The sequence below is a fragment of the Micromonospora sp. WMMD737 genome (assembly GCF_049179055.1).
GTDB classification, from domain to species: Bacteria; Actinomycetota; Actinomycetes; order Mycobacteriales; family Micromonosporaceae; genus Micromonospora; species Micromonospora reichwaldensis.
Genome location: NZ_JBMHMH010000001.1, coordinates 4,392,625 through 4,620,807, shown reverse-complemented (window position 1 = coordinate 4,620,807; position 228,183 = coordinate 4,392,625). Strand labels below are relative to the sequence as shown.

Here is a 228,183-nt window from a genome sequence, read left to right as displayed (position 1 = left end):
CTCGCTCTCGGCGGCGCAGCTCCTGGTCGCGACCGCCCAGCTCGCGGTCGTCGCGCCGCTGGTGGCCGGGGCGCCACCCGCCCCGACCGGCCTCTCGGCCGAGGTGCTCGCCAGCGTGCTCGCGCTCGGGGCGCTCGGCACCGGCCTCGCCTTCGTCATCAACCTGCGCAACATCCGGGTCGCCGGGGCGAGCACCGCCTCCACCGTGACCTACCTGGTGCCGGTGTTCGCGGTGCTGATCGGTGCCCTGGCCCTCGACGAGCGGCTCACCTGGCACCAGCCGGTGGGCGCGCTCATCGTGCTGTCCGGCGTCGCCGTCTCACAGGGCCTGATCGGCCGCCGCCGGCCCGCACCCGCCGGCCTCACCGAGCCGTCCGCGCCCGCCGGCGTGATCGAGTCGACCACGGCAGATGCCGCTGCCGTCGCGCCCGCTGCCGTCGCGCCCGCCGCTGCCGTCGCGCCCGCCGCTGCCGTCGCGTCGGCCGGCGTCGCCGCGCCGGCCGCGCCGTCCGTGCCGGCTGCTCGCCGCTGAGCGATCCCGCCTGTCGCCCGGCCTTCGCGAGCCACCCGCCCTCGCCCGCCCGCTGCCTGCCGTCTGCCGCCCTGCGTCGCCTGCTGCCTGCTGCCCGACGCTGCCGGCCGCCTGCTGCCTGTCGCCCGGCGCTGCCCCGCGCCCGCGCCGCCTGCCGCCCGTCGCCATGCGCCTCGGCGGACGGGTGGAACACCATGGGTGTCAACGCACGCCTTTGACAGCCATGGTGTTCCACTCGTGAACGTGGCGGGCCATGCCGTGGGCCGGCGACCTTCAGGAGCGGCGCGGCCCGTCGCCGCACGCGCTGCCGCTTCGCACCCGTCCAGACGCGGTCACCGCTCCGCCGCCCGCCTGTGAGGCCGCGCCGCGTGTGAGGCCGGGTCGCTTGTGATGGCCGCGCATGGCGGCCGCCGGCGGGTGATGCGGTCTCATGAACGGGGCAGCTCGACAGTGTCCGTGGTGTCATCCCACTGGTCGCCGGCGGGTTGCCGGCGAGGGCCCGGGCCCGCCAGGTCGAGCAGCCAGGGCGAGCGGTCAGGTCGAGCAGCCAGGCCGAGCGGTCAGGTCGAGCAGCCAGGTCGCGCGGTCAGCACCTCAGCGGGCGGAGCGGGCCCAGTCGACCAGCCGGTCGGCGTCCCAGGTGTTGACCACCCGGTCGGCGGGCACCCCGCACAGGGCGGCGCGCTCGCAGCCGAACCGCTGCCAGTCGAGCTGGCCGGGCGCGTGTGCGTCGGTGTTGACGGCGAAGTCGCAGCCCGCCTCCAGCGCCCGGCGGATCAGCCGCTTCGGCGGGTCCTGCCGCTCCGGGCGCGAGTTGATCTCGACGGCCACCCCTCGTTCGGCGCAGGCGGCGAAGACGGCGTCGGCGTCGAAGTCGCTCTCCGCACGGGTACGCGGCCGGTGCGCCCGGTCGCCCGGACCCTTCACCCCGGCGGGCCGGGACGCCACCATCCGCCCGGTGCAGTGGCCGAGGATGTCCAGGTGCGGGTTCGCGATCGCGGTCAGCATCCGCCGGGTCATCTTCGCCCGGTCGTCGTTCAGGCCGCTGTGCACCGAGCCGACCACCACGTCGAGGCGGGCCAGCAGCTCCTCGTCCTGGTCGAGCGACCCGTCGGCGAGGATGTCCACCTCGATGCCGGTCAGGATCCGGAAGCCCTCCGGCAGCGCCTCGTTGACCTTCGCCACGTGGTCGAGCTGTCGGCGCAGCCGGTCGGCGGTCAGCCCTCGGGCCACCTTCAGGCGGGGCGAGTGGTCGGTCAGCACCACGTACTCGTGGCCCAGCTCGACCGCCGCGAGCGCCATCTCCTCGATGGGTGAGCCGCCGTCGGACCAGTCGGAGTGGGTGTGGCAGTCACCGCGCAGCGCGGTACGCAACGCGGTGGCCGCCTCGTCCAGGTCCGTGCCCTCCGTGGCGAGCAACCGCCGCAGGTAGACCGGCTCCTCGCCGGCGAGCGACTCGGCCACGCAGCGGGCGGTGACGTCGCCGACCCCGGACAGCTCGGTGAGCTTGCCGGTGCGGGCCCGCTCGGCCAGTTCCCTTCCCGGCAGCGCGCCGAGGGCCGTGGCCGCCGAGCGGAACGCCCGGACCCGGTAGGTCGCCTCGTTCGCCCGCTCCAGGAGGAAGGCGATCCGGCGCAGGTCGGCGATGGGGTCCCGGGCGCTCATGCCATGGAAAATACGCCTCCGCGCCGCCGGTCGCGGGACGACCGACGGCGCGGAGGCCATGGAATCAGCGGAGGGCCACGGAATCAGGAGTGCGGCAGCTTCACCAGCGATCTGTCGCCGATGCCGAGGGTGGTCGGGTTGTTGCCGATCGCCGACCAGACCTCCACCCGCACGGTGCCGTTCGACAGGTTGCCGAGGGAACCGGTGGCGGAGTGCAGGCCGCTCTGCTGGGTGTAGCGCTCGTACCCGGGAACCGGGTCGGTGGCGAAGTAGCGGTACGTCTCCACCCGCTCCCAGCTGCCGTTGCCGGTCAGGTCGTAGGAGACCCGCACCTGCACCCCGTTGCCGACCGCGTTGCCGGCGTCGAGGAACAGGTCGAACGTGGTCTGCCCGCCGCCGTACGCCAGATCCAGGCCCGTCGCGGTGAACACCTGCGGGTTGGTCGGCGTGCCGTCGCGGTTCGCGCCGCCCGCGCCGGCCACCGTGACGGTCGCCGGGCTGCCGGCCGCGGCCAGCCCGCCACCGGGCAGCAGGTACCGGGTGGGGAAGTCCGACGACGGCGGCGGGGTGGTGGGCGGCGGGGTCGTGGGCGGCGGCGTCGTCGGCGGGGGCGTCGTCGGCGGCGGGGTGGTGGGCGGGTTCGTGCCCGACACCCCGCCGGTCGCGGTGCCACCGCTCCAGGTGTACGCCCCGCTGGTGGCCGTCTTCCCGGCGGGCACGGAGAGCCGGGTGCCGTCGGAGAACGTGACCGTCAGCGGCGCGGCGGTGATGTTGCTCGCCACGTAGGTACGCGCGCCGTTGCGCTGGAACACCGCCGCCAGCGGGTGGTTGGCCGTGACCGGGGTGTGCACCGTCCCGAGGGCCGCGAGGTTGCGGATCCAGTGGAAGGTGTGCGCCCGGCTCTCGCCCTCCTCCGGCGTGTATCCGGGGTTCGCGCGGAGCTTCGCGAGCGCCGCGTCCGGGTCGCCGAGCGCCAGGAACTGCCAGAGGATGTCCTGCCACACCGTCGGTTCGCCGCCGTTGTTGCGCACCAGTTCCTGGTAGTTGGCGCGGTTGGACGCCGGGTACTGCCCGAGGTAGAGGTGCCCGCCCGTGACCGGGAGCATGTTGATGCCCTGGATCATCTCCGGGTCGGCGCTGAACCAGGTGGCGTACGCGCCGCCGTCACCCCAGACCATGCCGACCGTGGAGTGCCCGAACGCCGCCGGGTAGTTCTCGTTCGTCACGTCGAACCAGTACTCGTGGATCGCCGCGGCCTGGGTGGTGTGGATGAAGATGCCGGCGTCGCGTACGGCGGTGTTGCCGGTCGCCTGCCCCCACTGGATGAGGGCGTTGGCGAAGTTCATCCCCTCGGACGAGGACTCCTGGTTGTTGCCGGCGTGGAACGAACCGTGCCCGGCGGCCCAGTCGTGCCCGGCGTAGATGTCGAAGTCGCGCAGGTACGGGAAGCGGTTGTCCGTGCGGTCGTAGTTGTTCGCGTCCCGGATCAGCAGGTCGATCATGCCGCCGTACTGGTCCTGCCGGGCCCAGGTCGGGTCGAACTTGGCCAGGGTGGCGGCGGCGGCGATGTAGTAGCCGTAGTGGAAGTGGTGGTCGTTGAGTTCCTGGTCGGAGCCGTAGGAGGCCGGGTAGCCGATCAGGGTTCCCCAGTTGCGGTCGTAGTGGAAGACGCCCTCGGTCTCCCCGGGCGTGGCGGTGAGCCAGTCGTTGAGGGTGCCCCGGATGGCGTTCAGCGCGGCGGTACGCGTCTCGGCGTCGCCGACCTGGTCGGCGATCTCGGCGATCCGGGCGGCCCGGCCCAGGCCCTTGCCCGTCCAGTAGGTGTCACTGCCGCGCTGGTCCATCGGGTTGCCCCGGACGGCCGCGAGGTGGTTGCGCAGCGTCGTCAGGTCCGCCCCGGTGCCGGTGGCGACAGCGGGGACCTCCGGCAGTACGCCGTTGAACTTCATCGAGGTGCGGAACGCGTCGACGCCGGTGAGCACCTTCATCCGGCCGCGCGCCGACGGATAGGTGAGCGCCAGCGGGGTGGCGCCGGTCAGCGACCGCCACTGGTGCGGGTAGAGGCTGACGACCGTCCGGTTCGCCGTGCCCTCCCGGGCGGTCGTGGTGAAGGCGTACGTGGTGTTGACGGTGCTGGTCGCCTGGTCGTAGGCGTACGAGACCCGGGTGCCGGTGACGTGGGCGTGGGCGTACTGGCCGTAGGTGGTGGCCAGCCCGGCACGGGACGCGGCGTCGGTGCTCGGCGTGGTGGGCAGCAGGGCGACGGAGAAGTAGCCCTTGCCGGCCAGGGTGGAGGTGATCCGTCCACCGTTGACGGTCCAGGTGGCGCCGGTGGGCGCGTACGCGACGTAGTCGTGCCCCCGGACGGTGAAGCCGATCGTGGCGCCGCTGTTCGACCAGACCGTGGGGCTGCCGCCGGTGGCGTTGATCAGGGCGTTGCCGCCGCTGGTGCGGAAGTACGCGAACGGCAGCCCGTGGCCGATGGTGGCCCGCATGGTCCGGGTGCCGTCGGTCCAGTGCGGGGTGACCGTCCAGTCGGTCCAGCCGTCGACCTTGACGACCGGGGCGGCGAGCGCGGCGACACCGACGCGGATGTCCTCGGAGTACGTGTACTTGAACTCGCCGACGCCGGTCGCGGTGCCGCTGATCGTCGGGGTGGAGGTGGCCGAGATCCCGAGGCCGTCGCCGGCCGGCTGGTAGGAGGCCGGGTGCGCGTGCAGCGGCTCGCTGTAGGAGCAGTTGGTCCGCTTCCACAGCAGCGACGACCACCAGTCGTTGGTGGGTACCGGCCCGGGGGGCGCGTCGGCGGTGGCGAACTGCCGGGGGTTGGTGGTCATGTCTCCGCAGCCGGTGGGCAGGGGGCCCACGCGGTCGGTGGTGTAGCTGCCGGCGCCGACGGTGGCGGCCTGGGCGGGGGTGGTGGTCACGACGGCGAGGCCGCCGAGGGCGAGGGCCAGGGCGGAGGTGGCCGCCACGGCCCAGGTGCGGCGTGTCGCAGGAGGTGTCACAGTGCCTCCGGTCGGGGGGCGCCGGTCGGGGACGGGCGCGTTCTGCGAGCGAATTGTGTGGAAAGTGGTCTCAGAGAGCGCTCTCTTGCGACGGGACGCTAGCTCAGGGCCGAGACTTCCGTCAATGTTTCCCAGCGATGAAGCGCTGATGACGACAAACCGGAGCGGGTTGTCAGGCGGTCGGCGGGGCCTTCGGGCAGCCGTGCCGGCGGTGCCAGGCGGCCACCTCGGCGGCCGGTTCCTTGTTGCCCTTGCGCCGCCACGAGTTCAGGTACGGTGCCGGCCACACCACGCCCCGGCGGATCCACCAGCCGTCCCGGCCCGTGCACGGCGGGGAGATGCCGAAGTGCAGGTGGCACACGTTGTTCGCGTTCCCGGTCCGGCCCACCTCGCCGAGCCGCTGCCCGGCGCGCACCCGCACCCCGGCGTCGATGCCGTCGGCGACGCGGCGCAGGTGCGAGCCGTAGTAGCGCACCCCGTCGTCGCCGAGCAGCGACACCGACAGCCCGCCGTTGTGCGGCCCCCGCGGTCCGCGCTTGTCGAACCTGTCGACCCGGCTGACCTCGAGGAGGACGCCGTCGGTCACCGCCACGACCGGCTCGCCGCAGTCGGCGAAGATGTCCGTCCCCGGGTAGGCCGAGTGGGTCGGGTGGTAGGCGACGTTCGCCGCGCGTACCGGAAAGACGTGCGGCAGCCCGGCGCGGGTCGGCGCGGTCGACGGACCGGTCGGGGCGGCGGCGCCGGTCGGGGTGGGAGCGCCGGTCGGGGTGACGGCCGGCGGCGCGGGCTGCCCGGCCGTCGCCGGCAGGCTCGGCCGGGGTGCGCCGGGCGTCGTTCCGGGCCGCGTCGTCGCGCAGCCGGCGGCCAGCACCGGCACCAGCACCAGCAGGACCGGGTACGCCGGACGCACGCGGCGTCCGATCGTCGGCGAGGGCATCCGGTCATCCTCGCAGAGTCGGTACGGTGGTGGAGATGCGCGGCAGAAGGGGAGGGGTCGATGACGACCGGACGGTACGCCTTCCCGCCCGAGCCGGACGCCGGGTTCCGGCCGGCGCCACGGGTCCCCTCGGGGCTCTTCCCGTCCGCGCCGCCGTCCCAGCCCACCTACCGCGAGCCGCACCCGGTCACCGGCGCGGGCGTCGCGTCCGGCGCCGCCGTGGCGACCGTCTGGCTGCTCCTGTTCGGCCTGCTCGGCCGCGGCGTGCCCGGGTACGCCTGGTGGACGCTGCTGGCCGGCGGCCTGGCCTGGCTGGCCGCGCTGCTGCTGGTCCGCGCGGGCGACCGGGGCGTGGCCACCGGCGTCGCGATCGTCACCGCCGGCGGGTGGAGCATCGCCGCCGCCATCGTGGCGGTGCGGTGGGCGTCGAGCGGGGACTGGCCGCTCTGGTGAGCCCGGGCCCGTCCCGCCCGGGCCGCGACCCGCCTGCCGGCGCCCGTTCCGGCGGGTCCGTGGCTGCGCTGCGTCGCGGGCCGGCTGCGCAGCGAATCCTGCCTTGACGTGGCCGCCCGAACTCGGCACCCTCGGCGTTATGGCCTGGACCACTCCGCGGCTCGATCCCGAGCGCAGCCGCCGCCGCCAGCAGCTCCTCGCCGAGTTGGCGGGCGCCCGGGCGGTACGCCAGCGCGTACGGCCGCAGCGGGTGCGCAGCGAGCGCCTGCGGGAGCTGATCGCCACCCGCCGCCGCGTCGCCGGCTGACGACCGGCAGACTTTCCCCAGGATTGGCCGGCCCTTCGGGGCGTTGACCGGTCGCCTGCCGACCCGACCGGCTAACGTGCACGCGTAACGGGTCGGCCTGCCGAGGCTATTTTGGGGGAACCGTGTCGTACTTCGCTGCGGCCGTCGTACGTGACGACAGCGGTTGGACGGCCGCCGAGGTGAACCTGCGGGGGGTCACCGACATCGAGGACGTCGCCGACCGGCTGCGCGACGTCGACTCCGACGCCGACCTGTCGCTGCTCTTCGTCGAGGCCGACGACACGTACCTGGTGATCATGCGCCTGGACGAGGGGGAGGACCTGCGGGTCTTCGGCTCCGACTCGGCCTACGCGGAGGAGTCCCGGCTGGGCGCCCTGCTGGTCGGGGACCTGAAGACCTCGGTGACCGGGCTCGACGACACCGACGAACCGCGCCCGTCCGGCCGCGGCGACGACGACACCGAGCAGCCCGCCGTCGACCCCGAGGCCGACCCGGTCGGCGAGGCGGACCTCCTGGCCGACCTGGGCATCCCCGCGCAGAAGCTGCTCAACCTCTGCGCGCAGGAGGGCATGATGCCGGCCGATGTCACCGCCGAGGTGTGCCAGGTGCTCGGCTGCGCCGACGAGGTCGAGGAACTGCGTGAGGTCTGAGCCGTCCGGGCCCGGCCGGGCCGGTACGGGCGGCGCCGAGCCGGCCGACGCGACCGATCCGGCGCTGGGCACCGTACGCCCCGGTCAGCCGACCCCCGGCGCGGCGGGCCGGGTCGGGCCCGGCGCCCACGAGGGGCTGGCCGAGCCGGACGGCGCCGGCCGGCGGCAGCGGCACGAGCTGTGGATGCGGCGGGCCCTGGCGGTCGCCGTGACCGGCCCCGACAGCCCCGCCGACACCGGCCCCGACGCCGCCGACGACATCCCGGTCGGCGCCGTGCTCTACGGGCCGGACGGCGCCGAACTGGCGATCGGGCGCAACGAGCGGGAACTGACCGGCGATCCGACCGCGCACGCCGAGGTGCTGGCGCTGCGCCGGGCCGCCGGACGGCTCGGCCGCTGGCGGCTCGACGGCTGCACCCTGGTCGTCACCCTGGAACCCTGCACGATGTGCGCGGGCGCGCTGGTGCTGGCCCGGGTGTCCACGGTGGTCTTCGGCGCCTGGGAGCCCAAGACCGGGGCCGCCGGGTCGCTGTGGGACGTGCTGCGCGACCGCCGGCTCAACCACCGGCCGGAGGTCTACGGCGGCATCCTGGAGTCGGAGAGCGCCGCCATCCTGCGCGCCTTCTTCCGCTGACCCTCAGGCGTCGGCCGGGGCGGGCCGGAGCAGGGTTGCGGCCACCGCGCGGGCGGTGTCGGTCCACGGGGTGGGGCGCAGGGTCGCCGGGTCGAGCCGGACGATCGCCCGCGTGCCCTCCGCGTGCACCGTGCCGCCGTCCACCGACTGGAACCGGTAGGCGTACCGGGCGCTGCTGGTGCCGAACTGGTCGAGCCAGAAGTGCACCGCCACGGGCCCGGTCCCGGTGACGGGCGTGCGGTAGGTGATGGTGAACTCGCGTACGGCGTGGAACACGTCCGGTGCGCTCTGCCGCCCGGCCTGGAACGCGACACCGTGCTCCGCCCAGTACCCGGTCAGGGCCCGTTCCAGCAGCACCGCGTACCGGGCGTTGTGCAGGAGGCCGAACGCGTCGAGGTCGTCGAAGTGCACCGCGACGTGCGCGACGTGACCGAACTCGACGGCGGGCTGGTCGACGATGGCGTGGCTCATGAGATGCCTTCCGGTAGCAGGGTCGGGTCGGGGCACAGTGCCCGCAGGCGGTTCAGCAGGCCCTGGCGGGCGTGCCGGTAGGCGGTGTCGGGGTCCAGGAGCCGGGAGCGCATCGCGGCGGTGATCCCGAGGGCGTCGATCTCGTACGCCAGTTGCGCGACGTCCACGTCGGCGGGCAGCTCGCCGGCGGCGACCGCCTCGCGGACGAGCTGTTCGAGGAACGCGGTCCAGCGGCCGAACACCTCGGCGAGCCGGTCCCGGACCGGGCCTGGACGCGCGTTGTACTCGAAGTCGGCGCTGGCGAAGAAGCAGCCGCCGGGGAGCACCCGGGCGGCGAAGAAGTCGATCCGGGCCTGGTGCAGCGCCCAGAGCCGCCGTACGCCCCGGGGGGCGCGCAGGGCCGGCTCGATGACCCGTTCCCGCTGCTGCTCGACCGCCCGGTCGACCGTGGCGAGCTGGAGCGCCTCCTTGGAGCCCCAGTGCGCGAAGAGGCCGGACTTGCTGACGCCGAGCGCGTCGGCGAGCTGGGCGAGGGAGAGCCCGTGCAGCCCGACCTCGGTGGCGAGGACCACGGCGGCGTCCAGCGCGGCGGTGCGGGTCCGGTCGCCCCGCGCGACGCGTCCGTCGACTGTCATGGGCAGAGGCTAATGAAAAAGCACGACCGTTCGTATAGTTTCTCGGCGTGACCGTGGTCACGAAACAGCGACGCCGCCCGCCATCCGGGGACGGACGGTGGGCGGCGTCGGGCCGACGAGGATCAGGCGATGATCGTGTCCAGGGCGATCTCGACCATCTGGCTGAAGGTCTGCTCCCGCTCCTCGGAGGTGGTCTTCTCGCCGGTCTTGATGTGGTCGCTGACGGTCAGCAGGGTCAGCGCGCGGGCCTTGAACCGGGCGGCGATCGTGTAGAGCGCCGCCGACTCCATCTCCACCGCCAGCACGCCGTAGTCGGCGAGGCTGTCGTAGAGGTCCGGGCGGTCGGTGTAGAAGGCGTCCGCCGCCAGGATCGGCCCGACCCGCATCGCGATGCCGCGCCGCTCGGCCACCTCGACCGACGTACGCAGCAGCCCGAAGTCGGCCACCGGGGCGTAGTCGATCAGCCCGTCGAAGCGCATCCGGTTCATGTTCGAGTCGGTGGACGAGCCGATCGCCGCGATCACGTCGCGCAGCCGCAGGTCCTCGGACAGGGCCCCACAGGAGCCGACCCGGATCAGGCTCTTCACGCCGTACTCGTTGACCAGCTCGTGGGCGTAGATCGAGGCGGAGGGCATGCCCATGCCGGAGCCCTGGACGGAGACCTCGACGCCGTTGTGGCGGCCGGTGAAGCCCAGCATGCCCCGGACCGTCGAGTAGCACTGCGCGCCCTCGAGGTAGGTCTCCGCGATCCACTTCGCCCGCAGCGGGTCGCCCGGCATCAGGACCCGCTCGGCGATCTCTCCCGGCTTCGCGCCGATGTGCGTACTCATGGCAAGGATCCTGCCAGGCCGCCCCGGGGCGTACCGGTTCGGCGTCCGAACCCGGGGTCATGTACCCTTCTCGGCGGTGGCGTGTCCGAGCGGCCTAAGGAGCACGCCTCGAAAGCGTGTGAGGGTTTACGCCCTCCGAGGGTTCAAATCCCTCCGCCACCGCTCGTGAACAGCGAAACGCCCGGTCGGTCCGCAAGGACCGGCCGGGCGTTCTCGTCGTCACACCGGGTCCGGGCCGTCCATCGACGGCCCGGACCCGGTTCCTACGCGATCGGTTCCCGGTGGGTGATCTGGTAGGTGGCGTCGACGCCGTCCGCCTCCATGATCACCGTCACCGGTCCCTCGGGCAGGGAGCAGGTAACCGTCCGTTCGACGGCCTGACCGGTCGGCCCGCAGTACCGGACACCGGCCGTGCTGAACACGGACAGGCTGGCGTCGCCGCTGCCGGTGGTCCGCCGCCAGGTGAAGCTCTCCCGGGCGCCGTGCTGGTCGGCCGGGATCGTGAAGCAGGCCGCGAAGCGGTCCGCCCCGGTCGTGACCGTGGCTCCAGCCGGGTCGCGGGTCAGCTCCGGGCAGGCCGGCTGCCCGTCGACCCGGCTGAACGCCACCCGGTACGCCCCCGTCGGTGCGTTGTCGGGGCTGGTGAGCAACGCGTGGAAGGGAGCGGTGCCGGTCAGCTCGCAGCTGTACTGGTACAGCGAGTTGTAGTCGCAGACGTACCGGCCGGTGGCGTCGACCACGGTGATCTCCGGCCGGGCCGCCCCGGTCGCGTCGCCCGCGACCAGCCGGACGATCCGGGAACCGGCCGGGCTCGGCAGCTGGACGCAGTCCATCTCGCCGGCCGCGTCGAAACTGCCCTGGTGCGGGGTGCCGGTGTGCCCGTCGTCGGTGACCGTGACGCAGTTCGACGGTGCGGCCGGCAGCAGCCGGACGGTGTACGCGTAGTCGTTGTCGATCACACGGTCCTGCTGGGCGCCGCTGAGGACCAGCGTGTAGCGCCCCGGCGCGGCGAACTCGCACCAGTCGTAGGTGCAGGCGCGGAGGCCGGCGGCGTCGTAGACGGTGGCGTACTGGTCGTAGTTCCGCGAGTCGACCGCCTGCACCCGGTACGCCCCGGCGGCCGGAACGTCCAGCACGCGGCAGCGGACGCCGCCGGGTGTCCCGGGCGACGTGCCGTAGCTGCCCGGCGTGATGGTCGGGCAGCCGGTCGGGTCGTTCAGCAGGCGCAGCTGCAACCGGTACGTCAGGTCCGTGCTGTCCGCGTACCAGTCGGCGAGGTAGGAGATCACCCGGTACGTGCCGGTGGCGGGCAGAACGCACCCGTCCTCCTCCGACCACTCGGTGCAGAGCGTCGTGCCATCCTCGTCGACCAGCCAGGAACGGAGGTCGTTCCAGGCGTCCGGAGCCCGGTACGCGAGCACCCGGTCGCCGGTCTCACCGGTGAACGGCTGGCAGTTGGTCTGCACGGGCGACGTCTGGTGCACGACGAGGGCGGGCTGGTCCCAGGCCGTGCCGGTGGCCGGCGCGCAGCCGTCGGTGGCCCCGAGGGCCGCCACCGCCACCTGGTAGTCCACCGGCTCCCAGTGCCGACTCTCCGCCAGGAGCAGGTAGGAGCCCGCGGACGGCAGGGCGCAGGAACGCGCGCCCGACCACTCCTCGCACACCCGCTTCCCGTCGGTGTCGTACACCCGCCAGTCGAGGTGCTGGTCGGCGAACTGGTTGAAGCGGACCAGGACCGCGCCGGCCGCCGTGCTGGTCACCGCATGGCAGGTGACGCTTTCACTGCCGGGGACGGTCCCGCTTCCGACGGCGGAGCCGGGGTCACCGAAGGCCACCAGCGGCAGGGTCGGGCAGCCGGCGGCGCGCGAGATGCGGGGGAGCCTCAGCGTGTACGCGGCCTCGCTGCCGTACATCTCCTGAAGGAACAGCCGGTATGGCCCGGATCCGGTGAGAGTGCACTCCGTGGTGTACCGGACCGGGCACCCCATAGGCTGGTACGCCCCGTCCAGGATGGTGCCCTGCACGTCACCGGCGTTGCTCGGGTCCGCCAGGTGCAGCACCGTGCCGGTCGGCTGGACGAAGGTGAAGCAGCGGGCGGCCAGGCCGGCCGGCAGGGTGCCGCTGCGACCGGGGGAGGCGAACGAGAAGAACTCCTCCGGCAGCGTCTCGCAGGTGGAGGCCGCCTTCATCGACTCGAACGACAGCAGGTAACTCGCGGCGCCGGTGCCGTGGTAGATGAACACGGTGACCTTGTACCGCCCGGCCGGGCCGAGCTGACATTCGCTGGAGTAGCTGGAGAGGAAACAGACCTGACTGCCGGCCTTGTCGGTGACCCGCGCCTGGATGGAGTCGCCGGACAGCTGGGTGAGACGGCCGATGAGGACGTCCGAGTCGACGTGCGAGGTGACCGTGAACCGGTGCTGTTGGCCGTCGACGATGGACGCGCAGCTGGCGACGCGGCCCAGCGCGAGCCTGCCACCGCAGCTGGTCGAGGTGAGCGGATCGGATCCGGTGGGCTTGACCGGGCCGGACCGGTCGGAGGTGGTGGCCGGCTTCTTCGCAGCTACCGTCGGCTCGGGCGCCGGAGCGGGGCTGGCTGCGGTGGAGGGGCTACCGGTCGGCGCCGGGCTGGCGGCGGCGGCCGGTCCCATCAGGACGGTCGTCACGACGGTGGCGGCCACCGCGGTGGCGAGGAACGAGATACGCCTGCCGGCTCTGGTCAGCCGGAAGGCGGGCAGGGACGCTCTCACATCGACTCCCCCGTGTGGTGCGCGCGATCTGCGCGGCGGGGCGATGATTCCATGTGCGTCGATCGCCTGGCAATCGGCTTGTGGTGCCGGAACGGCTTGGCCGGGTGGTGTCCCTATGGGCTTCGTCAAGCGGTGATTGGCGCAACGGGGCCCATCCGAGCCGCCTTCGTCACCGGCGCGCTCGCACTGCTCGTCGCCTCGGATGTCGCGGGACCCGGGCGTTGGTCAGCGCCGGTCGAGTTCCTTCTCCAGCCGCTGGATGAGGGTCTTGCGGGACTTGCCGTCGCGCTCGCGGCGCAGGGCGGATTTCAGTTGGCCCTTGTCGAGGTCGCGGACGAGCTTGGCCGCCTCGGCGACCGGCAGTTCCGACAGTTGTTCGGCCGACGTGGCGTTGCGGCGGGCGCGTTTGGCCGGTCCGGTGTTGGCGACGTACTGCTTGCCGGACTTGGATGCCTTTCGCTTCTTGGCGTCGGTCGCCCGCCTCTCCTTCTCGGAGAGCTCCTTCCATGCCTGTTCGGGCAGGTAGCGACTCGTCTCGTCGCCGTGCCGTGCCCGGGTGTCGCCCTCCTTGGTCTGCCAGTGCTCGCCGCCCCAGCGCTGGAGGGACTTCTGCCGCTCGTCCTTCGGGCCGACGAAGCCCCCGCCGCGCCTCTTGTACTCCTGGGTGACCAGCTGCGACTTGCGTGCCGACCACTGCCCCGGCCGACCGCCCTTGTCGGAGGCCTTGATTTCTTCCTTGACCTGCTCCCTGAGTTCGGGCTTCGTGTACCGCGCCATGCCCGGCGGTTACCCGTCGCCGCGGACCTCATGCTTCCGTGAGGTGCACGCCGGCGGGCGGTGGCCGGTGCGGGGCGATGGCCGGGCGTGGCGCGGCTCCCTGTCGCGGGCAGTGGCCGAGTTTCCGAGGGCGCCCGCGCTCAGCAAGGGCTGTGGCCCTCGTCGAAGAGGCGCTGGGCCCAGTCGGCGTACCCGGCGATGATCTTCTTCACCGCCCGCCCGTCGTGCAGGAAGAGGTACGCCCGGTCGCCCTGCCGGGCGAGCAGCCCGTCGAGCCGGTATGTCCCCTGTGGAGCGTCCAGCTCCCGCAGGGACGGGTAGCGGCTGCGGACCTCCTCGACCGGCATGCCGGCGGTGACTCCCTGCGGGGTGCGCGTCGCCTCGCCGAGCCAGAGCAGCACCAGCCGGTCGTCGACGAAGATGGGACTGGTCGTGTCGTATCCGGCCAGCGCCGGGCCGCAGGCGTCGACGTCGGAGCGCAGGATGCCCCGCCGGGTCAGCTCGTCCTCGGTGTCGCCGAACTCGATGTCGCGCAGGCCGTTGAGGTCGACCACCTCGACGGCCCCGACGGGCCGGCCGTCCAACTCGCGCAGCGGCGGGTGCACGCCGCTGCCCGAGACCCAGGCAGCCGTCGTCAGCGCGGCTATAAAGCCAAATTGTCGCAATTTCATGGAATCCCCCAGTCCCCAACGGGACCGGGCCGTTCAGGTTGCTGCCCGCCCGCAGATTGCCGGTTTTCCCATTCCTCGGCCAGCTCGTCCCAGTAGTCGGCGCTCAGCCGCCGGCGCCCGTGCGCCAGCCAGCCGGCGGTGTTCCGCTCGACGTGCAGGCCCAGCTCGGCGAACGGGTCGATCCACGCGCCGGGCTCCGCCCCGAGCCGGGCGAGCGCCGCGTTGAGGGGCCACTCCGGGCGCGGCCCGTCGAAGAGACGGTCGAACCCCGGCCCCCAGCTCACCTGGCCGCCGAGCCACACCAGCGCCGACTGGTAGCCGGCGCCGCCGAGGAACTCCGCCTCCAGGTACGCCACCGGACCCGTCAGCGACCAGCGGGCGAGGGCCTCGGCGAGGGGCGCCGGGAGCACCAGGTGGAACGGCTCCTCCGGGGAGCGCTCCGCCGTCGAGTAGTCGGGCGGCGCCCCGGTCAGCTCCTCGACCAGTTGCGGGGTGACCGGCAGCAGCGCGAAGTCCTGGCGCAACTCGCCGAGGACCGCGTGGTCCAGGTCGGCGGTGTGCTCGCGGAGCAGCTCGGCGTCCGCGACGACCGCGCTGAGCTGGTAACCCATGGGAGCCCTCCGCCGTCCACAGCCTGTGGATGGAACATGTGTACGACGAGTCCCGCCTCCGCCGCCCTCCGCACCGTACCCAATCGTTCCCTTCCGGCACCGCCCCGCGACTTCGCGCTCCCGGCCCTCCTCCGGGCGTAACGCGGCCTCCGGCGAGGGTCGGTCGGGCAGGCGAGAGGTGGGGGGTGATCGATGCCGCCGCCAAGGGCGGGTGGAACGACCCGGGTGCATCCCGCGTCGGGAGACACCCGTGGTGTTCCACCCGCGCCTTGTGCCGGGGGTGCCTCTGCCGTGGGCGGGCTCGGTTCAGGGGCGCTCGGCGATGGTGGCGACGAACGCGCGCCACGCCGCCGGGGCGAAGGCGAGCGCCGGGCCGGCCGGGTCCTTCGAGTCGCGCACCGCGACGACGCCGGGCAGGTTGTCGGCGACCTCGACGCAGTTGCCGCCGTTGCCGCTGCTGCGGCTGCTCTTGCGCCACCGCGCGCCGTTCAGCTCCATGTCTCCGCCACTTCCGAGATGAGATCGACCGACTGCCAGTGGGACAACGCCTCGCCGCGCACGTTCTCCCACGCAGCCATCATGGCGGCGATGTCCGCGGGTGCGCTAACCAGTTGCCCCTGGAGTTGGTTGTCGAGGTAGCCGGCGATCCGGTGGTCGTGGCTGCTGGCGATCACGAACGGCCCGTTCAGGCCCGCGTAGGCGCCGACCGACGACGGCACCCCCGAGACGCCCGCGTGGACGACCGGCCGGCGGCCGTCAGCGCAGCAGGTTGACCAGGGCGGCGAGCCCGACCAGCACGATGATGGCGCGCAGCGCCACCGGCGGGAGCCGGCGTCCCCACCGGCCGCCGATCAGGCCGCCCGCCACGGAACCGACCGCGATCAGCAACGCCGGCTGCCACGCCACGTTTCCCACGGCGACGAAGAGGACCGCCGCGACCCCGTTCACGAGGCCGGCGAGCACGTTCTTCACCCCGTTGACCCAGCGCAGGTCGGCCGAGAGCAGCACGCCGAGCAGCCCCAGCAGCAACACGCCCTGGGCGGCGCCGAAGTAGCCGCCGTACACCCCGGTGGCGAAGACGCCGAGCAGCAGCAGCGGCCCCGACCGCCGTACCGCCTGACCGCCCGCCGACGACGCGCCCGCGTCGGCCGCGACCGGCCGTCGGTGGGCCAACGCCCGCGCCAGTCGCGGCTGCACCACCACGAGCACCAACGCCAGGACGATCAGCGCCGGCACGATGGCCCGGAACGCACCGGGCGGCAGGAGCAGCAGCAGTACGCCGCCCGTGATCCCGCCGAGCACGGCGGCGAGACCCAGGCGGGCCAGCAGCCGCCCGTGCCCGGCCAGCTCCTGGCGATAGGCGTACGCCGCGGTGAACGACCCCGGCACCAGCCCGACGGTGTTGGACACGTTCGCCACCACGGGCGGATAGCCGAGGGAGAGCAGGACCGGGAAGGTCACCAGCGTGCCCGAGCCCACCACCGCGTTGATGGCTCCCGCGGCGACCCCGGCGGCCAGCACGGCCAGCCCGTCGACGACGTTCAGCGTTGCGTTCACCTGTGTCCGCGCTCTCCCCGGGCCGGTCGACGCCCGCAGGTCGCCGCCGCCTGGTTGTCTCGCTGTCGGATGCGGCTGTCAGCGTAGGACGGGAGTCGTGCCCGTTGATCGACATGCGGCAGGGATCACGCCATGACCAGCCGGCGGGTTCACCCCCGCAGCCGGCGCGGTCGCCGGGGCCCGGCGTGGCGGCGGCGCAGCCAGCGGGGCAGGCGGTGCCGGGGCACGAACATGCCGATGTCGTCCGCCGCGTCGTCGGCGTAGCCGCGCAGTTGGCAGCCGCCGAGCGGAGTGCGGTCGCGCAGCGCCCCCCGGAGCAGCGCCAGCGACTCGACGTCGATGTCGCGGTGCAGGCGCCCGAAGTGACCCAGCGACTGCAACGCGTTCGCCCTGGTCTGCGCGTCCCGCGATCGGAGCCCGCGCTTGATCCGGGGAAGGGCGACGGCGGGCGGGTGGAACTCGTCCAGCACCAGCCAGAGAAGCGCCGTCCCGGCGCCGGGCTCCGTACGCTCCAGGGCCGCGTCGACCTTCTCCGGGCAGTCGCATCCGTCGAACTCCGGGTCGGTCGGCCGCTCGCTCACCCGGCATCGGTTTTCTCGGCGTCGCCGCTGGTGCGGCCGATGACCAGCGCGGCGACACAGTACAGCGCCATCCCGGCCGCCCCGCAGCCGACGACGATCTCCAGCGGTCGGTCGAACCCGGACCCCACCTGGGAGAGAAGGACGCAGGACATCGCGACCAGTTGCGCCCAGAGCAGCCAGCGCGGATTCTTGCCCAAGCGGGTCGCCCCTTCCGGCCTCACCCGTCGAGAGGCGCGACCGCCACCGACCGATCGTCGACGAGGCATCGACACAGGTCGGAGGAGCGTAACCAGGGGAGCCGCCGTGGCGCTCGGCAGAAACGGTACGAGGGCCGTCCCCGATGGGGTCGGCCCTCGCGTTCGTGCTGCTCAGCGAGCGGAGGATACGAGATTCGAACTCGTGAGGGTGTTAACCCAACACGCTTTCCAAGCGTGCGCCCTAGGCCTCTAGGCGAATCCTCCGCAGACGAGGATACAGGTCCCCGGCGGGTGGGCCACCCCACCACCCCCTGAAGATCGACGCGGCGTCGGGTAGGGTTGGCGGTACCTCCCGTGCGGCGGTATCTCGTGAACCTCCCCAGGGCCGGAAGGCAGCAAGGATAAGCGGGCTCTGCCGGGTGCACGGGAGGCCTTTTTGTCTCCGGGTCCCGGTAACGTCCCTGCGGGTCAGGTCACGGGGTGGTGGGTGGTCACCCGCGCCCGACCGGCGCAGAATGGCTCGGTCGAGAGGAGGCGGGACGAGTGGCACTGGCGCTCTACCGCAAGTACCGGCCGCGTACCTTCGCCGAGGTCATCGGGCAGGAGCACGTCACCGAGCCGCTGTCGCAGGCGCTGCGCAGCGGGCGGCTCAACCACGCCTACCTCTTCTCCGGCCCACGCGGCTGCGGCAAGACCTCCAGCGCCCGGATCCTGGCCCGTTCGCTGAACTGCGAGCAGGGCCCGACCCCGGAGCCGTGCGGGCAGTGCGACTCCTGCCGTGAGCTGGCCACCGACGGCGGCTCGATCGACGTACTGGAGATCGACGCGGCCAGCCACGGCGGCGTCGACGACGCCCGCGAGCTGCGCGAGAAGGCGATCTTCGCGCCGGCCAAGAGCCGCTTCAAGATCTACGTCATCGACGAGGCCCACATGGTCTCGTCGGCCGGCTTCAACGCCCTGCTCAAGCTGGTCGAGGAGCCGCCGGAGTACGTCAAGTTCATCTTCGCGACCACCGAGCCGGAGAAGGTCCTCGGCACGATCAAGTCGCGGACCCACCACTACCCGTTCCGGCTGATCCCGCCGAAGGTGCTCCGGCCCTACCTGGAGCAGCTCTGCGAGGCGGAGAACGTCGCCGTCGAGCCGGCGGTCTTCCCGCTGGTGGTGCGCGCCGGCGGCGGCAGCGCCCGGGACAGCCTCTCCGTGCTCGACCAGCTCATCGCCGGGGCCGGGCCGGAGGGCGTCACCTACTCCCGGGCCGCCGCCCTGCTCGGCGTGACCGACGCCGCCCTCATCGACGAGATGTGCGACGCGCTGGCGGCCGGCGACGGCGCGACGGCGTACGCGACCGTCGACCGGGTCGCCGAGGCCGGGCACGACGCGCGCCGGTTCGCCTCCGACCTGCTGGAGCGGCTGCGCGACCTGATCGTGCTCCAGCAGGTGCCGGACGCCGCCGCCAAGGGCCTCATCGACGGCCCGGCCGACCAGATCGAGCGGATGGCCGCCCAGGCCCAGCGGCTCGGCCCGGCCACGCTGTCCCGCTGCGCCGACATCGTGCACAACGGCCTGGTGGAGATGCGCGGCACCACCGCGCCCCGGCTGCTGCTGGAGCTGATCTGCGCCCGGATGCTGCTGCCCGGCGCCGACGACAGCACCGGCGGCCTGCTCCAGCGCCTCGAACGCATGGAGCGCCGGCTCACCCTCGCCGGCACCGACGCGCCGCAGGCCGCCGCCGGCCCCGCGCCGGTCGCCGCCCCTCCTCCCGTACGCCCCGAAGCTCCCGCCCCGACCGCGGCTGCCGCCGCGCCCGACCCGTCGCCCGGCGGCCCGCCGACGGCTGCCGGCGCCCAGTCCGGCGCTGCGGCTGCCCGCGCGGCGGCTCTGGCCGCCACCGGTTCCCGTGCCGCGCAGGCAGCCCCGGCCGCCACGGAGCCGGTGGGCGCGCCCGCCAGTGGGCCGCCCGCCGATGCTTCCGCCCGCCGTCAGGTGCCCCCCTCGGCGGTGCTGCCCGACCCGGCCACTCCCGCCCCGCCCCGCCCCGGCGCGGCTGCGGCGGGCCCCCTGGACGCCGTCGCGGTACGCCGGGTCTGGCCGGACATCGTCGCGAAGGTCAACCGGATCAAGAAGCCGGCCGCCGCGCTGATGCGCGACGCGGTGGTCCGCGACGTGGATGGCGACACCCTGGTGCTGACCGTCAAGTCGCCGGTGCTCGCGCAGATGATGGGCAACCACACGTCGGTACTGGCCGACGTGCTCTACGAGGAGTTCGGTGGCCGCTGGCAGATCCGCTGCGAGGTGGCCGGCGAGCGGGGTGGCACGTCACTCGGTGGCTCGTCCCGTCCCGCCGCTGCGGCCCGCCCGGCATCCCCGCCGTCGGCAGCCCTGACCCACCAGGACCGGCCCGGCACTGGCCCGTCCGGCACCGGCCCGTCTGGTGGCGGTGCGTCCGGTGGTGGCGCGGGCGGCGGCGGCATTTCCGGTGGCCCAACCGGTCCAGGCGGCCCGAGTGGCCCGACCGGTCCAGGCAGTGCGAGTGGCGTGGCCGGTCCAGGCGGCTCGAGCGGCCCAGGCAGTGCGAGTGGCCCGGCCGGTCCAGGCGGTCCGAGTGGGCTGGCCGGCGCGGGCGGCCCGAATGGACTCAGTGGTGCCGCCGGCGGGCCTGGTGGCGCGAGCGGCGCGGGGGGTGCTGCGGGCGGCCAGGGCGGGGCGACCCGGCCCACCTCCGGCGCTGGTGCGTCGGGCAGCGGCGGTGCCCCCGCCGCTGCCGACGTCGCCGAGGACTGGCCCGAGCCGGCCCGCCCAGGTGGCGCGGCCGGGGGCGGCGACGACTGGCCCGAGCCCGCCCGCCCGGGTGGCGCGGCCGATGGTGGCGACGACTGGCCGGAACCGGCTCGGCCGGGTGGCGCGTCGGCCGTCACGTCGACCAGCGGCACGGCAGCCGCTGCCCCGGCGGCGACCGACCTGCCCGGCGCGGCGGCGACCACCCGGCCGGCGAGCGCCGCCACGGCGTCGGCGAGCGCCGCGCCCGCCGTACCGAAGCCTGCCGGTCCCTCGGGTGCGCCGCAGCAGGCTCCGCCCGCCAGCCCCCCGGTGAGCAGCGCGATCGCGGCGGCGCGGGCGGCTGCGGCGGGACGCGGTCCGCGTACCGGCCAGCCGGTCCGGAAGACCGCGGACGCCGACTGGGCCGGCGAGCCGCCGTACGACCCGGACTTCGACGGCCCGGTGCGCGGCGGCGGGGGACGCCCCGGCGGTGCCCGGCCGGCGGCCCCGAACTTCGAGGGCTTCGACCCGGGTGACGAGCCGCTGGACGAGGTCATCGACGAGCAGACCGCGCGGGAGTCCAGCGAGGAACAGGCGGTACGACTGCTCCGCGAGGCGTTCGGCGCAGAGAAGATCGACGAGGTCGACGCCCGATAGCCCTCGGCAGATCTTGGCAGGAATCGGCCCCTCTGGGGGCGCTCCGGTACCAAGATCTCTGGCGATGACGCGGACGCGGACGGCGGGGTGGGCGCGGTGGGGTGGGGGTCAGGTAGGGCGGGCCGGGAGGCCGTGGGGGTGTGCCTCGGCCAGCAGGCGTTCCGGGCCGGTGCCGAGTCGGGCGCGGAGCTGGAAGTCGTTGCGGGCCTCCTGCGGGTGCGGCTCGAAGGACAGGTGGGCGACCGGCGCGTCGGTGCCGCCGGCGGCGGCCAGCCGGTCCAGCTCGGCGGTGACCCGCGCCCACTCCTCGGCCGGGACGTACTGGCGCATCACCGAGTGCCACACCACGGTCAGCGTGCCGGGGCGCGGGGTGATCCCGGCGAGGAAGTCCGCCGCCCCTGCCGCGACGACCCGGGCCGGCAGTCGCGCGGCCAGCTCCAGCGCGCCGGCCAGCCGGGCCGCGCGGGCGGTGTGCTCCGGCCAGAGGTACGCCCGCAGCGCGAGCGCGCCGTCGGAGTCGCCCGGGTCGAGCGGGCTGACGTCGCAGCCGAGCCGCTCCACCACGGTCAGCTCGGGGTACGCCTCGGCCGCCGCCCGCAGCCAGTCGGGCGCCCCGCCCCGCCAGGCGTCCGGCAGGCGTACCGGGGAGTCGGCCGGTCCCCAGGCGAAGCCGGCGGCCTCGACGCGGAACCGGTCGGCGCGCAGGTTCAGCCCGGCGCTCGCGCCCAGCTCGACGAGGCGCACCGGCAGCCCGCCCACCTCGTGGACGGCGTGCAGCAGGCCGGCCAGCAGCAGGTTGGCCCGGCCGACCTCGTTGGTCTGGGGCGGTCGACGCAGCCAGCCGCGCAGCGTGTCGTGCTCGGCATCGACGACCGCCCGGAACGCGGCCCAGCAGGCGGGGGCGTCCGCCGCCCGGTACGCCCCACCCGCGCTGGGGTAGAACCGGGCCAGCCCGGGTGCCCGGCCGGACAGCACCAGGGCGTGCACCCCGCCGAGCAGGCGTAGCGACACGAGGGCGTCGGCGTCGCTGTCCTCGTACCCCTTGATGACGGTGGCGCACGGGCCGCCGGCCCGCACGTCCCCGGCGGCGCGCGCCAGCAGGTGGGCGTAGAGGGCGGCGTCCATGTCGGCGCAGGCCCGGGCCTGTCGTTCCATGGCCGCCGCGGCCTGTTCCCGGGACATCCGCCACCTCCGTCCGGTCGGTTCCGTGATCGTGCGCCCGGACCCGGCGGGAGGGAAGCACCGGGCGGGGCGAGGCTGCTCACAGCCGATAGGCTGAGCGGCGGCCGAGCAGACGAGTGCGAGAAGGAGCCATCCGTGCGCCCAGGTGGACAGCCGAACATGCAGCAAATGCTGAAGCAGGCGCAGAAGATGCAGCAGCAGATCGCCAAGGCGCAGGCCGAGCTCGCCGAGGCGGAGCTGACCGGCACCGCCGGTGGGGGCCTGGTCACCGCGACCGTCGCCGGCACCGGCGAGCTCAAGTCGATCAAGATCGACCCGAAGGCGGTGGACCCGGAGGACGTGGAGACCCTGGAGGACCTCGTCGTCGCGGCCATGCACAACGCCGCCGAGGCGGCGCGGGAGCTGACCGAGAAGAAGATGGGCCCGGTCACCGGCGGCATGGGCGGCCTCGGCCTGCCCGGTTTCTGAGCGGCAGATGTACGAGGGCGCCATCCAGGACCTGATCGACGAGCTGGGGCGGCTGCCGGGCGTGGGCCCGAAGAGCGCCCAGCGGATCGCCTTCCACGTCCTGTCCGCCGACCCGGCCGACGTCAACCGGCTGGCCGGGGCGTTGCGCAAGGTCAAGGAGCTGGTGCGGTTCTGCACCAGTTGCTACAACGTGGCCGAGTCCGACCGGTGCCGGATCTGCCGCGACCCGCGCCGCACGGACGAGGTGCTCTGCGTGGTCGAGGAGCCGAAGGACGTGGTCGCGATCGAGCGGACCGGCGAGTTCCGGGGCCGCTACCACGTGCTCGGCGGGGCGATCAATCCGCTGGAGGGGATCGGGCCGGACAATCTACGCATCCGTGAGCTGATGACCCGGCTCAGCGACGGGACCGTGCGGGAGCTGATCCTGGCCACGGACCCGAACACCGAGGGCGAGGCGACCGCGACGTACCTGGCGTTGATGGTCAAGCCCATGGGCATCTCGGTGACCCGGTTGGCGAGCGGCCTGCCGGTCGGCGGCGACCTGGAGTACGCCGACGAGATCACGCTCGGCCGCGCCTTCGAGGGCCGGCGCGCCGTCTGACGTTTCCGCGATGGTCGGCACCCGATCGGGGTGCCGACCATCGTCGTACGGGCACTGTCGGATCCACTGTGGGGTCTGACATCGCAGCGATGCGGGCGACGATCGATGTAACAAATCGGCATCGGTCAACCCGGACATAGCGCCCCTTTGCTGGCGGTCCGGAACGGCCGCTGAGGCGGTGCGCATCGGTTAAGACACGATCCGGTACCAACCGGTTCCGCGACGGTTTCCCGCCGGTCCGAACGGCGGCTAAGGTCACGGCGATCGGTGACCCCTGTCACCACGATTGTCCGTAACCCCAAGGACGAGGTGAAGCACCCATGCGTGCATCCAGGCCGAAGGTCGCCCTCGCGGCCGTCGCGGTCGCGGCCCTCGCGGTAGCAGGCTGCGCCGAGAGCGACCGCGATGACAGTTCCGGCGGTAGCAAGAAGGACACCCTCGTCTTCGGCGTAGCCGGAGATCCGAAGGTGCTCGACCCGAGCTTCGCCAGCGACGGTGAGTCGCTGCGCGTGGCGCGTCAGGTCTTCGAGACGCTGGTCCGCCCGGAGGAGGGTGGCACCAAGGTCACCCCCGGTCTGGCCGAGACCTGGACCCCGGACGCCGCCGGCACCACGTGGACCTTCAAGCTGCGCTCCGGCGTGAAGTTCCACGACGGCACCGAATTCAACGCCGAGGCGGTCTGCAAGAACTTCGACCGCTGGTACAACGCCAAGGGCCTCATGCAGAGCCCGGACGTGACCCCGTACTGGCAGGACGTCATGGGCGGCTTCGCCAAGAACGAGAGCGCGGACCTGCCGCCGAGCCTCTTCAAGTCCTGCACCGCCAAGGACGCCACGACCGTCGACCTGGCCTTCACCCGGGTCTCCAGCAAGATCCCGGCCGCGCTGATGCTGCCCTCGTTCTCGATGCACAGCCCGACCGCGCTGGAGAAGTACGACGCCAGCAACGTGGGCGGCACCGCCGAGGACATCAAGTACCCGGCCTACGCCACGGCGCACCCGACCGGCACCGGCCCGTTCAAGTTCAAGTCCTGGGACGTCGCCAACAAGACGCTCACCATCGAGCGCAACGAGGACTACGCCGGCACCAAGGCGAAGCTGAAGACCCTCATCTACAAGACGATCTCCGACGAGAACGCGCGCAAGCAGGCGCTGCGCTCCGGCGACATCCAGGGGTACGACCTGGTCGGCCCGGCCGACGTCGAGCCGCTGAAGGGTGAGGGCTTCAACGTCCTGACCCGCCCGGCGTTCAACATCCTCTACCTGGGCATCAACCAGAAGGGGAACCCGAAGCTCGCCGACCTGAAGGTCCGCCAGGCCATCGCCCACGCGCTGAACCGGCAGGCCCTCGTCGACTCGAAGCTGCCCCCGGGCGCCAAGGTCGCCGACAACTTCATGCCGGAGACCGTCGAGGGCTGGAACGGCGACGTCACCAAGTACAACTACGACCCGGCGAAGGCGAAGGCGCTGCTGGCCGAGGCCGGCGCGACGAACCTGACCCTGCGGTTCCACTACCCGACCGAGGTCACCCGGCCGTACATGCCGAACCCGAAGGACATCTTCGAGCTGCTCTCGGCGGACCTCAAGGCGGTCGGCATCAACGTCCAGGCCATCCCGCTCAAGTGGAGCCCGGACTACCTGAACGCCACCACCTCGGGCGCCAAGCACGACCTGCACTTCCTCGGCTGGACCGGTGACTACGGCGACGCGTACAACTTCATCGGCACCATGTTCGACCGGCCGAAGGCCGAGTGGGGCTTCACCAACAAGGCCCTGTTCGACCAGTTCAAGGACGCGGACACCACCGCCGACGCGGCGGCCCGGACCGAGAAGTACAAGGCCCTGAACAAGGCCATCATGGACTTCCTGCCCGGCGTCCCGGTGTCGCACTCGCCGCCGGCGATCGTGTTCGGCAAGGACGTGACCGGGGTCAAGGCGAGCCCGCTCACCGACGAGCGGTTCTCCACCGCCGAGTTCAAGTCCTGATCTGACGCTCCGAGTCGTGGGCGGGCGCTGTTTCGGCAGCGCCCGCCCACGACCCTCCGTACCCCTTTCGAGGCCGCCGTGTTCCGGTTCATCGTCAGACGCCTGCTTCAGCTGATACCCACGCTGTTCGGGCTCTCCCTCCTGCTGTTCATCTGGCTCCGCCGACTGCCCGGCGGTCCCGAGACCGCCATCCTCGGTGAGCGTGGGACGCCCGAGATGCGCGCCCAGATCCGACGCAACATGGGCCTCGACGAGCCGATCCTGGTGCAGTACGGCCGGTTCGTGCGGCGGCTGATCCGCCTCGACCTGGGCACCTCGACCTCCACCAAGCGGACCGTCGTCACCGAGTTCGTCGAGCGCTTCCCCGGCACGGTCGAGCTCTCCGTCACGGCGATGCTGATCGCGGTCGGCGTGGGCATCCCGCTGGGCTACCTGGCGGCCCGCCGCCGCGGCCGGATGCTGGACCACCTCTCGGTCGGCGGCTCCCTGATCGGCATCTGCATCCCCGTCTTCTTCCTCGCGTACGTGCTCAAGGCGATCTTCGCGGAGAATCTCGGCTGGTTCCCGGCGAGCGGCCGGCAGGACCCGACGCTCGGGGCGACGCGGATCACCAACTTCTTCGTCCTCGACGGGATCATGACCCGGGAGTGGGACGCCGCCGCCGATGCGCTCTGGCACCTGGTGCTGCCGGCCGTCGCGCTGGCCAGCATCCCCCTGGCGATCATCGTCCGGATCACCCGCGCCAGCGTGCTGGAGGTGCTCAACGAGGACTTCGTACGCACCGCCGAGGCGAAGGGCCTGACCGAGAGCACGGTCCGGCGCCGGCACGTGCTGCGCAACTCCATGCTGCCGGTGGTCACCTCGATCGGCCTGCTCACCGGCGGCCTGCTCTCCGGCGCGGTGCTGACCGAGACCGTCTTCGCCTTCAGCGGCATCGGGGCCTTCATCTACGAGGCGATCAGCCAACGTGACTATCCCGTGCTGATGGGCTTCATCCTGATCATCGCGGTGGTGTACGTGCTGGTGAACCTCCTGGTCGACCTCTCCTACAGCCTGATCGACCCGAGGGTGAGGGTCCGATGACGATCACCGGCGGCACCAAGAAGGAAAAGATCGACCGGCTCGCCGAGCTGGCGGCCCGGGAGGACGAGCGCGGCGTCAGCCTCTGGAAGGAGGCGTTCCGCCGGCTGCGGCGCAACCCGGCGGCGATCGTCGGCGCGGTGATCCTGAGCCTGTTCCTGCTGGTCGCCATCCTCGGGCCGTTCTTCGTCCCGTACGCCCCCGACGCCCAGCTCTGGAAGAGCGAGATCCGCCTCGGCGACTTCCCCGGTTTCCGGGGCGAGAACTGGTTCGGCGTCGACCACATCGGTCGCGACGAGTTCAGCCGCATGATCGTCGGCGCCCGGCAGACCCTGCTGGTCGGCGTGGTCTCCACCCTGATCGGCCTCGCGGTCGGCTCGCTGATCGGCGGGATCGCCGGCGCCGCCGCCGGCCTCGGCGGCCGGTGGGGCCGGGCCGTCGACAACGTGCTGATGCGCTTCGTCGACATGCTGCTGGCCATGCCGAGCCTGCTGCTGGCGATCAGCATCGCCGCCCTGCTCGGCGCCGGGCTGACCACGGTCATGATCGCGGTCGGCGTGGTGTCGGTGCCGGTCTTCGCCCGGCTGCTGCGCGGCTCGATGATCTCCCAGGCCAACAGCGACTACGTCCTGGCCGCCGTCTCGCTGGGCGTGAAGAAGCCGAAGATCGCGCTGACCCACGTGGTGCCGAACTCGCTCGCCCCGGTCATCGTGCAGGCCACCCTCACCCTGGCCACCGCGATCATCGAGGCCGCGGCGCTCTCCTTCCTCGGGCTCGGCAACAACGACGCCTCCATCCCCGAGTGGGGTGTGATGCTCGCCGACGCGCAGCAGTACCTCGACTCCGCGCCCCGGCTGGCGATCCTGCCCGCCCTCGCCATCATCGTCACCGCGCTGGGCTTCACCCTGCTCGGCGAGGCGATGCGCGAGGCACTCGACCCGAAGCTGCGGAAGTAGGGGCCGGTGAGCGCGAGGAGTGAGCTTGCGAGCCCCGCAGTCGCGAACGAAAAGGCCAGCACGGTGAGCGCGAGGAGTGAGCTTGCGAGCCCCGCAGTCGCGAACGAAAGGCGGGCCCGACATGGCTCTGCTTGATGTCGAAGATCTCTCCGTCACCTTCGCCCGGCGCGGTCAGCGCGCCGTGCACGCCGTCGACGGGGTCTCCTTCTCCGTCGACGCGGGCGAGGTGGTCGGCCTGGTCGGCGAGTCCGGCTGCGGCAAGAGCGTCACCTCGCTGGCGATCATGGGTCTGCTGCCCAAGCAGCCGGGCCTGCGCGTCGGCGGCAAGGCGGTCTTCGACGGCACGGACCTCCTCCAGCTCGACGACCGCTCCCGGCGGGACATCCGGGGCCGCGACGTCGCGATGATCTTCCAGGACCCGCTCTCGTCGCTGAACCCGGTGATCCCGATCGGGTTGCAGGTGACCGAGGTGCTCACCCGGCACCGGGGGATGAAGGGCGCGGCGGCCGAGAAGGAGGCCGCGTCGCTGCTCGACCGGGTCGGCATCCCCGACCCGAAGCGGCGGCTGAAGGAGTACCCGCACCAGCTCTCCGGCGGCATGCGTCAGCGCGCCCTGATCGCGATGGCGGTGGCCTGCCAGCCCCGGCTGCTGATCGCCGACGAGCCGACCACGGCGCTGGACGTGACCATCCAGGCGCAGATCCTGGAGCTGCTCAAGGAGCTGGTCCGGGAGTCCGGCACCGCCCTCGTGATGATCACGCACGACCTGGGCGTGGTCGCCGGCATGTGCGACTCCATCAACGTGCTCTACGGCGGCCGGGTGGTGGAGACGGCCCGCCGTCGCCCGCTGTTCCGCGAGCCCCGGCACCCGTACACCGTGGGGCTGCTCGGCTCGGTGCCGCGCCTGGACGCTGGGCGCGGCGAGCGGCTGAACCCGATCCCGGGCTCGGTCCGCGACCTGCTGCCCTGGCCGGACGGCTGCGCCTTCGCGCCGCGCTGCACCCGGCGGGTCGACGAGTGCGTGGGGGAGCCGCCCGCGTTGGTGCTCGCCCACGACGGCCGCAGCTACCGTTGCGTCAACCCGGCGCCGGTGCCCGGCACCGCGCCCCGGCCGGCCGCCGCCAGCAGCAGCACTGCGTCTGCGGAGGTGCCGGCCGCCGCCAGCACCGCCCCGGCGGAGGCGACCGCGGGCCAGGTGCCCGCCCCGCGCGAGGAGGAGAAGCCGTGACCGAGAGCGAATTCCTCGTCGAGGTCCGCGACCTGAAGGTGCACTTCCCGATCCGCCGGGGGGTGGTCTTCGACCGGACGGTCGGCCACGTGAAGGCCGTCGACGGCGTCGACCTCAGCATCCCGCGCGGCAAGACGTACGGCCTGGTCGGCGAGTCCGGCTGCGGCAAGTCGACGCTGGGGCGGGCGCTGCTCCAGCTCACCCCGCCCACCGGCGGCGAGGTCCGGTTCGACGGTGTCGAGCTGACGAAGCTGCCGGCGGGCAAGCTGCGGTCGATGCGCCGCCGGATGCAGATGATCTTCCAGGACCCGATGTCGAGCCTGGACCCCCGGCAGAACGTCGAGTCGATCCTCACCGAGGGCCTCCAGGCCCACGGCATCGGCGGCAACCGGGACGAGCGGCGCCGGGTCATCGGCGAGACCCTGGACAAGGTCGGCCTGCCCCGCTGGGCGCTCTCCCGCTATCCGCACGAGTTCTCCGGCGGCCAGCGGCAGCGCATCGGCATCGCCCGGGCGCTGGTGCTCGGGCCCGACCTGATCGTCGCCGACGAGCCGGTCTCCGCGCTCGACGTGTCGATCCAGGCCCAGGTGGTGAACCTCCTCGACGACCTCCAGGACACCCTCGGCCTGACCTACCTGGTGATCGCGCACGACCTCGCGGTGGTCCGGCACATTTCCGACACCGTCGGCGTGATGTACCTGGGCGCGCTGGTCGAGGAGGCGCCGAGCGACCGGCTCTACACGGAGCCGATGCACCCGTACACGCGGGCGCTGATGTCGGCCGTGCCGGTGCCGGACCCGGACGTGGAGGACCGCCGCGAGCGCATCCTGCTCGCCGGCGACCTGCCCTCGCCGGCCAACCCGCCGGCGGGCTGCCGGTTCCACACCCGCTGCCCGTGGGCGCAGCCGACCCGCTGCGCCGACGAGCGGCCCGCGCTGCGGGACGTCGGCGGTAGCCGGGTCGCCTGCCACTTCGCCGAGCGGATCGCCAGCGGGGAGCTGCGCCCGCACAAGGTCAGCGTGCAGCTCACCCGCCCGGTCGGCGAGGGCGAGGAGCCGCACACCGTCTCCGCCCCCAACGAGCCCGGCTCGTACGTCTGATCCGCGTCGCGGACGCGGCCCCCGTCGAGGGGCCGCGTCCGGTCGGTCGGCGGGTCAGCCCTCCGGGCGGTGCAGGAGCGCGACCGCGATGCCGTGCACCGCGTCCAGCCCGGCCGGGTCGGCCAGCGCGACCGCGCCGCCGGTGACCCTGTACCACTCGTCGGCGTCCCGGTACTGCACCGTCAGCGTCACCTGGCCGTCGGCGTACGCGGTGCGCAGGGTCAGTTCGCCGGTGACCACCCCGACCTCGTCGGTCATCACCCCGCCTGGGCCGGGCACCACGTCGGCCGTACGCTCTTGCGCGGCGGTCGACGTGCCCTCGGCGTCGGCGGCCATCCCGGCCCCTGGCACGCCGGTGGTCGTGCCGGCCGCGCCGTCCGCCGTCATGCCGGCCGTGGTCGGCCCGGGCGACGCGCTGCCGGTGGCCGCCGCCGCGTCCTCCCCGGTGGCGTCCGGCGTCTGCTCCGGGGCGGGCGTCGCCCCGGCTCCGGTCACGGCTTGCTCGCCCATGTGCAGCCCTCCAGCATGTCGGTCAGGGCGGCCTTCTCGGCACTGGTCACCGTCAGCCGCCAGTGGTGCTTGACCGTCACCCAGTTGTCGGCGTACTGGCACCAGAACGACCGGTTCGCCGGCTTCCACTGGGACGGGTCCTGGTCACCCTTTGCCCGGTTGGAGGACGCGGAAACCGCGATGAGCTGCGGCCGGTCCAGGTCGTTGGCGAACTCGCCACGCTTCGCGTCGTCCCACTCGTCGGCGCCCGAGCGCCACGCGTTCGCCAGCGGCACGGTGTGGTCGATGTCCACGTCGGACGGGTCGGTGAAGGCGCGGTCGTCGTAGACGCTCTCCCAGCGGCCGCCGACCACGTTGCAGCCGGAGAGCTTGATGTCCTCCCCGTCGCGTTTCAGCACGCTGTCGCGTACGTCGCAGTTCTTGCCGGTGTCCCGCCAGTGCGGGAAGCGGCTGCGGCTGTAGCCCTTCATCGACCCGGCGGTGGCCACGGTGAGCTGGGTCAGCTTCTGCGCGGCGTTGCCGCCGCTGCCGCCGCTGCTCGGCGCGACGTCCGGCTCGTCGACGGCGACACAACCGGCCGCGCCGAGCGCCAGCGCCGCGGCGAGCGCGGCCGTCACTGCGGCGCGCGGTCCTGATCTGGTACGCACAGACGACACCTCTCCAGCTTGCGGGCTCCCGGCGATCCCGCACAGTACCCGGGCCCGCTTTCGGCGATTCGTGGCGTCTCTCATATCGTGCGGGGCAGATTGGACGCCATGACCGAAACCACGCCCGCGCTCCGGCTGGGCACCGCGCACGGACGGGGCACCCTGCTCGCCGCCGTCCTCGCCTCCGGCATGGTCTTCCTCGACACCACCGTGGTCAACGTGGCGCTGCCGCGCCTCGGCGCGGACCTGGACGCGACCGTCGCCGGCCTCCAGTGGACGGTCAACGGGTACCTGCTGATGCTGGCCGCCTTCGTCCTGCTCGGCGGCGCCCTCGGCGACCGCTTCGGGCGGCGGCGGGTCTTCCTGCTCGGGGTGGTCTGGTTCACCCTCGCGTCGCTGCTCTGCGGACTGGCCCAGGGCACCGAGTGGCTGATCGCGGCCCGGTTCCTCCAGGGCGCCGGGGGCGCGCTGCTCACCCCCGGCTCGCTGTCGGTGCTCCAGGCCAGCTTCCACCCGGACGACCGGGGCCGCGCCATCGGCGCCTGGTCGGGGCTCTCCGGCGTCTCCACCGCGCTCGGCCCCTTCCTCGGCGGCTGGCTGGTCGACGCGCTCTCCTGGCGGTGGATCTTCTTCCTCAACCTGCCGCTGGCCGTGCTCGTGGTGCTGGCGGCGCTGCGTTGGGTGCCGGAGAGCCGGGACGAGGCCGCGTCCCGCACCGGGGGGCCGGGACGTCACCGCCGCCGGTTCGACGTGGCCGGCGCGCTGCTCGGCGCGCTCGCCCTGGCCGGCGTCACGTACGCGCTGATCGACGCCCCCGTCCGGGGACTCGACTCGGTGCCGGTGCTCGTCGCCGTGCTGGCGGGCGTGGTCGGCGCGGTGGCCTTCGTGCTTGTCGAGCGGCGCCGGGGGGACGGCGCGATGCTGCCCACCGGCCTGTTCGGCAGCCGGCTCTTCTCGGTGCTGAACGTCTTCACCGTGCTCGTCTACGCGGCGCTCGGCGGCTTCACGTTCTTTCTCGCCGTCTACCTGCAGAACGTGGTCGGCTGGTCGGCGCTGCTCACCGGGGTCGCGCTGCTGCCGATGACGGTGCTGCTGCTGCTCGGCTCGGCGCGGGCGGGCGCGCTGTCGGCGCGGATCGGGCCGCGGCTGCCGCTGACCGTCGGGCCGGTGGTCGCCGCCGCGGGGCTGGTGCTGCTGCGCGGCGTCGGCCCCGACGCGTCGTACTGGCGGGACGTGCTGCCAGGGGTGGTGCTCTTCGGGATCGGGCTGACGCTGGTGGTGGCGCCGCTGACCGCCTCCGTACTGGCCGCTGTCGACGACCGGTTCGCCGGCGTGGCGAGCGGCTTCAACAACGCGGCCTCCCGGGCGGGCGGTCTGCTGGCGGTGGCCGCGCTCCCGCTGCTGGTCGGGCTCTCCGGCTCCGGCTACGCGCAGCCGGCCGCGCTGACCGGCGCGTACCGGGGCGCGATGCTCTGGTGCGCCGGCCTGCTGCTGGCCGGCGCGGCGATGGCCGCCCTGCTCATCCACCGCCCACCCCGCAGGTGAGGCGGGGCCGCCCGTCGACGGGCGGCCCCACCCACCCGTCAGGCGCGGGCGCGGTTGACGGCGCTCGTCACGGCCTTCACGGAGGCGGTGACGATGTTGGCGTCGGTGCCGACGCCCCAGACCGTACGACCGTCGACCTCGCACTCCACGTACGCGGCGGCCTGCGCGTCCCCGCCGGAGGAGAGCGCGTGCTCGTGGTAGTCGAGCACCCGTACCGCCACGCCCACCGACTGGAGCGCGTTGACGTACGCGTCGATCGGGCCGTTGCCGACGGCGGTCAGCGAGCGGGGTTCCCCGCCCAGGCCGACGCGGGCCTCGATCTCGACCTTGCCCTCGGCGGTGCCGATGGCGTAGCCGTCCAGGGCGAGCGCCGGGTCGACCTGGTGGTCGATCAGGTAGTGCGTGGCGAAGATCTCCCACATGGTGCCCGGGTCCACCTCGCCGCCGTCGTGGTCGGTGACCTGCTGGACCACGCCGGAGAACTCGATCTGGAGCCGGCGCGGCAGGTCGAGCTGGTGCTCGGACTTCATGATGTACGCGACGCCGCCCTTGCCGGACTGCGAGTTGACCCGGATGACGGCCTCGTAGGTGCGGCCCAGGTCCTTCGGGTCGACCGGCAGGTAGGGCACCGCCCAGGTGTGCTCGTCGATCGGCACGCCGGCCGCCGCCGCGTCCTTGGCGAGCGCGTCGAAGCCCTTCTTGATCGCGTCCTGGTGGGAGCCGGAGAAGGCGGTGTAGACGAGGTCGCCCGCGTACGGGTGGCGCTCGTGCACCGGGAGCTGGTTGCAGTACTCGACGGCGCGCCGCACCTCGTCGATGTTCGAGAAGTCGATCATCGGGTCGACGCCCTGGGAGAAGAGGTTCAGCCCCAGCGTCACCAGGTCGACGTTGCCGGTGCGCTCGCCGTTGCCGAACAGGCAGCCCTCGACCCGGTCGGCGCCGGCCAGCAGCCCCAGCTCGGCGGCGGCGACGCCCGTCCCCCGGTCGTTGTGCGGGTGCAGGCTCAGCACCAGGCTGTCGCGGCGGGGCAGGTGCCGGTGCATCCACTCGATCGAGTCGGCGTAGACGTTCGGCATGGCCATCTCGACGGTGGCCGGCAGGTTGACGATCAGCTTGCGGTCCGGGGTCGGGTCGATGACCTCGATGACCTTGGCGCAGACCTCCAGCGCGTACTCCAGCTCGGTGCCCGTGTAGGACTCGGGCGAGTACTCGTAGTGGATGTCCGTGTCCGGGGTGTGGATCTCCGCGTACTTGCGGCAGAGCCGCGCGCCCTGCGTGGCGATGTCGGCGATGCCGTCGCGGTCCAGCCCGAAGACCACCCGCCGCTGGAGCGTGGAGGTCGAGTTGTAGAAGTGCACGATGGCCCGCCGCGCGCCGCGCAGCGACTCGAAGGTGCGGTCGATCAGGTGCTCCCGGCACTGGGTGAGCACCTGGATCGTGACGTCCTCCGGGATCAGGTCCTGCTCGATGAGCTGGCGGACGAAGTCGTAGTCCGTCTGGCTGGCCGAGGGGAAGCCGACCTCGATCTCCTTGTAGCCCATCTGCACGAGCAGCTGGAACATCCGGCGCTTGCGCTCCGGCGACATCGGGTCGATCAGCGCCTGGTTGCCGTCGCGCAGGTCCACCGCACACCAGCGCGGCGCGGCCTCGACGTGCCGGGTCGGCCAGGTGCGGTCGGGCAGGTCGAGCCGGAACTGCTGGTGGTACGGCTGGTAGCGGTGGTACGGCATCCGGCTGGGGCGCTGCCGGGCGATCGGATCGGTCTCAGCGTCGGCGATGGGTTGAGCCATGACGGAGTGCTCCCTGGAACATGTGGCGTCAGCAATCGGAAGGTGTCGGCCAGGTGCCGGGCGACGGTGCCCGGGCGGTTGCCGATGGGAAGTTTCGGATGTGCTGGACGGCGCGGTTCGACTCCGCGACGAGGTGCCGGCCTTCAGGCCTCGTCGCGGCGACCAAGGAGAAGGTACGCCCGCCACATGACCAGGTAACCCTACGTGGCGGGCCGGGGTGCGGGAAGGCGGGTCCGGACTATGAGACGCACTTCGCAGCCTGGCTGGTCAGCAGGAGTTCGGCCAGGGGGAGCCGGCGGCGCAGGCCGGTCTCCGAGCGCAGCAGGTCGGCGGGGAGGCTGAGCGGGTCGCCGAGCTGCCCGACGGCCGCCACCACGTGCGGTCGTACGTCCGCCGGCAGGTCGAGGTCGGCGGCCAGGCCGGCGTGGTCGAGGTCGTGCAGTTGGCGTACGTGCAGGCCGAGCGCGGTGGCCTGCACGGTGAGGTGGGCGACGGCCTGGCCCAGGTCGTACGCGTGCCCGGCGGATCCGGCCCGGTGCGCGCCGAGCAGCAGGGCGGCGGCGCGCTGCGCCCACCGCTGGTCGGCCTCCGGCAGGTTGACCAGGATCCGCTTGAACGTCTCGTCGTCGCGGTGCCCGAGCGCGAACCGCCACGGTTGGGCGTTGCCGGCCGAGGGCGCCCAGCGGGCCGCCTCCAGCAGCGCGGACGCGTCCTCGCGGGACAGCTCCGCCACCGGGTCGAAGGACCGAGGGCTCCAGCGGAACGCGAGCAGCGGGGTGAGGTCGGCCATGGGGTAAGTGTCCCGTAAGGGCGATTCAGCTCTTAAGGGCGGGATGTCCGAATGTGGCGAACGGCACCCGTAACGTCGCGGGCGGTCACGGCGTTCCCGCGCTCGGGCTCGTGGTCGCCTCCGCGGTCGGATCGGGGGCCGCCGTGCCGAGCGGCTCGGCGTCGACCACCGGCCCGGCCAGCTGCACGGTGGCCGGGGCGGGCGCGGGCGTCCCGGCGAGGATCAGCGTGCCGGACGCGGTGCGTACCGCCGTGGGCGTGCCGTCGGCGTCGTAGCAGTAGATCCCCACGTCCAGCGGCGCGTTGATCGACGCCGAGGTGGTCTCGACCGAGTAGCAGGCGCCGGACGCGCCGGGTGGCGGCTCGGCGGGGGAGACGGCCAGCGGGGCCCGCCGGTCGGTCAGCACGTCCAGCCAGTCGGTGAACGGGTGCTGCACCCGGGGGTCGAGCCGGCGGGGCACGGCCTCGTCCCGGTCGCCGAGGCGTACGCAGGCCGCCGGCTCGGGCCGGGCGGCGGACGGCAGGGCGCACTGGAACAGCCCGTCGGCGGTGGCGGCGAACGAGACGTCGGCGGTCCCGCCGAGCGCACCGCCCGGCACATCGACCCGCCAACTCCCGTCGTTGGCGCTGGTCACCAGGATCGTCCGGTCCGGGGACTCCGGGGCGCGCAGCGTGTAGCTGGCGACCAGGTGCCGATCCTGCGCGGCGGCCGCCAGCGCCGCCAGTTCGTCGCGTGCCGCGTCCACCCCCGCCGGCATCGGTGTCGAGGTGGGTGTGGGCCGGGTGGCCGGTTCGTCGGCGGTGCAGGCGACGAGGAGCGCGGGCAGGGCGAGCGCGAGCGGACCGGCCAGGCGTCGGGCCGGGCGCACCGGCGGGCGCGCGGGCTTCGCGGGAGGGCCGGCCGGGCGGAGGTGGGCGTGCACGGGGCCATTCTGCGGCCCGGAAACGACGCGCGGGGGCCCTGCCACGCGCGGCGCCCCGGCGTGTCGCGCACCACCCCGCCACGGGCCGCCGGGCCGGATCGTGGGATCACCTGACCCGGCCGAGTCGCCCGACCGATACCCTGGGTGCGTCTGACACGCGCCGCCGGCTGAGATCCGGCGGCGTCGGCACGCTCAGGGTCGTCGCTGGGAGGGAGCGCACCGTCGTGGCACTCGTGGTGCAGAAGTACGGCGGGTCCTCCGTCGCCAACGCGGAGCGGATCAAGCGGGTGGCCGAGCGCATCGTCGCCGCCCGCAAGGCCGGCGACGACGTCGTCGTGGTGGTCTCCGCCATGGGGGACACGACCGACGAGCTGCTCGACCTGGCCAACCAGGTCAGCCCGCTGCCGCCGGGCCGCGAGCTGGACATGCTGCTCACCGCCGGGGAGCGGATCTCCATGGCGCTGCTCGCCATGGCCATCCACAACCTGGGGTACGAGGCCCGCTCGTTCACCGGCTCGCAGGCCGGCGTGATCACCACCTCGGTGCACGGCCGGGCGCGGATCATCGACGTCACGCCGGGGCGGCTCAAGGGCGCGCTCGACGAGGGCGCGGTGGTCATCGTCGCCGGCTTCCAGGGCGTCTCGCAGGACACCAAGGACGTCACGACGCTGGGCCGGGGCGGCTCCGACACCACCGCCGTGGCGCTCGCCGCCGCGCTGCACGCGGACGTCTGCGAGATCTACACCGACGTGGACGGCGTCTTCACCGCCGACCCGCGGATCGTGCCGAACGCGCGGCACATCACCCAGATCACCTACGAGGAGATGCTGGAGCTGGCCGCCTGCGGCGCCAAGATCCTGCACCTGCGCAGCGTGGAGTACGCCCGCCGGGCGGGGTTGCCGATCCACGTCCGTTCGTCATACTCGACCAACACCGGCACGATGGTCACCGGATCGATGGAGGACCTTCCCGTGGAGCAGGCACTGATCACCGGGGTCGCGCACGACCGCAGCGAAGCCAAGATCACGATCGTGGGGGTGCCCGACGAGCCGGGCGCCGCCGCGCGGATCTTCGACACCGTGGCCGGCGCCGAGATCAACCTCGACATGATCGTGCAGAACGTCTCCACCGAGGGCACGGGCCGCACGGACATCTCCTTCACGCTGCCCAAGGCCGACGGCCCGACGGCCATGGCCGCCCTGAGCAAGATCCAGGAGTCGGTCAAGTTCAAGGGCCTGCTCTACGACGACCACGTCGGCAAGGTCTCGCTGATCGGGGCGGGCATGCGCTCGCACCCCGGCGTCGCGGCCGGCTTCTTCGCCGCCCTCGGCGCGGCCGGGGTGAACATCGAGATGATCTCCACCTCGGAGATCCGGGTCTCCGTGGTCTGCCGCGACACCGACCTGGACGCCGCCGTACGCGCCATCCACGAGGCCTTCGACCTCGGCGGCGACACCGAGGCCGTCGTCTACGCGGGGACGGGACGGTAGCCACCGTGTCGCCGCTGCCCACCCTGGCCGTGGTCGGGGCGACCGGTGCCGTCGGCACGGTGATGTGCGAGCTGCTCAGCGGCCGCAAGAACGTCTGGGGCGAGATCCGGCTGCTCGCCTCCGCGCGCTCGGTCGGGCGGCGGGTGCGGTGCCGGGGCGAGGAGCTGACCGTCCAGGCGCTGACCCCGGAGGCGTTCGACGGCGTCGACGTGGCGATGTTCGACGTACCGGACGAGGTCTCCGCGCGGTGGGCCCCGATCGCGGTCGGCCGCGGGGCCGTCGCGGTGGACAACTCCGGCGCCTTCCGGATGGACCGCGACGTCCCGCTGGTGGTGCCGGAGATCAACCCCGAGCAGGTACGCAACCGGCCGAAGGGGATCATCGCCAACGCCAACTGCACCACGCTGGCGATGATCATCGCGATCGCCCCGCTACACCGCGAGTACGGGCTGCGCGAACTCGTGCTCGCCTCCTACCAGGCGGCCTCCGGCGCCGGCCAGAGCGGCGTGGACACCCTGCACGCCCAGCTCGCCAAGATCGCGGGGGACCGGGTGCTCGGCTCCCGCCCCGGCGACGTACGACAGGCGGTCGGTGACGACGTGGGCCCGTTCCCCGCGCCGCTGGCGCTCAACGTGGTGCCCTGGGCGGGTTCCCTGGCCGACGCGGGATGGTCGTCCGAGGAGATGAAGCTGCGCAACGAGTCGCGCAAGATCCTCGGGCTGCCCGACCTGAAGGTCTCCGCCACCTGCGTACGGGTGCCGGTGGTGACCGGCCACTCCGTCGCGGTGCACGCGGTCTTCGCCACCGAGGTGGACGCCGAGGGCGCCCGCGAGGTGCTGCGGAACGCGCCCGGGGTGATCCTGGTCGACGACCCGGCTTCGGGCGAGTTCCCGATGCCGATCGACGCGGTCGGCACCGATCCCTCCTGGGTGGGCCGGATCCGCCGCGCCGTCGACGATCCCCGCGCTCTGGACTTCTTCGTCACCGGTGACAACCTCCGCAAGGGCGCCGCCCTGAACACGGCCCAGATAGCCGAACTCCTGGCCAAGGAACTCACCCCCCGCTGAGCCGCCCCCGGCACGTCGCACGGCGGCGTGCCGAGGCCCTGCCGGCGCGGTGCGACGATGCTCTGCCGTGTGGTGTGCCCACGCCCCGTCCGGAGCCACCCTGCCCGACTGGAAAGAGCGCCGGACGGCGCCGAGAATGGTTCGCCGGCAACTGCGATCTCGAAGTGTGCAATTTCCAATCGTGGAATTTCCACGGTCGGTCTGCCCGCCGCTCGGCGCCCGCGTCGTGATGCCGACAGTCGCGCGCGTTGCTGCCCGAATCGCCGCGCCGGCGCGCCTTGTCGCGCACTGTGGCAGCCGATGTTGCAGCGCCGACACGCCGGGGCGGGAGGATTTTTTGCCGGCCCGGGCCAGCCCGGGCCGGCGGAACCGATCGTTGGCCGTCGATGGTCCCCGTCGGTCGCCCCCGCCCGGCCGCCCGCCTCGGGGGCGTCGGTCGGCCCGCCGTTTGCGCTCAGAAAGCGGCATTCGCCGGTATCGATTGCAGATGCTCCTGGTGTCGCCAGTTCGGCATCGGCCGTTGCCCCGAGGTGGAGCTACCTGCCGGTAATGTCCTTTTGACTCCCGGTCGTCGACGCTCCTGGCGGGCTGTCAACTGACTGTCGAATAATCCTGGGCCGTCTCCCCGTGAAGCCTTACGTTCGGGGGATCCGTTTCGGGCTGTTCGGGCCATCCGAGTCGAGGCGACCGAGTGGCGGCCGGACTCTCGGTCGCCGTGTGATCACGCTGGGATGAAACTTTCTCCGGACGGAGCTGGTGGATCAACCTTCAAAAGCCTCAAATGGTACGAAGAGCCGAAGGGGTGTGGCATAGCCTCATGTTCGTGCGTCGATGTGTTTCATCCCGTTGCAGGTCCGGCTCCGTGGGTTGAGGTATCCCGCCCGATCGGGAAACCTGTAGCCGACTCGGCCGCCACTGTCGGCCGATCAGCGCTACCGGTTTTCTCCATCGGGAAAACCTCCGAGTTGCTGCCTGCTGGTCCGGGCCGGATTTCGGGAGAAGCGCAAATGGAAACCCCTCGTTGCAGCGGGGGGTTTCTGTTTTTCGGCGGGGATCGACAATTCCGATCGCGTCACGGGTTCGCGCAGGACGTACGTACGGTTTTCCGCACCGGTTCCGCGCATTGACGACGACGGCGTCCGGCGGCGGCCGTCCCGGCGTTTCAGCTTGGTTCACGCGCTTCAGTTGGGCCGGTTCCGTGCCCGATGATGGTCGGGTACCGCCGGACACTGGCTGCAACCAGGGGCGGTACGCGGGCCCGCGTCGCGGGCCCGCGCTGTGCGCAACAACCGACTCCCCCGGGAGGCCCGGACCAGCACCACCGGGGCGGAGGCGCTGCCTCCGCCCCACCCGCCGGGGTGGACGCCCGCCCCGGTCAACTCGGCGGCGGCCGCACGGCCGCCACGACCGAAGGAGTTCCGAGCCGGATGACCGAACAACCATCCCTCGACCCCCGCCCGGTGGCCGTTTCGTGCGGCCCCCCGGCAACCCGGCGACCGGCCCCCCAGCCGGGAGCCTGGTGGCCCGGCGTCATCGTCATCGTGATCGTGATCGCCACGGCGGTGGCCCTGCTGCTGTCGGGGCGCGCCCTGGACGAGACCCTGCTGACGGCCGGTGCGGTCGTCCTGCTGGCCGGTGAGGTGGCCCGCCGGACCGTCGGCGTCCACGGGCCGCTGCCCACGGCACTCGTGACCGCGGCGGTCGCCGTTCTCGCCGGTGCGGTGCTGCTGACCGGTCGGCCACCGACCGAGGTCGCGCTGGCGGTCTGTCTGACCGGCGTCGTCGCCGGCCGGGTCTCCACCTGGCTGCTCGGGGCGCCTGGCCCTCGGTGGGGGGTGTAGCGCCGACGAAGCGCGCCGGTGCCGGACGCGGGTCCGGCACCGGCGACCACGGCGCGCCGCCGATGTCCACGAACACGAACAACGCCGGGCGTGAGGTCCCAGGCTCCGAGACCGGCAGCCCGCACCTCACCGAGCTCGTCCGGCAGCTGAAGCTGACCTACCGGCAGGCGGGGAACCCGTCCTACCGCACGATCATCCGGACCACCTCCATCGGCCTGTCGACCTCCACGATCAGCCGCATCTTCACCGCCAGGAAGCCGCCGAAGTGGGAGAACCTGACCGAGCTGCTGCTCGCGCTCGGCGTCTCCCGGGAGGACATCAAGACCACCTGGCACCGGCTCTGGATGCTCGCCGACAACGAGGCCAACCCGCTCACGGGGACCGACAACGCCGGCGGGGAACTGCTGCCCGCGGGGCGGCGGCCCAAGGACGTCGAGGTATGCCACCGGTGCGGGGCGTGGATCGCGGACACCGCGCTGCACACCCGGTGGCATGCCGGCGTCGCCCGGGTCGAGATGCCCACGAACGAGCAGAAGCCGGTGAACGTCGCCCGCCGCCGACGGTGACCGGACGGGGGCGGTCAGGCGGGGGCCAGGCGTACGCCGTCGCGGCCGTGACGTTTCACCGCGTAGAGCGCCTGGTCGGCGCGGCGCAGCGTGGCCTCGGGTGACTCGCCGGGGCGGGGAAGGGCCACCCCGACGCTGATCGTGCGGCCGATCTGCCGCGCCGCCTCGGCCAGGCGCTCGGCGATCCGGACCGCCTCCTCGGGGCGCCCCACCTCGATCACCGCCACGAACTCGTCGCCGCCGATCCGGTAGAGCTCGTCGCCGTGCCGCAGCGCCCCCTCCAGGGCCCGGGCCAGCCGGACGAGCACCCGGTCGCCGGCCTGGTGGCCGTACGTGTCGTTGACGGCCTTGAAGCCGTCCACGTCGATCGCCAGCAGGGCGGTACGCCCGGGGGTGGCTACGGCGATCCGCTGGCCGAACGGCCCCGTGTGCCGCAGCCCGGTCAACGGGTCCGAGTTGGCCTGCTCGCGCAGTCGGGCGAGGGTACGCAGCCGGTCGAGGCAGCTCCACGCCTGGCCGGCGAGCAGCTCCAGCAGGTTGACCGTGGTCGGGTCGGGGCGCAGCAGCCGTTCGTCGGCCACCAGCAGTACCCCGCCGTCGTCGGGCCGGCCGACGGGCACGGCGACCAGGGTGCGCACCCCGGCCCGGGTCAGCGGCCGGTGGTCGGGCACGGGCGGGTGTCCCGCCTCGCCGAGCGTGTAGCCCACGCCGTGGCAGTGGGCGCGAGCCACCAGTCCGTCCAGCGCGGCGGGGTCCGCCTCGGTCAGCTCCGCCCGGATCCGGGCCTCCAGCTCGCCGGGGGTGGCCGGCGGCGTACCCAGGCGGGGCCCGTCCGGGCCGGCGAGCACCAGTACCGCCGCGGAGAGCGTGGACACGTCCCGGGCGGCGGCGATCGCGGCGGCGAACAGGTCCCACTCCGTCGACGCGGAGGTCAGCGCGGCGGCGTGCCGCAGGAGCTTCTCGCTGCGGCTCTCCGGCGGTGGCCCGCCGAGCGCCACGATCCGGGCCCCGAGGCGGGCCGCCAGCCGCTCGGCGGTGTCGCGCCACGGGCCGAGGTCGGCCGGGCCGCACCACTGGAGGTCCAGCACCCCGATGGGCCGGCCCGCCGGGTCCAGCACCGGTACGCACACCTCGGCGGTGACGTCGGGGCGTACCGGGATGTAGTCGGGGTCGGCGGCGACGTCGGGCACGACGGCGGTCTCGCCGGAGGCGTACACCCGGCCCACGATCCCGGTCTTCGGCGGCACGGTGGAGAAGACCTGCCAGGAGCCGGTGGCCGCGACGCAGCGGAGCCGGTCATGGACGGGCAGCAGGACGGAGATGGTGGCCGGCGCGTGGCGGGCGAGTGCGGTGACGGTCCACCGGCACGCCTCGACGACGGTCGACGCCATGGGGAGGCGGACCGTGACGTCACGGATGACTCGCTCGTGATCCACTCGGCACGTCGTTCCAGGTAGGGAGGGCCGCGACCGGCGGGCGGGCCCGCGATCAAGCGTACTCAGGCAGGCACGGGACCAGCGGGAATCAAGATCGTCGACGCTTTCGTACACATGTGCCATCCACAGGCTGTGGACAGGGCCTGTGGGTACGGGCGGGCCGCGCGCCGGGGCCCGCGGCGATAGCGTGAGGGTCCCGGTCGAGTGGAGGCACCGATGCTCATCGCCCAGCTCAGTGATCCGCACCTGACCACCGGCGTGCTCGCCGCCGAGCCGGCCGCCGGCCTGCACCGCGCCCTGGGGCGGGTGCTGGCGCTGAACCCACGGCCCGACTGCGTGGTGATCACCGGCGACCTGGTCGACCGTGGCCGCCCCGACGAGTACGCGACGCTGCGCGAGGTCATCGGCCGGTTCCCGCTGCCGGTGCACCTGGTCGCCGGCAACCACGACGACCGGGAGTCGCTGCTGGACGCGTTCGGGGGCACGCCGTGGCTCGGCGGCGGCTTCTCGGCGCACTACCACGTGGACCACCCGGAAGCGACTGTCGTGGTGCTCGACTCCCTGATGCCGGGCGGGGGCGACGCCGGCTGCCTCGGTGAGGACCAGCTCGGCTGGCTGGACGGGGTGCTGGCCGGTCGACCCGAGGTGCCGGCCGTGGTCTGCCTGCACCACCCGCCGGCACCGGTCGGCATCCCGTTCCTCGACGACATCGGGCTGACCGACGGCGACGAGCTGGCCGAGGTGGTCGCCCGCCACCCGCACGTGGTCCGGGTGGTCGCCGGGCACGTCCACCGCCCGGTCACCGTGACCTTCGCCGGCACGGTGCTCACCACCGCGCCGAGCACCTGGCGGCAGAGCTCCCTCACCACCAGCGCCGACGACCAGTTCGGCTGGGTCGTCGAGCCGACCGGTTTCCTGCTGCACAAGGTCACCGGGACCGGTTGCGTCACGCACCTGGTGCAGGCCAGCCACGCCGCCGGCATGACCTGCGGCTTCTGACCGCCGGAACGGGTCGGCCGTGGTGGGCGAGGTCTGGTACGTCGCGTACGGGTCGAACATGCACGCCGCGCGGCTCGGCTTCTATCTGGCGGGAGGCTGCCCGCCCGGCGGGCGGCGGACGTATCCGGGCTGCCGGGACCGGCGACCCCCCAGGCGTACGGTGCCGGTGTCGCTGCCCGGCGGCGTCTACTTCGCCGGCGAGTCGCGGGCGTGGACCGGCGGGATGGCGTTCTACGACCCGGCGCTCCCCGGCGAGGCGGCGGCCCGGGCCTACCTGCTCGACGTCGGGCAGTTCGCCGACGTGGCCGCCCAGGAGATGTACCGGGAACCCGGCGCCGACGCCGGCCTGATCGCCGAGGCCGTCGCCACCGGGAGGGCCACCCTCGGCCCCGGTCGGTACGAGACCCTGCTCTGCCCCGGCCGGCTCGACGGGCTCCCGCTGCTGACCTTCACCGCCCCGTGGGCGGCGTCCGAGGTGCCGTGGCGGGCCCCGGCCCCGGCCTACCTCGACATGATCGCCCGTGGCCTGCGCGAGTCGCACGGCTGGGACGCCGACCGGATCGCCCGCTACCTGCTGGCCCGGCCCGGGGTCGCCGGGACATGGGACGCCGCGGCCGTCGCGGCGCTGCTCGCCGGAACGGACCGGCCCGAGGCGCAGGGCTGACCACGGACCGGCCCGAGTGGCCGGGCTGACCACGGACCGGCGCGAGGTGCCGGGCTGACCGCCGCACCGGACGGCCTCCGACGCCGAACGCCGGGCGGGGGCGGGACGCGCGGTGGTCGTCGTACCGCCGCCCGGTGACCCCGGCGGTCGGTCGGACGAGCGGCGCACGTCCCGCCGGCCGGCATCGGATCAACCGGGCGGGCGCAATCACCGTGGCGGTCGTTCAACTGTCCACAATCACCTCCGGAGATCGATAACCTCGGCCGGCCGTGCGCGGGCACGGCTCATCCGCCGGCTCCACGACCGGCCGTCTGTGTGGGGGAATCGCATGAGGAGAAGGCTGATCGGTCTCGCGGTGGCGCTCGCCGTCACGGTGGGCGTGTCGCTGACCACCGCCGGCCCGGCCCAGGCCGCCACCCCGGCCGTCCAGATCACCAAGGCCTACTACAACTCGCCGGGCGCCGACAACCGCTCGAACTCCAGCCTGAACGCCGAGTACGTCCGGCTGACCAACCGGCGCTCGACCACCGTCAACCTGAAGTACTGGACGCTGCGCGACCAGTCCAACCACGTCTACAAGTTCTCCGGCGACTTCCGGCTGGCCCCGGGCGCCAGCGTCTTCGTGCACACCGGGAAGGGCACCAACAGCTCGACCCACCGCTACTGGGGCTCGGGCGCCTACATCTGGAACAACACCGGGGACAAGGCGTCCCTGCGCAACTCGTCCGGCACCCTGATCGACTCCTGCTCGTGGGGGAGCAAGGGCAGCTACACGTACTGCTGAGGCGGGCGGCCGGCCCCGGGCACCCGGGGCCGGCGGCACCCCTCCGCCGGCCGGCGCCCACGCTGCCGGGCATGTCGGAAACGACCGTCCGGATGGTCGCCGGCCGCGAGTTTGCGCAGGTCTGCGCCCCCCCGTCCCGGTCGACCGGAGCGGGCGACGATGAGAGGCTGTCCGCGACGCGGCGGCGCTCGGCCACCGTCGCCACCGCGACCGAACCTGTCGACGGCGCGGCCCGCCCCCGGGGTGGACCGTCACCCGGGTGCCCGCGCCGGCTTCCCACGAGGAGTTCCATGTCCATCCCCGGGATGCGCCGGGCCGCCATCGGCCTGACCGCGCTCGCCGTGACCGCCTTCGGCGCGGTCACGACCACCCCCGACCAGGCGGACGCCGGCCCGAAGCCGGTCGCCGTCAAGCTGCTCGCCCTCAACGACTTCCACGGCAACCTCGAACCGCCGTCCGGCACCACCAACGGCACCATCGCCGGGCAGCCCGCCGGCGGGGCGGAATACCTCGCCACCCAGCTCGCCGAGCTGCGCAAGCACGCCAAGAAGCAGAACACGATCACCGTGGCGGCCGGCGACCTGATCGGCGCCTCCCCGCTGCTCTCCGCCGCGTTCCACGACGAGCCGACGATCGAGGCGCTCTCGCTGGCCGGGCTCGACTACGCCAGCGTCGGCAACCACGAGTTCGACGAGGGCGCCGACGAGCTGCTGCGCATCCAGAACGGCGGCTGCCACCCGGTCGACGGCTGCGTCGACGGCACCCCGTACGAGGGCGCCGGTTTCCAGTACCTCTCCGCGAACGCGTTCAAGACCGCGACCGGACAGCCGCTGCTGGCCCCGTACGCCATCCACAAGGTGCAGGGCGTCAAGGTCGGCTTCATCGGCATGACGCTGGAGGGCACCCCGCGGATCGTCAGCCAGCAGGGCGTCGCCGGCCTGACCTTCGCCGACGAGGCGCAGACCGCCAACCGGTACGCCCGCGAGCTGCGCCGCCAGGGCGTCGAGACCATCGTCGTACTGCTGCACGAGGGTGGCACCCAGGACGCGACCGGCGGCATCAACGACTGCAAGGGCATCTCCGGCCCCATCGTGGACATCGCCAACCGGATGGACCCGTCCATCGACGTGGTCGTCAGCGGCCACACCCACCAGGCGTACAACTGCGACATCGCCGGCAAGCTGGTCACCAGCGCCAGCTCCTTCGGTCGCCTGGTCACCGACATCGACCTCTCCATCGACCGGCGCACCGGCGACGTGATCAGCGCCAAGGCCGAGAACGTGGTGGTCACCCGGGACGTCGCCCCGGACCGGGCGCAGACCGACCTGATCAACCGCTACAAGACCGTGCTCGGCCCGGTGGCCGGCCGCGAGGTCGGCCGGACCACCACGGAGATCAAGAAGACCCAGGAGACCCTCTTCGGTACGACCCTGGGCGAGTCCCCGCTGGGCAACGTGATCGCCGACGCGCAGCTCGCCGCCACCGACGACGAGCAGGGCGCCGTCGCGGCCTTCATGAACCCCGGTGGCGTACGCGCCGACCTCGACGCCGGCCCGGTCACCTACGAGGAGGCGTTCACGGTGCAGCCGTTCGGCAACAACCTCGTGACGCTCGACCTCACCGGCGCGCAGCTCTACTGCATGCTGGAGCAGCAGTTCGTCACCGGCCGGACGCTCTACCCGTCGTCGACCGTCCGCTACGTCGTCGACCCGGCCGGCACCACCGGCACCGTCGCCGATGCCTGCTCCGGCACCCGGGTCGTCCGGGGCAGCCTGACCCTCGGCGGGGTGGCGGTCACCGCCGACGCCACGTACCGCGTGACGGTGAACAACTTCCTCTCCGGCGGCGGCGACGGCTTCACCGTCCTCACCGGCGGCACCAACGCGGTCACCGGCATGATCGACCTGGACGCGTTCGTGGCCTACCTGACCGCCGAGTCCCCGGTCTCGGCGCCGGCCCTGGACCGCATCCGCACCACCGCGGAGGTTCCGGCCGCCTGACGGCGGACGCACGGGCGACGGGCCTCGGAGCGGATGCTCCGGGGCCCGTCGTCGTCCGGTGGCCGGGCCGGGTTCTCCGTCCGGCGGTCAGGCCTGCACGGGGGCCGGTTCGGTGGCCGGTGGGGCGGCCGGCGCGCGGCCGTCCTGGGCCGGCGTGAGCAGCCGGCGCAGGGAGAGCGCGATGAGCGAGGCCACCAGGCAGCCGCTGACGACCACCCCGACCCAGATCCGGCCGTCGGCCGCACCGAGCAGCGGACCCGCCGTGACGGGGCCGATCACGCCGCTGATGCCGAAGATCATCGAGCTCATGGCGTTGTACCGGCCGCGCAGCGCGTCCGTGGCGAGCGCGTTCGTCAGCGCCGGCATCACCGGCGACAGCAGCGTCTCGCCGAAGCCGAAGATCGCCGAGCAGGCCACGACGCAGAGGGCGGCGATCAGCGCGTTGCTCGGTCCGACCACGCCCCCGGCCCCCAGGACCAGCCAGGCGATCGCGAAGACCGCGCCCACGACCGCCAGCCCGCCCGTGCGGCTGCGCCCCTCCATCCGCCGCAGGACCAGCAGCTGGGAGAGCACGATCATCACCGTGTTGCCGGCCAGCGCCCAGGCGACCACGCGCGGCGTCACCTCGGCCACCCGCACGGCGTAGGCGGTGAAGCCGACCTCGATCTGCGCGTAGCCGCAGGTGGTCAGGACGAGGCCGAAGATGACGAGCCGCCGGAACGGACGGTCGCGCAGCACGGTGAGGTAGCCCCCGGCCGACGTCCGCTCCCCGGCCGGTCCGGCGGCGAGCCGGTGGCCCACGTGCGGCAGGGTCAGCAGGATCAGCGCGGGCATCAGGTAGCTGATCGCGTCGAGCACGTAGATCGCCTGGAAGGTGACCTCGCGGGCGGTGTCGACGATCGCGCCGGAGGTCAGGCCGCCGACGCCGATGCCGAGGTTGAGCAGGGCGAAGTTCAGCCCGAAGACCCGCTGCCGCTCGTCGGCGTCGGTGAGCGAGGCGAGGATCGTGTTCTGCCCGGGCCAGATGACCGAGCTGCCCATCGCCACCAGCGTCATCACCCCGAACGCCGAGGCGCTCGAGTCGACCAGCGCCAGCGACCCGGTGCCGACCGCCTCGATCACCAGGCCCGACAGCAGGATCCGGCGGGCACCGAACCGGTCGATGAGCGCGCCGCCGATCGGCGAGAGCGCCAGGGTGATCACGCCGTACCAGCCGATCACCAGGCCGGCGCGGGTGTCGGTGAGACCCCGGACGTCGGTCAGGTAGATGAACAGGAACGGCAGGGTGAGGCCGCGCCCGATCGCCGACAACAGCGTGCCGATGAGCATCCGCCGGGCTTCGGAACGGCGGGGCAGGGCGCGACTGAGCATCCCCCGATTCTGTGTGCTGGGTGTGACACAGCGCGAGAGCTTTTCGCGCCGAGTTTCCCCTTCGCCGTGTGCGCGGGGTCACACCGCAGGCGCGGCGGCGGGGCGTCGTACCTCTCTGCGATCCTGGTCGGGATGACCACAGCCTGGCGACACCTGCCCGCACCGGCCCGCGAGATCGCCGCCGCCACCACCGACGCGGTCGCCGCCGCCCGCGAGCGCGCCCCCGAGGCGTACGACGTCGCGGTGGCCCGGCTCGCGGCGGCCGACCGGTCGGGCCTGGTGCTCGGCGCGGTGGTCCGGCTGCTGCTGGAGGAGACCCACCCCGACGGCCTCGACGGCGACGACGTCCGTCAGGTGCTCGAAGGCTGCGTCCGCGACGCCGCGCAGTGGCGGCCCGACGTCGACCCGCACGTGGTCCTCGTCCTGTTGGCGGGCGCCCTCGGCGTCTACGACCCCGACGGCGGCGAGTCGCCCCCGGACCCGCCCGCCGTGGCGCGGCACGCGCCGCTGCTCGTCGCCGACCTGCTCGCCGTCACCGGCCGGCCCGTCGAGGGCTATCTGACGGCCGCGTTCGCCGAGATCGCCCGCACCGAACAGCAGGACTGACCGCCGCCGTACGTGACGGAGGGCCCGGCAGGTGCCAGGCCCTCCGTCACCCACGAGCAGGGCTCAGGAGTTGGCCGCCACCTCGAACGAGTACCAGTTGCCGTACTCGCTCCAGGTGCCGTCGGGCTTGACGGCGTACACGGTCAACAGCACCCAACCGCTCGTCGTCGGCGTCCAGGTGACCGTCGCGCGACCATCGGCGTCAGCCGCGATCTCGGTCAGCTCCTCGCCGTCGACGAAGGAGTACCGGTAGGCCACGGTGTCCGTCCAGCCCGGCGGCGGGGAGAAGGTGAAGGTGCCCGCGACTCCCACCCCGCCGACCGGCGAACCGTCCGGCGGCTGGACGTAGACGTCCGACTTGACGCCCGGGCCGGGGTAGAAGTAAGTCGACCAACTGGCCTCGGTGGAGACGAAGCCGTTGTCGCTGATGCTGCGTACCCGCACCGAGTGCCCATGCGGGTTGCCGGCGATGAAGCTGAAGTGCGCGGTGCCGTCCTCGGCGGCCTGCCTCGTCTCGCGATCGCCGTTGTCCAGGACGATCTCGTATTCGCGGACGCCGGTGACGCCGGCCGCCGGGGCGAACTTCAGCACCACCTCCTGCCCCCACTGCGGGTCTCCGTTCTCGACCCGGACATCCGGCGCGGACCAGGGAATGAACGTCCTGTAGACGGTCTCGGCCGAGATGTTGCCGGCGAGGTCGAGCGAACGCACGGTCAACTGCTGCGGCCCGGACCCGGTCGGGTTCAGGGTCACGGTCGCCGAGCCGCCCGGGACGTCTGCCCTGACCGTGTTCGGCAGGCTGAACGGATCGCGGCAGACCAACTGGCCCAGGTCGCCCGAGGCCGCGCACGTGTTCACCCCGAGGCCGTTCCACGAGTACTGGAAGCCCGCCACGTCCTTGTTGCCGCCGCCGGAGAAGGTGAAGACGCCCGGCACACCCGCCGGGGCCTGCCCGCCGGTGCCGTCGGCCGGGTAGTTCGCGGAGGCGACCGTCGGTGCCGTGGGGCTGGTGCCGTCGTACGTGAAGAAGCACTTCTTCGACCAGGCGGAGAAGTCCGCCCCGTCACCCACCCGGGCCTGCCAGGCGTACGACTTGCCGTCGACGAGCGTGCCCGCCGGCAGGTTGGCCGTGTGCACCCGACCCGAGACGGCGTGCTGGCTGGTGAAGACCTGTCGGGCCGCCGCATCGCCCGTCGGCCAGATCGCGAACTCGCTGGTCAGGCGGTACTCGTCATCCGGGTCCGCGTCGGTGCCGAGGGCCTGGAGCACGTTGGCGAAGCCGGCCAGCCGTGGGTACGGACGGAACTGGGTGCACGGGAACCCGCCGTTGTAGAGGTGGGCGTTGTCGCCCTTCGGCACCGAGTTGTACTGCGTGGTCAGGCCGACGCTGCGGTACCAGTTGAGCCGACGACCGTAGGCCGGGTCGCTCTCGTTGGCTTCCGGGACGCGGATCTCGAACGTGATCCGGCGCTGCTTGCGCGCCACGGCGTCCTGCACGGCGGCACCGACGTCGAACGACAGGGTCGCCTTCGGGCACCATTCCGGGGTGAGGACCTCGTCCAGCTTGGTCAGCGGCTCAGGAGCGCTGTTCCAGGTGGGCGTGGTGCTCACCGGCTTGGTGCGCCAGATCTCGATCGCCCGTTTTCCGCAGTCGGCGGCGCTGTACTCCTCGATGAAGACCGTTCCGCCGTAGATCTTCCGGCCCTCGTAGGCGGACAGGTCGAACGTGGCGTAGACCCGGGAGGTGTGGCTGACACCCGCGTCGTCCACGGACGTGCCGAGTGGCATGTGTGTCTCGTCGTTCCACCCGTACGCCTTGCGCGGCGTGGCGGAGTCGGTCCAGCCGATCTGGATCGACGGAGTGCTTTCGTGGTGCGGCGCCGCGACGGCGGGACTGCCGGTCGCGACGAGGGCGAGCCCGCTGACGCCCAGCGTCAGCGCGAGCGCGCCGATGAGGCCACGACGTGGCCAGGTAACTATCACAGTGGATGGCCCTCCCCGAATCCAGCCGGGGTCGTCCGGCCGGAAAGCTGCGGACATCAAATCGTGCAGGCTCGATAGACGACAACAGCCTTTCGGGCGCTGCTGCACGTCCCAGACGTCTTGGTCATGGTCGATCCGGTGGGGTCAGGGCCGATCCGGTTGCCGCTGACCGCAGCCGCAGGGCAGGCGCCGTCCGCAGCATCATCGGGTGCCGGTCTAGCGGTGGTGCGCGGTCGACGCATGCTGCCCTAGGAACTCCCGAAAGAGCCGGCAGAGGTTCGAGACAGCGCGCTTGTGGTCGTCGTCGCTGACAAGGTCATCCTCGATGGCACCCATGCCGAAGGTCTCGGCGAGCGCCAAAGACGAGAAGACTAGAGGACTGCCGGGATGACGGGCAGACATCCACTCCTGGAACGCCGCCAACTCACCCTGACCACGCGCGAGGGCGAACCCCGTCAGCATCGAGAAGGCTCGCTCGTACGTCGGCCGCCCGACGTACATGCCCAGCCGGTGCTCCATATGCCACAGGAACTCTTCCCAACTCACAGCCGTATCGTCCCCGACGCCGGCTGCTCCGGTGTGAACGCGGGTGGAGAGTGCCGACGGCTGCGACTGCTGCCAGTAATGCGAGTTGTTCGAGCTCCACCCACGTCCGGTGGTATTGGTTGCCGTCTCGTTCGCTGCCTGTCTGCGCCTCCGTGCCTCCCCTTACCCGCACGCGCGTACAGGTCGCTACGCTTCTGCGGTGACGGATGGTGCCGGTGTCGCATTGGGTATCGAGGCTGCTCGGCGGTTAGCACAACTGGGCCTGGTGGACATCCAGCCAGGGCTTACCGACGCCGAGTTCGTCAGCATCGAGCGACGGTTCGGGTTCGAGTTCGCCGACGACCACCGTGCCTTCCTCGCGGCCGGGCTGCCAGTCTGGACACCTGGCCACGATGACCACCCCGACACGGCAAGCCGGGGCTGGCCAAACTGGCGTCAACTTGACTCCACACTGCAAGATGAAGTGACCCCCTGAAGCCGGACACCTCCTGACTTGGCATTCTGCCGAGGAGGAGGAAACGCTGTGGCTCGACAGAGCAAGTACCCCGAGGAGTTCCGGCGCCAGGCCGCGGCATTGGTGCTCGACTCCGGTCGCCCGATCCGTGACGTCGGTCGGGAGTTGGGCGTCAACCACGAGACGCTGCGCAACTGGGTCGACCGGCTGCGGCAGGAGCGCGACGGCGGCCGGCCCAGCGACCTGGCCGCTGACGAGCGGGCCGAGCTGATCCGGTTGCGGCGCCAGGTCGCCCAGCTGGAACTGGAGAAGGAGATCCTGAAAAAAGCCGCGGTCTTCTTCGCACGCGAGACGGAGCGGTGAACCGTGCCGACGTGTACCGGTTCATCGACGCGGAGAAGACCACCTACCCGGTCCGTCTGCTCTGCCGGCTCCTCGGCGTCGGCCACAGCGCCTTCTACCAGTGGTTACGCGCCGGCCGGCAACGCGCCACCGACAGAGAACGCCACGACCACGCCCGGGTCGAGCTGACCCGGCAGGCCTGGTCGGAGCACCGCGGCGTCTACGGCGCCCGCCGGCTGACCGCAGAGCTGCACGAGCGCGGCCACCGCTGGAACCGCAAAGCGGTAGCGAGGCTGATGCGCCTGGCCGGCATCGAGGGCGCCCACCGGCGCCGACGCGGCAAGCCCCGCCGCAAAGCCGCCTCGACCGCGACCGCCCCGGACCTGGTCCAGCGGCAGTTCAGCACGACCGCACCGAACCGGCTCTGGGTCGCCGACATCTCTTACCTGCGCACCTGGGAAGGCTTCCTCTACCTCGCGGTCGTGGTCGACGCCTACTCCCGCCGCGTCGTCGGGTGGGCAATGGCCGATCACCTGCGCACCGAGCTGATCCTCGACGCCGTCGGCATGGCCATCCAGCACCGCCGACCCGCCCGCGAGCAGCTGGTTCACCACTCCGACCGCGGAGCCCAGTACACCTCGTTCGAGTTCGGCCGCATCCTGCGCTCCTGCGGCGTCCTGGCCTCAATGGGTTCGGTCGCCGACTGCTACGACAACGCCATGGCCGAGTCGTTCTTCGCCACCCTCAAGACCGAGTTGGTCTATACCCGGGCCTGGCCATCGCGGCATGAACTGGAGATGGAGGTGTTCTCCTACATCGAGGGCTTCTACAACCCTCGCCGTCGGCACAGCCGTCTGGGTAACGTCAGCCCCGACACCTACGAGAAGCTCCACCAAGAGTCCCTGACAGACATCGAGGTGTCCGGCCGATAGGGGTCACTTCAAGAGCAGGTTGACTGGCCGCTCACGACCGCGCTCGACGACATCGAGCAGGGCGAGTGGCCACCCGGGTGGGGCAATCGTCCTCACGACCTCGTCCGGCGCATTGCCAAGGCGAAGCGCCTTCTCGCCGACGTTCCCCAGATGGTGCCTGTGTACGGCCACCGCTACCTGCCGGCCGGCTGCGGCTCCTTCGGGCATCCCGTGCTGTCCATCCACCGGCTGACCGACACCATCGTGTATGGCCACGACCTCGCTCACTACATCGATCAGGAGTTCCGAGAGCCCAGGGTGACCGTGGCCCTCTGGCGTGACTACGTGTGAGAGGTGAAGGCCGGGGTCACGTCCGCGCTGGTGGTGTAAGAGACGCCTGACAGAATCCGCCCGTGGCTGTAACGCAGCAACTGGCACGACTGTCCGCCGACCGGCTTGCCGCGTGCCGCAGGTCGGTTGAGGAGTTGGACAGGCTCTGCTCGTTTGAGCTGCTTCCGTCGTCCGACCACCTGGACCTCGACTGGTCTCCGGGTCCCATCCTACGAGCTTGCGAACTCGGCCAGGTCACCCCTGCAAGCCTTACCGCCCTGCGACGTGCGCTCGCCGGCGACGGGGAGATCAATCCGGCTTACCGCACGGAGCACCCGGTCACGGCACTCGAACCTGACGCCGTTGCTGACGTCACAGGGTTGCTCGGCTACGCAAACCCGGAGGCTGCACTGGCCGCCGTACCGCTGGATGCTGCGGCCGCATTGGCGGCCCTCGGTATGCCCGCGTTCGACGGGCATCCGCAGGCGTACCTGCAACATAATCTCGCTGCGCTCCGCGACTTCTACGTGCACGCCGCCCGGCGCCGGCTCGCGGTTGCGCTCTGGTGGGACTGATCATCACAAGATCGTCGACCTGGACGTGCACCCGCGCGTCATCATGCAGGTGCTCCGGCACGCGGAGGTGTCGGTGACGATGGAGATCTATTCGCAGGCGTCCTCGGACGCCACCCGCGACGCCCTCAAGCGTCTGGAGGAGAGCCTGCGGTAACCGCCGCTGCTGTACTCGACTGCTGTACGAATGCGTCAGGGGCCACTCTCATCGATGGAGAGTGGCCCCTGACCTCGGTCGGGGTGGCCGGATTCGAACCGACGACCTCTTCGTCCCGAACGAAGCGCGCTACCAAGCTGCGCCACACCCCGAGGCGTGCCGACAAATAGTAGCCCACCCCGCCCGGGGGTCAAACTCGGTACCCCCGTCGGTCCGGCTGCCCGGCCGGTCGCATGGACGGGGCAGCTCGACAGGCTCCACCCACCCACCCACTCACCCACCGGCCTGCCACCAGCCGACGACGCCCGGCCAGCCCGCGCCGCCGGCCAGCCCGCGGCGCAGGTCCGGTGCTGGCGGCGCGGGCGGTGTGGGTCAGCGGGGGATCAGGGTGAGCACGCTCGCCTCCGGCGGGCAGGCGAAGCGGACCGGCGCGGTCGGGTGGGTGCCGAGGCCGGCGGAGACGTGCAGCCACGAGTCGGAGCCGGGCCAGCGGTGCAGGCCGCGTGCCATGGAGCGGGGCAGGCCGCAGTTGGTCACCAGCGCACCCACCCCCGGTACGCAGACCTGGCCGCCGTGGGTGTGGCCGGCGAGCATCAGCCCGAAGCCGTCGGCGGCCATCCGGTCGAGGACGGCCGGCTCGGGGGAGTGGGTGAGCGCGATCGACAGGTCGGCGGTGGGCGACACCGGCCCGGCGACCGAGTCGTAGTCGTCCCGTTCGACGTGCGGGTCGTCCACGCCGAGCAGCTCGACGACCCGGCCGCCGGCTTTGACGGTGGTGCGGGCGTTGTTCAGGTCCGCCCAGCCGGCGCCGACGAAGACGTCCCGCAGCTCCTCGTGCGGCAGTTCGACGCCCTCGGTGTACTCCCGGTCGGGCAGGAAGTAGGTGAACGGGTTCTTCCAGACCGGCCCGGTGTAGTCGTTGGAGCCGAAGACGAAGGCCCCCGGGAGGTCGAGCAGCGGCTGGAGGGCGTGCAGCACGCCGGGCACGGCGCCCGGGTGCGCCATGTTGTCCCCGGTCACCACGACCAGGTCGGGGTCGAGGGCGGCCAGCGACGCCACCCAGCGCTGCTTACGACCCTGGTCGGGCATCATGTGCAGGTCCGACAGGTGCAGGACCCGCAGGGGCTCCGCGTCGGCCGGCAGGACCGGCACGTCGTACCGCCGCAGGGTGAACATGTTGCGCTCGACGAGTGACGCGTACGCCAGGGTCGCCGCGCCGAGCGCGGCGGTCCCGGTCGCGAGCCGGAATAGTGTGCGCTTTCGCATGCCATTCAGGGTAGTTTCACCGACCATGAGCACGCTGAAGGACCGTCTGACCGCCGACATGCGCGCCGCCCTGAAGGCGCGCGACGAGCTGACCACCTCCACGCTGCGGATGGCGCTGGCCGCCGTCGGCACCGCCGAGGTCGCCGGCAAGGCCAAGCGCGAGCTCACCGACGACGAGGTGCTCGCGGTGCTGACCAAGGAGGCGAAGAAGCGCCGGGAGGCCGCCACCGCCTTCGGTGACGCCGGCCGCACCGAGCAGGCCACGAAGGAGATCGCCGAGGGCGAGGTGCTGGAGCGCTACCTGCCGAAGCAGCTCCCCGACGCCGAGCTGACCGAGCTGGTCGCGGGGGCGCTCGCCGCGGGCGGCTTCACCGGCAAGTCGCAGATGGGCCCGGCCATGAAGGCGGCCCAGGCGGCGGTGGCCGGCCGGGCCGAGGGCGGTCGCGTCGCCGCCGAGGTACGCCGCCAGCTCGGCCTCTGACAGCCGCACCGACCCGCGTACGTGAAACGGGCGGGCACCCCGCGAAGGGTGCCCGCCCGTGGCGTTCGTCCGGCCGGCTCAGCCGCCGGAGCGGCCCGGCGGTCGGCCGGGGGTGTTCGGCGGCCGGTTGTTGTTGTCGGGCGTCGTGCCCGGGGCGGTGCCGCCGCCGGAGCTGATCTGGATGGTGACCACGCCGCCCTTGATGGTCCGGCCGTCGGGGCTGGTGCCGGCGGCCTTGCCGGCCGGGCAGCTCGACGGGACCTTGATGTCGGAGATGACCGCGTCGAAGCCCTCCGCCTCGATCCGGGACTTCGCCTGCTCCGGGTCGAGGCACTTCACGTCGGGGATCCGGCGCTGGTCGCCCTCGGAGATCTTCTTGCCCGGGGGCTCGAAGTTCTTCCGGTCCTTGCCCTTCATGGCGTCGCGCAGCGTCTCGTAGACCGGCGGGTTGATGCCGTCCTTCTGCTTGTGCTTCATCTTGACGTTGGTCTGCGGCCAGTCCGGGTCGGCCATGATGCCGGCCACCGCGTACTGCTTGGTCATCGCGACCAGGGCCGCGCTCTTCTCCGAGTCGGTGGTGCCGGACTTGCCGGCCACCGGCGCGTCGACGATCTGCTTGACCTCGGCCGCCGTACGGCTGCCGCCGCACTTGCTGGTGGAGGAGTTGTCACCGACCGGGCAGCGGGCGGCGTCGACGGCGGCGCGGGCCACCTCGGTGCTGACCCGCTTCTCGCAGCGCGGGTTGGCGATGTCGAGCTTCTTGCCCTCCGGGTCCTTGATCATCTGCACCGGGATGGGCTCGCAGTACTTGCCGTCCGCCGCGAGGGTGGCGTAGGCGTTGGCCAGCTCGAGCGGGGTGGTGCTCGATACGCCCAGGGTGAACGCGCCCCAGTCGTGCGCGGCCGCCTTGTTGTTGGCCCAGTCGTTCTCCCTGGTGACCCGGAACTGGATGCCGAGCCGCTTGGCCACGTCGACCACGTTCTCCGCGCCGACCTGCTGCTGGAGCGGCACGAAGTACGTGTTGATGGAGGAGGCGAAGGCGCTCCACATGTTCTGTACGCCGCCGGCCTTCTTGCCGGAGTTGGTCGGGCAGTACTTGTTGGTGCCCGGGCAGGCGGCCGGGCTGCCCGCCTCGACGATGTATTCCGACTTGAAGGCCTGCGGGGCGTTGATCGTGTAGCCGAGCGGGATGCCCTTCTCCAGCGCCGCCACGATGGTGAAGATCTTGAAGGTCGAGCCGGCCTGGTAGCCCGTGATGCCGTCGCCGCCGGTGAGCAGCGGGTTGACGGTGTTCGGGTAGTTGCCGAGCTTCTTCTTCTTGCGCTGCTTGGGGTCGCTGTGCGGCTTGTTGGCCGGCTTCTTCGGGTCGTCGAGCTTGAAGTTGCGGTTGACCGCGAGCGCCCGCACCCGGCCGGTGCCCGGCTCGACCACCGCCACCATGGCGGCTTCCTTGCTCTTCTCCGACTTGGCCTTGCGGACGGCCTTGTCGGCGCCCCGCTGGGCCTGTGGGTCCAGGGTGGTGACGACGGTGTAGCCGCCGCTCTTCAGCCGCCGCTCCCGGTCGTACGAGGTCGAGCCGAACGTCTCCTGCTGCATCCACCAGCGGTAGAAGTAGTCGCAGAAGAAGCCCCAGCCCTTCTCGTTGGTCGAGACGCAGCCGTTGGGGGCCCGCTTGCCGGTGACCACGAGCTTGGTGGCCTTGGCCGCGTCCGCCTCCTGCTGGGTGATGGCGGTGGTCTCGACCATGTTCTGGATGACGTAGTTGCGCCGGGCGAGGGCCGCCGCGTGGCCGCTCTTGGTGGTCGGGTCGTTGGTGCTCGGCGCCTTCACCATGCCGGCGAGCATGGCCGCTTCCTCGAGCTTCAGCTTGCTCGGCGGCTTGTTGAAGTAGACCTGGCTGGCGGCGTAGATGCCGTACGCGCCGTTGCCGAACGCGGCGATGTTGAGGTAGCGCTCCAGGATCTCGTCCTTGGAGAGCTCCTTGTCGATCTGGATCGCGTAGCGCATCTCGCGCAGCTTCCGGGCGCTGGTGTCCTCGGTGGCCGCGACCACGTCCGCCGGGTGGCTCGCCGAGTAGGCGATGGCGAGGCGGACGTACTGCATGGTCAGCGTCGAGGCGCCCTGCTGGCTGGACGCGTTGGACTGGTTGTTGACGAAGGCCCGGGCGATGCCGTTCAGGTCGACGCCGTTGTGCTTGTAGAAGTCGTGGTCCTCGGCGGCGATGATCGCCTTCTGCATGACGGGCGCGATGTCGGCCAGCTTCACGTCGCGACGGTTCTCGTCGTACATGGTCGCCAGCGGTGTCTTGCCGTCGGAGGCGAGGAGGTAGCTGATCTGCGGCGCGCGGGCCACGGTCAGCTCCTTGGGCAGTGCGCCGAAGGTCTCGGCGCCGGCCTTCGCGGCCAGTCCGGACATCGCCACTGCGGGGAAGGCCGCCGCCGCGACCACCACGCCGGCCAACAGGCCACAGATGAGTAGCGATGCGGCGTTGGTCAGCACATTGTGGTCACGTTTCCGCATCCAGGTCACCTCGACAGGGTACGCGAGTAGGGAACGAGGGGCGCCGGGGCGTTCTTTCCCCATTTCCTGCGCGCGCCGACCTCGTTGTGCTAAACGCACGACCCCCGGTGGGTGGTTGCGTGAATCCGCCGCCGAGTCTCCCTCCTGACGGAGGGGGCCCGCAGCGTTTTCACGGACCCCGACGGGGTAACCGGCGGTCGCGAAGCCCGGGAAGCCGGGAGTGTCCGGAATGATGGATTTCGCCGACAACGTTGCGTAATCAGGCGACTACAGAGCATGATGGTGGCGGCGACAGCGCCACATGTCGTCCGTGCCGCCTTGGGGAAGGCGCGCAGGGCGATCGGGGGGAATGCCGGCTGGTCCGCGACGGGGTCGGTAGGTACTGCAAGGGGGGACGTGTACAGATGGGCATGATCACTGACTGGCCGTCGCTGGCGGCGTGTCAGAACGGGGACCCGGACGCGTTGTTCGTACAGGGCGCCGAACAGAACGTGGCGAAGCGGATCTGCCGGAGCTGCCCAGTTCGGTACGAGTGCCTGGCCGACGCGCTGGACAACCGGATCGAGTTCGGAGTGTGGGGCGGCATGACCGAACGCGAACGCCGCGCGCTGTTGCGCCGCCACCCACAGGTGGCGAGCTGGCGCAAGATGTTCGAGGCCGCGATGAAGAAGAACGCCAAGGACAAGACCGGCAAGGACAAGATCCTCGTCACCACCGCCGGCTGAGCACCGTCACGGCCGGCTGATCGCCGCGCCGATCGTCCGCAGCCCGTCGACGTCGTGCACGTCGGCGGGCTGCGCCGTCACCGACACCGCCGGCACCGCCGGGAACGCCTCGGTGAAGCGGGCCGCCACCTGCCGCTCGCGTACCGCCTGCTGGGCCAGCGCCGCGTGGGCCCGCAGCACCTCGACGGTGCCCTCGTGCCCGCCGAGGCCGGCCAGCCGCTCCGCGGCGGCCAGGCTCTCCGCCGCGTCGAGCCCGGGCACCGCCGAGCGGTGCACCCGGTTGAGCACCAGGCCCGCCAGCGGCATCTTCTCCTCGCGCAGCCGGCCCGCGAAGTAGGCGGCCTCCCGGACCGCGTCCGGCTCCGGCGCCGCGACCAGCAGGAACGCCGTCTCCCGCGCCTGGAGGATGCGGTACGTCTGCTCGGCGCGCTGCCGGAAGCCACCGAACATCGAATCCAACGCGGCGACGAAACCGGAGAGGTCGGTCAGCAACTGGGCCCCGAGCACCTTCTGCACGACCTTGGAGAACATCCCGAACGAGGCCGTGACCAGGCTGAACATGCTCCGCCCGCCGGTCCGCGCCGGGGCCAGCAGCAGCCGCAGCATCCGCCCGTCGAGGAAGCGGGACAGGCGGGCCGGTGCGTCCAGGAAGTCGAGCGCCGAGCGGGACGGCGGGGTGTCCACGACGATCAGGTCCCACTCGCCCCGGGCGTGCAACTGGCCCAGCTTCTCCATCGCCATGTATTCCTGCGTGCCGGCGAAGGTCGAGCTCATGGCCTGGTAGAAGGGGTTGGCGAAGATCTCCGCCGCCTTCGCCGGGTCGGTGTGCTGGAGCACCACGTCGTCGAAGGTGCGCTTCATGTCGAGCATCATGGCGTGCAGCTCGCCGCCGCTGGCCTCGACGTCGATCCCCTTGACCTGGCGGGGGGTGTTGTCCAGCTCGGTCAGCCCGAGCGACTGGGCCAGCCGGCGGGCCGGGTCGATGGTGAGCACCACCGTGCGCCGGCCGTGTCGCTCCGCGGCGCGCAGCGCGAGCGCGGCGGCCGTGGTCGTCTTCCCCACCCCGCCCGCCCCGCAGCACACCACGATCCGGACGCCCGGATCGGCGAGGATCTGGTCGACGTCCAGCTGCGGCGCCGCGTCTTCGGAAGGCACCAATCGAGCGTATCGGGCCGGGTCGGTCCGTGCGCCCGGGCCGGTCGCAGGTGTGAGTCAATCCGCCCGGACGAGGGTCGCGGCGAGCTGGTCCAGGCCGGCCCGGTCCACCCCGTCGGGCAGCAGCGGCAGCTCGGTCATCGGCAGCCCCAGCTCCACCAGGTCGGCGCGCAGCGAATCCTCCAGCTCGCGGCGGATGGCCTGGTCGCGCGCCTCGGCGACGAGCCCGGCCACGGTGTCCCGGTCGGTCGGCAGCCCGGCGGCGCGCAGCCCCCGCTCCAGCTCGCTGGCGGCCACCACCCGCCCGGCGGGCAGCGGGGGCCGGGCGCCGTTGACGATCACCCGTCCCACCGGGAAGCCGAGCTGGGTCAGCTCGGCGATCGCGTCGACCGTCTCCTGGACCGGCATCTCCTCCAGCAGGGTGACGACGTGCACGGCGGTGATCGGGGAGCGCAGCAGCGCCGCGACCCCCTCGCTCTGGGTCTTGATCGGGCCCACCTTCGCCAGCCGGGCCGTCTCGGCGGTGACGTTGAGGAACCGGCCGATCCGCCCGGTGGGCGGCGCGTCCAGCACCACGGCGTCGTACGCGCGCCGCTGGCCTGCGGTGCGGGTGGTCGCCTCCTTCACCTTGCCGGTGAGCAGGACGTCCCGTAGGCCCGGGGCGATGGTGGTGGCGAAGTCGATCGCCCCGAGCTTGCGCAGCGCCCGGCCGGCCGCGCCGAGCTTGTAGAACATGTCGAGGTACTCCAGCAGGGCCTCCTCGGCGTCCACCGCCAGGGCCCGCACCTCCCCGCCGCCCGGCGCGTCGGTCAGGTGCCGCTCCTCGTACGGCAGCGGATCGGTGCCGAAGAGCTGGGCGATGCCCTGCCGGCCCTCGACCTCGACCAGCAGCGTGCGCCGGCCGCCGGCGGCCAGCCCGAGGGCCAGCGCCGCCGCGACGCTGGTCTTGCCGGTGCCCCCCTTGCCGGTCACGACGTGGAGGCGGGCCGGCCACTGGGTGCCGGCCGGGTCGGCCGGCGACTCTGCTGCTCGCACCCGTCGAGCCTATCCAGGCCGTGGGCTCAGGCGACCTCGCAGACCCACCAACCCGTCTTCTTCACCACGGTGAACCGCAGGTCCTGGTCGGCCACCTTCTCGTCCGCGGTGGTCATGGTGACCTTGGTGGTGACCGTGGCGCGGTCGCCGGTCTGGTTGTCCACCTTCGGGGTGCTCCACCGGAACCGGGGGTTCTGGTGGGCCGAGACGTGCTTTTCGACCTCGGCCACCTTGGCGGCGATCTTCTTCTCGTCCCGCGACGAGGAGCAGACCAGGCCGGCCGCCCGGTCCGCGTCGCGCTCCTGGTAGACGGCCTTGAGGAACTCGTCGACCGCGACCGTCGGCTCCTTGGCCCCCGTGCCGCTGTCGGCGTCGCGCAGCGTCAGGAACGCGACGACGCCGCCGCCGGCGCAGAGCAGCAGGATCACGGCCAGGGCGATGGAGGCGACGAGCACGCCGCGCTTCTTCTTCGGCGCGGCGGGCGGCTGGTAGGGCGGGTACCCGGCCGGGGCCGGCGGGATCGAGGGATCCTGGGCGGCGGCGGCCGGGCCGGACGGGGCTGCCGGGCCGGGTGCGGCGGCCGGGCCGGGAGCCGCCGGGCCGGGTGCGGCGGTCGGGCCGGGAGCCGCCGGGGAGCCGGGCTGGTCGGCCGGCGGTCCGACGGGGCCACCGCTGGGTGGTTGGGTCATCTCATCCCCCGGGTTGCGGCGTCGCCGCCTGACCGGGCGACGAGCGTGATCGAGCTGGCGGCGAGCCGGCGGAGCGCCCGTCCGACCGGAAGGGTAACGGTCGGTTCCCCGCTCCGGGGGGCGGCGGGTGCCGTCAGGTTCCTTACCGATGGTGTGTCGCATATGTGACTTTGGGTGATCGTCTGTGCGCGTCCGGTTGGCGTGTCCGTCGCCGCCGACCTACGTTCGCAGCGGCGCGGGGGGCGGGCCGGGCGGAGGGTCCGGACCCGCGAGTGATGACCTGACCAGGTACGACGTCCGGAGGCAAGGCATGCGCGACGTGGACAACATTCCTCGGGCCCAGTTCCCGGCGGGCGACCGGGCGCGGCGGCCCGGCTTCCCGGGGGAGACCGAGGGCGGCGTCGGCCTGCCCGTCAACGAACGGTCGTACCGGCGGCTCGCCGAACCCGTCGAGGTGGTGCGCGTGCCCGCCCGGCCGGGCCCGGGCGCCCGGGACGAGGAGGAGCCCGGCTTCGTCATCCACCTGCCGATCCGGGTCGCCGACCTGCGGGCGGCCACCGCGCTGGCCGGAACGGTCGCCACCTCGCTGAGCTTCCTCAACGAGCTGGACGCCGGCGAGACCACCGTCTCCAGCACCGACGACCAGAACAACCGGCACCGGGTCTTCTGCGACCTGCTGCTGCCGGACCGCTCCCGCTGCCCCCAGCCGTACGAGCACGGCGGCTCCTGCGGGGAGGTGCCGGCGCCCCCGGAGCAGCGTCCCGCGCCCCGCCCGTCCGCCGGACCGTAGGCTGTGCGTCGAGAAGTCGAACTCCAGCCAAGGGAGCCCTCCACCGATGCAGAAGTGGGAATACTCCACGGTCCCACTGCTGGTCCACGCGACCAAGCAGATCCTCGACAACTGGGGTGAGGACGGGTGGGAACTCGTCTCCGTGGTTCCCGGTCCCAACCCGGAGCAGCTCGTCGCCTACCTGAAGCGGCCGAAGGCATGAGCAACGGTCCGCACGCGAAACTCGCCGAACTCGGGCACACGCTGCCCGAGGTGGTCCCGCCGTTGGCCAGCTACGTGCCGGCCGTCCAGTCCGGGCAGCACGTCTACGTCTCCGGGCAGCTGCCGATGGTCGAGGGGAAGCTGCTCGCCACCGGCAAGGTCGGCGCCGGCGTCTCCGCCGAGCAGGCCAAGGACCTGGCCCAGCAGTGCGCGCTCAACGCGCTGGCCGCGATCGACTCGCTGGTCGGCCTGGAGAACGTCGTCAAGATCGTCAAGCTGACCGGCTTCGTCGCGGCCTCCTCCGGGTTCACCGCCATCCCGGGCGTGATCAACGGCGCGTCCGACCTGTTCGGCGCGGTCTTCGGTGAGGCCGGCCGGCACGCGCGCAGCGCCGTCGGCGTGGCCGAGCTGCCCCTGGACGCCCCCGTCGAGGTCGAGGTCGTCGTCGAGGTCTCCTGACCCGCGCCACCTCCCCGCGATCTTGTGTTCGGTGCCCGGCGAAAGCCGTGAACCGGGACGTATCAGAGGCGGAGCCTGCAAGATCGCGGGGAGTGGCCGGCGGGGCCGTACGATCGCAGCCATGACCGGGCACTTCACCGCGCCGGCGGCGGCGCTCGCCGACGGGTTGCCGGGTTGGGTGACGCTGCTGCGTGCCCCGAACCCAGGGCCGATGACGCTCGACGGCACCAACACCTGGGTGCTGCGCGCCCCCGGCCGGGAGCACGCCGTCGTGGTCGACCCGGGCCCGGCCGACGAGGGGCACCTGGCGGCGATCGCCGCGCACGCGCCGATCGGCCTGGTGCTGATCACCCACGGCCACCCCGACCACACCGACGGCTCGCGCCGCCTGCACGAGCTGCTCGACGGGGTGCCCGTACGCGCCGCCGACCCGGCGCACACCATCGCCGGGGAGCCGCTGACCGGGCCGGGCGGGGAGCTGGACGGCCACGGGCTGGGCGTCCGACTCGTGCCGACCCCCGGGCACACCGGCGACTCGGTCTGCTTCCTGGTCGAGCACGGCGACGAGCGGGTGGTCCTGACCGGCGACACGATCCTGGGCCGGGGGACCACCGTGGTCGCTCACCCGGACGGGCACCTCGGGGACTACCTGGCCAGCCTGGAGCTGCTCTCGACGTACCGGGGGATCCCGGCGCTGCCGGGGCACGGCCCGGCGCTGGCCGACTGCGGCGTCGCCGCGGACTTCTACCTGGCCCACCGCCGGGCCCGGCTCGACCAGGTCCGGGCGGCGGTCGCCGCGGGCGCCACCACCGCCGCCGAGGTGGTCGCGACGGTCTACGCCGACGTCGACCGGTCGCTGTGGTGGGCCGCCGAGTGGTCGGTCCGGGCCCAGCTCGAGTACCTGGGCCGGGAATCCGGCGGAGGTGCCGCGGGGTTGGAGCAAGCGTGACCTGCCCGGTGTGCGGAACCGTCGCCGTGCCCGGCGCGCGGTTCTGCCACAACTGCGGCGCCGCGCTGCCGGCCGCCGCGACGCTGCCCGCGGCCGAACGCCGCGTGGTGACGGTGCTCTTCGGCGACCTGTCCGACTTCACCTCCTGGTCGGAGGACCTCGACCCGGAACGCGTCGGCGCGGTCACCGACCGGGTGCTCGCCGCGCTGGCCGGCGCGGTGAAGACGTTCGGCGGCCACGTCGACAAGCTCACCGGCGACGGGATCATGGCGGTCTTCGGGGCACCGGTCGCGCACGAGGACGACGCCGAGCGGGCCGTGCGGGCCGCGCTGTCGATGCAGCGGGCGGTCCGCCGGGTCCTCGACGACGAGCGGGGCGGCGGCGCGCCGCTCGGCCTGCGGGTCGGGCTGAACACCGGCGACGTGATCGCCGGCATCCAGGCCGCCATCGAGTACACGGTCATCGGCGACACCGTCAACACCGCCGCCCGGCTGGCCGACGCCGCCGCCGTCGGCGCGGTCTACGCGGGGGCGCGGACCTCCGCCGCCACCCGGCACGTGGCCTCCTGGCGGGCGTTGCGCCCGCTGCGGCTCAAGGGCAAGCGGGAGCCGGTCGAGGCGTACGAGCTGCTCGGTCTCCTGGACGCCCCGGGCACCCGGTCCGGCCTCGGCGACGAGGCGCCCTTCGTCGGCCGGGAGACCGAGATCGGCCGGGTCGCCGGCCGGCTCGCCGAGGTGGTCGACCGCGCCGAACCCCGGGTGCTGCTGATGACCGCCGAGGCCGGGATCGGCAAGTCCCGGTTCGCCGCCGAGGTGGAACGCCTCGCCGCCGGCTACGACGTGGGCCCAGGCCGGTACGCCGCGCACACCGGCGCCCGGGTGCTGTCGGTGCGCTGCGCCGCGTTCGGCGAGCGCCGCCGGCTCGCGCCCCTGGCCGACCTCGTCCGGGCGGCGGTCGGCCTGCCCAACGACGCCGCCACCGCGCTCACCCGCCCGGCCGTCGAGGAACGCCTGCGCCGGCTCGGCCAGCGACTCAGCCGGTCGGGCGAGCCGGCGCCGGTCGCCACCGACCAGCTCCTGGCCCTGCTCGGGTACGCCGAGCTGCCCGGCGGCGGCCCGGCCGACCAGGGCGAGTGGGGCACCGCCCTGCCCGCCGACGCCGACGCCGTGCCGAACGCGGTCGCGGACCTGCTCACCGGGCTCGCCGGGGAGGCGCCCCTGGTGGTCGTCGTCGACGACCTGCACGACGCCACCGCCGAGACCATCGAGGCGCTCGGGGTCACCCTGTCCCGGCTCGCCGGCCCGGTGCTGGTGCTGCTGCTCGGCCGGCCCGAGCTGGTGCGTACCGCCGGGGCGCTGACCCGGGTCGCCGACGCCGAGGTGCACGCCCTGCCGCCGCTGCGCGGCGCCGACGCGGCCCGGCTGCTCACCACCTACCTCGGCGGCGGCCGGCTGCCGCAGGCCGACGCCGACCGGCTGCTCGCCACCGCCCAGGGCAACCCGTTCTACCTGGCCGAGCTGGTCACCCTGCTGATGGAGCGGGGCGCGCTGACCACCGTCGCCGAGCGCAACTCCCCGCATCCGGGCGGCTGGCGACTGGTGCCCGGCTCGCTCGGCAGCCGCCTGCTCTCCCGCGACCTGGCCGCGGTGCTCGCCGCGCGCATCGACGCGCTGCCCGCGGAGGCCCGCTCCGTGCTGCGGGACGCGGCCGTCGTCGGTGACACGGTGCCGGACGGTGCGCTGGAGGCGCTGCGCGAGCAGCGGGCCGGCCGCGACGGCCGCCCGGCGGCGGTGGTCGCCGTCGAGCTGGAACGGGCGGTGGAGGAGCTGCTGCAACGCCGGATGCTGCACCGCACCCGCACCGGGTACGCCTTCGCGACCCCGCTGATGCGGGAGGCCGCGTACGCCGGGGTGAGCAAGGCCGAGCTGGCCGAGCGGCACGCGGCGCTGGCCCGGTGGGCCGCGGCCGGTCCGCCGGCGGGGGCGGGCGCGCCGGGCGGCTTCGCCGAGTCGGCCCGGGACGTCTTCGTGGCCCAGCACGTGGAACGGGCCGCCGCGCTGGCCGACGCGGTCGGGCTGCGGCCGGACGCGCCGGCGCGGGCCGTCGTCGGTCTGGGCGTCGCCGCGCTCGGCGGGGCCGCGCGCCGCTCGTTGCAGGCGGGTGAGCCGGCGTTGGCCGTGGAGTACGCCGAACGCGCGGCCGAGCTGGCCCGGGACGGGGTGCCGGCGGCCGACCGGGTCGTGCACGCCCGGGCGCTGCTCCAGGTCGGACGCCCCGCCGACGCGCTCGCCTTCGCCGAGAAGATCGCCGCCAACGCCGGCGACGAGTCCGCCGTCCGGGCCAGCGCGCTGCTGCTCGCCGGGCAGGCCCACCAGACCATGGGCGACCAGGCGCGCGCGGTGGGCTGCTGGCAGGAGGCGTTGCAGGTGGCCACGGCCGGCGGGCTGCCGACGCTGCGCGCCTCGGCGATGCGCCGCCTCGGCATGGCCGACTTCGTCGCCGGGCGGTTGGGGCAGGCCAGCAGCCGGCTCGCCGCGTCGTACCAGGTCAGCCTCCAGTCGCAGGACCGCCGGGGGCAGGCGTGGTCGTTGCAGAACCTGGCCTGGGTGACCACGACCCGGGGCGACTTCGCCGGCACCGACGCCGTGCTCGGCCGGGCCGCCCGGCTCTTCGCCGAGCTGAAGGACCCGTACGGGCGGGCCTGGCTGCGCGGCACCACCGCCTTCGCCCGGCTGCTCGCCGGCCGGCTGCGCGAGGCGTGCCGGATGGCGCAGGTCTTCCTGCCGTTCGGCGAGCGGGTCGGCGAGGCGTGGGCGGTGGGCACGCTGCGCGCGGTCGAGGCGTTCGCCACCGCCGAGCTGGGCGAGCTGGGCGAGGCGGACCGGGGGGCCCGTCGGGCGTACCGCGAGTTCGCCGCCGCCTCCGACGACTGGGGGCGCGGGTTCGCGCTGGTCGTCCGGGGCGTCGTGGCGCGCGGGCTGGGCGAGCCGGGGCACGCCGCCGACCTGCTCACCGACGCGCTGTCGTACGCCGACCGGACGTCGCACCCGTTGCTCACCGGGATGGCCGGCACGCTGCGCGGGTTCGTGGCGCTGGACCTGGGCGACTGCGACACGGCCGAGCGGGACGCCCGGTCGGTGCTGACCGCCGTCGAGCCGCACAACCCGCAGGCGCCCGCCCAGGTGGGGCCCCGGGTGCTGCTGGCCACCGCCCGGCTGGCAGCCGGCGACTCGGCGACCGCCGTGGGGCTGCTCGCCCCGGTGGCCACGGCCGCCGCCACCGTGCCCTCGCTGCTCTTCTCCCGCCGCCAGACCATGGCCCGGTACGCGTCCGCCCTGCTCGCCCACGGCCAGTGCGAGCAGGCGCTGGACTGGGCCCGGCGGGCCGTCGCCGCCCCGGCGGAGGACGTGCGCAGCCAGGTGGTCGCCGCCCGGGTGCTCGCCGAGGCGCTCGCGGCCTGCGGCCGGTCCGCGGAGGCGCTCGCCAGCGCCGAGGAGGCGGTCCGCCTGGCGTACGCGACCGAGCAGCGCAGCGAGCGTGCCGCCGCCGACGCCCTGCGGGCGCGACTGTCCACCCCCTAGTCCCGCGCACCCCGGAACCGGAAGGTCTGGCGGTTCTGGGGATGCGGTGTGTCGGGGATGGCCGATAGCGTGTCAGGTCCGAGGGGCGGTCGGTCGTGCGACCGCGTCGGGTCTGGGGAGGGCCGTGATGAGGTTGCCGCGTTCGGCCGCCGGATGGACGATCGCGGTCTTCGGCGTGCTGGCCCTGCTCATGGGCGCGGTCGGGCTGGTCTGGCCGGAGGCGCTGCTGCGGATGCTCGGCTTCGAGGTGCCGGCGACGCGCGCGGCCGGCGACCACACCGGCACCTTCCTCATCGCCTCCTCGATGGCCTCGTTCAACATGGGGGTCTACTACCTGCTCGCCACCGCCACCGAGTGGCGGTCGTTCTACCGCTTCACGGTGCTGTTCCGGCTGGTCACGTTCACGGTGTTCAGCATCGCGGTGCTGGCCGACATCGCGCCCGGGCGGTTCTTCGGAGTGGCCGTCTGGGAGGGTCTCGGCGCGGTGGCGACCGCCGCCGGGCTCTGGTGGGACGACCGTCGTGCGGGCCCGGGGGCGGTGGGCGGCGGAGGCGATTCCGCAGCCGGTGCCGTTCCGGCCGCTGATGCGGTTCACTGAGCCGTCGGTCCGGTTGGGTATTTTCGAGCTGTGACCGCGACCCCGCCCGGCGCCCTGCCGACGCCCATTGTGCCCGGTCTGACCGATCTGCACGTGTTTGCCAGGGGAGGCTACGCGACGATCTACAAGGCGACCCAGATCTCGGTGGGGCGCGAGGTCGCGGTCAAGGTGGAGAATCGCACCCTCGACAGCGAGCACGACCAGGCCCGCTTCCTGCGCGAGGCGCGGGCCGCCGGGCGGATGTCGTCCCACCCGCACGTCGTCGACCTCTTCGACGTCGGGGTCACGGTCGACCAGCACCCCTACCTGATCATGGAGCTCTGCGACGGCTCGTACGCCGAGCGGATGCGGACCTCGCCGCTCGGGCCCGCCGAGGCGCGCGACCTCGGGGTCAAGATCGCCGACGCCATCGCCCACTCGCACGCCGCCGGCGTGCTGCACCGCGACGTCAAGCCGGCGAACATCCTCCACTCGCACTTCAACTCGGCGGTGCTGGCCGACTTCGGGCTGGCCGTGGTGGCCGAGATGCGTGACGCCTCGGTCGCCCTGGAGGTGCTCACCCCGGCCTACGCGCCGCCGGAGATGTTCAACCACAGCCCGCCGTCGCCCGCCGTCGACGTCTACGCCCTCTGCGCCACCCTCTACGCGGTGATGCACGGCCGCCCGCCGCGCTGGCAGTCCGAACGCAACCCCAGCCTGGTCACCGTGCTGGAGATGTTCCACCAGCCGGTTCCCGGCCTGCCCGGGGTGCCGGCCGAGATGATCGACGTGCTCCGGGCCGGCATGTCCAACGACCCCGGTGAGCGTCCCTCGGCCGTCGAGCTGCGCGACCTGCTGGTCGGCCTGCCGCTCGGTCCCGTTGGCTCCCCGGCGGCCGGCACGGGCATTCCGGGTCCGGTCAGCGGCGTGCCCGGCCCCGTCGGCCCGTACGGCGTGGACCACGCCTCCCGGCCCGCTCCGCGACCGCCGGTGGAGGACCTCCACCCCACGGTGCCCACCGCCGGCCAGCGGCGTCGGCGGCGCTGGTTCCTCGGCGGCGCCGGGATGGTCGCGTTGGCCGCCTCGGCCGGCGCCGGCGCCTGGCTGGCCGGCGCGGTCTCCAGCCCGGGCCCGTCGCCGACGGCCGGCGTGGCGGCGACGAGCACGGTGCTGCCCGCCTGCGCCCTGACGACCGCGTTGCCGGCCGGCGCGGGCTGCGCCGACGAGTTGGAGTGCTTCGGGCCGATGGAGGTGCGCGGCGCGCGGACCCGGGCGCCCCGGGTGCCCTGCGACGGCCAGCACACCTGGGAGAGCTACGCCGAGGGCAAGCTCCCCGACACCCTGGTCGGCGCCGGCCACGACGAGGTCAGCGCGGCCGCGGTGGTACGCGGGGTCTGCAACGAGACCACCTTCCGGCTCACCAGCGGGATCAGCTACGCGGACGGCTGGAACCTGGAGGTGCTGCCCCCGGCCAGGGCCGACGCCGACCGGACGTACCGCTGCCTGGCCGGGCGTGGGCTCGACGCGCTCGCCTCACCCACCCTCACGGGCCGCTGAGCCGCCGCGTCCCCGGTGGCGCTCCCGCATGGCGCGGACGGCCTCCCGGTGGTCCAGCGACTCCAGCGTGTCGGCGTCGACGCCGTACAGTCCCCCGACGGGCTGCCCCGGGCCGCTCGGCGTGACCGCCGGTTCCGGGCCGTCGTCCTGCCGGGCCGCCGCCACGGACACCGCCGCGATCATCGTCGTGAGTACGCAGAGCAGCGCCAACGCCACGCCGACGAGATCCTGGCGCCCCCACACGATCAGCGTCACCAGCAGGGAGGCCGCCACCAGCGCGGCCGCCACCGCCTTCGCCCGCGCATCGGGCCTCGCAAGTCTCACCCGTCCAGGATGTCCGAGCGGGGCCCGCTGTCAACCGGGTCGCCAGCACCGGATGCAATGATCTTCACCGAGATCGTCGCCGTGATCGTCGGTGTGGGAGAGGAGTGCCGGTGACCCGCGTCTTCCGGATCGTCGCCGCCGTGCTGCTGTCGGGTGCGCTGGCCGCGTGCGCGTCGGACGGGACGCCGGAGCCCGCGACCGCGCCGCCCCCCGCGACCGCCGCCGCGCCGACGTCCCCGGCCGCCCCGTCGGCCGCCCCCGCGTCCTCGGCCGCCCCCGCTTCGCCGGCCACCCCCGCGTTGCCGGCCGCCCCCGCCTCGGCGGCCGCCGGTCGTGGCGGGTACGCCAACCCGGACGAGGCGATCGCCGGACACCTGTCGGCCGTCCCCGGGATCCGCTACCTCGGGCTGTGCAAGAACGCGAAGCGCGATCCCGCGGCGATCTGCGCCCTCCGGATGGGCTTCGTCGACCGGGACGAGGTCTACGGACTGGGTGCCCCGCACAGCGAGATCGTCGGCTTCCTGCTGCTGCGCAAGGGATCCGCCGGCTGGCGGGTGGCGGACGAATACGCGCCCGACGGTGCGAAGGCCAAAGCGCCGGTGTGGATGGCCGGCATCGGGTGAGCCGGCGCGCCGGCTGACACCGGGCCACTGCACCTGGCCGCCGTCAAAGCGTCGACGTCAAAAGCGTCGACGGTGAACATTTCGTTACATCGGTCAGCGGTTTGTCGGATATGCGGCCGTTCGCCGGCCGGTGATACTGGTCCGCCGTTCCTAGAGTGACGGAGGTCGAGCCACGGCTCGACCGTCCTGTCGCCCACCGGAAGGCGTCCACATGCCACGACGAAACCGGTCCCTCGCCGCCGCGGGAATCGCCGGCGTGCTCCTCGCCGGCGCCGCGGTCGCACCCGCCGCCGCCGCACCGTCCCCCGCCGGCGGGGACCGTCCGGTCACCTCCGACCGGACCAGCCCGCAGGAGGCCCGCCGGGTCGACCGGGTGCCCACGCCCGAACTGGACTGGTACGCCTGCTACGACTACGCCGAGTGCGCCACCGTCCGGCTGCCCCGCGACTACGACAAGCCGAACGGCCCGACGACCGAGGTCGCCGTGCTGCGGGTCAAGGCCCGCGACCAGCAGCGGAAGATCGGCAGCCTCTTCGTCAACCCGGGCGGCCCCGGCGGCTCCGGCACCGACGTCGCGCTCGCCGCGCCGTACTTCCTCGGCGACGAGGTGCTGGACCGCTTCGACGTCGTCGGCGTCGACCCGCGCGGCGTCGCCGCCAGCCAGCAGGTCAGGTGCTTCCCCTCCGTCAAGGAGCAGACCCGGGCGTACGCCGGGCTGAACGTGGCGTTCCCGTTGACGAAGGCCGAGGAGAAGGCCTACGTGGCGTCCTCGAAGGCCGTCGGCAGGGGCTGCTCCACCACGGGCAGGCCGCTCACCGGCGCGATGTCGACCGCCGAGGTCGCCCGTGACATGGACGTGCTGCGCCGCGCCGTGGGGGACCGGAAGCTCACCTTCCTCGGCTTCAGCTACGGCAGCATCCTCGGCCAGTACTACGCCAACATGTTCCCGGACCGGGTCCGTGCCCTGGTGATCGACGGCGTGCTCAACCCCAACGAGTGGGTCGGCCAGGGCAGGGCGCGCAGCCTGCCCCAGGAGGACCGGATGCGCAGCGCGCAGGGCGCGTACAAGGCGCTGCGGGAGATCCTGGTGCGCTGCGACAAGGCCGGCGCGGAGGCGTGTGCGCTGGCCGAGGGCGATCCTGTCGCGTCGTTCGAACTGGTCGCGAAGCGGCTGCGGGCCAAGCCGGTGGTCATCGAGGACCCCGACCTCGGCCCGGTCACCGTCACGTACGCCGACTTCATCGCCGCCAACCTCAGCATGCTCTACGGCCCGACGGGCTACGCCGAGGTCGTCGACCTCACCGCCGCCCTGCTGGTGCTCACCGACCCGGCGTCGTCGCCGGCCGCCCGCCGACCGGCGACGGCCGACGTGACCCGCCAGGCCGTCAAGGCCCGCGAGCAGGCCCGCCGGTACGACTTCCCGTACGAGAACGGGTTGGAGACCTTCCTCGGCGTGGACTGCACCGACGCGTACCACCCGAAGGACGCCGGCTCGTTCCCGGCGCTGGCCGCGAACGCCGACAAGCGCGACCCGTACTTCGGTCGGCTGTGGACGTGGGTCACCTCGCCGTGCGCCCGCAAGAGCTGGACCGTGCGGGACTCCGACGCCTACACCGGCCCGTTCAACCGGCGGACCGCCGCGCCGGTGCTGGTCGTGGGCAACTACTGGGACCCGGCGACCAACTACCGGGGCGCGGTCAGCTCGGCCCGCCTGCTGCCGAACAGCCGCCTGCTCAGCAGCGACAGCTGGGGGCACACCGCGTACGGGACGTCGGCCTGCGTGACCGGCGCGGTCGACGCGTACCTGCTGCGCGGGGCGCTGCCGGCCAACGGCAAGGTCTGCGTGGGCGACGTCCAGCCGTTCGCCGAGCTGCCAGCCGAGCCGGAGGCGACCCGCCGGGCGGAGGCGTCGAAGGGTGCGCTGGCCGCCGAGGGCGCCCCCGTGCGGGGCGAGCCGAAGCGGCTCCCGCCGGTGGTCGCCCCGCTGCCGGCGGTCGGCACGCTGACCGTCCGCTGAGGACCCGGGGTGCGGCGGGCGATCGGGCGCCCGCCGCACCCCGGCCCACTCAGTACGACTTGTCCTGGCCGAGGACGTGCTGGGCGACGAAGTTGAGGATCATCTCGCGGCTGACCGGGGCGATCCGGCCCGCGCGCACCGCGCCGAGGAGCGTGGCCACGCCGTACTCGGTGGTCATGCCGGCCCCGCCGAGCACCTGGACGGCCGTGTCGACGGCCAGCGCGGCGGCCTCCCCGGCGGCGTACTTGGCCATGTTGCCGGAGACCCCGGCCTCCAGGTCGCGGCCCGCGTCGTAGAGGGTGGCCGCCTTGTGGATCATCAGGCGGGCCAGCTCGACCTGCACGGCGGCGTGCGCGAGTGGGTGGGAGACGCCCTGGTGGGAGCCGATGGTCCGGCCGCCCCAGACCTTGCGGGCGGCCGTGTACTCGCTGGCCCGCTCGATCGCGTACCGGCCGGTGCCGGCGCCCATCGCGGCGACCGTGATCCGCTCCGGGTTGAGCCCGGCGAAGAGCGCCGGCAGGCCGGCGTCCAGCGACTCGCCGACCAGCGCGTCTGCGGGCAGCCGCACGTCGTCGAGATAGAGCAGGAACTGGTTCTCCGGGGAGACGATCTCCATGTCCAGCTTGGAGCGGGTCAGCCCCGGCGCGTCGGTCGGCACGACGAACAGCGCCGGCTTCAGTCTCTGCGGAGTGGCATCCCCTGTGCCGGCCTGGCCGTCTTCGACAGCGACGCGCGCCACCACCAGCACGTACGACGCCTCGTCGACGCCCGAGATGTAGCACTTGCGGCCGGAGAGCAGCCAGTCGTCGCCGTCGCGGCGGGCCACCGTGCCGAGCCGGTGGAAGTTGGAGCCGGCCTCCGGCTCGGTGATCGCGAAGACCACCTTCAGCGAGCCGTCCGCGAAGCCGGGCAGGAAGCGCTTGCGCTGCTCCTCGGTGCCGTGCCGGGCGATCACCGTGGCCGCGATGGCGGGGGAGACCACCAGCAACAGCAGCGGGCAGCCGGCCGCCGCCAACTCCTCGCAGACGATGGCCAGCTCGGTGATCCCGCCCCCGCCACCGCCGTACTCGGTGGGGATGTTGACCCCGAGGTAGCCCAGCCGGCCGGCCTCGTCCCACAGCTCGGTGGTGTGCTCGCCGGATTTCGCCTTGGCGACGAAGTATTCGTGGCCGTACCGGCGGCCCAGCGCGCGCACGGCGTCGCGGAGCTGGTCCTGCTCGGGGGTGAGGTCGAAGTTCATCGGGGGCCTCCAGGATCACTCGGGGTTGACCACGGCCAGCACGGCGCCCGTGTCGACCTGCCCGCCGGCCGCGACCGGAAGCTCGGCGACCACGCCGTCGGCCGGGGCGAGCACGGGATGTTCCAGCTTCATCGCTTCGAGGGTCAGCAGCAGGTCGCCGGCCGCCACCCGCTGACCGACCTCGACGTGCACCCGGGTCACCGCGCCGGGCAGCGGCGCGACCAGCGACCCGGCCGCCAGCTCCGCCGTGGGCTCCGGGAAACGCGGCAGCTCGGCGAGGCTCGCCGCCCCGTCCGGGCCGTCCACGAAGACCTCCGGAGACACCCGGTGTACGCGGTACGCCCGCCGCACCCCGTCGACGTCGAGCACCACCCGGTCCGGCGCGGCCTGGACCAGGCTCACCACCGGCGTCGGCCCGTCTGCCGGGGCCGCTCCGTCGGTGCGGGCGGTGCAGCCGGCGCCCAGCGAGGTCGACCACTCGGCGAGGCCGCCCGAGCGGTCCAGCCGGTAGCGGACCTCGATCTCGCCGTCCGGTCCCGCGTAGCGGGTGACCTGCGGGAAGGCGGGCACGTTGCGCCAGCCCGACGGGAGGCCGGCGAGCACCGGCGCGGCGGCCCGCCGGGCTGCGGCGGTGGCCAGCGCGGCGGCCAGGGCCACCAGGGGGAGCTGGTCGGCCGGCAGCAGCGGGGCGAAGACCTCCCCGTGCCGGTCCAGGAAACCGGTGTCGATCTCCACGGCGCCGAACTCGCGGCTGCGCAGCACCCGGACCAGCAGGTCGCGGTTGGTGGCCACGCCGTGCAGCTCGGCCCCGGCCAGCGCGCCGGCCAGGGCGCGGGCCGCCTCGGCGCGGGTGGGTGCCCAGGCGATCACCTTGGCGAGCATCGAGTCGTAGTGGACGCTCACCTCCGAGCCGTCCACGACGCCGGAGTCGAGCCGCAAGCCGGCCCGGGAGAGGTTCTCGAACTCGCGCTCCACCCCGGGAATCGCGAACCGGTGCAGCACCCCCGCCGCGGGCCGGTACCCCTGCGCCGGGTCCTCGGCGCACAACCGCACCTCGATCGCGTAGCCCCGCACCGACACGCGGTCGTGGAGGTGTTCCGGCAGGGGCTCGCCCTCGGCCACCAGCAGTTGCAGTCGGACCAGGTCCAGGGCCGCGAGGGTGACCAGCTCGGTGACCGGGTGCTCGACCTGGAGGCGGGTGTTCATCTCCAGGAAGTAGATCTCCCCGTCGGGCGCGAGCAGGAACTCGACCGTGCCGGCGCCCACGTAGTCGACCGCCCGGCCGGCGGCCACCGCCGCCTCGTGCAGCCGCTCCCGCACCTGCGCGGGGAGGACGCCGGGCGCCTCCTCGACGATCTTCTGGTGCCGGCGCTGTATCGAGCACTCCCGCACGCCGAGGGCGACCACCGTCCCGTGCGTGTCGCCGAAGATCTGGACCTCGACGTGTCGGCCGCGTTCGACGTACCGCTCGACGAAGACCGTGCCGTCGCCGAACGCCGCAGCCGCCTCGCGGCGCGCGGAGGCGACGGCCTCGGCCAGCCCGGCGGCGTCGCGGACGATCCGCATGCCGCGCCCGCCGCCCCCGGCGGACGCCTTCACCAGCACCGGGAAGTCGGTGATCTCGTCGGCGTCGGTCCAGGTGGGCAGCATCGGCACGCCCGCCTCGGCGAGCAGGGCCTTCGCCGCGACCTTGTCGCCCATCGCGGCGATCGCCTTCGCGGGCGGGCCGACCCAGGTCAGCCCGGCGTCGGTCACCGCGGCGGCGAACTCGGCGTTCTCGGCGAGGAAGCCGTAGCCGGGGTGGACGCCGTCCGCCCCCGTCCGGCGGGCCGCGTCCAGGATGAGATCGATGCGCAGGTACGTCTCGGCGGGCGTGTTCCCGGGCAGCCGGACGGCGTGGTCGGCCTCGGCGACGAACGGCGCGCCGGCGTCGGCGTCGGAGTGCACGGCCACCGTCTCGACGCCCAGCGCCCGGCAGGTGGCGAAGACCCGGCGGGCGATCTCGCCCCGGTTCGCGACCAGAAGTCTCGTGATCATGGCGTTCCTCGCGCTCACATGCGGAAGACGCCGAAGCCGTCGGCGCCCCTGACTGGTCCGTTGTGGATCGCCGACAGGCAGAGCCCGAGGACGGTACGGGTGTCGCGGGGGTCGATCACCCCGTCGTCGTAGAGCCGGCCGGAGAGGAAGAGCGCGCCGGACTGCGACTCGATCTGCTGCTCGACCATCATCCGCATCGCCGCGTCGGAGTCCTCGTCGTAGTCCCGGCCGCGGGCGGCGGCGGCCTGCCGGGCCACGATGGACAGCACGCCCGCGAGCTGCGCCGGCCCCATGACCGCCGACTTGGCGTTCGGCCAGGTGAACAGGAACCTCGGCTCGTACGCCCGGCCGCACATGCCGTAGTTGCCGGCGCCGTAGGAGGCGCCGAGGTTGACCGTCAGGTGCGGCACGGTCGAGTTCGACACCGCGTTGATCATGAGTGCGCCGTGCTTGATGATGCCGCGCTGCTCGTACTCGGTGCCGACCATGTAGCCGGTGGTGTTCTGGAGGAAGACCAGCGGGGTGTCGGCGGCGTTGGCGAGCTGGATGAACTGGGCCGCCTTCTGCGCCTCCTCGCTGAACAACACGCCCCGGGCGTTGGCCAGCACCCCGACGGGATAGCCGTGCAGCTCGCCCCAGCCGGTGACCAGGGCGGTGCCGTAGGCCGGCTTGAACTCGTCGAACTCGCTGCCGTCGAGCACCCGGGCCAGCACCTCGCGCGGGTCGAACGGCACCTTCAGGTCGGCGCTGGCGATGCCGAGCAGCTCCTCCGGGTCGTACCTCGGCGGGGCCGGGAACGGGTTGCGCGGCGGCGGGCCCTGCTTGCGCCGGTTCAGCCGGCGTACGCACTGGCGGGCGAGCCGGATGCCGTCGGGCTCGTCCTCGGCGAGGAAGTCCGCCAGCCCGGACATGCTCGCGTGCATGGCGGCCCCGCCGAGGGACTCGTCGTCGGTGACCTCGCCGGTGGCCATCTTCACCAGCGGCGGCCCGGCCAGGTAGACCTGCGACCGGTCCCGGATCATGATCACCTGGTCGGACATCCCCGGCACGTACGCGCCTCCGGCGGTGGCGTTGCCGAAGACCACGCTGACCGTGGGGATCTTCGCGGCCGAGAGCCGGGTCAGGTCGCGGAACACCCGCCCGCCCGGGATGAAGATCTCCGCCTGGGTGGGCAGGTCCGCGCCCGCCGACTCGACCAGGTTCACCATCGGCAGCCGGTTGGCCAGGGCGATCTCGCCCGCCCGGCGGGTCTTAGCCAGCGACCACGGGTTCACCGCGCCGCCGCGTACCGTCGGATCGTTCGCGACGATCAGGCACTCGACGCCCTCGACCACGCCGATGCCGGTCACCACGCTGGCGCCGACGGGAAAGTCGGTGCCGTACGCCGCCACCGGCGACAGCTCCAGGAACGGGCTGTCCGGGTCGAGCAGCAGCTCGATCCGCTCCCGGGGCAGCAGCTTGCCCCGCTTGTGGTGCCGGGCCACGTACTTCTCGCCGCCGCCGGCGCGGGCCTGGTCGAGGGCCGTCTCCAGCTCGGCGAGGCGCTCCAGCAGCGCCTCCCGGTTGGCGCGGTGCCCCGGCGAGGACGCGTCGACCGCGCTGCGCAGTGTCGTCACAGGGCCTCCTTCGTTCGTGACTGCGGGGCTCGCAAACCCCGCTCACTCCTCGCACTCACAGGCCCATGCCCTTCGCGATGATCTCGTTCATGATCTCGGTGGTGCCGCCGCCGATGCCGAGGATCCGGGCGTCGCGGTAGTGCCGCTCCACCTCGGCGTCGCGCAGGTAGCCGTAGCCGCCGTGCAGCTGGAGCGCCTGGTCGACCACCTCGGCGCAGGCGGCCACCGCGACGTTCTTGGCCATCGCCACCTCCGTCACCACCGGCTCGCCCGCCGCCACCCGCGCCGCCACCTGGTGCACGTACGCGCGGGCCGCCTCGGCGCGGGTGTGCATCTCGGCCAGCCGGTGCCGGATCAGTTGCCGGCTCGCCAGCGGGCGGCCGAACGTGGACCGGTCCCGGCACCAGCGCACCGCCAGCTCCACGGAACGCTGCGCGATGGCGTACGCCTGGGTGGCCAGCGAGAGCCGCTCCGCGGCGAAGTTCTGCATGATCGCCAGGAAGGCGGTGTCCTCCGCGCCGACCCGGTTCGCCACCGGCACCCGGACGTCGACGAAGGACAGCTCGGCGGTGTCGGAGCAGTGCCAGCCGAGCTTCTCCAGCCGACGCCCGACCGTGAAGCCCGGCGTACCCTTGTCGATCACCAGCAGGGTCAGGGCGCCGGTGCCCGGCGGCAGGGTGCAGACGGCGGTGGTCACGAAGTCGGCCCGGACGCCGCTGGTGATGTAGGTCTTCGACCCGTTGACCACGTAGTGGTCGCCGTCGCGCTGGGCGTGGCTGCGGATGCTCGCCACGTCCGAGCCGCCGTCCGGTTCGGTGATCGCCAACGCGCCGATCATGGTGCCGGCCAGCGTGGGCCGGACGTACCGGTCGATCAGCTCCGCGTCGCCGGAGGCGACGATGTGTGGCAGCGCGATGCCGTGGGTGAACAGCGCCGCGATCAGCCCGGACGAGCCGCCGGAGCGGATGATCTCCTCGGTGACGATGATCGAGTCGAGCAGGTCCCCGCCGCTGCCACCGACGGCCTCCGGGAAGCCGATGCCGAGTAGGCCGAGCTTGGCGGCGGTGGCGTGCAGCTCCCGGGGGATCTCGCCGGCCCGCTCCCAGTCGTCCAGGTGCGGCAGCACCTCGCGGGTGACGAAGGCCCGGGTCAGCTCCCGCAGTTGCCGGCGCTCCGGCGTGTCCACGATGGTCATCGGCCCTCCCAGGGCGCGCTGCCGTCACCAAGGCCGGGCGTGTCGTCGGCCGCTGGGCCGGGCGTGCTGTCGACTGCCGGGCCGGTCGTCAGCTCGGCGGGCAGGTCGACGAGCCGGGACCGGAGCAGCTCGCCGAGCGCCTTGGCCTGCGGATCGAACCGGGTGGAGGCCGCCACCCCCTGCCCGAGCAGGCCCCGGACGACGAAGTTGACGGCCCGCAGGTTCGGCAGCTCGTACCGCTCCACGGTCAGCGGCGCGGTCTCCGGCAGCAGCTCGCGCAGCCGCGCAATGGTCAACCAGCCGCGCAGCCACGACCAGGTGGCGTCGGTGCGGGCCCAGACGCCGAGGTTGGCGTCGCCGCCCTTGTCGCCGGAGCGCGCCCCGACCAGCTCGCCGAGCGGCGCGCGCCGGGTGAGGTGTGCGGAAGGGCCCCCTGCTGTCGCCTGCGGATGTGCAGGGGGCCCTTCCGCACACATCGTCGGTGGGGGCGCGATCGGCACCCGCTCGCCGGAGGGGAGCACCGCGACGTGCGGCACCGCGTCCTGCGGCACCGCGTCGGCGGTGAACACCCCGTAGGGCGTGGCGTCGCCGGGCAGCGTGGTCAGCGTGCAGCCGGGGTAGGAGGCCAGGGCCAGTTCCACCGCGGCGGCCGAGAAGGCCCGCCCGGCCCGTGCCTTGTCGCCGTCCCGCAGGTGTACGTGCAGCAGCGCGCTCGCCGCCTCGGTGTCGACCGCGTCGACATGGTCGGTACGGGCCAGGGTGAACTCCAGCCCCTCCGTGCCGACCGCCGCCTCGATCTGGCTCCGCACCAGGGCAGCCTTGGCGGGGACGTCGAGCCCGCAGAGGACGAAGGTCATCGAGTTGCGGAAGCCGCCGAGGTTGTTGACGCCCACCTTGAGGGTGCCCGGCGGGGGCGTGCCCCGGACGCCGCTCACCCGTACCCGGTCCGGCCCGTCGGCGGCCAGCTCCACCGTGTCCAGCCGGGTCACCACGTCCGGTCCGAGGTAGGCCGGGCCGCCGACCTCGTAGAGCAGCTGGGCGGTGACCGTCTCCACGGTGACCGCGCCGCCCGTGCCCGGGTGCTTCGTGATCACGCAGGAGCCGTCGGGGTGCAGCTCGGCGACCGGGAAGCCGGGGCGCCGCCCCCCGTCGGGCAGCTCCGTGAAGAAGCTGAAGTTGCCCCCGGTCACCTGCGCCCCGCACTCGAGCAGGTGACCGGCGACGGTCGCCCCGGCCAGCGCGTCCAGGTCGTCGCGGCCCCAGCCGAACCGGGCGATCGCCGACCCGACCACCAGGGACGCGTCGGTCACCCGGCCGGTGACCACCACGTCCGCCCCGCCGCCCAGGCAGGCGGCGATGCCGTACGCCCCCAGGTAGGCGTTCGCCGTCAGCGCGTCCGGGCGGGCGAGGGCGTCGCCCTCGACGTACCCGACCCGGACGGTCAGGCCGAGCCGGTCGGCGAGCGAGCCGATGGCGGCGGCCAGGCCGGCCGGGTTCAGCCCGCCGGCGTTCGTCACGATCCGTACGCCCCGGTCCAGCGCCGTGCCGAGGCAGCCCTCCAGTTGGCGGAGGAAGGTCTTCGCGTAGCCGAGGGAGGGGTCGCGCAGCCGGTCCCGGCCGAGGATCAGCATGGTCAGCTCGGCGAGGTAGTCCCCGGTCAGCACGTCCAGGTCGCCGCCGTCGAGCATCTCCCGCCACGCCGTGAACCGGTCGCCGTAGAAGCCGGAGGCGTTGCCCACCCGCAGCACGTCGCTCACGCCGGCACCCCGCTGGGGGCCGTCGGCGGGCGGCCGGGACCCGGTGGGCCGGCGAAGGCCTGCGCGACGTCCAGCCAGGCGTCGGCGACCGGGCCGGTCGCCGCCAGCGCCAGGTCCGCGCGGTGCCTCCGCTGGGTGACCAGCAGGCAGAAGTCGAGCGCGGGGCCGGTGACCCGGTCGGCGGCGTCGGCCGGGCCGTACGTCCAGGTGTCGCCGTCCGGCGCCGCCAGCTCGACCCGCACCGGCACCGTGGGCACCGGCCGGCCGTGGGCGGCGAAGCTGTGGCCGAGGGTACGGAAGCCGAGGTGCGCCACGTGCCGTAGTCGGGCCGTGCCGGGGCGGGTGACGCCGAGCGCGTCGGCCACGTCCGTGCCGTGCGCCCAGGTCTCCATGATCCGGGCGGTGGCCATCGAGGCGGCCGACATCCGGGTGCCGAACCAGGGCAGCTTCCCGCCCGCCGGCACGCGTGCCAACGCGTCGGCGAGCGCCGCCCGGCCGGCCCGCCAGCGGGGAAGCAACTCGCTCGGCGGGGCGAGGAACTCCGCCACTCCGACATCGACGAGCCGGGCCGGGTCGGGGGCGGCGAGCACGACGGCGAGGAACGCCTCGGCGTCGGTGGCGGCGAGCAGTGCGACGTGATCGGTCCAGGCGAGGTGGGCGATCTGGTGCCCGACGCTCCAGCCCGGGGACGGCGTGGCACGCCCCCAGTCGGTCGGCGGGCCGGTCACCAGGTCGTCGAGCTGCTGGGACTCGTCGGCCAGATCCGCGAGCAGATCCTTGAGGTCGACCATGGTGCCTCCGGGGGGCTGGGCGGGCGGCCAGGGCGGGCCGGTCTGGGCGGAGCGGTCGGGGCGGGCGGGGCGTCAGGGCGGTCAGGGGGTGAGCAGGGTGGCGAGCTGGCGCTTCCAGGTGTGCAGCAGGGCGGCGCGGCGGGACGAGTCGTCGTTGAGCAGGTTGGCCACGCCGAGTCCGCGGAGCAGGTCGAGGGTCGCCTGCACCGCCTCGCGTACGCCCGGACGGCGTTCGTCCACGTCGAGCAGCGCGACGGTGAGCCGGTGCATCTCGCGGCCGACCCGGGCCTCCAGCGGCACCAGGGCCTCGCGCAGCTCCCGGTCGGTCCGCGCGGCGACCCACAGTTCGAGGGCGGCGACGAAGAGCGGGCCGGTGAAGGCCGCGCCGAGCAGGTCGATCACCCGATCGAGCCGCCGGGGACCGGGCGGCAGCGCCTCGGCCTCGGTGCGCAGCTCCTCCGCCCGCCGCTCGGCTAGGTGGGCGACGGCGGCCGTGACCAGCGCGGCCTTGGTGGGGTAGTGGTGCAACTGGGCGCCGCGCGAGACGCCGGCACGGGCCGCGACGACGGTGGTGGTGGTGCCGGACCAGCCGTGCTCGACCAGGCACTCGACGGTCGCCTCCAGCAGCCGCGCCTGGGTGGCGCGGCTGCGTTCCTGCTGAGGGACGCGGGTCGATGCGGACATGGGGACAGCGTGCCGCCGCAGAAACAAACAGTCAAGACTGACTTTTTCTGGCCGGCATCGGACTGACGCCTGCCAGCCGGGGTTGGTGACAGGTATCCGGGCGCTGTCGAGCTGCCCCCACGGATGGGGCACGGCCTGCGGGCCACCGGCCCGCCCCGAGAGCCGGCCCGCTGCCGGACGGCGACGGGGCCTTCGACCAGTCTCACCAGGGGGCACGTCGCGGAACGGCCCGTCGCCCACCGTGTCGTCCCCGGTCCGGGTTGGGCTCGGTGGGCAAGGCCGGCCGGTCCTATGAACGGGGCAGCTCGACAGGGCGCGACGGGTGTCGTCCCTACCCGGTCGGGAGCCGTCCGTCGGCCACCGCTCAGCGGCCGTCGCGCGGGGCGAAGACCGCGAGGGCCGTGGCGTCGCTGTGTCGGGAGCGCAGGTACTCGTCCGCCCAGTCGGCGGCGTCGGGAAAGCCCGACTCGGCCGCCACCCGGGCGCAGGCCGCGTCCACGTCGAAGGGGGTACGCCGCAGGTCCACGCCGGGCCCGAGGAGCGCCCAGAAGGCGCCGGGGCCGCCGTAGGGCATCCCGATGCTGCCCGGGTTGACGATCAGCCGGCGGTCGGCCAGCCGGGTGAACGGCATGTGGGTGTGCCCGCAGACCACCGTGCCCACCTCGGTGGGGACGTCGGCGAGCACCTCCGCCCAGCGTTCCATCCGGGAGTCGACGAGCACGACCTCCTCGTCGTCGCGGGGGGTGGCGTGGCAGAACAGCACCGGACCGAGGCCGGCGACCTCCAGGGTGACCGTGAGCGGCAGTGCCGCCAACCGGGCCAACTGGTCGTCGCGCAACTGCTCGGCCGCCCAGTTGGAGACGTCGACCGGAGAGAGGCGGCCGGCCCGCGCCTCCACCAGCTCGCGGTCCGCGTTGCCCCGGACCCAGCAGGCCCGGTCGCCCAGGCCGGCGAGCACGTCCAGCACCTCGACCGGCTGCGGGCCGGCCGCGATGTCGCCGGTGAGCACGATCAGGTCGGCGGCGGCGACGTCGGGCTCGGCCAGCACGGCCTCCAGCGCCGGCAGCGCACCGTGGATGTCGGAGAGAACGGCGACCCGGTTCAGCATCGCTCCACCGTGCCCACCGGGCCGTGCCGGAGTCCAGCGATTCTGCCCCGGGCAGACAGGGCCCGGGGCAGATCAGCCAGGTGTGTCAGACGCGGGCGCGACGGGCCAGGCGCTCCGGGTCGAGGATGATGATGCTCTTGCCGTCCAGGCGCAGCCAGCCGCGCGAGGCGAAGTCGGCCAGCGCCTTGTTGACGGTCTCCCGGGAGGCGCCGACGAGCTGGGCGATCTCCTCCTGGGTGAGGTCGTGGGTCACCCGCAGCACGCCGCCGTCGCGGGTGCCGAAGCGGCCGGCCATCTGGAGCAGGTTCTTGGCGACGCGGCCGGGCACGTCCGTGAAGATCAGGTCGGCCAGCGAGTCGTTCGTCCGCCGCAGCCGGCGGGCGAGCACGCGGAGCAGCTGCTCGGCGATCTCCGGCCGGTTGTTCAGCCACGGGCGCAGGGCCTGCTTGCGCAGCCGCACCAGCCGGGTGTCGGTCACCGCGGTGGCGGTCGCCGTGCGGGGGCCGGGGTCGAAGAGCGACAGCTCGCCCACCATGTCCGACGGGCCCATCACCGCGATCAGGTTCTGTCGGCCGTCGGCAGCCCGCCGACCCACCTTGATCTTGCCGGACAGCAGGATGTAGAGACTGTCGCCGGGCTCGCCCTCGTTGAAGACGATCTCGCCCTTGCGGACCTCGAGCGTCTCCATCTCCTTGGCGAGCGCCTCGGCAGCCTCCGGGTCGACGCCCTGGAAGATCCCGCTGCGGGCCAGTACCTCGTCCATCGCCGCACCTCCGCCTGCGCGTGCCGCCCGTCGGCCGGGTCCGCCGTCCGCTGATCCCTCGCGCGTCGCCAGTCTAGGCGCACGTGAGCAGCAATCAGAGGTGCACCCCTGGAAACTTGATCGTTGGGCGTAACCTGCCCGGCCTGATCAAGCAGTAAGATCGCGCGCCCTCCGGACGCCGATCCTGCCCCCGACACCCGGGTCGTAGGGTCACCACGTGCTGAGTGAACCCGTGCTGACCGCCCGCCAGGAGGACGGTCGGGACGTCCCGCTGCTGTTCTGGCGCGCCGACCGCCCGCTGCGCGCGGTCAGTTCCGCGCCGCTGGGCGGCGGGATCGGCGTCCGGCACTGGGTCGTCAACGCGACCGTGCCCATGTCGTACGACCGGGACGACCCCGCCGACCACCTGGCCGAACTCGCCGACCGGCTCGGCCTCGACGGGCCCGGGGTGGGCCTGCTGACCGGGGTGGACGTCGCCGAGGTGGTCGCCCGGACGGACACCGGCGTGCGGGCCTGGGCGACGGTCGGCCTGGGCACACCCGTCCGGGCGGCGGAGCCCGCCCCGGCGGCGCTGGCCCAGCGGGTCGGCACCGTCAACATCGTGGTGTACGTCCCGGCGCGGCTCGGCGACGCCGCCCTCGTCAACGCGGTGGCCACCGCCACCGAGGCGAAGGCGCAGGCGATCGCCGAGTTGGGTGTGCCGGGCACCGGCACCCCGACGGACGCGGTCACCGTGCTCTGCCCGGTCGACGGCCCCGAGTCGGCGTACGGCGGGCCGCGCTCCACCTGGGGCGCCCCGCTGGCCCGGGCCGTGCACGCCGCCGTGACGGCCGGCGGGGCGGGCACCGTGGTCCCGTGGTCGGACCGACTGGCGGGCTGAGACTCCGTCCGATCGGCCCTCGTTTCGGCGTTGCCCAGCCGATAAGGTCGCGCTCGATGTACGCTGCCGCCTCCTCTCCGCGTCGCCGGGCCGCACTCGCCCTCGGCGGACTGCTCGCCGTCCTGCTCGCCGCCGGCTGCGGAGGTCCCGGGTCCGGGTCCGACGCGGTCTGGCAGCCCGGCGCGGGCGGCGGCAACACCGGCGCCCCGGTCCGCTCCGGCGAGCCCACGAGCACCACACGGCCCGCCGAGCAGGCGATCTCGCTCTCGGCGACCGGCGACATCATCATGGGCAACGCGCCGAACCGGCTGCCCCCCAACGGCGGGAAGGGCTTCTTCGACTCGGTCGAGAAGGCGCTCGCCGCCGACCTGGTGATGGGCAACCTGGAGGAGCCGCTCACCGTCGACACCGGCACCGGCAAGTGCGGCCCGAACTCGACCCGCTGCTTCCAGTTCCGGGCCCCGCCGGAGTACGCCGCGCACCTGCGCGACGCGGGCTTCGACCTGCTCAACCAGGCCAACAACCACGGCTACGACTTCGGGCCGAAGGGCTACGAGAACACCCAGAAGGCGCTGGAGAAGTACGACCTCGCGCACACCGGGGCGCCCGACCAGATCACCGTGGTCGACGTCAAGGGGGTCAAGGTCGCGGTCGCCGGCTTCTCGTCGTACGTCTGGTCCAACAGCCTCACCGACATCGCCGCCGCGAAGAAGGTGATCACCAAGGCGGCCGGCATGGCCGACATCGTGGTGGTGCAGGTGCACATGGGCGGCGAGGGCTCCGAGAAGACGCGGGTCAAGCCGGGCACCGAGATGTTCCTCGGCGAGAACCGGGGCGACCCGGTCAAGTTCTCCAAGGCGATGATCGACGCCGGGGCGGACCTGATCGTCGGGCACGGCCCGCACGTGCTGCGCGGCATGGAGTTCTACAAGGGCCGGCTGATCGCGTACAGCCTGGGCAACTTCGCCGGCGGTGGGAACTCGCTGAGCAACGCCGGCCGGCTCGGCTGGGGCGGGGTGCTCAAGGTCTCGCTGAAGCCGGACGGGAGCTGGGCCGGCGGCTCGTTCGTCTCCACGTACATGAACTCCATCGGCAAGCCGACCATGGACAAGGACGACCGCGGGCTGGGCCTGATGAAGCAGCTCACCAAGAGCGACTTCCCGGAGACCGGCGCCGGCTTCGACGACTCGGGTGAGATCAGCGCGCCGCAGGGCGGCTGACCGGGACGGCACGGCGCGTGGACCCGGCCGACCGTCGGCCGGGCGACGTAGGCTGGCCGGCGTGACCACGAGTTCCTCCGGCTTCACCGAGACCGACCTCGGGCGCACCCGTCGCGCCCGGCGGATCGGCCGGGCGCTGACCGACACCCACCCCGACGCGCACTGTGAACTGGACCACTCCAACGCCCTGGAGCTGGCCGTCGCGACGATCCTCTCCGCGCAGTGCACGGACAAGAAGGTCAACGAGGTCACCCCCAAGCTCTTCGCCCGCTACCCGAGCGCGGCCGACTACGCGGGGGCGGACCGGGCGGAGCTGGAGGAGCTGATCCGGCCCACCGGCTTCTACCGCAACAAGACCGACTCGCTGATCAAGCTCGGCCAGGCCCTCGTGGAGCGGTACGACGGCCGGGTCCCCGGCAGGCTCGCCGACCTGGTGACGCTGCCCGGCATCGGCCGCAAGACCGCCAACGTCATCCTCGGCAACGCCTTCGACGTCCCCGGGATCACCGTCGACACCCACTTCCAGCGGCTGGTCCAGCGCTGGCGGCTGACCGCCGAGACCGACCCCGTCAAGATCGAGCACGCGATCGGGGCGCTCTTCCCCAAGCGCGACTGGACCATGTTGTCGCACCGGATCATCTTCCACGGCCGGCGGGTCTGCCACGCCCGCAAGCCGGCCTGCGGGGCGTGCACGCTGGCGAAGCTGTGCCCGTCGTACGGCACCGGCCCGACCGAGCCGGCGGCGGCCGCGAAGCTGCTCAAGGGCCCCCGGGCCCGGGACCTGGCGGTGGCGGCCGGGGTCGACCCGGAGCTGGTGCCGGTCCAGGCCGTCGTGGCGGCGGCACCGTGAGCGCGAGGAGTGAGCCGGTGTTGCGAGCCCCGCAGTCGCGAACCGAGGTGTCGCTGTGAGCGCGAGGAGTGAGCCGGTCTTGCGAGCCCCGCAGTCGCGACCGGTGAAGCGCCGGCTCGCCGCCCTGCTCGTACCCGTGCTGCTGGCCGTCGCGGGGTGCACCGCCGGCGCCGAGGAGAAGGACCCGGGCCCCACCGACCGGCAGAAGGCCGCCGCCAGCCGGCCGTCGCCCTTCCAGGACTGTTCCGCCCTCGGTACGCCGCCCGCGTCCGCCGCACCCGCCGCCCCGTCGGGGAGCGGGGGCCAGGCGCTGCCCGAGCTGACCCTGAACTGCTTCACCGGCGGCACCCCGGTCGCCCTGCGCGACCTGCGCGGCCCGGCGGTGATCAACGTCTGGGCCTCCTGGTGCCCGCCCTGCCGCAAGGAGCTGCCCGCCTTCCAGCGGCTCAGCCAGCGGGCCGCCGGCCAGCTCCAGGTGGTCGGGGTCAACAACCAGGACGGCCGCGAGGCGGCCCAGGCCATCGGCGAGGACTTCGGCGTCCGCTTCCCGGTGCTGGTCGACCAGGGTGAGCGCCTGAAGCGGGAGCTGAACCGCAAGGCCATCCCCCTGACCGTCTTCGTCGACGGGCAGGGCCGCATCCGGCACGTGGACTCCAGCGGCGCCCTCGACGACGCCCGGCTGACGGACCTGGTCCGCCGGCACCTCGGCGTGACGGTGCCGGCATGAGCCGTCCGGCACCCGCCACGGGGCGCGGGGGTGCGGGCACGGGCCACCGGCGGGGCGCGGGGGTGCGGGCGTGAGCCGCCGTCCGCCGGGCTGGTTCGACCCGCTGCTGACCCGGCTCGGCAGCGCGCGCAGCGAGGACTTCACCCGGCTGGTCACCCCGGAGAGCGGGGGGCGGGAGAGCGCGGTGCTGGTGCTGCTCGGCGAGGAGCCCGGCGCCGGCCCGGACGTGCTGATCCTCCAGCGGGCGGCCACCCTGCGCAACCACGCCGGCCAGCCCGCCTTCCCCGGCGGCGCGGCCGACCCGGAGGACGCCGACGCCCGGGCGACCGCGCTGCGCGAGGCGAACGAGGAGGTCGGCCTCGATCCGACCAGCGTCACCGTCCTGGCGGAGCTGCCGAAGCTCTGGATCCCGGTCAGCGACTTCGTGGTCACCCCGGTGCTCGCCTGGTGGCACGCGCCGCACCCGGTGCACCCCAGGGAGCCGGCCGAGGTGGCGCACGTGGCCCGGCTGCCGGTCGCCGAGCTGGTCGACCCGGCGAACCGGATGCGGGTCCGCCACCCGAGCGGCTGGATCGGCCCGGCCTTCTCGGCGCGCGGGATGCTGGTCTGGGGCTTCACCGCCGGGGTGCTGGCCGCCCTGCTCGACATGGGCGGCTGGGCCCGGCCGTGGCCCCGCGACCGGGTCGTGGACCTGCCGCCGACGGGGGCCACCCCGGCGCCCTCCGCCGGCACCGACGCGGTCGACGAGACCCCGGTGCGCTGACCGGACGGTCACCTTCCGCAAGCGATGGTCATCTCGCGAGCCCGGTGCCCGTACGCTTGACGCGTGTCCGCCGTGGATCTCGTACTGCTGCTGCTCATGCTCGTGTTCGCGATCAGCGGATACCGCCAGGGCTTCGTCATCGGGGTGCTGTCGTTCTCCGGCTTCTTCGTGGGCGCGTTGGTGGGCCTCCAGGTGGGGCCGCTGCTGGCACAGCAGTTCGTCGACAGCGGCACCCGGGTGCTGATCTCCCTGGTGGCGATCTTCGGGCTGGCGGTGGTCGGCCAGGCGCTCGCCGGCTGGGTCGGTTCGCACCTGCGCAAGACGATCACCAGTGACGTCGCCAAGCGGGTCGACGACGTCGGCGGGGCGTTCGTCTCGCTCTTCGCCGTCCTGCTGGTCGCCTGGCTCGTCGCGGTGCCGCTCGGCTCGTCGTCGCTGCCCTGGCTGGCCTCGTCGGTGCGCAACAGCGCGCTGCTCACGGTGGTCGACCGGGTCCTGCCCGACCAGGCGCAGCAGCTCTCCACGGCGCTGCGGGACACCGTCGACACCAACGGCTTCCCCGACGTCTTCGGCGACCTGGCACCCACCCGTGCCCGTCAGGTGTCCCCGCCGGATCCGGCGCTCGCCGGCTCCCAGGTGGTGGTCAACAGCCAGCGTTCGGTGGTCAAGGTGCTCGGCTCCGCCCCGAGCTGCTCGCGCCGGATCGAGGGCTCGGGCTTCGTCTACGCCGACGACCGGGTGATGACCAACGCGCACGTCGTCGCCGGGACCCGTTCCACCGTCGTCGAGCTCAACGGCGACCGGTACGACAGCAAGGTGGTCGTCTACGACCCCGACCGGGACCTGGCCGTGCTGCACGTGCCCGGGCTGCCCGGCCCGTCGATGCGCTTCGCGGCCGGCAACGCGGGCAGCGGGGCGGACGCGATCGTGCTGGGCTTCCCGCTCGACGGGCCGTACAACGCCCAGTCGGCGCGGATCCGGGACGTCGACCGGATCACCGGGCCGGACATCTACTCCGGCGGCAACGTGACCCGGGAGGTCTACACGATCCGGGCGCTCGTGCAGAGCGGCAACTCCGGTGGCCCGCTGGTCTCCTCGAACGGGCTGGTGCTCGGGGTGATCTTCGCGGCGGCGGCCGACGACCCGAACACCGGCTTCGCGGTGACCGCGGCCGAGGCCCGTCCCGTCGCCCTCGCCGGCGCCGAGCGCACCCGCTCCGTCGGCACCGGCGAGTGCACCTGACCGGTCAGTTCCCCGTACCCGCCGCCGGCCCGTGACCCGTGGGCGGCGCCGGGCGCCCGGGCGGGTCGGCCCGCCAGACGGTGAGGGCGGCGGCGGTCGCGGCCACCACGGCCGCGCCGAGCAGCCAGCCGGCCAGCACGTCGCTGGTCCAGTGCACGCCGAGGGCCACCCGGCTGAACCCGGTCACCAGGGCGAGCAGCAGGGCGGCCGCCCACACCAGCCGGCGCCCGGCCGGCCGGGCGTACGGGAGGAACACCACCAGCAGCACCCCGGCGGCGAGGGCGGCGTTGAGCGCGTGCCCGGACGGGAAGGCCAGGCCGGGCGCCTCGGCCACCGGGTCCGGCAGGTCCGGCCGGGGCCGGCCGACGAGCAGCTTGAGCAGCGGGCTGAGCAGGCCGCCGACGGTCATGGTGACGGCCACCCAGACCGCCAGCTGCCGGGCGCCCCGGCGGACCAGCCAGAGGACCAGGACGAGGGCGCCGACGCGCAGCGGCATCGGGGCGAACACGTCGGTCCAGAGGGTCATCAGGCGTACCCACGCCGGGTGGTCGGCGGCGTAGCCGACCAGCGCGTCGGTGACCGCCGTGTCCAGCCGGCGCAGGGGGGACCAGTCTCCCAGGACCAGGACGGCCAGCAGCGTGAACGGCACCGCGACCAGGAACGCGGCCGCCGCGGCGAGGGTCAGCCGCAGGCCCCGGGCGTGGTCCGGGTGCAGGCGGCGGCCCCGCCACGAGGAGCGCGGCGGGGTGGCGAGGGTACGCGGGCCGGACGGGCTCATGACAGTGGTCCTACCCGGGACGCGGCCCGGTCAGACCCGTTCGGGGGCGTCCACCCTGGGACGGTCGCCCGCGCGGGGCGACGGCGGCTCCTCCCGGCAGGGCGACGTCGACCGGGCCGGCCGGTCAGGGCGCCGGCGGGCGACGCCACGTCCCGGTGGTGCGCCGGGGCGAGGCCAGCGGGGTCCACTGACGGAACCGGCGCACCATCAACGCCGCCCCGGTCAGCAGGGCGACGAAGAACGCGGCCCCGGTCCACAGCTGCTCCGGCGTGGTCTCCTCCTGCGCGCCCGCCGGCTGCGCCGCCCACCGGGACTGCTGGCGCGGCACCGTGAAGCCGCGCGGGTCGCCGCCGACCCCCGCGACGTCGGGCTGCGCCGCCCCCGGGGCCGGGCCGAACCCGACCACGCCCGGCGAGGAGTCGTCGTCCAGCGGGTTGCGGCCCACGGGGCTCACCTCGGCGTCCAGCGCGGCGACCGGGTCCACCATGCCGTACCCGAAACGGTCGTCCCGGCCGGTGGGGCCGATGTCGCGGGCGGTGGCGAGCAGCCGGTTGACGACGTCGCCGGCGGACATCTCCGGATAGCGGGCCCGCACCAGGGCGGCGGTGGCGGCGACCAACGGCGCTGCGAAGCTGGTGCCCTGCACCCGCCAGTAGCCGCCCGGCCGGGCCCCGACCAGGCCGGTCGCGGGGGCGGTGAGCACGGTGGCCCGGCCGGTGATCGAACCGGACCAGAGGTTGTCGCTGTCGCGCTCCGACCCGGCGACCGCGATGACGCCCGGCTCGCGGGCCGGGTACCAGACCTTCGCGTTGGACGAGTTGCCCAGGTTGCCGGTGCAGGCGACCACGACGACGTCCCGGGCGAAGGCGTAGTCGAGCGCCGCCGCCAGGGCGGGGCTGTCGCCGCTGCCGCCGAGGGACAGGTTGATCACGCGGGCGCCGTTGTCGACGGCCCAGCGCACGCCCTTCGCGACGATCAGGGCGTCGTCGTAGCGGTTCTCGGCGTCGAGGACGCGCACCGGGAGGATCCGGGCGTCCGGCGCCAGGCCGACGGCCCCCCGCACGTCGTCGTTGCGGCCGGCGATCAGCCCGGCCACGGTGGTGCCGTGGCCAACCGGATCGGGGTCGCCGGCGGCGCCCCGGGGCGCGACCAGGTCGAGGCCGGGCAGCACCTGGCCGGCCAGGTCGGGGTGGGCAGCGTCCACGCCGGAGTCGATCACCGCGACGGTGACCCCCCGCCCGGTCGAGCTGCGCCACGCGGTCTTCGCCTGCAACACGTCGAGCTGCCACTGCTCGTCGCGGACCTGGTCGGGGCGGTTCTTGCTGTCGGGCGCCGCGAGCGCCACCGGGACGACGACGGCCGGCGGGTCGAGGACCGGCCGGGCGGCGGGCTGCGGAGGGGCGGCGTCGGCCGCCGTGCCCGGACCCGCGACCGACACGACGGCGGCCGCCAGACCGAGCAACGTACGTCCGGCGATCCGCCGAGCCGCTGGCGGACAGCTGTGCCGCACGGTCGTCACATCCTCAGGCATTCATCGCGACGCAAACATGACGATCGGAGATTACCGGTTCCTCGCCGCCTTGCGGGGCGTTCCCGGGACACCGGTCACGGCGGCGGCAGATGGGCCAACTGGACGAGGCGTACGCCCTCGCGCCGGGTGACCAGCCGGCCGCGCCCCGGGGGCAGCGGACCGGGCCGGACCGGGCCGACCAGCGCCCCCTCCTCCGGGCTGCCCGCCATCACCAGCCCCGAGGTGGAGAGCTCCCGCAGGCGCTGCACGAGCGGCTCGTACTGGGCCCGTCCGGCGCCGCCCGAGCGGCGGGCGAGCACCAGGTGCAGCCCGACGTCCCGGGCGTGCGGCAGGTGCTCCTCCAGGGCGCGCAGGGGGTTGGACGGCCCGCCGGCGACCAGGTCGTAGTCGTCGACCAGCACGAACAGCTCCGGCCCGGACCACCACGACCGCTGCCGCAGCTGCGCGGGCGTGACGTCGGGCCCGGGCACCCGCCCCGCCATGTAGCCGGCGGCGGACTCGACCAGGTCGGTGGTGTGCGCCGCGGCGGAGCCGTAGCCGATCAGGTGCGCCGACGCCGACTCGGTCAGGTCCACCAGGCTGCGGCGGTAGTCGACCAGGATGACCCGGGCCTGCTCCGGGGTGAACCGGGTCATGATCGAGGTGGCCAGCGCGCGCAGGAACGACGACTTGCCGCACTCGGCGTCGCCGAAGACCACGAAGTGCGGCTCGGTGGCGAAGTCCAGCACCACCGGGCGCAGGTCCGCCTCGGCGATCCCCACCGGGATGCCCAACCCGGTGGCCGCGGCCAGGTCCAGCTCGGCGTACGGGAGCACCGGCGGGAGCAGCCGCACCGGGGGCGCGACCGGGCCGGCCCAGCCCCCGGCGGACCGCTTGACCAGATCCGTGGTGTCCCCGCCCGAGGCGGCGAGCTGCGGCAGCGCGGTGAGGAAGTGCAGGCTCTCCGCCGTGACGCCCCGGCCGGGGGTCTTCTCCGGCACGTTCGCCGCCGCCCGGCGGGCCACCAGCGAGTCGGCCGGGTCGCCGAGGCGCAGCTCCAACCGGGAACCGAAGAGGTCCCGGATCGCCGGCCGGAAGTCCAGCCAACGCACCGCCGTCGCCACCACGTGCACCCCGTACGACAGCCCACGGGTGGCCAGGTCGGTGATCAGGGGCTCCAGGTCGTCGTACTCGCCGCGCAGCGTGGCCCAGCCGTCCACCACCAGGAACACGTCGCCGAACGGGTCGGCCCCGGGCTGGCGGGTGCCCGCGAGCGCGGCCCGGCGCTGCCGCCAGGCGGCCATCGACTCCACGCCCAGCTCGGCGAAGCGCTGTTCCCGGTCGACGAGCAGGGTCGCGATCTCGCCGACCGTACGCCGGACGGCCGTCGGGTCGGCGCGGCCGGTGACCCCGCCGACGTGCGGCAGGTCGCGCAGCGCGGCCAGCCCGCCGCCGCCGAAGTCGAGGCAGTAGACCTGCACCTCGGTCGGGGTGTGGGTGAGCGCCAGGGCGCAGATCAGCGTGCGCAGCGCTGTCGACTTGCCGCTCTGCGGGCCGCCGACCACCGCGACGTGGCCGGCGGCGCCGTCCAGCGCCAGCCAGAGCGCGTCGCGGCGCTGCTCGAAGGGCCTGTCGACGACCGCGACCGGCACCTGGAGCGCGCCGTGCAGCTCCGGGTTGCCGAAGGTGAGACCGCGCGCCGGGTCCACGCCGACCGGTCCGAGCAGCTCGTCCAGCGCGGGTGCCCGGCCGAGCGGGGGCAGCCAGACCTGGTGGGCGGGCGGCCCCTGCCCGGCGAGCCGGTCGACCATCAGCTCCAGCAGGCTCTCCGTGCCGCCCTCGTCGGCCGTCGCGGGCAGGGCGGGCGGCCCGACCGGCTCCGGCTTGGGCACGAGGTGGGTGGAGAAGGCGAGCAGGCGCGGGGCGCCGGTGCCGCCCGCGCCGGGCGCCGCACCGCGCCGGCGCAGCGCCCCCGAGACGTACGCGGCCTTGAACCGCACCAGCGGCTCGGTGCCGAAGCGCAGGTAGCCGTGGCCGGGGGAGCGGGGCAGCTCGTGCGCGTCCGGCACCCCGAGCACCGTGCGGGACTCCAGCGCCGAGAAGGTCCGCAACCCGATCCGGTACGACAGGTGGGTGTCCAGCCCGCGCAGCCGCCCCTCCTCCAACCGCTGGCTCGCCAGCAGCAGGTGCACGCCGAGCGACCGGCCCAGCCTGCCGATCTGCACGAACAGGTCGATGAAGTCGGGCTTGGCCGAGAGCAGCTCGGAGAACTCGTCGCAGATCAACAGCAGCGACGGCAGCGGGGCGAGCGGGGTGCCGGCGGCGCGCGCCCGCTCGTAGTCGCGCAGGCTCGCGAAGTTGCCGGCCCGGCGCAGCAGCTCCTGGCGGCGGACCAGCTCGCCGTTGATGGCGTCGACCATCCGGTCGACCAGCGGCAGCGCGTCGGCCAGGTTGGTGATCACCGCGGCGGTGTGCGGCAGCCGGTCGAACGAGGCGAAGGTCGCGCCGCCCTTGAAGTCGATCAGTACGAAGTTGAGCTGCTCCGAGCTGTGCGTGGCGGCCAGCCCGAGCACCAGCGTGCGCAGCAGCTCGGACTTGCCGGAGCCGGTCGCCCCGATCAGCAGGCCGTGCGGCCCCATCCCGTCCTGCGCAGACTCCTTCAGGTCCAGCTCGATGGCGCCGCCGTCGGTGCCCACCCCGATCGGCACCCGCAGCCGCTCCCGGGCGGACCGGGGCGCCCACCCCTGCTCGGCGGTGAAGCTCTCCGGGTCGCCGAGACCGAGCAGCTCGGGCAGGCCCAGCTCCGCGCCCGGCGGGGCGTCGGGGCCGCGTGCCGCCGTGGCCAGCCGCAGCGGGGCCAGCCGCCGGGCGACGGCCTCCGCGTCGACGAGGTCCAGCCGGTCCGCCGTACCGACCTCGGCGTGCCCGTCGGCGGAGTGGGAGTGCAGCCGGCCCCCGCGCAGCTCCAGCAGCAGCGCGAACCGGTCCAGCAGGCGCGGTGGCGGGGTGTCCAGGTCGATGATCGTGACCGCGTCGATGCCGCCGTCGCCGGTCAGGTCGGTGGCGCCGGTCAGGTCGCCCCCGTCGAGCACCACCACCACGTGCGGGCCGTCGGTGGCCGGGCCGGCGGGACTGAACCGGGACCGGCTGGCCAGCACCTCGTCCAACAGCCCCTCCAGCTCGGCCCCCGCGCTGGTGACCAGCCGGACCGGGCCGAGCGCGTCGGTGCGGGTGGGGTGGTGGGCGTGCGGCAGCCACTTGACCCACTCCCAGGCGGCCCGCCGCTCAGGCCCGGCGCAGACGGCGACGAGCAGTTCGTCCGGGGCGTGGAAGACCGCGAGTTGGGCGAGCATCGCCCGGGCCAGCGCCTGGGCGGCTGGCCCGTCGCCGGCCGGACCGACGTCGCGTACGAAGACCCGGGCGAAGCTGCGCAGCGAGAGCGCCACCGGCAGGTCGGGCACCACGGAGTACGCGTCCAGGAACCGGCGCAGCGAGCCGGCGGTCATCGGTTCCAGCTCCTCCAGCGGGCGGGTGACCGGGGGCACCAGCGGGGTGGCGAGGGTCTGCGGGCCGACCGCGACCCGGACCACCGCGAAGTCCGGGTCGGTGGGGCGGCGTTCCCAGACCCGGTGGCTGTCGACGGTCGACCAGAGCCGCCCGGGATCCGGGTGCCGGTAGTAGAGCCCGGCGCGCTGCTGCCCGGCGGTCTGCCGGACCCGGCGCCGCAGCACGGTCAGGTGCCGCAGGTAGTCCCGCCGGGCGGCCATCATCTCCGACTTCTTCGGCGTGCCGGAGGCGCTGCCCCACGAGGTCACCAGCATGGCCAGCGAGGAGAGCCCGAACATCCCGCCGACCACGTACGAGTAGGCGCCCCCGCCGCGGCCGAACATCATCGCCATCGCCACGGTGCCGCCGAGCATGGGCAGCACCATGAGCAGCTGCTGCCAGCGCCCGCCGGCCACGGCGGGGATCTCCGGCGGCGCGTCCACCGGCAGCTCACCCACCGGAATCTCCGGCGCCGGCCGGCGGGGCGGCCGCTTGATGACGACAGTGGACACTAGACCTCCCGACAGCGCTCGGTAACCCGAGCCTGGCTCATGGTAGGTAAAGTCCTGTCGTCCGCGCAGCCACCAACCCCGCCGAACATGGAGATCAGTCGATGACGATCGGGCTGGCCCGGGTCACCATCAGCGCCCCCCAGCGGCGGGTCGACGTCGCACTGCCCGAGCAGGTGCCCCTGGCCGAGCTGCTGCCCGAGGTGCTGCGGCACGCCGGCGAGGGGCTCGCCGACGACGGCGAGCGGCACGGCGGCTGGGTGCTGCGGCGCACCGACGGCGCGGTGCTGACCACCGCCCAGGCCCTGCTGCCGCAGGGGATCCGCGACGGCGAGGTGCTGCACCTGGTGCCGGCCCGCGCGCAGTGGCCCGAGCTGGAGTACGACGACGTGGTCGAGGCGATCGCCGACGGCGCCCGGCGGCGCGGCGGGGCGTGGTCACCCGCCGCCACCCGGGCCGCCGCCCTCGCCGGGGCCGCCGTGCCGCTGGCCGTCGGGCTGCTCGCCGTGGCGGCCGGCGGGCCGGCGTACGGGTCGGCCTGGCCGGCCGCCGCCGTGGTGGCGCTTCTGCTTGTTCTCGCCGGGGTGGTGGCGTCCCGGGCCCACGCGGACGGGGCCGCCGGCGCGACCCTGGGCGGCTACGCCCTGCCCTACGCGGCGGCGGCGGGCGCCCTGGCGGTCAGCTCCGGCGATCCGGTCGGGTCGGTCCCGGGGCTCCGCTGGGTCGGCGCGCCCGAGCTGCTAGCCGGGTCGGTGGCGCTGCTGCTGGTGTCGGTGCTCGGGCTGGTCGGCGTCGCCACCCGGCTGCGGGTCTTCGTGGCGGGCGCCACCGCCGGGTTCGTGGGCGCACTGGCGGCCCTCGGCGGACTGCTGCTCAGCCCGGCCGGCACGGCGGCGGTCCTGCTCTGCGCGCTGGTCTTCGCCGTGGGGGCGGTGCCGCTGCTGGCCATCCGGCTCGGCAAGGTGCCGCTGCCCCCGATCACCCTGCCTACCGGCGAGCCGGGCGACGCCGACCGGGTCCGCGACCTGCCGGACCGGGACCGGGTCTACGCGGCGGTGGCCCGCACCGAGGAGATGCTCACCGGGATGCTGCTCGGGCACGCCGTGCTGGCGGTCGCCGCCGCGGTGGTGCTGGGCCTCTCCGGCGGGACGGCCGGCCGGCTGCTGGTGGCGGTGGCCGCGGCCGTGCTGCTGCTCCGGTCCCGGCTGTTCGTGTCCCTGCGCCACCGGGTGCCGACCGTCGCCGCCGGCCTCGCCGGGTACGCCGTGCTGGGCGCCGTGCTCGTCGACCGCTCCGGCCCGACCGGTCGCCTCGCGCTGGTCGTCGGCGGTCTGGCGCTGGCCCTCGTGGCGGTGGTCGCCGGCACCACGTACGCCCGCCGCCCGGTCTCCCCGTACGTCGGCCGGATCGCGGACCTGACCGACACCGCCCTGGTGGTCTCGGTGGTGCCCGTCGCCTGCGCGGTGCTCGACCTGTACGAACGGGCCCGGGGGCTGCTCGGCTGAGCGGCCCCCGGGCCCTTCGGTGGTCTGTGCCGGGTCAGTGCGTGGACTCGCCGCGCGCCTCGGCCTCCTTGGCGCGCCGGTACGACGCCACGATCTCCGCCTCGGCCTCGATCCGACCCACCCACGTGGCGCCCTCGACCGACTTGCCGGGCTCCAGGTCCTTGTAGACCTCGAAGAAGTGCTGGATCTCCAGCCGGTCGAACTCGCCGAGGTGGTGGATGTCGCGCAGGTGCTCCTGGCGCGGGTCCTCGTAGGGCACGCAGAGGACCTTGTCGTCGCCGCCCTTCTCGTCCGTCATCCGGAACATGCCGATGGTGCGGCACCGGATCAGGCAGCCCGGGAAGGTGGGCTCGGGGACCAGCACGAGCGCGTCCAGCGGGTCGCCGTCCTCGCCCAGTGTCCCCTCGATGAAGCCGTAGTCGGCCGGGTACTGCGTGGAGGTGAAGAGGGTGCGGTCCAGCCGGATCCGGCCGGTCGCGTGGTCGACCTCGTACTTGTTGCGGTGACCCTTGGGGATCTCAACCGTCACGTCGAAATCCATCTGCACGCTCCCTCGTTTGCCCACGCTGGCCAACGGAAACCAGCGGCTCGCCGCTCCCGCACGGGTGAATGCCCACCCGCGGGCTCCGGCCGCCGCATAGTGTTCGGACCGAAGTAGTGTCACCCAAGCAGATTTTCACGGGGCGAGGAGGGGGCCGTGGGGAGGGAAGATTCACACTACCGTCCGGATGCCGACGCTGGACGGGGTACCGGAGGATCTGCTTCCGGCGAGGCGACCGGGCGGTTCCCGGTGCCCGACGCCTACCTTCCCCACCCGCCCGCGTCCCCGGGCGATCCTGCCCTGACGCCGGTCCCGTCCCCGGGCAACGACGCCCCGACCGGCGCCGACGCAGCGACCGGTCCTGACGGTCCGACGGCTCCCGGTGGCCCGGCCGGTCCGGCTGGGGCGGGCGCCCCGACCCATCCGGGCGGCCAGTCTGGCGCAACGGGCCCGACGGGCCCGACCGGCGCCTCCGGCCCGGATCCCTCGTCGGGCTCGACCGACCTCTGGGCCGCCGCCGCGAACCGACCCGCCGGCGGTCCATCCGGCCCCGGCGGTCCATCCGGCCCGGGCGACCCCGCCGCGCCGCCCGCGCCGGCCTCCCGCGGCCGCCGGACCCTGCCCGTCGTGCTGGCCGCGGTGCTCGTGCTGGTGCTGGCCGCCGTCGGGATCGCCGTGGTCCGTCCGGGACCGGTGGCGGACTGGCTGGGCACCGAGCCCGCCGACCGGGGGACCGCCGAGACGGCGGCGGAACCGGCGCCCGTGGCGGTGCTGGCCGGCGCGGACGCGAACGCCCCGATGCCGACCCCCGAGGGCGTACGCGCCGCGCTCGCCCCCCTCGTCGGCGTGCCCGCCCTCGGCGACCGGGTCCACGTCTCGGTGGCCGACGTGACCACCGGCCAGCCGCTCTTCGGCCGGGGCGAGGACGACGGCACGGTGCCCGCCTCGGTGACCAAGCTGGTCACCGGCGTCACGGTGCTCGCCGCGCGTGGTCCGGCGTACCGCATCCCGACCCGGGCGGTGGCCGGCGCGACCCCGGGCGAGGTGGTGATCGTCGGCGGCGGGGACCCCACGCTGGCGGTCGACAAGAACGGCTTCTACCCGGGCGCGGCCCGGCTGGACGACCTCGCCGGTCAGGTGCGCGACGCCCTCGGCGGCACGAAGCCGACGAAGGTGACTGTCGACTCGTCGCTCTACTACGGTCCGCTCTTCGAGCCGGGCTGGGACGACGACATCCCCACCGGCGGCTACGGCGGGGCGATCACGGCGCTGATGACCGACGGGGCCCGCAGCGACGTGAGCCGCGCGAAGAAGGACGAGGCGGCCGGCAACCACTGGGCCGAGCGGGTGTCCCAGCCCGACCTCGCGGCCGGCAGGGCCTTCGCCAGGCTGCTCGGCGTGCCGGCCGGCGCGGTCGCCCGGGGCACGGCCCCCGCCGGCTCCGCCCCCGCTGCCGACGCGGGCACCACCCCCGCAGCCGCCCCGGGACCCGGCGCGGAGCTGGGCAGGGTGGAGTCGCTGCCGATGGTCCGGCTGGTCGACATCATGATCAGCGACAGCGACAACATCGTCGCCGAGGCGCTGGCCCGGCAGGTCGCGTTGGCCCGCAACCAGCCCGCCTCGTTCGCCGGCGCCGGGGCGGCGATGGACGCCGTCGCGGGGGAGCTCGGCCTGCCGGCCGACGAACTCACCCTCGCCGACGGCAGTGGCCTGTCGCGCAGCAACCGGATCAGCCCCTCGCTGCTCACCGACCTGATCGCGCTCGCCGGCGACGGCAGCCGCCCCGAGCTGGCCGCGATCTTCGGCGGCCTGCCCGTCGCCGACTGGTCCGGCACCCTCGCCGACCGCTACGAGACGGCGGCGACGAAGGCCGGTGCCGGGGTGGTCCGGGCCAAGACCGGGACGTTGACCAAGGTGCACGCCGTCGCCGGCCTGGTCAGCACTGCCGACGGGCGGCTGCTCACCTTCGCCGTGCTCACCGACGCGGTGCCGCCCGACGGGCTGACGGCCGCCCGGGGGGCGCTGGACCGGATCGGCGCCGCCCTGGCCGGCTGCGGCTGCCGCTGACCGCCGCCTGGCGGGACGGGCGGCGCGCGCCGGCCTGAGCGGGACGGGCGACGCGCGCCGGCCTGAGCGGGACGGGCGACGCGCGCCGGCCTGGGCGGGACCGGCGTCACGCGGTGCCGGGCCCGGACGGGACCGCGTCGGGCGGGACGGGCGTCGATCGCCGCGCGAGCCCGGGCCGGGGTGTCGCGGCGCGGGTACGGTGGGGTGCATGGCGCAGTTCGTGGACTGGGATCTGGCCGCCGCGACCGCGGGGGCGCTGAGCAAGTCGGGCCCCCGGGTTTCGTACACCGAGGCCACCGACGTGGTCAGTGACCTGCGGCGGTTGACCGACGAGGCGGCGGGGCACGTCGCGAACTACACGGGCCTCCGCTCGCAGGTGTCGCACCCGCCCGTGCGGGTGGTGGACCGGCGGGACTGGGCGGCGACGAACATCGCCGGGCTGCGCGAGGTGATCACCCCCCTGGTCGGCCGGCTCACCAAGGACAAGCAGCCGGGCGCGCTGACCGAGGCGATCGGCTCCCGGGTCACCGGCGTGCAGGCCGGCACCGTGCTGGCCTACCTCTCGGGCCGGGTCCTCGGCCAGTACGAGGTCTTCTCCGCCGACCCGGGGCAGTTGCTGCTGGTCGCGCCGAACATCGTCGAGGTGGAGCGCAAGCTCGGGGCCGACCCGCGCGACTTCCGGCTCTGGGTCTGCCTGCACGAGGTGACCCACCGCACCCAGTTCACCGCCGTGCCGTGGATGCGGGCGTACTTCCTCAGCGAGGTGCAGGCCTTCGTGGACGCGTCGTCCAGCGGCGGCGAGCACCTGCTGGAGCGGCTGCGCCGGGGCGTCGCCACGCTCTCGGACGCGGTGAAGGACCCGGAGAGCCGCACGAGCGTGCTGGACATCGTCCAGACCCCGGGGCAGCGGGCCGTGCTGGACCGGCTCACCGCGCTGATGACCCTGCTGGAGGGGCACGCCGAGTTCGTCATGGACGGCGTCGGCCCGCAGGTCGTCCCGAGCGTGGATCAGATCCGGGCGGCGTTCAACCGGCGCCGGGAGGCCGGCAACCCGCTGGAGAAGGCTATCCGCCGGCTGCTCGGCATCGAGGTCAAGATGCGCCAGTACGCCGAGGGCCGCAAGTTCGTGCACGGCGTCGTGGACCGGGTCGGCATGGCGGGCTTCAACAAGATCTTCGACTCGCCGCTCACCCTGCCCCGGCTGGAGGAGCTGGGAGACCCGGACGCCTGGGTGGCGCGGGTGCACGGGCCGGTCGGCCCGGCCCCGACCGCCGGCTGACCGTACGCCCGTGGCCGCGCTCGCCCCGCCGGTGGCCGCGATCCGGGTCGCGGTCCGCCGGGCGCTGGCCGCCCTGCCGCCCGGGGGGCCGGTGCTGGTCGCCTGCTCGGGCGGCGCGGACTCGCTCGCGCTGGCTGCCGCCACCGCGTTCGTGGCACCCCGGCTGGGTCGCGCCGCCGGCCTGGTGACGGTCGACCACGGCCTCCAGGAGGGCTCGGCGCAACGGGCCGCGGCGGTGGTGACCTGGGCCCGCGAGGTCGGCCTGGCCCCGGTCGAGTCGGTGCGGGTGGAGGTGGCCGGCCGACCGGGCGGGCCCGAGGCGGCCGCCCGCGAGGCGCGCTACCTGGCGCTCGCCGAGGTGGCCGGCCGGCTCGGGGCGACGGCCCTGCTCACCGGGCACACCCGCGACGATCAGGCGGAGACCGTGCTGCTCGCGCTCGCCCGGGGCGCCGGCCCGCGCGGGCTGGCCGGGATGCCCGCCCGGCGGGACCTCGACGGGGTGCCGCTGCTGCGCCCGCTGCTGGAGGTCGGCCGGGAGCAGACCCGCACGGCGTGCGCGGTGCTCGGGCTGGACCCCTGGGAGGACCCGCACAACGCCGACCCGTCGTACGCCCGGGTCCGGGTCCGGGCCGACCTGCTGCCCGCCCTGGTCCGCGCGCTCGGGCCGGGGGTGCTGGACAACCTGGCCCGGACCGCCCGGCTGGTGGCGGCGGACAACGCCGTCCTCGACGAGTTGGCCGACGCCGCGCTGGCCGACGTCCGCCACCCCGACGGCGGGCTCGCGGTACGGGCGCTGGCCGAGCTCCCGCCAGCGGTACGCGGCCGGGTGCTGCACGCCTGGGCGCGGGAGTTGGGTGCCCCGCCCGCCGCCCTGTCGCACCGGCACGTGACCGCGCTGGACACGCTGGTCACCGGCTGGCGGGGGCAGGGGGCGGCGCACCTGCCGGGCGGGCTGCGGGTGCTGCGCCGCGACGGCCGGCTCGCCGCCATCGGCCCCCGCTGATCCGCTCCGCCGGACGGTGACCCCGTCGGCCGGGGCCGGTCCGTCGGCCCGGGGCCCGGTTCCGGGGCCGCGGGATCCGCCGGGAGGCGGTAGACATGGCGCATGGCGTACCCCCGACAGCCGCTCTTCGCGCCGCACGGCGCGGTGGCGACGAGCCAGCCGCTGGCCGCGGCGGCCGGCCTGGCCGTGCTGCGACGCGGCGGCAACGCCGTCGACGCGGCCCTCGCCACCGCGATCACCCTGACCGTGGTGCAGCCCCCGTCCAACGACATCGGCGGTGACCTGTTCGCGATCGTCTGGGACGGCGAGCGGCTGCACGGCCTCAACGCCTCCGGCCGGTCCCCGGCGGCCCTGACCCACGAGCTGGTGCTCGCCGCGACCGGGGGGCGCGGCGCGGCCCCGGTCGACGCCCTCGGCGGCGCGCAGCGGGTCGGGCCGGCGATGCCCGCCCGGGGCTGGCTGCCGGTGACCGTCCCCGGCGCCCCGGCCGGCTGGCGCGACCTGCACGACCGGTTCGGCTCGCTGCCCTTCGCGGATCTCTTCGCCGACGCGATCGGCTACGCCGAGCACGGCCACCCGGTCTCCCCCGGCGTGTCGAGGATCTGGTCGCGCGCGCTGGCCGCGCCCGGCCCGACCGGCGCGGAGTTCGTCGAGTTCGACCGCGTGTTCGTGCCCGGCGGCCGGGCGCCCCGGGCCGGGGAGCGCTGGCGCAACCCGGACGCCGCGCGGACCCTGCGGCTGATCGCCGACACCGGGGCGGAGGACTTCTACCGGGGCGGGATCGCGGAGGCGCTGGCCGCGCACGCGGCCCGCACCGGCGGCCTGCTCACCGGCGACGACCTGGCCCGGCACGCCTCGACGTGGGTGACCCCCGTGTCCGCCCGCTACCGGGGCCACGAGGTCTGGGAGCTGCCGCCCAACGGGCAGGGCCTGGCGGCGCTGCTGGCGCTGCACATCCTCGACGGGGCCGACCTCGCCGGGCTGCCGCTCGCCGAGCGGCTGCACCGGCAGATCGAGGCGATGAAGCTCGGCTTCGCCGACGCGCACGCCCACGTCGCCGACCCGGAGCGGGTGCCGGTGCCGACGGAGGCGCTGCTCTCGCCTGCGTACGCGGCGGCCCGCCGCGCGCTGATCACCGAGCGGGCCGGGGAGCCGACGGCCGGCGATCCGGAGCGCGGCGGCACGGTCTATCTCTGCACCGCCGACGCCGGCGGCATGATGGTCAGCCTGATCCAGTCGACCTACCTGGCGTTCGGCTCCCGCGTGGTGCTGCCCGGGCACGGCTTCGCCCTGCAGAACCGGGGGCTCGGGTTCCGCCTCGACCCCGCCCACCCCAACGCGGTGGGGCCGGCGAAGCGGCCCTACCACACGATCATTCCCGGCTTCCTGACCCGGGACGGGCGGCCGGTGGGCCCGTTCGGGGTGATGGGCGGGCACATGCAGCCGCAGGGGCACGTGCAGCTGGTCTCGGCGACCCTGGACGGCGGGCTCGACCCGCAGGCTGCGCTGGACGCCCCGCGCTGGTACTGGCACGCCGGCCGGTCGGTGCTGGTCGAGTCGGAACTGGTCGCCACCGCCGAGGGGCGGGCCGCGGTCGACGAGCTGCGGGCCCGGGGGCACGAGATCGCCGTCGCGGAGGAGCCGGGGGTCTTCGGCCACGGGCAGGCGATCTGGCGACTGCCCGACGGCGGCTACGCGGTCGGCTCGGAGCCCCGCGTGGGTGGGGGGATGCTCGGCTGGTGACCGGAGCCCCGGGCGCGCCGCCGGCCCCGGTCCCGGTGCCGCGGTCCGACGTCGCGGGGCTCAGGCCTCCACGCGTCCGCGGAACGTGGTCCGGTAGGTGTGCGGGGTGGCGCCGACCCGGCGGGCGAAGTGGTGCCGCAGCGCCGCCGAGTCGCCGAAGCCGGCCCGGTCGGCGACGGCCTCGACGCTGAGCCCGGTCTCCTCCAGCAGCCGCCGGGCCAGCAGCACCCGCTGGTTGGTCAGCCAGTCGTGCGGCGTGGTGCCGGTCTCGGCGCGGAACCGCCGGGCGAACGTGCGCGGCGACATCTCCGCCCGCGCGGCCAGCTCGTCGACGGTGACCGGGCGGTCCAGGTGCCCCATCAGCCATTCCAGCACCGGCTCCAGCGTCGGCGCCTCGGGGGTCTCGGGGATGGGCGCCTCGATGTACTGCGCCTGCCCGCCGTCGCGGTGCGGGGGCACCACCATCCGGCGGGCCAGCCGGGTGGCCGTCGCCGAGCCGTGCTCCTGGCGGACCAGGTGCAGGCAGGCGTCGATGCCGGCGGCCGTGCCGGCGCTGGTGAGCAGCCGGCCGTCCTGCACATAGAGGGAGTTGCAGCGGACCCTGGCGGTCGGGTGGCGGCGTTGCAGCTCGTCGACGTACCGCCAGTGGGTGGTGCACTCCCTGCCGTCGAGCAGGCCGGCCTCGCCCAGCACGAACGCGCCGGAGCAGACACTGAAGACGTACGCCCCCCGGTCGGCGGCGCGGCGCAGCGCGGCGAGCACCGTGCCGGGCACGACGGTGCCGTGGTGGGCCGGGACGGCGACCAGGTCGGCCTCCTCCATCGGGCCGAGGTCGGCGTGCGGGGTCAGGTGGAAGCCCGACGAGGTGCGCACCGGGGCCCCGTCGGGGCTGCACACGTGGAAGCGGTGGTCGGGGAACCCGTCGGCGGTGCGGTCGGTCCCGAAGACCTCGGCGAGGACCCCGAGCTCGAACGTGGCGACCTGGTCCAGGGCGAGGACGGCGACCGATCTGAGCATGTGACGAGGGTAACCGCGCGGGTGGCAGGAAATCGAGGGGGAGTGGCATTCCTGCCACTGTCCGGGTGGTGGTGGCCGGCGGAGACTGGTTCCAGTCCGGTGCGCATCGGCGGCGAAAACGACAGCAACCATGCGAAAGCGAGCGCCGCCATGGAGATCCTGCTCTTCCTCTTCTTCTTCGTCCTCCTCGCCGTGGCCTCGGCCGCCGGCCTCACCGCCGACAGCCGGGACTCGGCCGACTGGAAGCCGTCCGACGACGGTCGCCGCTGGCGGTCGCGTGCCTGCTGAGGTGGTTCGCGGCCTTCGTCAGGATTCATCCGGGGTGGGACCGCGCCCAGAAGGGGCGGCCCCGCCGACGGAGGCCATCCGGCGTACGGCAGGCTAGGAGCCATGGCTGACGGCTCCTGGTACGACGCCGACATCGACCACGTGATCATCTCCGAGGCGCAGATCCGCGAGAAGACCGCGGAACTCGCCAAGCAGGTCTCGGCGGACTACGCCGACGTCGATGACGGGCTCCTGCTGGTCTGCGTCCTGAAGGGCGCGGTGATGTTCATGGCCGACTTCGCCCGGGCGCTGGGTCGCAGCGGGCCGCCCGCCGAGCTGGAGTTCATGGCCGTCTCCTCCTACGGCCAGGGCACCACCTCCTCCGGCGTGGTCCGCATCCTCAAGGATCTGGACCGGGACATCGCCGGCCGGCACGTGGTCGTGGTCGAGGACATCGTCGACTCCGGCCTGACCCTGTCCTGGCTGCTGCGCTACCTGGAGTCCCGCTCGGCCGCGAGCGTCGAGGTGGTCGCGCTGTTCCGCAAGCCGGACGCGGTCAAGGTGCCGGTGCCGGTGAAGTACGTCGGCTTCGACATCCCGACCGAGTTCGTCGTCGGCTACGGCCTGGACTTCGGCGAGCGCTACCGCGAGCTGCCCTACGTCGGGGTGCTCAAGCCCGAGGTGTACGCCCGGAACTGAGGCCCTCCCCGGCCCCGGTCGCATCGGCACCGGTCGAGCGGACGTTCAGCGGGCTCTCAGCGATTCGGACTACGGTAGAGGCCGGTGGCGTGGAGGCACCCTCCACGCCCGACCCCTCGAACCGCGGGACCGGGCGGACGGGAGGCCGGGCGCGGAGCTCCCGTCACGCCGGCTGGACCCGGTTCGCCCTACGCGTAATTGTTGGGCTCGCAAGCGCGCTCCACGCGCGCACGATGATCGGATCGTGCGTGATCGCGGGGTTCGCAAGCTCGCTCGGTGCGCGCACAGCTGTTCCCTTTGTGCGCGACTGCGGGGCTCGCAAGCTCACTCCTCGCGTGCACGGTGTACCGTCGAATGACCGCGGCGCGGCAGTTTTCGTGCCTCGGGGTCGAGCCGGCCCGCACGGCGGCTACGGCCGCCGCCACAGGGCGGCGACACCATCAGACGGTCAGGACGTCGATCAGGAGGATGCGGGCGCCTCGGCGCTCGACAACAGCATGGAACGTACGCGTTTCTTCCGCCGACCGGTGGTCTGGATCATCCTGGTCATCCTCGGCGCCGTTGTGCTCAGTCAACTGTTCACCGCTGGTCCCAGCTACCACCGGGTGGACACTTCCATTGCGCTCGACCAGCTCAACAAGGGCGGCATCGACAAGGTCGTCTTCCAGGACAAGGAGCAGACGCTCCGGCTCGACCTGAAGGACAAGGCCAAGTTCGGTGACACCGACACCGACCGGATCGAGGCGCAGTTCCCCTACGAGGTCGGCGACGAGGTCTGGAACGAGGTCCTCGAGGCCAAGGCGAACAACCGGGTCACCGGCCCGGCCAACGTCGAGGTGTCGTCCGACAGCATCTGGGTGAGCCTGCTGGTCAACCTGCTCCCGATCGCCCTGCTGGTGCTCCTGCTGCTCTTCTTCATGTCGCAGATGCAGGGCGGCGGCTCCCGGGTGCTCAACTTCGGCAAGTCCAAGGCGAAGATGATCACCAAGGACACGCCGAAGACCACGTTCGCGGACGTGGCCGGCGCCGAGGAGGCCGTCGAGGAGCTGCACGAGATCAAGGACTTCCTGCAGAACCCGGCGAAGTACCAGGCCCTGGGCGCCAAGATCCCGAAGGGCGTCCTGCTCTTCGGCCCGCCCGGCACCGGTAAGACGCTGCTGGCCCGCGCCGTCGCCGGCGAGGCCGGGGTGCCCTTCTACTCGATCTCCGGTTCGGACTTCGTGGAGATGTTCGTCGGTGTCGGCGCCAGCCGGGTCCGCGACCTCTTCGAGCAAGCCAAGGCGAACGCCCCGGCCATCGTCTTCGTCGACGAGATCGACGCCGTCGGCCGCCACCGCGGCGCCGGCATGGGCGGCGGCCACGACGAGCGCGAGCAGACCCTCAACCAGCTGCTCGTCGAGATGGACGGCTTCGACACCAAGGGCGGGGTCATCCTGATCGCCGCCACCAACCGGCCGGACATCCTCGACCCGGCGCTGCTGCGCCCAGGCCGCTTCGACCGGCAGATCCCGGTGGACGCCCCCGACATGGAGGGCCGCAAGGCGATCCTGCGGGTGCACGCCAAGGGCAAGCCGTTCACCCCCGACGTCGACCTCGACGCGGTGGCCCGGCGCACCCCGGGCTTCAGCGGTGCCGATCTGGCCAACGTGATCAACGAGTCCGCGCTGCTCACCGCCCGCAAGGACCAGCGGGCGATCAGCAACGACTCCCTGGAGGAGTCGATCGACCGGGTGATCGCCGGTCCGCAGCGCCGGACCCGGGTGATGAGCGACCAGGAGAAGAAGATCACCGCGTACCACGAGGGTGGGCACGCGCTGGTCGCCTGGGCGCTGCCGCACGCCGCGCCGGTGCACAAGGTGACGATCCTGTCCCGCGGTCGGTCGCTGGGCCACACCCTGGTCCTGCCCACCGAGGACAAGTACACCCAGACCCGCGCCGAGATGGTCGACACCCTGGCGTACGCGCTGGGCGGCCGGGCCGCCGAGGAGCTGGTCTTCCACGAGCCGACCACCGGCGCCGGCAACGACATCGAGAAGGCCACCCAGCTGGCCCGCGCGATGATCACGCAGTACGGCATGAGCTCCAAGCTCGGCGCGATCAAGTACGGCACCAGCGGCGACGAGCCGTTCCTCGGCCGCAACATGGGCCACGAGCGGGACTACTCCGACGCCGTCGCCGCCGAGATCGACGGCGAGATGCGGGCGCTGATCGAGCTGGCCCACGACGAGGCCTGGGAGATCCTGGTGGAATACCGGGACGTCCTGGACAACATCGTGCTGGAGCTGATGGAGAAGGAGACCCTCTCCACCGCCGACATGGCCCGGATCTGCGCCCGGGTGGCCAAGCGGCCGCCGATGGCGCCCTACAACGGCTTCGGCAAGCGCCAGCCCTCCACCGAGCCGCCCGTGCTCACGCCGGCGGAGAAGGACGCGCTCAAGGTGCAGGCCCAGGCCGACGGCGCCCAGGCGACGGTGGGCGGCGGCACCTCGAACAACTCCAACAACTCGGACGGTACGCACTGAGCACGGACCCGACGGCCAGTTCCCGGGAGCACCGGGAACTGGCCGTCTCCGCGACCGAGCCGGACGGCGACGACACCCTCGACTACGTCGCCGCGCGCCTGATCAGCGGCAAGCTCACCGGTCGGCCCGTCGAGGAGACGATGGACCTCGGGCGGATCGAGAAGGCCGTCCGCGAGATCCTCATCGCCGTCGGGGAGGACCCGGACCGCGACGGGCTCCAGCAGACGCCGGCCCGGGTCGCCCGGGCGTACGCCGAACTCTTCGCCGGCCTCCGGGTCGACCCGGCCCAGGTGCTCAGCACCACCTTCGAGGCCAACCACGAGGAGCTGGTGCTCGTCCGGGACATCGACGTGATGAGCCTGTGCGAGCACCACCTGCTGCCGTTCCGGGGCAGCGCCCACATCGGCTACATCCCGGGGCCGGACGGCCGGATCACCGGCCTGTCGAAGCTGGCCCGGCTGGTCGAGGTCTTCGCCCGCCGGCCGCAGGTCCAGGAGCGGCTCACCTCGCAGATCGCCGACCTGCTGATGGAGCGGCTCGCGCCGCGCGGCGTGGTGGTGGTGCTCGAATGCGAGCACATGTGCATGGCGATGCGCGGCATCCAGAAGTCGGGTGCCAAGACCATCACCTCGGCCGTACGGGGCACCCTCCAGCGCGACGCCAAGTCGCGCGCCGAGGCGATGGCGCTGATCATCCCCCGCTGACCGCGACAGACCGGCCGGCCGAACCCACACCCGGGTCGGCCGGCCGTCGCGCGTCAGCCCGCCGACGTGGGGTCTGGAAGGCGGGACCCTGGGAGGCGCGGGTGTGGGGGCGTGGGCCCGGGAGGCGCGGGTCTGTGACGCGGGGGCCTGTGAGGTGCGGACCCGGGGGTGCGGGCGCCGCGCTCAGCCGGCCAGCATCGCGAGCAACAGGCCCGCGCTGACCAGCACCGCCGGGACCAGGCACACCAGGGCGCCGAGCCGGGCCGTGCGCTCCACCCGGCCGTCCGGCGGCGGCGGAAAGAGCCGACCGACGCCGATCCAGCCCGCCACGAACGCCACCGCCGGCATCGGCAGCCCGCAGACCAGCGCGGCCACGCTCGCCGCCCCGGTGCCAGTCGCCACGAACAACACCAGCTGGATCGCCGGCACCAGCAGCGCCAGCGGCCCGTACACCAGCAGGTTCCGCAGGTGCGGCGGCCAGGCGGCCAGGCGGGGCAGCCCACGCGCGGCGAGCGTCGCGTCCGCGGCGTCCGCCCGGCCCCGGGCGGTGCGCAGAGCGGCCAGCACCGCCGCCGGCCCGCCCGCCATCGCCCGGGTCGCCTCGGTCAGCTCCGGCGGCGTCGGCACCAGCGAGATCGGCGGTACGCCCCGCTCGTGCAGCCGGGCCTCCTGCGACGCCAGCCGGGTGCGTACGGCGGTCAGCTCCTCGCGGGCGGCCTGCACCGACCGGGCCTGCTCGCCGGCGGCGGTGGCCGCGTCGCGGCGTACCCCGTCGAGCTGGCGGGCGGCGGCGAGGTACTCGGTCCACGCGGCCCGCACCGGGTCGCCGCCCCCGACGCTCTCCGCCTGCCCGGCAGTGTCGGCGCCCTCCGGCGTCGGGTCGGCGCCGGTACGCTGCCGCGCCGACGCGGCGTGCCCCGTCGTGGTCCGTGCCCCGCCACGGGTCATCCGGGCTCCCCCTCCTCGCCGAACGGCACCAGCACGGTGCCCTGCTCGCCGGAACCGTCCCAGAGCACCGCCCGGCCGGGGCGGGGCCGCCACTGCACCTGCCGCCCGAAGACCGACGTCAGCTGCGCACCCGGCAGGTCCACCACGGCCACGGCGGCGAGCTTGTCCACCTCGCCCTCGGGTTCGAGCAGCGCCGCGAACGACGGCACCGTCCGCCAGCGGCCCAGCAGGTGCCGGCCGGCGGGCGGCCCCTCCCGCAGCAGCGCGCGCAGCCGCTCCGGGGGCAGCTGCTCCGGGGTCGGCACGTCCAGCCCGAAGACCACCAGGTAGGCCGGCACGGCGTCGTCCACGGCGGCGAGCAGGCCGGCCAGGTCCACCATGTCCACCGGGTGCCGCCCGGCCAGCTCGGTCGCCAACGCCTCGGCCACCGGCCGGCACTCCTCGTCCGGCGCGGCGAGCACGAAGCGGGCGGCCCCCGGCGCGTGGTGCACCGCCACGCTGCGCGCCGCGGTGACCAGCAGCCGGGCCGCCTCCGGCCCGGGACCGAGCACGGCCAGGTTCCGCCCCGGGGCCGGCCCGAGCGACACCGCAACGGTGCTCCGGGGCACGTCCACCGCCCGGCCCAGCAGGGCGGCGGGACCGGGCGCCTGCCCGGCGAGCGCGGCCCGGTGCCGGGGATCGTTGCGCAGCAGCGGGCGGGCGTAGCCGGCGAAGACCACCGGCGGGGTGGACCCCTCCGGGCGGGCCGACCAGAGCTTGTGCCGCAGCGCCTCCACCGTGTCGGGGTGGTCCTGCGGATCCGGGAACCGGACCATCCGCTCGTGCCCCCGGATCGCGCCCCGGGGCCCGCCGAGCCCGCCTGCGGTGTTCACCACCGCGCTGCCCACCGGCAGCCCGGCGGCCGAGTCGTTCGTCGGCTCCAGCACGGCGCCCCCACCGGGCAGCGCCACCCGCACCGGGAACTGCCCCAGCACCGAGTCCCGGTCCGTACGCGAGCCCAACCCCAGGTCGCCCTCGCCGGCCAGCACCAGGTGCACCCCGTACGCGCGCCCGGTGCGGGCCAGCGCGTCCAGCCGGGCGGCGGCGTCGGCGGCCAGCCGGTCCCGCTCGGCGAAGAGCAACGGGAGATTGTCGAGCACACACACGATGCGGGGCATGGTCCGGTGCTGCCGCAGCTCGGCGAAGCGCTGCCCGCCGGCCCGGGCACCCGCCTCCTCACGCCGGCGCACCTCCGCCACGAGCTCGTCGAGCAGGCTCAGCACGTACTCCCGGTCGGCGGCCATCGCGGCGGCCCGCACCTGCGGGATCCACGACCGGTCCCGCTCGGTCTGAAGGAACTCCACGAAGGACTCGGCGTCGGCGAGATCCGCCAGGTAGAGAGCCAGCTCGTCGGGGCCGTACCTGGCGGTCAGGCCGAGCAGCGCGGTGGTGAGGAACGTGGAGCGACCCGTCCCCGAGCGGCCGCTGACCAGCCAGTGCGGCGTCAGCTCCGTGAAACCGAGCGACACGGGACGGCCACCGGCGTCCCCGACGGTCGTGGTCAGCCCGCCCACCCCGCTCGCCGTCCACAGCTCCTCGTCGGCCGCCGGCAGCAGGTCGGTCAGCGCCAGCCGGGAACCCGCCTCCACCTGCGCAGCCAGCCGGTGGCAGACCGCGTCGACGAGTTCGGCCGGCGGATCCGCCTCGATGAAGACCGGCGCGTTCAGCCCGCCCGGCGGCTCTGCGCCCGGGCCGGCGAACGACCCGCCCGGCGGGTCACCCAGCAGCGCGTACGCGGTCCGGACCGCCAACGTCGTCGCCCGTGGCAGCGGCTTCCGGTCGCCCGCCGGGGGCCAGCCCGCCACCACGAGGTGCAGCCCCGCGGACCGGCCCGACTCGGCCAGGGCCTCGATCCGGGCCAGGTCGGTGGGACCGGTCGACTCGGGCAGCGCGGCGACCATGAGCAGCAGCGTCCGGTCGTGCCGGCGTCGTCCGCTCGCCCCCGGCGCCACCCACTGCTCGGCCTCGGTGAGCACGGCCCGCAGCCCGGCCACGTCCACCGCCGGGGGCGGCAGCAGGCCCGCGTCCGCGAGCGGTGCGAACGGCGCGAGGGCCGAGCCGGTGGCGTCCACCGCGCGGACCAGCAGCGCCCCGGCCGGGGTCGCCGCCAACAGCCGCAGCAGTACGCCTCGCAGCAGCCCCGCCACCCGGGGATCCCGGGCGTCCACGTCCACCGAGAGGTGACCCGTGCCGAGCAACGGCACCAGCGCGGGGAACCGGGCGTCGTCCAGCGGCGCCGCCGTACCGACCCGGACGAAGGGAGGCGGCCCCTCACCGGCCGGTGTGGTCGGTGCGACCGTCTCCAGGGGAGCGCCCGCCCAGCCGGGGGCCAGCACCGCCGCCGCGGAACGGAGGCGGTCGGCCAGTTCGTACTGGCGGCGCTGGTCTGCGGGAGCGGGCCGGGTGTCGTCGAGGACGCTCGCGGCGGCGGTGGCAGTGGCAGCAGCCCGCCGGTGCAGTGCGGCGGCGCGGCTGGTGCGTGCCTTCGGACCGGCCACCGCGTCCACCCCCTCCGCCCGAGGTCGACAACCCCTCCCCGCGCAGAGACCGTAACCCAGTCGGGCCGACTCGTCCGGGATGCGCGGCGGCACTGCGCCGGGGATGTCGTGGATCTCACCGATGGGGAGTGGTCCGTCACGATCCGCTGGATCTGGGGCATTGGGTCTACCGCGTCCAGCCGCTAGCCTCAGAGGGTGGAATCAGTGCAGCCCCCCGCCGGTTCCCAGGTCTCCCGCGTACCGGCGCAACGGCCCCCCTCCGACCACCTGCCGCCACCCTCGCCGGCCCCGGTACCGGAGCGGCCACGGCGGCGGCTGCGCACCGTGTTCACCGTGGTCGCGAGCGTCGTCGCGGCACTCTGCCTCGGCGGAGTGGCGGCCGGATTCGTGCTCTACAACCGGGCTGCGGCCCCTGACCGCAGCGCGCCCGACGTGGTGGTGGACAACTACCTACGTGCCTTCCTCGTGGACCGCAACGACACCCGCGCCAACCTCTTCACCTGCGAGAACGCAGATAAGGCCGGCCAGCTGAAGGCGTTACGCGACGATCTGGTCGCGCGCGAGAAGCGTTTCGCGACCACCTTCACGATCAGTTGGGGCAGTCTGCAGGTGCAACAACAGGGCAGCGGCGCCGAAGTTCAGGTCGAGCTCATCATTTCCGCCCGCGTCGACCGAATTTCCCAGAGTGATCGACAGGCGTGGCAGTTCACCACCCGATTGGACGACGACTGGCGGGTCTGCGCAGGATCTAGGGTCCCCTGACCCGCTACTCGATCCAGAGCAGATGCACAGGAACCTCCAGTGTGGTTGGAGACTGGCCCCGCCAGGCCCAGCGGTACCACTCCACCTCCGGCGCAACCCGGACGCAGATGTCGCCGTCCGCGCCGGAGTAGGTCTCGGTGACGGCTCGCAGGTCCCGGTGCTCGACGGAGTCGACGACGTGCACCACCCGGCGACCCGTGACGGCGTGCGACTCGAAGAGCGGGGTCGGGGCGCGGTGCGGCGGGGCGTCCAGCGAGACCAGGCGGACGCCCGTCTCGCGATCCATCGACGCGTCCGTTCGCCGGGCTCCCACCGTCTCCACCCACACCCGCTCGACCGGGACCAGCGGCGCGAAGACCTCCACCTGGTCGGACTCCGCCCGGTACCACTCGTGTTCGGGGATGACCGGCACGTAGGTTCGGCTGCCCTGTACCACCCGGTCGTCGGCGCGGAGGTCACCGCGCCAGCCGAGTCCGGGCAGGCCGACCAGCACGCGCTGACCGCGGAGCTCGACGCGCCCGGTGGCCGGCACGATCTCGATCGGTCGGGGCGGCCGGGGCGCCCAGTCCGGATGGTCGGCGAACGGGTCGGGAAGCGGATCGCTCATGACGGCGAGCGTCTCATTCCGCGCCCTTGAGCGGCGCGCCGCGCGACCGCATGAACGGCACCGGGTCGACGGCGCCCCGACTGCTCCTGTCTCCGTCCTCGTGCACCTCGAAGTGGAGGTGGGGGCCGGAGGAGTTGCCGCTGCTGCCCACCTCGCCGATGACCGTTCCGGCCTCGACGAGCTGACCGACCTTGACGCGGGGTTTGCTGACCATGTGGCAGTAGCGGGTGATGAACCCGCCGGCGTGCAGGACGTCGACGAACCAGCCGCAGCCACCCTTGTCCGGCCAGCCGTCGACGTCGCAGGTGCGCCGGCCTCTCTTGTCCGGGTCGCACTGGGAGATCAGGACGCGTCCGGTGGCCGCTACCCGGATATCGGTGCCCTTCGGCGCGGCGATGTCGACCCCGTTGTGTCGGGGCCGGCTCGCGGTGCGGAAGCCCGAGCCGACGCCGCCGGGGATGGGAGCCGTCCAGCCCGAGGCGGCGATCTGCCCGGCGGCGGCGCGGTCGCAGGCCTTCCTACCGTCGATCAGCGCGATCCGGGCGGCTCCGCCGGCCAGCGCGTTGACGATCTGGCTGGCCACGTCCTCGTGCTTGGCGTACGCGTCCGGGAAGGCGCTGATCTGCACGGCCTGCGCGGCCCGGGTCAGTGGCATCGTCTCCCAGCCGGGCACCTTGACCAGCTTCTCGTAGAACTTCCGGGCGGCGTATTCAGGCGTCATCCGCTGCGCCACTGTGCCCCAGCCGGCTCGCTGCTGGAACAGCCCGACGGAGTCGTGGTCGGCACCGACGCCCTCGTTGGGGAGGTCCTCCGACTCGCCGACGGTCCGGTTCGCCAGGTTGCGCAGCCGGGACTCCTGCATGGCGGTCGCCACGGCGATCACCCATCCGCGCGGCGGCACCTTCATCTCCTGCCCGACCTTGATGATCCGAGCGGCGTTACGAAGCTGGACCTGACCGTAGCCGGACATCCGGGGGATCTTGCCCCGAACATCGACCCGGTAGTTCTCCTTGCAGTCCATGCTCACCGGGGCCATGTCCGTTGACTCGCCGCCCAGCTCCGTGAGGAAGAAGGCCCCCGCACCGCCGGTGCAGCAGAGCAGGGCGAGCGTTGCCGTCAACGCGGCGGCCAGTGCGCCGAGTCGGAGCTGCCGACCGCGCGGTCGCGTCCCGTCGCTCATTTCTGCTCCCAGTCCACGGCATCGACCAGCCACCGCCCGTCGGGCGCCACCAGTTCGAGGCGGAGCTGACCCGTGTCGAGCGGAACCAGCGCCTCGACGAAGTTCTCGGCCCGGGGCTGGACAGTGACGTCGCCGTCGACCTGACCGGTCGGCACCCCGGACGGGTCGGCACCGGCCAACTTGTCGGTCAGCACCGGGGTGGAGAGGGGACGTAGGCCCTCCTGCCACTGCTCCGCTGTGGTGCCCGGCTTGCCGAGCCAGGCGGCGACGAAGCGTTCGGCGGTCTGCTCCGGTGTCAGTTCGCCGGGGCGGGTGACCGGGGAGGGGGGAGCGCCCGTGGAGAAGGCCCCGTCGTCGCCGGCGGTCGGGTCGACCGTGGTGATCGGTTGGTTGGGGCGGTTGCTGAGCCCGGAGGTGGGGTCACCGGGCCCGGAGACCAGCCGTGCCGCTCCGATGATCCCGAACACGAGGACGGCGATGCCGATCGCGACGCCGAACCGGGACCGGAGGACCCGGGTTACCAGGAATTCGATCGCCCGCCGCACCGCGCTCACCGCGCCTCTGAACGGATCCGGGGAGTGGGCCGGTCAGGCTCGCGTTCCGTGGACCCGGGACGGTAGATGACGAACGAGGGGTTCTCGTCCGGCACGTCCGGCTCCGTCCAGGTGGCCGGCTGCCGCCGCCGGGGTCGGGGGGCGACCGGGCGGGAGGCGTCCCTCTCCTCGGAGGGCGCCCCCTTCTCGGCGGCCGACTCGCGGCCGTCGGGCCGCTGCCGCTCCTCCCCGCCGGGCTTGGCGGTCTGCCCACCGCGGGTGGCGGCCTGCGCCGGGTCCTCCCGCCTGGCCTCGGGCCGGAGGGTGGGCTGCTCCGCCACGACAGCCCGACGCCGGCCCATCGCCGGCTCGGCCGTGCCGCCGGGTTCAGCGACGTCGAGCCGGGCGGCGGTGCGCATGTCCCGGAAGAACCGCCGGTGCCACGAGCCGGCCGAGCTGACCGCCTCGCTGCTGTCTTTGCCGCCGAGTTGGGTGATCCGTCGGTAGGGCCGCAGCAGTAGCCAGCCGACCACGCCGCAGAGCCACACCAGCACCACCTGGAGCCAGCCGGGCAGGGTCGGCGTGCTCATGATGAGGTCGACCGCGAAGAGGTAGATGGCGGCACCGGTGCCGAAGATGGCGATGTTGAAGACGGCGGCGACCACCGCGTTCGCCAACCGCCGCAACCCCGCGCTGGCCGGGCGCATCAGGCCCACCGTGCCCAGGATCGGCGCGGCGATCACCGCCCAGCGGAAGATCAGGAAGCCCAGCAGCACCAGCAGCGAGGCGGTCAGGTCGAACATCGCGAAGAGCACGGCGGCCAGCACCGCGATGAATCCGGCGCCCACCCGGTCCATGTCCCGCACGCCCTGGAGATACTCGTACGCCTCCGGGTCCTCGGTCTCGATCTGCTGCGCGACCCGCGCCCACTGCTGCTGCTTGGCCTTGATGGTGGCATCTCGCGTGGCCGGATTCGACCGGAGCTTCGCCGCCTCCTCCCAGGAGAGCGACTTCGCGTCGTAGAGGGCCGGACCGTACTTCTTCGCGGTCTCGCTGTCCGCCGAGCCGAGCACGCCTCGCAGCCAGTTGCGGTAGAGCATCGCCTCCGTGGCCGTGTCACTGGCCCGCACAGCTGGCGGGCGCTTGTCGACGCAGGCGTCTGGATTGGGCAGCGTGCACTTGTCTGGGGGAGTGTCCTTGGTGGCCGGGCCGACCGCGTCGTGGACCACGCCCAGGGTGGTGACGAGGGTGCCGTCGGCGATGTTGGCCGACTTGACCGGCCAGGCGGCCAGGGCGGTCACCGCCACCATCACCAGCAGGGCCCAGCCCGCCGTGGTCATCGCGTTGCTCATGTCGGACTGGCGGGAGCGCCAGAGCAGGTAAAGGCCGACCACGCACAGCGTGACGATGCCGAAGACGCTGAACACCTTCTGGTAGACGGCCTTGGTCGCCTGGTCCACCAGCGGGTCGGCCCAGCCCCACATCGAGCGCGGGTCCCAGGCGCGTTCCCGCAGCGCGTTCGAGGCGCCCACGATCGCCGTGGCGATCATGAACTCGCCGTTGGCGACAGTGTTGGTGAACTTGTAGTCGGGGTGCAGCACCGCGGTCGCGCAACCGCTGTCGATGTCGTACGTGGAGTAGCTGTATCCCGCGTAGCCGTAGTCGCTGTAGAAGCCCTTCGGGCCCGGCTTCGTGGCCGACTCCGGGCGGGACGCGAACCAGCCGGCGAGCCCGGAGTCGGGCGCACCGGGAGTCGGGGCGTTCCGGCACTTGACCTCTGAGTCGGCGACTTCCTTCAGTTTGGCGACGCAGGCGCGGAAGTCGGCCTGCCACTCCGGCGTTGTGCAGAGCTCGGCCTTCGCCTGGGCGGTCAGCGGCGCGGGGGCGGCCGCCATGGCGCCGACGGCCGGCCAGCCGATCGTGGCCCCGGCGAGCACGCCGAGCGCGAGCAGGAACGCCGCCAACCGTGCCCGGGCCCGCGCCATGTCACGCCTCCATGTTCGGCAGGATGGCCGGCAGCACCCCGGCCGCCGCGGCGATCGCGGCGGGGGTGGTGTCGAGGTGGTCCAGCAGCCCGTCGACGTACGAGACGTCGACCCGGACCTTCTGCACCCGGCCGTCGACGTCCCGCATGACGAATTCCCGGAAGCCGAGCCGGCTCGAACTGGTGGCGTCGGCGGTGGAGAGGGAGGCCAGGGTGGCCTCGTAGCCGTCGTTGACCGGCACCCGCAGCAGGCGGAGCGCCTCGGAGGCGATCTCCGCGTCCTCGGCGATCCGGCCGACGAAGACGGTCGAGACCAGGTTCTGCACGTCGAGGCCGAGGATGTCCCGCGGGTTCTGCGAGGCGACCAGTGCGGCGAGGTTCCACTTGCGGGAGTCGCGCGCGAGCCGGACCAGGAACGACCGTCCGGAGCGCCACCCCTCCATGAAGTGCGCCTCGTCCAGGCCGACCAGCTTCCGCGACGACATCGAGCCGCCGTAGCAGCGGCGTACGGCGAGCCGGTGTGCGGTGTGCAGCATCGGCAGGGCCAGCGCCTCCTCGGCGGACCAGTACTCCCGCTCGATCTTCAGGTCGGGCAGACGCAGCCCGGCCATGGTGATCACGGTGAGGGCGGCGTCCGCGCCGAGCAGGCCCTCCGGTGGCCGGCCGAAGAAGAGCATGGCCAGCGGCATCTCGGCGGTGTCGAGCAGCAGGTTGGCCAGTTCCTTGCCGGCGTCGTCGTCGAGCTGGCTGAGGCAGGCGACCACGTCGTCCAGGGTGGAGGTCTCCTCCGCCGGCACCTGGCGTACGGCGTGCCGGAAGAGGGTGGCGGTGGACGCCTCCCGGGCGACCTGCGGGGGCACCAGCATCATGCAGATGTCCTGCACCAGCATCCGCCGCTCGGCGCGGGCGTTGGAGACCGCGATCTCGAACTCCCGGTCGCCCGAGGCCCCGGTGCCGAACTCGCTGCGCAGCGGCGTCGGGATGAGCGAGTACGGGGCCAGGGTGCCGTGCTCGGAGCCGGTCAGGTTCAGCACCCGCGCGTACGGGCGCAGCTCCGGCATGGCGCAGAGCCGGGCGAGCGGGCCGGACGGGTCGAGCAACGTCACCTGGACGCCGCGTCGGGCCGCGAGGTAGCCGAGCGCGCCGAGCAGTGTCGACTTGCCGCCGCCCGGTTCGGCGACGAAGACGGCGAGCCCGGAGCGTTCGCGTACTTCCATCGGGAAGTGCAGGTCGAGGAACACGGGCCGGCGGCAGGTGCCGGCGGTGCGCCCGATGAGGTCGCCGCGCCGGTCGCCGACGGTGGAGGCGGCCTGGGGGAGTGCGGCGGCGAGCAGGTTGACCGGCATCCGCCGGACGTAGCCGGTGTTGGCGATCGGCTCGCCGGGGATGAACTCGCGGGCCAGCCAGTCCTGGTTCTTCGGGTGTTGCAGCGAGATCCGCAGCTCGCGGGAGTAGAGCTGGATCAGCCGGCGGGCCCGCTCCAGGCACTCCTCGCGGTTGCGACCGCCGACGGCGATCCGGTGCCAGCCGTGCGCGCGGGCGGAGTCGACCGGCAGCCCGGTGGTCATCTCGTCGCCGATGACCAGGGCGCGCTTGGCCAGCCGCTCCAACTCGGGCGGGGCGTCGATGCCGTGTTCCGCGTAGTCGAGCTGCTGCGAGCGGATCATCCGCAGCCGGTGCTCCAGATTACGGAAGGAGTCGCCGGAACCGAGGATGTCGACGCGGGTGGAGAGCTCCATCGGCCACGGCAGCCGCTCGTGGAAGTGCAGCCAGGGCTCGTGCCGCTCGGGGATCTCCAGGGGCTCCATCCGGCCGACCGCCAGCACGGCGACGTGCCGTTCCTCGCCGGTCATCCGGTTGACCAGCTTGACGGTCGAGCCGTACGGGGTGCGGTAGCGCTCGACCTGCTCGGTGAGGGCGAGCAGGTCGCCGCGTTCCCACTGCCCGTCGGTGAGCGGGGAGAGCTGACCGGGCGGCGCCATGCAGAGCGCCACCGAGCGGTAGAGCAGCCATTCCAGTTCCTGTGCCGTGACCCGCCGGCCTCGCATGCCGAACGCGCCCAGCACCTCGTCGAACTGCTCGACGGTGCGGCCGAGCTTGCGGCGCTCGCCCTCGGCGACGCCCCGGCCGAAGGTACGCAGCAGCCGCTCGGTGAGCGAGTCGCCGAGGGCGCGCCGGGCGAAGGTGACGCCGAGGTAGGTCTGCCCCTCGGCGTGGTTGACCGAGAGCAGGTGCCGCTGCGCGGCCACGAGGTGGTCGCCCCAGCCGGCGGTGCCGGGCACGTCGGGCAGCGGCGCGGCGGTGTGCGCGTCGATGGTGCGGGCCCACTCGTCGGCCGGGAAGGGCCGCGTGGTGCGCCGCAGGTGCAGGCGGAAGCCGGCCAGCCCGGCGTACTGCTCGGAGATCGCCGAGAGCAGCGCCTCCCGTTCGGCGTCCGGCCGGAACGCCCAGCGCACCTCGGGCAGCCAGTACCAGGCGGTGACGGTGTTGGGGGTGAAGGTCAGGTGGCCGGCGATCTCGGTGATGGCCAGCTCGACCGCCGGGTCCCGGTCCCCGAACTTGATCTTCGGCGGCTTGACCCGGGTGGGCTTGACGGGCTTGGTGGGCTGGCCGCGCCGGCCGGCGGAGCGCTGGCGCGGCGGCGCCACCTCCCGGCCGGCCCGCTCCGGCGGGCGCTCCCCGGTGCGGCGGGACGTCGGCTCGGGCGCCGGTTCCGGCGCGGGCGGGTCGAGCGGTGCCGCGTGCTGGCGGGGCGCCGGGTGGGACGACGGCGGTGCCGCCGCGACGGCCGGCACGTCCTCCGCCTCTGCCGGTGGGCGGAGCGTGGGCAGCCGGTCCCCGGACTGGTGCGGTACCCGGGATCGGGCCGGTCGGGCGGGCGGCTCGTACGCGTCGACCGGGGGCTGGTCGGCGGCGGCCGGTGTCACCCCCGGGGCCGTCCGGTGGGCCGGCTGGCCGGTCCGGGCGGTCGCGTCGGCCGGGTGGCCGGTCCGGTGCGCGTCGGCCCCGTGACCCGCGCGTGGGGGCGGCGGAAGGGGGGCGGGAGCCGGCGGGAGCGCCGCCGGGGCCGGCGCGGCGGCGGCCGGCTGCTGGCCGATGGCGGGTTGCTCCCGCCCGCCGGCCCGCTGCGGGGGCGCCGTCGGCCGGGTCGCGCCGGGGCGCGTGCCGCCGAACAGGTCGAGGAAGGGTGAATCGATGTCGGCGCTGTCGGCGGGTTGCGGCTCGGCCGGCGGCGGCGTCCGGCGTGGCGCCGGACGGGGGGCCTGGAAGACGCCCACGCCACCGTGCCCGGGTGTCGTCACCAGGGCCGGGTCGAGGGCGACCTCGTCCGTCTCGGGATCATCAGGGTAGTCGAACGACCGCGCACGGTTACCGTGCGGAACGGCCGGACGCCCTGCCGGGGAACCCGGCGTGGAACTGCGATTCATGCGACCGCCTCATCCGCGTCGTTCGACTGCCTGGTCGGGGTGCGACCGGTCATGCCAGTTCCTCCCGGATCCTGATCCGACTGCCGACCAGGCGGGGGTCCCGCTGCTCCGCGGCCGGCTCCCGGGTCCGTCGCCAGTCGGTCAGCGCGGTGCGGATCACCATGCGCGCGGGCCGGTCCGGATCGACGTACCGGAAGATGAACGAGGTGCTCACGATGGCGAGCGCGATCTCCCAGGCGGGGAAGAGCTCGACCTGCAACGTGAACAGCCAGTGGATGAACATGTAGAGGGGAACGAGCAGCATGAACAGCCCGTACTGGGCGTACGGCAGATGGACGGGAAGGGTGTAGCCGGGCGGCCCGAGGTAGACCAGGCGAGCCCGGTAGATGTCGTCGTCGGTGCGCAGCCGCATCTCGTGCCCGCGCCTATTCGAAGATCAGGTCGATCAGGTAGTCGCCGATGAAGAAGAGTGTGGCGGCTCCGGCGATGAAGGCGAGCCCGACGATCGCGATCGCCGAGCTGGTGAGGACCTTGGAGATCTCACCCCGGCTGGCGCGCCCGATGAAGATGACGCCCAGCACGGCCAGCAGGATAGGAGCGATCTTGCTGGCGAAGAACGTGACGACACCCTCGGTGTCGATGCCCTTGGGCGCAGGCTCGGCGAGTGGAGTCGACGCCAGAGCGGAGAGCGTGTGGGCGGCGGCGGACGTCGCCGTCTCCATCAGCTCGATGGCGATCACTGGAACCTCCCCAAGTCGCGGCCGGCGGCGCCGCGGTGGTGCACTAGACATGCCTGGCGGGAACGGTGCTCCCTGTGCGCAGCGTCGGCGACCCTGCGTTCGTTACCCACCACGGAGGGTGGTGGGCTTTGGGCGGATTCTCCCGCTTCGGCCCTCCCTCCAGGCTTCGCCATCTCGATGCCGGGCAGTTCCAAAGCGTACGGGCACCCACTGTTTGCGACAAGCCGCGAAGAGTCTGCCCGATCCGACCGGGACGACCGATCGTACACCCGTTCGAATGCGCATGTCACCGCCCTCGACCCGGTCCGCCCGGGGCGCTCCGGCCGACCGGTACCGTCTAGCCGTGACCGATCTGGTACGGGCCTCGGCCCCGGTGGTGATGGGCGTCCTCAACGTCACGCCCGACTCCTTCTCCGACGGCGGACGGTACGCCGACCTCGACGCCGCCGTCGGACACGGCGTGCGGCTGCGGGCCGACGGCGCCCACCTGGTGGACGTCGGCGGCGAGTCCACCCGGCCGGGCTCCGACCGGGTCGACGCGGAGACCGAGACGGCCCGGGTGGTGCCCGTGATCCGGGAACTGACCGCCGCCGGCGTGCCGGTCAGCATCGACACCACCCGCGCACGGGTCGCCGAGGCGGCCCTCGCCGCCGGCGCGGCCGTGGTCAACGACGTCTCCGGCGGCCTCGCCGACCCCGACATGGCCCGGGTGGTCCGCGACGCCGGCTGCCCGTGGGTGCTCATGCACTGGCGGGGCCACTCCCGACAGATGGGTGAGCTGGCCCGCTACGCCGACGTGGTCGCCGACGTGCGCGCCGAGCTGGGCCGCCGCGTCGACGAGGCGCTGCGGGCCGGGGTCGCCGCCGACCGCATCGTGGTGGACCCGGGGCTGGGCTTCGCCAAGACGGCCGCGCACAACTGGGAGTTGAGCAGCCGCCTGTCCGAGCTGCTGGACCTCGGCTTCCCGCTGCTCTTCGCGTCCAGCCGCAAGTCGTACCTGGGGCGGCTGCTGGCCGGTCCCGACGGCACCCTCCGCCCCACCGACGACCGCGACGTGGCCACCGTCGCCACCAGCCTGCTCGCGGTGGCGGCCGGCGCCTGGGGCGTACGCGTGCACGACGTCCGGGCCACCGTGGACGCCCTCGCCGTCTGGCAGGCCACGGGCGCGCCCCGCCTGGCGCCCGCCGCCACCGGTGGGGCTTGGGCGGCCCACGCCGGCGCCGGCCGGGCGGACCGCACCACCGACCACGGAGGAGACCGATGACCGACCGGATCCAGCTGACCGGCCTGCGGGCGCACGGCCGGCACGGGGTGTACGACTTCGAGCGCGCCCAGGGCCAGGACTTCGTGGTGGACGCCGTCCTGGAGATGGACCTCGCCCCGGCGGCCCGCTCCGACGAGGTGGGCGACACCGTCCACTACGGCGAACTGGCGGAGCGGCTGGTCGGGGTGGTGACCGGCGAGCCGGTCAACCTGATCGAGACGCTCGCCGACCGGCTGCTTGCCGTCTGCCTCGCCGATCCGCGGGTCGAGGCCGCCACGGTCACCGTGCACAAGCCGGAGGCGCCCGTCCCGCACGCCTTCACCGACGTGGCCGTCACGATGACGCGGCGGCGGGACCGGTGACCCGCGCCCTGCTCTCGCTGGGCAGCAACCTCGGCGACCGGCTCGCCCACCTGCGCTCCGCCGTCTCGACGTTCGGCGACAGCGTGCTCCTGGTCTCCGGCGTCTACGAGACTCCACCGTGGGGGGACGCGGACCAGCCCGCGTACCTGAACGCCGCGCTGCTCGCCGAGGACCCGGCCGCCACCCCGTACGACTGGTTGGAGCGCGCCCGGGCGGCGGAGCGCGCCGCCGGGCGCACCCGCGACCCGCAGCGGCGCTTCGGGCCGCGCACCCTGGACGTGGACGTCATCGCCGTGTGGGCCGCCGGCGACGAGCCGGTGCTCAGTGACGACCCGGAGCTGACCCTGCCGCACCCCCGGGCCCACCTGCGGGCCTTCGTGCTGCGGCCGTGGATCGACCTCCAGCCGTACGGGCGGCTGCCCGGGCACGGCTGGCTGACCGACCTGCTCAACACGCCTCCGGTGGCCGACGACGCGCTGGATCTGCGCCCCCGGCCGGATCTGGCGATAGAGTCGACGGCATGACCCAGTGGAGCCGGCCGGCATGACGCAGGCGCAGTCCCCGCGACCGGGCGGGACGGGCCCCGAGCGGTCCCGGATGGGCCCCACCCGGATCTCCACCCTGGTGGTGGCCGCCCTCGGCGCCGCCGCGGTGGCCTGGTTGCTGATCAGCACCCTCTACTACGACTACCTGCCGCAGCTGCCCTGGCTGCCGGTGGTCACGCTCGCCGCGCTGGCCGTGCTGGAGGCGTACGCCGCCGTGAACACCCGGGGGCGCATCGAGCGCAGGCCGGGCCGCGAGCCGGTCAATCCGCTGCTGGTGGCCCGGTTCGTGGTGCTCGCCAAGGCCTCCGCGCTGGCCGGCGCGATCTTCACCGGGTTCTACGCCGGGCTGACCGGCTGGCTCTTCGTGGAGCGCACCGACGCCGCGATGGGCGACCGGCCGATCGCCGGCGCCGGCCTGCTCGCCGGGTTGGCGCTGACGGGGGCGGCGCTCTGGCTGGAGCGCTCCTGCCGGGTTCCCGAGCAGGAGGACGACGAGGACCGCGAGCCCGGCGGCCGGGAGGGCCGCCCCGGCCCACGCTGATTCCGGGGGGTTACGCCCGGCCTCCCGCGCGGGTACGGTGCCTGCGACCGGAGAGCAACGCCGCCCCGGTCCGCCCGCGCGTCGGACCTGGCTGGACGGCGGCCACGTGGGAGGCGGCGTCATGCGGCACGACGAACCGGGGCGTGAGCCGTCCCCCGAGCCCTCGTCCGGCATCCCCGCCTCCGTCCTGGAGAACGTCTTCGACGATCCGGCGCACGGTGAGCCCGGCCGCGACCGGTTCGCGGTGCACGTCGTCTGGGAGTTGCTGCTCCTGGCGGCGTCGGTCGTCCTGGCGTACCTGCTCTGGCGGGAGGAACCGGCCGCGCTGCGGGGCGATGGGCTGCGTTCGCTGCTTCTCGACGCGGTCGTGCTCGGGTTGCTGGCGCTGGCCGCCGGGCTGACCCTGCGTACGGCCGCCGTGAACCTGGCCGTCGGCCCCGTGGCGGTCGCCGCCGCGCTGCACGTCGCCGAGCAGGGCGACCGGGGCGGCAGCGCCGCCGCCGGCCCGGCCCTGCTGGTCGCCGCGCTGGGCGGGCTCGCCCTGGCACTGGTCGTGGTGGTGCTGCACGTGCCCGGCTGGGCCGCGTCCCTGGCCGCCGCCGCCGGGGTGGTCGTGTACATCCAGCAACGCTCGGCGGCGGTCCTGCCGCAGGGCGACTACGACCCGGAGCGCGGCGCCCTGCACCTCTTCGTCGGGTTCGCGGCCGTCGCGGTGCTCGGCGGTCTGTTCGGCTCGGTGCGGGCCGTCCGCCGGGTGGTCGGCCGGTTCCGCCCGGTCGTGGATCCCGCCCGCCGCCGGGGCGCGGTGGCGGCGGTCGTCACCTCCGGCGCGCTCGTCGGCTCCACGGTGCTGGCCGCGCTGGCCGGCATGCTGACGGCCAGCCGGGACACCGCCCCGGTCGCGCCGGACCCGGGGCTGGACTGGACGGTGCTCGCGGTCGGCCTGGCGCTGCTCGCCGGCACCAGCGCCTACGGCCGGCGGGGCGGCGTCTTCGGCACCCTGCTGGCGGTCTGCCTGGTCACGGTCTTCTCCGCGTACGCGCAGGCACGGGGCTGGACGGTGAGCCGGTGGGCGGTCGGCGCGGCGGCGCTCGGCGTCGGGCTGCTGGCCACCCGGCTGGTCGAGGCGTACGGGCGGCCCGCGACCGGCGCGGCAGCGGAACCGGTCCCACCCGGGGACGGCCGGATCGGCACGGGCTGGACGGCGTCCCCGACGGACCCGGTCGGCGACTGGCCGCCCGCCGTGCCGAGGCGCTCCCCCGAGAGCCCCGTGGACCCGTGGAGCGACCCCGGCTGGGAGAGCGGCCCGCGCCGGTGGGACGCCGACGAGCGGTGAGCCGGCGCCGCGTCCACCGGGCCGGGAGTGATCTCGCCGGTTAGGCTCGGCGGCATGACCGACACACCATCGTCCTCCGCCGGCCCGTCGTTCGAGGAACTCGACGCGCTGTCCACCGAGGAGCTGCGGGAGCGGGCGTTCGCGGTCGCCCGGGAGCGCCACGACGTGCGCTTCTTCTGGTCCGTGCTGCGGCACCTGCCGAACGCGGAGGAGGCCGCCGTCCTCGACGGCGCGCCCAACTCGGTCGGGCCGACGATCGACGAGGCCGCGGCGCTGTGGCGGGAGCTGACCGGGCACGGTTACGAGGAGTCGGCGCCGCTGCTGCGGGCCGCGTTCATCGACTACCTGATGAAGCACCCGCGACAGTGACGGCGACCGCCGGCCCCGGGCAGGTTTGCCCCCCGCGGTCCGCCGGGAACTGAGCCGATCATGGCGCTCACCAACCCGTCACGCACCGGCGGTCGCTACGGGACGGCGGCGGGCACGGGCGCGCTCGCGGCGCTCCTCCTGGTCGCGGTCTGCGGCAGCCCGGCGTACGTCGGCTGGGCCGCCGGCACCGACCCGAACTCCGCCGGCGGCTGGTACCTGCAACTGCTCTCCTGGCCGGCGTGGCTCTTCAACGGTGACGGGGCGACCGGCAACCTGCTCGTGGCGAACCTGCGGGCCGTCCTGCTGGTCATCCTCGCGGCGCTCTTCCTCTACCTGCTGCCCACCTCGCAGGTGGCCCGGGTGCAGGGGTCGGGGACGCAGTTCTTCTCCGGCTGGGCCGCGTACGTCCTGGCCAGCGGCTTCGCCTCCCTGATCGCCGCCTTCCTCGGCCCGGAACCGTCGCTGCTCACGGCGATCCAGGCGGGCGGCGCCGGCGCGACGTACGGCTTCCTGTCCGGGTGGATCATCGGCGCGGCCAGCCTCGGCGGGCGCGCCTGACCGGGCTGTGCCTCACCGCTCGGGCGCGCCCAGTTCGAGCAGCCGCGCCCGGCTGAGCACGCCGACGGGCCGGCCCTCGTCGGTCACCACGACCCGGTCCGCGGCCGAGGTCAGCAGCACCCCCAGCGCGTCGTACGCCGAGCCGCCGAGCGGGATCGTCGGCAGCTCGGCCACCCCGGTTTCCGGCAGCGGTTCGACGGCCTCGCCGGTGACCGGGGTGACCGCCAGCCGGCGGATGCCCCGGTCGGCGCCCACGAACTGCCGCACGAAGGGCGTGGCGGGCGCGCCGAGCACGGCGGCCGGGGTGTCGAACTGCTCCAGGCGGCCGCCCTCGGAGAGCACCGCGATCCGGTCGCCCAGCCGGACCGCCTCGTCCAGGTCGTGGGTGACCAGCACGATGGTCTTGCGCACCTCGGCCTGCAACCGGAGGAACTCCTCCTGCAACCGGGTCCGGGCGATCGGGTCGACGGCCGAGAACGGCTCGTCCATCAGCAGCACCACCGGGTCGGCGGCGAGGGCCCGGGCGACCCCGACCCGCTGCCGCTGACCGCCCGAGAGCTCGTGCGGGTAGCGACGGCCGAACGTGGCCGGATCGAGGCCGACCAGTTCCAGCAGCTCGTCGACCCGGCTGCGGCTGCGCTGGCGGGGCCAGCCGAGCAGCCGGGGCACGGTGGCGACGTTGGCGCTGACCGTCTGGTGCGGAAAGAGCCCGACGTTCTGGATCACGTAGCCGATCCGGCGGCGCAACCGGACCGGGTCGACTCGGGTGACGTCCTCGCCGCCGAGTAGGATCCGGCCGCCGGTCGGCTCGATGAGGCGGTTGACCATCCGGAGCACCGTGGACTTGCCGCAGCCCGACGGTCCGATCAGCACCGCCAGCTCGCCGGCCCTGATGTCCAGGCTCAGCTCGCGTACGGCCTCGGTGCCGTCCGGGTACTGCTTGCGGATGCCCTCGAGCGTGATCGACGCCGCGCGCGGTTCGGCGGGGGCGGTGCCCTCCGGGGTAACGTCCACACATGTCCTTCCGCCTGAGCTACCGGGCCGACCCGGGTAACCCGTGGTTCTCCTGGCAGTACGTGCGGGACAACTCTGACACGATCCTCGCCGCCGTGCGTGAGCACACCTCGCTGACCGCTCGCGCGGTGCTGATCGCCGCTCTGATCGCGCTGCCGCTGGCGGTGGCCGCCTACTGGTACCGCTCGCTCGCCGGGCCGGTCCTGGCCCTCACCGGGGTGCTCTACACGGTGCCGTCGCTGGCGCTCTTCGCGTTCGTCGCCCCCTACCTGGGCATCGGCGCGGCGACCGCGCTCAGCGTGGTGGTCCTCTACGCGCTGCTGGTGATCGTCCGCAACGCCGTCGCCGGGCTCAACCAGGTGCCCCCCGAGGTCCGCGAGGCGGCGGAGGGGATGGGGTACGGCCGCTGGGGCCGGTTGTTCCGGGTCGAGTTGCCGCTGGCCCTGCCGGGCATCCTCACCGGGCTGCGGCTGGCGACCGTCTCCACGGTGGCCCTGGTGACCGTGGGCGTGGTGATCGGGCGCGGCGGCCTGGGCCAGCTCATCTTCGCCGGCTTCCAGAACAACTTCTACAAGGCGCAGATCATGACGGGGACGCTGCTCTGCGTCCTGCTCGCCCTGGTGCTCGACCTGGTCCTGGCCGGTGCGGGCCGGCTGCTGACCCCGTGGCTGAAGGGTCGGGCTCGGTGAGCGCGAGGAACGCAGCGCAGCGGAGTCCCGCAGTCGCGAACGGAAGGTTGGCTCCGTGAATCCGGTCGAGGCGGCGCTGGTCTGGCTCAACGACCCGCTGAACTGGACGAACCCGGGCGGCGTCCTGGACCGGCTCGGCGAGCACCTGTCGATGTCGGCGGCGGCGGTGGCGCTCGGCTGCCTGGTCGCCTGGCCGATCGGGCTCTGGCTCGGGCACACCGGCCGGGGCGGCGGCCTGGTGGTGCTGGTGTCCAACGTGTCGCTCGCCATCCCCACGCTCGCCCTGCTCACCATCCTGCCGCTGACCTTCCTCGGTTTCGGTCGGCCGTCGGTGGTGGTCGCGCTGGCCGTCTTCGCCGTGCCGCCGCTGCTGGCCAACGCGTACACGGGGGTGCGGCAGGCCGATCCGGAGGCCCGGGACGCGGCGCGCGGGATGGGCTTCTCGGGGTGGCAGTTGCTGCGCCGCGTCGAGCTGCCGCTGGCGGTGCCCTACCTGGCGGCCGGGTTCCGCACGGCGGCGGTGCAGGTGGTGGCGACCGCCGCGCTGGCGTCCTTCGTCAACGGCGGCGGCCTGGGCCAGATCATCCGGGCGGGCTTCGGCCTGGACATCGCCGCCGGCGGCGGCCAGATCATCGCCGGCGGCGTGCTGGTGGCCGGGCTCGCCATGCTGCTGGAACTGGTGCTGGCCCTGGTCGAGCGGCTGGTCACGCCGCGCCCGCTGCGGGCGGGCCGCCGTCGGGCGCGCCGCCGGGCGGCGCAGGCGGTGGCCGGCGGCTGAGCGTCGTCCGCCCACCCCGGGCCTCCGTGCCGGGTGGGTCGCGTGCCGTACCCGGCCATCGACGCTTGGATCCGGAACGCCTCGACACACGGGACCGGAACGCCTCGACGCCACGGACCGGAACACCCCGGTGACGGGTCGGCGCGGCTGACTTCCGGTGACGATCCGGTGACAAACCCCGCCTCGGGTTGTCGGTCCCGCGTGGAAGATGTTGGGGTGGGATACCGGGCGGCCGCAACGCGAGCCGCCCGTGGGACACAGCGGGCGGCCGGACGGAGATCGCCCGTCGGACACGCGGCCGGCCCGGCAGGGTCGCGCCGGGACACGGAAGGCGGGCACTGATGCGCGCTCGTACACGCCTGGCCGTCGGTGCGGTGGGAGCCCTCGCCGCGGCGGGGCTGCTGACCGGCTGCGGCGACGCCGGCTCCTCCGGCACGGACGCCCCGGAGCAGGCGGCCTCGGGCGCCGGCTGCGCGCCGGTCGCCGGTGACCAGCTCGTCGTCCTCGACGACGACAAGAAGCTCCAGAACACCGACAACGTCATTCCGGCGGTCAACGCCGACGCGGCCAACCCGCAGTTGATCGCGGCGCTGGACAAGGTCTCGGCCGCGCTCGACACGCCGAAGCTGATCCAGCTGAACAAGGCGGTCGACGTCGACCGCAAGACGGCCCAGAAGGCGGCCGAGGAGTTCGCAGCGGCCAACGGCGTCACCGCGGGCATCGCCAAGGGCCCCGGTGGGCAGATCGTGATCGGCGCGGCCAACTTCACGGAGAACCAGATCCTGGCCGAGCTCTACAAGATCGCCCTGACCGCCGCCGGCTACGACGCCAAGGTGCAGCAGATCGGCAACCGCGAGCTCTACGAGCCGGCCCTGGAGAAGGGCGAGATCCAGGTCGTCCCGGAGTACGCGGCGACCATGGCCGAGTTCCTCAACACCAAGGCCAACGGCAAGGACGCCCAGCCGGTGTCGTCGCCGGAGCTGGAGAAGACGGTCGCGGCGCTCAAGGCGGCCGGCGACAAGGTGGGCCTCGTCTTCGGCACGCCCGCCGCCGCGCAGGACCAGAACGCCTTCGCCGTGACGAAGGCGTTCGCCGACAAGTACGGCGTCAGCACGCTCTCCGAGCTGGCCGCCAAGTGCTCGGGCCAGGCCACGGTGCTGGCCGGGCCGCCGGAGTGCCCGCAGCGGCCGAAGTGCCAGGCGGGGCTCGTCCAGGTCTACGACTTCAAGGCCGGCTCGTTCAGCTCGCTGGACCAGGGCGGCCCGCAGACCAAGAACGCGCTGAAGACCGGGGCCGCGAGCGTGGGCCTGGTGTTCTCCTCGGACGGTGCACTGGCCGTCGGCTGATGCCCGACCGGCCGCCGGTGGCCCCGTGCCACCGGCGGCCGACGGGCGGGCGGCGCAGTCGGCCGGTTGACGGCGGGCGGGGCGATCGGCGGCGAAGGTGCCGGATGCCCCGTTCACCCTTTCCCGGGCGGGCCAGCTCTCGGTAGGCTCCGGACCCATGCCAGCCCCGGTCGCCCCCGCCGACAAGCGCAGTCCGTCACTGCTCACCGTCCTCTTCTGGATCGGTGTCGCCCTGGCACCGGTGGCGGCGTTGATCCTGCTCGTCGCCGACGGCAACGGCCCGCTGCGGTTCGCCGCCGTGCTGGCCATCCTGGCCGTCGTCCTGATCGGCCTGTCGATCGCGTTGCGCGCCGACGGCGCAGGCCCGGCCCGCACCGACGAGCTGCTGGACGAGATCGAGGAACTCCGCCGCGAGTTGCGCGGGGAGATCGTGGCCGCCGCCCAACGCGGCAACCAGGCGCTCGACCACGCCCAGCGGGCACAGGACGAGGTCGCCGCGCTGCGTCGGCGGCTGGACGCGAGCAGCGCCGCGCTGGCCGGCGTCGACGCCCCTGCCGGCGCCGGCCGGGCCCGGGCGTCCGCCGACGACGCGGTCGCCGGCCGCAGGCAGGTGCCGGAACACGACGACGCGGCGTCCCGCCGGGGACGCGCGGACCGGCACGACGAGGAGCCCGCCGGCAGGCCGCAGCCGACTCCGCGTGCCGCGCGGCCCGTGCCCGGCCCGGCCTCCGGGTACGGCACGGACGGGCCGGCACCGGGCGCGGCCGGCGGGTACGGCCCGGACCGGCCCGCCGCCGGCGGAACGGCCGGGGTGTACGGGGCGGCCCGGCCGGCGGAGCCGACGAGCCAGCCCTCGGCCCGCTCGCTCGGGGTGGTGCGGCACACCGAGACCGTGCACGTCACCACCCGGCACACCATCGTGGACGGCGCCGCGTCCGTTCCCGGTGACCGAGGGGCCCGCTACGGCGGCGGGTACGCGGGACGCTGGTCGCCGGAGCAGGAGGAGCGGCCGTGGCCGGGTGAGGCGGACGACCGTTCCTGGGCCGGTCACGGGCACGGCGAACCGGACGACCGGTCCCGTCACGACGACCGGTCCCGCCGGGACGACGACGTGTCGCGGCCGGGCCCCGGGGCTGCCCGGGACGACCGGCCCCGGCCCACCCAGCCCGGCGGCCGGGAGTGGTCCGCCGAGCCCGGCGAGCGGGAGTGGTCCGCCCAGCCCGGCGGCCGGGAGTGGGCCGGCGGGCGCGACGAGCGGGAGTGGCCGGGGCGGCACGACGAGCGTGGACAGCAGCGGGACGACCCGGGTCGCGGCGTCGCGGGGGCACCGGGCTGGGATGCGCCGGTCGAAGCGCGCGGGCGCGGCCGGGCGTACCCGCCGGACGAGGCGGGGGCGGAGAGCGGGGAGTACTGGTCGCAGTTGCGCGCCGGGGACCGGTGGGCCGCCGTGCGCGACGACGACCGGGGCCGGGAGCTGCAGGTCGGGGAGCGGCGTGCCGAGGTGCACGCGGACGCCACCGGCACCGAGTACCGGGTCGCGGACCGCTGGGCGTCGGTCCGGCGGGACGAGCCGCGCCGGGGTCCGGACCGGGCGGACGACGGGTGGCGTGGCGGCTGGCCGGAGCCGGACGGCGTCCCGGCCCTGCCTGCCGGCGGCGTGCCGGTGCCCGACGAGTGGCGTGCGCCCCGTCAGCGGGGACAGCAGCCCGAGGCGCGGCACGACGCCGGTCAGCCCGAGGCGCACCGCACCCGTAGGGCGGAGCCCGAGCCGCAGCGGTACGGCCGACGGCAGGAGGAGCCCCACGGCTACCCGCCGCAGGACGACGAGCCCCGCGCGGGCGGCACCCGCAACGCCGACCGCTGGCGCTGACCCCGGACGGGCGCCCCGACCGGCAGCCGCCGCGACCGGACGGGCGTACGCGGCCGGGTCACTTGTCGATGTCGCCCACCACGAAGAACATCGAGCCGAGGATGGCGATCAGGTCCGGCACCAGGCAGCCGGGGAGCAGGGTGGCCAGCGCCTGCACGTTCGCGTACGACGCGGTGCGCAGCTTCAGCCGCCACGGCGTCTTCTCGCCCCGGGAGACCAGGTAGTAGCCGTTGATGCCGAGCGGGTTCTCGGTCCAGGCGTAGGTGTGCCCCTCGGGGGCCTTGAGCACCTTCGGCAGCCGGGTGTTGACCGGCCCGGTGAGCCGGTCCACCCGGTCCAGGCACTGCTCGGCGAGGTCGAGTGAGGCGTACACCTGGTCGAGCAGCACCTCGAAGCGGGCGTGGCAGTCCCCGGCGGTCTTCGTCACGACGGGCACGTCCAGCTGGTCGTAGGCCAGGTAGGGCTCGTCGCGGCGCAGGTCCAGGTCGAGGCCGGAGGCCCGGGCGACGGGCCCGGACGCGCCGAACGCGGCGGCGTCCGCCGCGGAGAGCACCCCGACGCCGACCGTACGGGCGAGGAAGATGTCGTTGCGCCGGATGAGGTTGTCCAGGTCGGGCATCCGCCGGCGGACCTCGGCGATGGCGGCCCGCGCCCGGCCGGTCCAGCCGGCGGGGATCTCCTCCTTGAGCCCGCCGACCCGGTTGAACATGTAGTGGATCCGGCCGCCGGAGACCTCCTCCATCACCGCCTGGATGGTCTCCCGCTCGCGGAACGCGTAGAACATCGGCGTGATCGCGCCGATCTCCAGCGGGTAGGAGCCGAGGAACATCAGGTGGTTGAGCACCCGGTTCAGCTCCGCGAGGGCCATCCGCAGCCAGGTGGCCCGCTCCGGCACCTCCATGCCCATCAGCCGCTCGACGGCGAGCACCACGCCCAGCTCGTTGGAGAAGGCCGAGAGCCAGTCGTGCCGGTTGGCCAGCACGATGATCTGCCGGTAGTCGCGGACCTCGAAGAGCTTCTCCGCGCCCCGGTGCATGTAGCCGACGATCGGCTCGCAGGCCACCACCCGCTCGCCGTCGAGCACCAGCCTGAGCCGGAGCACGCCGTGCGTGGAGGGGTGCTGCGGCCCGATGTTGAGCACCATGTCGGTGCCGAGCTGATCGCCGCCGGCCCCGGTGCCGACGGTCAGCTCGCGGAGGTCGCCGGCGTCCGTGGTCATGCCCGTCATCGTGCCATGAACGGCCCGGGGTCGACGCCGACCGGTTGCCGCAGCCACCAGTGCCCGCCCAGGCCGGCCGGGTCGGTCAGCTCGGCCACCGCCGACGCGGCGGCGAGCGCCCGCACGTACCCGGCCGGGTCGCTGGCGGCCAGGCTGAGCGGCGGGCGGCCGCCGTCGGCCCCGAGCGCCCGCAGCGCCTCCCGCTGCGACCCCAGGTCGTACGCGCACCGCGCGACCCGGACGCCGGCGGAGGCGACCGAGTCGACGGCGACGTGCGCGGTGACGTCGCGGCTCCCGTCCGGCACCGGCGGCACCTGCCGCCCGCCCCGGTAACCGGTCAACGTCCCGTCCACGGGCCGGCCGTCCCGCAGGTGCCCGTAGTCCACGGCCAGCGCCAGCCCCCGGTCGAGTTTTCCCACCGCCCCGGCCCAGGCGTCGTCGCGCGTCCGGCCGATCTCGGCTCTGACTGCTGTCAGGGGTTCGGGGCGGCCGCTCCGGGCGGTCAGGCTCGATTCCTCCGCCGATCGGGCCGCCCGGAACCCCGACCCGGTCGGGCCGGTCCCGTCGCTTCCGGCTGCCGGCACGGGCCACCATCGGGCCAGCCAGTCCGCGTCGGCGGGGTCGACCGGGTCACCGACGGTCTCCTCGCCGGTGGCCGGGTCGACCAGCAGGTAACGCCAGCCCTCGGCGGTGTGCACCGCCACGTCGAGCGGCACGTTGTCCAGCCACTCGGTGGCCACCAGCAGCCCGGTGATCCTGTCGGGGACCTCGTCGAGCCAGTCGATCCCGTCGGGCAGATCAGCGGGCCGGGGGGCCTTCTCGACCGCGGTGAGGCGTACCCGGGAGGCGAGCGGAGCCGGCGCGGGACCGGCGGCCGACGGGCCGGACGAGGCCGAGGGCCGGGCGGCGGCCGGGGGAGTCGGGGTTGCCGGGGAGCCCGTCCGCGGAGGGATCAAGCCTGACCGCCCGGAGCGGGCGGGCTCCCCGGCAACCCCCAGCGCGGCGGAGAGGGCGCGCAGCAGTTCGCCCCGGCCCGCGCCCACGTCGACCACGCGGAGGTCGACGGGGTGGTCGAGGGCGGCGTCGACCCGCTCGACGAGCCGCAGCAGCGCGTCGGCGAAGGCCGGGGACGCGTGCACGCTGGTGCGGAAGTGGCCGGCGGGGCCCGACCCGGAGACGAAGAACCCGCCCGGCCCGTAGAGCGCCCGTTCCATCGCGTCCCGCCACCGCTCCGGCATCAGTTCGTTCCTCCCGAGCTGCCTGTCCTGCCCGCCACCGGCCGGCCGTACGGCGTGCGTCACCGGCCCGACCCTACGGTCAGCCGGTCGGAGCGGACGTGCCGTCCCCGGGCGTGCCGCCGGTGCCGCCGGTGAACGTTTTCACACATCCTTGTCCCGGTTCCGTGACCCCGGCGCATACTTGCCATCGACCGGTACCCCTTCTCGAGGACTGGATCGTCGCCCATGAGCGCACCCCTGCGCCCGCGCCCGGCCGCCCCCCACGGGGCCGCCGTACCGCCGGCCGCCACCCCCCGTCTCCTCACCGTCGGCGTCGTCGGCTCCGGCCGGGTCGGCACCGTGCTGGGCGCCGCACTCGCCGCCGCCGGCCACCGGGTCGTCGCCGTCACGGCCGGGTCCGGTGCCTCCCGGGCCCGGGCCGCGCTGCTGCTTCCCGACGCGCCCCGCCGCTCCGCCGCCGCCGTGGCGCGGGCGGCCACCGACCTGCTGCTGGTCGCCGTGCCCGACGACGCGCTCGCCGGGGTGGTCGCCGCCCTGGCCGACGGCGGCGCGCTGCGCCCCGGCCAGGTGGTCGCGCACACCTCCGGCGCGCACGGGCTGGCCGTGCTCGCCCCCGCCGCCGCGGCGGGCGCCCGCCCGCTCGCCCTGCACCCCGCGATGACCTTCACCGGTACGCCGGACGACCTGGCCCGGCTGGCCGGCATCTCGTACGGGGTGACCGCCCCGGCGGAGCTGCGCCCCCTGGCCGCCCGGCTGGTCGCCGACCTCGGCGGGGTGCCGGAGTGGGTCGGCGAGGCGGACCGGCCGCTCTACCACGCGGCGCTGGCGCACGGCGCCAACCACCTGGTGACCCTGGTCAACGAGGCGGCCGACCGGCTGCGCGACGCCGGGGTGGCCCAGCCGGAGAAGGTGCTCGCCCCGCTGCTGCGGGCCGCCCTGGAGAACGCGCTGCGCCTCGGCGACGACGCGCTGACCGGGCCGGTGTCCCGGGGCGACGCCGGCACGGTCGAGCGGCACCTGGCCCGGCTCGCCGCGACCGCCCCCGAGTCGGTCGCGCCCTATCTGGCCCTGGCCCGGCGTACGGCCGACCGGGCCATCGCCGCGGGCCGGTTGCGGCCGGTCGACGCGGAGTCGCTGCTCGGCGTGCTCGCCGGCGACCGGCGTGAGGTGGCGGCGTGACCGGGCCGACCGTGGACGGAGGGGGACAGGTGACGGAACTGGTGCACACCCGCGCCGAGCTGGCGGCGGCGCGCGACGGGCTCAAGGGCACCGTGGGCGTCGTGATGACCATGGGCGCGCTGCACTCCGGGCACGAGACGCTGCTGCGGGCGGCCCGGGAGCGGGCCGACCACGTGCTCGTCACGATCTTCGTCAACCCGTTGCAGTTCGGCCCGAACGAGGACTTCGACCGCTACCCGCGCACCCTCGACGCCGACCTGGAGATCTGCCGGCGGGCGGGCGCGGACGTGGTCTTCGCCCCCTCGGTGGCCGACATGTACCCGGACGGCCAGCCCCGGGTGCGGGTCAACCCGGGCCCGCTGGGGGAGGACCTGGAGGGGCAGAGCCGGCCCGGGTTCTTCCACGGGGTGCTCACCGTGGTGCTGAAGCTGCTCCAGCTCACCCGCCCCGACCTGACGTTCTTCGGCGAGAAGGACTACCAGCAGCTGACCCTGGTGCGGCGGATGGCCCGGGACCTCGACGTGCCGGTCGAGGTGGTCGGCGTGCCGACCGTACGGGAGCCGGACGGGCTGGCCCTGTCCAGCCGCAACCGCTACCTGTCCCCGGCCGAGCGGGAGGCCGCGCTGAGCCTGTCCGCGGCACTGCGGGCCGGGGCCGCGGCCGCCGACGGGGGCGGTGACGCGGGGGCGGTGCTCGCCGCCGCGCACGCGGCCTTCGGCGCCGGTACGCCCGGCGCGCGCCTCGACTACCTGGTGCTCACCGACCCGGACCTGGAACCGGGGCCGGTCTCCGGGCCGGCGCGGCTGCTCGTGGCCGCCTGGGTGGGCGCCACCCGGTTGATCGACAACGCGGCGATCCGGCTCGCCCCCCGTTCCTGAACCCCGCCCCCAACCTTTCGCGAAAGGCATCCCGATGCTGCGCACCATGCTCAAGTCGAAGATCCACCGGGCCACGGTGACCCAGGCCGACCTGCACTACGTCGGCTCGGTGACCGTCGACGAGGACCTGCTCGACGCCGCCGACCTGATCCCCGGCGAGCAGGTGGCGATCGTGGACATCACCAACGGGGCACGGCTGGAGACGTACGTGATCCCGGGCGAGCGGGGCAGCGGCGTGATCGGCATCAACGGCGCCGCCGCCCACCTGGTGCACCCGGGCGACCTGGTCATCCTCATCTCGTACGGGCAGATGGACGACGTCGAGGCCCGCGCCTACCGGCCGCGGGTCGTGCACGTCGACGCCGACAACCGGGTCGTCGAGCTGAACGCCGACCCGACCACCGCCGCACCGGGCACCGCCGGCGCCCCGATCCCCAATCCCCTCGCCGCCGCCGTCTGACCCGCCCGTTCCGCCTTCCGTCCGCTCCTCCGGTGGCGTCTGTGGGCTTTCGTACCCTTCGTGACCGCAGGACGCCGGAGGCGCGGGAAGCAGGCGTGCGTGCGGTCTGTCACCGGAAGGTCATCCCTGGGTAGTCTGGTTGCCCGTCGATAGACGCGGGTGGCTGGGGGAGGCCGCTGTGCGCCGTGCGATGACCACCCTGCTCGCCGCCGTCGCCACGGCCGTGCTCCTGGCCGGCTGCGCCGACGCCGGTGGGCTGGACGGTGACCTGGTCGACGACTGGGCTGCCCCACCCGCCGCCGGGCCCTTCACCCCGGCCGCCGGGGTGTGCCAGGTCGCCGACTTCGTCGACGTGGTGACCCTGGCGGCGTATGCGCCGGTGGACTGCGCCGTGCCGCACCGGGTCGAGACCGTGCACGTGGGCGCCTTCCCGGCCGGGCGGCCCGCCCCGCCGCCGGGCGGCTCGGCCGAGCTGCGGGGCGCCTTCGCCGACTGCGACGCCCGGGCGACCGGTCACGTGGGCGCCGACTGGCGGGCGGGGCGGCTGCGGTTGGCGGTGGCGGTGCCGTCCGGGGCGGGCTGGACGGCGGGCGCCCGCTGGTACCGGTGCGACCTGACCGAGGTGAGCACCGCCGAGGCCGCCGCCACGGTGGTGGTCCGCACCGGCAGCCTCCGGGACGCGCTGCGGGGGCCGTCCCCGCTACGCCTGGGCTGCCAGCAGGCCCGCTCCCGGGGCGGGTCGGTGCGGACGCTGCTCCCGGTCGACTGCGCCACCCGGCACGACGCCGAGTTCGTCGGGGTGTGGCGGGCGCCCGACCGCCCGTACCCGACCCGGGCCGCCGACTGGGCCCCGCTGTACGCCGGCTGCCGCTCGGTGCTCGGCCGCTACGTGGGGGTGCCCGACGACGCCGACCTGCGCTTCCGCAGCGGGGTGGTGGTCCGTCCGCCGGGAGCGGGCCGGTGGCGCGTCGGCGACCGGGGCGTCCGCTGCTACCTCTGGCTCGACGACCGTACGGTGACCGGCTCGCTGCGGGGCGCGGGCCCGGCGGCCCTCCCGGTCCGGACGAGGTAGCGCGCGCCGGCCCAGGCAGGGTGGGCCCACGCGTGGCGTCGGTTGGCCCGCCCGGCTCGGGACCCCATGGCCCAAACCACTCGTCCCGCCCCCGCCGCCCCCCGCGAGGACCCTTCGGGTTGACTGTGGGTATGGACCTTCCGACCGTCGACCTGCCGGCGCTGCCCAGACTGCTGGCCGCCCCCGCGCCCGGCTGGGTGGAGACCACCGACGTGATCGTGGTCGGTTCCGGGGTGGCGGGCCTGACCGCCGCGCTGCATCTGCGCGAGGCGGGGCTGCACGTCACCGTGGTCACCAAGGTCGACATCGACGAGGGGTCGACCCGCTGGGCGCAGGGCGGCATCGCCGCCGTGCTCGACCCGCGGGACACCCCGACCGCGCACGCCTCGGACACCGAGATCGCCGGCGTCGGGCTCTGCGACCCGGCGGCGGTGCGGGTGCTGGTCGAGGAGGGCCCCACCCGGCTGCGCGAGCTGATGCGGATCGGGGCGGAGTTCGACCGCAACCCGGACGGCTCGCTCATGCTGACCCGCGAGGGCGGGCACCGGGCCGACCGGATCGTGCACGCCGGCGGCGACGCCACCGGGGCCGAGGTGCAGCGCGCCCTGCACGCCGCCGTGCGCCGCGACCCCTGGATCCGGCTGGTGGAGCACGCCCTGGTGCTGGACCTGCTGCGCGCCCCCGGGGACTCCCCGGAGGGGCTCGGCCCGGCCTGCGGCATCACCCTGCACGTGCTCGGCGAGGGCAGCGAGGACGGCGTGGGCGCCATCCTGGCCCGGGCGGTCGTCCTGGCCACCGGCGGGATGGGCCAGATCTACGCGGCCACCACCAACCCGGCCGTGTCGACCGGGGACGGGGTGGCCCTCGCGATGCGGGCCGGCGCGGCGGTGACCGACGTGGAGTTCGTCCAGTTCCACCCGACCGCGCTGATCACGCCGGGCGGCGCCGGCGTGCCCGGTGCCGGGCACGCCCAGCAGCCGCTGGTATCCGAGGCGCTGCGCGGCGAGGGTGCCCACCTGGTCGACGGCGACGGCAAGCGGTTCATGGTCGGGCAGCACGAGCTGGCCGAGCTGGCGCCCCGGGACGTGGTGGCCAAGGGCATCCACCGGGTCCTGCTGGCCACCGGGGCGGACCACGTCTTCCTCGACGCCCGGCACCTGGGCGGCGACTTCCTGGCCCGGCGCTTCCCGACCATCGTCGCGTCCTGCCTGGCCATCGGGGTCGACCCGGGGACCGATCTGATCCCGGTCGCCCCGGCCGCGCACTACGCCTCCGGCGGCGTCCGCACGGACCTGCGCGGCCGCACCTCCATCCCCGGGCTGTACGCGTGCGGCGAGGTCGCCTGCACCGGCGTGCACGGCGCCAACCGGCTGGCCAGCAACTCGCTGCTGGAGGGGCTGGTCTTCTCCCGGCGGATCGCCGAGGACATCGCGGCCGGGCTGCCCGAGCAGGCCCAGCCGGCGGCGACGGGCGCCTGGGTGGGCGGCGAGGGCTGGCTGGTGCCGGCCGAGGCGACGCCGACGCTGCAACGGGCGATGACCCGGGGCGCGGGCGTGCTCCGCTCGGCGGAGACCCTCGCGGCGACCGCCGGCGTGCTGACCGGGCTCGGCGAGGGCCGGGGCCGGCCCCGGACGGCCGACTGGGAGGCGACGAACCTGATCACCGTGGCGTCGGCGCTGGTCGCCGCCGCGTACGCCCGCCGGGAGACCCGGGGCTGCCACTGGCGGGAGGACTTCCCGACGGCCGACGAGCGGTGGCACGGCCACCTGGTCGGCGCGGTCGGGGCGCAGGGCCGGCTGACGCAAGCGTGGGAGGGGACCCGATGACGGAGTCGACGGAACGGGCACTGCGGGACGCCGGCCTGGATCCGGCGCAGGTGCGGCGGACGGTCGAGGCCGCGCTCGCCGAGGACCTGGGCCCGGACCTGCTGGACGTCACCAGCGTCGCCACCATCCCGGCCGGGCAGACCGACACGGCCGACCTGGTGGCCCGCGCCGACGGCGTGGTGGCCGGGCTGGCCGTGGCGGCTGCCGTGTTCGAGCTGGTCGGCGAGGCGACCGGCGCCGGTCGTACGGTCGAGGTGTCGGTGGTGGCCCGCGACGGCGAGCGGGTGGCGCGCGGCGACGTGCTGGCCACGGTGACCGGCCCGACCCGGCTGCTGCTCACCGCCGAGCGCACGGCGCTCAACCTGCTCTGCCGGATGTCCGGGGTGGCCACCCACACCCGGGCCTGGGCGGACGCCCTGGCCGGCACCAAGGCGATGGTGCTGGACACCCGCAAGACGACCCCGGGCCTGCGCGCCCTGGAGAAGTACGCGGTCCGCGCGGGCGGCGGCACGAACAAGCGGATGGGCCTGCACGACGTCGCGATGATCAAGGACAACCACAAGTTCGCGGCGGGCGGCATCACGGCGGCCTTCCGCCGGGTCCGGGAGACCTTCCCGGACGTGCCGGTGCAGGTCGAGGTGGACACGGTCGCCGAGGCGGTGGAGGCGGTCGAGGCCGGCGCGGACTTCCTGCTGCTGGACAACATGACCCCGGAGATGCTCACCGAGGTGGTCGCGTCGGTGGGGGACCGGGCGGAGCTGGAGGCGACCGGCGGGCTGACCCTCGACGTGGCGGCCCGGTACGCGGCGACCGGCGTCGACTTCCTGTCGGTCGGGGCCCTGACGCACTCCTCGCCGATCCTCGACATCGCCATGGACCTGCGCACCGGGTGAACCGGCGGCAGGGCGTTGTCTAGGCTGCGAGCGTGCTGCTCTGCATCGACATCGGAAACACCAACACCGTGCTGGCGACCTTCGACGGCGACAAGCTGGTGCACTCCTGGCGGATCAAGACCGATGCGCGGGCGACGGCCGACGAGCTGGGCCTGAAGTTCCGGGGCCTGCTCGCCGCGGACGCCGTCGAGATCACCGGGGTCGCGGCCTGCTCCACGGTCCCGGCCGCGCTGCGCTCGCTGCGCAACATGCTCGCCCGCTACTACGCGGACCTGCCGAGCGTGATCGTCGAGCCGGGGGTGCGCACCGGGGTGCAGCTCGCCATCGACAACCCGAAGGAGGTGGGCGCCGACCGGGTGGTCAACACCCTGGCCGCGTACACCCTCTACGGCGGGCCGTCGATCGTGGTGGACTTCGGCACCACCACCAACTTCGACGTGATCAGCGGCCGGGGCGAGTTCCTCGGCGGCGCCTTCGCCCCGGGCATCGAGATCTCCTTCGACGCGCTCGCCGCCCGGGCCGCCCAGCTGCGCAAGGTGGAGGCGACCAGGCCCCGCTCGGTGATCGGCAAGAACACCGTCGAGTGCCTCCAGTCCGGCCTCTACTTCGGCTTCGCCGGGCAGGTCGACCGGATCGTCGAGCGGATGATCGAGGAGATCGGCGAGGTGAGCGCCGTGATCGCCACCGGCGGGCTGGCCTCGCTCGTGATCAACGAGTGCCGCACGATCACCCACCACGAGCCGATGATCACCCTGATCGGCCTGCGGATGGTCTACGAGCGCAACGTCTGAGCGTGGAGGTGGCTCAGCGGCGCCGGGCGCGGAAGACGAACGTGCGGTAGGGGAGTTCGACGGACTCCCGACCGGCCAGGTCGGGGTGGCTCGTGAAGAGCTCGCCGATTTCCCGGTCGATCCTGTCCTGTTCGTCGGTGGACGCGGTCAGCCAGAAGGAGCGGGTGTGCAGCATCGCGACCACCTCGTCGGGGGTGAGGGTCGTGGTGTGGGCGAATTCCCCCAGCTCCGTCGGCTCGAAGGCGGAGCCGAAGTCGCCGTACTTCTCCACCACGCTGCCGGCGTTGTCGCCGAGGTGGGCGATCCGGCTCAGCTCGGCGACCCAGTCGACGCCCTCGTCCCGGGTGTTCCAGATCGGGGCGAACGTCCCGCCCGGCCGGAGCAGCCGGGCGACCTCCGGGTGCGCCCGCTCCCGGTCGAACCAGTGGTACGCCTGCCCGGCGAGCACCGCGTCGGCCGTGCCGGCGGGCAGCGGCACCGCCTCGGCGCTGCCGGCCAGGGCAGTCGTGCCCGGGGTGGCGACCTCCAGTTGGGCGCGCATCGCGGGGTCCGGCTCCACGGGCACCACCTCGTGGCCGAGGGCGAGCACGCCCCGGGTGAGGATTCCGGTGCCGGCGCCCAGGTCGACGACGCGGGCGGGCGCCTCCACCCCGGCGAGCGCCCAGCGGACGGCCTGCTCCGGGTAGCGGGGCCGGAACCGGTCGTACTCGCGTGCGGCGGCCCCGAAGGACAGGGCGGGAGTGGGGTCCGTCATGGCGGGCAGGTTATCCCGTAACGCCTCGCTGGGGCCTTGAGTACGCTCGGGGCCTGACCCCGCCCGAAATCTCCTTCTGAGGAAGCGTGCCGTGACCGAGCAGAACCCCGTGCCAGTCGATCCCGCCGACGACCTTCCCGAGCAGATGAAGGTCCGCCGGGAGAAGCGGGACCGGATGCTCGCCGAGGGCGTCGAGCCGTACCCCATCGGATTCCCCCGGACCAGCACGCTGGCCGAGATCCGCGAGAAGTACGCCGAGCTGCCCACCGACACCGCCACGGGAGACCAGGTCTCGGTCACCGGCCGGGTGATCTTCGTACGCAACACCGGCAAGCTCTGCTTCGCCACCCTGCGGGACGGCGACGGCACGGAGTTGCAGGCCATGCTCTCCCTCGACCGGGTCGGCCCCGACCGGCTCAACGACTGGAAGCGCCTGGTCGACCTCGGTGACCTCGTCGGCGTGACCGGCGAGGTGATCACCAGCCGGCGCGGCGAGCTGTCCGTGCTGGTCGAGCAGTGGGCGGTGACGGCGAAGGCGCTCCGCCCGCTGCCGGTGGCCCACAAGCCGCTGAGCGAGGAGGCCCGGGTCCGGCAGCGCTACGTGGACCTGATCGTCCGGCCGCAGGCCCGCCAGATGGTGCGTACCCGGGCCACGACCGTGCGCAGCCTGCGCGACTCGCTGCACGGCCGGGACTTCATCGAGGTGGAGACCCCGATGCTCCAGCTGCTGCACGGTGGCGCGGCGGCCCGGCCATTCGTGACCCACAGCAATGCACTCAGCACCGATCTGTATCTGCGAATCGCGCCGGAACTGTTTCTCAAGCGGGCCGTCGTCGGCGGCGTCGACCGGGTCTTCGAGATCAACCGCAACTTCCGTAATGAGGGTGTCGACTCTTCGCACTCGCCCGAGTTCGCGATGCTCGAGGCATACGAGGCGTACGGCGACTACGACACGATGGCCGAGCTGACCCGGAATCTCGTGCAGCAGGCGGCGATCGCCGTCAGCGGCTCGACCGTCGTGACGCACGCCGACGGCCGGGAGTTCGATCTCGGCGGCGAGTGGCGCTCGGTGACCCTCTTCGGGGTGCTTTCCGAGGCCCTCGGCGAGGAGGTCACGGTGCGCACCGAGCGCGCCCGGCTGGTGGAGTACGCCGACAAGGTGGGTTTGGCGGTCGACCCGAAGTGGGGGCCGGGCAAGCTCGCGGAGGAACTGTTCGAGGAGCTGGTGGTGCCGAGCCTCCAGGCGCCCACCTTCGTCCGCGACTACCCGGAGGAGACGAGCCCGCTGACCCGGGCGCACCGCAGCGAGCCCGGGCTGGCCGAGAAGTGGGACCTCTACGTGCTCGGTTTCGAGCTGGGGACCGCGTACTCCGAGCTGGTGGACCCGGTGGTGCAGCGGGAGCGGCTGGTGGCCCAGGCCCAGCTCGGCGCCCGCGGCGACGACGAGGCCATGCGGCTGGACGAGGACTTTCTCCGGGCGATGGAGTACGGAATGCCGCCGGCCGGGGGTATGGGAATGGGAATCGACCGGCTCTTGATGGCGCTCACCGGCCTGGGAATTCGGGAAACCATCCTCTTCCCCCTGGTTCGCCCGGAGTAGCCGCGCATCTCCACCGGGTCGTTACCGCATCCTATTGACGCGGCAAGCGCCGCGCGGGTTATTGTGCTTACAGTTTGCAGGAGCACCCTGCTCGAAAGGAATGTGGGACGTGGCCAAGCAGATCATTCATAAGCTGGTCGATGACCTGGACGGCGGGGACGCTGACGAGACGGTCAAGTTCGCGCTCGACGGCGTTCAGTACGAGATCGACCTGTCTAGCTCGAACGCCGAGAAATTGCGCGACGTATTCGCCTCGTACATCGCCCACGGCACCAAGGTGGGCAGGGGCGGCGTCGTCGTCGGCGGCCGGGCCGCGCGGGGCCGGGGTGGCGCCACCGCCGACCGGGAGCAGAACAAGGCGATCCGCGCCTGGGCCAAGAAGGCCGGCAAGGACATCTCCGACCGGGGCCGGATCCCCCAGGAGATCGTCGACGAGTACCACGCGAAGGCCGGTCACTGACCGGGACCGCCGACGGGCGACACCGACGCCGGGCCGGAGCACGACTCCGGGCCGGCGTCGCCGTATCCGCCCGGGGTCGCGTCCGAGCGGGAAGAATTCCGTCCCGACGGTCGTTGTCCACAGCCGGTGGAGAGTCTGTCCACAGCCTGTGGACGACTCCCGGACGGCCCGGATCCGGGCCGCGTCGGCACCGGCGCGACCCGCACGAGGGGTCCACGACCGGGGTCGAATTTCGCTCTGCGCGTACAGGCAGGGGTACCGGAACACCCCCTGAGCGCGGACGGTTGTGCAAAACGACGCGTACACGGCTTCCGACGGGGACACACGACCTCAGCGGAGTCGGTCCGCGGCGATAGAGTAAGGAGGCACGGACGCCCGTCCCGGTCGTCCGCGCACCGGCCCCGCCACGACTTCTTGACCATCAAGATCGAGTGCGCACGGCACGTGAGGAGCACGAGGGCATGTTCGAGCGGTTCACCGACCGAGCGCGACGGGTTGTCGTCCTGGCCCAGGAAGAGGCCCGGATGCTCAACCACAACTACATCGGTACGGAACACATCCTGCTGGGCCTGATCCACGAGGGTGAGGGCGTCGCCGCCAAGGCTCTGGAGAGCCTCGGCATCTCCCTGGAGGGCGTGCGGCAGCAGGTCGAGGAGATCATCGGCCAGGGCCAGCAGGCGCCGAGCGGGCACATCCCGTTCACGCCGCGGGCCAAGAAGGTGCTGGAGCTGTCGCTGCGCGAGGCGCTGCAGCTCGGCCACAACTACATCGGCACGGAGCACATCCTGCTGGGCCTGATCCGCGAGGGCGAGGGCGTCGCCGCCCAGGTGCTGGTCAAGCTCGGCGCCGACCTCAACCGGGTCCGCCAGCAGGTGATCCAGCTGCTCTCCGGCTACCAGGGCAAGGAGCCGGCCGCGGCGGGCGCCACGCCGGGCGAGGCCGCGCCGTCCACCAGCCTCGTGCTGGACCAGTTCGGCCGCAACCTGACCCAGGCCGCCCGCGAGGGCAAGCTCGATCCGGTCATCGGGCGCGAGAAGGAAATCGAGCGGGTCATGCAGGTGCTCTCCCGCCGCACCAAGAACAACCCGGTCCTGATCGGTGAGCCCGGCGTCGGCAAGACCGCCGTGGTGGAGGGGCTGTCCCAGAAGATCATCAAGGGCGAGGTGCCCGAGACGCTCAAGGACAAGCAGCTCTACACGCTCGACCTCGGTGCCCTGGTCGCCGGCTCCCGCTACCGCGGTGACTTCGAGGAGCGCCTCAAGAAGGTGCTCAAGGAGATCCGCACCCGCGGCGACATCATCCTCTTCATCGACGAGATCCACACCCTGGTCGGCGCGGGTGCCGCCGAGGGCGCGATCGACGCGGCGAGCATCCTCAAGCCGATGCTGGCCCGTGGCGAGCTGCAGACCATCGGCGCGACCACGCTCGACGAATACCGCAAGCACCTGGAGAAGGACGCCGCCCTCGAGCGCCGCTTCCAGCCGATCCAGGTGGGTGAGCCGTCGCTGGCCCACACCATCGAGATCCTCAAGGGCCTGCGCGACCGCTACGAGGCGCACCACCGGGTCAGCATCACCGACGCGGCCCTCGTGGCCGCCGCGACGCTGGCCGACCGGTACATCTCCGACCGCTTCCTGCCGGACAAGGCGATCGACCTGATCGACGAGGCCGGCGCCCGGATGCGGATCCGCCGGATGACCGCGCCGCCGGACCTGCGCGACTTCGACGAGCGCATCGCCCAGGTGCGTCGCGACAAGGAGTCCGCGATCGACGCGCAGGACTTCGAGCGCGCCGCCCAGCTGCGCGACAAGGAGAAGCAGCTCCTCGGCCAGAAGGCGCAGCGGGAGAAGGAGTGGAAGGCCGGTGACCTGGACGTCGTCAGCGAGGTCGACGACGAGCAGATCGCCGAGGTGCTCGGCAACTGGACCGGCATCCCGGTCTACAAGCTGACCGAGGAGGAGACCTCGCGCCTGCTGCGCATGGAGGACGAGCTGCACAAGCGCGTCATCGGCCAGGAGGACGCGGTCAAGGCGGTCTCGAAGGCGATCCGGCGCACCCGGGCCGGCCTGAAGGACCCGAAGCGTCCGTCGGGCTCGTTCATCTTCGCCGGCCCGTCCGGTGTCGGTAAGACCGAGCTCTCCAAGGCGCTCGCCGAGTTCCTGTTCGGCAGCGAGGACGCCCTCATCCAGCTGGACATGTCCGAGTTCCACGACCGCTACACGGTCTCCCGGCTGGTGGGTGCCCCTCCCGGCTACGTCGGCTACGACGAGGGCGGCCAGCTGACCGAGAAGGTGCGGCGTCGGCCGTTCTCGGTGGTCCTCTTCGACGAGATCGAGAAGGCCCACCCGGACGTGTTCAACACGCTGCTCCAGATCCTGGAGGACGGTCGGCTCACCGACGGTCAGGGCCGGATCGTGGACTTCAAGAACACGGTCATCATCCTGACCACCAACCTGGGCACCCGCGACGTCGCCAAGGCGGTCTCGCTCGGCTTCCAGGCGTCGGAGGACTCCGAGTCCAACTACGACCGGATGAAGCAGAAGGTCAACGACGAGCTCAAGCAGCACTTCCGGCCTGAGTTCCTCAACCGGATCGACGACACCATCGTCTTCCACCAGCTGCGCCAGCTGGAGATCCTGTCGATCGTCGACATCATGATCCAGCGGATCGAGGGCCAGCTGCGGAACAAGGACATGGGTCTGGAGCTGACCGACAACGCCAAGAAGTACCTGGCGAAGAAGGGCTTCGACCCGGTGCTCGGTGCGCGTCCGCTGCGTCGCACGATCCAGCGCGACATCGAGGACAACCTGTCCGAGCGGATCCTCTTCAACGAGCTGACCCCGGGTCAGATCGTGGTGGTGGACTGCGAGGGCGATCCGGAGGACATCGACAAGTCCAAGCTCATCTTCACGGGCGCGGACCGGCCGGCCACCGTGCCGGACGCCGTCCCGGCCGACCTCGGTGGCACCGCCGCCGCAGGCGCGGACGAGTAGGACCGAAACAGCAGCACGAGGGCGGCGGCCCGGTGGCACCAGCCACCGGGCCGCCGCCCTCTCCGCCCACCCCACCCCCGCTCACCTCACCCCGCCCCGCCACCCCCGCTCACCCCACCCCACCCCGCCACCCTGCCCGCGCCACCCCCCGTCCGCGGCGATCATGCAGTTGTGGCGCCGGGTAGGCGTCCGTTCGGGCGATTTGCACCCCACCACACCTGCATGATCGCCCACCGCCCACCGCCCACCGCCCACCGCCCACCGCCCACCGCCCACCGCCCACCGCCCACCGCCCGCCGCCGTCAGCGGCGTCCACGCCGGCGTCCCCGACGGGGCGACCGGTCGTCGGTAGTGGCGGCGAGTGCCGGGCGGGCTTCGGAGGCTCCGGCGGGTGATGGGCCACGCGGAAGGCCATCCGGGGCGGTCAGGCCGCGCGGACCGCTGCGCGCCAGCACGTAGGCCGGGACAGGACGGCCGGCCCGGTTTCGGCTGGACGGGCGTACGACCGCTGCCGGCCAGCATGTCGAGCGGGAACCGCCCGGCGCACAGCGGTCGGCGGAGTCACGACCGGGCTGGGGTGCACGTCCGGTTCGTGGCGGCATCGGTTGCGGGGCCGATCGGGCCGTCCGTCCGTTTCATGGCGGTTTGTGGTGGCACCGGTCACGCGCCCGGTGGGCATGGGTCGGGGGGCCGGGTCGTTGTAACCACCGTGAGCGCGTAACCCCGGGCCCCAGACCCCTGAGCCCTGCGGGATGGCCGGGGTCGCCGGTCGGAATGCCGGCCGGGCCCGTGTCGTTACATCCCCCGGACGCGCCCCACCCTCTCGTCGAGGGCGTACCTGGTTCGACCTTTCCCTCAGCCCGCGATGCCACCGGTCCCCCCGTGGTGTGTGTCGCGTACCCCCGATCGAAAGGTGCTGCCACCATGCGTACCGACATCCTGCGTAAGACCGCCCTGACCGCTGCCGGGCTCGCCTTCAGCGGCGGCGCCATCGCCGGCCCCGTCACCACCGCCCTCGCCGCCCCCGCCGAGGCCAAGCCCACCACCGTCGCCCAGGACCTTAAGGGCAGCGAGCGCGAACTCGGCGTGCGCTACGAGGCACAGCCCAACTTCTACTACTGCGGCCCCGCCGCCGCCCGCAACGCCCTGAGCGTGCAGGGCAAGAACATCGACGTCGACGGCATGGCCCAGCGCATGGGCACCACCGAAGCCGGCACCAACTCCATCAACGACATCACCCCCGTCCTGAACAAGGAGACCGGCAAGGACGCCTACCAGTCCGTCGAGATCCGTGAGCCGAAGGCCGACGACAAGCAGACCGACAAGCTACGCGCCGACATCGTCACCGCCATCGACGAAGGCCACGCCATCGTCGCCAACATCGCCGGCACCGCCACCGACACCGACGGCACCACCCACTCCTTCGAAGGCGGGCACTACATCAGCGTCGTCGGCTACCGCGACAACGGCAACACCGTCACCATTGCTGATTCCGCCAACCCCAACCAGGCCTCCTACCGGATGAGCGTCGACAACCTCGCCGACTGGATCGCCACCCGCGGCTACACCGCCTGACCCAACAACGGCAACACGCACCCGGCAACACCCAACGACAAGGGCCGGCCCCACAAGGGGCCGGCCCTTTCGTCACGCCCGGGGCTGGCCCACGCCGACTCGGCGCCGCCCAGCGTCCCGCGCCGCCCAGCGCCCACGCGGACCAGGCCGGGCCGTGCGCCGCCGCCCAGCGCCCACGCGGACCAGGCCGGGCCGTGCGCCGCCGCCCAGCGCCCACGCGGACCAGGCCGGACCGTGCGCCGCCGCCCAGCGCCCACGCGGACCAGGCCGGGCCGTGCGCCGCCGCCCAGCGCCCACGCGGACCAGGCCGGGCCGTGCGCCGCCGCCCAGCGCCCACGCCGACCACGCCGCGCAGCGCCGGGCCGTGCGCCGCCGCCCCGCGTCCGCGCCGCCTCGCGTCCGCGCCGTGCAGCGCCGAGCCGCGCCGTGCAGCGCCGAGCCGCGCCGTGCAGCGCCGAGCCGCGCCGTGCTGTGCAGCGCCGCGCTGGGCCGTCCCGCGCCGCCCAGCGCCCACGCCGACCGCGCCGAGCCGCGTCGCGCAGCCGCCGGGCCGTGCCAGCGCCGTGCAGCGCCGCGCCAGCGTCCGTTGCCGGGTCAGCCCACCGGGACCGGTGGCCCGTCGCCGACGAGGCGGAACGAGGATTCGCCGACCGGTTCCACGAGACCGTCCCGCACCAGTCCGGCGAGCGCCCGGGACCGCTGGACGTCGTCGGCCCACACCTGGTCGAGCCGCTGGTGCGGCACCGGCCCGGTCGCCTCCCGCAGTACGCCGAGCAGCAGCCCGCGTACCTGACGGTCGGTGCCGGCGTACCGCTGGGGGCGGCGGGTCGGACCCGCGGGCGCCTCGCGGCCGGACGCGCGCCAGGCGCAGACCGATTCGACGGGGCAGGCGCCGCAGCGGGGCGACCGGGCGACACAGATCACCGCGCCCAGCTCCATGAAGGCCGCGCTGGCCAGGGCGGCGGCGGCCGGTTCGACGGGGAGCAGCTCCTCGGTGGCGACCAGGTCTGCCGGGCGGGTCGCCGGGCCGGCGTCCGGTTCGCCGGCGATCGCCCGGCAGACCACCCGCCGCACGTTGGTGTCGACCACCGGGTGCCGCTGACCGTACGCGAACGCGGCCACCGCCCGGGCCGTGTACGTGCCGACCCCCGGCAGCGCCAGCAACTGGTCCAGCCGGTCGGGGACCTGCCCGCCGTGCCTCTCGACGATCGCCAGCGCGCAGTCGCGCAGCCGCACCGCCCGACGGGGATAGCCGAGCCGCCCCCACATCCGGATGGCCTCGGCGGGGCTGTCCGCCGCCAGCGCGGCCGGCTCGGGCCAGCGCGCCAGCCAGGCCTCCCAGGCGGGGAGCACGCGCACGACAGGCGTCTGCTGGAGCATGACCTCGCTGACCAGGATGGCCCACGGGCTCACGTCGGGTCCGCGCCATGGCAGGTCGCGGGCGTTCTCCTCGTACCACCGGCTGACCAGGGTGGCGAAAGTGGGCTCAGACATCGCGTCGCCGATGATGTCACGCGGCCCATGGCCGGGGCGGCGCGGGCGACGGTGCCGGGACGGGCACCGCTACCGTCCCGCTGGCTGGGCGGTCCGGGCGGGGCGCTGCTGCGGCGGCGGACGGATCGGGCAGAATGCCCGGATGAACGAGCTCGCGATCACCGTCATCGGCCGGGACCGGCCAGGCATCGTGGCCGACGTCGCCGAGCTGCTCGCCCGGCTCGGCGCGAACCTCACCGACAGCACCATGACCCGGCTGCGGGGGCACTTCGCGATGACCCTGATCTGCGTGGGCCCGGCCGCCGCCGACGTCGAGGCCGCGCTGGCGCCGCTCTCCGCCGACAGCCAACTGCTGGCCACCGTACGCGCGGTCACCCCCGACGGCGAGACGGCTCCCGCCGGCGAGCCGTACGTGATGGCGGTGCACGGCGCGGACCGGATGGGCATCGTGGCGGCCATGACCCGGGTGCTCGCCGACGCTGGCGGCAACGTCACCGACCTGAGCACCCGCCTCACCGGCTCGCTCTACGTGGTGGTCGCCGAGGTGGAGTTGCCACCCGGCACGGCCGACGGGCTGGCCGGGCGGCTGGCGGCGACGGCCGAGGAATTGGGCGTCGGGGTGACCCTCCGGCCGGCCGATCCGGACCTGCTGTGACCGGCGCCGGGCGCGGATCGGAGATCGAGGCGTACGTCGGTCTCGGCGACTGGACCCCGGAGTCCCTGGCCGTGCCGGGGGAGGTGCGACCGGTGGTGTCCGCGCCGGAGCAGGTGCTCAGCCGCTCCGGCGGCGAGGTGGATCCGACGGCGGCGGAGACGGTACGGCTGGCCGCCGACCTGATCGCCACCATGCGGGTGTCCCCGGGTTGCGTGGGGCTGGCCGCCCCGCAGGTCGGGGTGGGTGCGCAGGTCTTCGCGGTGGACGTGACGGGCCACCCGAAGGCGTTGACCGTGCACGGCACCTTCGTGCTGTGCAACGCCCGCGTCGTCGAGGCGAGCCGGTGGAAGGTGGCGCGCGAGGGGTGCATGTCGGTGCCCGACCTGACCGGGGACGTCAAGCGGGCGAGCCGGCTGGTGGTGGAGGGCGTCCTGCCCGGCACCGGACGGCCCGTACGGCTGGTGACGGACGGGTTCGAGGCGCGGGCCCTCCAACACGAGATCGACCACTGCGCGGGCCTGCTCTTCCTGGACCGGGTCGCGGGTGCGCACGCCATCTACCAGCGCAAGGTGTACCTCTGAGTGCCGGCGGCGCGGCGACCCGGCGTCGCCGGCGGGACACGGTCGGCAGTCGCGTGTGGAGGGTCGGTGCGGTGAGCGGAGGGCGACTCGGCGCGTCGTGCGGGGCTGGCGTGCCCCGCGCCGCTACGGTGGGGGCATCATGCGTCTGACGGTCGGCCCCCTGCCCCCCGCCGTGTACTGGCGGCGTCGCGCCGTCGTATTCGGAGCGGGGCTTCTCTTCCTGATTGTCCTGCTCTATTCGTGCACCGGATCGGACCGGAACGCGAAGAAGGGCGGTGACGCGCAGCCCACTCCGGGCGCGACGTCCTCCGGTGCCTCGCCGGAACCCACCGGTTCGGTGCTCGCCCCGCAGACCGGGGGGCCCTCGCCGGGTGCGGCGGACGGCCCTGACGCCGACGACCCGTCGGGCGAGCCGGTCACCACCGACTCGCCGCCGGTGGCGCCCGTCGTGCCGGCCGCCGGCGACGGCGCCTGCACGGACGCCGAGATCACGGTGACCCCGGTGGCCCAGCCCGCCTCGGTGGTCCGGGGGGCCGTGGTGGACCTCCAGCTCAAGATCAAGAATCGGTCCGAGCGGACGTGCAGCCGCGATGTCGGCGCCTCCGTGCAGGAGCTGTTCATCAAGTCGGGGGCCGAGAAGATCTGGTCGTCCGACACGTGCGGCACCGCCCAGGGCTCCGACGTGCAGTCCTTCACCCCGAGCTTCGAGCGCTCCTACCAGGTGGGCTGGAACGGCCGCGACACCACCAAGTGCGCCAACGGGGTGGCGGCGGGCCCCAACCCGCCGGCCGGCACCTACCAGGTCTACGCCCGGGTCGGCACCAAGCTCAGCGAGCCGGTCAAGCTCACCATCACCGACTGACCGTCCGTGGGCCGGGCGGCCGGCCGGGCAGACCGCGCTGTCGGACGGACCGGGCCGCCGCGCGGTCGGTTGGTCGGCCAGGCCGGGCCCGCCCGGCGGATGACGGGTGGCGGTGCGGCCCCGGAGGCTGTGACCGTGGGGGACCGGCTGGCGACCGGCGTACGGGCCGGGTCAGACGTAGCGTTCGAGGATCGACGCCTCGGCGAGCCGGGACAGCCCCTCACGGACGCCCCGGGCGCGTGCGTCGCCGACCCCCTCGACGGCCTGGAGATCCTCGACCGTGGCGCCCAGCAGCCGCTGGAGACTGCCGAAGTGCACGACGAGGCGGTCGACCACGGCGACCGGTAGCCGGGGCACCTTGGCCAGCAGCCGGAACCCGCGCGGGCTGACCGCCGCGTCGAGGGCGTCGGACGCGGCCGGGTAGCCGATGGCCTTGGCGACCGCGACGAGGTCGATCAGCTCGGTCGCGCCGAGCAGATCCAGCTCCACCAGGGCCTCGTCGAGGGTGCGGGACTTCCGGCCGGCCGGCAGGTAGTCCCGGATCACCAGGGTGCGGTCGGCGTCGACGCCGGCCATCAGCTCGTCGAGCTGGAGGGCGAGCAGGCGGCCGTCGGTGCCCAACTCCACCACGTAGCCGGCGATCTCGTCGGCGATGCGGCGGACCATCTCCAGCCGCTGCACCACCGCGACCGCGTCCCGTACGGTGACCAGGTCCTCGATCTCCAGAGCGGAGAGGGTGCCGGAGACCTCGTCGAGCCGGAGCTTGTAGCGCTCCAGCGTGGCCAGCGCCTGGTTGGCGCGGGACAGGATCGCCGCCGAGTCGTCCAGCACGTGCCGCTGGCCGTTGACGTAGAGGCTGATGATCCGCATCGACTGGCTGACCGAGATGACCGGGTAGCCAGTCTGCCGGGCGACCCGCTCCGCCGTGCGGTGCCGGGTGCCGGACTCCTCGGTCGGGATGGTGGGGTCGGGCATCAGGTGCACGGCGGCCCGCACGATCCGGGTGCCGTCGCTGGAGAGCACGACCGCGCCGTCCATCTTGCACAGCTCCCGTACCCGCGTGGCGGAGAACTCGACGTCGAGCGGGAACCCACCCGTGCAGAGACCCTCGACCACCTTGTCGTAGCCGAGGACGATCAACGCGCCCGTCCGGCCGCGCAGGATGCGCTCGAGGCCGTCGCGCAGCGCGGTGCCCGGGGCCATCAGGGCGAGGTTCGCCCGCAACGGGTCGCCGGCGCCCCCGGCGCCGCCGGTCACGGTCACGCTGATCGCGCGGGCGGGGGAGCCCACGGCGCCGGTGCGGGCGTGGGGTGTCGCGCCAGCAGGCTTGGCGGTGTCGCGGTCGATCGGCACAGGCACAGTCTACGGACTGCCCTGCGGTGGGTGCTGTCGTGGTTACTGTGATGTGTCACGATGCCCCAGCTCGCCCGGACCGTGGCCCTGCGTCCGGGCTGTCCGGTATCGGACCGGACGCTCCGCCGACCACCCCCGGCGGTCACTCGGCGGAAGCCCGGGCGACGGCCTGGAGCGCCGAGCGTACGTCGGTCACCTCGATCACCCGCATGTGCTCCGGCGTGACTCCGGTGCTCTCGGGGCCGCAGCCGGTCGGCACCAGCGCGAGCCGGAAGCCGAGCCGGGCCGCCTCGGCCAGCCGGCGCGGCACGGCGCCGACACGGCGCACCTCGCCCGTCAGGCCGACCTCGCCGATCGCCACCAGGTGCGGCGCGATGGCCAGGTTGAGCCCGCCCGAGGCGACGGCGAGGGCCACGGCGAGGTCGGCCGCCGGCTCCACCACCCGGATGCCGCCGACGGTGGCCGCGAAGACCTCCCGGTCGTGCAGGGTCAGGCGTTCGGTGCGCCGCTGGAGCACGGCCAGCACCATCGCGAGCCGGGCCGAGTCGAGCCCCGAGACCGTCCGCCGGGGCGAACCGGCCACGGTCGCGCCGATCAGCGCCTGCACCTCGGTCACGAGTGCCCGGCGCCCCTCCATCGCCACCGTGACGCAGGTGCCGGGCACCGGCTCCGAATAGCGGGTCAGGAAGAGCCCCGACGGGTCGGCCAGGCTGCTGATGCCGCCCTCGTGCATCTCGAAGCAACCCACCTCGTCGGCGGCGCCGAAGCGGTTCTTCACGCCGCGCACCATGCGCAACGAGGAGTGCTTGTCGCCCTCGAAGTGCAGCACCACGTCGACCAGGTGCTCCAGCACCCGGGGCCCGGCGACCTGGCCGTCCTTGGTGACGTGGCCGACCAGCACGGTGGCGATGCCCCGCTCCTTGGCGACCGCGACAAGGGCGGCGGTGACCGCCCGCACCTGGGTCACCCCGCCCGACACGCCCTCGGCGTTGTTCGTGGAGATGGTCTGCACCGAGTCGAGCACCAGCAGCCCCGGCTTGACCGCGTCGAGGTGACCGAGCACCGCGGCGAGGTCGCTCTCGGCCGCGAGGTAGAGCTGGTCGTGCAGGGCGCCCATCCGCTCCGCGCGCAGCCGGACCTGGCTGACCGACTCCTCGCCGCTGACCACCAGGGAGGGGCTGCCGGCGCCGGCGGCCCACTGCTGGGCCACGTCGAGCAGCAGGGTGGACTTGCCGACCCCCGGCTCGCCGGCGAGCAGCACCACCGCGCCGGGGACCAGGCCGCCGCCGAGGACCCGGTCGAGCTCGCTGACCCCGGTGGGGCGGGCCCGGGCCGGAGCGGCGCTGATGGTGGCGATCGGCCGGGCCGGCTCGGCCGGCATCCGGGAGCTGACCACCTTGCCGGAGACCGTCGGGCCGGTGACCGTGCACTCGACCACCGAGCCCCACTCGCCGCACTCCGGGCAGCGCCCGACCCACTTCGGCGGCTGGTGCCCGCAGGCGTCGCACTCGTAGGCCGGCCGGGGCTCGCGGGCGGCGGCGCGGCCGCGCCCGCCGGCCCCGCCGGCGCGGGAGGAGGTCGATCGGGAGGTGGTCACACCGGGACGTTAGTCCTCCGGTACGACGAAGACACCGCCGGCGTGGCGGTCACCACGCCGACGGTGCCGTCGGAAACAGCGGGGCGGAGGGTCAGTGACCGCCGCCCTCGTTCTCCTCGTAGCCGCCCAGGCGCTCGACGATCTTCGACGGGGGCGCGGCCGGGGTGAGCGGCACGGCGACCGGGGCCGGGCCGGTGACCGTGGCACCGTTACCGAAGTCGAAGGTCAGGGTGACGTTCTGGCCGGAGCGCAGCGCCTCGGTCAGGCCGATGAGCTGGAAGACCCGGTTCGACTGGGTGTTGAGCTGCACGTAGCTCAGCGGCGCGATCTCGATCCGGGCCGGCTCGCCGGCCGGCGCGGCCGGGCTCTCGGGGGCGGGGCTCTCCGGGGCGCCGGGGCTGACCGACTCCGACGGGCTCTGGGAGGCGCCGGGGCTGGCCGATCCCGACGGGCTCTCGGCGGCGCCGGGGCTGGCCGACTCCGCCGGCGAGGGCGACCCGGACGGGGCGGGCGACTCCGACCCGCTCGGGGACGCCGACGGGCTGGCCGAGGCGCCGGTGCCGGTGATCACCACCTCGCGCGCGCTGTCGGTGGTCACGGTCACGGTCACCGGGTTCGGCGAGTCGTTGTAGATCACGGCGCTCAGGACGGCGTTGGCACCCGCCTTGTAGCCCTCGGTGCCGGGGAACTCGACCAGCAGGCCGCGGACCGCGTAGGCGCCGTTGCCGGCCGACAGGTTGACGCCCTGGACCGACGGCTCCTTGTTGGCGGTCTCGGAGACCTGGCCGGCGCCGCAGCCGGACAGCAGCAGCCCGGTCGCCGCGGCCATCCCGGACAGCAGCAGGGCCGCCCGCCGGGAACCCCTGATCGAGCGCGTCACGTCGGTCCTCCTCGTCACGATCCCACCCGGTGCTCACGCCGGGCATGGTGGCCATGCCCGCGCAGACCGCGCTCCAGGGTAGTTGGGCCTGATCCGCCCCCGCACGCCGACCCGGAGATGGCACCCGGGGGGACGCGCGTCACACCAGTCGGCCGCTCGTGACCAGCAGGACGACGTCGATGAGGGCGACCAGCATCACGGCCCGGAAAGCGGCCACCGGCCGGCCGCCGGCCCGGGCGGCGGCGCGTCCCGCGTACCAGCTCAGCGGCGGCACCACGACGGCGGCCGCGACCGCGGCGAGGCCGACCCCCGACGGGGGCCCGGGCGGCCCGAGGACCAGCGTGGCGGTCGCCGTGAGCAGCAGCAGCGCGGCGGCGGCCCGGCTGCCGGCCGGACCGAGCCGGTGCGGCAGTCCACGCACCCCCGTCAGGGCGTCGTCGGCCAGGTCGGGCAGGACGTTGGCGAAGTGCGCCCCGGCGCCCAGGCAGGCGGCGGCGGCGACCAGCCAGACCGGTGGCACCACCGCCCCGGGCAGCGCCAGCACGACGAAGGCGGGCAGGGAACCGAAGGAGACCGCGTAGGGCAGCACCGAGACCGCTGTCGACTTCAGCGGCCAGTCGTAGAGCAGCGCGGAGACCAGCCCGAGGGTGGCGCAGAGCGCGGCGGCCGGGCCGGTGGCCAGCGCCAGCGCCGGGGTGGCGAGCGCGGCCACCGCCGCGGCCACGGCCGTCGCGCGCCGGCCGACCGCGCCGGCGGCGACCGGCTTGTCGGTACGCCCCACCGTGGCGTCCCGGTCGGCGTCGAGCGCGTCGTTGGCCCAGCCGACGGCGAGCTGGCTGGCCGCCACGGTGAGCACCACGGCGAGGATCCCGCCCGGCCGGTGCCCGACGCCCCACGCGAGCAGCCCGGCCACCGTGGTGACCGCGGCGGCCGGCTCCGGGTGACTCGCCCTGACCAGCCCTAGCACCGTTGGCGACATAGGGAAAGTCTGGTCGTTACCGGGCAGTCGTGCCACGCTCGGTCCATGCCAGACGCGGGCCGCACCCTGCCACGCAACGATCCGCGCCAGTACGACGACCTGGCCGGCGAGTGGTGGCGGCCGGACGGCGCGTTCGCGATGCTGCACTGGCTGGCCGAGGCCCGCGCGGCGCTCGTACCGCCGGCGTCCCGCCCCGGCGCCCTCCTCGTCGACCTCGGCTGCGGCGCCGGGCTGCTCGCCCCGCACCTGGCCGGCAAGGGCTACCAGCACGTGGGCGTCGACCTCACCCGGTCGGCCCTGGCGCAGGCCGCCGCGCACGGGGTGACCGTCGTCAACGGCGACGTGACCGCCGTACCGCTGGTCGACGGCTGCGCCGACGTGGTCGCCGCGGGCGAGTTGCTGGAGCACGTGCCGGACTGGCGGCGCGCGGTGGCCGAGGCGTGCCGGCTGCTGCGGCCCGGCGGCCTGCTCGTCCTGGACACGTTGAACGACACGGCGCTGAGCCGCCTGCTGGCCGTGCGGATCGCCGAGCGGCTGCCCACGGTGCCGAAGGGCATCCACGATCCACGGTTGTTCGTGGACGCCCGGGCGCTGGTGGCGGAGTGCGCCCGGCACGGGGTCGACCTGCGCCTGCGGGGCATCCGGCCGGGGATGCCGGGCCTGCTCGGCTGGTTGGTCCGCCGGATGCGCGCCGCCGGTCGTCCGTACGCGGTCGCGGCCGACCGTCCGCATGCGACGCTCGCCGGCCGCCCGCCGCGGATCGTGCCGACCTGGTCGACGGCCGTGCTCTACCAGGGGCGTGGTACGCGGAGCGGATAGCGGTGCCCGTCCCTGGGTAGGGAGAGGGCCGAGAAGGGGGCTGTATGACGCAGCACGCGTTGGAGGCGGCTCGCCGCCTGGCACCGAGGCTGGCCGCCCGGGCGGCCGAGCACGACCGGGACGGCTCGTTCCCGGTCGAGGACTTCCGTGACCTGCGCGAGGCCGGGCTCTTCGGCCTGATGGTGCCCACCGCCCTCGGCGGGACGGGCGCCACCTTCGCCGAGTACGCCGCGGTCGCCACCGAGCTGGCCCGGGGCAACGGCGCGACGGCCCTGGTCTTCAACATGCACGCCTCGGTCACCGGTGCGCTCGGCGCGGTGACCGAGGAACTGGCCGAGGCGCTCGGCGTCCCGGACGAGGCGCTGGCCGCCCGGGACCGGCTGCTCACCGCCGCCGCCCAGGGCGCCTGGTACGCCGTGGCGATGAGCGAGCGCGGCGCCGGCGCCCGGCTCTCCCAGCTCAGCACCGTCTACGAGCCGGCCGACGGCGGTTGGCACCTCAAGGGCAGCAAGACGTTCTGTTCCGGGGCCGGGCACGCGGACGGTTACCTGGTGGCGGCCCGCAGCGCCGCCGACCAGTCGGTGGTCTCCCAGTTCCTGGTGCCGGCCGGCGACGGGCTGACCGTCGAGCCCACGTGGGACTCGCTCGGCATGCGCGCGACCTCCTCGCACGACCTGCACCTGGACGTGACCGTGCCGGCCGACCGGCTGCTCGGCGGCGTGGAGGGGCTGGCCCTGGTGGTCGCCCAGCTCATGCCGCACTGGCTGGTGGCCAGCTACGCCGCCGTCTACGTGGGGGTGGCCCGGGCGGCCGTCGACGCGGCGGCCGAGCACCTGAACGCCCGCAACCTCGCCGGCCTGCCGGCGGTCCGGTCCCGCCTGGGCCGGGCCGACGCGGCGGTGGCGGCGGCTCAGCTGGTGGTCGCGGAGGCGGCCCGCCGGGTGGACGAGGCGCCCGGCGACGCGGAGACCAACCGCTGGGTCTGGCGGGCGAAGCTGCTCGCCGGCACCACCGCCGCCGACGTGGCCGCGTCCGTGCTGGAGGCGGCCGGCACGTCCGCGACCCGGCGGGGACATCCGCTGGAGCGGCTCTACCGGGACGCCCGCTGCGGCTCGCTGCACCCGGCGACGTCGGACGTCTGCGCGGACTGGCTGGGCGTCGCCGCGCTGGGTGGTGACCCGGACCGCGACGGAACGGTCCCTCGTTGGTGAGCGTGGGGGGTCCGCCGGGTCGGCGGACGCGCGGGCGCACGGCCCGTCCAGGGGCGGGTTCTACCGCCCGGTGCGCAAGGCCGGACGAGAGGTGGGCATGGTGGCCGTACCGGTGATCGCGGGGCTGGGGACGGCGCACCCGCCGTCGGCCGCGCAGGACGACCTGTGGGAGGGCTTCTTCTCGAAGCACTTCTCCGGCAGCACGCGGGCGCTGGCGCAGCGCATCTTCGCGCATTCGGGGGTCACCCGCCGGCAGGCTGCCGTGAACCCGCTGCTGGAGGACGTCTCCGACTGGCCCACGGAGCGGCGGATGCGCCGCTACCTGGTCGAGGCGCTGCCGCTGGGCAAGGAGGCGGTGGGCCGGGCGTTGACGGCCGCCGGCCTCTCCGCCGGCGACGTCGGGCTCTTCGTCGTCTGTTCGTGCACCGGGTACGCCACCCCGGGGCTGGACATCCTGCTCGCCCGGGACCTGGGCATGGCCCCGGACACGCAGCGCCTGTTCGTCGGGCACATGGGCTGCTACGCCGCGCTGCCGGGCCTGGGCGCGGCGAGCGACTTCGTCACCGCCCGGGGCCGGCCCGCGCTGCTGCTCTGCGCGGAGCTGACCAGCCTGCACATCCAGCCCTCCAGCGCCCGGGTGGACACCCAGCAGATCGTCTCCCACGCGCTCTTCTCGGACGCCGCGGTCGCCGCCGTGGTCGTTCCCGGCGGCCGGGGGTACGCGCTGCGCGAGGTCACCTCCGTCACGGACACCTCGACGGCCGACCACATGACCTGGGACGTCACCGACACGGGTTTCCGGATGGGGCTGTCGCCGAAGGTGCCGCAGGTGCTCTCCACGCACGTCCGGGGCCTGGTCGAGGGGCTGCTGGCCCGGCACGGCACGACGCTGTCCGAGGTGGACGGCTGGGCGGTGCACCCGGGCGGCCCGCGCATCCTGAACGTGGTCGAGCGGGAGCTGGCCCTGCCGCCGGAGGGCTTGGCGGCGTCCCGCGCGACGCTGGACGAGCACGGCAACTGCTCGTCGCCGACGGTGCTGCTGATCCTGGACCGGCTGCGCCGGGCCGCGTCGCCGCCGCGGCGGGTGGTGATGCTGGCGTTCGGCCCCGGCCTGACCCTCTTCGCCGCGTTGCTCGAACGGACAGGAGTGGGCGGTTCGCCCGGCGCGGTTACCCTCTGATGATGGACGCCGATGCGGCAGACCGGCCGGAGACCGGGCCGGACGCGGGTGGGCACACGACTGACGTCGGGGCCGACGATCGGCTGCGCGGTGCCGTACTGGCCGTGGCGGGGCTGGCCGCGCTGGTCGGCGGCGGCCTCTGGTGGCAGGCCGAGGCGCCCCGCACCGGCCCCGCGCCGGACCTGTCGAACGTCGCACCGGCGGACCGGGCCCGGCTCGCCGCCCCGCCGGACGCCCGCGTCCGGTTCGTCGTGCCCCCTGAGGGGTCCGGGCGGCCCGCCAGCTTCTGGCGCGTCGACCCGCGCAGCGGCGCGACGATCCGGACGGATCCGCGCGGCGGCGCGGTGGTGGGGGTGGACCCGCGTGGCGGCGCGACGGTGCGGGTGGACGCCGAGGACCCGGAGCAGCGCCGTGCCGGGGACGACCGGCTCCAGGCGGGCGACGGGCGTCGGGGCGGGCTGGCCAGCTTCCCCGACACGGTCTGGACCGCACGGGCCGTGCTCAGTCCGGCGGAGGGTCTCGTCAAGCAGGCCTCCGCCGAGGGCGGGGCGCGTCACCTGCTCCAGTACCGCTGCGTCGGCCCGGGAGAGCTGCTGATCGTGGTCGACGGGGCCTGGGCGGCCGACCCGATCACCAGCGCCTGCGACGGCTCGGTCACGTCGACGGAGGTCACCGGCAGGGGCGGGCCGTTCCAGGTCTCGCTGTCGAGCGCCAACGCGGAGCCGCTGCGGGTCGAGGCGCAGCTGGTCGCCCTGCCCTGACCTGCTTCCCGGCGGGGCGGCTCAGGCGGCGAGGCGGGTCAGGTCGGCGCGGTAGTCCTCGGCGGAGTGGATCTCGGGGACCACCTTGACGAGGACGCCGGACCGGTCCACCAGCAGCGCGGTGACGGCGCCGGGTCGGGCCGGCAGGTGCAGGAACGAGCGCAGCCCGCCGGCCGGGTCGGCGAGCGGTCGCACCGTGGCCCCGGCGGGCGGTGGCGTGGCGCGTACGGGCCGGGTGCCGGCGACGGTGACCACCGTGACGCCGGCCGGTGCCAGGGCGGCGGCGGTGGCCACGTCGGCCGGGCAGGGGCAGCCGTCCACGAGGATGATCATCGCTGGCACCAGTCCGCGCAGGGGCACCGGTGACTGGCCGGTGTCGACCAGGTCCAGCGCGGGCAGCGGTCGACCGGCCGCCCCGGCCGACGGCGCGTACGGGGTGGGGGCGGGCTCCGGGGTGGACCGGCCGGGTCGGGGCCAGGTGACCGCCGCGAGGCCGGCGAGGGTGGTCAGCACCGCCACCAGCAGCACCAGCAGGGCGAGGGCGTACGGGGACCGGGACGACGGAGGCGGGACGGCGCGCCGGAGCGGACCACCGAGCTCGCGGCGGAGCTGTTCGGCCTCGGCGGCCAGCGCGGAGGCGTCGTCCGGCACGACCACCCGGCCCCACTCCGGTGGCAGGTCGGGCAGTCCGGGGCCGTCTGCGTCGGGCTTGCCCATCGGACCCCCAAGGACGTCTCGGCGAGCGGACTGCGGCTCGGTCTCCAGCGTCCCGCACGGGGCGGGCTGCCGCTACACCTGGGCGCGTACCCGGCCGGCGGGCTACCATGGGAGGAGCGCATAGCCCTTGATCTCGACGTTCGCGTCACTCGTACCGGGACGTCATCCGAGCGTTACGGAGCGTGGTCAAACCACTGGTTTGGCGGTCTGTCAAGCTGAAGAAAGACCTCTCACAGGGCCCCTGAGCTGCGCCAACGGTCAGGACAGCGGTGAGACATCGGTGCCTGAGCGTGTTACCCTAGACACAGCGAAAGGGGTTTCGAACCTATGGTTTTCAGTGTCGGCGAGACCGTTGTTTACCCCCACCACGGGGCCGCACTCATCGAGGCAATCGAGACTCGGGTGATCAAGGGCGAGCCTAAGCAATACCTCGTCCTGAGGGTCGCACAGGGTGACCTGACGGTCCGGGTGCCCGCCGAGAACGCCGAGATCGTGGGTGTGCGCGAGGTGGTCGGCGAAGAGGGCCTCGGCAAGGTCTTCGACGTGCTCCGTGCACCGCACACCGAGGAGCCGACCAACTGGTCGCGGCGTTACAAGGCGAATCTGGAGAAGCTGGCCTCCGGTAACCCGCTGAAGGTCGCCGAGGTCGTGCGCGACCTGTGGCGTCGGGAGCGGGAGCGGGGCCTCTCCGCGGGCGAGAAGCGCATGCTCGCGAAGGCCCGCGACATTCTCGTCGGCGAGGTCGCGCTGGCCGAGAAGAGCACCAAGGACGAGGCGGAGACGCTGCTCGACAAGGTCCTGACCGAGGCCTAGTCTCCGCAGCATCGTCGTACCCGATTCGTAGCGAACAAACCACCGAGGACCGCGACGTGACCGCGCAGCTCAATCCGTGCGGTGACGTCGCGGTCCTCGTGCCTGCGGCCGGTGCCGGCGTACGGCTCGGCCCCGGCCGCCCCAAGGCGTTGCGCCTGCTCGGCGGGGAACCCCTGCTGGTTCACGCGGTCCGACGGCTCGCCGCCGCGCCGTCGGTGCACACCATCGTCGTGGCCGCCCCGGCCGCCGAAGTGGCGGCGGTACGCGAGCTGCTCGCCCCGGTCGCCCCGGTGACCGTGGTGCCCGGCGGCGCCGAGCGGCAGGCGTCGGTGGCCGCCGCCCTCGCGGCGGTGCCCGCCGGCCCGGAGATCGTCCTCGTGCACGACGCCGCCCGGGCGCTGACCCCGCCCGACCTGGTGGAGTCCGTCGCGGCGGCCGTCCGCGCCGGGCACGACGCGGTGATCCCGGTGCTGCCCGTCGTCGACACGATCAAGGAGGTCGGCGCCGACGAGGTCGTCCTCGGCACCGTCGACCGCTCCGCCCTGCGCGCGGTGCAGACCCCGCAGGGCTTCCGCCGGTCCGTGTTGACCGCCGCGCACGCCGCCGCCGGTGACCCGCTCACCGACGACGCCGGCCTGGTCGAAAAGCAGGGCGTCCCGGTGTCCTGCGTCCCCGGCTCCGAGTACGCGCTGAAGGTCACCCGCCCGTTCGACCTGGCGCTGGCCGAGCACCTGCTCGCCACGGGCGCCTGACGCGTACCCTCTTCTCATGATCGTTCCCCGGGTGGCCATCGGCACCGACGTGCACGCCTTCGAGGCGGGCCGGCCGTGCTGGGTGGCCGGCCTGCACTGGCCCGACCAGGACGGCCTGGCCGGGCACTCGGACGCCGACGTGGCCGCGCACGCCGCCTGCAACGCGCTGCTCTCGGCGGCCGGCCTCGGGGACCTGGGCGCCAACTTCGGCGTGGGTCAGCCCGAGTGGGCCGGCGCGTCGGGCGTCGCCCTGCTCACCGAGAGCGCCCGCCGGGTGCGGGCCGCCGGTTTCGCGATCGGCAACGTGTCCGTGCAGGTGATCGGCAACCGGCCCAAGATCGGCCCGCGCCGCGAAGAGGCCCAGCGGGTGCTCTCCGAGGCGGTCGGCGCGCCCGTCACGGTCTCCGCGGCCACCACCGACGGCCTCGGCTTCCCCGGGCGCGGCGAGGGGCTCACCGGCATCGCGGTGGCCCTGGTGTACGAGGCTCCGGCCGCCTAGGCTCGCCGCGATGTCCAGCGACGCCACCTCAGACCGGTCCGCCGCCGACGGCTACCTCCAACGCGCCCAGCTCCTCGCCGAGCTGGGCCGCTACGACGAGGCCGCGGCGGAGGTCTCCTACGCCGTCGCCCTGGACCCGGCCGACGCCGGGGCGCTGACCATGCTGTCCCGGGTCCACCTCGCGGCCGGCCGGCCGACGGAGGCGCGCACCGCCGCCGACGCCGCGGTCGCCGCGGCCCCCGACAGCGTTCCGGCGCTGGTCGCCCGCGCCCTCGCCCTCGGCGATCTGGAGGAGTACGCCGAGGCGGCCCGCACCGCCGACCGGATCCTGGCGCTGGGGCCCGACGACGCGTACGCGCAGAGCAGCGCCGCCGCGATCCTGGCCGGCTCGCGCAACGGGCAGCCGGCGCTGAACGCGGCCTGGCGCGGGGTGGAGCTGGCACCCGAGAACCCCCAGGCGCACCTGGTGCTCGGGCTGGTGGCGGCGAACATGCAGATGTTCGACCTGGCCGAGCGCGCCTACCGGGAGGCGTTGCGGCTGGACCCGCAGCTCGCCGAGGCCCGGCACGACATCGGCGTGCTCCGGCTGGAGCAGCGGCGCTGGAGCGAGGCGCTGGAACACCTCGCCGAGGCCGCGTCGATGAGCCCCGGGCGGGTCGACTCCGGCCGGACCATCTCGCTCGGCCTGCGCCAGCTCGTGGTCTACGGCGCGGGCTGGACGATGATCACCGCCGTGCTGATCGCCTGCATGGCGCCGGGCAGCGCCGGGCTGTCCCGCGTCGCGGCGGCGTTCGCGGCGCTCGGCGGGGCGCTGGTGGTCTGGCGCTTCGCCGCCCGGCTGCCCGGCCTGTCCCGGACCATCCTGCCGAGCCTGCTCCGCTCCGACCGCACGCTGGCGCTGGCCGTCTACGCGGCGGCCGCCGCCCCGGCCCTGATCCTGCTCTACGCCCTGGTCGGCACCCCGTGGCCGCTGGTGCTCGCCATCCTCGCCGCGGTCGCCGCCGAACTCGCCGTGCTGTCCCGCACCACGGCGTGAGCGGCTGGCTCTGGCGACCGACCTCAGCCGAGGGCGAGGGCGTAGAAGGCGCTGGCGTCGAGCCCGTCGAGCAGCAGCAGGTGGTTGAGCTCGTCGTCGAAGAACCCGCCGAGCGGGGCGGCGGAGAGCCCGAGGGCCGTCGCGGCGAGCAGCAGGTTCTGGGCGAGGTGGCCGGTCTCCATGGCGGAGAACCGGTAGCCGCGCAGCCCGTACCGGGCCCGGGCCCGGCGTAGGTCCGCGACCACGAACAGCCAGAGCGGCACCGTCTCGACGTCGAGTCCGCCGGCGCCGGGGACGACGTCGGGACCGGTGGGCGCGAACTGCGGGGCGACCCGGGACAGCCGGTCGATGCCCGGATCGGGTGCGACCCGCCGGAGGGCGTGCCGCTCCGGCAGGTACTCGTAGAGTGCCGCCCGCATCGAGGCGATCCGGCGGGGCAGCACCAGCAGCCGCGTGGTCGCCAGGGCGCCCGGCGTCGGGTACGCCAGTCGTCGCTGGCCGTCGACCGCCGGCGCGGTGTCACCAGCCGCGTAGCGCAGCAGCCGGCCCAGGTCCGCCACGCCGGTCTCCCCTCGGCCGAAGTCGTACCGGGTGCGGCGGTCGCGCAACACCGTGGCGAGCGTGGTGTCGGCGAGCGCGCCCGGCGTCGGCTCGGGCAGTGCCAGGGTCACGGCGTCGGACGGGAGGGGGCGGACCGGTGCGGGCTCGACGGTACGGGGACGCTGGCTCGGCCACCGCGTACGGACGAACTTCGACGCCTCGTGGTACGCGCGGTCCGGGGCGTCGGTCCCGTCGGCGTGGAAGTCCGGCGCTGCGGCCGGTGCGCCGTACGCCAGCGACGCCAGCCAGGTGAGGTGGCACTCGGCCGGGATGCTCAGCCCGAGGCGGTTGTGCAGCATGTGCAGCTGCGACGCGAGGATGCCGGGCACCGTGCCGTGCAGTCGGCCCTGCCCGTCGAGCGCCCGCAGTCGCTCGACGTAGGCGGCGACCTCGTCCGCCCAGTAGTTCACAGAGGTGGCGGCACCCCTGCCCCGCGTGACGATGTCGGCGATGAGCCGCTGCCGGGCCGGGTAGGCGGACGCGTCGGCGTGGAAGTCGCGTTCCGCCGCGATCAGGGCCAGGCCGAGGTCCCGACCGTTCGCCTCGGGCACCAGCGTCCACCCGTTGGTGTAGCGGCGCAGGAACCGGACCGCCTCGTGCCCGGTGAGGCCGCTGGCGGCGAGGAACCCGAACAGCAGGTCCACGGCCGTCGACCGGCGGCGGGCGGGCGGCGCGCCGAGCAGGGCCGCGGCGACCCGGCTGGACGCGGCGAAGAGTTCCTCGGCCGCGCCGATCGCGTCCGGGCCGCCGTACCGGTCGACCTCCGGCCGGTACGGCTGTTCGACCACGGTGCCGTGCGGGTGCCAGCCCAGCTCCGGCCCATCGCCGGTCCCGTGCCCCGCGCCGGTCTCCTGCCCCGCGCCGGTCTCCTGCCCCACGCCGGTCTCCTGCCCCACGCCGGTCTCCTGCCCCACGCCGGTCTCCTGCCCCACGCCGGTCTCTTGGCCCACGCCGGTCTCTTGGCCCGCGCCGGGCCGGTCGGGCTGGTCGGTGCCCTCGGAGGCGTGCACTCCGAACTGGGCGTACCAGTCCGCCGGACGCAGTTCCCGGGCCGGTGGCGGCAGCGCGGCCACCGCTTCGACCAGCCCGGCGCGCATCCGTCGTACCGTCTCCGGCGTCGCGTCGGCGACCCGCCAGCGCAGGTGCGGACCGCCCTCCCAGTACCGGACGAAGAACCAGGAGGAGATCTCGCCCCGGGCGAGCAGGTCCGTCGTGGTCGGCACGATGTGCTCCCGCAGCACCGTCTCGGTGCACTCGGGACCGGCGTGCAGGTGGACGTGCAGGGCGGACCAGCGAGCCATGCTCGGCTCTCCTTCAGGGGAACGGGTGGGGCAGGATCAGATGGTCGGGGGCGGCGAGCCGGGCCTGCCGCAGGCGGGGCAGGTCGACCCGCCGGTTGAGGTGCCCGAAGGTCATCGGTACGGCCCCGGGGGCGAGGACCTTCACGGCGGCCAGGCCGAGGCGGCGTTCGGCCGGTCCGGTCTGGTCCACCACCAGTGGCGGCGTCCCGGCGGCGGCCATCGCGTCGACGACTCTGCGCAGCACCTCCGTCAGGTCGGGGTGCAGCCACCGCTCGCGCCAGCCGGCGAAGTGCTCGTCGAACGGCCGCGCCGGGCCGGCGGCGGCCTCCCGCAGCGCGAAGTCGAACCGGGGCACGGTCTGCGGCAGCAGGTGCAGGGCGGCGTGGTCCCCCAGTTCCCCCACCAGGTCGGCATCGGCGAGCATGGCGAGCAGCCGGTCCCGCGGCGGGCGGGCCACCTTCGGCGCGACCGTCACGTTCACGCCGACCTCCAGGATCGCCGCCGCGGCGGCCCGGCGGGGATCGGGATGCGCCCCGGCGGCGGAGAAGGTTGCGCCCCGGTCGGGTCGGTCGGTGACGGCGAGGGCCCAGACGGCCGGTATCCCGACGTCACTCGTGATGTCGAGCAGGTGCAGCCGGTAGCCCTCCGCCGCGATCCGGTCCGCGAGGTGCCGGGTCAGCGGATCGACGTCGGGCGGCAGCGCCAGAGCCGGCGGCGTACGGCCGGCGTACCAGGTGAGCAGGAAGGCGTCCCGCTCGATCGTCTCCAGGCAGGCGTGCAGGACCGCCTCCTCCAGGCAGCCACCGACGGCGCAGCCGCTGGAGGACTCGTAGAGGAACCGGGAGACCCCGGCACGGTCCACCCCGTAGTAGGCGGCGTGCTCCGGCACGAGGACGGGCCGGTCACCCACCAGGTCGTACGCCCACACCCAGGACGTCACCGCGTCCGGGGCGTAGGGGTCCAGCCGGTACCCGGGGTGGCGGACCGCCTCCGGCTCCGGCAGGCCCAGCCGGGCGGGGTCGACGGCGTCGGCGGCGAGTTCCCGGTAGCTGCCCAGCGTGGTCGTCCGGCGGGCCTGCGGGTAGCGGCCGGCCTCCCGTTCGACCGCCTCCAGCAGGGCCAGCACCTGCGCCGTCGGTTGGTCCGCCGCGCGCCCGTAACCACCGACCCGACCGGAGCGGCCGGGCACGGGCATCTCGGCCGCCGCCAGCGCGAGCGGGCCCTGCCGGTCGGTGTGGACGTGCGTCACCGGCCCGTAGCGGGGATCGACCAGTTCGGCGCGGAGCACGGCCAGGTCCGGCGGTCCGGGACGGACCCGGAGGCGGTCGGGTGCGGCCTGCCGGTGGGGGCGCAGGGCGATCGTGGCGGCCCCGGCCGAGTCGGGTGGCAGGGCACCGCAGTCCGGACAGTCCGGCACCGCTCGGATCAGGTGCCGACTGATCGCGCCGTCGCGGACCGCCAGCACGCTGGCCAGGCGCGGGTCGGCGTCGTCTGCGAGCTGACCGGCGACCAGCTCGCCGACCAGCCCGTGCCAGTGCGGCGGCAGCGGCAGCGGCCGGCCACCGGCGAGCAGCGTTGCGGTGCTGCCAGCGCCGAGGACGGCCTCCTGCCGGGTGTCGGCGCACCGCAGGCAGCCGCCGGCACCGGGGCCGTTCAACGGGCCGATCTCGATCGCCGTCCCGCGTCCCCGCACCGGCAGGTACGCCCTGCCTACCGCGTGGGCGGCCCGCTGCTCGGCCAGGTGCCGGGCCACCGGCCAGTCCGCCGCGACGCCCACCACCACGGACCGATCCGTCCGCCGTACGGTCGAGGTGCTGACGGCGATCGCCCGGACCAGGCGGTCGTCGTCCCCGATCACCCGCACCGGGCCGTCCTCCGCTGCGCCCGAACCGAGGGACGCGGTGCCGGGGTCGACCGGTGGGCGGGCCGGCACCGCTCCCGCCGTCGGTCCGGTGCCCCGCGTCCCGTCACCGGCGAGCACCCCGGTCCGCGCGGCGAGCACCCCGGTCCGCGCGGCGAGCACCCCGGTCCGCGCGGCGGGTGCCCCGGTCCGCGCGGCGGGTGCCCCGGTCCGCGCGGCGGGCGGCCAGGGCTGCGGGCCGGTCGGCTCGCCGACGCGCTGGACGACCCCGCCGCGCAGCGACAGCGCCGTGCCGTCGGCGAGCCCGGCCAGCACGCGTACCACCTCGTGCGCCACGAGGAACGGCAGCAGCCGGTGGTCGGTCGCCGGCACGGCCGGACCGGCGTCCGTGGCTGCGGCGGTCTGGCCTGCGACAGTGTGGCCTGCGACGGCCCGGCCTGCGACGGCCCGGCCTGGGGCGGCCTGGCGTGCGGTGGCCTGGCCCGGGGCGGTGTGGCCTGCGGCGGCCCGGCTTGCGGCGGCGGGGTGACCGGCCGGGGCCAGCGGGCCGATCAGCGCGCCGTCCGGACGGATCGTCACCGGCAGCACCGCGGGCCGCAGGGAGCCGGGCTGCCGTGGTGCCGTCCCCGGCCACGGGGGAACGGGCGGCTCCCGACGCCCGCCGGGGTCCTCCGTCCGGACCCACACGACCAGGTCCGCGCCGCCGCCGTCCCCGGGCACCTCCCGGAGGGCGTGGAGAGCCTCTCCAGGCGCGGTGGAGAACCCGGAGGCGGCCAGCGCCGCCCGTACGGCCGGTGGAAGGTCGCCCTCGCCGGTGACCGCCACCGCGCACCGCGACACCGCGTCCAGCGCGCCGGCCGGATCCTGCGCGAGCCCCGCCAGCCAGGCCGCCAACGGATGGCCGTCCAGCGGCACCCGGACGTCGACCAGGACGCCGTGCTCGGCGAGGAGACCGAGCAGCCAGCCCACCGCCCGGGCGGTCCGGTCGGGCAGTCCCAGGGTGGCGGTCGCCGGGTCGAGCCCCCGGCGGAGGGATGGCTCCAGCCGTTGCCACAGCTCGCCGGCGACCGGCGGGCAGGTCACCACCGAGCTGGACCGCCAGCCGCTCACGAGGAGCCCGCCCTCGACCGCCCGGACCAGGGTGCCCGGTCGCAGGGTCACCTCACCCACGTCGCCTCCACCCGGGTCACCCGGTGCGGGCGGTGAGGGCGTCCTGCCACGTCACGCCGTGGATCTCCTGGGTGGCCTCGGCGAGCAGATAGGCCCCGAGGTACCGCTCCAGCGGCGCGACGTCGCAGAGCGTCAGCAGCTGATAGAGCATGTTCGTGCAGAACCGGTAGACCTGGAACTCCCGGCTCGCGGCGACCCGTTGGAAGCCCGACGCCTCCAGCGCCTGGTGGTAGGCGCTCGCCCCGCGACGGCTCAGGTCCCACCGGATCGCGGTGGCGTCGTCGAACGAGGTGGTGCGCCGCCTGAACTCGGCGGAGAACGCCCCGTCGAGCGCGCCCGCGTCGTACGCCCGCTCGGCGATCCGCCACGCGGCCGCGCTCCACGCCCGCCACGCCGCCGCCACCGGCTCGGCGGTGCCCGGCGTGGACGCTTGGCGGACCAGGTCGTGGTACCTCCCGCCGGCCCGGTCGGCGAAGGCGGCGAAGCGCGGGCGCAGGAGGTCGTCCCGCTCGCCGAAGAGGAAGTCCTCCAGGTGCGACAGGAAGGTGTGGTAGCCGGACAGCAGCCGTCCCGGCCAGGTGTCGGCGTGCGCGGCCATGGCAGTGACCACGACGCCCACCCGGGCGGCCTGGGCGTCCTTGACGAGGGCGAGCTGGTCGAGCGACACCCGCACCGGAGCCAGCCCGGCGGCGAGGACGTCGGCACGGCACTCGACCGCGCCCGGCGTGCCGAGCAGCGCGGCCAGCGCACTCTGGTCGCCGTCGGTCACCAGCACCGTGTTGTCCGGGTGGATCGGGCCGTACGGGGGCGGTACGAGTTCCGCCCGGCCGGCCGCCTCGGACCGGCGCAGCAGCAGCTCCTCGTCGAGCCCGGCCCGGGACGGCGCCACCGCCAGGTGACCACGCAACCGTTCGGCGGCCTCGGCGGCGGCCGTGGCCCGTTGCGCCTCGGGGCCGCGTAGCCGCAGGCGCACGTGCGGGCCGTGCAGCCAGTGCCGTTCCAGGTGGACGGCCAGCCCGGCACCGCGCAACCGCTCCGCGACGGGCAGGACGGCGTCGCGCAGCAGCGATGCCTTGGCCTCCTCGTGGTAGTGGCACACGACGTCGGTGGTCGGAGTCAGTCCGGTCGTGCTCGGCTCGGTCATGGCTGGGCTCCACTCGGCTCGGTGCTGCGGTCGGACGGCCGGCGCCGGTCAGTCACGGGAGGCCGCCGGGAGGTAGGTCTCGACGACCAGTTCGGTGACCCGGTGCGGCCGGTCGTGGCCGGCGGGGCGGGGCAGGGCCTCCTCGACGACCAGCCGGCCGGTGATCCGCCCGAGCCAACGGGGCACGCAGCGCAGGTGCAGCGGGCTGGCCAGGTCGACGAACTGCGGCTTGGGCCGGGCGATCGCCTCCCGGAGCCCGGCGATCCCCGGGGGAGGCGGGGCGGACGGACGTTCCGACGGCTGCCGGGCCTGGACGCCGGGGTGCTGCGCGGCGTGGCCCGGTGCGGGCGGCTGCCCGTCGCGCCGGCTGCCCTGGTTGAGGAAGACCTGGTCGGGCAGGTCCCAGCCCGCCCGCAGCGCCGCGGCGGCGGCGACCGACGGCGAGCCGAGCCCGCGCAGGTGCTCTTCGGCCCCGTCGTCGAAGCGCCAGCTCCGGCGGGCGAGGACGACGCGGCCACAGCGGAGCCGGTCGGAGACCACGGCCTGCCCGCCCGGGCCGGCCACCGTCCGGGTCGCGGCGAGGTGGCGGAGCCCCACCTCGCCGCTGCCCAGGTCGCCGAGCAGCGCGGCCACCCGGGCCGGCAGCGCCGGCGGCGAGAGGAACCCGAGGTACAGCACGTCGAGCAGGTCGCCGGTGGCCGGATCGCGCAGCCGGATCTGGTCGCCGGCCAGGTCGTGCACCAGTTCGACCGAGGCGAGGTCGAGCCCGCCCAACCGCTGGTCGTCGCCGACGTCCTCGCCGAGCAGCAGCGGGTGCAGGTTGGCGTTGAACCCGTGCACCGGCCGGAACTGGGCCACCCGGCCGGGCAGCACCCGGCGGAGCTGGGCGGCCACCGCGGCGCGCATGCCGCTGTCGCCGAAGAGGTCCAGGAAGCGGCTGGTGAACCGGCCCCAGCCGCCGTAGACGTGGTTGAGGTGCAGCGACCCGTCCGGGCCGTGCTGGCCGAAGAAGGCGTACGACACCGGCCGGGCCCGCAGCCAGCGGGGCAGTGCGGCGGCCACCTCGGCGACCAGGTCGGCACCGATGACGGTCTCCACGCCGTCGTTCCCGCCGTCGGCGCGTACCGCCCGGACCACCCCCTGCCGCAGGGCGGCCAGCTGGGCCAGCTCGGGCACCCGGGCGATCGGTCCGCCCGCCAGCACCCCCTCCGGGGTCACCGTCGGCAGGTCGTCGAAGCCGGCGCCGATCTCGGCGAAGAACTGGCCGAGGTCGGCGCAGCGGGCCCCGGGACCGTAGCGCTCGACGAACCGGTGTCGCAGGAGCCGACGCAGCACCTGGTCCTCGTCGAACAGCAGCGCGAGGCTGGTCAGTGCGGTCAGGTCGGCGGTGTCCGCGGGCCGGCGGGTCAGGCGTGCCGGCCTGGGCAGCACGACATCCTCGGTGACGGGCGCCTGGGCCGGTGCGGCGGCCCCGAGCTGCGACAGGGCCTCGTGCCAGCCGGCGTCGATCCGACGTACGAGCGGGCCGCGCCGCGCCGCGTCGACGTCCGCCAGCGACCGGATGTCCTTGTCGAGGTGCCGTACCTCATCGGCGAGGGCGGGATCACCGGTGTCGCCGAGCCAGTCGGCGATCGCCGCCAGCGCCGCCGGGTCGTGCTCGGTGGTCGGCGGTACCGGGATCAGCAGGCGTTCGTCGCAGAGCTGGGTGACGAGACGCCGCGCGAGCCGCTCGGCCTCGGCGGAGTCCGTGGCGGGGCGCGCGGCGCCTCGGCCGAGGGCCGCCACGAGCTCCGCCGGCGGGTGGCCGTCGGGTGCGGCGCGGAGCACCCGGATGATCGCGGCCAGCGCGGGCCGCAGCGGCATCCGGACCCGTTCCTCCCGGATCACCGGCGTGCCGTCGGCGCCGGTCGTCGGGTGCTCGCGGTAGAACACCACGTGGCCGTGCTGCACGCGGGTGCCGGGCGCGAGCCGGTGCGGGGTGCGCAGCACCTGGTCCGGGCGGCTGGTTCCGGCCAGGAAGAGGCTGGCGACCAGGCTGGCGGGGGGACGGGTCACCGCCACCGGCTCTCCCGCTGTCGTCACGTCCAGGCCCGCCGCGAGGTCCAGGTGGGTGGGCGGGGACGCCAGCGGGGCGGGGACGGCGTCCGCATCCGGCCAGGGGGCCCAGCCGACGATGGTGAACCAGGAGAGCGGGCTGGTCCGGGTGGTGGCCCGCAACGCGTAACGGAGCACGGTGGGTTCGGACTTGCGACCCCGGGCGTCCGGCTCGCCGTCGCGCGCCGCCGTCCGCCGCACCGCTGCCAGCAGCTCAGGGCTGGTCAACGCGACCGCCCGGCCGAACGGTTCGCTGCCGCACAGGGCGGCGAGTGCGACGCGCTCCTCGGCCAGCGCCGCAGCCGACCCGGCGTCGACGGCGCCGGTGAGCCGGTCGATCTCGGCCCGGGCCCGCAACCAGCGCCCCAGCGCCGGCAGCCGGTCGGGCAGGTCGCCGAGCCGGGCGCGCAGGTCGGCGGCCGGAGACCGGTCGTTGTGTACGTCCCGCCGCAGCGGGAGCAGGACCGACCGGCGGTACGCCGTCGCGGCCTGACCGCCGAGCCGGTACAGCTCCTCGGTGAGTTCGGGGCCGAGGGCCTGGCACTCGACCAGTCGATCGACGAGCTGGTCCTGGAGGCGACGCAGGTGCCGTCCGGCCGGACCGGCAGCCGGCAGGTCGACCGCCGTCCTGCGGATCAGCACGTACGGGGCGACCTGGACCTCCGGCACGACTCGGCCACCCGGCGCCGGCGACACCGGCGGGGCAGGGGATTGGCGGGTGGTTGTCACGGTCTCCTCCGTACGCGGTCGTCGGCGCCGACCCCGGTCGAGCCGGTGGGGCCGGGAACGCCGGTGTCGGCGTTCCCGGCCCCACCGGTCAGCCCCGGTGCGGTACGACTACTGGGGAAGCTGGGAGGCGCAGGACGAGTAACCCAGCCACCCCCAGACGGCGGAGGTGCTCGCCGAGGCGCCGGTCTCCGGCAGGGCCACCGCGTCGCGCACGGCGTGCACCTCCAGCAGGTCGGACACCTCCAGGTCGGCCAGGTTGAGGTCTTCGAGGTCGGCCAGCGTGGCCGTCATGTCGCGCATCGTGTACTCCGATTCCAGGGGATGTCGTCGACGAACAAGCGCACTTGTCGATGACAAGATGGACAGTGCGCAAGATGTTAGTCAGCTCCGCCCACGAACTATTCGTCCGAGCGTCCACTCGCCGATGGCCGTACGACGGTGTCGGCTGACGAACAGCAGGAACCGCGATCACGCGGCCGATGTGCGGGAGACCCGACCCCCTACGCGCGAAGGTGCCGCGGTCCGCACTGCCGGACCGCGGCACCGATCACCCGGAACCGCTTGACTAGGGGCGGCGGGCCCAGGTCCAGGCGTAGCCGTCGTCCTCGCACGCGGTCGCGGCGTCGCAGAGGTCCAGCGGCCGGAAGGTGTCGACCATGACGGCGAGTTCGTCGAAGAAGTCGGCGCCGATGGAACGCTCGGCGGCGCCCGGCTGCGGGCCGTGGGTGAAGCCGGACGGGTGCAGCGAGATCGAGCCCTGCTCGATGCCGGAGCCGCGCCGGGCCTCGTAGTTGCCGCCGGTGTAGAAGAGCATCTCGTCGGAGTCGACGTTGTGGTGGTTGTACGGCACCGGGATCGCGTCGGGGTGGTAGTCGACCTTGCGGGGCACGAACGAGCAGATCACGAAGTTGGGACCCTGGAAGGTCTGGTGCACGGGCGGCGGCTGGTGGATCCGGCCGGTGATCGGCTCGAAGTCGTGGATGGAGAACGCCCACGGGTACATGTGCCCGTCCCAGCCGACCACGTCGAACGGGTGGTGGGCGTAGACGTAGCGTGTCCAACCGCGCCGGTGCCGGACCAGCACCTCCACGTCCTCGCCGTCGACCAGCAGCGGCGCGTCCGGCCCCCGGACGTCGCGCTCGCAGTAGGGCGAGTGCTCCAGGAACTGGCCCCGCACGGAGAGGTAGCGCTTGGGCGGGCCGATGTGCCCCGCCGCCTCGACGGCGAGCAGCCGGGTCGGCGCGTCGCCGGTGGGCACCAGCCGGTGGACGGTCGAGGTGGGGATGACGACGTAGTCGCCGGGCACCGCGTCGAGCACGCCGAACGTGGACTCGACCCGCAGGGTGCCCGACTCCACGTAGAGGCAGTGGTCGCCGGTGGCGTCGCGGAACAGCGGGGACGGCCGGTCCGCCAGCACGTACGCGATGCGCACGTCGTCGTTGGCGAGCAGGTACTGCCGGCCGAGCACCGGGTCGGCGCCGGTGCCGTCGAGCTTGTGGGTGCGCAGGTGGCGGGGCTTGAGCGGAAGGTTCGGCACCCGGGCGAACGCCGGCGGGGTGAACTCCTCGGCGGCCACGATCGCGGTCGGCGCGTGCCGGTGGTAGAGCAGGGACGAGTCGGAGGAGAAGCCCTCCTGGCCCATCAGCTCCTCGGCGTAGAGGCTGCCGTCGGGCTGGCGGAACTGGGTGTGGCGCTTGCGCGGCACCTCGCCGACGCTGCGGTAGTACGGCATCTCGCCTCCCGGTTCGTCCCGTTCACCGATCCAACGGCGTCCGATAATCGGACGCTGTTGTCCGTTCCTTGTAGCGTCCCGTACATTCTTGTCTCGTGTCAACGCAGGTGCCCGCGCTCGTCGACGGCCTCGTCGACGACGCCGCCGTCTTCCCACCCGGCAGCGCGCCGCTGCCCGACGCCGTCGCCGCGCACCGGCGGCACCGCACCTCCTGGTACGCCGACCTGGTCGGCCCGCTCCTGGTCCCGGCCACGAGGCTGCCCGAGGTGGCGGGCCTGCTCGGCGCCGACGAGCGGATCGCGGTCGGGGTGATCGGCGACGTGCCCCTCGACCGGCTCGACGAGGTGCGGGCCACGGCCGACCCGCGCATCCGCGTGCGCCAGGTGGAGGCGGCGGTCGCCAGACGCGGCGAGGACCCGCTGCCCGGACTGACCGAGCTGGTGGCGCTGGCCCGCCGCGCCGGTGCCGGGCCGGCCACCCTCGACGCCGTCTACGCCGAGCTGCCGCTCACGTTCGGGCTGATGGGGGCGCTGGACGCGCTCGCCGCCGCCCGCGCCGACGGGCTGCCGATCGCCGCGAAGTTCCGCACCGGCGGGCTGGCCGCCGAGCTGTTCCCCACCCCGGCGGAGCTGGCGGCCGTGATCTGCGCCTGCCGGGACCGGGACCTGCCGTTCAAGCTGACCGCCGGGCTGCACCAGGCGGTCCGGCACCTCGACCCGGAGACCGGCTTCACCCACCACGGCTTCGTCAACGTGCTGGCGGCGACGCTGGCGGCCGCCGGGGGCGCCACCGGGGAGTCGGTCGCCGAACTGCTCACCGCGACCGACCCGCGCCCGCTGGTGCAGTACGCCGAGGCCGGGCTGAACGCCCCGCGCCCGCTGTGGATCGGCTTCGGCTCGTGCAGCATCCTGGAACCACTTACCGATCTGATCCGGCTGGGGCTGGTGAACGGGGGCTTTCAAGCATGACCTGGGTGACGGGTGCCGACGGTTCGTCGTACGGGGTCGCCAACCTCCCGTACGGGGTGTTCCGCCGCGCGGAGGGCGCGCCGCGCGTCGGCGTACGCATCGGCGACTTCGTGCTCGACCTGGCCGGCGCGGAGGAGGCCGGCCTGGTGCTGGCCGCCGGGGCGCTGGGTCGGCCCACCCTCAACGACTTCATGGCCCTCGGTCGCCCGCAGTGGACGGCCGTCCGGCAGCGGGTGACCGAGCTGCTCACCGACGCCGCCCACCGGCCGGCGGTGGAGCCGCTGCTGGTGCCCCTGGCCGAGGTGCGGATGCAGCTGCCGTTCGAGGTCGCCGACTACGTCGACTTCTACTCCTCCGAGCACCACGCGTCCAACGTCGGCCAGATCTTCCGCCCCGGTCAGCCGCCGCTGCTGCCCAACTGGAAGCACCTGCCGATCGGCTACCACGGTCGGGCCGGCACGGTGGTCGTCTCCGGCACGCCGGTGGTGCGGCCGAGCGGGCAGCGGGCCACCCCGCAGGGCCCGGTCACCGGCCCGTCCGTACGCCTCGACATCGAGGCCGAGGTCGGCTTCGTGGTCGGCGTGCCCAGCCCGCTGGGCGATCGGGTCTCCGTCGACGACTTCGCCGACCACGTCTTCGGTGTCGTGCTGGTCAACGACTGGTCGGCCCGCGACATCCAGGCCTGGGAGTACCAGCCTCTCGGCCCGTTCCTCGGCAAGTCCTTCGCCACCTCGGTCGCGGCCTGGGTGACCCCGCTGGACGCGCTGGGCGACGCCTTCGTCCCCGCCCCCGACCAGGACCCGCCGGTCGCCGCCTACCTGCGCGACGTGCCGCACCTCGGGCTGGACCTGCGCCTGTCGGTGGAGTGGAACGGCGAGCGGGTCAGCGAGCCGCCGTTCGCCACCATGTACTGGACGCCGGCCCAGCAGCTGGCCCACCTCACGGTCAACGGCGCCTCGCTGCGCACCGGCGACCTCTACGCCTCGGGCACCGTCTCCGGGCCGGAACGGGGACAGGTCGGCTCGTTCCTGGAACTCACCTGGGGCGGCAGCGAGCCGGTGAAGTTCGCCGACGGCGGGACCCGCACCTTCCTGGAGGACGGCGACACGGTGACGATCACCGCCACCGCGCCCGGCCCGGACGGCACCATCATCGCCCTGGGCGAGGTGACCGGGCAGGTCCTCGCCGCCCGCTGACCCACCTTTCGATCATCGACGGTCCCCGGTCGCACAGTTGGTGCGACCGGGGACCGTTGCTTGCGCGTTGATCGTCGCGGATTCCGTCGCCATGCCGCGCCGGGGCCGGGCCGGGCGCCCCCTTCCGGTCCCGGCCCGGCCGCCGGTTGGCGTACCGACGACAGGAAGGTGACGACGATGAACGATCTCCCGGGCGCCGTCTGGCGTACCAGCAGCCGCTCCAACGACCAGGGCCTCTGCGTGGAGGTGGCGGACAACCTGGTCGACGACCTCGGCGTGGTGGGCGTACGCGACTCCAAGGACCAGGCGGGCCCCACGCTGGCGGTCAGCCCGCCGGGGTGGGCGGCCTTCGTCGGCGCGATCCGGGCCGGCCAGTTCGGTCGCTGACGGGTCGGCCGCTCCGGATCGGGGCTCCCGGCGGTGGAAATTCCGCTCCGGGGGCCCCGATCCGCGCTCACCCGGCGTACCGTCGAGGCCACGGGAGGTGGCATGTCGACGGTGGCGGTCACGGAGTTCGTGGAGGCGCACGACGTCGACCTTTGGCGGCTGCTGACCGACCTGACCACCCGCACCCGGCGCTTCACCGGGCCGGTGGAGGTGCTCACCCCCGGCCCGTTCGGCCCCGGCACCGTGTGGCGGGAGACCCGTTCCCAGCCCGACGGCACCGCGCTGGTCGAGGAGTTCCTCGTCATCGAGGCCGAGCCGCCCCGACGGTTGGTGCTCGGCTCCCGGGGCGCCGGCGTGGACTACCGGATCACCTGGGCGCTGCGCCCGGTCGAGCGGCGTCGCCGGGGCTGCACCGCCGTCACGGTCGAGCAGGAGGCGGTGCCGACCGCTCCGTACGGCCGGGTGGTCGCGCTGCTGCTCGGCGGGCTGGCGGCCCGGGCGGTCGAGCGCGCGCTGCGGCAGGACCTCGCCGACCTGGCCGCCGCCGCGGCGGCCGCCAACGCGACCGAGGCGGCCTGAGGCGCACGCCTGACTGCCTGAGGCGCACGCCGGGCGGTCCGCGTCACACGCGCGGTCCGGCACGCACGCCGGGCGGCCTGAGGCGCACGTCGGGCTGGTCCGAGGCGCACGCGGGGGCGCTTCGTGGATGCCCGGCACGTCACCGTGGGAGCGCCCGGGCGCCGGTGACCTGACAGGGCCCTGACCGGCTCCGCTGGGTAGGGTGCCGGGCGGAGGTGCGGCATGGGGTTCCCGAACGGCCGGCGGCGGATCGCGGTGGCGGTCGCGGCGCTGCTCGGCACCGTCGCCGTCGCGGCGACGGTCTACCGGGTGCTCGCCCCCGCCGAGGTCAGCACGCCCGCGCGGGCCGGGTACCCGGCTGCCGCGTCCCCCTCGGCCGGCGTGATCGGCCGGCTCCCCGTCGCCCCGCTCGTCGTGGACGGCCGGCTGCGCGTCTACGCGGCACACCGCCAGGTCTACGCCGACCGCCCGGTCGACGGCCGGCACCGGACGACCCCGTACTGGTCGTATCGCCGCTGGCCGGCGGCGCTCGACGGGGTCGTGGCGAGCGGGACGACGGTGGTCACCCGCTGGTCCGACGGGCGGCTCGTGGCGCTGGACGCGCGGACGGGCCGGGTCGCCTGGCGGGCGGACGGGCCGGCGCCGGTCGGGGAGCGGGCGGTCCGGCGCACCGGCGCGGCGACCGTCTGGGATCCGCAGGGGATCTTCGTGGCCCCCGCGCCCGACGGGCGGCAGGCGGTGGTGGCGGCCGGGGCGGAGTGGGCGCGTGCCGTGGACCTGGCCGACGGCCGCGAACTGTGGCGGTCGCACGTCACCGTCACGCTGCCACCGGGCGACACGGTCGCCGGGTGCCGGGACGCGCTCGGCACGACCGCGTCGGGTCACCTGGTCACCGTCGACTCCTGCGCGGGGCCGGCGACGGTGGAGTTCCGCGACGCCGCGACCGGGACGGTGGGCCTGCGCTGGCGACCGCCGAATGCCGGCGACGAGCTGGTGGCGACCCTGCTGGGCTGCGGCACCGGCCGGACGGGGTGCACCGGGTTGCGGACGGCGAGGCCGGGCGACGACGCGGGCCGGGGCTGGCTGCTCGGCGCCGGGGAACCGGTCGCCGCCCCGGCCCTGGACCGGCCGGACGCCGAACTCGTCGGCGGGACGGCCGTGGCGGTCGTGGACGGGGTGGCGCTCGGCCGCTCGGCGCGTACGGGCGCGGAGCTGTGGCGCCGTCCGGGCCTGTCGCAGGCGCGGCTGCTCGCCGTCCAGCCCGACCGGGTGCACCTGCTGACGGAGACGAACGACCTGTTGACGCTGGACCCGGCGACGGGGGCGCAGCGGTCCTTCTTCGCGCTCAACGTGGGCTCGGACGGGATCGGCTGGGCGCCCGGCGCGGTGTACGCGGCCGGCGGTTTCGTGGCCGTGGAGCGGCTCCGCAAGCCGGTCGACCCGACGGCGGACGACCAGCGCTACTACCTGACCTCGGAGCCGATGGTCTTCGCCGCGACGTGAGCGGCGATCCGCGTCGCGTCGTGACACCCCCGACCGGCTCGGCTGCTCGACAAATCGGACATAAGTTATTTATAGTCCCACTGTGCGCTTCCTGGCAGCCCTGTTGGGCGCGATCCTGATCCTCGCCACCGCCTCGCCGGCCGACGCCGCGCCGTCGGGCCGGACGGTCCGGCTGGCCCGGACCGTGGGGGTGGACATCACGGTGCCCGCCTCCGTCAATCTCGGCGGCGGGCTCACCGGCGGCACCATCACCCGCCAGTTGGGCGAGGTCGAGGTGCGCGACTCGCGCGGCTCGGTCAACCCGAACGTCTGGGTCGCCACGGTCTCCGCCACCGTCTTCGTCACCGGCGCCGGCGGGGCGCAGCGGACGATCGCGAACGACCGGGTCTCGTACTGGTCCGGGCCGGCGACGCGGAGCACGGGCGGCGGCATGCTGGTGCCCGGCCAGCCCACCTCCGCGCAGGCGGTGACCCTGAACGTCGTCCGAGAGGCGTTCCGCAAGACCGCCGGCAACGGCAACAACAGGGTGGCCTGGGTGCCGACGATCCGGATCGCCATCCCGGCCGGCATCGTCGGGGGAACCTACCGCGGCACGATCACGCACTCTGTCGCCTGATGGGCGATTTGTCTCTAATTTCCGTCATTGTTCCCGTTGCAGCATCTAGCGTGCGTCTCATGAAGAAGCCACTTCTTTCCCTGACCGCCGCCGCGGCCGCCGTGGTGGCCCTGGCGGCGCCCGCCGCGGCCGCGCCGACCGGCGACACCATCGTCACCTTCACCGTCGCGACCGCCGACCTCAACATCACCGTGCCGGCGTCCGTGAACCTCGGCTCCGTCTTCTCCGGCGGCGTCATCACCGGCGAACTCGGCACCGTCACGGTCACCGACAGCCGGGCCGCGCTGAACGCCACCTGGACCGTCACGGTGTCGGCCAGCTCCTTCAGCACGGGAAGCGGAACGCCCGAGGAGACCATCTCGCCGGCCCTGGTGGAGTACTGGTCGGGCGGAGCGACCAGCACCACCGGCACCGGCGTGTTCGTGCCCGGCCAGCCCACCCAGGCCGAAGCGGTCAGCCTGAGCGTGCCCCGCACCGCCTTCTCGAAGACCTCGGGTAGCGGCAACAACACCGCCAGCTGGGCGCCGGACATCCGCATCGCCGTCCCGGAGACCGCCGTCGGCGGCACCTACACGGGGGTGATCACCCATTCGGTGGCATGACCGGGCCCGCGCCCTCGCCCTGGCGGTGACCGTCCTGGTCACGGCCGGGGCGCCGGCGTCGGCCGCACAGCTCCCGCCGGCGGCCGGCGACCGCCCGCCGGCGCTCGCCGAGCCGCAGGTTCCCGAGGCGGACGTGCCGGCCGTCGAGCCGGAGGGACGGAAGGGCCCGCACAGGCCCTCCGCCAGCCCCTCGGCGCAGCCGAGCCCGGACGCGCCGTCGACCACGGTCGGGATACGCCTGCTCGACGCCCCCGTCGAGCGACGCGACGACACCCGGGCGCACAGGTACATCGTCGACCACGTCCGCCCCGGCACCACGATCAAGAGGCGGATCATGGTGCAGAACAGTTCGGAGATCCGCCGGACGGTAGCCCTCTACTCCGCCGCCGCCGACGTCACGAAGAAGGGGTTCGTCCTCGCCCCGGACCGTACCGGGAACGAGCTGAGCAGCTGGATCGACGTCGCGCCGGCGGAGGAGGTGCTGGCCCCCGACGAGGAGGTGGAGGCCCTGGTCACCATCACCGTGCCGCGCAAGGCCGAGGCCGGGGAGCGGTACGCGGTGGTCTGGGCCGAGGTCGCCGGCGTGGACGGGCAGAACGTGCGCAACGTCGGCCGGGCCGGGATCCGGGTCTACCTCTCCGTCGGGCCGGGTGGCGAGCCGCCCTCCGGCTTCGAGATCGGCCCGCTGACCGGCAAGCGGGAGAAGGACGGCACCCCCGTCCTCACCGCGCAGGTCCGCAACACCGGCAGGCGGGCGCTCGACCTGGCCGGCGAGCTGCGGCTCACCGAGGGGCCCGGCGGGCTCTCGGTGGGACCGGTGAAGGTGGAGGCGGGCACCCTCGCGCTGGACGGCAGCAGCACCGTCCGGGTCGCCCTGGACCGCCGGCTGCCGGACGGCCCCTGGGGCGCGAAGCTCGACCTGGCCAGCGGCTGGACGAAGCGTTCCGCCACCGGCAGGGTCAGCTTCGGGCCCGTACCGGTGGCGGCCACCAGCGCCGTCGACCGCTCCGGGCAGGTGCTCGCCGGAGGGCTGACCACCTCGGGACTGGTCCTGCTGCTGTTCGCGGTCTATGCGTACCGCCGCCGGGCCCGGATCCGGCAACCGGTGGAGGCCGCCTGAGAGTCCGGTCCGGTCCGCGAGGGGATGGCGGACCGGACCGGCACCTGTCTCAGGCCAGCGCGGTCTCCGCCGCCGCCAGGAAGGCGTCGTTCTCGGCCGGGGTGCCGATGGTGACCCGGACCCCGTCGCCCACGAACGGCCGGACGATCACGCCCCGCGCCTCGCACGCCTTGCCGAAGTCCACCGCCCGGTCGCCCAACGGCAGCCAGACGAAGTTCGCCTGGCTGTCCGGCACGTCGCCGACGAGCTTGCGCAGCGCCTCCGTGACGCGGTCGCGCTCGCTGACCACGAGGGCGCACCGCCGCCGTACCTCGTCCTCCTGGGCCAGCGCGGCGAGCGCGCCCGCCTGCGCGGCCATGTTGCTGGAGAACGGGGTCACGACCTTGCGGATCGCCGCCGCCACCGCCGGCTGGCCGACCAGGAAGCCGATCCGCAGGCCGGCCAGGCCCCAGGCCTTGGAGAGCGTGCGTAGCACGACCACGTTCGGCCGGTCGAGGTAGGTGAGGCCGTCCGGCACGTCCGGGTCGGTGACGAACTCCCGGTACGCCTCGTCGATCACGACGAGCACGTCCTCGCCGACCGTGTCCAGGAACCGGTCCAGCTCCGCCCGGCGCACCGACGTCCCGGTGGGGTTGTTCGGGTTGCAGACCACGATCAGCCGGGTCCGGTCGGTCACCGCCGCCGCCATCGCCGCCAGGTCGTGCCCGTGCCCGGCGTCGTTGGGCACCCGCACGCTTGTCGCGCCGCTGGTCGCCGCGATGATCGGGTACGCCTCGAAGGAGCGCCACGCGTAGAGGAACTCGTCGCCGGGCAGGCAGGTGGCCCGGACGAGGTGCTCGGCCAGCGCCACCGACCCGCAGCCGGTGGCGATCTGGTCGACGTGCACGCCGTACCGCTCGGCCAGGGCCTCGCGCAGCGCCAGCGCGCCCATGTCCGGGTAGCGGTGCACCCCGGCGACGGCCCCGGCGACGGCCTCCACGACGCCGGGCAGCGGCCCGTACGGCACCTCGTTGCTGGCCAGCTTGATCGCCTCGGGGAGGCCGAGCTCGCGGGCCAGGTCGGCCGGGCTGCGGCCGGGCACGTAGTTGGGCAGCGCGTCCAGGTCGGGGCGGGTCAGCCGCAGCTCCGGCTGGTGACGTCCGGGGTCGGTCATGGGGTGTCTCCCGAGGGGTCGGTGCGGTCGTCGGGGGTGCGGTCGTCCGTGGTGGTGGGCTCGCGCGTGGCGGTGCGGTCGTCCGGCGTGCCGCGCTCGCCCGTGGTGCCGCGCTTGCCGCGGGGAAGCTGGACCACCACGGTCTGCGCCCGCTTGTCGTGCAGTGCCTGGCGCAGCGGGTGGTCGAAGAGCGGGGAGAGCGCGTCGACGAGCTGGAGCAGCAGGCCCAGGCCGCAGCAGTACCAGAGCAGGGTGGGCAGGCCGAGGGTGTTCCACCGGCGCAGCGCCCGGCCGAAGCCGAGTGGCTCGTCCGCGCTCACCGGCAGCACCTTGACGCCCACCAGCCGCTTGCCGAAGGTCTGCCCGCCCGAGGCCGTCGTCGGCACCTCGTACGCGAGCCAGAGGGCGGTGGCGATCAGCAGGATGACGACCTGGAGGCCGCCGGCCTGCTCGCTGGGCTGCGGCAGGTTGTCGGTGGAGCTGTCGCCCGCCATCGCCCGCCGGAACACCTCCCGCCAGTACGGCGTGACCTCCTCGACCAGCCGCCAGACGAACCAGCCGTTGACCACGGCGTTCAGCGCGAAGACGACCGTGAAGTCGATCAGCCGGGCGACCAGCCGGGCGCCGAACCCGGCCAGCGGGAGCCCGTGTGGGCGTGGCTCCGGCGGCCGTCCGGGCCAGCCACCGGGCGGCCAGCCGGGCGGCGGACCGCCACCGGGCGGCCAGCCGGGCGGAGGGCCCTGCGGGTGGCCGGGCCCCTGGGCCGGCTGCCAGGGATAGGGCTGCCCCGGGTGCGGCTGCCCCGGGTGCGGCTGCCCCGGGTGCGGCTGCCCCGGGTGCGGCTGCCCCGGGAGAGGGTGCCCGCCCGCGGGGGCACCCGACGCGGGCGCCGCGGCGGCGGGTGACGTCGGTGCGGGTGGCGGCTCGGCCGGCGGGGGCCCCTCGGGCGGGGTGGCGTCGACGGGGATCGGCGCGCCGATCCAGCCCTCGCCGTCCCAGTAACGTCGGGTCTCCGGATCAGCCGGGTCGACGTACCATCCCGGTCCGACACTCATGGCCTGGCCTCGCTGCGCTCGCTCACGCAGACACCTTAACGACGACGGTGCCGGCGAACTTGTCGTGGAGGCACTGCTGCCAGGGCTTGTCCCACAACTGCCAGAGCCCGTCGAGGTAGCTGAGGCCGGGCAGGAACATGGCGGCGACGTACTGCACGGCGTACCGCTTGCCGGCGATCCGCCGGTCCAGCGTGGCGGCAGGGTCGAGCGGCACGACCCGCAGCTTCATCACCTTCTTGCCGTACGTCTGCCCGGTGCGCTTCATGTACTCCACGTGGTAGAGCCAGTAGAGCCCGAGCATGACCACGATCAGGCCCAGTTCGAGCAGCAGGATCGGCAGCATGAAGTCGGTCAGGAACGACGCGGGGTCGGGATCGGCGAGGGTGCCGTCCGGGTTGGTCCGGGTCAGGTCGTCCATCATGTTCCAGATCAGGATCAGGAACGGCGGCAGGAAGAGGACCATCGCCACCGCCGTGCTCAGCGCGACGTCGATCAGCGCGGCGAGCAGCCGGTCCCCGAAGCTGGCGAGCGGCTGGCCGCCCGGCCCGAGCGGCGGGGCGGGACGGGGCGGCCCGGCCCAGCCCGGGGGCGGCGGCGTCCAGCCCGGGGGCGGGACCTGACCGGGCGGGGTGTGTTGCGGTGGCACCGCGTACCCCTGACTGGAGGGACCGGACGGCGGCGCGAAGCCGCCGGCGGCGGGCGGAGGCCCACCGGCCGGCGGCGTCGGGTACGTCGGAGGCTGCGTCACGCTCGTCAGTGTTACAGGTTGCCGCGCGCTTCCTGCTCCCGCTCGATGGCCTCGAAGAGCGCCTTGAAGTTGCCCTTGCCGAAGCCGAGCGAGCCGTGCCGCTCGATCAGCTCGAAGAAGACCGTCGGGCGGTCCTGCACCGGCTTGGTGAAGATCTGGAGCAGGTAGCCGTCCTCGTCCCGGTCCACCAGGATCTTGCGGGCCTTCAGCTCCTCGATCGGCACCCGCACCTGGCCGATCCGGGCGCGCAGCTCCGGGTCGTCGTAGTACGAGTCCGGGGTGTCGAGGAACTCGACGCCGGCGGCGCGCATGGCGTCGACGCTGGCCAGGATGTCATTGGTGGCCACGGCGATGTGCTGCGCGCCCGGGCCCCGGTAGAACTCCAGGTACTCGTCGATCTGCGACTTCTTGCGGGCGATCGCCGGCTCGTTGAGCGGGAACTTCACCTTGCGGGTGCCGTTCGCGACGACCTTGCTCATCAGCGCCGAGTAGTCGGTGGCGATGTCGTCGCCGATGAACTCGGCCATGTTCGAGAAGCCCATGACGCGCTTGTAGAACTCGACCCACTCGTCCATCCGGCCGAGCTCGACGTTGCCGACCACGTGGTCGACGGCCTGGAAGAAGCGCTTCGGCTGGAGGCCGGCGTCGATCATCGGCTGCCGGTCCACGATCGGCTTGCGGGCCACGAAGCCGGGCAGGAACGGGCCGGTGTAGCGGGAGCGGTCGACCAGCGTGTGCGCCGTGTCGCCGTACGCGGCGATGGAGGCCATCCGGACGGTGCCGTGCTCGTCGCTGACGTCGTGCGGCTCGGTCAGGCCGGTGGCGCCCTGCGCGGTCGCGTGCGCGTACGCGGCGTCGACGTCCGGCACCTCCAGCGCGATGTCGGAGACGCCGTCGCTGTGCCTGGTCACGTGCTCGGCGCCCGGGGCGTCCGGGCGGACCGCGCCGGTCAGCACGAACCGCGCCGAGCCGCTGGTCAGCACGTACTGGGCGTGGTCCCGGTAGCCCTGCTCGGGGCCCCGGTACGCCACGCAGGTCATGCCGAACGCGGTGGAGTAGTAGTGCGCGGCCTGCTTGGCGTTGCCCACCAGGAAGTGCACGTGGTCGAGGCCCTTGACCGGGAACGGGTCGCGGCTGATGTCGTGGTCGACGGCGCCGACGAGCACGTCGACGTCGACGTCGTCGGTCGCCTGGGGTCGGTCGATCGCCTGGGTCATCGCGGTCTCCCTCAAGTTCCGGTCGGCCCCGTGGCCGCCGCCGTCGGTCGTGTGCGGTGGTGCGTCGGGTTCTGTGGTGCTGTGGCGAGGATCGCGGGGAAGTGCCGCACTGGGCAACTGTCGCGCCCACGCCTGGTCAGGTTGCGCATTCAGTAGGGTGATCTGCCATGAGTGCTGGTCAGGGTGTACAGCTCGACGCCCTCGACGCGCGGTTGATCGAACTGCTCGCCGAGGAACCACGGATCGGGGTGCTGGAGTGCTCCCGGCGCCTCGGGGTCGCCCGGGGCACCGTGCAGGCCCGGCTGGACAAGCTCGTCGAGCGGGGCGTCATCTCGGGCTTCGGGCCGGAGATCTCCCCGGCGGCGATCGGGTTCGGGGTGACCAGCTTCGTCACCCTGGAGATCAGCCAGCGGGACGGGCACGACCTGGTCGCCGCGCACCTGGCCGCGATCCCGGAGGTGCTGGAGGCGCACACCATCACCGGCTCCAGCGACCTGCTCTGCCGGATCGTGGCCCGCTCGAACACCGACCTCCAGCGGGTCATCGACCAGATCGTCTCGTACGAGGGCATCCGCCGCGCCTCGACGATCATCGCTCTGGCCGAACAGATCACCTACCGCACCCTCCCCCTGATCCGCTCCGCCGCCCAGCGCTGAGCAGCTGAGGGTGTAAGGAGGGGCCCTTCCTTACCCCCGGGGCGCGCGAGAAAGGGGGGCGACACGGCGGCGCGGGACGGCGGCGGCGCGGCGGTCGTCGCTACCGTGTGCGTGTGGCGAAGGCGGGCGGCCTCGGGGGGTGGCGTGGCGGGCTGCTGCTCGCGCTCGTCGTCGTCGTCGCGCTCGCCGCGACCGGAGTGTGGAACCCGTTCCCCGGGATGTGGGACTGGGTGAACCGGAGCCAGCCCATCTCCGAGCCGGACGTGGTCTGGCAGCAGCGCGTCGGCGGCACCCCGCGCAGCGTGACCATCGCCGGCGAGACCGTCGTGGTCGAGCAGCGCACCCGCGTGGAGGCGCGCAGCCTGGCCACCGGCGCCCAGCTGTGGGAGCGCAAGGCCGACTGGGCCGCGGTGGCCGGCGGCGACCGGGACGCCGTCGTCGTCGTGGGCAAGCTGCTGGTCAAGGGCTACGAGGTGCTGGACCCGACGACCGGGGCCACCCGGCGGCGCAACGGCGACGCGGTGGCCGTCTGGACGTACCGCAACATGCTGCTCGACGCCCGCTGCGTCGAGGCCACCGACTGCACGGTGAACGCCTGGGACGCGCGCGGCACCGCCCCGCTCTGGACGGCCTTCGTGCCCGGGGTACGCAGCGGGCTGCTCGGCGACAACCCGGGGCTGCTCGACACCCGCCGGCTCGACGCCGTCCGCATCGACGACGGGGTGGCCGGCCCGGAGCCCGTACCGCCGCTGCTCGGCTTCCCCATCGACGGCCGGGTGCACGTCCTCGACACCGCCACCGGGCGGGTGCTCCAGGACGTCGAGCCCGGCCGGGACGAACGGCTGTCGGTGGTCGGCGGCCGGCTGCTGCGGATCACGGCCCGCTCCCAGGACGGCACCTGCTACTTCGCCATCTCCGGCCGGGACGCGGCGACCGGCCAGGAGACGTGGCAGCGGGCCGGGATCAACCTGCGGACCGCCGACAACGCCGGCTGCGTGCAGCGGGAGGACCCGCACGGCGCGCGCAACGTGCTGATCGGGGTGGCCCCGGACGCGCGCGAGGCGGTCCTCGACGGCTACGACGGGCGGCTGCTGCTGGTCACCTCCGCCGGGGAGAAACTGCTCGCCGTCGACGACCGGTACGCCCTGGTCCGGCCGGCCGACAAGCGCGCGGTGGTCGGCCGGGAGCTGGGCGCCGGGCGCGTCCGGTGGACCCGTCCGACCGGGCCGAAGGCCGGCGCGGCGCTCACCCCGTACGCGGCCGTGATCGCCGACGAGAAGCCGTCCCGGCTGGTGGCGCTGGACCCGCGTACCGGGCGGGAACTGGTGAGCCTGCGCACCTCCGCGAACGCCCTCGCGGTCGGCCCGAGGGGCATGATCATCGGCGAGGGGCGGGAGATCGGCTACGTCCGCTTCGGCGGCGCGCGGGGCGCCCCCGTCCCGCCGCGCGACGGCGGCGTACCCGGTCCCGGCGGCACGGCGGGCGTACCCGGGCCGGAGGACAGCTGCGGTCCGAAGCGGGAGCTCTGCCCCGGGTGAGAGCGTCGTCCCAGGACCCACCCGGCGGGTGGGACTGATCGACCCTTCTGCCCTAGGCTTTCCGCTCATGAGCAGTGCCGCCGCGTTCTCGTACGCCCCCTTGCTGCCGACCGGCCCGGACCAGACGGAATACCGCCTGGTCACCGACGAGGGCGTCGACGTCGTCAACGGGCCGGGGGGTCGCCGGTTCCTCACCGTGGAGCCGACCGCGCTCACCGCGCTGACCGCCGAGGCGATGCACGACATCGCGCACTACCTGCGCCCCGCGCACCTGGCCCAGCTGCGGGCGATCATCGACGATCCGGCGGCCTCGCCGAACGACCGGTTCGTCGCGCTCGACCTGCTGCGCAACGCCAACATCGCGGCCGGCGGCGTGCTGCCGATGTGCCAGGACACCGGCACCGCCATCGTGATGGGCAAGCGCGGCCGGCACGTGCTCACCGACGGCAGCGACGCCGAGGCCGTCTCGCGCGGCGTCTACCAGGCCTACACCCGGCTCAACCTGCGCTACTCGCAGCTCGCCCCGCTGACCATGTGGGAGGAGCGCAACACCGGCAGCAACCTGCCGGCACAGGTCGAGCTCTACGCGGAGGACCCGGACGGGCAGCCCGACGCGTACAAGTTCCTCTTCATGGCCAAGGGTGGCGGCTCGGCGAACAAGTCGTACCTCTACCAGGAGACCAAGGCGCTGCTGAACCCCACGCGCATGATGCAGTTCCTGGAGGAGAAGCTGCGGCTGATCGGCACCGCCGCCTGCCCGCCGTACCATCTCGCCATCGTCATCGGCGGCACCTCCGCCGAGTACGCGCTGAAGACCGCCAAGTACGCCAGCGCCAAGTACCTCGACGCGCTGCCCACCTCCGGCTCGATGAGCGCGCACGGCTTCCGCGACCTGGAGCTGGAGGCGGAGGTGCTGGAGCTGACCCGCAACTTCGGCATCGGCGCGCAGTTCGGCGGGCGCTACTTCTGCCACGACGTGCGGGTGGTCCGGCTGCCCCGGCACGGCGCCTCATGCCCGGTGGCGATCGCCGTCTCCTGCTCCGCCGACCGGCAGGCGGTCGCCAAGATCACCCCGTCGGGCGTGTGGCTGGAGCGGCTCGAGACCGACCCGGCGCGCTTCCTGCCCGACGTCACCGACGAGACCCTCGACGCGTCCGAGGTGGTCCGCGTCGGCCTCAACCGGCCGATGGACGAGATCCGCGCCGAGCTGTCGAAGTACCCGGTGAAGACCCGGCTGTCGCTGACCGGTCCGCTCGTCGTGGCCCGCGACATCGCGCACGCCAAGATCGCCGAGCGGCTGGACGCCGGCGAGCCGATGCCGCAGTACCTGCGCGACCACGCGGTCTACTACGCCGGCCCCGCCAAGACCCCGGAGGGCTACGCGTCCGGCTCGTTCGGCCCGACCACCGCCGGCCGGATGGACGCGTACGTGGAGAAGTTCCAGGCCGCGGGCGGCTCACAGGTAATGCTCGCCAAGGGCAACCGCTCCGCCCAGGTCACCCGCTCCTGCCAGCAGCACGGCGGCTTCTACCTCGGCTCGATCGGCGGCCCGGCCGCCCGGCTCGCGCAGGACTGCATCAAGCACGTCGAGGTCCTCGAATACGCGGAGCTGGGCATGGAGGCGGTCTGGAAGATCGAGGTGGAGGACTTCCCGGCCTTCATCGTGGTCGACGACAAGGGCAACGACTTCTTCGCCGAGGTCACCAAGCCGGTGCTGACCGTCGGTCGCCGCTGATCCACGCGTACGCGAAGGGGCGCCGAGCAGTGGCCCGGCGCCCCTCGTCGTCTTCCTACGTCAGCTCGCCCGGCTGACGTAGAACGTGCCGCTGAAGGTCTCCGACACGGTCCCGTCGCCGGTCCGCGTGTAGACGGTGACCCGGCGGATTCCGGCGGTCATGGGGGTGTAAGCCACCGACGCCGACCCGTCGGCGCCCGCCGCGACCGTCTGCGCCGGCTGACCGTCGAGGGAGTAGACGAACTCCGTCACCCCGGGCATGCCGGCCTGGAAGACGAACGTCCCCGGCGTGCCGGCGACCGCCCCCTGGAACTTGTTGATCGGGTACTCGACCGAGCTGACCGTGGGCTTGGTCGCCAGGTGGAACCGGTAGCTGCCCTCGCCGGACGGCAGGTCACCGGCCGTCCGGCTGCGCACGTACACCGTGGTGTAGCCCGGCTTCGCCGGCGTGATCGTGACCGTGGCAGTGCCGTCGGCGGCCGCCGCCACGGTCTGCTCCGGCCCGTCGTCGAGCCGGTACGTGTACTCGACGACGTCCTCCATGCGGGGCGCGAACGTCAGGGTGCGCGGCTGGCCGTACCCGGCCGTCGGGTTGGCGTCGGTGATCGTCGGGCTGGTGGTGCGCACCCGGAACACGTAGCTCGTGGCGGGGGAGCGGTTGCCCGCGAGGTCCATCGCCTCGACGCTGAGCGTCCTGGGTCCGTCCCGGTCCGGGGTGATGGTGACGGTCGCCGAGCCGCCCGGCGCGTCGGCCGCCACCTCGGTCGTCGGCTGCCCGGACAGGCTGTAGCGGAACTTCACCGCGTCGGTGTCGCCGCCGGCCGAGAAGGTGAACTGGCCCGGGACGCCGGGACCGCCGTACCAGCCGTCGTCGGCCGGGTAGTCCGTGGAGCTGACCGTCGGCGGGGTGGGGCTGGTGGTGTCGACGGTGAACCGGCACTCCGCCGACCAGGCGGAGGTGTTGCCGACCCCGTCCGTGGCGCGGACGGCGAAGGCGTACCTCCCGTCGGCCATCTGATCGGCCGGAACGTCGTACCGGAAGATCGACCCGGCGGCCTTGGCCGGGGATGTCCACTCGGTCCGCATGGTGGGGTCGTCCACCGGCCACCAGGCGAAGGTGGCGGTCACCGGCTCGGTGTTCGACGGTCCCGCGTCCGGGTCGGTGACCTTCACCGCCAGGTACGGCGTGGTCGTGCCGATCTGCGACTCGCAGGCGTAGGGGTACCCGTTGATTCCCAGCTCGGTCGGTACGTCCGGCGGCGTGTTCGCGTCGATGGAGATGCCGAGTTCCCTGATCCAGCGACCGTAGGGCAGCTTGCTCTCGTGGTTGCCGGCGATCCGCGTCATGAAGGTGATCGAGGTCTGTCCGGCCTCGACCGCCTGCTGCACCGCCTCGGTGAGCAGCACTTCCAGCTGTCCCTGGCAAGGAGCGGTCGGCGCGATGTCAGCGATCTTCTCTCGGACTGTGGGTGACGTCTTCCAGGTCGGTGCGCTGGTCGGTACGTCGGTGCGCCACAGCTCGATCTCCCGTGGCTTCGAGCAGTCGTTGACCGCCGTCTCCTCGGTGACACCGAGGGCACGGATGATGCGCTTGCCCTGGAACGGAGAGAGGTCGTAGGTGAAGTAGGCCCGCGAGGTGTGTTTGTCGTCGCCGGACTTCCAGGTGCCGACCGGCACGGTGCCGTCGGTCTCGGGGGAAGCGGTCGACGGCTGGCGGGCGTCGGTCCAACTGCCGCTGGTCGGCAGGATGAACCGGCTCGGCCCGGCGGTTGCCGGCGCGGCGGTAACGACCAGGACGCTGGCGGCGGTGAGCAGGGCGGCGAGGCCGGTGGCCAGGAGCCGGCGCGGAGCGCGCGTGCGGCGTACGGCGGGCACGCCGGTGGAACCCCGTTCTTCGTGCAAGGTGAAAGACCCTCCGATGGGAGTGGAGCCGATCCCACGATCCTAGGTGGGTGACCATGGGGAACGCGCTCCACTTTCGAGCGACGTCGGTGCGCCCGCCCCTGAGGAGTAGGCGGGCGCACCGCCCCCGTCGGTTGCCGTCGACGGCAACCCGCTGACAAGTGTCGACGCGAGGGCTGTCGATCCGCTATCGGATCGCTATCGGCTCCGCCCGGCGGTCCGTGACCGCCGGGCTACCCTGTGGAAGTTGCGCCAGATCGGGCGAGGGGGCAGATGCGGTTCGGGATCTTGGGGCCTCTGCGCGTCGGCGGTGGGGACGCCACCGTCACCGCAGGTCGCGACCGGGTCGTCCTCGCCATGCTGCTGTTGCGGGCCGGTGACGTCGTGCCCTTCGACGAGTTGATCGACGCCGTCTGGGAGGAGCGACCTCCGGCCACCGCCCGCACCCAGTTGCAGATCTGCGTCTCGCGACTGCGAAGCCGCCTCGCCGGCCACGGCCCGCCGACCGAGATCATCGTGACCGACCCGGTCGGCTACGGGATCCGGGTCGAGACCACGGACCTGGACGTCAAGGTCTTCGCTCACGAGGTCGAGGCCGCCCGCGCCGCCCGCGCCGCCAACCAGCTCGTCGAGGCCAGTCGGCACTTCCGCGCCGCGCTGGCGCTCTGGCGCGGCCCGGCGCTGAGCGGAATCGCGAGCCGGAGCGTACGCCGCCGGGCGCAGACCCTCGACGAGCAGCGGCTGGCGGTGCTGGAGGAACGTGTCGACCTCGAGCTTCGTCTCGGCAACGCCGCCGGGCTGCTCGACGAGCTGACCGAGAGCGTCGAACGGAACCCGCTGCGGGAGCGGCTGCGCGCCCAGCTGATGCTCGCCCTCTCCGCCGTCGGCCGGCAGGCCGACGCCCTCACCGTCTACCGGGACGGGCGACGGATCCACGCCGAGGAACTGGGCATCGAGCCGGGCCCCGCGTTGCAGGCGCTGCACCAGCGGGTCCTCGCCGGCGATCTGGCGCTTGCCGTGGCGGACCGGTCGCCGTCGGTCCCGGTTCGCTGCCTGCCCCGGGCGATCAGCGACTTCACCGGGCATCAGCAGACGATCATCCGGTTGCTCAAGGAGATCGAGGAGGACCACGTCCCGGTCCTCCTGATCGACGGGATGGCGGGCAGCGGCAAGACCACCCTCGCCGTCCACCTGGCCAACCGGCTGGCGGAGCGCTTTCCGGACGGACAGCTCTTCATCGACCTGCACGGCCACAGCGAGCGGACGCCGCTGGCTCCGGCCGCCGCGCTGGCCACACTGCTGCGGCAGCTCGGCGTGCCCGCGGAGCGGATTCCGCTGGACCCGGACGACCGGCTCGCGCTGTGGCGTACCGAGCTGGCCGGCCGCCGGGCGCTGGTGCTCCTGGACAACGCGGCCAGCGCCGACCAGGCGGCGTCGCTGCTGCCCAACGGTCCCCACTGTCTGACCATCGTCACCAGTCGTCGCAGGCTGGTCGGCCTGGACGAGGGGCGGCCCTGCTCGTTGCCGGTGCTGGACGCGGACGACGCGGTCGAGCTGCTGGGCCGGGTGGCGGGCGGGAATCGGGTCGCCGACGAGCCCGAGGCGGCCGTCGAGGTCGTCCGGCGGTGCGGCTACCTGCCGCTGGCCATCCGGCTGGCCGGCGCCCGGCTGGCCCACCGGCCACGGTGGCGGATCACGGACCTGGTGGACCGCCTGGCCGCTGCCCCCAGCCCGCTGGCCGAGTTCGTGGCGGGGCAGCGCTCGGTGGGCGACGCCTTCGCCCTGTCGTACGCCCAGGTCTCTCCGGCCGCGCAGCGGCTGTTCCGACTCCTCGGGTTGCATCCCGGCGTCCGGTTCGACGGACAGGTCGCCGCCGCGTTGGTCGATCTTCCGATCCGTGAGACGCAGGATCTGCTGGACGAGCTGGTGGACGCGAACCTGGCCGACGAACCCGAGCCGGGCCGGTTCAGCCTGCACGACCTGGTCCGCGAGTACGCCCGGCAGCTGCTGGCCGAACCGGACCAGGCCGCGGAGCGCAGCGGTGGCCTGGAACGCCTGCTCGACCACCACCTGTACGTGGCGGCGGCCATCGGCGACCGCACCGGGTCGGCGGGCAGCCGGGGGCTCTTCACCCTGCCCGAGCCCGCCCGGCCCGAGCTGGTCGCCGCGTCGGCCGAGCAGGGGGCCGCCTGGTTCGAGGAGAACCGGGCGGCGTTGACCGCTCTGGTCCGGCTGGCCGAGGCGGAGGGCCATCCCCGGCAGTGCTGGCAACTGGCCCGCGCGTGCTGGCGCTCCCACTTCGACGGTGGCCACCTGGACGAGCTGATCGAGCAGCACACCATCGGGCTGCGGGCCGCGGAGCGACTGGGCGACGACGCGGCAGTCGCGACGATGCTGAACTATCTCTCCTCCGCGTTCTACCGGTTGGCCCGGTTCCCCGAGGCGATCCGGCTGATGGAGGTGTCGGTCGACCTGCGGCGGCGCCTCGGGCTCTGGCGCGAGCTGTGGAACACGCTGTGGAACCTCGGGGGTCTGTACGGGGCCGTCGGCGAGTACCGGCGGGGCAGGGAGTGCTTCGACGCCGCGCTGGAGCTGATGCGTGGACCTGGCGAGTTCGGGGAGCTGGCCAACCTGCTCAACAACCTCTCCTACACCCTGCTGAACTGGGGCCGCTACGACGAGGCCCTGCGTACGAGCAGACGGCATCTCCTGCTGGCCCGCCAGGTCGACGACCCTCGCCACCTGGAGAACGCGCTGGGGCACATCGGGGTCATCCGGCACCGGATGGGTGACGTCGAACCGGCTCGCCGGCTGCTGCGGGTCGCGCTGACGCTGAAGCGTCGATCCGGCAACCGGTTCGGCGAGGGCGAGGTGCTCAACGAGATCGGCGTGATGGAACGCCGGGCGGGGCGGCCCCACGAGGCCGCCGCCCTGCATCGGGAGGCGCTGATCGCCATCAGTGAGGCGGGGGATCGGATCGGCCAGTGCGCCTCGCGCAACCTGCTGGCCCGTGCCCTCCTCCACCAGGGCGATCTGCCCAGCGCGCTGGACCTGCACCACCGCGTGCTGCGCGACGCCACCGCGCTCAACGCCCGGTACGAGCAGGCCCGGGCGTTGGACGGGATCGCCCGCTGCCTGCGGGCGGACGACCCGGTTGCGGCCCGGTCGCACTGGACCCGGGCGCTCGCCTTGTACCGGCAGATGGAGGCGCCGGAGCGGCACGAGGTTTCCCGGCTGCTGGCCGAGCTGCGCTGACCCGGCTCGCCGCGATCATCTGCACGTCGGCGCGCGGCGCGGCAGGATGGTACGCGTGACGACTCCAGAGGCGACGGGTTACCGGATCGAACGCGACTCGATGGGCGAGGTGGAGGTGCCCGCCGAGGCGCTGTGGCGGGCGCAGACCCAGCGCGCGGTGCAGAACTTCCCGATCTCCGGCCGGGGCATCGAGCCGGCCCAGATCCGGGCGCTGGCCCAGATCAAGGGGGCGGCGGCCGAGGTCAACGGCGAGCTGGGCGTGATCGACGCGAACGTGGCCGCGGCCATCGCCGCCGCCGCCGCGCACGTGGCCGACGGCGGCTACGACGACCAGTTCCCGATCGACGTGTTCCAGACCGGGTCCGGCACGTCGTCGAACATGAACACCAACGAGGTCATCGCCACGCTGGCCAGCCGGGAGCTGGGCCGGGACGTGCACCCGAACGACGACGTGAACGCCTCCCAGTCCAGCAACGACGTCTTCCCGTCCTCGATCCACCTGGCCGCCACCGAGGCGGTCGCGCGGGACCTGCTGCCCGCGCTGGCCCACCTGGCGGAGGCGCTGGAGGGCAAGGCGGCGGAGTTCGAGACCGTGGTGAAGGCCGGGCGTACGCACCTGATGGACGCCACCCCGGTCACCCTCGGGCAGGAGTTCGGCGGGTACGCCGCCCAGGTCCGCTACGGCATCGAGCGGCTGGAGGGGGCGCTGCCCCGGCTGGCCGAGCTGCCGCTGGGCGGCACGGCGGTGGGCACCGGCATCAACACCCCGCTCGGCTTCGCGGCGAAGGTCATCGAGAAGCTGCGTGGCTCGACCGGGCTGCCGCTGACCGAGGCGCGCAACCACTTCGAGGCGCAGGGCGCCCGGGACGCGCTGGTGGAGACCTCCGGGCAGCTGCGTACGGTCGCCATCGGTCTCTACAAGATCGCCAACGACATCCGCTGGATGGGCTCCGGCCCCCGCGCCGGGCTGCGCGAGCTGCGCATCCCCGACCTCCAGCCCGGCTCGTCGATCATGCCCGGCAAGGTCAACCCGGTGGTCGCGGAGGCGGTGCGGCAGGTCTGTGCCCAGGTGATCGGCAACGACGCCGCCGTCGGGTTCGCCGGCTCCCAGGGCGACTTCGAACTGAACGTCATGCTCCCCGTGATGGGCCGCAACCTGCTGGAGTCGGTCCGCCTGCTCGCCGCGTCGAGCCGGCTCTTCGCCGACCGACTGGTGGTCGGCCTGGTCGCGGACGCCGAGGTCTGCCTGGCGTACGCGGAGGGCTCGCCGTCGATCGTCACCCCGCTCAACCGTTACCTCGGGTACGACGAGGCCGCCTCCATCGCCAAGGAGGCGCTGGCCAAGCAGGTATCGATCCGCGAGGTGGTCGTCTCCCGGGGGCACGTCGACTCGGGCAAGCTCAGCGAGACCCAGCTCGACGAGGCACTCGACCTGCTCCGGATGACCCACCCCTGAACCCGGCCCGGCTGGCTCGGCCTGGCTCGGCCTGGCTCGGCCTGGCTCGGCCTGGCTCGGCCTGGCCTGGCTCGGTTTGGCTCGGCTCGGCTCGGCCTGAGGCTGGGCGTCGCATCACTGTCGAGCTGCCCCGTGCATAGGACCAGTTGTCCGTCTTACGCCTTGGTGGCGCGCGACGGCCGGTGTCCGCACCGACCAGAGTGGCGCCAGGTCCGCCCGGTCGCACAGATGGGGCAGCTCGACAGGGCATGGAAACACTTCCGGTGGGCGCCGGGGGGCGCAGTGCCGGCGGTGCGCGTGGTCGGCTCAGTGCCGGCTGGCGGTCTTGCGGGCGCGGTAGGCGGTGACGGCGGCGCGGTTGCCGCAGCCCGCGTCGCAGAACCGTCGGGACCGGTTCTTCGACAGGTCGACCAGCACGTTCTCGCAGTCCGGGTGGTCGCAGATCCGCAGCCGGCGCAGCTCGCCGGTGCGTACGAGATCCGCCAGCGCCATCGCGGCCTCGACGGCCATCCGGGTCGCCAGCGGCGCGTCACGCGGCACGGCGTGGATGTGGTACGGCTCGTCGTCGTGCGTGATGAGCTGAGGCAACGCGTCGTTCTCGCGCAGCAGCCCGTTGACGATGGCGACGATCCCCTCGGTGTCGGCGTACCAGACGAGGCGCAGCCGGGGTCGGAGGTCGCGTACCGCCCGCAGTTCGTCCTCGCTGTGCTCGTGCCGCCCGCTGTAGGTGTGGGCGACGAAGAACGCATCCAGGGCGGCGACGTCGGGCAGGCCCTCACCGGCGCGGCCGTCGGTGTTGACCAGCGCGGCCATGGCAGTCAGGGAGCATTCCGTGTCATGGGTGAAGAGCAACTTGACTCCTGTCGCGGTGTCCGCCTAGCGTCATGAGCATAGTGGCAGTTTACTCGTGACAGTGGGAGCGGATCGATGCGTCAACCACCCGCCGCCGGGCTCGGCCTCGGCCTTGCCCTGCTCTCCGCCGTCACCTTCGCCACGTCCGGCACGTTCGCCCGGTCCCTCATCGACGCCGGCTGGTCGGCCGAAGCCGCCGTGGCCGCCCGGGTCGGCGTCGCCGCGCTGGTCGTGGCGGTCCCGGCCGTGCTGTCCCTGCGCGGCAGGTGGGGCGTGCTGCGCCGCAATCTCGCCGCGATCGGCGTGTTCGGGCTGCTCGGGGTCGCCACGGCCCAGGTCTGCTTCTTCAACGCGGTCCGCTACCTGCCGGTCGGCGTCGCGCTGCTGCTGGAGTACCTCGGGATCGTCCTGGTGGTGGGCTGGATGTGGCTGGTCCACCGGCAGCGTCCCCGCCGGCTGACCGTCGTCGGCTCGGTGGCGGCCCTCGCCGGCCTGTTCTTCGTCCTGGACCTGACCGGCGCCGGCGGGCTCGACCCGGTGGGCGTGCTCTGGGGGCTCGGGGCGGCGGTCGGCCTCGCCGGCTACTTCGTGCTCGCGGGGCGGGTCGACGAGGAGCTGCCCTCGGTGGCCATGGCCAGCGGCGGCATGGCCGTCGGGGCCGCCGTCCTGCTGCTGCTCGGCGCCGCCGGCGCGCTGCCGCTGCGGGTGTCCCTCGGCGAGGTCACCTTCGCCGGGCAGCGCACCAGTTGGCTGGTGCCGGTGATCGGCCTGTCGCTGGTCGCCGCCGTCGTCGCGTACCTCGCCGGGATCGCCGGCACCCGGGTCCTCGGCGCCCGGCTGTCGTCGTTCGTCGGGCTGACCGAGGTGATGTTCGCCGTGCTGATCGCCTGGCTGGTGCTGGGTGAACTGCCCACCGTGGTGCAACTGCTCGGCGGCGCTCTGATCGTCGCCGGTGTCGCCCTGGTACGCGTCGACGAGCTGCGCGCTCCCCGTGCCGACGACCCACGGCCGCAGGCCGCCGAGCCCGCCCTGCCGTGACTCGACCGGGCCGCCCGACGGCGCCCACCACGGATGAAAGCCAGATTCGCGCGATAGCCGACGTTGCTATGGCGGAAAGTGCCGCGGTGTTGTCTGATGGCTGCCACGTCCCTCAACGAGAGGATCCGATGTGGTGAGCAAGCGCTTCACCGCCGGTGCCGTCGCGTCCGCGACGGTGCTGGCACTTGCGGTGACAGGCATGAGCGTGCCGGCCAGCGCCGAGCCGAGCAGTGCCCGTACCTTCACCGTCGTCGCCGAGGACGGCGTCTCGGCGGACGCCGCGGTCGCCGCCATCCGGTCGGCCGGCGGCACGGTGGTCTCCCGCTCCGACGACGTCGGCATGTTCCGGGTGACCAGCGACCGGGCCGACTTCGCGGCGAAGGCAACCGCCGCGACCGCGCTGATCGGCGCCACCGAGCAGAAGGCCATCGGCCGCAAGCCCAAGCTGGACCGGGTCGAGCAGGAGCACCTGCTGGCCGCCGCCGCGGCCAAGGGCGCGGGCGCCAAGCGTGGCAAGAAGATGGATCCGCTGGACGACAAGCTCTGGGGCCTGGAGATGATCCGGGCGGACCAGGCCCGCAAGGTCGAGCCGGGCGACCGCCGGGTCACCGTCGGCGTGCTGGACACCGGCGTCGACGCCAGCAACCCCGACATCGCGCCGAACTTCAACTGGGCGCTGTCCCGCAACTTCGCCCCGGACATGGTGGACGTCGACGGCCCGTGCGAGGTGGCGAGCTGCCTCGACCCGGTCGGCACCGACGACGGCGGGCACGGCACCCACGTGGCCGGCACGATCGGCGCCGCCGCCAACGGCTTCGGCCTCTCCGGCGTCGCCCCGAACATCTCCCTGGTCGAGCTCAAGGGCGGCCAGGACTCCGGCTACTTCTTCCTGGAGCCGGTGGTCAACAGCCTGCTGCACGCCGGCAAGGTCGGCCTGGACGTGGTCAACATGTCCTTCTACGTCGACCCCTGGCTCTACAACTGCACCGCCAACCCGGCCGACTCCCCCGAGGACCAGGCCGAGCAGCGGGCCACCATCAAGGCCATGAAGCGGGCGCTGAACTTCGCCCACGACCGGGGCGTCACGCTGGTCGGCGCGCTGGGCAACAACCACGAGGACCTGGGCGCCCCGCGTACCGACGTGTCGAGCCCGGACTACGGCGACACCGCGCCCTACCCGCGCGAGATCGACAACGACAGCTGCTGGGACCTGCCCACCGAGGGCCCCAACGTGATCAGCGTGTCGGCGGTCGGGCCGTCGGGCAAGAAGTCGGACTTCTCGAACTACGGCACCGAGCAGACCGCCGTGGCGGCCCCCGGTGGCTGGTTCCGTGACGGCTTCGGCACGGACACCTTCCGTACCGACGCCAACATGATCCTCTCGACGTACCCGAAGAAGGTGCTCCAGGAGGAGGGCTCGGTCGACGCGAACGGCAACATCGTCGCCGGGTTCGAGGAGACGGTCTTCAAGCAGTGCAAGGCCAACGGTGAGTGCGGGTACTACACCTACCTGCAGGGCACCTCCATGGCGGCCCCGCACGCCTCCGGCGTCGCCGCGCTGATCGTCAGCAAGCACGGCAAGAAGGAGCGGCACGGCGGCTTCGGCATGGCGCCCAAGCTGGTGGAGCAGCACCTCTACCGGACGGCGGCCGAGCACGCCTGCCCGGAGCCGCGCCTGCAGTCGTACGCCAACGAGGGCCGGGACGCCGAGTTCGACGCCTACTGCGCCGGTGGGCTGAACTTCAACGGCTTCTACGGTTACGGCATCGTCGACGCGTACGCGGCGGTGAAGACCCCGCTCAAGCCCAACGCCCGCCCGTAGGGCAGGACGGCAGGGGCCCGGCCGACTCGTTCGGCCGGGCCCCTCGCATGTCCGGCGGTGGGCAACCGACCCGCCCGACGGTGGCGGGAGCGCCCCGGTCACTGGCGCCAGCCCCGGGCCCCGAGCGCGGCGCGAACCTCGCGCAGGACACCGGGGAAGTCCTGACGCAGTCGCCTGCCGGTCACGGGCAGCACGAGCCAGCCGGCACCGGCCAGTGTGGCGATCCGGTCGAGGTGCCCGCCGCCCGCCTCGGCGTGCTGCCCGTCCTGGGCGACGGCGACGCGGTACGCCGGCCACGCCAGGTCGGCGTGCAGCACCAGCCCGGAGGCGACCCGGACGGGGTGCCGGGCGGCGGGGCGCGGCAGCCCGGCCAGCACCAGCCGCACCCGCAGCTCGGACTCGGCCGGCGACCGGGCGCCCGGATCCGCCAACCCGAACACCCAGCGCGCCCGGCGGCCGCCGGGCCGCTCGGCGTTGCGGTCGGCGACGTCGGCGAGGGCCTCGCGGCTGGTCGAACCCTGTCGGAGCAGCGAGTCGACGATGCCGACCGCACGGAGCGGCTCCAACCAGACCGCCGTCTCCCACGCCGCCGAGGTCGGGTCCGTAGCCACCGGCACACCGGCGGTCCGCAGGTCCGCCACCCGCAGGCCGCCCGGGGACGGGAGGACCGCGGTGTGCCGGCCGTCCGAGGTCGGGCGGACCGCCGGGCCCGGACCGCAGCCCGTCTTCCGGGACTGGGCGGACGCGTACGACGGCGACGTGGCCGGGCCCATGGAGTGCACGCGCAGGCCCCGCTGCGGGCCGAGGCGCATCGCCCTGGGGACGAGGACGTGCACGTCGTCGGCGAAGGAGGCGGCGTGCTCGACGCCGTGCAGGTAGGCCGCCGAAGGGCCGGCGACGACCGCCTCGGGCGGCAGCCGCAGGGCGGCGGCCCGGCAGGCGAGGGCGTGGTCCCGGTCCAGCCGGGCGTCGGCGTAGACGTCGTGGCGCAAACGAAGCCAGGCCGAGCTGCGCAGTTGGTGCTCGGTGACCAGTCCCTGTCGGATCGCGTCTGAGCCGCGGAAGACCTGCCAGGCCAGTACGCCGGGCCGGTGCGGTGGAGGTGGCATGTGGGCAGCGTGCCCGCCGTCCTGCCCCGCCCGACAGCCCTGTGGACAACCGGGGCAGCCCCGAGGAACGCCGACTGTGGACAACCGGCACGGCGGGGCACGGATGTGGTAGAGCACCGCTGGCGCCCGAGGGCGGGCGGTCACTCGGAAAGGGGCGCGACTCCGAACAGGGCGGCGGCTCAGGAGAGGGCGGTGGCGATGGCGGTGGCGGCAGCGAGGACCTGCGCGCCGACCACCTCGGCGTCCAGCGGGGCCAGCGCCACCACCCCGACGCTCGCCTCCAGGCCCGGCACGCCGAGCACCGGGGCGGCCACGCCGTACGCCCCGGATTGCAGTTCCCCGGCGGTGCTCACCGGGCCGGCGGCGCCCGCCCGGCCGGCGAGGATGGCCCGCCCGGCCGCCCCGCGCTCCAGCGGGTGCCGCGCCCCCGTCCGGTACGCGACGTGGAACGACGTCCAGCTCGGCTCGACCACGACGAGCGCGACCCCCTCGCCGCCCTCGACCACCGTCAGGTGGGCGGTCGCGCCGGCCTGCTCCGCGAGGCGGCGCAACGCGGGCAGCGCCCCCTCGGCGAGCAGCGGCTGGGCCCGCCGGGCCAGGTGCAGCACCCCGGCGCCGAGACGCAGCCGGCCCTCGCCGTCGCGGCGCAGCATGCCGTGCGCGGCGAGCGCGCCGACCAGCCGGTACACCGCCGCCCGGCCGACGCCCAACCGGTTCGCCGCCTCGGTGACGGTCAGCCCGCCCGGCGCGTCGGCGACCAGGTGCAGCAGTCGCAGTCCCCGGTCCAACGTCTGCGCCGTCTCCCCGCCCCGCGCCGTCGTCTCCACGCCCAGCAGCGTACGACCCGGCTCCGGACAACCCAGGAATGCGGGGACGGCTACCCTTGTACGGTGACGCTACGCCTGTATGACACCGCCACCCGATCGGTGCGGGACTTCGTCCCGCGGGAAGCCGGCAAGGTGGGGGTCTACCTGTGTGGTCTCACCCTCCAGGCCCCGCCGCACATCGGCCACCTTCGCTCCGGCGTCAACTACGACGTGCTGCGCCGCTGGCTGCTCGCCGCCGGCTACGAGGTCACCTTCATCCGCAACGTGACCGACATCGACGACAAGATCCTGGTCAAGGCGATGGAGCGGGGCCAGCCCTTCTGGTCGATCGCGTACGCCAACGAGCTGGTCCTGGCCGAGTCCTACCGGGCGCTCAACGTGCTGCCCCCGACGTACGAGCCGCGGGCCACCGGGCACATCCCGGAGATGCACGAGCTGATCGCCAAGCTCATCGCCGACGGGCACGCCTACCCGGCCACCGACGACTCCGGCGACGTCTACTTCGACGTCTGCTCCTGGCCGGCCTACGGCTCCCTGTCGGGGCAGTCGCCGGACGCGATGCAGTCGGCCGGGGACGCGCCCGACCGGGGCAAGCGCGACCCGCGCGACTTCGCGCTCTGGAAGGGCGCCAAGCCCGACGAGCCGGCGGACGCCTACTGGCCGTCGCCGTGGGGGCGGGGCCGGCCGGGCTGGCACATCGAGTGCTCGGCGATGTGCCGGCGCTACCTCGGGGCCGAGTTCGACATCCACGGCGGCGGACTGGACCTCACCTTCCCCCACCACGAGAACGAGATCGCCCAGTCGCAGGCCGCCGGGCTGCCGTTCGCCCGCTACTGGGTGCACCACGGGCTGCTCAGCATCGGCGGCGCCAAGATGGGCAAGTCGCTCGGCAACGCCCTCGACCTGACGTACGTCGGCTCGCTCGGGGTGCGCCCGGTGGAGCTGCGTTACTACTACGCCGCCGCGCACTACCGGTCCCGGATCGACTACTCGGAGGACGCGCTGCGCGAGGCCGCCGTCGCGTACCGCCGGATCGAGGGCTTCGTGCAGCGGGCCGTCGAGCGCGTCGGCGCCGGCCAGCTCGGCGAGCTGCCGGGCGCGTTCGCGGCGGCCATGGACGACGACCTGAACACCTCCGCCGCGTTCGCCGTCCTGCACGAGGTGGTCCGCGACGGCAACACCGCGCTGACCGGCGGCGACGATGTGACCGTCCGCACGGCGCTGGCCTCCGCGCGCGCCATGCTGGATATCCTCGGGGTCGACCCCCTCGACCCGGTGTGGACCGGTGGCGGCCGCACGGACGACCTGCGCGGCGTGGTGGACTCGCTGGTCGCGCTGGCCCTGGAGCAGCGCGCACAGGCCCGCGGTCGCAAGGACTGGGCCGCCGCGGACGCCGTACGTGACCAGCTCAAGCAGGCCGGCGTGGTGGTCGAGGACACCCCCCAGGGCCCCCGTTGGACTATTGGAGAGCAGGACTGATGGCCGGCAACTCGCAGCGCCGTGGCCGGCGTCTGACGCCGAAGGCGGGAGCCCCGAAGGGCTCCGGTGGCAAGAACAAGGACAGCCTCGCCGGGCGGGGCAGGACCCTGCCCGCCGACGAGCGGCCCTGGCACAAGGCGTACTCGGGCACCGAGAAGCTGCCCCAGCGCACCGCCTGGAAGCAGGACAAGGAGCGCCGGGCAGCGGCCGAGGAGGGGCGCGCCCCCAAGATCGGCCAGCCGGGCAGCAAGGACACCACCTGGGGCAAGGGCGGTGGCCGGGGCGTGCCGACCACGGGCGGGCGCGGCACGGGCGGGCGCGGTACGGGCGGTCGGGGCGCCAGGCCCACCGGTCGCGGCGGCCCCCGGGTCGCGCCGGGCCGCAAGTCCAACCCGTCCAAGGACACGCCGGAGCTGCTGGTCGGCCGCAACCCGGTGCTGGAGTCGCTGCGCGCCCAGGTGCCGGCGACCGCGCTCTACACCGCGCAGGGCATCGACGCCGACGACCGGGTCAACGAGATCGTCCGGACGGCCGCCGACCGGGGCATCGCGATCCTGGAGATCAGCCGGGCCGAGCTGGACCGGATGACCGGCGGCGTGCTGCACCAGGGCATCGGGCTCCAGGTGCCGGCGTTCGCTTACGAGCCCTTCGAGGACCTCGTCGCGGCGGCGCTGGAGCAGACCGCCCCGCTGCTGGTGGCGCTGGACGGGGTGACCGACCCGCGCAACCTCGGCGCGGTGATCCGGTCCGCCGCCGCCTTCGGCGTGCAGGGTGTCTTCGTACCGGAGCGGCGGGCTGCCGGGATCACCGCGACCGCCTGGCGGACCAGCGCCGGTGCGGCGGCGCGGGTACCGGTCGCCCAGGTGACGAACCTCACCCGGTCGCTGAAAGCCTGTCAGGACGCCGGCTTCCTCGTGGTGGGCCTGGACGCCGACGGCGAGACCGACCTCTACGACCTGGAGGCCGCCGTCGGCCCGCTGGTCGTGGTGGTCGGCTCCGAGGGCCGGGGGCTCTCCCGGCTGGTCGGCGAGACCTGCGACCTGACGGTCAGCATCCCGATGGTCTCCGACGTCGAGTCGCTCAACGCCAGCGTCGCCGCGGCCGTCACCCTCGCCGAGGTGGCGCGCCGCCGGGCCGCCGAGGGCTGATCCGCAGACACGGAGAAGGGGCGGTCCGCCGATGGCGGGCCGCCCCTTCGCCTGTCCGGGGGCCCTCAGCCCGGAGACGACGATGGGGGCACCCGCCGGTCGGCGGGCACCCCCATCTCGTCGTACGTCAGATGCGGTTGCCGGTGCTCGCGTTGAAGACGTGGCTGCGGCCCTCGCGCGGCTTGACGAACACGGTGTCGCCCATGTTCGGCATGGTGCGCCGGTCGGTGCGGACCACGAAGCGCTCGTTGCTGCCCTCGAGCGCGGCGTGGCCGTAGATGTTGGCGTCCGAGCCGAGGTCCTCGACCAGCTCGACGACGACGGGCATGCCGCCCTCGGTCGGGCTGACCAGGTCGCAGTCCTCGGGGCGGAAGCCGACGGTCACCTTGTTGTCGCCGCCGTCGGCGCGGGCCGCCTCGACCTGCTCACGGGTGAGCGGGATCTGCAGGTCGGCGAAGGCGGCGCCCCGCTCGTTCAGCGGCACGGTCTTGATGTTCATGGCGGGGGAGCCCATGAAGCCGGCGACGAAGACGTTGGCCGGGGTGTCGTAGAGCGCCCGCGGGGTGTCCACCTGCTGGAGCACGCCGTCGAGCATGACCGCCACCCGGTGACCCATGGTCATGGCCTCGACCTGGTCGTGGGTGACATAGACGGTGGTGACGCCCAGCTTCGCCTGGAGCGACGCGATCTGGGTACGGGTCTGCACACGCAGCTTCGCGTCGAGGTTCGACAGCGGCTCGTCCATGAGGAAGACCTGCGGCTCGCGGACGATCGCCCGGCCCATGGCCACCCGCTGGCGCTGACCGCCGGAGAGGGCCTTCGGCTTGCGGCCCAGGTACTCCTCCAGCTGGAGCAGCGCCGCCGCCTCCTTGACCCGCCGGTCGATCTCGGCCTTCGAGGTCTTGCGCAGCTTGAGCGCGAACGCCATGTTCTCGTACACCGTCATGTGCGGGTAGAGAGCGTAGTTCTGGAAGACCATCGCGATGTCGCGGGCCTTCGGCGGCAGGTGGGTGACGTCCCGGTCGTCGATGTGGATCGAGCCCTGGTCGACGTCCTCGAGGCCGGCGAGCATGCGCAGGCTGGTGGACTTGCCGCAACCGGAGGGGCCGACCAGGACGAGGAACTCGCCGTCGCCGATCTCCAGGTCGAGCTGGTTGACGGCGGGACGCTCCGTGCCCGGGTAGATCCGGGACGCCTTGGAGTAGGTGACCGTAGCCATGGTGGGGTGCTTCCTTTCACCGGCAGGAACGTGCCGGACGATCCGAGTGAAGGAGCGGCCGGCACGGGACGCGCCGGCCCACGGGCGGCCTCTCGGTGATCGAGATGTCGTCCGTGTCACTGCACGGTAAACGGCTTTCCGTCACCTGCCAAGGCGGGGCGCACGGGATGGGACGGACCGCATAGACATTCCGGTCACTCGGGCACGGGCGGACATCAATCGACCGTCAATGTCGGTCCGCCGCAGGGGGGCGGAGACGTTTCCGGTGGTCGGGGGGCCTGCCGCGGCGGAAATCCGGACGTCAGTCGCTATGCTGGCGTCGGCACCACACGCCCCTGTAGCTCAGCTGGCCAGAGCACTCGCCTTGTAAGCGAGATGTCGCCGGTTCGATCCCGGCCGGGGGCTCCAAATTTCATCAGACAGCCCGGTTACCGGAAGCTAGGAGACGTCGAAGAGGCGGAGACCGTCGTACTCGGCGAAGTCGGCGTAGTCCTTGCCGTTGAAGGTCGCCAGCGGTAGCCGGTCGACGAGGCAGCATGCCGCGATCCAGGAGTCGTTCGTCGGCCGGGGCCGCCCGCGATGCTGTGCCCGCGCCTGGAGATGCCCCCAGGTCGTCGCCACCGCCTCGTCGAAGGGCAGCAGCACGACGCCGGAGCGCCACTGCGCGAGGTCAGCCAGCTTGCGTGGCCCCCAGCTCCGCAGCGCGGTCCACTTGGTCAGCTCCCCAAGCGTGACGAAGGTGATGCACAGGGTCTTACCGGTCAGCCGGGCACGGAGCCGGTCGTGCAGCCGACCGCGCAGGATGGCCGACGCGACGTCGGTGTCCAGGACCACCAGGCTCACGCGGCGCCGGCCCGCCGGGAGGCGTAGAGGTCGGCGAGGAAGTCGTCCAGCTCGTCGTCGGACTCGAACAGGCCCGGCCGTGCGAGGTCGTCGATGGAAGCGACCGGTCGGACACCCTGACGACGCGCCAGTTCCGTTGCCGGTACGTGTTCAGCAGTCGGCCACTTGGGCACACTCTCGGCGTTGCTCGACATTGCACCCGGCTCCCCTCCTGCTCACTGCGGATTCCATTCTCGCACGCAGAGGGCCTGGACCCCGTCATCTACGGCACGCACCGTCACGGATCGAGGCAGTTCCCGCGGTACGCGAACCGGCGGGGCGGCGGGTCGCCGTCGGGCCTGTGGCCGGTGCCTATGCTGGTCACGTGAGCAGGGCGACGGAGGAGTCGAACCGGGCCATGCTGCGCGCCCGGGACGCGATGGACCGCGCGTACGACCAGCCGCTGGACATCCCCGCCCTGGCCCGCATCGCGTACGTCTCCGAGGCGCACTTCATCCGCACCTTCCGGGCGACCTTTGGCGAGACCCCGCACCGCTACCTCCAGCGGCGGCGGGTGGAGCGGGCCATGTACCTGCTGCTGCACACCGACCGGGACGTCACCGACGTCTGCTACGCGGTCGGCTTCGCCAGCCTGGGCACGTTCAGCCGCACGTTCCGGCAGATCGTCGGGGAGCCGCCGTCGGAGTACCGCCGGCGCAAGGCGCCCACCGCCGCCGTGCCGGTGTGCTTCACCAAGGCCTAGACCCGGCCCAGCAGCTTCGGGCAGCAGAGGTCAGTTTTGGATAAGCAGCAGGTCAGGGGAGCCCCGTAGCGTTCCCGGCATGACGATGAACGCGATCAGCCGCTCCCAGATCTACGTGCTCGACCAGGACGAGGCCCTCGACTTCTATGTCGGCAAGCTCGGCCTGGAGGTCAACACCGACCAGGACCTCGGCTTCATGCGCTGGCTGACGGTGAACCTGCCCGGCGACCCGGAGCGCGAGATCCTGCTGGAGAAGCCGGGCCCGCCGGCGCTGGACCCGGCGACCGCCGAGCAGGTCCGTGAGCTGCTCACGAAGGGGGCGCTGGGCGGTTACCTCTTCATGACCACCGACGACGCGCACAAGACGTACGAGGACCTCGTGGCCAAGGGCGTCGAGATCACCGACGAGCCGATGGAGCGCCCGTACGGGATCGACTTCGGCATCCGCGACCCGTTCGGCAACAAGATCCGCATCGGCCAGATGTTCCCCAGGGGCTGACCCGGTGCGGGAGCGACTCGACCTTTGAGCGGCTCAGATGCCCCCTGTGATGGATCTGTGACGGATCTGGGGTCGGCCCGCCTAGCGTGTCCTTCACCACGGACCGGCAGTCCGCCGGGCCGGACGGAAGGGGATTTCATGCGCGTCGTCCACGCGATCGACCGGGCTCTGCGCCTCGTGCTGCCCACGACCACGGCCGCAGCGGCCTGTGAGGTGCAGACCTACTACGAGTACCAGTACCGCGCCTGCTCGGGCGGCCGCACCAGGTGGCGTCGGAGCGTCACGATCCAGGCCAGCTGCAGCGTCACGTACGGATCCTGGGTCCAGGTCAGCGGCTGCATCCCGGCCTGATCAGCTGGTGGCCGGCCCGCCACGGGGGCGGGCCGGCCATCCCTCATCCACCGACGGGACGAACTGCATGTCAGCTCTGGCGTCGATCGTCGGGCCGATGCTCGCGATCGTGTTCATCGTGGCCGCAGCCGCCAAGGCCCGCCCGTCCGGATTCCGCGAACTGGTGACGCTGCTGCGGACGGCGCGGCTGCTACCGGCATCCTGGGCGGCTCACGCGGCCGTGTTGCTGGTCGCCGCCGAGGCCGTCATCGCCGCCTGCCTCGCCTTCCCGGCGACCGCACGGGCCGGCGCCGCCGCCGCCGTGGTGCTCCTCGTGGTACTGACGGCCGGACTGGCTGTGGCGCTCGGACGGCGGGTACCGCTGGCGTGTAGCTGCTTCGGCACCGGCGGCGACCGGATCAGTACGGCTCAACTGGGGCGCAACCTGCTCCTGCTGGCCTGCGCGGCCGTCGGCTGGGCGGGCTACGCCCATGTGCGGCCGTCGCTGGTGGCCTGGGCCGTCGCCGCGTTCGCCGCGGCGCTGCTGGTCCGCTTCGACGATCTTCTGGACCTACTCGCCCCGGCCGCACCGCAGAGGAGACGATCCCGATGACTGTCGTGGAGGTTGCGCTGGTCGCCTTCTGTCTGACGAATCTGCTGCTCACGCTCGCCCTGGTCCGCCGGCTGCGTACGCAGGCACGCACCCTGGGCCGGCTGGTCGAGCACACCCCGCCGGGGTTGCGAGCGGGCGACCCGGTCGCCGATTTCGCGGCGGTGACCGTGGACGGGTCGCTCTCATCGGGAACCGACCTCGCCGCTGGTGGCCTGGTCGCCGTCCTCAGCCCGGGCTGTGGCGCCTGTGAGGAGGCCGTCACCGGTCTCGCGGCGACGCTCGCCGAACCCGGGCGACCCGCCGCCCTCGTCGTGGTGGCGGCCGACCCGTCGACGGCGGAGCCGATGACCGGTGTGCTCGGCCGCTACGCGCCGGTCGTCGTCGAAGCGCCGGTCACCGGCGCGGTGCAGCGGGCCCTCGGCATCCGCGAGTATCCGGCGCTCGTCGCCGTCGCGGGTGGCGTGGTCACGGCGGTGGGCAACGACATCCGCGACCTGCCGGCTGTCCTCGCCGCGATTCCCGGACCCGCGCGATGAAGGCTCTGCGGCAGACGGTGGCCTGCGTCCGGTTGGCGCTGCGCCTCGCCGCCCGCAGTGGGCCGGGCCTGTTGACCGGGTACGCCGCTGTCACCCTGCTGTCGGGCGTGGTTCCGGTGGCTCTGGCTCTGCTCACCCGCGCGATGGTGGACGGGCTCACCGGGGGCGGGGCGGTCGTCGGGATCGTCGTCGCGCTGGCCGCCGTCAGTCTCGCCGCCGCCGTCGCGCCCCTCTGGTCCAACTATGCGGCGCAGGAACTGCACCGGCGGGTCACCGTCGTCGCCCACGGGGAGCTCTTCGCCGCGGTCAACGCCCAGCGCGGGATCGCCGTGTTCGAGTCGCCCGCCTACCTCGACCGCCTGCAGCTCGCCCGGCAGGCCGGCGACTTCGCTCCGGGTCAGATCATGCAGAGCGTGCTCGCGGTCGCCCGCTCCGTGGTGACTGCCGCGTCCCTGGTGGTTTCGCTCGCGATCGTCAACGTCACGGTGGCCGCGATCGTCGTCGCGGCCGCGGTGCCCGCCCTGCTGGCGCAGCTCGCGCTGGGCCGCAGCCGGGTGGCGATGCTAGCGCTGGTCAGTCCGATGCAGCGGCGCCAAGGCTTCTTCGCCGGCCTGCTCACCACAACGCAGGCCGCGCAGGAGATCCGGCTGTTCGGTGCCGGCGAGCACCTGCGCCAGTTGATGCACGACCAGCATCGGGAAGCTCTGGCCCGCCATCGTGCGGTCGACGTCGCGCAGCTACGGGTCCAGGTGGGACTGGCGACAGTCGCCGCCGGAATCTCCGGTGGTGTGCTCGTCTGGGCGGTGCTCGCGGCCGGTCGGAACGCGATGTCCGCCGGCGATGTCCTGCTGCTCGTCGCGGCCGTCGCCGGTACGCAGGCGGCGCTGACGTCCTCTGTGGAGGCGATCGCGGCCGGGCACGAGGCGGTGATGCTGCTGCAACATTACCGGTCGGTCGTCGCCGAGCCGCCCCGCCTGGCGGTGCCGGAGCTGCCCAGGCCGGTGCCGCGGCTGCGTGAGGGCATCGAGGTTCGCGACGTCTGGTTCCGCTACGGCGACGGGCAGCCGTGGGTGCTGCGCGGCGTCACCCTGACGCTGCCGGCGACCCGTGCCTGCGCCCTCGTCGGGGTCAACGGCTCCGGCAAGACGACGCTGGTCAAGCTGCTGTGCCGGTTGCACGACCCGGTCCGTGGCCAGATCCTGTGGGACGGGGTCGACATCCGCGAGATGGACGTGGACGACCTGCGGGCCCGGGTCGGCGTGCTGTTCCAGGACTTCATGCGCTACGACCTCACCGCCGAGCACAACATCGCCCTTGGCGACCTGGTCAACGCAGACTCCGACCGGGTGGCGGGCGCGGCGCGGCTCGCCGGGATCGATGCCACGCTCAGGAGGCTGCCGCACGGCTACGACACGCAGTTGTCGCGTACCTATGTCAGCGAGCAGGACCGGGACAACCCGGACACCGGTGTCGTGCTTTCCGGAGGCCAGTGGCAGCGGCTGGCGCTCGCCCGTACGCTGCTGCGCCAGGATCCGGAGCTGCTCGTGCTCGACGAACCCAGTTCGGGCCTGGACGCCGACGCCGAATACGAGATCCACCACCGGCTTCGCGAGCACCGGCGTGGCCGGACCAGCCTGCTCATCTCGCACCGGCTCAGCGCCATCCGTGACGCGGACGTGATCGTGGTGCTCGCGGCGGGCACCATCGTCGAGCGCGGGTCGCACACTGAGCTGATGCGTGACGGGGGCGTCTATGCCCGCCTGTTCACCATGCAGGCGCGGGGCTACCGGGACGGCACGAAGGAGGATGGCGATGGCGGTGCCGCTGGTGTTGATCACGACGGTCCTGCTGACGATCTGGTGGCTGCGCCGTAGCCTCATCGTCGTCACGGTCACCGGCGAGAGCATGCTTCCCGCCCTGCGTCACGGCGACTCGCTGCTCGTGCGCCGCACCCGGGTCGGGCGCGTCCGTCGCGGGGCCGTCGTCGTACTCGAACTGCCGGATCAGCGAGCTGCGCCGGCCAATCTACCGCCAAACGCCGGCCTGCCCGCTCGGTGGTCGGTGAAGCGCGTCACCGGCCTTCCGGGCGACGTCACCGCCGGTATCGACGGCACGTGCTGGCCGGTGCCGCCCGGATCCCTCGCGGTGGCTGGCGACAACGCGGCGATGAGCTACGACTCCCGGCAGGTCGGGCCGGTCCCCGGCGACCGCCTCCTCGGCGTCGTCGTCCTCCGCCTGCGCGCGGTCGATGCGGAGGTGGTCGCCCGGGGGCGACTGCGATGACTCGCTAAGCTTCACCGCGCCTGCCTGGCCGTGATGTTCGATAGGCGGCACACTCGTGGTCGTGCGGGGGCCGCTGCCCGGTGTCCCCGCGGGGCAAGCGGGGGGAATCCACGTGCACGGCGTAGCTATCTTCCGGCTGCTGGGACCGGTCGACCTGGTGTGCGACGACAGGACGGTGCCGATCAGCGGGCGGGTCTCCCAGGCGGTGCTCGCCGCCCTGCTACTGGAGGCCGGCCGGTATGTCCAGGTCGACCGGTTGATTGAGGCCGCCTGGAGCGATGACCGGCCCGCGAAGGCCCGCACCCAGGCCCAGAACCGGGTCTCCACGCTCCGCCAGACGCTGCACGCGGCCCTCGGCCACCAGATCATCGAATCCACCGGTAGCAGCTACCGCATCCGGCTGGACGGCATCGCCCTCGACGTCGACGAGTTCGACCGGTGCCTGCGGGCGGGCACTGACAGCATCGTTGCCGGCGACCTCGGCGGCGGTGTGAGCGCGCTGGAGAAGGCGCTCGGGCTGTTTCGCGGCCCCGCCCTGGACGGCCTGACCACGCCTCTGATGCGGGCCGCCGCTCAGCGACTCGACCAGGCCCGGATCGACGCGACCGAGCAGTTGATCGACGCCCGGCTCGCGCTCGGCGGGCATCGGGCGGCCCTGTCCACCCTCCTCACTCTCGTCGCCGAGAACCCGTGGCGGGAGCGGCTGCACAGCCAGCTCATGATCGCCCTCTACCGCTGCGGACGCCAGGCCGACGCGCTCGTCACCTTCGAGCAGATCCGCGGGCGCCTCGCCGACGAACTGGGCGTCGACCCCGGGCCCGACCTGCTGCGTACCCGGGACCTGATCCTGCGCGAGGACCCGTCGCTCGCCGCTCCGACGACGCCACCGTCCGCTCCGGTCCCTTCCGCCGCCGGCTGTCTCCTACCCCGCGCGGTGCCCGACTTCACCGGCCGCGCCAGCGAGGTGGCGACGCTGGACGCCCTGGCCCGCGAGGCTCTGCACGAGCCCGTTGTCGCACTCGTCACCGGTACGGCGGGCGTCGGCAAGACGGCCCTCGCCCTGCACTGGGGGCACGCCCGGCGGGCCCTGTTTCCGGACGGCCAGGTGCACGTCAATCTGCGTGGGCACGGCCCGGGGACGGAGCTTCCGCCGCTCGCCGCGCTCGCGATCCTGCTGCAGGCGCTCGGGGTCGCACCGGAGGAGATCCCGGCCGACGAGGACGCCGCTGCCAACGCCTACCGCGCGGCCCTGACCGGTCGGCGCGTCCTCGTCGTCGCCGACAACGCGGCCACTGCCGAACAGGTCCGGCCGTTGCTACCCAGCCAGCCGGGCACGATGGTCCTCGTCACCAGCCGTGACAGCCTCACCGGGCTGGTCGCCATCGACGGAGCGCGGCGGGTGCCACTGTCGAGGCTGGCCTCCGCCGACGCCGAGGGACTGCTCCGGCGGATGCTGGGCGACGGCATCGTCGACGCTGACCGGGATGCCGCAGCCGAACTCGTGGCGGCGTGCGCGCACCTTCCGCTGGCGCTGCGGATCGCGGGCGCGCACCTGCGCGACCAGGCCGGGCCCGGCCTCGTCGGCTATGTCGCCGAACTACGCCGTGCCGCCCGGCTCGACATCCTGCAAGTTCCCGTCGATGAGCTCGCGGCGGTCCGGGCCGCCTTCGACCGCTCCAGTCGCCGGCTCTCCCCCGCTGCGGCCCGGCTGTTCCGGCTCTGCGGCGCGGTGCCGGCGCCCGACATTACGGCTGAGGCCGCCGCCGAGGTCAGCGACACCACCGTCTGGCACGCTGCGGAGCTGCTCGATCAACTGGCGGCCGCGCACCTCTTCGAACGTGTCGGTCCTGGCCGGTATGCCATGCACGACCTGCTTCGTGAATACGCCAACGAGCAGTGCCGCCTGGACGAACCCGATGCGGCAGCCGCGATCCGTCGGTTCTACGATCACTACCGCCGACGGGCAGACGCGGCGTCGGCGTCGGCGTTTCCGACCGCACTGCGCCTGCCCGACGGCGAGCCGCCGCAGCCCGGCGGATTCCCGGACCGCGCGGCGGCGCTGGGATGGCTCGATGCCGAACGCGGCGTGCTCGTCGCCGCCGTCGCGGCGGCGGCTGCGGAAGGCGTTCCCGAGGCGGCCTGGCGGCTGGCTCAGGCGCTCCGGCCCTACTTCTGGCTCCGCCGTTCCACGGTGGAGTGGCGTGCCACCGAGCTTGCCGGCCGTGAGGCTGCCATAGCTGCGGGCGCGCAGCACGCACTCGCCGCCGGCTCCTTCGGACTGGGGATGGCGGACATCAACTTCGGCAGGTACGCCGAGGCCGTCGGGCATCTGCGTGCGGCGGCGATGACAAGCCGGGCCGTTGGATGGACGGCGGGCGAGGCCAGCGCTGTCGGCATCCTGGGGATCGCCTTCAGCGAGCTCGGCCGCCTCACCGAGGCCGCCGAGCACTACCGGCAGTCCTACGACCTCAACCGGCAACTCGGCCGCGTCGGCAGCCAGGCCAACAACCTCGGCAACCTGGGCCTGCTCGAGCTGCGGCTGGGCGACTTCCCCTCCGCAGCCCGGCACCTGCAGAGCTGTGTGGACCTGTACGCCGAACTCGGCGGCGGCCAGCACGACGGCGTCTACCTCGCCGGTTGTGCCCAGGCACACCGTCACCTCGGCAATCTCGACATCGCAGCCGAACAGCTCCAGCGAGCACTGACGATCTGCCGTGATCTCGACGACGAGGAGCAGGAGGTTCTGGTCCTCACCGAGCTGGCTCTGGTGTACTGCGCCGACGGCGACACCGATGCCGCCGTCGAGCATGCCCGGCAGGCCCTGGCGCTCGCCAGGCACGTGCGCGACGCGGACGTCAAGTCGGTCGCGCTCGCCGGGCGGGCCGCCGTGCTGGCCGGAACCGACCCCGCCACCGCGCGAGCCGACGCGGCGGAGGCGGTGCGGCTCGCGGCCGACGGCGCCAATGCCTACGTCACCGGGCAGGCCCTGCTGGCCCTTGCCGAAGCCGAGGCGGCGTGCGACGACCGACGCGCCTGCCGGGACCACGCCGAGCACGCGCTGCGCCTGGCCCAGGAGTACGGCTTCGCCGAGGTCGCCCGCCGAGCCCGCGCACTGGGAGCCTGACCAGTCGGGCGATCCAGGGCTCGCGGGTGGCCGCCCTCGCCCGCCGGGCCTGCGTACGAGGCTTCCCGAGCCGGTCACCCGGTCGCGCCGACCAGCAGTTCCACCACCAGGCGGGTCGTAGTGGCAGCGCCGCCGTCGGACGGGCAGTCCACGTAGCCGGTCTGCACCGCTCCGACGGTCAGCTGGTAGCTGAAGGCGTCGTGGCAGGCCGTGGGGGCCGACGGGCGGCCCGCCTCCGCGGCGAGCGCGGGGTCGGCGACGAGCCGGCGCAGCCGGTCCAGGTCCGCGCCGGAGAGCCGGCCCGTGCGGCGCGACCCGGCGCGGTCCACGGCGCTCCATCGTCCGTCGGGTTCCACCGTCACGGTGTCGCCGCGCCCGGCGAACCCGCCCGACCGGGTCAGCACCACGCGTGCCGTCGCGGCCGTCGGTGCGGAGGTGGGCGGCGCCACGGTCGGTGCGGACGGGCCCGCCGGGAAGCTCCTCGGCGGCGGCACCCGGGGCGGCTCGGTCGTCGCGCAGCCGGACAGGGCCGTCACCAGCAGCGTGATCTTGACGCAAGCCATCGAAACTGATCTCATTCCGCTCGGACGCGCGGCGCGCCGGCGCGGTTCCCGCCGGCACCGGTTCCACCGAACGGTCAGTGTCCCGGGCGGAATCCGGATCACCTCTTCTCTTTTGGGTCGTCACATCGTTATATCTACATGCGTGACTATCCCTGTCGCGCATACCCCCGATCAGGAGGGCACGTGAAAAGACCCATTGCCGCCGTCGGTACGGCCCTGCTCACCAGCGGCCTGCTGACCGGCGTCGCCACCCCGGCGCTCGCGGCACCCCCCACCGCCCCCGCCCCGGGCGGGCCCGCCGCCGCCGCGGCGAGCGTCCTGCGGACCAACCCCGGCGCCGTGCAGGGCACCAGCGCCGAGGCATACCAGGTGCACAGCACCAAGGTCGACGCCAACGGCGCCGCACACACCCGCTACACCCGGACCTACCAGGGCCTGCGGGTGTACGGCGGTGACTTCATCATCCACACCGCGCCGAACGGCGGCTACGCCGGCTCCTCGGTCGGTCTGGACGCCCCGCTGACCCTGCCCACCACGGCGAAGGTCCCCGCCGCGGCGGCGAAGAAGGCCGCCCGCGCCGAGTTCTCCGGCACGCTCACCGCCGTGGGCACCCCGGAACTCTTCGTCGACGCCAGCTCCGGCAAGGGCCGGCTCGCCTGGGAGACCGTCGTCACCGGCTGGCACCCGGACGGGCAGACGCCGTCGCGGTTCCACGTCGTCACCGACGCCACCACGGGCAAGGTCGTCGGCTCGTACGACGAGATCGAGGCCGTCGCCGGCACGGGCAACAGCGTCTACTCGGGCACCGTCACCGTGGACACCACGCTCTCCGGCAGCACGTACCAGATGATCGACCCGCTGCGCGGCAACGGCTCCACGTGCGACATGAACAACGGCACGTCGACGTGCACCACGATCACCGACGCCGACAACACCTGGGGCACCGGCGCCACCTCCAACCGGCAGTCCGCCGCCGTGGACGCGCACTACGGCGCCGCCAAGACCTTCGACTACTTCAAGAACACCCACGGCCGCAACGGCATCTTCGGCGACGGCCGGGGCGTGCCCAGCCGGGTGCACTACGGCAACAACTACGTCAACGCCTTCTGGGACGGCTCCCGGATGACCTACGGCGACGGCAGCGGCAACTCCCGGCCGCTGGTCTCCATCGACGTGGCCGCCCACGAGATGAGCCACGGCGTGACCGAGAACGTCGTCCCCGGCGGCCTGACCTACTCCGGCGAGTCCGGCGGCCTCAACGAGGCCACCAGCGACATCTTCGGCAACATGGTCGAGTTCTACGCCAACAGCTCCGCCGACCCGGGCGACTACCAGGTCGGTGAGAAGATCAACATCAACGGCAACGGTACGCCGCTGCGCTACATGTACAACCCGTCCCTGGACGGTTCGAGCGACAGCTGCTGGTCCACCGCGACCAGGAGCAAGGACGTGCACTACTCGTCCGGTGTCGCCAACCACTTCTTCTTCAACCTCGCCGAGGGCACCGGGGCCACCCCGTACGGCACCTCGCCGGTCTGCGGCTCCGCCCCGGCGGTGACCGGCATCGGCCGCGCCAAGGCCGAGAAGATCTGGTGGCGGGCGCTGGACGCGTACTTCACCTCCAACACCTCGTACGTCAACACCAGCAACCCGGCCAACACCGCCCGGGCGTACAGCCTGCGCGCCGCGACCGACCTGTACGGCAGCTGCTCCACCGAGTACCGGACCGTCCAGGCGGCCTGGACCGCGGTGAACGTGGCCGGCAACGACGCGCCGTGCTCGACCGGCAACGACTTCTCGGTCTCGCTCTCGCCGACCTCCGGCGCGGTGAACCCGGGCGGCTCGGTCTCCACCACCGTGGCCACGGCCACCACCAGCGGCTCGGCGCAGACCGTGACGCTGTCGGCCGCCGGCCTGCCGAGCGGGGCGACCGCCTCGTTCAGCCCGGCCTCGGTGACCTCGGGCGGCTCGTCGACCCTCACCGTCGCCACCACGGCCGCCACGGCGCCCGGCACCTACACGGTCACCGTGAACGGCGCCGGCTCGGTCACCCGCAGCGCCACCTACACGCTGACCGTCAACGGCACCGGCGGCGGCTGCACCAGCCCGGGTCAGAAGCTCGCCAACGCGGGCTTCGAGTCCGGGGCCACCGCCTGGACGCAGACCTCGGGCGTGATCGGCCAGCACGGCACCGCGCAGCCGGCCCGCACCGGCACGTGGAGCGCGTGGATGAACGGGTACGGGACCACCCGCACCGAGACGCTCTCCCAGTCGGTGAGCCTGCCGGCCGGGTGCACGTCGTACAACTTCAGCTTCTGGCTGCACATCGACTCGGCGGAGACCACCAGCAGCACCGCGTACGACACGCTGCGGGTGCAGGTGCTCAACTCCTCCGGGACGGTGCTGGCGACCCTCGCCACGTACTCGAACCTGAACAAGGCCGCGGGCTACAGCCAGAAGTCGTTCTCGCTGGCCGCCTACAAGGGGCAGACCGTGACCCTGCGGTTCACCGGCGTCGAGGACTCGTCGCTCCAGACGTCCTTCGTCGTGGACGACACCGCGCTGAACGTCTCCTGACGTAGCCGTACCGTCGCCGGCCCGGCGACCACCCCGCCAGGGTGGTCGTCGGGCCGGCGCCGTTATGGTCGCCGCACGCGTCGCCGCTCCCGGCGGCCGGGCGGTACGTCGAAGGGGTGGTGACGGTGGCGGACGCGGAACTCCTCGTCGAGGTGGCCGGGCCGGTGGCGACGGTGGTGATCCGCAACCCGGCGCGGCGCAACGCGATGACCACCGCCATGTGGCGGCGGCTGCCGGAACTGCTCGACGGGCTGGAGGCCGACCCGGCCGTCCGGGCGCTGGTGCTCACCGGCGCGGGGGACACCTTCTGCGCCGGCGCGGACCTGGGCGACCTGGACGAGCTGCTGGACGCCGGTGACGCCAGCATCGCGGTAACCGCCGAGGAGCGGCTCGCCGCCTTCGCCAAGCCGACCGTCGCCGCCGTCCGGGGCGCGTGTGTGGGCGGCGGCTGTCAGCTCGCCGTCGCCTGCGACCTGCGGGTCGCCACCACCGACGCGCGGTTCGGCGTGCCGCCGGCGCGGCTGGGACTGGTCTATCCGGCGCCCACCACCCGCCGGCTGGCCCGGCTGGTCGGCCCGGCCGCAGCCAAGCACCTGCTCTTCACCGCCGAGCTGATCGACGCCGAGCGGGCGCTGCGGGTGGGTCTGGTCGACGAGGTGCTGCCGGGCGACGGGCTCGCCGCCCGGGTGGACGAGCTCACCGCCGCCGTGGTCGCCCGGTCGCAGCTCAGCGTCGCCGCCGCCAAGGAGATCGTCGACGGGCGGGCGGACGAGGAGCGGATCGCCTGGTGGCACGGGCAGGTCCGGGCCAGCGGCGAGGCCCGCGAGGGCGTGGCCGCCTTCCACGAGCGCCGCCCGGCCCGCTTCGGCTGGACCCCGCCCGCCCGGCACTGACCGCGCCACCTCCCGTGGGTGGGGGGCCGACGGGTGCCGCGCCGAGGGCGTACCCCCGACGCGGCCCCCCGTTCCCGCCGGCCGGTCCGTCACCGCCCCGCCAGCGCCGCCCAGCTCGGCACGGTCGGCTCACGCCGCAGCGGCATGCCCGCCTCGGCCGGCGTCCGGTCGCCCTTGTGCTGGTTGCAGCCGTAGCAGGCGGCCGTCGTGTTCCGCCAGGTGTTCCGGCCGCCGCGCGAGCGGGGCAGGATGTGGTCGATGGTGCCGGCCGGCCCCCCGCAGTACGCGCAGCAGCGCCCGTCGCGGCGCAGCACGCCCGCGCGGGACCAGGCCGGGCCGGCGCTGAAACGCCACCGGGTCACCACGTAGCGGACCAGGCGCACCACCCGGGGCACCGGGAACACCCCGATCACCCGGTCCGGCTCGGCCTCGTGGATCTCGGCGACCCGCCGGCAGAGCATCCGGATCGCGTGCTGGACGGTGACCCGGTGCAGCGGGCCGAGGTCGGCGTTGACGACGAGGACGGCGTCCACCGGTGTCTCCCTTCGTGGCGGTGACGATCTGGGACGGCCCGGACAGCGAAAGAGCCGCCCGGTCCGGGTTACGGACGGGCGGCTCGACGTCGTGCGGGCACGCGTCAGTCGGGCCGGCCGCCCCCGGGGTCTTCGGCACGGTGACGACCGCCGCCGGCCGGCGATGCCGGACGCGTGGGCAGGCACGACGGCACACCGGTGACGTGCGACATCGACATGACCAGCTCCCGCGGCGGTGGTTGACCTTGCGCGATCACGGTAGGTCCGCGGGGGACAGAGGGGCAACGGATTTCGATCGAGGCCCCGGCTCGTCGGGGCGGCGCTGCCGGCGGGCCCGGCCGGCGGCCCGCGCGGCGGCCAGGGGCCGGTCGATGCGTACGGCCATCCGCGCCGTCAGCTCGCTCTCCAGCAGCGGCCGGTTGACCTCCCCGGCGACCGCGAGCGCCGGCCCCGAGACGGTGCGCCAGATCGCGGCCAGCCCGGCGCCCAGCCCGAGCAGGGCCACGGCGGCCCGGGTCACCGGCGGGCCGGCGGCGGCGAGCGCGCTCACCCCCACCACGGCGAACAGCACGGCGAGCAGCGGTACGAGCACCGGCCAGAAGATCCCCCGGACGGCCTGCACCACCAGCCTCCGGTCCCGCACGATCAGGTTCCGGGCGACGATCGCGTAGTCCTCCTCGTCCAGCAGGTCCCTCGGGTGCAGCCCGCCGGTGAGCACGCCCTGCCACAGCTCGCCCTGGTTGCGCAGCTCGCGGGCCAGCTCGGGCAGCCCCGCCTCGGTCGGGTCGCCCACGCCCGCCCTGGTGACCGCCGACGCCCACGCCGACAGCGAGTGGCGGACCACCGCGGCCGAGTACGGCGGCAGCACGCTGGCCAGCTCGCCCAGCCAACGGCCGATCTCGATCTGCCGCCCGCCGAAGCGCTGGGCCACCTGCCCGGCGTCGCCGTTGCGCACGGCGTCGCCGTACCGGACGGTGTCGGCCAGCGAGCGTCCCAGCCGGTACGCCAGCCCCACCCGCTGGTTGGTGGCCATCGTCCAGCGCAGCAGTTCCACGTTCAGGTCGTCGAGGGCGAGCAGCAGGGCTTCGGCGGACCCGTCGGCCACCCGGCCCCGCGCGTCGGCGGTGGCGGGTACGGGACCGACGCGCCGGGTCAGCTCGGCGATCTGGGTGAGCGCGACCTCCACGCCGTCCAGGTACATCTGCATGCGCCGCCGCCCCGACATCTCGGTCAGGTTGGACAGCTTCGGCGGTGCGCCGGGTGGCCGCTCGGCCCCGGGGTCGCGCAGCTCGGCGGTCCGCGCGTGGTGGTAGGCGTCCGCCATCCACCAGCCGAGCCGCAGGGCGGTCACGACGCAGGCCCGCTCGTCGCGGACCAGCGGGTACGCGTCGTCCCGCGGCACGTCGGCGACGAGCGGGCCGTCGTCCGTGCGCGGCGCCAATCCGACCTCCCGGCTCACCCCAGACAGTCAGCCTAAGTGAACCGAACGGCCCATTTGCCCGCTTTGCTCCTCATTGCCGACGCGCAGGGCCCGGGCCGGTCAGCCTCGTCCGGCGAGCAGGCCCCGGGGCCGGATCGAGCGGACCGGCTCCGCCGCGCCGCCCTCGGCCCGCAGGACGTGGTTGGCCGCGATGATCCCGGTCGCCGCCGACCGCTCCATCAGCGCGCTCGGGAAGTCCGTCCGGATGCCGTCGCCGGCCAGGTAGAGCCCGTCGGCGTCGGTGCGCACCCCCGGCCGCCAGGCGTGACTGCCGGGCGTGAAGGCCGGCGCCTGCGCCTCCACCCGGGCGCGCAGCTCGCGGACCCGCAGCCGGGCCGCCTCCGGCCAGAGCGCGGTCAGCTCGACCCGCATCCGTTCCGCCAGCTCCTCGGCGGGCACGCCCGCGTCGCAGGCGTACGCGTGCAGCTCGACGACCGAGCCGCCGGTGCGCTCGGCCCAGCGGCGGGACTCGCTCTCCAGCCGGTGGTAGAGGGTCACCGAGTCCAGAGTGGGCTGCCGGGACACCCCGCTGAACACCGCCCGATCGGCGGAGACGTCCCCGTCGCACCAGAAGCGCGCCACCGCGTACGGCGGACCGGGCCGGCCGAACGCGGGCATCCGCGCCGCCAGCCGGGGTGCGTGGTCGGCCAGGCCGGGCGAGGCGGCGACCAGCGCGGCCAGGGCGGGCGGGTCGACGGCGAGCACCACGTGCCCGGCCGGGTACGACGTGCCGTCGGCGGTCGCCACCCGCCAGCCGGCGCCCTCGCGGGTCAGGGCGGTGGCGGCGGCGCCCGTCAGCACCCGGCCGCCGTGCTTCTCCACGTGCCGGGCCAGCGGCTCCCAGATCGCCGTCGCGTAGTCCTCGTCGGGGCAGTCGAAGGCCAGCCCTTCCGGGTTGCCCAGCAGGTAGAAGTGGAACTGCGCGATCATCTCCGCCGCCGACATCTCCGCCTCGTGATTGAAGAACGAGTGGGAGAAGACCTCGAAGAGCATCGCGCGGGCCCGGTCGGGCAGCCGCAGCGAGGTGAGCAGCGCGTCGGCGGTGCTGTCGTCGAACTCCGCGTAGGTGCGCACCGGGTCGTAGGTGAGCAGCGGCAGCGCCGCGTCCCGGTCCATGCCCCGCAGGTCGCCCAGGCGCAGGCTGGGGCTGCGCAGCAGCAGCGCCAGCAGGTTCGTCGGCGGCGCGGGCGGCAGCTTGCCGAACTCCTCGGTGGGCCACCGTTCGCTGAGGATCGGATAGCCGGGGATCGGCTTGAGGAAGGCCAGCTCCGGGTCGGCGCGGCGCAGGATGGAGCGCCAGTTGTAGTACTGCCGGAAGAACGCGTGGAAGCCGTGCTCGTTCATCTGCCGGCTGTCGTCGGCCAGCGTCTCCGGCCAGGCCCCGAGCCGGCCGCCGAGCGTCGGCGCGGCCTCCAGCACCGTCACCGCCACCCCGCGCTCCGCCAGCACCACCGCCGCCGACATGCCGGCGATCCCGCCGCCGACCACCACCGCCTCGACCCGGCCCGGCACGCGGGGGGCGCCACCACCGCCCGGGTCCACCTCGTGCTCGCGTACGCCGATGAGTCGGCCGACCACTTTCGACAGCGCCATGTGCACCTTCCCGCCGGGTGGGTCTCCAGTCTGCCCGCTCAGCCATCGCGGGAACCCTTTCCCGCGGAAAGCGCCTGACGTGCCCCGCCATCACTCCGGCGGCGGGAGGCAGCGGCGTTCGCGGTCCGAGGCGGGCCAGACGTACTCCAGGTCGGACGGGACGTCGTCGCCGAAGAGCGGCCCGTAGTGCCCGGGGTCCTTTCGCAGCAGCGACGAGCGGTGGCTCAGGTGCAGGTCGTCGCGGCCCAGCCAGGGCGGCAGCTCCCCAGCCTCGGCCAGCTCGGCCTGGGTGCGGACCCGGGTCAGGCCGCAGGCGGCGGCGAGGTCGGCGGTCATCGTGGTCGCGCACGTGTCGGCCCGCCCGGGCTCGCACCAGACCGCGCAGACGTCCAGCCCGTACCGGGTGAGGGCCTCCTCGTACCCGGCCCACATCTTCACCGCCGGGTGGTTGCGCCAGCCGTACGTGGGCCAGGTCAGCCCGCGCAGCACCTGGATGGTCTCCACCCGCTGCTTGCCCAGCCGCTTCTGGTCCAGCGTCCGGGCGCTGGCCAGGAAGTCCGGGTACGGCAGGAACGTCTGCATTCCGGTGCTCTACCCGTCACCGGGCGGGACATGCCGGCGCGACCAGCGTTCATGATCACGGGGCTGCGTCCGGCGCGACCGGCTGACTACGATGCGGCACATGGCGGAGCCCCTGCTGGATCGTGCGCGGCGTGCCGGCCGGCGGCTCCGGGTCAACGGGGACGCACGGGCGCACTACGTGATCTGCGGTCGCGACGCCCTCGCCTACTGGGTGGTGCGGGCGCTGCTCGCCACCGAGCTCCAGGCCGGCCGCGTCCGGATCACCCTGGTGGTGCCCGAACGGCCGCGCTCGGACGAGCCCGACGGGCGGGACCTCCAGGGCGTCGAGGTCGTCCGCGCCGACCGGCTCGACGAGGTGACCTTCCGCCGGGCCGGGCTGGCCGGCGCCGACGGGCTGGCCCTGCTGCACCAGGACGACGTCGGCAACATGCACGCCGCGCTCTGCGCGCAGGAGGTCGAGCCCCGGCTGCGGCTGGTGGTGCGGATGTTCAACACCGGCCTCGCCAACGGGGTGCGGCAGATCTTCCCCGACTCGGCCGTGCTCTCCGACGCCTCGATGGCCGCACCCGCCTTCGTGGCCGCCGCGTTGGGCGAGGTCGCCCCCACCCACTTCCGGCACGGCGGGCGCACCCTCTACGTGGCCCGCCGCGAGGACGTACGCCCGACCGACGTGGTCTGCGGGGTCGCCGACACCCGCGACCCGCAGCAGGTCCGGCTGCTGCCCGCCGACGGGCGCGCGGCCGACCTGGTGATCGCCGAGGCGACCGGGACGCCGCCGGGGACGGAGTTGGCCGCCCGCCGGCTGAGGCGCGCCCGGCGGCGCCGCCGGCCCCTGACGGTGCTGCTGCGCGCGGTACGCAGCTTCGCCACCCGCAAGATCGGCGTCGCGGTGATCGTGCTGCTGGCGGTGATCGGGGTGCTCGGCTCGCTCAACGGCTACGCCGCGCACGAGGACTGGGCCGACTCGCTCTACCTGACGCTGGTGACCACCCTCACCGGGCAGGATCCGAACCCGGACAAGTCGGCCGCCGAGCAGGTGATGCAGGTGGTGCTCAACCTGGCCGGGCTGGCGCTGATCCCGCTGATCACCGCCGTGGTGGTGGACGGCATCGTCAACGCCCGGCTGGCCCTGCACTCCGGCCGCATCCAGCCCGAGCGCTCCGGGCACGTGGTGGTGGTCGGGCTGGGCAACGTCGGCACCCGGGTCATGGCCCAGCTCTGCGACTTCGGCGTCGAGGTGGTGGCGATCGACAAGGTGCCCGAGCCGCGCGGTGGCGCGCTGGCCCGGCGGCTCGGCGTACCGCTGATCGTGGGCGACGCCGCGCTGGAGGAGACCCTCCAGTCGGCGTCCGTGGGCGGCTGCCAGGCACTGGTGGTGGTCTCCACCGACGACGAGACCAACCTCCAGGCGGCGCTCATCGGCCGGGCCGTCAACCCGGAACTCCAGGTGGTGCTGCGCCTCTTCGACGGCCACTTCGCCGAACGCATCCAGCAGGCGTTCGGCATCGGCGTCTCGCGCAGCGTGTCCTACCTCGCGGCCCCGTCGTTCTCCGCCGCGCTGCTGGACCGCGCCGTGATCGCCACCATCCCGGTCGGCCGGCACGCGCTGCTGGTCACCGAGGTCTCCGTCGCCGCCGGGTCGTCGCTGGACGGCCGGCCGCTCGCCGCCGTCGGGCGGGCCGAGAGCGTACGCCTGCTGGCGCACGCCCGGGCCGGACAGCGCCTCGACTGGGCGCCCGATGCCCGGCTGGTGATCGTCGCGGGCGACCGGCTGACGGTGGTGGCCCGCCGGGCCGGCCTGAACGCCCTGCTCCGCGAGGCCGCGCCCCCGCCGGAGGAGCCGGTCACGCCCGCGCCCCGCCAGCCGGAGGAGTGACCGTCAGCCCCGCCGGGGGCGCAGGGCGTACCAGAGGGCGCCGCCGGCGAGCACGGCGACGCCGGCGAGCACGCTGGCCGGCGGCAGGTTGACCGCGAGCAGCAGGCAGCCGGCCAGCCCCAGCACGGCCAGCGCCCGCACCGGCAGCCGCCGGCCCGGCTCCCGGCCCAGCGTCAGCGCGGCGGCGTTGGTGATCGCGTAGTAGACCAGCACGGTGCAGCTGGAGAAGCCGATCGCGCCGCGTACGTCGCCCAGCAGCACGATCACCACCACCACAGCGGCCACGGCCAGCTCCGCCCGGTGCGGCACCCGGTGCACCGGGTGAACGGCGGCGAGCGCCCCCGGCAGGTCGCGGCGGCGGGCCATCGCCAGCGCGGTGCGCCCCACCCCGGCCAGCAGGGAGAGCAGCACCCCGGTCACCGCCACCGTCGCCCCGGCCCGCACCAGCCACGCCAGGCCGGGCAGCCCGGCGGCGGTCACCACGTCGGCCAGGGGCGCGGCGGAACCGGCCAGCCGGTCGGCCCCGAGCACGCCGACCGTGACCACGGCGAGCACCAGGTAGACCGCCAGCACCACGCCGAGGGCCAGCGGGACCGCCCGGGGGATGGTCCGCGCCGGGTCGCGTACCTCCTCGCCGAGGGTGGCGATCCGCGCGTACCCGGCGAAGGCGAAGAAGAGCAGGCCGGCGGCGGTGAGCACGCCCCGCCCGCCGCCGCCGAGGTCGCCGAGCCGGTCGAGCGACACGTCGCCGCCGACCGCGCCGGCCACGGCGACCAGGGCCAGCACCGCCAGCACCACGCCCACCAGCACCTTCGTCGCGGTGGCGGTCCTGCCGATGCCGCGCAGGTTCACGGCGGTCACCGCCGCCACCGCGCCGACGGCGACGAGCCGGGCCTGCCCCGGCCAGAGGTACGCCCCGACGGTCAGCGCCATCGCCGCGCAGCTCGCCGTCTTGCCGGCCACGAAGCCCCAGCCGGCCAGGAACCCGGCGAACGGGCCGAGCCGCTCCCGCCCGTACACGTAGGTGCCGCCGGACTCGGGGTAGCGGGCCGCGAGCCGGGCCGAGCTGGTCGCGTTGCAGAAGGCGATGAAGCCGGCCAGCACCAGCGCGGCCAGCAGGCCGGCCCCGCCGGCCGCCGCGGCGGCGGGCGCGAAGACCACGAAGACGCCCGCGCCGAGCATCGACCCCAGACCGATGACCACCGCATCCCGTACGCCGAGGCGGCGCGCCAGTCGATCCACGGCGCGACCCTAGGGGGCGGAGATGAACGGACGGTTCCAGTCCCGCAGCGCTCCCGGCAACGGCAGGTCGTCCCACGGCACCCGGTGCACCAGCCGGTCGAGGAGAAGCCCCAGCAGCAGCCCGGCGACCGAGTCGGTCAGCCAGTGCCAGCCGAGGTAGGTGGTGGTGCAGAGCACCACCACCGGCGGCACGACCCGGACCACGGTGACCAGCCGGGGCGGCACCGTCCGGCCGTACGTGCGCAGCAGCGGGGCGAGCAGCAGCGCGATGACGCCGTACCAGAGGATCGCGTTCGCCACGTGGCCGGAGGGGTAGGACTGGGCGAACTTCAGCGGCAGCTCGTCCTGGAACAGCGGGAGGGTCTGCTCGGCGGGGAGGAAGGGTTCCTTGACGCTCGCGCTGGGCGCGGGTCGGGCGGTCCACACCTTG

General features: G+C 74.0%; 203 protein-coding genes, 4 tRNA genes, 1 other RNA gene and 2 pseudogenes (2 of these 210 cut by a window edge). 120 read left to right on the top strand and 90 right to left on the bottom strand.

Going from position 1 to position 228,183, the window contains the following annotated elements; all coding sequences use genetic code 11:
• Positions 1–532, top strand: the 3' portion of a protein-coding gene (locus ACN27A_RS20260) for a DMT family transporter (protein WP_421455764.1). 572 nt of this gene lie to the left of the window's left edge; the window shows 532 of its 1,104 coding nt (coding positions 573–1,104); its start codon lies off the left edge, out of view; its stop codon occupies positions 530–532.
• 594 nt (positions 533–1,126) lie between these two features.
• On the opposite strand, the gene ACN27A_RS20255 is transcribed toward ACN27A_RS20260, so the two are convergent.
• The 3 genes from ACN27A_RS20255 to ACN27A_RS20245 form a co-directional block, all read right to left on the bottom strand.
• Positions 1,127–2,197, bottom strand: a complete 1,071-nt coding sequence (locus tag ACN27A_RS20255) for a PHP domain-containing protein (RefSeq protein ID WP_421455761.1) — start codon at positions 2,195–2,197, stop codon at positions 1,127–1,129.
• Positions 2,198–2,280: 83 nt separating this feature from the next.
• Positions 2,281–5,205, bottom strand: coding sequence for a glycosyl hydrolase (locus tag ACN27A_RS20250; protein ID WP_421455758.1), 2,925 nt, complete (start codon positions 5,203–5,205; stop codon positions 2,281–2,283).
• A gap of 172 nt (positions 5,206–5,377) precedes the next feature.
• Positions 5,378–6,142, bottom strand: coding sequence for a M23 family metallopeptidase (locus ACN27A_RS20245; protein ID WP_421455756.1), 765 nt, complete (start codon positions 6,140–6,142; stop codon positions 5,378–5,380).
• A gap of 60 nt (positions 6,143–6,202) precedes the next feature.
• Here ACN27A_RS20245 and ACN27A_RS20240 point away from each other — a divergent pair, with 60 nt between their 5' ends.
• The 4 genes from ACN27A_RS20240 to ACN27A_RS20225 all read left to right on the top strand — a co-directional run bounded on the left by ACN27A_RS20240 (position 6,203) and on the right by ACN27A_RS20225 (position 8,186).
• Entirely contained in the window at positions 6,203–6,595 is a 393-nt protein-coding gene (locus ACN27A_RS20240; protein ID WP_421455753.1) for a hypothetical protein, read from the top strand.
• A 139-nt stretch (positions 6,596–6,734) separates the two neighbouring features.
• Positions 6,735–6,902, top strand: coding sequence for a hypothetical protein (locus tag ACN27A_RS20235; protein WP_165947875.1), 168 nt, complete (start codon positions 6,735–6,737; stop codon positions 6,900–6,902).
• A gap of 122 nt (positions 6,903–7,024) precedes the next feature.
• A complete protein-coding gene (locus ACN27A_RS20230; protein WP_421455750.1) occupies positions 7,025–7,552 on the top strand; it encodes a tRNA adenosine deaminase-associated protein in 528 nt (175 codons plus the stop codon).
• 184 nt (positions 7,553–7,736) lie between these two features.
• Positions 7,737–8,186: a nucleoside deaminase gene (locus tag ACN27A_RS20225; RefSeq protein ID WP_207914472.1), complete on the top strand. Its 450-nt coding sequence runs from the start codon at positions 7,737–7,739 to the stop codon at positions 8,184–8,186.
• A 3-nt stretch (positions 8,187–8,189) separates the two neighbouring features.
• On the opposite strand, the gene ACN27A_RS20220 is transcribed toward ACN27A_RS20225, so the two are convergent.
• The 3 genes from ACN27A_RS20220 to deoD all read right to left on the bottom strand — a co-directional run bounded on the left by ACN27A_RS20220 (position 8,190) and on the right by deoD (position 10,122).
• A complete protein-coding gene (locus tag ACN27A_RS20220; protein WP_421455747.1) occupies positions 8,190–8,657 on the bottom strand; it encodes an acyl-CoA thioesterase in 468 nt (155 codons plus the stop codon).
• Positions 8,654–9,292, bottom strand: a complete 639-nt coding sequence (locus tag ACN27A_RS20215) for a TetR/AcrR family transcriptional regulator (protein ID WP_132238435.1) — start codon at positions 9,290–9,292, stop codon at positions 8,654–8,656. The genes ACN27A_RS20220 and ACN27A_RS20215 overlap by 4 nt, the downstream gene beginning before the upstream one ends.
• 122 nt (positions 9,293–9,414) lie before the next feature.
• A complete protein-coding gene (gene deoD / locus ACN27A_RS20210) occupies positions 9,415–10,122 on the bottom strand; it encodes a purine-nucleoside phosphorylase (protein ID WP_421455742.1) in 708 nt (235 codons plus the stop codon).
• Between the two features lie 75 nt (positions 10,123–10,197).
• Here deoD and ACN27A_RS20205 point away from each other — a divergent pair.
• Positions 10,198–10,284: transfer RNA gene (locus ACN27A_RS20205), tRNA-Ser, on the top strand.
• 101 nt (positions 10,285–10,385) lie between these two features.
• Here ACN27A_RS20205 and ACN27A_RS20200 read toward each other — a convergent pair.
• The 10 genes and pseudogenes from ACN27A_RS20200 to ACN27A_RS20155 all read right to left on the bottom strand — a co-directional run bounded on the left by ACN27A_RS20200 (position 10,386) and on the right by ACN27A_RS20155 (position 17,530).
• Entirely contained in the window at positions 10,386–12,872 is a 2,487-nt protein-coding gene (locus tag ACN27A_RS20200; protein WP_421455740.1) for a hypothetical protein, read from the bottom strand.
• 225 nt (positions 12,873–13,097) lie between these two features.
• A complete protein-coding gene (locus ACN27A_RS20195) occupies positions 13,098–13,649 on the bottom strand; it encodes a DUF5872 domain-containing protein (RefSeq protein ID WP_421455737.1) in 552 nt (183 codons plus the stop codon).
• 140 nt (positions 13,650–13,789) lie between these two features.
• The gene (locus tag ACN27A_RS20190; RefSeq protein ID WP_421455734.1) at positions 13,790–14,320 is read right to left on the bottom strand and encodes a hypothetical protein; all 531 of its coding nucleotides are present in this window, start codon (positions 14,318–14,320) and stop codon (positions 13,790–13,792) included.
• A complete protein-coding gene (locus tag ACN27A_RS20185) occupies positions 14,317–14,931 on the bottom strand; it encodes a hypothetical protein (RefSeq protein WP_421455731.1) in 615 nt (204 codons plus the stop codon). The genes ACN27A_RS20190 and ACN27A_RS20185 overlap by 4 nt, the downstream gene beginning before the upstream one ends.
• A 306-nt stretch (positions 14,932–15,237) precedes the next feature.
• A complete protein-coding gene (locus tag ACN27A_RS20180; RefSeq protein ID WP_421455728.1) occupies positions 15,238–15,429 on the bottom strand; it encodes a DUF397 domain-containing protein in 192 nt (63 codons plus the stop codon).
• Positions 15,420–15,650 (bottom strand): annotated as a pseudogene (locus tag ACN27A_RS20175) (Scr1 family TA system antitoxin-like transcriptional regulator); the annotation flags it as partial. The gene ACN27A_RS20180 and the pseudogene ACN27A_RS20175, both read right to left, overlap by 10 nt.
• Positions 15,651–15,687: 37 nt before the next feature.
• The gene (locus ACN27A_RS20170) at positions 15,688–16,488 is read right to left on the bottom strand and encodes a sulfite exporter TauE/SafE family protein (protein WP_421455725.1); all 801 of its coding nucleotides are present in this window, start codon (positions 16,486–16,488) and stop codon (positions 15,688–15,690) included.
• A gap of 149 nt (positions 16,489–16,637) precedes the next feature.
• On the bottom strand, positions 16,638–17,069 hold the full coding sequence (locus tag ACN27A_RS20165) for a hypothetical protein (RefSeq protein WP_421455722.1): 432 nt from the start codon (positions 17,067–17,069) through the stop codon (positions 16,638–16,640).
• Positions 17,066–17,266: a hypothetical protein gene (locus tag ACN27A_RS20160; protein ID WP_421455719.1), complete on the bottom strand. Its 201-nt coding sequence runs from the start codon at positions 17,264–17,266 to the stop codon at positions 17,066–17,068. Before ACN27A_RS20160 ends, ACN27A_RS20165 begins: the two co-directional genes overlap by 4 nt.
• Positions 17,267–17,445: 179 nt before the next feature.
• A tRNA-Ser gene (locus ACN27A_RS20155) sits at positions 17,446–17,530 on the bottom strand.
• An 82-nt stretch (positions 17,531–17,612) separates the two neighbouring features.
• Between ACN27A_RS20155 and ffs the strand changes: the two genes are divergently transcribed.
• Together ffs and ACN27A_RS20145 are read left to right on the top strand one after the other, a co-directional pair.
• Positions 17,613–17,702: signal recognition particle sRNA small type (gene ffs, locus ACN27A_RS20150), an RNA gene on the top strand.
• 107 nt (positions 17,703–17,809) lie between these two features.
• Entirely contained in the window at positions 17,810–20,680 is a 2,871-nt protein-coding gene (locus ACN27A_RS20145) for a DNA polymerase III subunit gamma and tau (protein WP_421455716.1), read from the top strand.
• 108 nt (positions 20,681–20,788) lie between these two features.
• Here ACN27A_RS20145 and ACN27A_RS20140 read toward each other — a convergent pair whose 3' ends face one another.
• Positions 20,789–21,862: a DUF2332 domain-containing protein gene (locus ACN27A_RS20140; protein WP_421455713.1), complete on the bottom strand. Its 1,074-nt coding sequence runs from the start codon at positions 21,860–21,862 to the stop codon at positions 20,789–20,791.
• A 159-nt stretch (positions 21,863–22,021) separates the two neighbouring features.
• Between ACN27A_RS20140 and ACN27A_RS20135 the strand changes: the two genes are divergently transcribed.
• The 7 genes from ACN27A_RS20135 to ACN27A_RS20105 all read left to right on the top strand — a co-directional run bounded on the left by ACN27A_RS20135 (position 22,022) and on the right by ACN27A_RS20105 (position 29,280).
• A complete protein-coding gene (locus ACN27A_RS20135; protein ID WP_233600326.1) occupies positions 22,022–22,330 on the top strand; it encodes a YbaB/EbfC family nucleoid-associated protein in 309 nt (102 codons plus the stop codon).
• Positions 22,331–22,337: 7 nt separating this feature from the next.
• Positions 22,338–22,931, top strand: a complete 594-nt coding sequence (recR, locus tag ACN27A_RS20130; RefSeq protein ID WP_151453559.1) for a recombination mediator RecR — start codon at positions 22,338–22,340, stop codon at positions 22,929–22,931.
• A 320-nt stretch (positions 22,932–23,251) separates the two neighbouring features.
• Positions 23,252–24,916, top strand: coding sequence for an ABC transporter substrate-binding protein (locus tag ACN27A_RS20125; RefSeq protein WP_421455709.1), 1,665 nt, complete (start codon positions 23,252–23,254; stop codon positions 24,914–24,916).
• A 78-nt stretch (positions 24,917–24,994) separates the two neighbouring features.
• On the top strand, positions 24,995–25,999 hold the full coding sequence (locus tag ACN27A_RS20120) for an ABC transporter permease (RefSeq protein WP_357580190.1): 1,005 nt from the start codon (positions 24,995–24,997) through the stop codon (positions 25,997–25,999).
• Positions 25,996–26,952: an ABC transporter permease gene (locus ACN27A_RS20115; RefSeq protein WP_421455705.1), complete on the top strand. Its 957-nt coding sequence runs from the start codon at positions 25,996–25,998 to the stop codon at positions 26,950–26,952. The genes ACN27A_RS20120 and ACN27A_RS20115 overlap by 4 nt, the downstream gene beginning before the upstream one ends.
• Positions 26,953–27,073: 121 nt before the next feature.
• Positions 27,074–28,180: an ABC transporter ATP-binding protein gene (locus ACN27A_RS20110; protein ID WP_421455703.1), complete on the top strand. Its 1,107-nt coding sequence runs from the start codon at positions 27,074–27,076 to the stop codon at positions 28,178–28,180.
• A complete protein-coding gene (locus tag ACN27A_RS20105) occupies positions 28,177–29,280 on the top strand; it encodes an ABC transporter ATP-binding protein (protein ID WP_421455700.1) in 1,104 nt (367 codons plus the stop codon). Before ACN27A_RS20110 ends, ACN27A_RS20105 begins: the two co-directional genes overlap by 4 nt.
• 54 nt (positions 29,281–29,334) lie before the next feature.
• Here ACN27A_RS20105 and ACN27A_RS20100 read toward each other — a convergent pair whose 3' ends face one another.
• Together ACN27A_RS20100 and ACN27A_RS20095 are read right to left on the bottom strand one after the other, a co-directional pair.
• Positions 29,335–29,790 (bottom strand): hypothetical protein, encoded by a 456-nt coding sequence (locus ACN27A_RS20100; protein WP_421455697.1) that lies wholly within the window; start codon positions 29,788–29,790, stop codon positions 29,335–29,337.
• On the bottom strand, positions 29,772–30,437 hold the full coding sequence (locus tag ACN27A_RS20095; RefSeq protein ID WP_151453565.1) for an HNH endonuclease family protein: 666 nt from the start codon (positions 30,435–30,437) through the stop codon (positions 29,772–29,774). Before ACN27A_RS20095 ends, ACN27A_RS20100 begins: the two co-directional genes overlap by 19 nt.
• A gap of 108 nt (positions 30,438–30,545) precedes the next feature.
• On the opposite strand from ACN27A_RS20095, the gene ACN27A_RS20090 reads away from it, so the two are divergent.
• Complete coding sequence (locus ACN27A_RS20090) at positions 30,546–31,982, top strand: MFS transporter (RefSeq protein ID WP_421455695.1); 1,437 nt, start codon at positions 30,546–30,548, stop codon at positions 31,980–31,982.
• 38 nt (positions 31,983–32,020) lie between these two features.
• Here the strand turns inward: ACN27A_RS20090 and leuA are convergent, their stop codons facing one another.
• The 3 genes from leuA to ACN27A_RS20075 all read right to left on the bottom strand — a co-directional run bounded on the left by leuA (position 32,021) and on the right by ACN27A_RS20075 (position 35,484).
• Positions 32,021–33,772, bottom strand: coding sequence for a 2-isopropylmalate synthase (gene leuA / locus ACN27A_RS20085; protein ID WP_421455693.1), 1,752 nt, complete (start codon positions 33,770–33,772; stop codon positions 32,021–32,023).
• A gap of 238 nt (positions 33,773–34,010) precedes the next feature.
• Complete coding sequence (locus ACN27A_RS20080; protein ID WP_421455691.1) at positions 34,011–34,562, bottom strand: nitroreductase family protein; 552 nt, start codon at positions 34,560–34,562, stop codon at positions 34,011–34,013.
• A gap of 85 nt (positions 34,563–34,647) precedes the next feature.
• Positions 34,648–35,484 (bottom strand): hypothetical protein, encoded by an 837-nt coding sequence (locus tag ACN27A_RS20075; protein WP_421455688.1) that lies wholly within the window; start codon positions 35,482–35,484, stop codon positions 34,648–34,650.
• 224 nt (positions 35,485–35,708) lie between these two features.
• On the opposite strand from ACN27A_RS20075, the gene ACN27A_RS20070 reads away from it, so the two are divergent.
• From ACN27A_RS20070 to ACN27A_RS20055, 4 genes are all read left to right on the top strand, one after another.
• Entirely contained in the window at positions 35,709–36,974 is a 1,266-nt protein-coding gene (locus ACN27A_RS20070; protein ID WP_121401692.1) for an aspartate kinase, read from the top strand.
• A gap of 5 nt (positions 36,975–36,979) precedes the next feature.
• Positions 36,980–38,041 carry an aspartate-semialdehyde dehydrogenase gene (locus ACN27A_RS20065; protein ID WP_421455686.1) on the top strand — a complete coding sequence of 354 codons (1,062 nt, stop codon included), beginning with the start codon at positions 36,980–36,982 and terminating at the stop codon, positions 38,039–38,041.
• A 1,541-nt stretch (positions 38,042–39,582) separates the two neighbouring features.
• Complete coding sequence (locus ACN27A_RS20060; protein ID WP_421455683.1) at positions 39,583–39,882, top strand: hypothetical protein; 300 nt, start codon at positions 39,583–39,585, stop codon at positions 39,880–39,882.
• 62 nt (positions 39,883–39,944) lie between these two features.
• Positions 39,945–40,448 carry a helix-turn-helix domain-containing protein gene (locus ACN27A_RS20055; protein WP_421455680.1) on the top strand — a complete coding sequence of 168 codons (504 nt, stop codon included), beginning with the start codon at positions 39,945–39,947 and terminating at the stop codon, positions 40,446–40,448.
• Positions 40,449–40,462: 14 nt separating this feature from the next.
• Here the strand turns inward: ACN27A_RS20055 and ACN27A_RS20050 are convergent, their stop codons facing one another.
• Entirely contained in the window at positions 40,463–41,884 is a 1,422-nt protein-coding gene (locus tag ACN27A_RS20050) for a diguanylate cyclase (protein ID WP_421455677.1), read from the bottom strand.
• Between the two features lie 216 nt (positions 41,885–42,100).
• Between ACN27A_RS20050 and ACN27A_RS20045 the strand changes: the two genes are divergently transcribed.
• The 4 genes from ACN27A_RS20045 to ACN27A_RS20030 all read left to right on the top strand — a co-directional run bounded on the left by ACN27A_RS20045 (position 42,101) and on the right by ACN27A_RS20030 (position 46,331).
• Positions 42,101–42,883, top strand: coding sequence for a phosphodiesterase (locus tag ACN27A_RS20045; RefSeq protein WP_421455675.1), 783 nt, complete (start codon positions 42,101–42,103; stop codon positions 42,881–42,883).
• A gap of 19 nt (positions 42,884–42,902) precedes the next feature.
• A complete protein-coding gene (locus ACN27A_RS20040) occupies positions 42,903–43,547 on the top strand; it encodes a histone deacetylase (RefSeq protein ID WP_421455672.1) in 645 nt (214 codons plus the stop codon).
• Positions 43,548–43,875: 328 nt separating this feature from the next.
• Positions 43,876–44,331, top strand: a complete 456-nt coding sequence (locus ACN27A_RS20035; RefSeq protein ID WP_151453575.1) for a lamin tail domain-containing protein — start codon at positions 43,876–43,878, stop codon at positions 44,329–44,331.
• A gap of 290 nt (positions 44,332–44,621) precedes the next feature.
• Entirely contained in the window at positions 44,622–46,331 is a 1,710-nt protein-coding gene (locus ACN27A_RS20030) for a bifunctional metallophosphatase/5'-nucleotidase (RefSeq protein WP_421455670.1), read from the top strand.
• Between the two features lie 87 nt (positions 46,332–46,418).
• Here ACN27A_RS20030 and ACN27A_RS20025 read toward each other — a convergent pair whose 3' ends face one another.
• Positions 46,419–47,702 carry an MFS transporter gene (locus ACN27A_RS20025; RefSeq protein ID WP_421455667.1) on the bottom strand — a complete coding sequence of 428 codons (1,284 nt, stop codon included), beginning with the start codon at positions 47,700–47,702 and terminating at the stop codon, positions 46,419–46,421.
• Between the two features lie 132 nt (positions 47,703–47,834).
• Here ACN27A_RS20025 and ACN27A_RS20020 point away from each other — a divergent pair, with 132 nt between their 5' ends.
• Entirely contained in the window at positions 47,835–48,308 is a 474-nt protein-coding gene (locus ACN27A_RS20020; RefSeq protein ID WP_421455665.1) for a hypothetical protein, read from the top strand.
• 63 nt (positions 48,309–48,371) lie between these two features.
• Here the strand turns inward: ACN27A_RS20020 and ACN27A_RS20015 are convergent, their stop codons facing one another.
• On the bottom strand, positions 48,372–50,291 hold the full coding sequence (locus tag ACN27A_RS20015) for a hypothetical protein (protein ID WP_421455662.1): 1,920 nt from the start codon (positions 50,289–50,291) through the stop codon (positions 48,372–48,374).
• 216 nt (positions 50,292–50,507) lie between these two features.
• Positions 50,508–50,837, bottom strand: coding sequence for a hypothetical protein (locus ACN27A_RS20010; protein WP_421455659.1), 330 nt, complete (start codon positions 50,835–50,837; stop codon positions 50,508–50,510).
• Between the two features lie 199 nt (positions 50,838–51,036).
• Between ACN27A_RS20010 and ACN27A_RS20005 the strand changes: the two genes are divergently transcribed.
• From ACN27A_RS20005 to ACN27A_RS19980, 6 genes and pseudogenes are all read left to right on the top strand, one after another.
• Positions 51,037–51,312 (top strand): hypothetical protein, encoded by a 276-nt coding sequence (locus tag ACN27A_RS20005; protein WP_421455658.1) that lies wholly within the window; start codon positions 51,037–51,039, stop codon positions 51,310–51,312.
• Between the two features lie 48 nt (positions 51,313–51,360).
• The gene (locus ACN27A_RS20000) at positions 51,361–51,654 is read left to right on the top strand and encodes a transposase (RefSeq protein ID WP_013289208.1); all 294 of its coding nucleotides are present in this window, start codon (positions 51,361–51,363) and stop codon (positions 51,652–51,654) included.
• Between the two features lie 11 nt (positions 51,655–51,665).
• A complete protein-coding gene (locus tag ACN27A_RS19995; RefSeq protein WP_421448771.1) occupies positions 51,666–52,565 on the top strand; it encodes an IS3 family transposase in 900 nt (299 codons plus the stop codon).
• Between the two features lie 150 nt (positions 52,566–52,715).
• Entirely contained in the window at positions 52,716–52,895 is a 180-nt protein-coding gene (locus tag ACN27A_RS19990; protein WP_421455656.1) for a hypothetical protein, read from the top strand.
• A gap of 62 nt (positions 52,896–52,957) precedes the next feature.
• The gene (locus tag ACN27A_RS19985) at positions 52,958–53,449 is read left to right on the top strand and encodes a hypothetical protein (protein WP_421455654.1); all 492 of its coding nucleotides are present in this window, start codon (positions 52,958–52,960) and stop codon (positions 53,447–53,449) included.
• 10 nt (positions 53,450–53,459) lie between these two features.
• Positions 53,460–53,603: pseudogene (locus ACN27A_RS19980) on the top strand (site-specific integrase); the annotation flags it as partial.
• 78 nt (positions 53,604–53,681) lie between these two features.
• Here the strand turns inward: ACN27A_RS19980 and ACN27A_RS19975 are convergent.
• A tRNA-Pro gene (locus tag ACN27A_RS19975) sits at positions 53,682–53,755 on the bottom strand.
• A 220-nt stretch (positions 53,756–53,975) separates the two neighbouring features.
• Positions 53,976–54,869 carry a metallophosphoesterase gene (locus ACN27A_RS19970; protein WP_151453585.1) on the bottom strand — a complete coding sequence of 298 codons (894 nt, stop codon included), beginning with the start codon at positions 54,867–54,869 and terminating at the stop codon, positions 53,976–53,978.
• Between the two features lie 25 nt (positions 54,870–54,894).
• Here ACN27A_RS19970 and ACN27A_RS19965 point away from each other — a divergent pair, with 25 nt between their 5' ends.
• Positions 54,895–55,350: a GatB/YqeY domain-containing protein gene (locus tag ACN27A_RS19965; RefSeq protein WP_132238537.1), complete on the top strand. Its 456-nt coding sequence runs from the start codon at positions 54,895–54,897 to the stop codon at positions 55,348–55,350.
• A 78-nt stretch (positions 55,351–55,428) separates the two neighbouring features.
• On the opposite strand, the gene ACN27A_RS19960 is transcribed toward ACN27A_RS19965, so the two are convergent.
• Entirely contained in the window at positions 55,429–57,870 is a 2,442-nt protein-coding gene (locus tag ACN27A_RS19960) for a penicillin-binding protein (RefSeq protein WP_421455650.1), read from the bottom strand.
• A gap of 404 nt (positions 57,871–58,274) precedes the next feature.
• Between ACN27A_RS19960 and ACN27A_RS19955 the strand changes: the two genes are divergently transcribed.
• A complete protein-coding gene (locus ACN27A_RS19955) occupies positions 58,275–58,595 on the top strand; it encodes a WhiB family transcriptional regulator (RefSeq protein WP_132238543.1) in 321 nt (106 codons plus the stop codon).
• A 6-nt stretch (positions 58,596–58,601) separates the two neighbouring features.
• On the opposite strand, the gene ACN27A_RS19950 is transcribed toward ACN27A_RS19955, so the two are convergent.
• Genes ACN27A_RS19950 through ACN27A_RS19940 form a run of 3 tightly spaced genes read right to left on the bottom strand, consistent with a single transcriptional unit; the run spans position 58,602 to position 61,474 of the window.
• Positions 58,602–59,753, bottom strand: coding sequence for an ArsA family ATPase (locus ACN27A_RS19950; protein WP_421455648.1), 1,152 nt, complete (start codon positions 59,751–59,753; stop codon positions 58,602–58,604).
• Between the two features lie 54 nt (positions 59,754–59,807).
• On the bottom strand, positions 59,808–60,785 hold the full coding sequence (locus ACN27A_RS19945; protein ID WP_421455645.1) for an ArsA-related P-loop ATPase: 978 nt from the start codon (positions 60,783–60,785) through the stop codon (positions 59,808–59,810).
• A gap of 26 nt (positions 60,786–60,811) precedes the next feature.
• On the bottom strand, positions 60,812–61,474 hold the full coding sequence (locus tag ACN27A_RS19940) for a hypothetical protein (protein ID WP_421455643.1): 663 nt from the start codon (positions 61,472–61,474) through the stop codon (positions 60,812–60,814).
• A gap of 310 nt (positions 61,475–61,784) precedes the next feature.
• On the opposite strand from ACN27A_RS19940, the gene ACN27A_RS19935 reads away from it, so the two are divergent.
• From ACN27A_RS19935 to ACN27A_RS19905, 7 genes are all read left to right on the top strand, one after another.
• Positions 61,785–62,264, top strand: a complete 480-nt coding sequence (locus ACN27A_RS19935) for a hypothetical protein (protein WP_421455641.1) — start codon at positions 61,785–61,787, stop codon at positions 62,262–62,264.
• Positions 62,265–62,310: 46 nt separating this feature from the next.
• The gene (locus ACN27A_RS19930; RefSeq protein ID WP_018222171.1) at positions 62,311–62,466 is read left to right on the top strand and encodes a DUF4177 domain-containing protein; all 156 of its coding nucleotides are present in this window, start codon (positions 62,311–62,313) and stop codon (positions 62,464–62,466) included.
• Entirely contained in the window at positions 62,463–62,924 is a 462-nt protein-coding gene (locus ACN27A_RS19925) for a RidA family protein (protein ID WP_421455638.1), read from the top strand. Before ACN27A_RS19930 ends, ACN27A_RS19925 begins: the two co-directional genes overlap by 4 nt.
• A gap of 121 nt (positions 62,925–63,045) precedes the next feature.
• A complete protein-coding gene (locus tag ACN27A_RS19920) occupies positions 63,046–63,873 on the top strand; it encodes an MBL fold metallo-hydrolase (RefSeq protein WP_421455636.1) in 828 nt (275 codons plus the stop codon).
• Positions 63,870–67,454, top strand: coding sequence for an adenylate/guanylate cyclase domain-containing protein (locus ACN27A_RS19915; protein ID WP_421455633.1), 3,585 nt, complete (start codon positions 63,870–63,872; stop codon positions 67,452–67,454). Before ACN27A_RS19920 ends, ACN27A_RS19915 begins: the two co-directional genes overlap by 4 nt.
• A gap of 127 nt (positions 67,455–67,581) precedes the next feature.
• Positions 67,582–68,052: a hypothetical protein gene (locus tag ACN27A_RS19910; RefSeq protein WP_421455630.1), complete on the top strand. Its 471-nt coding sequence runs from the start codon at positions 67,582–67,584 to the stop codon at positions 68,050–68,052.
• 30 nt (positions 68,053–68,082) lie between these two features.
• A complete protein-coding gene (locus tag ACN27A_RS19905; RefSeq protein ID WP_421455628.1) occupies positions 68,083–69,588 on the top strand; it encodes a protein kinase domain-containing protein in 1,506 nt (501 codons plus the stop codon).
• Here ACN27A_RS19905 and ACN27A_RS19900 read toward each other — a convergent pair.
• The gene (locus tag ACN27A_RS19900) at positions 69,565–69,912 is read right to left on the bottom strand and encodes a hypothetical protein (protein ID WP_421455625.1); all 348 of its coding nucleotides are present in this window, start codon (positions 69,910–69,912) and stop codon (positions 69,565–69,567) included. The genes ACN27A_RS19905 and ACN27A_RS19900 overlap by 24 nt on opposite strands.
• Positions 69,913–70,022: 110 nt before the next feature.
• On the opposite strand from ACN27A_RS19900, the gene ACN27A_RS19895 reads away from it, so the two are divergent.
• The gene (locus tag ACN27A_RS19895) at positions 70,023–70,535 is read left to right on the top strand and encodes a hypothetical protein (RefSeq protein ID WP_421455623.1); all 513 of its coding nucleotides are present in this window, start codon (positions 70,023–70,025) and stop codon (positions 70,533–70,535) included.
• 211 nt (positions 70,536–70,746) lie between these two features.
• Positions 70,747–72,552 (top strand): alpha/beta hydrolase, encoded by a 1,806-nt coding sequence (locus ACN27A_RS19890; protein ID WP_421455620.1) that lies wholly within the window; start codon positions 70,747–70,749, stop codon positions 72,550–72,552.
• A gap of 49 nt (positions 72,553–72,601) precedes the next feature.
• Here ACN27A_RS19890 and ACN27A_RS19885 read toward each other — a convergent pair whose 3' ends face one another.
• From ACN27A_RS19885 to ACN27A_RS19845, 9 genes are all read right to left on the bottom strand, one after another.
• Positions 72,602–73,792: an acyl-CoA dehydrogenase family protein gene (locus ACN27A_RS19885; RefSeq protein WP_421455617.1), complete on the bottom strand. Its 1,191-nt coding sequence runs from the start codon at positions 73,790–73,792 to the stop codon at positions 72,602–72,604.
• A gap of 15 nt (positions 73,793–73,807) precedes the next feature.
• A complete protein-coding gene (locus tag ACN27A_RS19880) occupies positions 73,808–75,829 on the bottom strand; it encodes a biotin carboxylase N-terminal domain-containing protein (protein ID WP_421455614.1) in 2,022 nt (673 codons plus the stop codon).
• A 14-nt stretch (positions 75,830–75,843) separates the two neighbouring features.
• Positions 75,844–77,445 (bottom strand): acyl-CoA carboxylase subunit beta, encoded by a 1,602-nt coding sequence (locus tag ACN27A_RS19875; RefSeq protein ID WP_421455612.1) that lies wholly within the window; start codon positions 77,443–77,445, stop codon positions 75,844–75,846.
• Positions 77,446–77,500: 55 nt separating this feature from the next.
• Entirely contained in the window at positions 77,501–78,640 is a 1,140-nt protein-coding gene (locus tag ACN27A_RS19870; RefSeq protein WP_421455610.1) for an acyl-CoA dehydrogenase family protein, read from the bottom strand.
• Positions 78,637–80,397 (bottom strand): acyclic terpene utilization AtuA family protein, encoded by a 1,761-nt coding sequence (locus tag ACN27A_RS19865; RefSeq protein WP_421455608.1) that lies wholly within the window; start codon positions 80,395–80,397, stop codon positions 78,637–78,639. Before ACN27A_RS19865 ends, ACN27A_RS19870 begins: the two co-directional genes overlap by 4 nt.
• Positions 80,394–81,188 carry a TIGR03084 family metal-binding protein gene (locus ACN27A_RS19860; RefSeq protein ID WP_421455605.1) on the bottom strand — a complete coding sequence of 265 codons (795 nt, stop codon included), beginning with the start codon at positions 81,186–81,188 and terminating at the stop codon, positions 80,394–80,396. The genes ACN27A_RS19865 and ACN27A_RS19860 overlap by 4 nt, the downstream gene beginning before the upstream one ends.
• An 81-nt stretch (positions 81,189–81,269) precedes the next feature.
• Positions 81,270–81,872: a TetR/AcrR family transcriptional regulator gene (locus ACN27A_RS19855; protein WP_421455602.1), complete on the bottom strand. Its 603-nt coding sequence runs from the start codon at positions 81,870–81,872 to the stop codon at positions 81,270–81,272.
• Between the two features lie 364 nt (positions 81,873–82,236).
• The gene (locus tag ACN27A_RS19850) at positions 82,237–82,980 is read right to left on the bottom strand and encodes a metallophosphoesterase family protein (RefSeq protein ID WP_421455599.1); all 744 of its coding nucleotides are present in this window, start codon (positions 82,978–82,980) and stop codon (positions 82,237–82,239) included.
• Positions 82,981–83,065: 85 nt separating this feature from the next.
• The gene (locus tag ACN27A_RS19845; protein ID WP_089003062.1) at positions 83,066–83,743 is read right to left on the bottom strand and encodes a Crp/Fnr family transcriptional regulator; all 678 of its coding nucleotides are present in this window, start codon (positions 83,741–83,743) and stop codon (positions 83,066–83,068) included.
• A 217-nt stretch (positions 83,744–83,960) separates the two neighbouring features.
• On the opposite strand from ACN27A_RS19845, the gene ACN27A_RS19840 reads away from it, so the two are divergent.
• From ACN27A_RS19840 to ACN27A_RS19815, 6 genes are all read left to right on the top strand, one after another.
• Positions 83,961–84,623, top strand: coding sequence for an adenosylcobinamide amidohydrolase (locus tag ACN27A_RS19840; protein ID WP_421455596.1), 663 nt, complete (start codon positions 83,961–83,963; stop codon positions 84,621–84,623).
• A 56-nt stretch (positions 84,624–84,679) separates the two neighbouring features.
• The gene (locus tag ACN27A_RS19835) at positions 84,680–85,843 is read left to right on the top strand and encodes a CapA family protein (RefSeq protein WP_421455594.1); all 1,164 of its coding nucleotides are present in this window, start codon (positions 84,680–84,682) and stop codon (positions 85,841–85,843) included.
• Positions 85,844–85,904: 61 nt separating this feature from the next.
• On the top strand, positions 85,905–86,693 hold the full coding sequence (gene nth, locus ACN27A_RS19830; RefSeq protein ID WP_421455591.1) for an endonuclease III: 789 nt from the start codon (positions 85,905–85,907) through the stop codon (positions 86,691–86,693).
• 103 nt (positions 86,694–86,796) lie between these two features.
• The gene (locus ACN27A_RS19825) at positions 86,797–87,420 is read left to right on the top strand and encodes a TlpA family protein disulfide reductase (RefSeq protein WP_421458534.1); all 624 of its coding nucleotides are present in this window, start codon (positions 86,797–86,799) and stop codon (positions 87,418–87,420) included.
• 70 nt (positions 87,421–87,490) lie between these two features.
• Positions 87,491–88,183 carry an NUDIX hydrolase gene (locus ACN27A_RS19820; RefSeq protein WP_311413207.1) on the top strand — a complete coding sequence of 231 codons (693 nt, stop codon included), beginning with the start codon at positions 87,491–87,493 and terminating at the stop codon, positions 88,181–88,183.
• A gap of 63 nt (positions 88,184–88,246) precedes the next feature.
• Positions 88,247–89,425: a MarP family serine protease gene (locus ACN27A_RS19815; protein ID WP_421455588.1), complete on the top strand. Its 1,179-nt coding sequence runs from the start codon at positions 88,247–88,249 to the stop codon at positions 89,423–89,425.
• A 4-nt stretch (positions 89,426–89,429) separates the two neighbouring features.
• Here the strand turns inward: ACN27A_RS19815 and ACN27A_RS19810 are convergent, their stop codons facing one another.
• The 3 genes from ACN27A_RS19810 to eccCa all read right to left on the bottom strand — a co-directional run bounded on the left by ACN27A_RS19810 (position 89,430) and on the right by eccCa (position 95,771).
• Positions 89,430–90,203: a phosphatase PAP2 family protein gene (locus tag ACN27A_RS19810; RefSeq protein ID WP_421455586.1), complete on the bottom strand. Its 774-nt coding sequence runs from the start codon at positions 90,201–90,203 to the stop codon at positions 89,430–89,432.
• Between the two features lie 124 nt (positions 90,204–90,327).
• Positions 90,328–91,734, bottom strand: coding sequence for a type VII secretion-associated serine protease mycosin (gene mycP / locus ACN27A_RS19805; protein WP_421455583.1), 1,407 nt, complete (start codon positions 91,732–91,734; stop codon positions 90,328–90,330).
• 74 nt (positions 91,735–91,808) lie between these two features.
• On the bottom strand, positions 91,809–95,771 hold the full coding sequence (gene eccCa, locus ACN27A_RS19800) for a type VII secretion protein EccCa (protein WP_421455580.1): 3,963 nt from the start codon (positions 95,769–95,771) through the stop codon (positions 91,809–91,811).
• A 101-nt stretch (positions 95,772–95,872) separates the two neighbouring features.
• Between eccCa and eccD the strand changes: the two genes are divergently transcribed.
• On the top strand, positions 95,873–97,273 hold the full coding sequence (gene eccD, locus ACN27A_RS19795) for a type VII secretion integral membrane protein EccD (RefSeq protein WP_421455577.1): 1,401 nt from the start codon (positions 95,873–95,875) through the stop codon (positions 97,271–97,273).
• A 34-nt stretch (positions 97,274–97,307) separates the two neighbouring features.
• Here eccD and ACN27A_RS19790 read toward each other — a convergent pair whose 3' ends face one another.
• On the bottom strand, positions 97,308–97,814 hold the full coding sequence (locus ACN27A_RS19790) for an inorganic diphosphatase (RefSeq protein WP_101413075.1): 507 nt from the start codon (positions 97,812–97,814) through the stop codon (positions 97,308–97,310).
• A 627-nt stretch (positions 97,815–98,441) separates the two neighbouring features.
• Between ACN27A_RS19790 and dacB the strand changes: the two genes are divergently transcribed.
• From dacB to ACN27A_RS19770, 4 genes are all read left to right on the top strand, one after another.
• Positions 98,442–99,881 (top strand): D-alanyl-D-alanine carboxypeptidase/D-alanyl-D-alanine endopeptidase, encoded by a 1,440-nt coding sequence (gene dacB, locus ACN27A_RS19785; RefSeq protein WP_421455574.1) that lies wholly within the window; start codon positions 98,442–98,444, stop codon positions 99,879–99,881.
• Positions 99,882–100,089: 208 nt separating this feature from the next.
• Entirely contained in the window at positions 100,090–101,160 is a 1,071-nt protein-coding gene (locus ACN27A_RS19780) for a zinc-dependent metalloprotease (protein ID WP_421455571.1), read from the top strand.
• 10 nt (positions 101,161–101,170) lie between these two features.
• Entirely contained in the window at positions 101,171–102,163 is a 993-nt protein-coding gene (gene tilS, locus ACN27A_RS19775) for a tRNA lysidine(34) synthetase TilS (RefSeq protein ID WP_421455569.1), read from the top strand.
• Positions 102,164–102,265: 102 nt separating this feature from the next.
• Entirely contained in the window at positions 102,266–103,906 is a 1,641-nt protein-coding gene (locus tag ACN27A_RS19770; RefSeq protein ID WP_421455566.1) for a gamma-glutamyltransferase family protein, read from the top strand.
• A 60-nt stretch (positions 103,907–103,966) separates the two neighbouring features.
• On the opposite strand, the gene ACN27A_RS19765 is transcribed toward ACN27A_RS19770, so the two are convergent.
• Positions 103,967–104,923 carry a GlxA family transcriptional regulator gene (locus ACN27A_RS19765; RefSeq protein ID WP_421455564.1) on the bottom strand — a complete coding sequence of 319 codons (957 nt, stop codon included), beginning with the start codon at positions 104,921–104,923 and terminating at the stop codon, positions 103,967–103,969.
• 150 nt (positions 104,924–105,073) lie between these two features.
• On the opposite strand from ACN27A_RS19765, the gene ACN27A_RS19760 reads away from it, so the two are divergent.
• The 4 genes from ACN27A_RS19760 to folE all read left to right on the top strand — a co-directional run bounded on the left by ACN27A_RS19760 (position 105,074) and on the right by folE (position 109,115).
• Complete coding sequence (locus ACN27A_RS19760) at positions 105,074–105,211, top strand: hypothetical protein (protein ID WP_421455561.1); 138 nt, start codon at positions 105,074–105,076, stop codon at positions 105,209–105,211.
• 102 nt (positions 105,212–105,313) lie between these two features.
• The gene (gene hpt, locus ACN27A_RS19755; protein WP_421455558.1) at positions 105,314–105,889 is read left to right on the top strand and encodes a hypoxanthine phosphoribosyltransferase; all 576 of its coding nucleotides are present in this window, start codon (positions 105,314–105,316) and stop codon (positions 105,887–105,889) included.
• A gap of 497 nt (positions 105,890–106,386) precedes the next feature.
• The gene (ftsH, locus tag ACN27A_RS19750) at positions 106,387–108,411 is read left to right on the top strand and encodes an ATP-dependent zinc metalloprotease FtsH (RefSeq protein ID WP_421455555.1); all 2,025 of its coding nucleotides are present in this window, start codon (positions 106,387–106,389) and stop codon (positions 108,409–108,411) included.
• A 38-nt stretch (positions 108,412–108,449) separates the two neighbouring features.
• Positions 108,450–109,115, top strand: a complete 666-nt coding sequence (gene folE, locus ACN27A_RS19745) for a GTP cyclohydrolase I FolE (RefSeq protein WP_121401600.1) — start codon at positions 108,450–108,452, stop codon at positions 109,113–109,115.
• Between the two features lie 183 nt (positions 109,116–109,298).
• Here folE and ACN27A_RS19740 read toward each other — a convergent pair whose 3' ends face one another.
• Together ACN27A_RS19740 and ACN27A_RS19735 are read right to left on the bottom strand one after the other, a co-directional pair.
• Positions 109,299–110,063 carry a hypothetical protein gene (locus tag ACN27A_RS19740; protein WP_421455552.1) on the bottom strand — a complete coding sequence of 255 codons (765 nt, stop codon included), beginning with the start codon at positions 110,061–110,063 and terminating at the stop codon, positions 109,299–109,301.
• Entirely contained in the window at positions 110,060–112,609 is a 2,550-nt protein-coding gene (locus ACN27A_RS19735; protein ID WP_421455549.1) for an FtsK/SpoIIIE domain-containing protein, read from the bottom strand. Before ACN27A_RS19735 ends, ACN27A_RS19740 begins: the two co-directional genes overlap by 4 nt.
• Before the next feature lie 195 nt (positions 112,610–112,804).
• Here ACN27A_RS19735 and ACN27A_RS19730 point away from each other — a divergent pair, with 195 nt between their 5' ends.
• On the top strand, positions 112,805–113,362 hold the full coding sequence (locus ACN27A_RS19730) for a hypothetical protein (RefSeq protein WP_421458533.1): 558 nt from the start codon (positions 112,805–112,807) through the stop codon (positions 113,360–113,362).
• 4 nt (positions 113,363–113,366) lie between these two features.
• On the opposite strand, the gene ACN27A_RS19725 is transcribed toward ACN27A_RS19730, so the two are convergent.
• The 7 genes from ACN27A_RS19725 to ACN27A_RS19695 are packed head-to-tail and all read right to left on the bottom strand — an operon-like array spanning position 113,367 to position 121,834.
• Positions 113,367–113,969 carry a hypothetical protein gene (locus ACN27A_RS19725; RefSeq protein ID WP_421455546.1) on the bottom strand — a complete coding sequence of 201 codons (603 nt, stop codon included), beginning with the start codon at positions 113,967–113,969 and terminating at the stop codon, positions 113,367–113,369.
• A gap of 13 nt (positions 113,970–113,982) precedes the next feature.
• On the bottom strand, positions 113,983–115,149 hold the full coding sequence (locus ACN27A_RS19720; RefSeq protein ID WP_421455543.1) for a M23 family metallopeptidase: 1,167 nt from the start codon (positions 115,147–115,149) through the stop codon (positions 113,983–113,985).
• Positions 115,146–115,703 (bottom strand): hypothetical protein, encoded by a 558-nt coding sequence (locus ACN27A_RS19715; RefSeq protein WP_421455540.1) that lies wholly within the window; start codon positions 115,701–115,703, stop codon positions 115,146–115,148. The genes ACN27A_RS19720 and ACN27A_RS19715 overlap by 4 nt, the downstream gene beginning before the upstream one ends.
• Complete coding sequence (locus ACN27A_RS19710; protein WP_421455537.1) at positions 115,700–117,667, bottom strand: MFS transporter; 1,968 nt, start codon at positions 117,665–117,667, stop codon at positions 115,700–115,702. Before ACN27A_RS19710 ends, ACN27A_RS19715 begins: the two co-directional genes overlap by 4 nt.
• A 1-nt stretch (position 117,668) precedes the next feature.
• The gene (locus ACN27A_RS19705) at positions 117,669–121,094 is read right to left on the bottom strand and encodes an ATP-binding protein (protein WP_421455535.1); all 3,426 of its coding nucleotides are present in this window, start codon (positions 121,092–121,094) and stop codon (positions 117,669–117,671) included.
• 49 nt (positions 121,095–121,143) lie between these two features.
• Positions 121,144–121,506, bottom strand: a complete 363-nt coding sequence (locus ACN27A_RS19700; RefSeq protein WP_089003089.1) for a hypothetical protein — start codon at positions 121,504–121,506, stop codon at positions 121,144–121,146.
• 13 nt (positions 121,507–121,519) lie between these two features.
• Positions 121,520–121,834: a hypothetical protein gene (locus ACN27A_RS19695; RefSeq protein WP_121401588.1), complete on the bottom strand. Its 315-nt coding sequence runs from the start codon at positions 121,832–121,834 to the stop codon at positions 121,520–121,522.
• A gap of 343 nt (positions 121,835–122,177) precedes the next feature.
• On the opposite strand from ACN27A_RS19695, the gene folP reads away from it, so the two are divergent.
• The 7 genes from folP (at position 122,178) to ACN27A_RS19660 (ending at position 126,809) form a co-directional block, all read left to right on the top strand.
• Positions 122,178–123,098, top strand: coding sequence for a dihydropteroate synthase (gene folP, locus ACN27A_RS19690; RefSeq protein ID WP_421455532.1), 921 nt, complete (start codon positions 122,178–122,180; stop codon positions 123,096–123,098).
• Positions 123,095–123,460, top strand: coding sequence for a dihydroneopterin aldolase (gene folB, locus ACN27A_RS19685; protein ID WP_421455529.1), 366 nt, complete (start codon positions 123,095–123,097; stop codon positions 123,458–123,460). The genes folP and folB overlap by 4 nt, the downstream gene beginning before the upstream one ends.
• The gene (folK, locus tag ACN27A_RS19680) at positions 123,457–123,984 is read left to right on the top strand and encodes a 2-amino-4-hydroxy-6-hydroxymethyldihydropteridine diphosphokinase (protein ID WP_421455526.1); all 528 of its coding nucleotides are present in this window, start codon (positions 123,457–123,459) and stop codon (positions 123,982–123,984) included. Before folB ends, folK begins: the two co-directional genes overlap by 4 nt.
• A gap of 19 nt (positions 123,985–124,003) precedes the next feature.
• Entirely contained in the window at positions 124,004–124,546 is a 543-nt protein-coding gene (locus tag ACN27A_RS19675) for a DUF3180 domain-containing protein (RefSeq protein ID WP_421455524.1), read from the top strand.
• Positions 124,547–124,667: 121 nt separating this feature from the next.
• Positions 124,668–125,882: an ABC transporter permease gene (locus ACN27A_RS19670; protein WP_421455521.1), complete on the top strand. Its 1,215-nt coding sequence runs from the start codon at positions 124,668–124,670 to the stop codon at positions 125,880–125,882.
• A 54-nt stretch (positions 125,883–125,936) separates the two neighbouring features.
• Positions 125,937–126,251 carry a hypothetical protein gene (locus ACN27A_RS19665; protein ID WP_421455519.1) on the top strand — a complete coding sequence of 105 codons (315 nt, stop codon included), beginning with the start codon at positions 125,937–125,939 and terminating at the stop codon, positions 126,249–126,251.
• Positions 126,252–126,311: 60 nt separating this feature from the next.
• Positions 126,312–126,809, top strand: a complete 498-nt coding sequence (locus ACN27A_RS19660) for a hypothetical protein (RefSeq protein WP_421455516.1) — start codon at positions 126,312–126,314, stop codon at positions 126,807–126,809.
• A gap of 12 nt (positions 126,810–126,821) precedes the next feature.
• Here the strand turns inward: ACN27A_RS19660 and ACN27A_RS19655 are convergent, their stop codons facing one another.
• Positions 126,822–127,823, bottom strand: coding sequence for an ABC transporter ATP-binding protein (locus ACN27A_RS19655; RefSeq protein WP_421455514.1), 1,002 nt, complete (start codon positions 127,821–127,823; stop codon positions 126,822–126,824).
• Positions 127,824–127,825: 2 nt separating this feature from the next.
• Here ACN27A_RS19655 and ACN27A_RS19650 point away from each other — a divergent pair, with 2 nt between their 5' ends.
• From ACN27A_RS19650 to ACN27A_RS19635, 4 genes are all read left to right on the top strand, one after another.
• Positions 127,826–128,512: an ABC transporter permease gene (locus ACN27A_RS19650; RefSeq protein WP_421455511.1), complete on the top strand. Its 687-nt coding sequence runs from the start codon at positions 127,826–127,828 to the stop codon at positions 128,510–128,512.
• A gap of 55 nt (positions 128,513–128,567) precedes the next feature.
• Positions 128,568–129,290 carry an ABC transporter permease gene (locus ACN27A_RS19645; RefSeq protein ID WP_421455508.1) on the top strand — a complete coding sequence of 241 codons (723 nt, stop codon included), beginning with the start codon at positions 128,568–128,570 and terminating at the stop codon, positions 129,288–129,290.
• Positions 129,291–129,631: 341 nt separating this feature from the next.
• Complete coding sequence (locus ACN27A_RS19640) at positions 129,632–130,636, top strand: glycine betaine ABC transporter substrate-binding protein (protein ID WP_421455505.1); 1,005 nt, start codon at positions 129,632–129,634, stop codon at positions 130,634–130,636.
• 157 nt (positions 130,637–130,793) lie between these two features.
• Positions 130,794–132,506: a hypothetical protein gene (locus ACN27A_RS19635; protein ID WP_421455503.1), complete on the top strand. Its 1,713-nt coding sequence runs from the start codon at positions 130,794–130,796 to the stop codon at positions 132,504–132,506.
• A gap of 58 nt (positions 132,507–132,564) precedes the next feature.
• On the opposite strand, the gene ACN27A_RS19630 is transcribed toward ACN27A_RS19635, so the two are convergent.
• Positions 132,565–133,734: an NADH-quinone oxidoreductase subunit D gene (locus ACN27A_RS19630; protein ID WP_207914470.1), complete on the bottom strand. Its 1,170-nt coding sequence runs from the start codon at positions 133,732–133,734 to the stop codon at positions 132,565–132,567.
• On the bottom strand, positions 133,731–134,963 hold the full coding sequence (locus ACN27A_RS19625; RefSeq protein WP_421458532.1) for an SAM-dependent methyltransferase: 1,233 nt from the start codon (positions 134,961–134,963) through the stop codon (positions 133,731–133,733). Before ACN27A_RS19625 ends, ACN27A_RS19630 begins: the two co-directional genes overlap by 4 nt.
• Positions 134,964–135,188: 225 nt before the next feature.
• Between ACN27A_RS19625 and ACN27A_RS19620 the strand changes: the two genes are divergently transcribed.
• The 7 genes from ACN27A_RS19620 to ACN27A_RS19590 all read left to right on the top strand — a co-directional run bounded on the left by ACN27A_RS19620 (position 135,189) and on the right by ACN27A_RS19590 (position 142,062).
• Positions 135,189–136,142: a Rossmann-like and DUF2520 domain-containing protein gene (locus ACN27A_RS19620; RefSeq protein ID WP_421455499.1), complete on the top strand. Its 954-nt coding sequence runs from the start codon at positions 135,189–135,191 to the stop codon at positions 136,140–136,142.
• A gap of 29 nt (positions 136,143–136,171) precedes the next feature.
• Positions 136,172–137,020, top strand: a complete 849-nt coding sequence (gene panC / locus ACN27A_RS19615; protein ID WP_421458531.1) for a pantoate--beta-alanine ligase — start codon at positions 136,172–136,174, stop codon at positions 137,018–137,020.
• Positions 137,021–137,054: 34 nt separating this feature from the next.
• Positions 137,055–137,480, top strand: coding sequence for an aspartate 1-decarboxylase (gene panD, locus ACN27A_RS19610; protein WP_132238660.1), 426 nt, complete (start codon positions 137,055–137,057; stop codon positions 137,478–137,480).
• Positions 137,481–137,670: 190 nt separating this feature from the next.
• Complete coding sequence (locus ACN27A_RS19605) at positions 137,671–138,552, top strand: septum formation family protein (RefSeq protein ID WP_421458530.1); 882 nt, start codon at positions 137,671–137,673, stop codon at positions 138,550–138,552.
• 131 nt (positions 138,553–138,683) lie between these two features.
• Positions 138,684–140,378 (top strand): L-aspartate oxidase, encoded by a 1,695-nt coding sequence (locus tag ACN27A_RS19600; RefSeq protein WP_421455496.1) that lies wholly within the window; start codon positions 138,684–138,686, stop codon positions 140,376–140,378.
• A complete protein-coding gene (gene nadC / locus ACN27A_RS19595) occupies positions 140,375–141,271 on the top strand; it encodes a carboxylating nicotinate-nucleotide diphosphorylase (RefSeq protein WP_421455493.1) in 897 nt (298 codons plus the stop codon). Before ACN27A_RS19600 ends, nadC begins: the two co-directional genes overlap by 4 nt.
• 32 nt (positions 141,272–141,303) lie before the next feature.
• A complete protein-coding gene (locus ACN27A_RS19590; RefSeq protein WP_421455491.1) occupies positions 141,304–142,062 on the top strand; it encodes a type III pantothenate kinase in 759 nt (252 codons plus the stop codon).
• A gap of 13 nt (positions 142,063–142,075) precedes the next feature.
• Here ACN27A_RS19590 and ACN27A_RS19585 read toward each other — a convergent pair whose 3' ends face one another.
• The gene (locus ACN27A_RS19585; RefSeq protein WP_421455488.1) at positions 142,076–142,816 is read right to left on the bottom strand and encodes a class I SAM-dependent methyltransferase; all 741 of its coding nucleotides are present in this window, start codon (positions 142,814–142,816) and stop codon (positions 142,076–142,078) included.
• 91 nt (positions 142,817–142,907) lie between these two features.
• Here ACN27A_RS19585 and lysS point away from each other — a divergent pair, with 91 nt between their 5' ends.
• The 4 genes from lysS (at position 142,908) to ACN27A_RS19565 (ending at position 149,444) form a co-directional block, all read left to right on the top strand.
• Positions 142,908–144,416: a lysine--tRNA ligase gene (lysS, locus tag ACN27A_RS19580; RefSeq protein ID WP_393170582.1), complete on the top strand. Its 1,509-nt coding sequence runs from the start codon at positions 142,908–142,910 to the stop codon at positions 144,414–144,416.
• A gap of 109 nt (positions 144,417–144,525) precedes the next feature.
• A complete protein-coding gene (locus ACN27A_RS19575; protein WP_165947879.1) occupies positions 144,526–144,876 on the top strand; it encodes a histone-like nucleoid-structuring protein Lsr2 in 351 nt (116 codons plus the stop codon).
• Positions 144,877–145,337: 461 nt separating this feature from the next.
• Entirely contained in the window at positions 145,338–147,869 is a 2,532-nt protein-coding gene (locus ACN27A_RS19570; RefSeq protein ID WP_132238694.1) for an ATP-dependent Clp protease ATP-binding subunit, read from the top strand.
• A 924-nt stretch (positions 147,870–148,793) separates the two neighbouring features.
• Positions 148,794–149,444, top strand: coding sequence for a C39 family peptidase (locus ACN27A_RS19565; RefSeq protein WP_421455485.1), 651 nt, complete (start codon positions 148,794–148,796; stop codon positions 149,442–149,444).
• Positions 149,445–150,038: 594 nt separating this feature from the next.
• On the opposite strand, the gene ACN27A_RS19560 is transcribed toward ACN27A_RS19565, so the two are convergent.
• Positions 150,039–150,938 carry an A/G-specific adenine glycosylase gene (locus ACN27A_RS19560; RefSeq protein ID WP_421455482.1) on the bottom strand — a complete coding sequence of 300 codons (900 nt, stop codon included), beginning with the start codon at positions 150,936–150,938 and terminating at the stop codon, positions 150,039–150,041.
• Positions 150,939–151,080: 142 nt separating this feature from the next.
• On the opposite strand from ACN27A_RS19560, the gene ACN27A_RS19555 reads away from it, so the two are divergent.
• The 3 genes from ACN27A_RS19555 to ACN27A_RS19545 all read left to right on the top strand — a co-directional run bounded on the left by ACN27A_RS19555 (position 151,081) and on the right by ACN27A_RS19545 (position 153,036).
• Positions 151,081–151,593, top strand: coding sequence for a glycine cleavage system protein R (locus tag ACN27A_RS19555; protein ID WP_421455480.1), 513 nt, complete (start codon positions 151,081–151,083; stop codon positions 151,591–151,593).
• A gap of 23 nt (positions 151,594–151,616) precedes the next feature.
• Positions 151,617–152,174 carry a peptide deformylase gene (locus tag ACN27A_RS19550; protein WP_396888740.1) on the top strand — a complete coding sequence of 186 codons (558 nt, stop codon included), beginning with the start codon at positions 151,617–151,619 and terminating at the stop codon, positions 152,172–152,174.
• Between the two features lie 139 nt (positions 152,175–152,313).
• Positions 152,314–153,036: a hypothetical protein gene (locus tag ACN27A_RS19545; protein WP_421455477.1), complete on the top strand. Its 723-nt coding sequence runs from the start codon at positions 152,314–152,316 to the stop codon at positions 153,034–153,036.
• A 171-nt stretch (positions 153,037–153,207) separates the two neighbouring features.
• Here ACN27A_RS19545 and disA read toward each other — a convergent pair whose 3' ends face one another.
• The 4 genes from disA to ACN27A_RS19525 all read right to left on the bottom strand — a co-directional run bounded on the left by disA (position 153,208) and on the right by ACN27A_RS19525 (position 157,845).
• Positions 153,208–154,389 carry a DNA integrity scanning diadenylate cyclase DisA gene (gene disA / locus ACN27A_RS19540; protein WP_151454105.1) on the bottom strand — a complete coding sequence of 394 codons (1,182 nt, stop codon included), beginning with the start codon at positions 154,387–154,389 and terminating at the stop codon, positions 153,208–153,210.
• Between the two features lie 142 nt (positions 154,390–154,531).
• The gene (gene radA, locus ACN27A_RS19535; RefSeq protein ID WP_132239886.1) at positions 154,532–155,986 is read right to left on the bottom strand and encodes a DNA repair protein RadA; all 1,455 of its coding nucleotides are present in this window, start codon (positions 155,984–155,986) and stop codon (positions 154,532–154,534) included.
• 91 nt (positions 155,987–156,077) lie between these two features.
• Positions 156,078–156,866 (bottom strand): hypothetical protein, encoded by a 789-nt coding sequence (locus ACN27A_RS19530; protein WP_421455473.1) that lies wholly within the window; start codon positions 156,864–156,866, stop codon positions 156,078–156,080.
• A gap of 139 nt (positions 156,867–157,005) precedes the next feature.
• Positions 157,006–157,845, bottom strand: coding sequence for a UbiA family prenyltransferase (locus ACN27A_RS19525; RefSeq protein WP_421455471.1), 840 nt, complete (start codon positions 157,843–157,845; stop codon positions 157,006–157,008).
• Positions 157,846–157,890: 45 nt separating this feature from the next.
• Between ACN27A_RS19525 and ACN27A_RS19520 the strand changes: the two genes are divergently transcribed.
• The 4 genes from ACN27A_RS19520 to ACN27A_RS19505 all read left to right on the top strand — a co-directional run bounded on the left by ACN27A_RS19520 (position 157,891) and on the right by ACN27A_RS19505 (position 161,816).
• Positions 157,891–158,664: a methyltransferase domain-containing protein gene (locus tag ACN27A_RS19520; protein WP_421455469.1), complete on the top strand. Its 774-nt coding sequence runs from the start codon at positions 157,891–157,893 to the stop codon at positions 158,662–158,664.
• 44 nt (positions 158,665–158,708) lie between these two features.
• Positions 158,709–159,875, top strand: coding sequence for an acyl-CoA dehydrogenase family protein (locus tag ACN27A_RS19515; RefSeq protein WP_421455466.1), 1,167 nt, complete (start codon positions 158,709–158,711; stop codon positions 159,873–159,875).
• Between the two features lie 91 nt (positions 159,876–159,966).
• A complete protein-coding gene (locus tag ACN27A_RS19510) occupies positions 159,967–161,055 on the top strand; it encodes a type III polyketide synthase (protein ID WP_311411813.1) in 1,089 nt (362 codons plus the stop codon).
• Between the two features lie 2 nt (positions 161,056–161,057).
• On the top strand, positions 161,058–161,816 hold the full coding sequence (locus ACN27A_RS19505; protein ID WP_421455465.1) for a hypothetical protein: 759 nt from the start codon (positions 161,058–161,060) through the stop codon (positions 161,814–161,816).
• A gap of 21 nt (positions 161,817–161,837) precedes the next feature.
• Here the strand turns inward: ACN27A_RS19505 and ACN27A_RS19500 are convergent, their stop codons facing one another.
• Positions 161,838–162,533 (bottom strand): hypothetical protein, encoded by a 696-nt coding sequence (locus ACN27A_RS19500; RefSeq protein ID WP_421455462.1) that lies wholly within the window; start codon positions 162,531–162,533, stop codon positions 161,838–161,840.
• 327 nt (positions 162,534–162,860) lie between these two features.
• On the opposite strand from ACN27A_RS19500, the gene ACN27A_RS19495 reads away from it, so the two are divergent.
• The 4 genes from ACN27A_RS19495 to ACN27A_RS19480 are packed head-to-tail and all read left to right on the top strand — an operon-like array spanning position 162,861 to position 165,633.
• Positions 162,861–163,346 carry a CarD family transcriptional regulator gene (locus ACN27A_RS19495; RefSeq protein ID WP_007073334.1) on the top strand — a complete coding sequence of 162 codons (486 nt, stop codon included), beginning with the start codon at positions 162,861–162,863 and terminating at the stop codon, positions 163,344–163,346.
• A 56-nt stretch (positions 163,347–163,402) separates the two neighbouring features.
• Positions 163,403–164,098, top strand: coding sequence for a 2-C-methyl-D-erythritol 4-phosphate cytidylyltransferase (gene ispD / locus ACN27A_RS19490; RefSeq protein ID WP_421455460.1), 696 nt, complete (start codon positions 163,403–163,405; stop codon positions 164,096–164,098).
• A gap of 16 nt (positions 164,099–164,114) precedes the next feature.
• Positions 164,115–164,597 (top strand): 2-C-methyl-D-erythritol 2,4-cyclodiphosphate synthase, encoded by a 483-nt coding sequence (ispF, locus tag ACN27A_RS19485; RefSeq protein ID WP_091101607.1) that lies wholly within the window; start codon positions 164,115–164,117, stop codon positions 164,595–164,597.
• 10 nt (positions 164,598–164,607) lie between these two features.
• Positions 164,608–165,633, top strand: a complete 1,026-nt coding sequence (locus ACN27A_RS19480) for a tetratricopeptide repeat protein (RefSeq protein WP_421455457.1) — start codon at positions 164,608–164,610, stop codon at positions 165,631–165,633.
• A gap of 23 nt (positions 165,634–165,656) precedes the next feature.
• On the opposite strand, the gene ACN27A_RS19475 is transcribed toward ACN27A_RS19480, so the two are convergent.
• From ACN27A_RS19475 to ACN27A_RS19450, 6 genes are all read right to left on the bottom strand, one after another.
• Positions 165,657–167,534: a thiopeptide-type bacteriocin biosynthesis protein gene (locus ACN27A_RS19475; protein ID WP_421455454.1), complete on the bottom strand. Its 1,878-nt coding sequence runs from the start codon at positions 167,532–167,534 to the stop codon at positions 165,657–165,659.
• Between the two features lie 13 nt (positions 167,535–167,547).
• Complete coding sequence (locus tag ACN27A_RS19470) at positions 167,548–170,565, bottom strand: TOMM precursor leader peptide-binding protein (RefSeq protein ID WP_421455453.1); 3,018 nt, start codon at positions 170,563–170,565, stop codon at positions 167,548–167,550.
• Positions 170,566–170,581: 16 nt separating this feature from the next.
• Positions 170,582–171,709 carry a lantibiotic dehydratase C-terminal domain-containing protein gene (locus ACN27A_RS19465; RefSeq protein WP_421455450.1) on the bottom strand — a complete coding sequence of 376 codons (1,128 nt, stop codon included), beginning with the start codon at positions 171,707–171,709 and terminating at the stop codon, positions 170,582–170,584.
• 48 nt (positions 171,710–171,757) lie between these two features.
• A complete protein-coding gene (locus tag ACN27A_RS19460) occupies positions 171,758–174,472 on the bottom strand; it encodes a lantibiotic dehydratase (RefSeq protein WP_421455447.1) in 2,715 nt (904 codons plus the stop codon).
• Between the two features lie 168 nt (positions 174,473–174,640).
• Complete coding sequence (locus ACN27A_RS19455; RefSeq protein WP_421455444.1) at positions 174,641–174,823, bottom strand: thiopeptide-type bacteriocin; 183 nt, start codon at positions 174,821–174,823, stop codon at positions 174,641–174,643.
• 274 nt (positions 174,824–175,097) lie between these two features.
• On the bottom strand, positions 175,098–176,264 hold the full coding sequence (locus ACN27A_RS19450; protein ID WP_421455442.1) for a homogentisate 1,2-dioxygenase: 1,167 nt from the start codon (positions 176,262–176,264) through the stop codon (positions 175,098–175,100).
• Between the two features lie 95 nt (positions 176,265–176,359).
• Between ACN27A_RS19450 and ACN27A_RS19445 the strand changes: the two genes are divergently transcribed.
• The 8 genes from ACN27A_RS19445 (at position 176,360) to ACN27A_RS19410 (ending at position 183,235) form a co-directional block, all read left to right on the top strand.
• Positions 176,360–177,232 carry a hypothetical protein gene (locus ACN27A_RS19445; RefSeq protein WP_421455439.1) on the top strand — a complete coding sequence of 291 codons (873 nt, stop codon included), beginning with the start codon at positions 176,360–176,362 and terminating at the stop codon, positions 177,230–177,232.
• Positions 177,229–178,428: a fumarylacetoacetase gene (gene fahA / locus ACN27A_RS19440; RefSeq protein ID WP_421455437.1), complete on the top strand. Its 1,200-nt coding sequence runs from the start codon at positions 177,229–177,231 to the stop codon at positions 178,426–178,428. The genes ACN27A_RS19445 and fahA overlap by 4 nt, the downstream gene beginning before the upstream one ends.
• A gap of 177 nt (positions 178,429–178,605) precedes the next feature.
• Entirely contained in the window at positions 178,606–178,815 is a 210-nt protein-coding gene (locus tag ACN27A_RS19435) for a DUF397 domain-containing protein (RefSeq protein WP_357578625.1), read from the top strand.
• 102 nt (positions 178,816–178,917) lie between these two features.
• Entirely contained in the window at positions 178,918–179,394 is a 477-nt protein-coding gene (locus ACN27A_RS19430; protein WP_421455435.1) for an SRPBCC family protein, read from the top strand.
• A gap of 222 nt (positions 179,395–179,616) precedes the next feature.
• Positions 179,617–180,897, top strand: a complete 1,281-nt coding sequence (locus ACN27A_RS19425) for a PQQ-binding-like beta-propeller repeat protein (protein ID WP_421455432.1) — start codon at positions 179,617–179,619, stop codon at positions 180,895–180,897.
• A gap of 82 nt (positions 180,898–180,979) precedes the next feature.
• On the top strand, positions 180,980–181,513 hold the full coding sequence (locus ACN27A_RS19420; protein WP_421455430.1) for a hypothetical protein: 534 nt from the start codon (positions 180,980–180,982) through the stop codon (positions 181,511–181,513).
• A 59-nt stretch (positions 181,514–181,572) separates the two neighbouring features.
• A complete protein-coding gene (locus tag ACN27A_RS19415; protein ID WP_421455428.1) occupies positions 181,573–182,115 on the top strand; it encodes a hypothetical protein in 543 nt (180 codons plus the stop codon).
• Positions 182,116–182,140: 25 nt separating this feature from the next.
• A complete protein-coding gene (locus tag ACN27A_RS19410) occupies positions 182,141–183,235 on the top strand; it encodes a hypothetical protein (RefSeq protein WP_421455425.1) in 1,095 nt (364 codons plus the stop codon).
• Positions 183,236–183,284: 49 nt separating this feature from the next.
• Here the strand turns inward: ACN27A_RS19410 and hisC are convergent, their stop codons facing one another.
• From hisC to hppD, 4 genes are read right to left on the bottom strand one after another with little or no spacing between them, the layout of a single operon-like run.
• Positions 183,285–184,388: a histidinol-phosphate transaminase gene (gene hisC / locus ACN27A_RS19405; protein WP_421455423.1), complete on the bottom strand. Its 1,104-nt coding sequence runs from the start codon at positions 184,386–184,388 to the stop codon at positions 183,285–183,287.
• Entirely contained in the window at positions 184,385–185,443 is a 1,059-nt protein-coding gene (locus ACN27A_RS19400; protein ID WP_421455420.1) for an RDD family protein, read from the bottom strand. The genes hisC and ACN27A_RS19400 overlap by 4 nt, the downstream gene beginning before the upstream one ends.
• 22 nt (positions 185,444–185,465) lie before the next feature.
• The gene (locus ACN27A_RS19395) at positions 185,466–186,191 is read right to left on the bottom strand and encodes an RDD family protein (RefSeq protein WP_421455417.1); all 726 of its coding nucleotides are present in this window, start codon (positions 186,189–186,191) and stop codon (positions 185,466–185,468) included.
• Positions 186,192–186,202: 11 nt separating this feature from the next.
• Complete coding sequence (gene hppD, locus ACN27A_RS19390) at positions 186,203–187,408, bottom strand: 4-hydroxyphenylpyruvate dioxygenase (protein WP_357578618.1); 1,206 nt, start codon at positions 187,406–187,408, stop codon at positions 186,203–186,205.
• A 167-nt stretch (positions 187,409–187,575) separates the two neighbouring features.
• On the opposite strand from hppD, the gene ACN27A_RS19385 reads away from it, so the two are divergent.
• The 3 genes from ACN27A_RS19385 (at position 187,576) to ACN27A_RS19375 (ending at position 191,337) form a co-directional block, all read left to right on the top strand.
• Positions 187,576–188,064 carry an Lrp/AsnC family transcriptional regulator gene (locus tag ACN27A_RS19385; protein WP_132239914.1) on the top strand — a complete coding sequence of 163 codons (489 nt, stop codon included), beginning with the start codon at positions 187,576–187,578 and terminating at the stop codon, positions 188,062–188,064.
• 113 nt (positions 188,065–188,177) lie between these two features.
• Positions 188,178–189,602, top strand: coding sequence for a PQQ-binding-like beta-propeller repeat protein (locus ACN27A_RS19380; RefSeq protein WP_421455413.1), 1,425 nt, complete (start codon positions 188,178–188,180; stop codon positions 189,600–189,602).
• A gap of 67 nt (positions 189,603–189,669) precedes the next feature.
• Positions 189,670–191,337 (top strand): fumarate hydratase, encoded by a 1,668-nt coding sequence (locus tag ACN27A_RS19375; protein ID WP_421455411.1) that lies wholly within the window; start codon positions 189,670–189,672, stop codon positions 191,335–191,337.
• 60 nt (positions 191,338–191,397) lie between these two features.
• On the opposite strand, the gene ACN27A_RS19370 is transcribed toward ACN27A_RS19375, so the two are convergent.
• Positions 191,398–193,239, bottom strand: coding sequence for a hypothetical protein (locus ACN27A_RS19370; RefSeq protein WP_421455409.1), 1,842 nt, complete (start codon positions 193,237–193,239; stop codon positions 191,398–191,400).
• Between the two features lie 273 nt (positions 193,240–193,512).
• On the opposite strand from ACN27A_RS19370, the gene ACN27A_RS19365 reads away from it, so the two are divergent.
• Together ACN27A_RS19365 and ACN27A_RS19360 are read left to right on the top strand one after the other, a co-directional pair.
• Positions 193,513–196,494, top strand: a complete 2,982-nt coding sequence (locus ACN27A_RS19365; protein ID WP_421455406.1) for an AfsR/SARP family transcriptional regulator — start codon at positions 193,513–193,515, stop codon at positions 196,492–196,494.
• A gap of 46 nt (positions 196,495–196,540) precedes the next feature.
• Entirely contained in the window at positions 196,541–197,950 is a 1,410-nt protein-coding gene (locus tag ACN27A_RS19360) for a class II fumarate hydratase (RefSeq protein WP_421455404.1), read from the top strand.
• Between the two features lie 306 nt (positions 197,951–198,256).
• Here the strand turns inward: ACN27A_RS19360 and ACN27A_RS19355 are convergent, their stop codons facing one another.
• Positions 198,257–198,802, bottom strand: coding sequence for a CGNR zinc finger domain-containing protein (locus ACN27A_RS19355; protein WP_421455401.1), 546 nt, complete (start codon positions 198,800–198,802; stop codon positions 198,257–198,259).
• Positions 198,803–198,877: 75 nt separating this feature from the next.
• On the opposite strand from ACN27A_RS19355, the gene ACN27A_RS19350 reads away from it, so the two are divergent.
• Positions 198,878–199,840 carry an EamA family transporter gene (locus ACN27A_RS19350; protein ID WP_421455398.1) on the top strand — a complete coding sequence of 321 codons (963 nt, stop codon included), beginning with the start codon at positions 198,878–198,880 and terminating at the stop codon, positions 199,838–199,840.
• 133 nt (positions 199,841–199,973) lie between these two features.
• Positions 199,974–201,662, top strand: a complete 1,689-nt coding sequence (locus ACN27A_RS19345; RefSeq protein ID WP_421455396.1) for a S8 family serine peptidase — start codon at positions 199,974–199,976, stop codon at positions 201,660–201,662.
• A 98-nt stretch (positions 201,663–201,760) separates the two neighbouring features.
• Here ACN27A_RS19345 and ACN27A_RS19340 read toward each other — a convergent pair whose 3' ends face one another.
• Positions 201,761–202,771 carry a hypothetical protein gene (locus ACN27A_RS19340; protein WP_421455393.1) on the bottom strand — a complete coding sequence of 337 codons (1,011 nt, stop codon included), beginning with the start codon at positions 202,769–202,771 and terminating at the stop codon, positions 201,761–201,763.
• Positions 202,772–202,950: 179 nt separating this feature from the next.
• The gene (locus ACN27A_RS19335) at positions 202,951–203,598 is read right to left on the bottom strand and encodes an IclR family transcriptional regulator (RefSeq protein ID WP_421455390.1); all 648 of its coding nucleotides are present in this window, start codon (positions 203,596–203,598) and stop codon (positions 202,951–202,953) included.
• A 63-nt stretch (positions 203,599–203,661) separates the two neighbouring features.
• Between ACN27A_RS19335 and cysS the strand changes: the two genes are divergently transcribed.
• Positions 203,662–205,077 (top strand): cysteine--tRNA ligase, encoded by a 1,416-nt coding sequence (cysS, locus tag ACN27A_RS19330; protein ID WP_421455389.1) that lies wholly within the window; start codon positions 203,662–203,664, stop codon positions 205,075–205,077.
• Positions 205,077–206,225: a 23S rRNA (guanosine(2251)-2'-O)-methyltransferase RlmB gene (gene rlmB / locus ACN27A_RS19325; protein WP_421455386.1), complete on the top strand. Its 1,149-nt coding sequence runs from the start codon at positions 205,077–205,079 to the stop codon at positions 206,223–206,225. Before cysS ends, rlmB begins: the two co-directional genes overlap by 1 nt.
• A gap of 127 nt (positions 206,226–206,352) precedes the next feature.
• Here the strand turns inward: rlmB and ACN27A_RS19320 are convergent, their stop codons facing one another.
• On the bottom strand, positions 206,353–207,444 hold the full coding sequence (locus ACN27A_RS19320; protein ID WP_421455383.1) for an ABC transporter ATP-binding protein: 1,092 nt from the start codon (positions 207,442–207,444) through the stop codon (positions 206,353–206,355).
• A gap of 331 nt (positions 207,445–207,775) precedes the next feature.
• Here ACN27A_RS19320 and ACN27A_RS19315 point away from each other — a divergent pair.
• Positions 207,776–207,852 (top strand) — tRNA-Thr (locus ACN27A_RS19315).
• 30 nt (positions 207,853–207,882) lie between these two features.
• Here ACN27A_RS19315 and ACN27A_RS19310 read toward each other — a convergent pair.
• A complete protein-coding gene (locus ACN27A_RS19310) occupies positions 207,883–208,287 on the bottom strand; it encodes a type II toxin-antitoxin system VapC family toxin (RefSeq protein WP_421455380.1) in 405 nt (134 codons plus the stop codon).
• Complete coding sequence (locus tag ACN27A_RS19305) at positions 208,284–208,481, bottom strand: hypothetical protein (protein WP_421455378.1); 198 nt, start codon at positions 208,479–208,481, stop codon at positions 208,284–208,286. Before ACN27A_RS19305 ends, ACN27A_RS19310 begins: the two co-directional genes overlap by 4 nt.
• Positions 208,482–208,651: 170 nt before the next feature.
• On the opposite strand from ACN27A_RS19305, the gene ACN27A_RS19300 reads away from it, so the two are divergent.
• The 8 genes from ACN27A_RS19300 (at position 208,652) to ACN27A_RS19265 (ending at position 216,414) form a co-directional block, all read left to right on the top strand.
• Positions 208,652–209,029 (top strand): helix-turn-helix domain-containing protein, encoded by a 378-nt coding sequence (locus ACN27A_RS19300; protein WP_421455375.1) that lies wholly within the window; start codon positions 208,652–208,654, stop codon positions 209,027–209,029.
• 79 nt (positions 209,030–209,108) lie between these two features.
• Entirely contained in the window at positions 209,109–209,528 is a 420-nt protein-coding gene (locus ACN27A_RS19295) for a VOC family protein (protein WP_121401524.1), read from the top strand.
• A 138-nt stretch (positions 209,529–209,666) separates the two neighbouring features.
• On the top strand, positions 209,667–209,879 hold the full coding sequence (locus ACN27A_RS19290; protein WP_421455372.1) for a hypothetical protein: 213 nt from the start codon (positions 209,667–209,669) through the stop codon (positions 209,877–209,879).
• Positions 209,880–209,946: 67 nt separating this feature from the next.
• Positions 209,947–210,471, top strand: coding sequence for a MauE/DoxX family redox-associated membrane protein (locus tag ACN27A_RS19285; protein WP_421455370.1), 525 nt, complete (start codon positions 209,947–209,949; stop codon positions 210,469–210,471).
• A complete protein-coding gene (locus ACN27A_RS19280) occupies positions 210,468–211,007 on the top strand; it encodes a hypothetical protein (protein WP_421455368.1) in 540 nt (179 codons plus the stop codon). The genes ACN27A_RS19285 and ACN27A_RS19280 overlap by 4 nt, the downstream gene beginning before the upstream one ends.
• On the top strand, positions 211,004–212,881 hold the full coding sequence (locus ACN27A_RS19275) for an ABC transporter ATP-binding protein (RefSeq protein ID WP_421455365.1): 1,878 nt from the start codon (positions 211,004–211,006) through the stop codon (positions 212,879–212,881). The genes ACN27A_RS19280 and ACN27A_RS19275 overlap by 4 nt, the downstream gene beginning before the upstream one ends.
• Entirely contained in the window at positions 212,820–213,290 is a 471-nt protein-coding gene (locus ACN27A_RS19270) for a S26 family signal peptidase (RefSeq protein ID WP_421455362.1), read from the top strand. Before ACN27A_RS19275 ends, ACN27A_RS19270 begins: the two co-directional genes overlap by 62 nt.
• Positions 213,291–213,402: 112 nt before the next feature.
• Positions 213,403–216,414 (top strand): AfsR/SARP family transcriptional regulator, encoded by a 3,012-nt coding sequence (locus ACN27A_RS19265; RefSeq protein ID WP_421455360.1) that lies wholly within the window; start codon positions 213,403–213,405, stop codon positions 216,412–216,414.
• Between the two features lie 74 nt (positions 216,415–216,488).
• On the opposite strand, the gene ACN27A_RS19260 is transcribed toward ACN27A_RS19265, so the two are convergent.
• Positions 216,489–216,977, bottom strand: coding sequence for a hypothetical protein (locus ACN27A_RS19260; RefSeq protein ID WP_421455357.1), 489 nt, complete (start codon positions 216,975–216,977; stop codon positions 216,489–216,491).
• Between the two features lie 183 nt (positions 216,978–217,160).
• Between ACN27A_RS19260 and ACN27A_RS19255 the strand changes: the two genes are divergently transcribed.
• Positions 217,161–219,554: a M4 family metallopeptidase gene (locus tag ACN27A_RS19255; protein WP_421455354.1), complete on the top strand. Its 2,394-nt coding sequence runs from the start codon at positions 217,161–217,163 to the stop codon at positions 219,552–219,554.
• A 119-nt stretch (positions 219,555–219,673) separates the two neighbouring features.
• Positions 219,674–220,447 (top strand): enoyl-CoA hydratase/isomerase family protein, encoded by a 774-nt coding sequence (locus tag ACN27A_RS19250; RefSeq protein WP_421458529.1) that lies wholly within the window; start codon positions 219,674–219,676, stop codon positions 220,445–220,447.
• A gap of 89 nt (positions 220,448–220,536) precedes the next feature.
• Here the strand turns inward: ACN27A_RS19250 and ACN27A_RS19245 are convergent, their stop codons facing one another.
• The 4 genes from ACN27A_RS19245 to ACN27A_RS19230 all read right to left on the bottom strand — a co-directional run bounded on the left by ACN27A_RS19245 (position 220,537) and on the right by ACN27A_RS19230 (position 224,635).
• The gene (locus ACN27A_RS19245; RefSeq protein WP_421455352.1) at positions 220,537–220,980 is read right to left on the bottom strand and encodes an HNH endonuclease; all 444 of its coding nucleotides are present in this window, start codon (positions 220,978–220,980) and stop codon (positions 220,537–220,539) included.
• A gap of 253 nt (positions 220,981–221,233) precedes the next feature.
• A complete protein-coding gene (locus ACN27A_RS19240) occupies positions 221,234–222,421 on the bottom strand; it encodes a hypothetical protein (protein WP_421455349.1) in 1,188 nt (395 codons plus the stop codon).
• A gap of 99 nt (positions 222,422–222,520) precedes the next feature.
• Positions 222,521–224,053, bottom strand: coding sequence for an FAD-dependent oxidoreductase (locus ACN27A_RS19235; RefSeq protein WP_421455346.1), 1,533 nt, complete (start codon positions 224,051–224,053; stop codon positions 222,521–222,523).
• Positions 224,054–224,143: 90 nt separating this feature from the next.
• Positions 224,144–224,635: an MSMEG_6728 family protein gene (locus ACN27A_RS19230; protein ID WP_421455343.1), complete on the bottom strand. Its 492-nt coding sequence runs from the start codon at positions 224,633–224,635 to the stop codon at positions 224,144–224,146.
• Between the two features lie 91 nt (positions 224,636–224,726).
• Here ACN27A_RS19230 and ACN27A_RS19225 point away from each other — a divergent pair, with 91 nt between their 5' ends.
• Positions 224,727–226,511, top strand: coding sequence for an NAD-binding protein (locus tag ACN27A_RS19225; protein ID WP_421455341.1), 1,785 nt, complete (start codon positions 224,727–224,729; stop codon positions 226,509–226,511).
• A gap of 3 nt (positions 226,512–226,514) precedes the next feature.
• On the opposite strand, the gene ACN27A_RS19220 is transcribed toward ACN27A_RS19225, so the two are convergent.
• Both ACN27A_RS19220 and ACN27A_RS19215 read right to left on the bottom strand, forming a co-directional pair.
• Positions 226,515–227,753, bottom strand: a complete 1,239-nt coding sequence (locus tag ACN27A_RS19220; protein WP_421455338.1) for an APC family permease — start codon at positions 227,751–227,753, stop codon at positions 226,515–226,517.
• Between the two features lie 9 nt (positions 227,754–227,762).
• Positions 227,763–228,183, bottom strand: partial view of a phosphatase PAP2 family protein gene (locus tag ACN27A_RS19215; protein ID WP_421458528.1) — the 3' portion only. Its footprint extends 317 nt past the window's final position; 421 of the gene's 738 nt are visible here — the last part of the coding sequence; its start codon lies beyond the right edge, outside the window; the stop codon is at positions 227,763–227,765.

Excerpts from the sequence above, each read along its gene's own strand:
- ACN27A_RS19430 (WP_421455435.1), top strand. The coding sequence starts at position 178,918 with ATGTCGACGGTGGCGGTCACGGAGTTCGTGGAGGCGCACGACGTCGAC.
- ACN27A_RS19505 (WP_421455465.1), top strand. The coding sequence starts at position 161,058 with ATGGACGCCGATGCGGCAGACCGGCCGGAGACCGGGCCGGACGCGGGT.
- ACN27A_RS19320 (WP_421455383.1), bottom strand. The coding sequence starts at position 207,444 with ATGGCTACGGTCACCTACTCCAAGGCGTCCCGGATCTACCCGGGCACG.
- ACN27A_RS20090 (WP_421455695.1), top strand. The coding sequence starts at position 30,546 with ATGACCGAAACCACGCCCGCGCTCCGGCTGGGCACCGCGCACGGACGG.
- ACN27A_RS19480 (WP_421455457.1), top strand. The coding sequence starts at position 164,608 with ATGTCCAGCGACGCCACCTCAGACCGGTCCGCCGCCGACGGCTACCTC.
- ACN27A_RS19385 (WP_132239914.1), top strand. The coding sequence starts at position 187,576 with ATGAGTGCTGGTCAGGGTGTACAGCTCGACGCCCTCGACGCGCGGTTG.
- rlmB (WP_421455386.1), top strand. The coding sequence starts at position 205,077 with ATGGCCGGCAACTCGCAGCGCCGTGGCCGGCGTCTGACGCCGAAGGCG.
- ACN27A_RS19970 (WP_151453585.1), bottom strand. The coding sequence starts at position 54,869 with ATGCGAAAGCGCACACTATTCCGGCTCGCGACCGGGACCGCCGCGCTC.
- ACN27A_RS19350 (WP_421455398.1), top strand. The coding sequence starts at position 198,878 with ATGCGTCAACCACCCGCCGCCGGGCTCGGCCTCGGCCTTGCCCTGCTC.
- ACN27A_RS19845 (WP_089003062.1), bottom strand. The coding sequence starts at position 83,743 with ATGGACGAGGTACTGGCCCGCAGCGGGATCTTCCAGGGCGTCGACCCG.
- ACN27A_RS19285 (WP_421455370.1), top strand. The coding sequence starts at position 209,947 with ATGTCAGCTCTGGCGTCGATCGTCGGGCCGATGCTCGCGATCGTGTTC.
- ACN27A_RS19360 (WP_421455404.1), top strand. The coding sequence starts at position 196,541 with ATGGTACGCGTGACGACTCCAGAGGCGACGGGTTACCGGATCGAACGC.
- ACN27A_RS19515 (WP_421455466.1), top strand. The coding sequence starts at position 158,709 with ATGACGCAGCACGCGTTGGAGGCGGCTCGCCGCCTGGCACCGAGGCTG.
- ACN27A_RS19770 (WP_421455566.1), top strand. The coding sequence starts at position 102,266 with ATGGCGTACCCCCGACAGCCGCTCTTCGCGCCGCACGGCGCGGTGGCG.
- ACN27A_RS19620 (WP_421455499.1), top strand. The coding sequence starts at position 135,189 with ATGAGCGCACCCCTGCGCCCGCGCCCGGCCGCCCCCCACGGGGCCGCC.
- ACN27A_RS19765 (WP_421455564.1), bottom strand. The coding sequence starts at position 104,923 with ATGCTCAGATCGGTCGCCGTCCTCGCCCTGGACCAGGTCGCCACGTTC.
- ACN27A_RS19600 (WP_421455496.1), top strand. The coding sequence starts at position 138,684 with ATGGACCTTCCGACCGTCGACCTGCCGGCGCTGCCCAGACTGCTGGCC.
- panD (WP_132238660.1), top strand. The coding sequence starts at position 137,055 with ATGCTGCGCACCATGCTCAAGTCGAAGATCCACCGGGCCACGGTGACC.
- ACN27A_RS19425 (WP_421455432.1), top strand. The coding sequence starts at position 179,617 with ATGGGGTTCCCGAACGGCCGGCGGCGGATCGCGGTGGCGGTCGCGGCG.
- ACN27A_RS20190 (WP_421455734.1), bottom strand. The coding sequence starts at position 14,320 with ATGAAATTGCGACAATTTGGCTTTATAGCCGCGCTGACGACGGCTGCC.
- ACN27A_RS20020 (WP_421455665.1), top strand. The coding sequence starts at position 47,835 with ATGACCACAGCCTGGCGACACCTGCCCGCACCGGCCCGCGAGATCGCC.
- ACN27A_RS20110 (WP_421455703.1), top strand. The coding sequence starts at position 27,074 with ATGGCTCTGCTTGATGTCGAAGATCTCTCCGTCACCTTCGCCCGGCGC.
- ACN27A_RS19920 (WP_421455636.1), top strand. The coding sequence starts at position 63,046 with ATGACCGGGCACTTCACCGCGCCGGCGGCGGCGCTCGCCGACGGGTTG.
- ispF (WP_091101607.1), top strand. The coding sequence starts at position 164,115 with ATGATCGTTCCCCGGGTGGCCATCGGCACCGACGTGCACGCCTTCGAG.
- ACN27A_RS19295 (WP_121401524.1), top strand. The coding sequence starts at position 209,109 with ATGACGATGAACGCGATCAGCCGCTCCCAGATCTACGTGCTCGACCAG.
- ACN27A_RS19525 (WP_421455471.1), bottom strand. The coding sequence starts at position 157,845 with ATGTCGCCAACGGTGCTAGGGCTGGTCAGGGCGAGTCACCCGGAGCCG.
- deoD (WP_421455742.1), bottom strand. The coding sequence starts at position 10,122 with ATGAGTACGCACATCGGCGCGAAGCCGGGAGAGATCGCCGAGCGGGTC.
- ACN27A_RS20080 (WP_421455691.1), bottom strand. The coding sequence starts at position 34,562 with ATGGCCGACCTCACCCCGCTGCTCGCGTTCCGCTGGAGCCCTCGGTCC.
- ACN27A_RS19870 (WP_421455610.1), bottom strand. The coding sequence starts at position 78,640 with ATGACCATCGTGGACACGCCGGAGCGCCGGCAACTGCGGGAGCTGACC.
- ACN27A_RS19230 (WP_421455343.1), bottom strand. The coding sequence starts at position 224,635 with ATGCAGACGTTCCTGCCGTACCCGGACTTCCTGGCCAGCGCCCGGACG.
- ACN27A_RS19760 (WP_421455561.1), top strand. The coding sequence starts at position 105,074 with ATGGAGATCCTGCTCTTCCTCTTCTTCTTCGTCCTCCTCGCCGTGGCC.
- ACN27A_RS19560 (WP_421455482.1), bottom strand. The coding sequence starts at position 150,938 with ATGTCTGAGCCCACTTTCGCCACCCTGGTCAGCCGGTGGTACGAGGAG.
- ACN27A_RS20100 (WP_421455697.1), bottom strand. The coding sequence starts at position 29,790 with ATGGGCGAGCAAGCCGTGACCGGAGCCGGGGCGACGCCCGCCCCGGAG.
- ACN27A_RS19585 (WP_421455488.1), bottom strand. The coding sequence starts at position 142,816 with ATGACGGACCCCACTCCCGCCCTGTCCTTCGGGGCCGCCGCACGCGAG.
- ACN27A_RS19235 (WP_421455346.1), bottom strand. The coding sequence starts at position 224,053 with ATGGCGCTGTCGAAAGTGGTCGGCCGACTCATCGGCGTACGCGAGCAC.
- ACN27A_RS20030 (WP_421455670.1), top strand. The coding sequence starts at position 44,622 with ATGTCCATCCCCGGGATGCGCCGGGCCGCCATCGGCCTGACCGCGCTC.
- ACN27A_RS20225 (WP_207914472.1), top strand. The coding sequence starts at position 7,737 with ATGCGGCGGGCCCTGGCGGTCGCCGTGACCGGCCCCGACAGCCCCGCC.
- ACN27A_RS19665 (WP_421455519.1), top strand. The coding sequence starts at position 125,937 with ATGACCGACACACCATCGTCCTCCGCCGGCCCGTCGTTCGAGGAACTC.
- ACN27A_RS19955 (WP_132238543.1), top strand. The coding sequence starts at position 58,275 with ATGGGCATGATCACTGACTGGCCGTCGCTGGCGGCGTGTCAGAACGGG.
- ACN27A_RS19340 (WP_421455393.1), bottom strand. The coding sequence starts at position 202,771 with ATGCCACCTCCACCGCACCGGCCCGGCGTACTGGCCTGGCAGGTCTTC.
- ACN27A_RS19725 (WP_421455546.1), bottom strand. The coding sequence starts at position 113,969 with ATGAGCGATCCGCTTCCCGACCCGTTCGCCGACCATCCGGACTGGGCG.
- ACN27A_RS20245 (WP_421455756.1), bottom strand. The coding sequence starts at position 6,142 with ATGCCCTCGCCGACGATCGGACGCCGCGTGCGTCCGGCGTACCCGGTC.
- ACN27A_RS19455 (WP_421455444.1), bottom strand. The coding sequence starts at position 174,823 with ATGACGGCCACGCTGGCCGACCTCGAAGACCTCAACCTGGCCGACCTG.
- mycP (WP_421455583.1), bottom strand. The coding sequence starts at position 91,734 with ATGCCTGAGGATGTGACGACCGTGCGGCACAGCTGTCCGCCAGCGGCT.
- ACN27A_RS19570 (WP_132238694.1), top strand. The coding sequence starts at position 145,338 with ATGTTCGAGCGGTTCACCGACCGAGCGCGACGGGTTGTCGTCCTGGCC.
- ACN27A_RS19605 (WP_421458530.1), top strand. The coding sequence starts at position 137,671 with ATGACCACCCTGCTCGCCGCCGTCGCCACGGCCGTGCTCCTGGCCGGC.
- fahA (WP_421455437.1), top strand. The coding sequence starts at position 177,229 with ATGACCTGGGTGACGGGTGCCGACGGTTCGTCGTACGGGGTCGCCAAC.
- ACN27A_RS20235 (WP_165947875.1), top strand. The coding sequence starts at position 6,735 with ATGGCCTGGACCACTCCGCGGCTCGATCCCGAGCGCAGCCGCCGCCGC.
- ACN27A_RS19450 (WP_421455442.1), bottom strand. The coding sequence starts at position 176,264 with ATGCCGTACTACCGCAGCGTCGGCGAGGTGCCGCGCAAGCGCCACACC.
- ACN27A_RS19960 (WP_421455650.1), bottom strand. The coding sequence starts at position 57,870 with ATGCGGAAACGTGACCACAATGTGCTGACCAACGCCGCATCGCTACTC.
- ACN27A_RS19965 (WP_132238537.1), top strand. The coding sequence starts at position 54,895 with ATGAGCACGCTGAAGGACCGTCTGACCGCCGACATGCGCGCCGCCCTG.
- ACN27A_RS19270 (WP_421455362.1), top strand. The coding sequence starts at position 212,820 with ATGGCGGTGCCGCTGGTGTTGATCACGACGGTCCTGCTGACGATCTGG.
- ACN27A_RS19700 (WP_089003089.1), bottom strand. The coding sequence starts at position 121,506 with ATGCGGCTGCGCACCGACGACGACATCTACCGGGCTCGCCTGGTCTAC.
- ACN27A_RS19860 (WP_421455605.1), bottom strand. The coding sequence starts at position 81,188 with ATGGTCGACCTCAAGGATCTGCTCGCGGATCTGGCCGACGAGTCCCAG.
- ACN27A_RS19225 (WP_421455341.1), top strand. The coding sequence starts at position 224,727 with ATGCGGCACATGGCGGAGCCCCTGCTGGATCGTGCGCGGCGTGCCGGC.
- ACN27A_RS19305 (WP_421455378.1), bottom strand. The coding sequence starts at position 208,481 with ATGTCGAGCAACGCCGAGAGTGTGCCCAAGTGGCCGACTGCTGAACAC.
- ACN27A_RS19555 (WP_421455480.1), top strand. The coding sequence starts at position 151,081 with ATGAACGAGCTCGCGATCACCGTCATCGGCCGGGACCGGCCAGGCATC.
- ACN27A_RS19650 (WP_421455511.1), top strand. The coding sequence starts at position 127,826 with ATGTCCTTCCGCCTGAGCTACCGGGCCGACCCGGGTAACCCGTGGTTC.
- ACN27A_RS19740 (WP_421455552.1), bottom strand. The coding sequence starts at position 110,063 with ATGACCCGTGGCGGGGCACGGACCACGACGGGGCACGCCGCGTCGGCG.
- ACN27A_RS19495 (WP_007073334.1), top strand. The coding sequence starts at position 162,861 with ATGGTTTTCAGTGTCGGCGAGACCGTTGTTTACCCCCACCACGGGGCC.
- ACN27A_RS19545 (WP_421455477.1), top strand. The coding sequence starts at position 152,314 with ATGCGTCTGACGGTCGGCCCCCTGCCCCCCGCCGTGTACTGGCGGCGT.
- ACN27A_RS19925 (WP_421455638.1), top strand. The coding sequence starts at position 62,463 with ATGAGCAACGGTCCGCACGCGAAACTCGCCGAACTCGGGCACACGCTG.
- ACN27A_RS19940 (WP_421455643.1), bottom strand. The coding sequence starts at position 61,474 with ATGACCCAACCACCCAGCGGTGGCCCCGTCGGACCGCCGGCCGACCAG.
- ACN27A_RS19635 (WP_421455503.1), top strand. The coding sequence starts at position 130,794 with ATGCCAGCCCCGGTCGCCCCCGCCGACAAGCGCAGTCCGTCACTGCTC.
- ACN27A_RS19630 (WP_207914470.1), bottom strand. The coding sequence starts at position 133,734 with ATGACGGGCATGACCACGGACGCCGGCGACCTCCGCGAGCTGACCGTC.
- ACN27A_RS19400 (WP_421455420.1), bottom strand. The coding sequence starts at position 185,443 with ATGAGTGTCGGACCGGGATGGTACGTCGACCCGGCTGATCCGGAGACC.
- ACN27A_RS20220 (WP_421455747.1), bottom strand. The coding sequence starts at position 8,657 with ATGAGCCACGCCATCGTCGACCAGCCCGCCGTCGAGTTCGGTCACGTC.
- ACN27A_RS19475 (WP_421455454.1), bottom strand. The coding sequence starts at position 167,534 with ATGGCTCGCTGGTCCGCCCTGCACGTCCACCTGCACGCCGGTCCCGAG.
- ACN27A_RS19810 (WP_421455586.1), bottom strand. The coding sequence starts at position 90,203 with ATGAGCCCGTCCGGCCCGCGTACCCTCGCCACCCCGCCGCGCTCCTCG.
- ACN27A_RS19935 (WP_421455641.1), top strand. The coding sequence starts at position 61,785 with ATGCGCGACGTGGACAACATTCCTCGGGCCCAGTTCCCGGCGGGCGAC.
- recR (WP_151453559.1), top strand. The coding sequence starts at position 22,338 with ATGTACGAGGGCGCCATCCAGGACCTGATCGACGAGCTGGGGCGGCTG.
- ACN27A_RS19855 (WP_421455602.1), bottom strand. The coding sequence starts at position 81,872 with ATGTCCGCATCGACCCGCGTCCCTCAGCAGGAACGCAGCCGCGCCACC.
- ACN27A_RS19675 (WP_421455524.1), top strand. The coding sequence starts at position 124,004 with ATGACGCAGGCGCAGTCCCCGCGACCGGGCGGGACGGGCCCCGAGCGG.
- ACN27A_RS19835 (WP_421455594.1), top strand. The coding sequence starts at position 84,680 with ATGTACGCTGCCGCCTCCTCTCCGCGTCGCCGGGCCGCACTCGCCCTC.
- ACN27A_RS19275 (WP_421455365.1), top strand. The coding sequence starts at position 211,004 with ATGAAGGCTCTGCGGCAGACGGTGGCCTGCGTCCGGTTGGCGCTGCGC.
- leuA (WP_421455693.1), bottom strand. The coding sequence starts at position 33,772 with ATGGCTCAACCCATCGCCGACGCTGAGACCGATCCGATCGCCCGGCAG.
- ACN27A_RS19565 (WP_421455485.1), top strand. The coding sequence starts at position 148,794 with ATGCGTACCGACATCCTGCGTAAGACCGCCCTGACCGCTGCCGGGCTC.
- ACN27A_RS20125 (WP_421455709.1), top strand. The coding sequence starts at position 23,252 with ATGCGTGCATCCAGGCCGAAGGTCGCCCTCGCGGCCGTCGCGGTCGCG.
- ACN27A_RS19465 (WP_421455450.1), bottom strand. The coding sequence starts at position 171,709 with ATGACCGAGCCGAGCACGACCGGACTGACTCCGACCACCGACGTCGTG.
- ACN27A_RS20045 (WP_421455675.1), top strand. The coding sequence starts at position 42,101 with ATGCTCATCGCCCAGCTCAGTGATCCGCACCTGACCACCGGCGTGCTC.
- ACN27A_RS20185 (WP_421455731.1), bottom strand. The coding sequence starts at position 14,931 with ATGGGTTACCAGCTCAGCGCGGTCGTCGCGGACGCCGAGCTGCTCCGC.
- ACN27A_RS19365 (WP_421455406.1), top strand. The coding sequence starts at position 193,513 with ATGCGGTTCGGGATCTTGGGGCCTCTGCGCGTCGGCGGTGGGGACGCC.
- eccD (WP_421455577.1), top strand. The coding sequence starts at position 95,873 with ATGACGATCGGGCTGGCCCGGGTCACCATCAGCGCCCCCCAGCGGCGG.
- ACN27A_RS19415 (WP_421455428.1), top strand. The coding sequence starts at position 181,573 with ATGAAGAAGCCACTTCTTTCCCTGACCGCCGCCGCGGCCGCCGTGGTG.
- ACN27A_RS19780 (WP_421455571.1), top strand. The coding sequence starts at position 100,090 with ATGGCGCAGTTCGTGGACTGGGATCTGGCCGCCGCGACCGCGGGGGCG.
- ACN27A_RS19375 (WP_421455411.1), top strand. The coding sequence starts at position 189,670 with ATGAGCAGTGCCGCCGCGTTCTCGTACGCCCCCTTGCTGCCGACCGGC.
- ACN27A_RS20115 (WP_421455705.1), top strand. The coding sequence starts at position 25,996 with ATGACGATCACCGGCGGCACCAAGAAGGAAAAGATCGACCGGCTCGCC.
- ACN27A_RS19260 (WP_421455357.1), bottom strand. The coding sequence starts at position 216,977 with ATGGCTTGCGTCAAGATCACGCTGCTGGTGACGGCCCTGTCCGGCTGC.
- ACN27A_RS19885 (WP_421455617.1), bottom strand. The coding sequence starts at position 73,792 with ATGAACTTCGACCTCACCCCCGAGCAGGACCAGCTCCGCGACGCCGTG.
- ACN27A_RS20240 (WP_421455753.1), top strand. The coding sequence starts at position 6,203 with ATGACGACCGGACGGTACGCCTTCCCGCCCGAGCCGGACGCCGGGTTC.
- hpt (WP_421455558.1), top strand. The coding sequence starts at position 105,314 with ATGGCTGACGGCTCCTGGTACGACGCCGACATCGACCACGTGATCATC.
- ACN27A_RS19890 (WP_421455620.1), top strand. The coding sequence starts at position 70,747 with ATGCCACGACGAAACCGGTCCCTCGCCGCCGCGGGAATCGCCGGCGTG.
- ACN27A_RS20255 (WP_421455761.1), bottom strand. The coding sequence starts at position 2,197 with ATGAGCGCCCGGGACCCCATCGCCGACCTGCGCCGGATCGCCTTCCTC.
- ACN27A_RS20135 (WP_233600326.1), top strand. The coding sequence starts at position 22,022 with ATGCAGCAAATGCTGAAGCAGGCGCAGAAGATGCAGCAGCAGATCGCC.
- ACN27A_RS19660 (WP_421455516.1), top strand. The coding sequence starts at position 126,312 with ATGGCGCTCACCAACCCGTCACGCACCGGCGGTCGCTACGGGACGGCG.
- ACN27A_RS19640 (WP_421455505.1), top strand. The coding sequence starts at position 129,632 with ATGCGCGCTCGTACACGCCTGGCCGTCGGTGCGGTGGGAGCCCTCGCC.
- ACN27A_RS20195 (WP_421455737.1), bottom strand. The coding sequence starts at position 13,649 with ATGGCGCGGTACACGAAGCCCGAACTCAGGGAGCAGGTCAAGGAAGAA.
- ACN27A_RS19990 (WP_421455656.1), top strand. The coding sequence starts at position 52,716 with ATGGTGCCTGTGTACGGCCACCGCTACCTGCCGGCCGGCTGCGGCTCC.
- ACN27A_RS19705 (WP_421455535.1), bottom strand. The coding sequence starts at position 121,094 with ATGAATCGCAGTTCCACGCCGGGTTCCCCGGCAGGGCGTCCGGCCGTT.
- hppD (WP_357578618.1), bottom strand. The coding sequence starts at position 187,408 with ATGACCCAGGCGATCGACCGACCCCAGGCGACCGACGACGTCGACGTC.
- ACN27A_RS19710 (WP_421455537.1), bottom strand. The coding sequence starts at position 117,667 with ATGGCGCGGGCCCGGGCACGGTTGGCGGCGTTCCTGCTCGCGCTCGGC.
- ACN27A_RS19720 (WP_421455543.1), bottom strand. The coding sequence starts at position 115,149 with ATGAGCGACGGGACGCGACCGCGCGGTCGGCAGCTCCGACTCGGCGCA.
- ACN27A_RS19850 (WP_421455599.1), bottom strand. The coding sequence starts at position 82,980 with ATGCTGAACCGGGTCGCCGTTCTCTCCGACATCCACGGTGCGCTGCCG.
- ACN27A_RS20140 (WP_421455713.1), bottom strand. The coding sequence starts at position 21,862 with ATGTCCCGGGAACAGGCCGCGGCGGCCATGGAACGACAGGCCCGGGCC.
- ACN27A_RS20180 (WP_421455728.1), bottom strand. The coding sequence starts at position 15,429 with ATGGAGCTGAACGGCGCGCGGTGGCGCAAGAGCAGCCGCAGCAGCGGC.
- ACN27A_RS19880 (WP_421455614.1), bottom strand. The coding sequence starts at position 75,829 with ATGATCACGAGACTTCTGGTCGCGAACCGGGGCGAGATCGCCCGCCGG.
- ACN27A_RS19290 (WP_421455372.1), top strand. The coding sequence starts at position 209,667 with ATGCGCGTCGTCCACGCGATCGACCGGGCTCTGCGCCTCGTGCTGCCC.
- ACN27A_RS20215 (WP_132238435.1), bottom strand. The coding sequence starts at position 9,292 with ATGACAGTCGACGGACGCGTCGCGCGGGGCGACCGGACCCGCACCGCC.
- ACN27A_RS19625 (WP_421458532.1), bottom strand. The coding sequence starts at position 134,963 with ATGCCGGAGCGGTGGCGGGACGCGATGGAACGGGCGCTCTACGGGCCG.
- ACN27A_RS19930 (WP_018222171.1), top strand. The coding sequence starts at position 62,311 with ATGCAGAAGTGGGAATACTCCACGGTCCCACTGCTGGTCCACGCGACC.
- nadC (WP_421455493.1), top strand. The coding sequence starts at position 140,375 with ATGACGGAGTCGACGGAACGGGCACTGCGGGACGCCGGCCTGGATCCG.
- ACN27A_RS19910 (WP_421455630.1), top strand. The coding sequence starts at position 67,582 with ATGAGGTTGCCGCGTTCGGCCGCCGGATGGACGATCGCGGTCTTCGGC.
- ACN27A_RS19280 (WP_421455368.1), top strand. The coding sequence starts at position 210,468 with ATGACTGTCGTGGAGGTTGCGCTGGTCGCCTTCTGTCTGACGAATCTG.
- ACN27A_RS20035 (WP_151453575.1), top strand. The coding sequence starts at position 43,876 with ATGAGGAGAAGGCTGATCGGTCTCGCGGTGGCGCTCGCCGTCACGGTG.
- ACN27A_RS19520 (WP_421455469.1), top strand. The coding sequence starts at position 157,891 with ATGCCAGACGCGGGCCGCACCCTGCCACGCAACGATCCGCGCCAGTAC.
- ACN27A_RS19670 (WP_421455521.1), top strand. The coding sequence starts at position 124,668 with ATGCGGCACGACGAACCGGGGCGTGAGCCGTCCCCCGAGCCCTCGTCC.
- hisC (WP_421455423.1), bottom strand. The coding sequence starts at position 184,388 with ATGACCGACCCCGGACGTCACCAGCCGGAGCTGCGGCTGACCCGCCCC.
- ACN27A_RS19435 (WP_357578625.1), top strand. The coding sequence starts at position 178,606 with ATGAACGATCTCCCGGGCGCCGTCTGGCGTACCAGCAGCCGCTCCAAC.
- ftsH (WP_421455555.1), top strand. The coding sequence starts at position 106,387 with ATGGAACGTACGCGTTTCTTCCGCCGACCGGTGGTCTGGATCATCCTG.
- ACN27A_RS19500 (WP_421455462.1), bottom strand. The coding sequence starts at position 162,533 with ATGGGCAAGCCCGACGCAGACGGCCCCGGACTGCCCGACCTGCCACCG.
- ACN27A_RS20055 (WP_421455680.1), top strand. The coding sequence starts at position 39,945 with ATGTCCACGAACACGAACAACGCCGGGCGTGAGGTCCCAGGCTCCGAG.
- ACN27A_RS19790 (WP_101413075.1), bottom strand. The coding sequence starts at position 97,814 with ATGGATTTCGACGTGACGGTTGAGATCCCCAAGGGTCACCGCAACAAG.
- folB (WP_421455529.1), top strand. The coding sequence starts at position 123,095 with ATGACCGACCGGATCCAGCTGACCGGCCTGCGGGCGCACGGCCGGCAC.
- ACN27A_RS20025 (WP_421455667.1), bottom strand. The coding sequence starts at position 47,702 with ATGCTCAGTCGCGCCCTGCCCCGCCGTTCCGAAGCCCGGCGGATGCTC.